A 195,551-nucleotide genomic window follows, 5' to 3' on the forward strand; every position below is an offset into this window, starting at 1 on the left:
GGCGGCGGGGGAGAACGCCGTCGCCGGGGTGATCGCGGGGCTGCCCGAAGCCCAGGGAATCCTGTGCGGATCGATCGTGTCGGGTCTGCGGATGCGGCCCGGCAATTGGGCCGGGGCCTACGCGTGCTGGGGAACCGAAAACCGGGAGGCCGCTGTGCGGTTCGTCAAGGGCGGGCCCGCGAGCCCGCGCGGCGCCAACGTGGAAGTCAAGATCGTGGATCCGTCCGCCAACCCGTACCTGGCGACCGCGGCGATCCTCGGCCTGGCGCTGGACGGCATCGAGCGCGAGGCCGAACTGCCGCCGGAGATCAACGTCGACCCGGCCAACCTGTCCGAGTCGGAACGCGCCGAGGCCGGCATCGTGCTGTTGCCCGAAGCCCAGTCGGAAGCCATTGCCGCGCTTGATGGTTCGGCGCTGCTGCGTCGCGTCCTGGGCGATGCCGCGGTCGACATGGTGGTCGCGGTCCGCCGTCTGGAGCATGAGCGCTACGGCGACCTCGATCCGGAGCAGCTGGCGGACAAGTTCCGCATGGCGTGGAGCCTGTGAACTTCCCGGGCCTGGCCGAACACATCGATCGGGTGCCGCTGATCGACCAGCACGTGCACGGGTCCTGGTTGGCGGCGGGGGATAGGGCGCGGTTCGAGAACGCCCTCAATGAGGCCAACACCGAACCGCTCGTCGACTCCGGCTTCGATTCCCAGCTCGGCTTCGCCGTGCGCGCCCATTGCGCGCCCATCCTGGGGTTGCCCAAACACGTTGAACCGCAGCTGTATTGGGAACGTCGGGGCCAGCACACCGAGGCCGAATTGGCGCGCCTGTTCCTACCGGCCGCCAACGTGAGCGACTGGCTGATGGACACCGGGATCGACGGCGTCGCAGGCCTCGACGAGCTTCGCGACTGGTCCGGCAACGGTGCTCACGAGGTCGTCCGGCTCGAGCAGGTGGCCGAGCAGGCCGCGCAGGCGCCGGGCGACTACGCCTCGGCCTTCGAGGAGATCCTGCACCGGCGCGCGGCCACGGCGGTCGGCACCAAGTCGATCCTGGCCTACCGCGGCGGGTTCGACGGGGACCTGAGCGAACCGTCGGCGGCCCAGGTCGCCGAGGCCGCGGGCCGGTGGCGCGACGGCGGCGGCACCCGGCTGACCGATCGGGTGCTGCTGCGGTTCGGGCTGCACCGGGCGCTGCGGCTGGGCAAGCCCCTGCAATTCCACGTCGGGTTCGGCGACCGCGACTGCGACCTGCATGAGGCCAACCCGCTATTGCTGCTCGACTTCCTGCGACAATCCCCACCCACGCCAATCGTGCTGCTGCACTGCTATCCCTACGAGCGCGAGGCCGGCTACCTGGCGCAGGCGTTCAACAACGTCTACGTCGACGGGGGGCTGAGCGTGAATTACCTGGGGGCGCGCGCCCCGTCGTTCATCGCGCGGCTGCTGGAAATGGCGCCCTTCCGCAGGATCCTGTACTCGTCGGACGGGTACGGCCCCGCCGAGTTGCACTTTCTGGGTGCGGCTTTGTGGCGCAAGGGCATTCATCGCGTGTTGAGCGGATTCGTCGCCGACGGAGAGTGGAGCCAGGACGACGCGATCCGGGTGGTCGACCTCGTCGCCCGCGACAACGCCGCCCGCATCTACCGCGTTTGACCCCCGGTATCACCGGGGTACCCCGCCGTAATGGCGACCATGGGGGACGTCCTGGGGTGGGCCCGCAACCAGGTGGTGTCGCGGGTCCCGAAAGCCGACCTGGATCAGCGCGACCCCGACTACATCCGCGACCAGCTTCCGGGAACCTGGCTGCTGGCGTCCCTGTATTTCCGGGCCGATGTGCGCGGGCTGGACCGCATTCCGGCCGACGGGCCGGTGCTGCTGGTCGGCAACCACAGCGGCGGCAACGTGCCCCCGGACACGTTCGTGTTCACGCTCGCGTTCTGTTCCTACTTCGGCGTCGAGCGGCCCTTCTATCAGCTGGCCCACAACCTCGTCGTGTCCGCGCCGCCGCTGGGCTGGCTGCGCAAGTTCGGGACCGTCGCCGCCAACCCCGAAAACGCCCGCCTGGCATTGGAATCCGGGGCGGCGCTGCTGGTCTATCCCGGCGGCGACTACGAGGTCTTCCGCCCGTCTTGGGAACGCCACAAGGTGGACTTCGGCGGCCGCATGGGTTACGTGCGGCTGGCCCGCGAAACGGGTGTGCCGATCGTCCCCGTCGCCAGCGTCGGCGGCCAGGAGAGCGCGCTGTTCCTCAACCGCGGGCAGTGGCTGGCCAAGCTGCTGATGGCGGACAAGTTGCTGCGGCTCAAGAGCATCCCGATATCGCTGGCGCTGCCGTGGGGCCTCAACATCAGCGACCTCGCGGGCCACCTCCCGCTGCCGACGAAGATCGTCATCGAGGTGCAGCACCCCATCGACGTCGACGGCTCGGAATTCGAAGACCAAGCCGTGCACGACAAGGTGATGGCCAGCCTGCAGGGCGGCGTGGACCGCCTGGCCGCCGAGCGTCGATTCCCGGTGATCGGCTGATGCGCGTCGAACGCCGCTGCGTGATCAACGCCGACCGCGACGCGGTCTGGAAGATCGTCAGCGACCCGGACTGCTACCCGTCCTTCATGACCAGCCTCGAGCGGTGGGAGTCGTCCAACGACATCGACCGCGGCCTCGGGGCCCGCTACACCGTGCACTGGAAGATCGGCTCGGTGCCCGTCGGCGGCCTGATCGAGGTGGTCGAATTCGACGACCGCCGCGACCTGGCGTGGGTGGGCATCACCGGGGTCAACCTGCGTGGGCGCATCCGCCTGCGCGACGCCAGCGACGGCAGGACCAAGGTGACGTTCCGGCTGTCGTACCAGGCGCCCGGCGGCTTGATCGGCTACATCGCCGACCGCATCGCGGTGCGACAGGTGGGCCGCAACCTGTCCGAAACCCTCAAGTGCCTCAAGCGCCTGGCCGAGACCTAGGCGTTCTAACGCGAGCAGACGCGGAATCGCCCAATTTTGGGCTTTAGTAGGCGATTTTGCGTCTGCTCGCGCTGGCCACCGGGGCCAGATGCGCCGCCCGCATCCGTTCGTAGTCCGCCCGTGCCAAGCCGCCCTCCGCATCGTCGTCTCGATTCCTATCCTTCCGGGGCGAAGAGCGCCATGCTTACGCCGGGGCCAGTTAGCGAGGAGGTAATACTCGTGAATTTCGGGGAATTGCCGCCGGAGGTCAACTCCGCGCGGATGTATATGGGAGCGGGTTCAGGCCCGTTGATGGTGGCCGCATCGGCATGGGACGGGCTGACGGCGGCGTTGAGTTCGGCGGCAGGCGCGTATCAGGCCACGATTGTGGAGCTCACCGGCGGACCGTGGTTGGGCGCGGCGTCGGTGGCGATGGCTGCGGCGGCCTACCCGTACGTGCAGTGGATGAACACCACCGCCATACAGGCAGAGCTGACCGCCAACCAGGCCAGATCGGCAGCAGCGGCGTACGAGGCAGCGTTCGCCGCCACGGTGCCACCGCCGGTGATCGCGGCCAACCGGGCGTCGCTCTCGGCGTTGGTGGCCACCAACGTCTTCGGCCAGAACACCGCCGCGATCGCCGCCACCGAAGCCCAGTACGCCGAGATGTGGGCCCAGGACGCCGCCGCCATGTACGGCTACGCCGGCGCCTCGGCGGCTGCGACGACCCTGACGCCTTTCAGCACCCCGGCGCAGAACACCAGCCCGGCCGGGGTCGGCGCCCAATCGGTCGGCGCCGCGGTCTCGTCGGCGCGATCGACGGTGTCGCAAACCATGTCCGCGGTGCCCAACGCGCTGGGTAGCCTTGCTGCGGCGTCATCGCCGTTCGATCCGGTGACATGGCTGCTCGACCTCTTGAACAGCCCCCTGGGCACCGCGCTCAACACCTTCAGCGCCGCGGTGAGCATGCCCGTCAACACCATCGGCAATAGCGGCTCGTTCTTGGCCGTCGACGCGATCTACTTTGTGGCCCCGTTGATCTCGGCGGCATTCCCAGGGCTCGCGCCCGTGGCGCCAGTGGCCGGTGCGGTGCCGGCGGGCCTGGCGGCGTCTGATGTCTCGACCCTGGCGGGCTCGGTGGGCGGCGCGGACGTGTCCGCGGGCCTGGGCCGCGCGGCGTCGGTCGGCGAGCTTACCGTGCCGCAGGCCTGGGGCAGCGCGGCGCCCGAAATCCAGCTTGCCGCACGGGGTTTGCCGATGGCAGGCGTGGGCGCGTTGGCGCCGGCGGAGGCGGTCGCCCCGGCCGGCTGGTTCGGCGGCATGCCCCCGATCGGCAGCGTCGTCAACGCACCGCGAACTGGGGAGGCGCCTTCCCGCGCCCGCGGCCGTCACAAAGTGATCCCCGAGATCGCGACGGGCGGGAGCCTGCTGCCGAGCCCATCGGATTCTCCGGCGAAGCCGACGCGGCGAGATTCGGACGGCGAGTTGGGTGAACGCGAACGCGCCGAACTGAACGAGTTGCGCCAGGAGATGGCCGATCTCGCGATGGAACGGGATGCGGTGGCACGCTTGATCAAGGAGGCGATCCGGCCATGAGCCTCTTTGATTTCGGGGCATTGCCGCCGGAGGTCAACTCCGGGCGGATGTATATGGGAGCGGGTTCAGGCCCGTTGGTGGCGGCCGCGGCGGCCTGGGACGGGCTGGCGGCCGAGCTGGGTTCGGCGGTGAGTGGGTATCGGGCGGCGATCCTGCAGCTCACCGGCGGACAGTGGCTGGGCGCGGCTTCGGTGGCGATGGCCGCGGCGGCATTTCCCTATGTGCAGTGGATGAATACCACCGCCATACAGGCCGAGTCCACCGCCAACCAGGCCAGGTCGGCGGCCGCGGCGTACGAGGCAGCGTTCGCCGCCACGGTGCCACCGCCGGTGATCGCGGCCAACCGGGCGTCGCTGATGGCGTTGGTGGCCACCAACATTTTCGGCCAGAACACTCCCGCGATCGCAGCCACCGAAGCCCAGTACGCCGAGATGTGGGCCCAGGACGCCGCCGCCATGTACGGCTACGCCGGCGCCTCGGCGGCTGCGACGACCCTGACGCCGTTCAGCACCCCGGCGCAGAACACCGACCCGGTCGGAATCGCCAGCCAGTCCGCCGCGGTCGGCCAGGCGACCGGCACACCGGCGGCATCGATCCAGTCGACGCTGTCACAGCTACTGGATGCGGTGCCCAACGCGCTGCAAGGGCTCGCCTCGGGCGGGCCGGCGCAGTGGCTGCTGGACCTGCTGAACAGCGCACCGGTCCAGGCCTTCGAAGGCCTGATGTTCGGCACGTCGGGTTATCAAAACCTCTTCAGCACGGGAGCCTTCCTGGCCTCGGGAGTGTCGTTCCTGATCGCGCCCGTCGAAAACCCGTGGATCCAATCGGGATTGGTTCTGTCGGCACCGGTGGTTGCGGTCTCCGATGTTTCCGGGGCCCCCTCAGGCACAGGGTCCACTCTGGTGGGCTCGGTGCGCGGTGTCGACGCATCGGCAGGCCGAGCCGCGTCGATAGGCGGGCTTTCGGTGCCGCAATCCTGGGGCAACGCCGCCCCCCAGATCCGGCTGGCCGCCACCGGATTGCCGATGGCGGATGCCGCCGCGTTGCCTCAGGCCGGGGCGACGGGCTCGCTCGGCGGGATGCCCGCGATCGGTCCGATCGGCAGCATCGTCAACGCGCCTCGGAACGGCGCCGGTGCCCCCGTCGGCCGCGCGCGGGCCCATGCAGACGGGGCCCCGACTGAGCGGTCGCCGGCCCGCTGGCAGGGCTTCGACCTGTTGAACCCGGACACGCAGTCGCTTTTGAGCGAGCGGGAGGAGCTCGTTGCGCTACGGAAGGGGGTCGCCGACCTGGCCAGGGAGCGCGATGTGCTCAAACGTTCTGCAACCCTGTTGATCCAGGAAGCTCTGCAGCGCTAGACGACGGGCGGATCGCCAAATCCGTTGCAGTCGAGGTCATTAGCTCTGTTTCGGTGCGATCATCCGGCGCGCGCAGCCCAAAGTGGACGGTGGCGAACCCGCTGCTCAGTGAGACGTAGCGGGCGTCGACGAAGCCTGATTCCCGCATCGTCTCGGTGAGCCCGTCCCGTGACAGCCAGGTGCGAATCGAATCGGAGGTGTAGTGATGGGCGTCGCGGTGCCAGGCCACGGCCCAGCCCAGCGCCGGCATCAGCACGAAGTAGAGCGCGTCGTGCAGCAGCGTCAGCATCTTCGAGTTCGGCTTGCTGAAATCGAGGACCATCACCCGGCCACCCGGCCGCAGGACGCGCCGGAATTCGCGCAGCGCCCGGCCGCGGTCCGCGACGTTGCGCAGCCCGAAGCTGATTGTGACCACATCGAACGACGCGTCCGGGAACCGCAGGTCCATGGCGTCGCCCTCCTGGAAGTCGACGCCGCCGAGGTGTCGTTCGCGCGCGACCGCAAGCATCGCCGCGCAGGAGTCGACCCCGACGACCTTGCCCTCCGGCCCGACCGCCGCCTCCTCCCGGAAGGCCAGGTCCCCGGTTCCGGTGGCGACGTCGAGCACCCATTCGCCCGGACGCAGGGCGCACAGCTCCATGGCCTGCCGCTTCCACAGGCGATGAAGCCCGAGGGTCCACAGATCGGTCATCACGTTGTAGCGCGAAGCCAGCGCGGAAAACAGCTCCTTGACGTAGCTGCTCTTGGCCTCGTCGGATTCGTTCCACCGCCGGGTGATCATCGGATCTGTGCACCCCTTCCGGTCGAGGTCGGGTTCGCCCTCGCTCGGCGATCGGCGTTGCCGACGCCATGATGCTTGTCTAACATGTGTTGAATAGGCTTGACTACTGGTAGGAGCCAGCCACGATCCGAAGGCATCCGCCATGCTGCACTTACTGCCCAAATTTCACCCGCAATCCGATTCTCCGGCGGCCGACGCCGAGACCCATCACCACCGGCCGGGCGGGACGGTAATCGCGGCGATCGGGCACATTCACATCGGATTACCCGAGCCGCGGACCTACCCGCTGCATGAGTCCCGTTTTTTCGAGGACGAGCTGATGTCCCGCCTGATGGAGCACCTCTGAATCATTCTGCGCGCTAACCGTTTTCGACGGTACCGCGCCCAGTTTTGCGACCCCAGCGAAGGACCCGTCGGACGACGTCCTTACGCAGGGTTGAATCTTTGGTTGAAATGCCGAATGCCGGGGCGCGATGGCGATAAAGTGCCGTCCGCCGGGGGTCTGGTGATATCGAGCAGGAGCACAACGATGTCCTATCTGGTCTCGGGCTTACTCAACGCCGGCAATCTCATATCGGGCTTGTTTGGCCTGAGCAACTTCTTCAAGTAACTCTCGACGACACCGTCGTCAAACCAACGCCGTTGCGTCGAAAACCCAGCTGGTGTCGGCGGTCGCCAAGTTCTCGAAGTGATTGGGCGGCGCGAAGGCCACGAGGCTTCCCTGGGCATCTTCTACCCGCGTCTGTGGCCGCTGGTCGCCGAGGAAACCTGAGCCGCGGGCAGCGGCTCAGGTCTCTCGGCGTCCGCCCGACCCGCGGAGTTCACACGGCGGAAACCCGTGATCGCCGTCTGACTGCGTAGCCTGCCTCCATCCTCGAACACATTGATCCCTTCATCGGCACCGCCGCGACGCAGCTACCGCCGCCGCGGGACCTCGCTGCGACCTGGTGGTGGCCGAAGCCGCAGGTGGGCAACACCCACCCCGGAGCGGTCTCCCCCTTCGGCATGGTGTCTGCCTGCGCGTACTCCGGTGCCTACCCGACCGGTTACGGCCGGTACCCCAAGATCACCGAGGGACTGCCGCCGGAGATCTTCGCGGAGACCCAGGCGTCGGGGTTCACGCACTTCCAGCAGTCCGGCACCGGGGCGATCCGCAAGTACTACAACTACGCCCGCGTGACGCCGATGCTGGACCCGCTGGACAACCTCGGGACGGCGTGGGCGCTCCACGCCGAGACGTCGTCGCCGGGGTACTACGCGGCGACCCTCGACAACGGCATCCGGTGCGAGATCACCGTGGGGGACAAGGTGGCGGTTCACCGCTACGCGTTTCCCGAGCACCGCAACGCCCGCGTCGTGCTCGACCTGTCGTGCGGCGGCCTGGTGATCGAGCACGGTCGGACGGTGCCGCTGCGCGCGCAGGTCGAGAACCTCGGCCGCGGCAAGGCGCAGGGCACCGTGGTCATGGAGGGGGTGCCGCTCTCGGTCGCCGTCGAGGTCGAGGCCCCCGGTTGGCGCCAGATGCTCTGGCACGACAAGCGACTGATCGACGGGGGCACCCGGCTCGACTTCGACTACATCCGCCCGACCACCCTGCGGCCGTTCGGGCTCTTGTTCATGGGGCCGGCCCAGGCGGGGACCGTGATCGAGGTCCGGATCGGGTTCTCCCTGCGCGGCACCGAGCAGGCAACCGACAACCTGCGCACCGAGTGCGATCACGGCAAGTACGCCTTCGACGTCGTCCGCGCCCGGACCCGGAAGAAGTGGAAGGAACACCTCGACCTGATCCAGGTCGAAGGTGGCTCCGAGGCGCGCCGTCAGGTCTTCGGGACCGCGCTCTACCACTCCCTGATCAAGCCCTGTTTCGGTGACGACGAGTCCCCGTTCTGGCCCAACAGCGGGCCGTTCGCGTTCGACGTCTGCACCATGTGGGACATCTACAAGACCCAGATCCCACTGCTCATGGCGATCGTGCCGGAACGGGCCGCGGACCTCCTGGAGTCGTTGATCCGGGTCTGCGAGGAAGAGGGCAACTTCCCGGTCGGCTACCGGATGGCCCGCGGGGCGGACCGGTTCTTCCGGCAGGCGAGCGCGTTGGCCCACACCGCCCTTGCCGACGCGCAGGAACTGAACCTGCGGGAGATCGACTGGAGTTGGGCCCTGGTCCACATGGTCGACGACCTGCGGCGGATGTACGGCGAGGACTTCATCGAGAAGGGCATCGTCCACCCCATCACCCACACCCTCGACCTTGCCTACGCCTACTACTGCACCGCCAAGGTCGCCCGCGCGGTCGGGGACACCCGGCTCGCCGCGGAGTCCGAGGAGCGCAGCGCGGGTTGGGTGAACGCGTTCGACACCTCGAACGGCCTGTTGAAGGACTCGGAGTACTACGAGGGCGGTAAGTGGAACTACTCGTTCCGGTTGATGCACGACATGGCCGGCCGGATCGCTCTCGCCGGCGGGGACGAGGCCTTCGTCGGCATGCTCGACACATTCTTCGGCTACTGCGCCGAACCGGTGACCCAGCCGGGCATCGAACCGAAGCCCGCCGAGATGGAGATCGGCTACGCGCTCAACCGGTTCGAGGGATTGAACAACGAACCGGACATGGAGGCCCCGTGGGCCTACCACTATGCCGGCCGACCCGACCGGACGGCCGAGGTGGTGCACGCGGCGCTGACGTGGCAGTTTGGCACTGGCCCCGGTGGCCTGCCCGGTAACGACGACAGCGGCGGCCTGTCCGCCTGGTACGTGTGGGCGTCGCTGGGGCTCTTCCCGGTGGCCGGCCAAGGTCTCTTCTTGGTGAACACTCCGGCTTTCGAGCGTTCCCGCTTACTGATCCGGGGCAAAGAGTTGACCATCACTACCAGCGGATTCGTCGAGCAGCCGATCGGGTCCGACGGCATCGACTCGACTCCGTCGGTGCAGTACGTGCAAGCCGCAACGTTCAACGGCACACCGCTTCAGGGAACCCACATCTCTGCCGGGGAGTTGCACGCAGCAGGAACGCTGCACATCGAGCTGGGTCCGGAACCCAGTTCGTGGGGCCGGTCGGAGAGACCTCCGTCGGCCCGAGGCCCTGTCCCGACGACCCAGGGTGCACCATGAACCGTCCTCTTCGTCGTCTCGTCATCATCGTCCGAGCCGACCCGGTGATCTGCGGCCACAGCGGCGAGGCCCGTAACCTCGCCGAGGTCGCGCTGAAGCGCGGGTTCGACGACGTTCGACTGTTGACGTGGCCGATTCCCGTATTGGAAGGTGCAGGACTCCCGCTGAAACCCTTGGATCGCCTGCAGGAGTACAGTCCCGGCATCACCGTCGAGCGGCCCGAACCGGTCGGTGACTACCGCGTCCCGGACGGTCGCTACACGGCCGGCCTCACCGGGCGCCTGGTGGAACTGCTCACCGACGGTGTTCCGACGACCTGCCTGTCGATGTACCTGATGCCGCACACCATGGTGGTCGGGGATGCGGTGAACGCCGCCGCCGCAGCAGGTCTCGACACGGATGTCACCACGATCGCGAAGGCGGTCGGGTCGGATGTCACGAATGTGATTCGTAACTGCCTGCTCGACGGGGGGGTCGGTGCCGCGATCGCGTTGATGGCCCGCTACTTCGGCAACGACCGGGTCGTCGCCGTGTCGGAATACACGAAGGACGAGATCGTCGCCGCGGCAACCGAACTCGACGAACGCGCCGGGACCCGGTTCGCGCAGGAATGCCGCGATCGGATCGAGATCAGCTACCCGGCGATCAACACCGGGGCGTTCCTCGACCTCGACGAGGACGCGGTCGAGGCGGCCCTGGCCAGTCGAGGGCTCGAGCGCAACGGCTACGTCCTGTTCCTGTCCCGGGTCGCCCGGGCCAAGGGCGTGGACGACCTGATCCACGCCTACCGCGATTCCGCTGCGGCGGAGAAGGTCAAGCTCGTCGTCGCCGGCACCGGACCGCAACTGCAGGAGTACAAGGACCTGGCGGCGGGGGACGACCGCATCGTCTTCCTGAGTGACGTGGACGACGACGAGAAGCCGCTGCTGATGCGCGGCTGCGCGGCCTACGCCCTGCCGACGCGGCCGGAACCGGAGTTCGTCGAGACCTTCGGGATCGCCCTGACCGAGAAGATGCTCGCGGGCGGTGGCCCCGTCATCACCTGCCTGACCGGTGGGACCGGGGAAGCGGTGGGCGACACCGCGTTCATCGTGCCGCACAGCGACCGGGCGGCGCTCGCGGAAACCATCGACCGGGCGATCTCGTTGCCGGAGTCCGAGCGACACGCGATGGAGATGAGAGCGCGACAGCACGCTCTGACCTTCGATCGGTTCCGGGTCTTCGACGACATGTTCGGGACGAGCGAGTCGCCGGGGTACATCGGGCCGGCCGAGTTGGCGGCCACCGGCACCTGAACGGGCCCCTCCGCCGTCGAGCGGTACCACGGCCGCCCCGGCGTGCCCCAGGATCAGGCGTGGATCGAGTCGTTCTCCGGGCATTCTCGTTCACGAAAGCCACAAATTAGCCTCCGCGTGGCCGCTCGGGGGGCGTGCCGGTCTCGGCACACCAGCGCAGAAACCGGGACACTCCCATCGTGTAGGTGGTGATTGTCGGGTCGGATTTACCGGCGGCGCGCATGGCGCGATTCCACGACGGCACCTCGGCGGCGAGATCTAGCAAAGGGTCTGACACGTCAATGGTGTGACGTATAGCGTTGTGCTAGTCGAACATCACTCGAACATCGCCCTTAAAGCGGGTAGTGTCAGACTAACGCTGTGGCATCAAATACCCAGCTAGTGTCCGCATTCGCAAGATTCTCGAAGTGGTTGGGCGGCGCGAAGGCCACGAGGCTGTTCATGTCCCAATAGTCTTTCCACACGGTGATCTTGCCGTTCTCGACCTTGTGGACCGTTACGAACCTGAGCACGCCCCGCTCGCCCGACGCGAAAGTCCAAGTCTCCGAATGCTCGTAGATGACGTCGGAGCCGTTGGACACCAGCACGCCGTCGTGGTTCTCGTAGGCCGCCAGCGGCTCGAGGCCGATCTTGAGCCGCTTCACGATGTCTTCGGGGCCGCGCGCGGCCAACGCGGGGACAGGCATGTCGACGTACAGGCAGTCGTCGCTCAGGAACGTCTTCACCGCATCCCAGTCCCGTCGCGAGAGCGCCTGCCACATGCCGACGACGACATCCTCGACCGCGACTTCAGAAACCTCTGTCATAGCGGCAAATAAACCGGGTTACCCCACACGTGTCAACCATCGCCTCTTCGGCGCATACTCACCGGCATGAGCACGCGCGCCAAGGTGTTGATCGTGATCGCACTGGTCGGACTGCTGGCGGGGGCGGGCGGGTCGCTGGCACGCGGGTTCTGGGGGACCAGCCAGGATTGCCACGACTGGGTGAACACCCACGGCTACCAACTGGTGCGCGACGACTGGTGGGCCAAGACCCACGGCTGCGTCGCCAGGACACCCGCCGGCGCGGAGGTCTATCACGACGAGGAATTCCGCAATAAGGCGATCGGATGGGCTTGGCAATTCGGGATTTTCACGGCCGGCACGTTGCCGGCGGTGATCATCGTCGCGTCGGGTGCGCTCCGCCGGCGAAGCGGATCGTCGGGCCAGGATCCTTAGACACAAACCAACCGCGCATAAATCTCGTTGCCGGCCGCGACTTTGCCGCATACTTGGCGTCGTGACATCGCAGCGCGATACCTCCGAGGAGATCGGGGCCAATCCGGTCGACGGCCTGCTGACCCGGCGCGACGCCATCCGACGGCTGGCGATTGTCGCCGTGACGGCGGCCCCCACCACGCTCATCGCGGCCTGTTCCGGTAACCGAAGCTGGCCCGGCCGCCGTCGTCGGCGCCGCCGCTAATCCGATGGTGGCGACCCGCGGCGCCCGGCTACGCCGCGCTTGCGATCGCCACTAATCCGATGGTGGCGACCCGCGGCGCCCGGCTACGCCGCGCTTGCGATCGCCACTAGGCCTTAACCGGGGCCATCGACCGCGCCGGCCCCAGCACCACCGGGAGCGTCGACCAACCGCGCAGCACCCGCGTGTCCCGCCGGCTCCCGGTGCCCGCCGCCCGCACCTGCGGGAAACGGTCGAAGAACGTCCGCAGCCCGACTTCCCCCTCGGCGCGCGCGAGGGCGGCCCCCAGGCAGAAGTGGCGCCCCCCGGAGAACGCGAGATGCCTTCCCGCGTTTGGCCTTTCGATGTCGAAGCGGTCGGGGTCTCCGAACACCGACGGATCCCGGTTGGCGGCGGCCAGATATATCACCACCAAGTCGTCCCGCTTGATCCGCATGCCGGCGACCTCGACGTCCCGCACCGCCACCCGCGCGGTGAGCTGGACCGGGGAGTCGAGCCGCAGGATCTCCTCGACCGCGTTGGGCCACAATTCGGGGCGGCGACGCAACGTCTCCAGATGCTCGGGGGTGTCCAGCAACATCCGGATCCCGTTGCCCAGCAGGTTCACCGTGGTCTCGAAGCCCGCGGCCAACACCAGGCCTGCGATCGCCTGTAGTTCGTCCGGGTCGAGATGTGTTTCGGCGGAACCACTTTCAGCGGTTTGGATCAGCTGGCTCATCAGGTTGTCGCTCGGGGAGCGGCGCAATTCGCTCAGGTGATCGGAGAGCCAAACGTTGAATCCGACGATCCCTTGCTGCACCGTGCGGTATTGCCGCCACGGCAGTCCGATGTCCAGGCTCGGCGCGCCGAGCTCCCCGAACTCCAGGACGCGAGGCCGATCCCGCTCGGGAACTCCCAAGATGTCGCTGATGATCGCGACCGGAAGCTGCGAGCAGTAGCTCCCGACGATATCCACCACGCCGGGCTGCCCGGTCAGCCGATCCAACAGATCGGTCGCGGTGTGCTGGACGCCGTCGCGCAGGGCGGCCACCGCCCTGGGCGTGAACACCGCCGACACCGTCTTGCGGTAGCGGGTGTGGTCCGGCGGCTCGACGGCCAGCAGCGACGGCGCGCGCAGCGGATGCAGGAGATCGTCGTTGGTGCGGCGCTCCAGCCACCGCAGCGGGGCCGGCAGGTTCGAGCCCATGTTCACCACACGGAAGTCGTCGGACCGCAGCAGCTCGTGGGCCAGGGCATGGTCGGTGGTCAGGTAGTTGACGCGGCCCTTCACCAGCGGGCCCTGGGCGCGCAGTTGCTCGTAGAACGGAACCGGATCGTTGGCCACCGTCGGGTCGGCGATCAACCTGGCCTGCAGGTCGCCCCGCCGCATGCCGATCGCGGCGACGCCGCGAATGAACCCGTGCATCACGAGCCAGTGCAATCTCTCCTTCACGGGGCCTCCATCAGCTCGGGTGGTCTGGGACCCAGCGTAGGCGGAATTCGCCTGAGCGCTCAGCAGTCGGCGGTGATCTTGAAGTCGGTGGTCACCGTCTTGTTGGGATTGCTGCTACTGATGCCGTAGGCGCTGCCGGTAATGGTGTAGGAGTTGTTGGTCAGGTCGACACGCGCGTCTCCGACTCCGCCCTGCCAGAAGCTGCCGGTGAACCCGGCGAAGTTGCGGATCTTCACCCACTGCGGGATGGCCCGGTAGCCGCTGAGCATCACCACCGCCTCGACGTGCGCATCGTGATCGCCGATGTCGAGGGTCCGGTACGACTGGTTCTGGCTGCACGCGGCGGGACGTGCCGTCTGGGTGGCGCCGCCGATGGTCACCCGGGCGGCTTTCCGGGGCACCGTCTGCGCGTGCCCGCACCCCACGACGCCGGCCCCGGCGATCAAGACGAAAACGGCTGCGATCCAACGGTTTCGCACCAGGCCCCCTCCCTTATTGCTGCTTCGGCATCAGCGCGGGCAGGGCCTTGACGATGCGGCCCCGCACCAACTCCGGGCTCAGACCCTTGAGCAGGTCGATCACGCGAATGCTCTTGGGCACGTACCAGTGCAGCCGCTTCGGGTTGTGGTAGGCCTGCCAGGCGGCCTCGGCGACGCTACTCGCCGGCATCAGCCGCATCATGCCCTTCTTCGGCGCGCTCGCGCGGAGCTCCTCGCCGGACATCGCCGGCCTGCCGTCGTCCGAGTGATTGGTCGTCGTGGTGAGGATGGCGGTGTCGATCAGGCCCGGCAACACGTCCGCGACGCGCACTCCGTGGCGTTGCCATTCCACGCTCAGCGCCTCGGTCAACCCCTTGACCGCGTGCTTGGTCGACGAGTACACCGCGATGCGCGGCATCCCGTAGGTGCCCGCCGAGGACGACGTCGAGAACATCAGGCTGCCGGGGGTCTTCTTCAGGTAGGGCAGTGCGACGTAGGCGCCGGTCAGCACCGCCTTGTAGTTCACCTCCACGACGCGCATCGCGGCCTCGTACGGCACGTCCTCGAACCAGCCCGATTCGCCGATGCCGGCGTTGTTCCACATCATGTCCAGCCCGCCGTCGGCGTTGCCGGCGCAGAAGTCCGCCAGCGCGCCCTCCAACGCGGCCTTGTCGGTCACGTCGACCGCGCGGGTCCACAGCCGGTCGTCACCCAGCTCTGCGCGCAGCGTGGTCAGCCCGTCGTCGTTGCGGTCGACCGCGCCGACGCGCCAACCGTTGGCGTGGAACAGCTTGGCTCCCTCGCGGCCCATGCCACTGCCCGCACCGGTGATGAAGACCGATTTCACGTCGCGTCAGCCCGCCTCGACCACGTCTTTGATCCGGTTGAGGGTCTTGGTCATGTCGCGAACGTTGCGTCGCCTGCGCAGGAATCCGCCCAACAACCAATAGACGCCAAGCCACGGCGCGGGATTGAGCCGAAACGACTCGGTCACGTCGGTGCCGCCGTCGCTGGGCGCCAACCGGTAGTGCCAGTTATTCACCGCCCGGTCGCCGAGCATCACCGCGAACCCGAATTCGCGGCCGGGCTCGCACGCGGTTACCTTGCACGTCGTCCAGTACACGGGTCCCATCTCGTTTCGCCGAACGTGGCCGCGAAACTTGGCGCCGAGCGCGGGGCCGGTCGCGTCGCCCAGCCACTCCGCCTCGAACACTTCCGGGGAGAACCGCCCCGTGTTGCGAACGTCCGCAATGAGATCCCAGATCTTGTCCGCGGGCGCCGCCATGTGAACCGTCGCCGAACCTTCCATGGGCTGATCCAAACACAGCTTCGCCCCGGCTCATAGGGCGCGATATTTGTCAGTGCGGGATGGCGGCCTGGATAAGCCCGTTGATGATCTGTTTGATGCCCTGGGCGGGGTGCGTGTACACCGCGATCGGGAGGCCGGACGCCGAGCCACACTTCGGCCACGGGTCGAGTCCGTCCTGCGCGAAAACCCGGTTGGCGACGGCGATCTGCTCTTCCCTGGACGCGGCCGCCGGATTGCCGACGCCACCGTAGGAGGCCCAGGTGCCCGGCTTGAATTGCAGCCCACCGTATTCGCCGTTTCCGGTGTTGGCGTGCCAGTTGCCGCCGGACTCGCATTGCGCGACCGCGTCCCAGTTAGGGGCGCCGGGAGCGGCGCCTGCGACGCCGGAGGAACTCAGCGATGCTGCAACGAACCCACCGATGATGGCGGACGTGACGAGAGGCTTGCAGAGTTTTCTCATGCCAGACATTTCGACGGGCGTGTCCGAAGCGTTACCGATTCGAAAAGGTCGCGAGATAAGCCGCCTAGCAGGGAAATTGGGCCGCTGACCAGCGAAATCGGAGCTTTAGAGAATGGTGAGAAATGGCTAAATTAGCCCTGGCAATACGACTGGGTCGCACGCGAAAGGGCTTGTTGGTAAAGGCCGTCGAGTTGGCGGGCGCGTACGACGTCGCTCCGGGCGGCGTCCAGGTCCGCGGCGCAGCCCGCCGAGTGCAGCAGGTCCCAGCCGGCCACGATTTGGGTCAGCATCGTGTGGTTGAGGCCGTCGATCGTCGACCGCGACTGCGACAGATCCGGCGCCACCGTCGGCGCGGCCGCCGGGTTCAGCTTCCAGTCGGCGAACCGGCTGTATTCGATCGCCTCGGTGGCGCTTATCTGATCGCCGAAGACGCGGGTGACGTAGTCCGGGTCGATCCGCGCGGCGCTCGCCTCGGCGCCCAGTTTGGCGAGCTCCTGTTGGACCCGGCCCGGGTCCTCGATGGCACCGCGCGTATTCCATTTGAAGGCGGCCACCGGCTCGGCGACCTGCAGCCGCTGCGCGGCCGCGTCGACCAACCCGAGTAGCTGACTGTCGGCGTCACCCCGCGCGTCCGGCGCCGCGAGCAACAGGACGGCCACCACCCCGGCCAACGCCATGCGCCCCACCCGGCGGTGGAACCGACCGCAAGTGCCCGTCATGACCATGATTCTCGCCCGACTCCGCCTTTCCGCCGAGTTAGCCTGACACTGATGTCTCAGGTGTCCCGCGGAGATTGGTTGCGCTCGACGCAGGTTCGCGCGCTGATCGCCGCCGCGCTTACGGCCTCGCTGGTCTTGGGCGGAACCATCCTGTTGGTGGACAGGCTGCACACGACGCCCTCCGACGTCCTCGACCATCCCGCCAACCCGGTCGGCGACGACCAGTCCGAGGCCCAGGCCGTCGAGTCGGCCAGGCAGATCGTCACCCTGACCGGACTGCGGACGGCGTCGGCTGGCTACACCCTGATGTCGTGCAAGAACCGTGAGGACCCGCCGTACCAGGGCGCGATCTACCTGACCTTCGCGCTGCCGGCCGATGCGCGGCCGGAGGCCTACTTCCCGACGCTCGCGGCGACGCTCGCCGGCCACGGCTGGACCGAGGGCCTGCCCCCCAACGATCACCTGTTCGCCAGGTCCCTCACCAAGGACGCCGTCACGGCGATCGTGTACCGCGAGACCGACGCCCCGAACGTGGGCGTCCTGCGCGTCTACGGCCAGTGCCGGAACATGAACAACCACCGCACCGACGCGACGGCGTGGACCGACGTCACCGACCGGGTGAAGGCCTCCTAACGCGCTACTGCGCCTGACCTCGTCGTCAAGCGCAGTAGCGGAACCTCCGGCAGGTCAGGTGTTATCCACCGCCGCCGGGGGTAGCGCCCAGGCTGCTCTGCAGGTCGCCCTTCATCGCGTTGAGCTGCGCTCCCCAGTACTCCCAGCTGTGGGTTCCGTAGGCGGGGAAGTTGAACACGGCGTTGTGGCCGCCCGCGGCGTTGTAGGCGTCCTGGAACTTCTTGTTGACGCCGATCATGAAGTTGCTCTCGAGGAACGTCGCCGGCAAGTTGGCCCCGCCCAGCTCGTTCGGGGTCCCGTTGCCGCAGTACACCCAGAGCCGGGTGTTGTGTTCGACGAGCAGGTTGACGTTGACCAGCGGGTCGTTACGTTGCCACGCGGGGTCGTTGTCCGGCCCCCACATGTCTTCCTTCTTGTAGCCGCCGGCATCGCCCATCGCCAGGCCGATCCAGCCCTGCCCGGTGGACGGGCTGAGGTAGCCCGACAGCGAGCCGGCGTAGACGAACTGGCCCGGGTGGTAATTCGCCAGGTTCATCGCCGACGCACCCGCCATCGAGATGCCGATCGCGGCACTGCCGTTCGCCTTGACGCTGCGCTGCGACGACAGGTAGCCGGGCAGCTCGCTGGTCAGGAACGTCTCCCACTTGTAGGTCGAGCAGCCGGCCTTCCCACACGCCGGGCGGTACCAGTCGGTGTAGAAGCTGGACTGCCCACCGACCGGCATGACGACCGACAGGCCCGACTTGTAGTACCACTCGAACGCGGGCGTGTTGATGTCCCAACCGTTGTAGTCGTCCTGGGCACGCAGGCCGTCGAGCAGGTATACCGCGGGGGAGCCGTCGCCGCCGCTTTGGAACTGCACCTTGATGCTGCGTCCCATCGACGCGGACGGAACTTGCAGGTACTCGACGGGCAGACCCGGGCGCGAGAACGCCCCCGCGGTCGGCGAGCCCCCCGCAAGACCGATCAGGCCCGGCATGGTGACAGCAGCCGCCGCACCGACCAAAAGCCGGCGCCCCCAGGCCCGGATCTTCTCGCTCACGTCTGTCATACCTGCCCCTTGTCCGTCCGTGTGATCGCGGTCTCAGCAGGAATTTACCGGTTCATTGATCGAAATGTCGATCGGGACGCGTTGGTGTCTCAGTTTCGTATCGGTTTCGGTCGGAATTTCGCATTGTGGATAAGCCGACGGCGGTGGTGCGAGTGCCGGCGCGACGGGTCCCCGGGTTAACCACCTTTGCGCCGGAAAGACCGAGGCAGCAGCGGTATCGAGCGCCGTGGGCCCGGGGGAGCCGGCGGCATCCGACTTACGGAAAGGCCACTTCCGATCGAAATTGGCGGGGCCGATTTCCGCCGTGCGGCGCGCGACGTACTCCGGTGCCGCCGGGAGTGTCGGAGTTGGTCGCCCACGCGTTCGATTGGCGCCGGCGGCGCGGCAATTTTTCGCGGCCGTAAAAGGTGGGCCCATTGAAATCGCGGAGCGCGTCACCAGCCGTTTTACGTCGGCTGCCGGGCCGCGATTCCCGGGCTTACGGCGTTCGCCTGCGACGATGGCGGAGATTTGGAACCGGGGGAGCCGAACTCGCGCGGACCGCGTAGGCTCTCACGGAGCAAGCCGATGGAGACCACACATCCCGGTCCGTTCCGGCCCTCATAGAACCGCCGCGCCAGCCTTTTTGGTGCGTGAGTGCGGCCTGAGGGCGTAGGCGGTCCGGGACCGATTGAGGTGCAGACTTGGACACGGTACTGGGGCTATCGCTGACGCCGACCACGGTCGGGTGGGTCCTGGCTGAAGGGCACGGCGCAGACGGCACGATCCTGGACCACCGCCAGCTGAGCCTGAGCGCCGGCCGCGGCACGCGCACCCTGAACACCGCGGAGCAAGTGGCGGACGAGGTATTGCGGGTGGATGCGCTTGCGTCCGCCGGCGAGCGCCGGGTGCGGGTCATCGGACTGACTTGGAACGACGATTCGGCCGCGCAGGCGGCGCTGCTGGTGGAGGCCTTGACCGATGCCGGCTTCGACAACGTGGTACCCGTTCGGTTGCTGGAGGCGGTCGAGACCCTGGCACTCGCGATCGCACCGGTCATCGGATACGAGCAGACCGCCGTGTGCATCCTCGACCACGAGTGGGCCACGGTCGTCATGGTCGACACCCGCGAAGGCCAGGCCCAAACAGCCGTCAAGCACGTGCGCGGTGGCTTCGACGGGCTGACGTCCTGGCTGAGCGGGATGTTCGAACGACCCACGGGCTGGCGGCCCGGCGGGGTGGTTGTCGTCGGCGCGGGCAACGACGTCGACGGATTCTCGTGGCAGCTCGAAAAGACCTTGCCCGTACCGGTTTTCGCGCAGACGATGGCTCAGGTGACGATCGCGCGCGGGGCGGCGCTGGCCGCGGCGCGAAGCACCGAATTCACCGACGATCAACTCGTGTCGCACATCGGTGAGCCCGCCGTAGCGCCCGAGGCGCGCCCCCGCAAGCTGTCCTACGCCGGTGCCATGACCGCGTTGGCCGCGGGAGCGATCACCTTCGTTTCGTCGCTTTCGCTCGCCCTGGGCATTCAACTGGCCCCGGCCAGCGAGTCCGCTCCGGGCAAACGGGTCGTGCACGCGCCTCCGCCCCAGATCGCCGAGGCCGTCGCGCCCGCTCCCGCCCCGCCGCCGGAAGCGGTGCCGCCCGCCCCGCAGTCGAAGGCGCCCGCGGGCGAACCGGCCCCCGAGCCGGGGTCCGGAGGGGAGCAGCAAGCCGCCGCCGGCGAGCAGCAGCCGGCCTCGAACGACCGTCAGCCGTACTTGACCCGGGTGCTCGAGCACATCCCCGGGGACACGGGTGAACCCGCGCCGCCCCACGCGCCGACGCCCTAGCTCAACCGTTCTTGGCGTAAGCCGCGCTGAACGACACCGTCACCTCGTCGTCGACCCGCAGCGAGCCTATCAGCAGTGAGTACGGCTTGACGCCGTAATCGGTTTGGCGGACCCGCGATTCGGCGGTCATTCGCCACTGGTCACCGAGATCCTCTGTGCGCAAATCGATTACGTGCTTTCGGGACTGCCCGTTGATGTGCAGCTTGCCGGCCAGGCGGTAGCCGTCGCGGCTCTTCTCGATCGTGTCCGCCATGAACCGGATCTCGGGATAGCGGTTGGCGCCCAACGACTTCAGCGCGTTCGATTTCACCAGGGCCTTTTCCGGCCCGGACAACGCCTTGACACCGCCCTCGCCGCGCAGCACCTCGAACGACTCGACGTCGACGGTCAGTTCCGCGGTGACCGGCTCGGCGGCGGCCCAGGCCACCGTGGCCTCCCAGCGCGTCATCGCGATGGTGAGCCGATGGCCCATCCGCGCCGCCCGGCCCGCGACGCCGGTGCGGATCAGCAACTCGCCGTCGGAGGCGGTCAGGGTCCACAGGTCGGTCACAGCGCGACCGTCGTCACATCGTCAAAACGGTGCGGTAGTGCGCTCGCCCCTGTTCCAACGCCGCAAAGCCCTCGGCCGCCTGCGCCAGCGGCAGCTCCTCGATCCACGCCCGCACACCGGACAGGACCGCGAAATGCATGGTGTCCTCGACGTCTTTGGCCGTGCCGGAGGGATGGCCGACGATGCTGACACCCGGCGTGATGAGCTGGATCGGACTGATCGGCAACGGTTCGGGTGTCACGCCGATGGTGACGAGCTCGCCTTGCGGCGATATCCCGCCGACGGTCGCGGCCATCGCGGGCGAGTTGCCCGCAGTCGCGAGCACGACCGCCGCGCCGCCCAGGGCCTTCAGCGCTTCGGCCGGGTCGGCGGCGGTGGAGTCAATGTAGTGGTGGGCGCCCAACTTCCGGGCGTCCTCCTCCTTGCCGGCGCCCCGGTTGATCGCGATGGTCTCGAAGCCCATCGCCCGCGCGAACTGCACCCCGAGGTGGCCGAGCCCGCCGACGCCGAGGACGGCGACCCGGTCGCCCGGCACCGCCTTCGTATGCCGCAGGGCGTTGTAGGTGGTGACGCCGGCGCAGCCCATCGGCGCGGCCTCGGCGTCGGACAGCCCCGCCGGTATCCGGGCGAGCGCGCTGGCCGGGACGGTCACCGACTCCGCGTACCCACCCGGGTATTGATAACTGGGCACCTTCCCGTTTTCGCAATGAATGAAGTGCCCTCTTCGGCATTGATCGCAGTGGTAGCAGCACCCGCCGAACCAGCCGACCGCGACGCGATCGCCGACCGCGAAACCCTCGACGCCGGCACCGAGTTCGGCGATCGTGCCGGCGATTTCGTGCCCTGGGGTCAGCGGCCACGTCATCCCGGGGAAGCCACCCGCGACAAAGTGCGCGTCCGTGCCGCAGATCCCACAGGCGGTGACCGTCAGCCGCGCCTCGTCGCGGCCTGGTGGCCTGGTTTCGACATCGACCAGTTCCAACGGTGCCCCGGCCGACGCTACGTGAACAGCTCGATGGGTAGCCATGCGCTTGAGGTTAGTGCGCGGCAGGCGATTTCGCTCCGTCGGAGTGGTAGTCGACCTGCCAGTGCTTGATGCCGTTGAGCCAGCCGGAGCGCAGCCGTTCGGGCTTGCCGATCGATTCCAGGTTCGGGATGCCGTCGGCGATCGCGTTGAACATCAAATCGATCGTCATGCGCGCCAGGTTGGCCCCGATGCAGTAGTGCGCGCCGGTGCCACCGAATCCCACGTGCGGGTTGGGGTCGCGCAGGATGTTGAAGGTGAACGGGTCGTCGAACACCTCCTCGTCGAAATTGGCCGAGCGGTAGACCATTACCACCCGCTGGCCCTTCTTGATCTGGACGCCGGACAGCTCGTAGTCCTCGAGCGCGGTGCGCTGAAACGACGTGACCGGGGTGGCCCACCGCACGATCTCGTCGGCCGCGGTGCCGGGGCGTTCCTTTTTGAACAGCTCCCACTGGTCGGGGAAATCGGTGAACGCCATCATGCCCTGGGTGATGGAGTTGCGGGTGGTCTCGTTGCCGGCCACCGCCAGCAGGATCACGAAGAAGCCGAACTCGTCGTCGGAGAGCTTGTGGCCGTCGATGTCGGCCTGCACCAGCTTGGTGACGAGGTCGTCGCCCGGGTTCTTCGTCCGGTCGGCGGCCATCTGCATGCCGTACGTGATGAGTTCTACGGACGCGGTGATGGCGTCGTTGTTGGCGAACTCGGGGTCCTGGTCGCCCACCATCTCGTTGGACCAGTGGAAGAGCTTCTTGCGCTCGTCCTGGGGGACGCCCATCAATCCCGCGATGGCCTGCAACGGCAGCTCGCACGAGACCTGCTCGACGAAGTCGCCGCGACCCTCGGCGGCGGCTTCCTCGACGATGTGCCGCGCGCGCTCGGCCAGGTCGCCGCGCAGCCGCTCGATCGCCCGGGGCGTGAACGCCCGCGAGATGATCTTGCGCAGCCGGGTGTGCTGCGGCGCGTCCATGTTGAGCAGCACGAACTTGCCGCGTTCGACCTGCTCGCCGACGGTGCCGTCCTTGTACCGCGGCAGGGCCGTCTTCTGCAGGCTGGAGAAGACGTCGCTGCGCAACGAAACCTCTTTGACGTCCTTGTGCTTGGACACCACCCAGAAGCCGCCGTCGTCGAACCCGCCCGCCCCGATCGGCTGCTCGTTCCACCAAATCGGCGCGGTCCGGCGCAACTCGGCCAGCTCCTCCACCGGGAGCCGCTCGGCATGGATATCCGGGTCGGTGAAATCGAACCCGGGCGGCAGATTCGGCTCCGTGGTCGTCTTCGATGCTGACAAGGTGCGCTCCTTCATACGAAGTCGTCTAGTCGTCTTCTTTGTGCCAAATAAACCACTGCTACACCACCGTTGGGAAGGATTGCGGCAAGATCGCCGGGCCGAATTGCAACGTGTTCACCGCCGATGAGTTTCGCGGGCGCCGCCGGTCTGTATGGGCATGCACATAGTTCTGAGCGACTTCATGAGTCTGGACGGCGTCGTCCAAGCCCCGGGCGGCCAGGGCGAGGACAGCGACGGGGGATTCGCGCACGGCGGTTGGTCGATGCGGTACTTCGAACCCGAGACCATGGGGCCGGCCGTCTCCGAGCTACTGGCCGAGACCGACGCGCTGTTGTTCGGCCGTCGCACCTGGCAGTCGATGGCGGCAGCCTGGCCGGGTCGCGCCGGCGACGAGTTCGCGGACCGGATGAACGAGATCCCCAAGTACGTAGCGTCCCGGACGCTCGGCCAGGACGATCTCGACTGGCCCGGCTCGACCCTGCTGCCCGCGGACGACGCGATCGGCGCGATACGCGAGCTGCGCGGGCGAGACGGTCGGGCGCTCCAGGTGATGGGCAGCGCGTCGCTGTCCGCGCAGCTGATCGAGCACGACCTGGTCGACGAATACCGGCTGATGCTCGAGCCGATCCTGCTCGGCGGCGGCAAGCGGGTGTTCCCCGACGACGGGCGGGCCCGCGCACTGGAGCTGGTGTCCGCGACGCCGACGGGCACCGGGGTACTGATCTGCACCTACCGGCGCCGCTGACGGTCCCATATGCTCTGATGCAGGTCACAGGCGACAGGCGGGGTGGAACATGATTCGCGAACTGCTCAGCGCCGCTTCCATAGCGGGCATCACGATCGGCGTGGCGCCGTGCGCGGCCGCCGATCCGCATTACGACGGCGACGTGCCGGGGATGAACTACCAGGCGTCGCTGGGCGCGCCGTGCGACAACTACGAGAGCTTCATCTTCGGGCGGGGCCCCAGCGGTCAGGCGGAGGCGTGCCACTTCCCGCCGCCGAACCAGTTCCCCGCCGCCACCACCGGATACTGGGTCATCTCCTATCCGCTGTACGGCGTGCAGCAGGCCGGCGCGAAGTGCCCGGGCCCGCAGGCGGCGGCACAGTCCGATCGGGGTCTGCCCATGCTTTGCCTGGGAGACAAAGGCTGGCAAGAGGGATGGTTCACCGGTGCGGGGTTCTTCCCCCCGTCGGGATGAACGGCTGACGCGATGAGCCGGGCCCAGCTCCCCGAAGCGCCGGTGCCGCGCTGGCTGCGGTTCGTCCTCGCGTCCGATCGCGCGGGCTCGGCCTGGTACGTCGGGGCCGGCTTCTTCTTCGCGCCGGTGCTGGCCGTGCTGTCGCCGTGGCCGGCGGTCACCGCCGCGCTGTGGGGGATCATCGCGGTCACCGGACTATGGCTGGGCCTCCTCGGCATCGCGATGGCCGTCGGGCTGGCCCGGATATTGCGGTCCGGTGCCGAGATCCCGGAGGATTACTGGCGCACCCTGGTGAACTACTAGAGCAATACCAAAGGTCCTGCGACAAAAGGAGATTCCGATGGGCTTCAATCCGAAAGACGCGGTCGACGCGGCCCGCGACATCGCCACCAACGCCGTCGAGAAGGCGTCGGACATCGTCGAACACGCCAGTGACATCATTCGGGGCGACATCGCGGGCGGCGCCAGCGGCATCGTGCAGAACTCGATCGATATCGGCACCTACGCGGTGGACCGGACGAAGGAGGTCTTCACCGGTCCCGGTAGCGACGAAATCGACGAAGTCGACGACGAGTAGTCGTCAGACGGTGGCGGCCTCGTTCAGCTCGTCGAGCCTGTTGGTCGCTTCCAGGTACTCCTGCACCCACCGCTCGATGACGGTCGCCGTCTTCTCCACCTTGGTGAACTGACCGACCACCTGGCCGACCGGGTTGAATGCCACGTCGACGGACTCGTTGGGGTACCTGTTCGTGGCGCGCACCGCCATGCCGGAAACCATGTACTGCAACGGCATTCCGAGCGGCTTGGGGTTGTCGGGCTGCTCCCACGCCTCGGTCCAGTCGTTGCGCAGCATCCGGGCCGGCTTGCCCGTGAACGAACGGCTGCGGACGGTGTCGCGGCTGCCCGCCTTGACGTACGCCTGCTGCTGCACCGGCGTGTTCGAGGACTCCTCGACCATCAGCCACTGCGAGCCGGTCCAGGCCCCTTGGGCGCCCAGCGCCAGGGCGGCCGCGATCTGCTGGCCGCTCCCGATGCCTCCGGCCGCCAGCACCGGCACGGGCGCGACCTCCTTAACGACCTGCGGCCACAACACGATTGAGCCCACCTCGCCGCAGTGCCCGCCGGCCTCGCCGCCCTGGGCGATGATGATGTCGACGCCAGCGTCGGCGTGCTTGCGCGCCTGCGACGGCGAGCCGCACAGCGCGGCCACCTTGAGCCCGGCCTCGTGAATGTGCTTGATCATGTCGGCCGGCGGGGTGCCCAGCGCGTTGGCGATCATCTTCACCTTGGGGTGCTTCAACGCCACCTCGACCTGCGGGGTGGCCGTCGCCTCCGTCCAACCCAGCAGCTGCAAGCTGTCCCCGTCGCTGTCTTCCACCGGCACGCCGTGGTCCGCGAGGATCTTCTTGCCGAAGTCGAGGTGCTCCTGCGGCACCATCTTGCGCAGCGTTTCGGCCAGCTCCTCGGCCGACAGGTGCGAGTCCATGCCCTCGTATTTGTTCGGGATCACGATGTCGACGCCGTAGGGGTGGTCGCCGATGTTCTCGTCGATCCAGTTGAGCTCGATCTCCAGCTGCTCGGGCGTGAAGCCGACGGCGCCCAGCACGCCGAAACCACCGGCCTTGCTGACAGCCACCACGACATCGCGGCAGTGGGTAAAGGCGAAGATCGGAAACTCGATGCCGAGTTCGTCGCAGATCGCGGTGTGCATGCCTACTCCTGGAAGCTTGACCTGTTGTGAAGATATGCGAAAAGAACTGAAACGTGTTCTAGTTTAGTACGGACCCCGCTGACGTGGCCAGCCGCCCCCGGCCAGCGCGTAGCCACTACGACGTATCGCGGATGTGTCGCGGCGCGTCAGGTGGTCCACAGGACCACGAACGCCAGCATACTGCCGAAGCTGACGAGGTGGTCGCGGCAGATCGCCCGCGCCAGCCGCGTCTGTTCGGCCGGCCCGTCCGCCCGGCGCCCGAGCCGAACCGCCGCGGGCACGGTGCGCGTCAGCGCAAGCGCAATCGGGACACCCGCGAGTGCCGCCGATATCGCCAGCAGCCACCCGGGGTCGTGGCCTTTAGCGGCCTGAATCCCCAACGCGGCCAACAAGATCAGCATGACCAGGGCGATGAGCCGGCTCATCGGCCGCGATGTTGTCGTCGCCCGGTGGTAGTAATTCGCGATCGAAGCGAGCACGGGCTCGGCCAATTCCTCACCCGCGCTTCGGTTTTGGAGAACCTGGACGTCGAAAATCAGGTCCATCCACAAGACGGCGAGCAGAAAGCCGCTGCATGCAGTGAGTAACGGGGCCACGACGCTCGTTACCTCCAGTTCGCCTGGGCGCCGCAAATGCGGGGTTGATTAATTGTTGTCCGCTTAGCTGCGGCTGGGAACCAGCTTTGAATTGTTGTAAACGTGTCGAATTAACGGCCGGAAATGCCTACCATTCGCCCGGGGCCGAGTGATGCGGAGGTTGTCGGATGTCGTTTGTGGTTGCAGTTCCGGATGCGGTTGCGACGGCGGCAGAGAATGTGGCGACTATCGGCTCAACACTGAACGCGGCCAGTTCGGCCGCGGCGGCCAACACCACCGGCGTACTCGCCGCCGCAAGCGACGAGGTGTCGACGGCGATCGCCTCCTTGTTCTCCAGTCACGCCGCCCAATACCAGTACGCCAGCGCTCAGGCCGCGGCCTTTCACGCCCAATTCGTCCAGCTTCTGCAGGGCACCGGCGGCGCCTACGCGGCGACCGAGGCGGCCAGCGCGAACCCGCTGCAGACCATCGCGCAAGACGTGCTGGGGGTCATCAACACCCCGACCGAGCTGCTGCTGGGGCGTCCGCTGATCGGCCCCGGCACCGATGGCGCAGCCGGCACCGGGGCGCCGGGCGGCCCGGGCGGGCTTTTGTTTGGTCGCGGCGGCAACGGCGGCTCGGGTGGCGCCGGTCTGGCCGGCGGCGCCGGCGGGCCCGCGGGCCTCATCGGCGCCGGCGGGACCGGCGGGATAGGCGGTCCCGGCATGGCGGGCGGCGCCGGCGGGACCGGCGGGTGGCTGTGGGGCAACGGCGGCGCCGGCGGGACGGGTGGGGGCGCCCTCCTCGCCGCCCTTCCGGGCGGTGTCGGCGGCGCCGGCGGCAACGCGTTCCTGATCGGGTCCGGCGGCGCCGGCGGGACTGGCGGCGCCGGCGCGCCCATCGCCGGCAGCAACGCCGGTGCCGGCGGCACCGGCGGCAACTCCGGTTTCCTCTCGGGCATCGGCGGGGCCGGCGGGGCTGGCGGCAACGCCACCGCTGGCCCGGGTACCGGGGGCGCCGGCGGCGCCGGCGGCAATGGGACCGGCCTCTTTACCGGCTTCGGCGGGGCCGGCGGCGCCGGCGGCGACGGCTTGGTCGGCGGGGCCGGTGGGGCCGGCGGCCAGGGCTTCGCTCGGATCCCGTTCGGGATCGACTTGAGCCAAGGTGGGAACGGGGGCGCCGGCGGCGCCGGTGTTGCAGGCGGCGCCGGCGGCGCGGGCGGCAACAGCGGTTCGTCCGGCTTCTTCGGGATCGACCTGACCCAGGCCGGCGCGGGCGGCGCGGGCGGGGCCGCCACGACCGGACTCGCCGGGGCCGGGGGTGCCGGCGGCGCCGCCGCTGCCCCGGACTTCATTGGGTGGGGCGCGTCCATCGGCGGCAACGGCGGCGTGGGCGGGGCGGCCAGCGGCAACGGCACCGGCGGCCTCGGCGGCGCCGGCGGTACGGCAGCCACGGTGGCCGGGATCGCCGGCGGCGGCGCGGGCGGGGCCGGCGGCGCCTCGACGCTCGGCAACGGCGGCACCGGCGGGGCCGGTGGCCTGGCGGCCGCGCTGGGCGGCGCCATCGGCGGCGCCGGCGGTCACGGCGGCGCCGCTCCGTCTGGCAACGGCTTCAACAACGGCGGCGACGGCGGCGCGGGCCTTGGGTTCTTCAGCGCCGGCGGCGTCGGCGGCGATGCCGGCACCGGCAGCGGCGGTGCCAACGGCGGCAACGGCGGCAACGCCGGGTTGGTGAGCGGCGGCTCCTTCACCCCGTCGATATTCGGTATCGGCGGCAACGGCGGCAACGGCCACCTCCCCGGGCACGGCGGCACCGGCGGCCTCGGCGGCCTGTTTGGAGCGCCTGGCAAGAACGGAACTCCCTAGCGGCTGAAACCACTTCCGTCACTTTGGTTTCAGGGGTTTCATCTCGGCGATTCTGTCGGTGGGCTGCCGTAGTCTTTCGAACATGAGTTCGAGTACGCGCGAGGAGATCGTCACGGCCTTCGATGCGTTCAACGGGGACCTGAAGCGGCTCTGCGATCTGTCGTTTGACGTGTTGACCACCCCGGAGCGACTGGCGGCGCTGGAGCAGTTGGAAGGCGCGGCCCGCCGGCTGCGGGCCCCGCAGCACGCGTTGATCAATCAAGTCGGCGCGCAGGCCAGCGCTGAAGAGCTGGGCGGCACGCTGCGCTGCGCGCTGGCCGACCGGTTGCGGATCACCAAGGCCGACGCCGCCCGGCGCATCGACGAAGCCGAGGACTTAGGTGAGCGTCGCGCGCTCACCGGCGAGTCGCTGCCGCCACACCTGGCCGCAACCGCGAGCGCCCAACGCGAAGGGCTGATCGGCGAGACGCACGTGCGGGTGATCCGCAGCTTCTTCGCCCACCTGCCCGCCGAAGTGGACCTGTCCACCCGTGAGGCCGCCGAAGCCGACCTGGCCGACAAAGCCAGCCACTATCGCCCCGACGAGCTCGCCAAATACGCCCAGCGGATCATGGACTGGCTCAACCCCGACGGCCAATTCAGCGACCAACAAAGAGCGCGCAGGCGCGGAATCACCATCGGCGCACAAGAATTCGACGGCATGTCGAAAATCAGTGGCACGGTGACCCCGGAGTTGCGCGCGGCCATCGAGGCGATGTTGGCCAAGCTGGCCGCCCCCGGCGCATGCAACCCCGAAGATGAGATGCCCTTCGTCGACGCGGCGCCCGACGACGCTGCGGTGCGCCGCGACAGCCGATCCCAAGCCCAACGCAATCACGACGGACTGCTCGCCGGGCTGCGCGCAATGTTCGCCTCGGGTGAGCTCGGCAGCCACAACGGATTACCGGTGTCGATCATCGTGACCACCACGCTCAAGGAGCTGGAGGCCGCCGCCGGCAAGGCCCTGACCGCCGGCGGCACCCTGGTGCCGATGTCGGATGTGATCCGCTGGGCCGGCCACGCGCACCACTACTTGGCGATCTTCGACCGCGGTAAAGCGTTGGCGCTGCATCACACGAAGCGGCTGGCGTCACGCGCACAACGAATCGTGCTCTACGCGAAGGACCGCGGGTGCACCAAACCGGGCTGCGACGCCCCCGCCTATCACAGCCAGGTCCACCACGTCCGCAGCTGGGCGGCGACGCGCCGCACCGACATCGACGACCTCACGCTGGCCTGCGGACCCGACAACCGGCTCGCCGAACAAGGCTGGACCACCCGCACCAACGCCCGCGGCGAGACCGAATGGCTGCCGCCGCCTCATTTGGACCGCGGCCAACCCCGCACCAACAGCTTTCATCACCCCGAACGATTCCTCCGCGACACCGACGACGACCCGTAGCGGCTCTTGATCGTCTCCGGCGTCGCGGGGTAGCGTGGTGCTGCCAATTACGAAACCATGCGTAGCGTAATTCGCCGGAGTCCCGCCTACCGGAAGGATCGGCTTGATGCGCAGCCGCTATGCCGGCCATCCGTTCACCACCCCGACGGCCGAAATCGCTGCCGCGCTCGAGGATGTCAGCATCCCGACCCTGCTGCTGTCGCTCGTCCACATCACCGGCGACCCGCGGTTCATCCGGGACTTCAAGCCCATGGGGATCTTCCTCAACGAGGTCCAGGGGTTCATGTCGGAGGAGGACAAGGCCCGGGCCCGCGCGGCGGCGCTGCCGGTGATCACCGACTACCGGGACCGCGGTTGCCCCGAGCCCGAGCCGCTGAGCCCCGAACTCATCCGCGAAATGATGGACTGGGCCGCCTGCGAACACGTGACCGACGATTACCTGCCGCTGATCCTCGAGGAGATGGACCTCGAGGGCGTAGACCCCCGTCGCCCGGCCGCGCTGCCGGCCGACGCCGCCGCCGAGCTACCGGTCCTGGTGGTCGGGTGCGGCGAATCGGGCATTCTGGCCGGAATCCGCCTCAAGCAAGCCAACATCCCGTTCACCATCGTCGAAAAGAACGCCGGGCCCGGCGGAACGTGGTGGGAGAACAGTTATCCCGGCGCCCGCGTCGATGTCGCGAACCATTTCTATTGCTACAGCTTCGAACCCAACAACAAATGGACTCACTTCTTCGCCGAGCAGCACGAGTTGCAGGACTATTTCACCGAGGTGATGAACAAGCACGACCTCGCCGAGCACATCCGATGGAACACCGAGGTGCTCGCAGCCGAGTGGAACGACGGCGACGGCGCCTGGAGCGTCTCGGTTCGCGGCGCCGACGGCGCGACGACCACGCTCACCGCGCGGGCGGTCATCACCGCGGTCGGGCAGCTGAACCGGCCGAATATCCCCGAATTCGAGGGGGCCGACAGCTTCGAGGGACCGTCGTTTCACTCCGCCGCCTGGGACCACTCGGTCGACCTGACGGGCAAGCGCGTCGCGCTGATCGGCGCCGGCGCCAGCGGATTTCAGATCGCCCCCGCGATCGCCGACCAAGTCGAGCGGCTGACGGTGTTCCAGCGGACCGCCCAATGGATGTTCCCGAACGCCATGTACCACGACGAGGTCGGCGACGGCGTCCGCTGGGCGATGCGCCACCTGCCGTTCTACGGGCGGTGGTATCGGTTCCTCGTGCTGTGGCCCGGCGCCGACAAGGGCCTCGACGCGGCGGAGGGCGACCCGAACTACGCCGATCAGGACTACGCCGTCAGCGACATCAATGCCGCCGCGCGAATGATGTTCTCGCAGTGGATCACCAGCCAGGTCGGCGAGGGCCCGGACTCCCAAGAGCTGTTGGACAAGGTGCTGCCCGACTACCCCGCCACGGGCAAGCGAACCCTGCAGGACAACGGCAGCTGGCTGCGGACACTGCAACGGGACAACGTCGAGTTGGTCCGCACCCCGATCCAGAAGATCGCCCCGCATGGCGTGATCACCGAGGACGGCGTGACCCATGACGCGGACGTCATCGTCTACGCCACCGGGTTCCGGCACACCGACGTGCTGTGGCCGCTGAAAGTTCGGGGCCGCAACGGGATTGACCTGCACGACATGTGGGGGAGTCGTCCGTACGCTCACCTGGGCATCACGGTGCCCGGATTTCCGAACTTCTTCATTGTCTACGGACCCGGAACCCACCTCGCCCACGGCGGCAGCCTCATCTTCCAATCCGAACTGCAGATGCGCTACGTCGACCAGTGCCTGCGGCGCCTGGCGGAGCAGAAGCTGCATTCGATCGAGCCGAAGGCCGAGGCCGCCACCGCGTGGCACGAACGAACACAAACGCAGATCAAGAAGATGGTCTGGTCGCACCCGGCCGTCAAGCATTCCTACTTCAAGAACGCCGACGGCGAGATCCACACCGTCAGCCCGTGGCGCCTCAACGAATACTGGGCCGCGGTGCGCGAGCCCGACTGGTCGCAATTTCTTGTGCGAGAACGAAAGTGAGCACACCAGCATGCGCACGGTAGTCGTCGACGGACCCCGCAACATCCGAGTCGAGACCCGCCCGGATCCCGCTCTGCCCGGCCCGGACGGAGCAATCGTCGAAGTCACCGCCGCCGGCATCTGCGGATCCGATCTGCACTTCTACGAGGCCGACTTCCCGATGCCCGATCCGATCGCGCTGGGCCACGAAGCCGTCGGCACCGTCGTAGAAGTCGGGCCCGAGGTGCGCACGGTCAAGGCCGGCGACCGGGTCATGGTGTCTTCGGTGACCGGCTGCGGCCACTGCCCGGGGTGTGCCACCCGCGATCCGGTCCTGTGCTACTCCGGGTTCCAGATCTTCGGCGGGGGTCTGCTCGGCGGAGCGCAGGCCGACCTGCTCGCCGTGCCCGCCGCCGATTTCCAGCTGTTGAAGACCCCCGAGGGGATCAGCACCGAACAGGCGCTGCTGTTGACCGACAACCTGGCCACTGGCTGGGCCGCCGCCCAGCGCGCCGATATTCCGCTGGGCGGCACCGTGGCCGTGATCGGCCTGGGCGCGGTCGGGTTGTGTTCGCTGCGCAGCGCGCTTTTCCAAGGCGCCGCAACGGTTTTCGCCGTCGATCAGGTCGATGGCCGGCTGGACCGCGCCGCCCGGTGGGGAGCAACGCCGATCAAGGCGCCGGCGGTCGAGGCCATCCTCGCGGCGACGGGGGGCCGCGGCGCCGACGCGGTGATCGACGCCGTCGCCACCGACGCGTCCCTGACCGACGCCCTCAACGCGGTACGGGCGGGGGGCACGGTCTCGGTGGTGGGTGTGCACGACATGAATCCGTTTCCGCTCAACGCTTTGGGCTGCCTGATCCGCAGCATCACGCTGCGGATGACCACGGCCCCGGTCCAGCGGACCTGGCCGGAGTTGATCCCGCTGCTGCGGTCCGGCCGGCTCGACGTCGACGGAATCTTCACCACCACACTGCCGCTGGACGAGGCGGCCAAAGGCTACGCGACCGCCGAGGCGCGGTCCGGCGACGACGTGAAGGTCCTGCTGACGCCTTAACCCGAGCGCGTCGCCGTGATGTATTGCGAGTGCATGAAAGCGTCGATCTTGACGTCGACCTCACGCGGGGTCATCCCATAGCCGGCCTGCAGGTCCAGCGTGTTGCGGACCGGTTCGACCGCCCAGCCGTGCGCGGCGAGCCATTCCGCCGGGTCGGACCGGGGTTCGTAGGTGAGGGCGGAGAAGTCGACGTCGCCGGACATGTTGACCCCGGGATGGTCGGCTTCCAGGGCGGCGAGCTGCCGGCGGTCCAACCGCGATCCCAGCGCGCCGATGGCGATTTGGCTGCCGGTCGCGCTGAGCCCGCCGATGCGGGTGAAGAGCGCGTTCTGGGCCTCGTCGGTCAGATAGGGCAGCACCCCCTCCACCGACCAGGCGCTGGGCGTCTCCGCGTCGAAGCCGGCCGCCTCCAACGTGCGCGACCACTCCGTGCGCAGGTCGGCCCCCACCTCGACGCGGCGGGCCTTCGGCGTCGCGCCCTGCTCGGCCAGGACGCGGGCCTTGAATTCCAGGACCTTCGGCAGGTCGACCTCGAAAACCGTGGTGCCGGACGGCCATTCGAGGCGATAGGCCCGCGAGTCCAACCCGGCGGCGACGATCACCGCTTGCCGGATCCCCGCACCTCCGGCCGAGGCGAAGAAGTCGTCGAAAAACCGGGTTTGCACGCCGTACAGGCGCGGAAAGGCCATCTCGTCGTCGGAGGTTCCGGGATTGGCGAGCACACCGGCCAGGTACGGATCCTGCGAGGCCGCGATGAACGCCTTCGCGTATTCATCCCGGACCAGCGGTTGCGGGCTCACCGCGTGCAGCGCCCGCCATCCCGCGACCAGCAGCGCCGTGTAGCCCACGCCGCTGACGATGTCCCACTGGTCGTCGTCGGAACGAAGCGATCCGAATTCCGGTGTGGTGCTCATGAAAAACCAACGTACCCGTCACAGCTCCAGCAACACCGTGACCGGGCCGTCGTTCACCAATTCGACGTGCATGTGCGCGCCGAACACACCGGTCTGCACCTCGGCGCCCAGCGCTGTCAACGCGTCCGCGAACACCGTCACCAGCGGTTCGGCGACCTCGGCGGGGGCGGCCGCGTTCCATGACGGACGGCGCCCCTTGGCGGTGTCGGCGTACAGGGTGAACTGGCTGACCACCAAGATGGGCGCGTTGACGTCGGACGCGGACCGTTCGCCGGCGAGAATGCGCAGATTCCAGAGCTTTTCGGCCAGCCGGCGCGCCTTGTCGGGATCGTCGCTGTGGGTGACACCGACGAACGCCAACAGGCCCTGGCCGTCCGGCCGGATCGCTCCCACCTCCCGGCCGTCGACCGACACCGACGCCGACGAGACCCGTTGCACCAGAACCCGCATGGCCCTCGATGCTGCCAGGTTCGCCGCGAGAAGGTTGGGTAGGCTCGTCACGTGTCCGTGCTCGTCGCATTTTCGGTCACCCCGCTGGGCGTCGGCGAGGGCGTCGGCGAGATGGTCGCCGACGCGGTTCGGGTAGTGCGCGAGTCCGGCCTGCCCAACAAGACCGACGCCATGTTCACCGTGATCGAGGGCGACAGCTGGGAGCAGGTGATGGGCGTCGTCCAGCGCGCCGTCGAGGCGGTGGCCGCCCGCGCGCCCCGGGTCAGCACGGTGATCAAGGTGGACTGGCGAGCGGGGGCCCACGACGCGATGACGCAGAAGGTCGCCACCGTCGAGCGTTATCTGGCCGGCGGTTAGCCGCGCACCGCGTCCCGGAACGCCCGCTCGGCCGCGTCGCCGTGGACCGCGAACACCACCCTTTCCAGCGAGCTCGCCCGGTGCTGCCGGACGACGCCGACCATCAGCCGAGCCGCGTCGTCGAGCGGAAAGCCGCCCACGCCGGTGCCGAATGCCACCAGCGCGAGCGAGCGGCAGCCGAGTTCGTCGGCCTTGCGCAACGCGGAAGCCGTTGCGCGCGTGATGCTCTCGGCGCAAGTCGGGCCGCCCAGCTCCATCGTCGCCGCGTGGATCACGTAGCGCGCCGGCATGTCGCCGGCGGTGGTTTCGACCGCGTCCCCGAGCCCGATCGGGGCTTTCTCGGTGGACTCGCGTTGCACCTCGGGCCCGCCGGCGCGGGCGATTGCCGCGGCGACACCGCCACCGTGCCGCAGCTGGGTGTTGGCCGCGTTGGTGATCGCGTCGACGTCGAGCCTGGTCACGTCCGCCTGCAAAACCTCGAGCTCGATCATCGGCTCATTGTCGCGCAACGCGTGGCGAAATAGGCTGGTCTGGCTTTCCAGGGAGGCAGGTGAAGCCGTGACTAGCGAGACACCCGCGAACGGCGGACGAGGCGGCGACGCCGGACGAGGCGGCGACGGCGGACGAGGCGGCGACGGCGGACGGGGCGGCGCAGGCGGACGAGGCGGCGACGGCGGACGAGGCGGCGATGGCGGCGCAGGCGGCGCAGGCGGGGCGCCCGGAGCCGGTGGCCAACCCGGCCAACCCGGCCAACCCGGACAGCCCGGTCAGCCCGGTCAGCCCGGCGCCCCGACGGCTAAGGCCTGACGCTCGCCCTCTCGCGGACCAGCGCGTAGAGCCGCCACAAGTCCGGCACGCCCTTGAGCTCGTACTCACCGCGCGGCGCGAACTCGCGCCCGGAGCCCGCCACGATGTCGCGCAAGGTCGAGGACACCAGCACCTCGCTCGGCCCGGCCAGCGCCGAAACGCGCGCACCGATGTGCACCGACAGCCCGGCGACGTCGTTGCCGCGAACCTCGATCTCGCCCGCGTGAATGCCGACCCGCACCTCGACGCCGAGCACACGCACCGCCTCGACGACGGCGTCGGCGAACGAAATTGCGGCGCTGGGACTCACAAACGTCGCGAGGAATCCGTCACCCGCCCGGTTCCTTTCGGTCCCGCCGAATCGCCTGATCTCCCGGCGGACGACGTTGTCGTGCCGGTCGAGCAGATCTCGCCATCGTTGGTCGCCGAGTTCGGCGGCGCGCTGAGTACCGCCGACGATGTCGGTGAACACGATCGTGGTGAGCACGCGCTCGCTGTCGGAGCCCCCGCGAACGCCGGTGATGAACTCCTCGATTTCCCCGAGCATCGGCCCGGCGTCGCCGACCCAGTACAGCGAATCCTCGCCCGGCAGTTCGACATAGCGTGCGCCGGCGATGTGCTGCGCCAGGTAACGACCATTGTCCACCAGGATGAATTGGACGTTATCTCGATGCAGGATAAGGGTTTTCACGCCGATGCGCGGGAGCGTGTCGCGTACGTCGCTCTCGGTCACGACCTTGCTCACGGCACGCGCCATGCTCGGCGACGCCGCGCGGTTGCCGGCGATGTCCCACCACGCCCGAAACGCGTCGTCGCGGGCGACGCTGGGCGCGATGATTCCCAGCACGTCGAACCCCTGTTCAACCGCGTCGGGCTCGATCGCGACGGACGTGAACGGGTCGGTGGCGCTGGGCCGGGCGCCGACGGGGTAGTCGGGCGCCCACAACACCCGCGCGGTGCCGTTGACGATCACCAGGCTGCGCACCCGTTCGGCGTAGTCGGCGGCGAGCACCAGCCCGCTCATCGCGTTGTAGCTTGTCGCCAGGACGGCCGCCTGCTCGCAGCCGACCGCATCCATCACGGCGATCGCGTCCTCGGCCCAGAACTTCGGCCCGATCATCTCCAGCGACGGCACCCGCGACGACAGGCCCATTCCGCGAAAATCGAAGCGGATCACGCGGCTGAACGACGCTAGGCGCCGGTAGAAGCGGTGCAGGGAGGGCTCGGCGTCGATCGAGTCGATCGGTATCGACGGTCCCGCCAGCAAGACCAGGTCGACCGGGCCCTCGCCGAAGACCTGGTAGGCGATGTCGATATCACCGCATTTGGCGTAGCGAATCCGCGGCGCAGACGTCCCGGCCACCGCCTCAGGCTAGTGCAGGCAACCGACACAAGGCACGCCAGTAGGCTCATGCCGGTGAGCGCACGCGCAGGCATCGTCGTCACCGGAACCGAAGTCCTCACCGGGCGCGTCCAAGACGCGAACGGCCCCTGGATCGCCGATCGCCTCCTCGAGCTGGGCGTCGAGCTGGCGCACATCACCATCTGCGGTGACCGCCCGGCCGACATCGAGGCGCAGCTGCGTTTCATGGCCGAGCAGGGCGTCGACCTGATCGTCACCAGCGGTGGGCTCGGCCCGACGGCCGACGACATGACCGTCGAGGTGGTGTCGCGCTTCTGCGGCCGCGAGCTGGTCCTCGACGAGAAAACCGAGCACAAGATCGCCGAGATCCTCAAGAAACTGATGAGCCGCAATCCCGCGTTCCAATCCGCTCTGGACCCCGGCACTTTCGAGTCGATCAGGGCCGCCAACCGCAAACAGGCGATGATCCCCGACGGCGCGCATGTCCTTGACCCCGTGGGCACGGCCCCGGGCGTGGTGGTGCCCGGCAAGCCCACGGTCGTCGTGCTTCCGGGGCCGCCGCGCGAGCTTCAACCCATGTGGCACACGGCAATTGAGACGCCCGCCGCGCAGGAGGCGATCGCCGGACGAACGACCTACCGGCAGGACACGATCCGCATGTTCGGGCTGCCCGAGTCGGGGCTGGCCGAAACGCTGCGGGACGCCGAGAAATCCGTTCCCGGTTTCGAGCGCCTGGAGATCACCACCTGCCTGCGCCGCGGGGAGATCGAAATGGTCACGCGCTACGAACCGGACGCCGCGGACGCCTACGCGCGCCTGACCGAGGTGCTGCGCGAGCGCCACGGAAAGCAGATCTACTCCGAAGACGGCTCGAAGGTGGACGACCTGGTGGCCCGGTTGCTGCAAGGCCGCTGGATAGCGACGGCGGAATCCTGCACCGCGGGCCTGCTGGCGGCGCGACTGACCGATCGGGCCGGGTCCTCGGACTACGTGGCCGGTGGCGTCGTGTCCTATTCCAACGAGGCGAAGGCCCAACTACTGGGCGTCGACCCGGCTCTCATCGAACAACACGGCGCGGTGTCCGAACCGGTGGCCGAGGCGATGGCGGCGGGCGCGCTGAAACGCTTCGGCGCGGACACCGCCGTCGCGATCACCGGGATCGCCGGCCCGGGCGGAGGCACCCCGGAAAAGCCCGTCGGCACAGTATGTTTCAGCGTCATGCTAGGCGACGGCCGTACCGATACCCGGACGCTGCGGCTGCCCGGGAACCGCTCCGACGTCCGCGAGCGGTCGACGACGGTCGCGATGCACCTGCTGCTGCGCATGCTCGGCGCCGCCGAATAGCCTCACGTCATTTCGGTTGGCAGGAAAGCGCTTTCGGAGGTGCCGAAGCGAATCCCCGTGGCATCCTTGCCGATCAGTGTGAGGAACGCCACGGCGATCAGTACCGGCACGATCGTCGCCGCCAAAGCGAAGGGGTAGCCGTGTGACTCGGCCAGGCGTTCCTGGATGGGCAGGTTGAACGCGGCCAACAGGTTGCCGAGCTGGTAGGTCACGCCGGGGTAGAGGCCGCGGATGGCGTCCGGGGACATCTCGGTGAGATGGGCGGGGATGACGCCCCACGCGCCCTGCACGCAGAGCTGCATCAGAAACGAGCCGAGGCACAGCATCGCCGCGCTGTGCGAGTAGGCGAACAGCGGCACGATCGGCAGGCCCAACAACGCGCAGAAGATGATCGTGTAGCGGCGGCCGAACCGCTGCGACATCGTCCCGAAGAACAGGCCGCCGATGATGGCGCCGACGTTGTAGACGATCACGATCAACTTGACGGTCGCGCTGGGCAGCCCGGCGCCGTGATTGCCCGTTGCCCCCAAGAACGTCGGGTAGACGTCCTGGGTGCCGTGACTCATCCAGTTGAACGCGGTCATCAGCAGCACCAGGTAGAAGAATCGCCGGATGATCGCCCCGTCGCGCAGCACGTCGCGGATCCTGGTGCTGGTGAGCCGCATCCGGTCCTGCGCGGCCTCCCACACCTCGGACTCCTCCACCCGGTAGCGGATGATGAGGCTGATCAGTGCCGGGATGATGCTCAGGGCGAACAGCCACCGCCACGACAACCCCAGCCAGTTCATCACCACCAGCGACGCGACGCTCGCCAGCAGATAACCGAACGCGTAACCCTCCTGCAGCAGCCCCGAAAAGAATCCGCGCCGCTCCACCGGAACCTTCTCCATGGCCAGCGCGGCCCCCAACCCCCACTCACCGCCCATGCCGATGCCGTACAGCAGCCGCAGCACCACCAGAACGGTGAAATTGGGCGCGAACGCGCACAGGAACCCGACCACCGAGTAGAACATCACGTCGACCATCAGGGGCAGCCGCCGACCGACGCGGTCCGCCCACAGCCCGAACAGCAGCGCGCCGACGGGGCGCATGATCAGGGTCGCCGTCGTGACGAACGCGACCTCCGCCTTGCTGATATGGAAGGTCTTGGCGATGTCGGCGTAGACGAGCACGACGATGAAGTAGTCGAAGGCGTCCATCGTCCAGCCCAGCAACGCTGCGACGAACGAGTTCCGCTGATCGGCGGTCAACCTCTGTCGAGGACTCTGTCGAGGGCTTCGTGTGGTCACTTCAGCATCGTGCAGTACCGGGCGGCGATGCGCGAGAGTAAGTTCCGGATACATGCGAATCATCGACGCCGACGGACACGTCGCCGAGAACCCCTCGCTGGCAATCGAAGCGATCAAGCGCTGGCCCGACCACGTCAGGCCCAGCACCGACGGGCGGCTGCGGTTGGTGTTCGAGGGCCGCAACTATCCGGAGGACGAGGGGCCCGGCGCCGGTTGCCCGCCCGAGCACGGGATCAGCAAGGCGCCCGACATCAATTGCCGCTCACCCGAGGGCGTGCTGGGCGACGCCGACCGCGATCACATCGACACGATGGTGCTGTATCCGAGCATGGGGCTGTGCGCCCCCAGTCTCGAGGACCCGGAATTCGCCGCGGGATTCTCGCGGCTCTATAACCAGTGGATCGCGGATTACTGCGCCTCCTCGGGGGGCCGGCTGCGCGGCGTGGGGGTCACCCCGATCGAACACGGCCGGGCGGCCATCGACGTGATGACCGAGGCCAAGGAGCTGGGGCTGGTGGCGACGCTGATCCCGCCGGCGCTCAAGACCCGCAACCTCGACCATCCCGACCTCGATCCGTTCTACGCCGCCGCCGTCGAGCTTCAGATGCCGCTGGGCGTGCACGGCGCACCCGGCATTCATCTGCCGAAGATCGGCGTGGACCGCTTCACCAATTACATTCAGGTGCACTGCATCAGCTTTCCGTTCGACCAGATGACGGCGATGACCGCGATGGTCTCCGGCGGCGTCTTCGAGCGGCACCCGCAGTTGCGGGTCGCGTTCCTCGAGGCGGGCGCGGGGTGGGTCCCGTTCTTCATCGATCGGCTGCACGAGCATTACGAGAAGCGGGGCGACTGGGTCGAGCGCGGCTGGCGCCGCGATCCGCACGAGTACCTGGCCGCGGGCAACATCTTCGTGACGTGCGAGCCGGAGGAACCGATCCTGCCCGGCGTGATCGACGTGCTCGGCGCCGACTTCATCATGTTCGCCAGCGATTACCCGCACTGGGACGGCGAATGGCCGGAAAGCACCAAGCACCTGCGAACCCGCGCCGACATCAGCGAGGAGGCGCGCGAGAAGATCGGCGGGCTGAACGCGCAGCGTTTCTACAACCTCAACTGAACCGCACCCGAGCGAGTGGGAGGATTTCCCGCATGGGCCCATTTCTGCTTCGCGCCACATTGAGCGGACTCGCAATGTGGATCGTCACGCTTTTCGTGCACGGCATGAGGTTCGTCGGCGGCAGCACCACGTTGCAGACGATCGGCATCATCTTCGTCGTCGCCGTGATCTTCGGTCTGGTCAACGCGTTCATCAAGCCCGTCGTTCAGATCCTGTCGATCCCGCTGTACATCGTGACCCTCGGCCTCTTCCATATCGTCATCAACGCGTCGATGTTGTGGATCACCTCGTGGATCACGGTGCACACCACCCACTGGGGACTGGAGATCGATCACTTCTGGTGGACGGCGATCTGGGCCGCGATCATGCTGTCAATCGTGAGCTGGGTGCTGTCGCTGGTCATCCGGGACGTCACGCGCGCCTGAGGCGCCCAAACCTTCACCGCGCCCGCCAGCGCGGCGGTCGTTTCTCGGCGAACGCGCGCGGCCCCTCCTTGGCGTCCTCGGTCTCGAAAACTCGGTCGCTGTGCCGGGTTTCGTTGTCGTAGGCAGCCTTGAGGTCGAGCGCCAAACCTTCGACGACCGACTGCTTCGTCGCGAAGACCGCCAGGGGGGCGTTGGCAGCGATGCGGTCGGCGAACTCGTAGGCGGTGTCCATCAGCCGATCCGCCGGGACCACGCGGTTGACGAGTCCCATGGCAAGGGCCCGGTCGGCGTCCACCATGTCGGCCGTCAGCAGCAGCTCCATCGCCAACGGGTAGGGCATCTGACGCGGCAGCCGCACGGTGGTCCCACCGCCCGCGAAGAGGCCGCGCTTGGGCTCCATCACCGCGAAGCGCGCCTCGGGGACGGCGACCCGGATGTCGGTGGACGTCAGCATCTCGAAGCCGCCCGCGACGCACGTCCCGTTCACCGCGGCGACGATCGGCTTGTACACCGGAAACCGGTGCAGCACCGCGTGGATGGCGTCGTCCTTGTTCCACCCCGCGGGTCTGGGCAGGTCGCCGGTGAGTTCGGGGATGAACTTCTTGAGGTCGGCGCCCGTGCAGAAGTCCCGCCCGACGCCGGTGATCACCGCGACCCAGGCCCGTTCGTCGTCGCGGAACGCCGCCCAGGTGTGAGCCAAGTCGCGAAAGTGGGCCATGTCCAACGAGTTTCGCGTCTCGGGCCGGTTGATCGTGATGGTGGCGACGTGATCGTCCAGCCGGTAGTCGATGCTCACCGCGCGGCTCCCTCGACCAGACCCACCACGTCGCGCGCGCACCCCCACGACAGGGTCACGCCGTTGCCGCCGTGGCCGTAGTTGTGCACACACAGTGCTTGTCGGGGAGCCCGCCCGAGGGGCTCGGCTTCCACGCGCACCGACGGCCGGTCGGGACGGAGCGCGGTGATCGTCTCGAGCACCTCGGCCTCGCCGAGTCGCGGCTCGATCCGGCGGCACCGTTGCAGGATGCGGTCGCTCACCGCGGGATCCGGGGTGGTGTCCCAGCGGTCGGGGATGCTGATGCCGCCGCACACCACGCGCTGGGGGTGCGGGAAGAAACAGGTCCATTCCGGACCCTCATCCAGCTCGATAAAAAGTTGCCGCAGACCGGGATTGGCCAGGACGACGTGCTGGCCGAACCGCGGCCGCACGGTGTCGTCGCCCGTCAGAGCTCCTGCGCCGAGCCCGGCACAGTTGACGACGATCGGTGCGGCGTCGGCGACCTCGGCCAACGACGCGACCGGGCGCGCCTCGATTTCGCTGCCGGCCGCGGCCAGGCGCCGGGTCAGGTAGTCCAGGTAGTGCGGCATGTCGATCATCGGCATGGTGGCGCGGAAGCCGGCGCCGAAGCCCGCCGGGACGTCGCCCGAGTCGGCCGGCCGCAGGTCGGGGATGAGCTCGGCCGCCGGCGAGGCCGCCTGCGCTTCGACGAATCCCCCGACCGCCAGCGCCGGCGCCATGCGAACGCCGGTGCCGGGGTCGTCGGCCAGCTTGGTGAACACTTCCAGGGAGTGCTCGCTCCAACGGAGTGTCGCCGCGGCGCGTTCGGCGGGCCGCGGGGGAGCCCATACCGCGCCCGCCACCGCCGAGGTCGTCTGTTGCGGCATCTCGGCCGCCCACACCCGCACCGGCCAGCCCGCCTCGGCCAGCAACACGGCGGACGTCAGACCGCTGACGCCGGCGCCGACGACGATGATCTGCTGGGCGTCACCCGCGTCACTTGCCAATGGCAGCAAGCTCCCGTCAGGAATGGGGGGGTTGCTGGCCGTTCTGGCCGCCGAGCAGCCCGTTGAGAATGCCCAGAGTGCCTTGCACACCCGCGGGCGGCGCACTGGGCGGCACGGCGGCGTCGGGGGTCAGCTGCCAGGGCTGGCAGCCCGTTGTCTTGAAGGACTTGTCGGTCGGATCGATCTGCACGACCTGCGGCTTCTTGCTCATCGCGTTGTCGATGAGGTTGCCGTCGGGGTTGCCCGACCGCTTCCAGTAACAGGTGCCGTCGCCGACGGGACCCGCCGAGCTGTAGATGCCCGGCGCTATGTCGGTTCCGACCGCATACGTGCCGTCGTGGTCGATCGCCGTCTTGGGTGCCGACGCTGGTGACGCGCCCGGCGAAGGTGACGGTCCGGGTGAGGCGGCGGGCGAGGGCGGCGGCGTCGGCTCCGGATCGGCGCCGGCGACTCCGGCGGACATGGCCCAGCACGCAAGGAGCAGCCCGGCACATTGCCCCGCCACGGATGCCTTCACCTTGGACCCCATGAACCAGCAGCTTACCGGCGCGGGCAAGTCATTTCACATCGATGTCGACCGAGCACGGAGCGGAAGGGTCCACGCGTGAACTGCTGCTGGCCACGCTGGCATCAGCGATGTCGTAGCGAGCCCACCCCGCGTTGGCTCCCTGCCCGCCAGTTCCAATTCCGGTCGCCTTCAGCACGGTGATCGGTGTGAGCGGACCGGGGGCAACCCACCCCGCAGGCACCCCGGGTGACGCCGTCACCCGATAGTCGTTGTCGTGGGGCAGCGGGCCGTCATCGCTTTGGCACGCCATTTGATCCGAGGTGTGGGTGGGGGGGTGGGGGGCGTCGTCGGCTCGCGACCTGTCCGATGCCCAACAGTCCGGGCAGAAGCCCCAATAGATGATCTCGGCGCCGTCGAGGTGGAAGCCGTTGGGGTCCGGAACGGATAAGCAGGGCGCCGCACCGGTCGCGCAGTCAACGTCTTCAATCGCCCCACAGGTCCGGCAGACCGTGTGATGGTGGTTGTCGCCCACCCGGGTTTCGTAGCGGGCGACCGAGCCCGGGGGCTGAACCCGTCGCAACAGACCCACGTCGGTCAGCGCGTGCAGGATGTCGTACACGGCCTGCCGCGACACATCGGGCAGGCAGGCGCGCACCGCCCCGATAATGGATTCCGTGTCGGCGTGCGGATTCAATTCCACCGAATGGAGCACCGCGATCCGCGGGCGGGTCACCCGCAGATCGGCCGAACGAAGCCGTTCCGCATAGCGCGCGACCGACGGCACCTCAACCATTCGAAGATCTTTTCTGGAGTTGATCAAGGTCTTGACCCCTTCCGTCGGGCCGGGAAACCCGCGATGTCCGCCGCCCGATGAGAACGGAACTTTCACGGCGGAGCCCACGCTAGGGCGCGTTTTCGCGAAATAGTCGGTTTTCGCACAAATCGCGTCAGCTTTTTGAACCGCGGCTCGCGGCCGCAACCAAACATTCGGTCCGAAGGCCTAAAAGGCTTCCAGTCGAACGAGATTCGATTGCTATATGGACGTACGGTTTGCTAATCGCCGGGTTCGTGTGGCCACTGTGACCAGTCCGCGGGCGGCAACTTACGTCAGCCGGCGCACCTTGCCCGCGTAGCCCAACGCGTGCTCGTACACCTCGAGGTTGTCGCGAGAAATTCTCGCGTGCACGGGACGCTCCAGGAAGAAGCGCAGCACCGGGTTGTAGGCGTGGTACGTCTCGTGGAAGGTCAGCACGGTGGTGCCGTCGGGCTGCTCCTCGAGTTCGTGATAGCCCTCCGCGCGGGACCACAGTGGCGCGCCGACCGCCACATAGCGCGACAACTTATTGACCTCGGCCTCGGTCACGCTCTCCCAGGACCGCCCCTTGCCGCCGGACAGCAGGTACTTGGGAACCGGGAAGATGCAGGTGCGCACCAAGCCCTCGCCCGCCTCGTTGCCTTCGTTGAGGATTTCCATGCTGCCGGTCGGCCACGTGAGCACCCGCGGCCGTGGCGCGTCCGGCGGCACCGGCGGGTGCAGCACCCGCCACACCTTCCTCGGCGGCGCGTCGACATGGAACCGCACGGTGTAGGACTGCATCAGCTCTCTCCAACCAGGCTATCCCCAGGAATCCCAAAAAGTGATCGTCTCCGCTGCCGGCCGCATGGCCGGCCGGAAGTCGGTGCCGATGGTGTAGGCGACCGGGAACAGCGCGGCCTGGGTGGCCGTCGGCGGAATGCCGAGCAACTCGGCCACCTCCTTTTCCCTGGCCAGGTGCATCGTCGTCCACACCGATCCCAGCCCACGCGACCGCAGCGCCAGCAGGAAGCTCCAGCCGGCCGGAATGATCGACGCCCAGGCCGACGCCGCGGTCAGCAGGTTCGAGTTGTCGATCCGGTTGTCCAGACAGGGGATGACGTGCACGGGCACCCGGGCCAGCGTGTCGGTCAGGGCCAGCGCGCCGGCGTACACGCGCTGGGTCTGCGGATCGGACGCCTCCTTGGCCGCATACGCGAGGTACTCGGCGCCGATACTGCGGTAAATGTCGCCGATCGCGGCGCGCTTGTCGGCATCGGTGATCACCAGCCATCGCCAGTCCTGCGCGTTGCTCGCGGTCGGCGCCTGCATCGCGAGCCGGATGCACTCGAGGATCACATCACGACCGACCGGCCGGCTCAGGTCAAGGCGTCTGCGCACCGCCCGGGTGGTGGTCAGCAATTCGTCGACCGAGGCGAGGTCCATCAGGCGAGGTCCATCAGAGGTCGATCGCGCACGACTGGTCGACGCCCAGGACGGTCAGCGAACGCCCCAGGCCCAGGAACACCGCGACGCACAACGTGAGATCGAGGATCTCCTCGTCGGAGAACGACTCCCGCAGCCGATCGAAGAACGCGTCGCCCATCGACGCGTGGTCGGTGGCGAAGCGGTCCGCGTACTCGATGGCCAGGCGCTGGCGCGGGGTGTAGCCGGGGTAGCTGGCGTACGCGGCGACGTTGTCGTACAACTCGGGGGCGACCCCGGCGTCCAGGACCGACTGGGCGCGGAAGTCCGAGCAGGCGACGCAGTCGTTGATCTGAGCGATTCGCATTCGGGCCAGCTCGCGCTCCTCGGGAGGCAGGATGCTCTGCTGGTATGCGCCCCGAATCATCCGCTCGACCATGGAGCCGAGCGGCGGCCGCAGCGACCAGATCATGGCGGCTTCGCCACCGGGGCCATCCGGGACATTGACTCGGGCCATACGTGAACTCCTGCCCGGGGAAGATCGTTACCTAGTGGAGCAAACCAGATTCTCAACTCGGCTGTCTAGGTCGGCGCACGCATGCAATTGTGCGTATGTATACCCGGCGCGGACCCGAAAATTTGGTTGGCTACGGTCCGTTGGTTGAGGGCGCTCATCGGGCGGGCGTCCCGAATGTGGAGGTCTGTGCGTGCTGTTCATGCACGAGGTGCACAAGGTGCGGGGCCGCAGCGAGGACGACTTCGAGGCAGCGTTTCGACAGGGCTGGATGCCCATACTCGCCGCCGGGAGCGACGCGCGGTTGCTGTGGTACGCGAACCAGGCCCATGGCAGTGGACCGGCTTACACGGTGGTCACCGTGACCGCTGTCCGCGACGGCGCGGCCTGGGAGCGCCTGACCACGCGGGTCCAGAAGGGCGATCTGCAGGATTGGATGCGCCACCTCGACGAGCTCCGCCACGAGGTCGACGCCAAGCTGCTGGTCCCGCTGCCGTGGTCGCCGCTGCAGGAGGTGGCCCTCGACGAGGTGCCGGTCGACGGGCGCGAGCACGAGATGAGCCTCTACATGGAAGACACCATGTGGCCCTATGAGGACAAGTTCGAGGAGTACATCGTCAGATGCGGTGAGGTCTACGCGAAGAGCCTCGGCGAGCCGTCGTCCATGCTGACGATGCACGCCGCCTTTCAGCCCGCGCTCGGCAGCCATGTGCGCCGTGAGGTGATCCTCATGCAACGGATCAGCCGGCCGGAGGCGTTGCTCGATCTGCTCCGCACCCACATTCCCGCCGAGTACCGCGCCCCCGGGACGTGGATGTACGACGCCCTGGACCTGCGCGACCAGTGGACCAGCCGGCTGCTGCGCACCTCGACGTGGTCGCCGCTGTATTAGGACCGCGGATGAACACCGGGACGATCCACGAGGCCGCCGCGACCGGCGATCCCACCCGTGCCGCCCTGATCATCGACGGGCGCATCATCAGCTACGCCGAACTGGCGGCGACGGTGCGACGGTGCGCCGCGGCCCTGGCCGCCCGGGGCGTGGTGGCCGGGCAGCGGGTCGCGGTCGTCGACAACGGCAGCCTGCTGTCGATCGCGGCCGTGCTCGGGGCGGCGCGCCTCGGCGCCGCCGCCGCGCTGATGAATCCCGCGTTGACTCCGCCGGAGCTACAGGGACTCCTGACCAACGCCGGATGTGCGGACGTGGCGGTCGCGGGGGAGCAGTACGTCGGGCGGGTGCGCGACGCGGGTGCGCCGACGGTCCTGACGGTCGCCGACCTCACGGACGACGGGCCCGAGCCCCCGCCGACCGCCGGCGACGGGGAAGCCCTTGTCCTGTTCACCAGCGGCACGACCGGACTGCCCAAGGCCGTCGGCATCTCCGCCCGGCAGCTCACCGCCCGGATCACCGGGATGGCCGCGCCGTTCCGGGCGGACGCCGCACCCGCGGTGGGGATGATGTGTGTCCCGTTCTTTCACGTCGGCGGCTCGCTCGGCACGCTCGGCAGTTTGTACTCGGGAAACACCTCGGTGGTGCAGCCGCGCTTCGATGCCGGCGAGTGGCTGCGGCTGGTGGCGGAGCACCGGGTGACCGCCACCTTCATGGTGCCGACCATGCTGCAGCGCATCCTCGATCACCCCGACTTCGCGACCAGCGACCTGACGTCCCTGGTCGCCATCGCGTACGGCGCCGCCGCCGCGCCAATTGCCTTGGTGCGCAGGGCAATGGCCGCGCTTCCTCATGTCGCGTTCGCCAACGTGTTCGGCCAGACCGAGACGCTCGGGGCGTACACGACGCTGCTGCCGCAGGATCACCGCGATCCGGCCCGGGCCGGTTCGGTCGGGCGGCCGCTGCCCGGGGTGGACGTGCGGGTGGTGGACCCCGCCAGCGGTGAGGACGTCGCGCCCGGAACCGTCGGCGAGCTGTGGGTCAACACCACCCAGAACGTCGCTGGGGGCTGGTTGCGCACCGGTGATCTCGCCCGCCGGGATCCCGACGGCTACATCTTCCCGTGCGGCCGGCTGAGTGACACGATCAACCGCGGGGGAGAAAAATTCGGACCGGTCGAAGTCGAGGAGGCGTTGCGTTCGCATCCGGCGGTGAGCGACGTCGCGGTCGCCGGCGTGGCCGACGACGAGCTCGGCCAGCGGGTCGGGGCCGCCATAGTGGCCCGCGCCCCAGTGACACTCGAGCAGTTGCGATCGCACTGCCGCGAGCTGATCGCGTACTTCAAGCTGCCCGAGCGCCTGGCGGTCGTCGATCAGATCCCGTACAACGCGACCGGCAAGGTCAGCCGCGCCCAGATCGCCGCGCTCATCGCGGATAGCGCCTGAAGTCAGGGAGTGCCAGTGCTGTTTCTTCACGAGACCCACAAGGTGGTGGGCGCGCGGGAGGAGGAATTCGAGGCCGCCTACCGCGAAGGCTGGATGCCCACCCTGGCCAACGATGACAACGCGCGACTGCTCTGGTACACCAACCACGCCCACGGTTCCGGGGTGTCCTACAACGTCGTCACCATCACCGCGATCAGCGACGGCGCGGCGTGGGAAAGCCTGGTTCACCGCGCCCAGACCGGCGACCTTCGCCCATGGATGCGCGAGCTGGACAACCTGCGCCACGACGTGATCGGCAAGCTGCTGCTGCCCGTCTACTGGTCACCGCTGCAGACGGTCGACCTGGCGAGCGTGCCCATCAGCGGCGAGACCCACCCGCCGACCATGTTCATGGAGGACACCGGCTGGCCCCACGCGCCTCTGGACGACTACATCCGGTCCTGGGACGAGATCTATTACCGGCCGCTGTCCAAGGCGCCGGCCGGTATGCGCATCCTCGACATCCAGGCGTGCTTCCAGGTGGCCCATGGAAGCTACCGGCGGCGAGAAGCCATGCTGTGGCAGAAGATCGACGACGCCAACAACTACGCGGCCCTGGTTCACCTGCTGACCAAGGAGGTCCCGGCCGAGCACCGGAGGCCGGGCAGCTACATGGTGGAGGCCCTGCAGTTCCGCGACCAGTGGGAGAGCCGCCTGTTGCGCACGTCGGACTGGTCACCCCTGTACTGAGCCCGGCGACTGCGCCCGGTTCAGGATCCTGGCGGCCTCACCGACCATGCCGGCGACGACGTCGGCGGCGGGCTGGACTTGTCGAACGCGCCCGATCGCCTCGCCGATGATTATGGCGGCCGTGTCGAAATCCTCTTCCGCCGTTGCCGTTTCGAACGCTTGCACCGCCTCGGCGACCGAACCTGACAATTGGTCCTCGTTGCCATGCCAGGTGTCCAGGAAGGAGTTGCCCAGCGCCCGCACGGTGTATTCGGCGGGCCAATCAAGCTGCCGCACAACGTCATAGACCCGGGTGCGCACGGTTTCGTCCCCGTTTGCGCCGACGGCGCGCTGCTGGGCCCGCGGCGATACCAGCGCCTCCGGGGTCGCCCAGAACCTGGTGCCCACCAACGCGCCGTCGGCGCCGAGCGCCAGCGCCGCGGCCAGCCCCCGGCCGTCGGCGACACCGCCCGCGGCCACCACGAGCGTTCCGGGCGAGCGCTCGGCCACCAGGTCGACGACGTCGGGCACCAGCGTGAAGGTGGAGCGGACGGTCATTCCGTGCCCGCCCGCCTCGCCGCCCTGGGCCACGACGATCTCGGCGCCGGCGTCGATCGCCCGGCGCGCGTGGTCGAGGTTCTGCACCTGGGCGGTGAGCGGGACTCCGGCCGCGTGGATGCGGTCGGCGTAAGGCCCTAATTCACCGAACGACAACATGATCGTGGCCGGTTGCCGCGCCAGGACCTCGGTGAGCAGCTCGGGGGCGCGGGCCAGGCTCCACGTGATGAATCCGGTTCCGACCCGCGCCCCGCCGGCCTGGTCGAGTTCGCGCCGCAGCCACGCCGCGTCGCCGTAGCCGCCGCCGATGAGGCCCAGGCCGCCGGCCGAGGTCACCGCGGCCGCGAGCCGCCCGCCCGCGACTCCAGCCATCGGTGCGAGCAGGATCGGGTGTCGGATCCCGAAGTATTCGGTCAGGCGGGTGCCGAGGCTCATTGCAGTTCTCCGGTGAGGAACTGGGCCCGGCCATGTCCGAAAGACCAGTCCTCGTCGCCGTTTTCGGTGATCGAAACGATCAGGTCGGCCGGATCGATCCCGCACCGCTCGGACAGCGCGGTCGCCAGCAGTTCATAGAACTTCTCCTTCATCGCCCGCGTGCGCCGCCGGCTCACTACGTGCACGATCACCTGACGGTCCGAACGGGTGATGCCCAGGCCGGTGTCCCACGCGACGATCTCGTGGGCGGGGTGGGTGCGCACCACCTGGTAGCGGTCGCGCGGCGGCACCCCGAACGCGTCGACCACGGCCTCGTGGACGGCGTCCAGCAGCGCCCGAACCTCCGACGGCGTGCGGCCCTCGATGAGGTCGATGTACAGCAACGGCATTTTGTCTCCTCGCGTCTGTGGCCTGCCTACGACGCTAGGTCCACCGACCTGCGCTGTGAAATGCCTGCTGTAATCGATCTATGCTTGGCAGACATGGGCGGTCTGGATAGCGGCCGGGTAGAGCTGCGCCACCTGAAGGTCTTCGAGGCGGTGGCGCGACTGAGGTCATTCACGCAGGCCGCCGCGGAGCTCAGCATCACCCAACCGGCCCTGAGCCGCACCATTCAACAGCTTGAAGACGCGCTGGGCGTGACGCTGCTGGACCGCAGTTCGCGGCACGTCGAGACGACGCCGGCCGGCCGGACGCTCCTCGACCACGTCGAACGGGTCCTCGCCGAGCTGGAACGCGGCCTCGCCGCCGTCCGCCGCCAGGCCAGCATCCGCCTCGGGTTCAGCTGGTTGCTGCCCGACCCGTGGGCGCAGGACACCGTCGCCCGCTTCGAACACGCCACCGGGACGACGGTCAGGCTGATCCGCACCGACGACGCGCTGAACGCGGTGCAGCAGGGGAAGGTCGACCTCGCCGTCGTGCGCGGGCAGGTGACCGCGACGGCCGTGCGGGTCGTGCACCTGTTCAACGAATCCCGGGTGGCGGTGTGTGCTGCGCACTCGGCGCTGGCGGGGCGATCGGAGCTGGATTGGGCCGAGGTCCCGCGCTGGCCGTTGGTCGTCAACACGGCCAGCGGCACCACCGGCCCGTGGTCATGGCCCGCGGGCGCCGGACCGGAAACGATCGTGGAGACAGCGAATTTCGACGAATGGATCGAGTCCGTCGCCGCCGACCGCGGCATCGGCGTGATCCCCGACGTCGCCGTGAGGCGCAACATCCACCCCGGGGTGCGGTTCATTCCGCTGCACGGAGCGCCGCAGAGCCCCGTCGCGCTGGTGTTTCTGCCGCGCGGCCGCAACGCCGTGCTGCGCCGCTTCGTCGAGGCGGCCGTCGAGAGCGCACAAGGATTATGAGGGGCCTTCTTCGCGAAACTTAAACGGGCGCGGCGTATCTCGGCGTGTCGTCGCCGCCATTGCAGTGTCGCGACACCACCACGTGACAATCACCGCCGCAGGCTGACCGATTCCAGGAACGGCTCGGCGACGGCCAGAAAGCCGGCGGGATCCGACGAGAACACCACGTGACCGGTGTCGAGGATCTCCAGCCGGGAACCGGCGATGGCGTCGTGCGTCGCGCGGCCGGCCCGCAGCGGTATGGCGATGTCCTTCTTGCCCCACACGATCAGGGTGGGCACGGACAGCTCGCCGGCGCGGTCGCGTAGGTCGTGCTCGGGCGTGGCAAAGCTTCGCCACAGCGCCGATCCGGTGCGGACGCCCTCGGGTGTTTTCGCTACCGCGGTCGCACGCTCGACGATCCGCCGGTCGTTGTCGGTCTTGGGCTTCATGTAGCCGCGGACGAAGAGGGGAGCGGCCCGTCGAAATATCCTCGGCGTGCCGAGCATTCGGCAAAAGCCCCGGACCGCTGGGGTCAACGGCACGAACCCGCCCGTGTTGACGAGCACCAGACCCGCGACGCAGCCGGGACGGGTGATCGCCAGCCGCGCGGCGGCAAACCCGCCGACCGAATTGCCGATCACCACCGCCCCGGACAGGTCCAGGGCGTCGACGACGTCCTCGAGCACGTCGGCGAACAGCGGCGCGCCGGCCTCCATGGGGGAGGCGACCGGATCGGATTCGCCGTGCCCGGGCCAGTCCACCGCGATGGTGCGGTAGTTCCGGGCGAGCGCGTCAACGATCGGGTCGAAGTCGTGTCGGTCATGCAGCGAGGCATGCAGCAACAAAAGCGTTGGGCCACTGCCGGATTCGTGATAGGCGACGCGTCCCGCCCGGGTTTGGATGGTCGGCATGTGAGTTCCTCTCTTATATGTTGACCGACTGGTCGGTCATCGCGTACGCTACAACGATAGGAACGCCTTGACAAGGAGGGAATCCAGATGGACCAAGCCCCGCCGCCCGAAGCACCGTTCGCGGAGAAGATGGCCTATTACCGAACGCAGCACACCTCGAAGGGGGTACGGGCGGTGCACCGCGTCGGCATCCCGATCATCGCGGCCGGACTGCCGCTGTTGTTCGCCAGGCCGAAGGTCGGTGCCACGATGTTCGTCGGCGGCTGGGCCATGAACATCCTCGGTCACCGGGTATTCGAGAACAACCGTCCGTCGACCCACAAAGGGTGGATCACCTACCAGCTCACCGGGGTAATCGACGTGTGCGAACAGTACGGCGACATGCTCGCCCAGCGAAGCCAACGCAAGGCCGGATTGGCGTGAGGCCCCCCGAGCCCGGACGCAATGCGCTGCTGGACGCGGGGCAGCGGCTGCTGGGATCGGCCGACCTGGCGCGGATCTCGGTCAACGCGATCGTCGCCGAGGCCGGCATGGCCAAAGGCAGCTTCTATCAGCATTGGCCCAGCCGCTCGGAATACGTGCGGGCACTGCATGCCCGGTTCCATGACGACCTGCAGGACTCGATCGCCGCCGCCGGCGGCGACCTGGCGCCCGGCCGCGAGCGGCTGGAGGCGGGGATGAACGCCTACCTCGACGGCTGCCTGGCCGAGCCGGCCACGAAGGCCCTGCTCGTCCAATCGCGCACCGAGGCCGGGCTGAGCGATTTGGTCGCCGCGCGCAACGAAAGCGCGGCCGCGCAGATCGTGCCCGATCTCGTCGCGCTGGGATGGGCGGCCCCGGAACCGGTCGCGGCGCTGCTCGTCGCGGCGGTCGCGGAGATCGCCCTGATCGAGCTCGACGCCGGCAAGCGCGACAAGCAGCTGCGCCGGGGTCTGCTTCGGCTCGCCACCCGGACACCCGCGGATTAGGAGGGTTTGCAGGCGGGTTCCAGGGGCAGCACCGGGCCGCCGGACTGCAGGGACACCAGGTACAGGTAGGTCGCGAGCGAATGTTCGCATGACACCGAGTATTTGACCAGCACCTTCGGCGGAAGCGGCAGCAGCCGAACCGGGTTGAACCAGTACGGGTTCAGCACGTGTTCGTAGTCGACGGGGGGAGGCAACGCGGTGACGATGTCGAGGCGGTTCGCGATGCGGGACGAGTCCTTCACCACCTGGTCGAAGGTGGCCGCGAACAGCGAATCCCCGGTTCGCGGGCTGCCGTACGTGTAGACGGCCGGCGTGGTGAACGCCGTGTTCGCCGCCACGTCGAGGGCCAGCAGCGTCGCCAGGGCCCCGCCCAGGCTGTGGCCACAGATCGTCAGTGCGCCAACGGCTTTCGGGAACGTAAGCTTTGCGAGCGCGTCGACCACCTTCGGCGAGCCCGGCGTGGCTCCTGTCCGCAGGGTCCCGTACATGTCGGTGAAGCCGTCCTCGGTGTTGCCGGCGCCGACCAGGAACGGGCATGGCACCAGGCCGAACTCGGCGTCGTGAATCCATTCCAGCCACCCCTCGGTGCCGCGGATCGCGATCGCCACGTCGCCGGTCTTGTTCTCCTGGCAGATCAGCCCGATGGAGACCTCGTCGTCGACCCGGGCCGGGTTCATGTCGGTCGCCAGGTCGTTGGCATAGATCGTCGTGACGATTGTGTAGTCGACGCCGCCGGCGCTCAGCGCCTGACCTGCCCGGTTCGTCAAATCGCCGGGCGGCGTCGCATACGTGGCGTTGACGAGCTGGCCGAATTGTATTGCCCGCGTTGCATCTAACGTCGGTTGTGCCGGCACGGCGCCCCCGCTCGGATCATCAGCCCTCGAAGGTTCCGGTGAACTGCGCCTGTCCGTGCCCGGTGGTGGCCTGCGTGATCGCCTGTGCCGCCTGCACACCGGCCAGCCCCGGGGGGAGCTGGTAGTTGGCGGGCAGCTGGTAGAGGGTGAACCGGTAGTGGTGCACCCCGGTGCCCGCGGGCGGGCAGGGGCCGCTGTAGCCGGCCTGACCCGCCGAGTTCGGCAGGCTGCTGCCGCCGGCGGGGGTCTGGCCGTCGCTGGTGCTTCCGGGGCCGGGTGGGATGCCGACGACAATCCAGTGGACGTAGAGCCCGCGCGGCGCGTCCGGGTCGTCGACGACGAGCGCGCCGCCCAACGGCGCCGACCACGTCAAGGGCGGCGCGACGTTGGCTCCCTTGCAGGTGTACTGCGCGGGGATCGGCGCACCGTCGGCGAACGCGGGACTGCTGAGCGTGACCGGCCCGGTGCCGGGCGCTTGGGCGACGGTCCGGGCCAGGGTCGTCACCTTCGGTGTCTCCGGGCCCGTCGTGCGGCTGCCACCCTGGCCGCCGCAGCCGGCCAGCGCGACAAGGAGCGCCAGCCCGGCGGCGGCCGGCGCGGTGCGGTGAAGAGATTCCATACCGGACAGTGTCGCTCGCCGACGGTTGGTCGGGAAGGACCCGTTTCGGAACCTACTTGCCGCCCTTGACTTCGAGCACGCGCTTGCGCAGGCCGTCGGTCGCGGTTTCCATCAGGCCCTTGGCGCCCCTTTTGACCAGGAAGCCGGGGACCGGGGCGGACAGGTCCACGGTGAGATCGAAACGCACCCGGGTGGAATCGCCGTCGGGCGTCAGGGTGTAGCGCCCCTCCTGCGCGCGCTGCTGCTTGGAGCTCTCCAGCGTCCAGCCCACGCCGTTGTCGTGAACCGAATAGTCGAGCACCTGCTCGTCGGCGACGCCCACGATCTTCACCGTCTGCCGCGATTTGCTCGGATGGCCGTCCGCGTCGCGTTCCAGGATTTCGACCTTCTTGTGAAACGAGGACCACTCGGTCAGGGACTCGAGGTCGAACAGCACGTCCATGATCTCGTCGGGCGTCGCGTCGATGACGACTTCGCGGGAATCGGTGATAGCCATGACGGATTAGATAGCCATTGTCGCGGCGCTAAAACTCACGGCACCAGGACGACCTTGCCGATGTTCTCCCGGGCCGCCAGGATCCGGTGCGCTTCCGGCGCCTCGGCGAACGGGACCGCCGCATGCACGATGGGCGCGATCGTGCCGTCCCCGAGCGCCTCCGCCAGGGGTGTGATCCATGGCTCGAGCGTGCCGCGGTCGTCCCACAGCCGCAGCATGTTGATTCCGATCACGGCCTTCGACTCCGAGAGCTGGTCGAGCAGGTTGAAACCGCGCAGCATCGCCAAGGCGTGCGGCGCGGCCGCGCGCAGCGAGCGCTTCTCACCGTGTTGCATGTTCGAAATGCCATAGCCCACAAGCCTTCCTCCCGGCCGGAGCAGGGCGTAGGACCGCCGCAGCGACGTGCCGCCCAGCGCGTCGAGCACCAGGTCGTACGGTCCCAGGCCCTTCCACCAGCCGTCGCGGCGGTAGTCGATGCACCGGTCGACGCCCAGCTCGGTCAGCTTCGCGTGCTTTGCGGGCGAGGCGGTGCCGTGCACCTCGGCCCCGGCGGCCTTCGCGAATTGGACGGCGGCGATGCCCACCCCGCCGGCCGCGGCGTGCACCAGCACCCGCTCGCCGGCGCGCAGCGACCCGTAACCGTGCAGCGCCGCCCAGGCGGTCGCGTAGTTCACCGGGACCGCGGCGCCCTGCTCGAAGCTCATCGCGTCGGGAAGCGCGACGGAATCGTTCGCCGCCACGTTGACCACCTCGGAGTAGCCGCCGAATCGCGTGCCCGCCAACACGCGTTCGCCGACGCGGCCGGGGTCGACACCGTCGCCGACGGCCACGACCGTCCCGGCGACCTCGTAGCCGACCACCGCCGGGAGCTTCGGCGCATCGGGATACAGGCCCACGCGGGCCAGGTGGTCGGCGAAGTTGACGCCGGCCGCCCGCACCGCGACCCGCAGCTGTCCGGGGCCCGGTGGCGGCGGATCCGGCCGGTCTTGGACTCGCAGCACCGACGGGTCGCCGTGCTTGGTGATGACGACTGCGCGCATCGTGTGATGGTCGCACACGCCGCGGGCTTCGCCGGGGCGGGAAGGACGCGATCGGAGGCCCTGCCGCCGCGAGGCGAACCGGGCTACCGTCCTTTTGTGCAATTGGCCTGGGAACGACTGACCGACACGGTACATCGCTGCCGGCTGGCGTTCTGCGACGTCACGGTCGGGCTGGTGCAGGGCGCCGGCGGAGCGCTGATCATCGACACCGGAAGCACCCTCGCCGAAGCGGCCGCTATCGACGCCGATGCGCGACGGCTCACCGGGCGCCACGTGACTCACGTTGTGCTGACGCACAAGCACTTCGACCACGTCTTGGGTTGCTCGGCGTTCGGCGGCGCCGAAATCCATTGCGCGCCCGAAGTAGTCGAATACCTCACGTCGGGCACCGGCCACCTTCGCGAACACGCGCTGAGCTACGGGGCGAACGCCGCCGAGGTTGATCGCGCGATCTCGGCGCTGCGGCCGCCCCGGTGCGGTCTATACGAAACCGCGATCGACCTCGGCGACCGCACCGTGACGGTGACTCACCCGGGGCGCGGTCACACGGCCGCGGACCTGGTCGTGGCGGTGCCCGCCCGCGACGGCGGCCCCGTCGTGGTCTTCACCGGTGATCTCGTCGAGGAGTCCGCCGACCCGTACATCGACGCCGATTCCGATCTGGCGGCCTGGCCGGCAACCCTTGATCGGGTGCTCGAGATCGGTGGTCCCCAGGCCGTCTACGTCCCGGGCCACGGGAAGACCGTCGACGCGGAATTCGTCCGCCGGCAGCGGGATTGGCTGAAGAAACGCGCGCGCCTGGCGCCCGGCTAGGCGCGCGCGGTGGTGCAGGCCGCGATGAGGGCGTCCGGGTCGGTCACGCTGACCCACAAGGATCGCAACGTCACCGACCTGATCCAGACTTTCGCCTGCACCGGGGGCTCGATCGTCAACGCCACCAGCCCCTTGCCCGACCCGTTGACCAACCAGCGACCCGCGGAGTAGTGCACGCCCCAGGCGAAGACGCGCTCGTCGGCCGCTTCGGCCTTGGTGATGGAGGCCAAGGGGATGTCGGCCTCGAAAGCCCAGCCCATCTTGACGTGTAGCACGTCCCCGTCCAACCGAATCTCGCTGTGGCTGGGGCCCAGTCCGACCGGAATCGCCAACGGAAGATACCAACGCTCAAAGCGCAAGCTCATCTGCACGATACGGAGACTACCGATCGCCGACCCGCTTTGCTGGACATTGCGCGGGGGGCGGCGCGGGGGCGCCGGCGGCGAAAGCGGCGCGGCCGGTGCGCCCGGTCCCGGTCGGCCGGAGTACGGCCCGGCAACAGTTCCGGCTCGGGACCATTGCCCCCTGATTGAATCGCCGTGTCCGGGGATAAACTCACGGTCATCCGATTCGCGCTGAAGAGGAGCGTCATCCCATGGCCATCATCGAAACGGACACCGACGTCCGCACGCCGTTCGAGCAGGACGTCGAGGCTACGCAGCGATACTTCGAGGGTTCGCGCTTTGCCAGGATCACCCGCCTGTACACGGCCCGCCAAGTCGCCGAGCAGCGCGGCACGATTCCGACCGACTACACCGTGGCGCGGGAAGCGGCGGCGGCGTTTTACGACCGGCTGCGCGAACTGTTCGCGGCGAAGAAGAGCATCACCACGTTCGGCCCGTACTCGCCGGGTCAGGCGGTCAGCATGAAGCGGATGGGGATCGAGGGCATCTACCTCGGCGGCTGGGCGACCTCGGCCAAGGGCTCCACCACCGAAGACCCCGGACCCGACCTCGCCAGCTACCCGCTGAGCCAGGTGCCCGAAGACGCCGCGGTCCTGGTGCGCGCGCTTCTCACCGCGGACCGCAATCAGCAGTACCAGCTGCAACAGATGAGCGAGCGGCAGCGCGCCACGGCCAGACAGTATGACTACCGGCCGTTCATCATTGCCGACGCCGACACCGGCCACGGCGGTGATCCGCACGTGCGCAACCTGATCCGCCGGTTCGTCGAGGTCGGCGTGCCGGGTTACCACATCGAGGACCAGCGTCCGGGCACCAAGAAGTGCGGTCATCAGGGCGGCAAGGTGTTGGTGCCGTCCGACGAACAGATCAAGCGCCTCAACGCCGCCCGCTTCCAGCTCGACGTCATGCGGGTGCCCGGCATCATCGTGGCGCGCACCGACGCCGAGGCGGCCAACCTCATCGACAGCAACTCCGACGAGCGCGACCAGGCGTTCCTACTCGGAGCCACCAACCTGGGCATTCCCTCCTACAAGGCCTGTTTCCTGGCGCTGATGCGCCGCTTCTACGAGCTGGGCGTCAAGGAGCTGAACGGTCACCTCTTGTACGCCCTCGCCGACAGCGAGTACGGCATCGCCAACGCGTGGCTGGAGCGGCAAGGGATCCTCGGCGTGGTCTCCGACGCCGTCAACGCCTGGCGGGAGAACGGGAAGGACTCGATCGACGACCTCTTCGATCAGGTCGAGTCGCGGTTCATCGCCGCCTGGGAGGACGACGCCGGGCTGATGACCTACAGCGACGCCGTTGCCGAAGTACTAGCCTTCGGCGAACGCGAAGACGAGCCGGCGACCATGACCCCCGACCAGTGGCGGGCGTTCGCCGCGCGGACATCCCACTACGCCGCCCGGGAGAAGGCGAGGGAGTTGGGCGCCGCGCCCGACTGGAGCCCAGAGCTTGCGAGGACTCCCGAGGGCTATTACCAGGTCCGGGGCGGCATTCCGTACGCGATCGCCAAGTCGCTCGCGGCCGCGCCGTTCGCCGACATCCTCTGGATGGAGACGAAGACCGCGGATCTGGCCGACGCCCGGGAGTTCGCCGAGGCGATCCACGCCGAGTTCCCGGACCAGATGCTGGCCTACAACCTCTCGCCATCGTTCAACTGGGACACCACCGGGATGACCGATGAGGAGATGAAGCAGTTTCCCGTCGAGCTCGGCAAGATGGGCTTCGTCTTCAACTTCATCACCTACGGCGGCCACCAGATCGACGGCGTCGCCGCCGAGGAGTTCGCCACCGCGCTGCGGCAGGACGGCATGCTGGCGCTGGCGCGCCTGCAGCGCAAGATGCGCCTGGTCGAGTCTCCTTACCGGACACCGCAGACCCTGGTGGGTGGCCCGCGCAGCGACGCGGCGCTGGCCGCCTCCTCGGGCCGCACCGCGACCACCAAGGCAATGGGGAAGGGCTCGACCCAGCATCAGCACCTGGTGCAGACCGAGGTGCCGAAGAAGCTGCTCGAGGAGTGGCTCACGTTGTGGAGCGACCACTACCAGCTGGGCGAGAGGCTCCGCGTGCAGTTGCGGCCGCGTCGCGCCGGCTCGGACGTGCTGGAACTCGGCATCTACGGCAACGGGGACGAGCAGTTGGCCAACGTCGTCGTCGACCCCATCAAGGATCGCCACGGCCGCAGCATCCTTCAGGTCCGCGACCAGAACACGTTCGCCGAGAAGCTGCGCCAGAAGCGGCTGATGACCCTGATCCACCTCTGGCTGGTACACCGCTTCAAGGCCGACGCGGTCATCTACGTCACCCCGACCGAGGACAACCTCTATCAGACCTCGAAGATGAAGTCCCACGGCATCTTCAGCGAGGTTTATCAGGAGGTCGGCGAGATCATCGTCGCCGAGGTGAACCGCCCACGCATTGCCGAGCTGCTGGCTCCCGACCGCGTGGCGCTGCGGAAGCTGATCACCAAGGAAGACTAGGGCGACTCGCGACCGGTGCCGTCGGGCATTTGCTGACGGCACCGTGGCGTCGCTGCGTGCACCGCGTGCCGGGGCCCCGCCCGCCGCGCCTTGGCGCACGCTCCTTCGATCCGCACCACGACTCGCTCGCGTGACGGGCCCGGCCCGCCTTCGTACGTGTCAACAATAATTACTTGCAGCAATAGTTGCACATGCGTATGATTAGCTGTATCCGAGCATCAACACGAGAGAGGACGGACCGATGAAGGCACCGGTCAAAAAGGCAATCGCGTTGTTCGGCGGCACCGCCGTCCTCGCTGCGACGATTGGATTGGGCGGCGTCGGCGTTAGCCCGGTGAGCAGCGCGTCGACGGCGACCACGCACCCGTCGTCCAGTGCAACGGTGGCACATCCCGACGCAACCGCACCCGCGCCCGGCGCCGGCGTGCACGCCGCCACCCTCGCCGCCTGCGTGTCCGGCCTCGACTGCTAAGCGGGCCAGTTTTCCCCACGTCCAGCACACCGACCCGTTTGCGACACCGAATGCCGGGGTACGGAGAGGTGGACCGCATCAGACGAGAGTGGGGATGGGCGATGAGATCCGGAGCTAGGAATGCCGTCGCGCTGTTCGGCGGCACGGCAATGCTCGTGTTGGCCGTCGGATGTGGCGGCGGCAGCAAGGGGCCGAGCAGCAGCACCACGACGCCATCGACCACCACCACTCCGTCGTCCAGCCTGGCGCCCGCGCCGTCCACGGCGCCGGGCGGACCGACCGGCGGCGGCGGTCCCGGCGGCGGGGGCGGCGGTGTCCCCGGCGGCCCGACCGGTGGCGGCGGCCCGGGCGGCGGCGGTGGCAGCATTCCCGGCGGCCCGACGGGCGGAGGCGGTCCCGGCGGCGGTAGCGGCAGCATCCCTGGCGTCGGTGGCGGCGGCGGTGGACCGGGCGGCGGCGGCGGTTGCGTCGGCAACGTCTGCGGCGGCTACTAACACGCCGGTTACGGCGAAGACTTTGCTCCCAAGCCGGTGGGGCCATGTGAATCTGGCCCCGCCGGCTGAGCAATTTCCGGGGTCCGCCCTTTTGACCTAACCGGTGGCGGCTTGGGTTATGGTTCGGTCAACTCGACCGCAAGGGGACGCCAATGGCCAAGCTCAGGTTCGGATATTTCATCGCCCCGTTCCACCGGGCCGGCACTAACCCGACGCTGGCCCTGCAGCGCGATCTCGAGTTCGTCGAGCACCTCGACGCGGTCGGCTTCGACGAGGCCTGGATCGGCGAGCACCACTCGGCGGGCAGCGAGATCATCAGCTCCCCGGAAGTCTTCATCGCCGCGGCCGCCGAACGCGCCAAGCGGATTCGCTTTGGCACCGGGGTCATTTCACTCGCGTACCACAACCCGCTCTGGGTAGCCGACCGGCTGATGTTGCTGGATCACCTCACGCACGGGCGCGTGATCGGCGGGATGGGACCCGGCTCACTACCGACGGATTCCGCGATGATCGGGCTGAATCCCACCGACACGCGCGAGCTGCTGGAGACCAACCTCGACATCGTCGTCCGGTTGCTGGCGGGGGAGACGGTGAGCGCGAAAACCGCCACGCACCAGCTCTATGACGCCAAGTTGCAGCTCGCCCCCTACTCGGACGGCGGGATCCCGCTGGCGGTCGCCGCGGTCGCCTCGCCGACCGGGGCGCGGCTGGCCGGCAAGCACGGCATCGGGCTGCTGTCCATCGGGGCGACGCTGATCGTCGAGGGCTTCGACGCGCTGTCCTACCACTGGGGAATCGTGGAGGAGCGGGCCGCGGCCTTCGGCACGCAGGTCGACCGCAAGGACTGGAGCCTGGTCGGGCCGATGCACATCGCCGAGACGGACGAGCAGGCCCGCGCCGACGTGAAATTCGGCATCGAATCGTGGTTCAACTACTTCCAGAAGGTTGCGGCCTTCCCCCAGATGACCATGCCGGGGGAGCAGCTCGACGAGATGATCGACATCATCAACGAGAGCGGGGCCGGCGTGATCGGCACGCCCGAGCGCGCGCGGGCCCAGGTGCAGCGGCTCTGGGACCAATCCGGTGGATTCGGCTGCTTCCTGCAGATGGGCCACGAGTGGGCCAACCCCGCCGCCACCAAGCGGTCCGCCGAGCTGTTCGCCGCCGAGGTGATTCCGCACTTCCAGGGTCAGGCGCAGCCGACGCTGGACGCCGCCGCGCGCGCCGGGCAGGTGCGCGAGGGCTTCGCGCAATCTCAGCTGCAGGCCGTCGAGCACATGGCCAAGAAATATGAGGACGAACTGAAAAGCAAGTAACCGGGAACGGCAAAGGATTAGGACGCTTGAGAAAGGGCCCGATCTTGAGGGCCAGCGTTGACGTGGACTGTGAGGCGAACTCGGTTGGGGTGACTTCTCCGTGGGCGGAGTGGGGTCTGTTGGCGTGATAGTCGCGGCGACATTCTTCGATGATCACGCGGGCTTCCAGGGATTCCTCCGCTTCCAGCTTTTGGTGGCGCGGTCGTACTCTAGAACTCCCAAAACGAGCACGGCTGCCGCTAGGACGCCGCCGCCCTCAATAAGACTCACGAGAAACCACCAGCCTATCGAGTTTGGGGTATAGGCGGTGTCGCCATAGACATGAACGTCCAGTGCTGTTTCGGCCTCGATATAGCTGGGCATTGGTGGCTCTATCGGGCCAATCTGCGACTGGCCGCCGACGTTCCACGTGCCCGTGCACTCGTACCCGCCATTCCCAGGGGAAACCGCAACAACGCGACTTACAACAACGCCACTTGCGCCACCATGACTTGCACCAGCGCCGTGGCATCCAACGACTTTCGCCGTCGTCGGTAAGCCCGCGAGATACCCGAAGGCATCGCATGCGCCCTGGCCGAGGAGCCACAGCCCGAAGCCCCCCAGGACGATTGCCCCCAACCATCTCCCCATTCCGATAGAACGGCGACCACGATCAGGTTCGTTGACGGCCATCACCGGGAGCTTATTCTCAAAGCGGGTTTTAGGCGCCTCCACTTCCTGGGGGCAGGGGCAGCCGACGCCGGACGCCACCGCGCGCGAGCCGGGCAGGTGCGCGACGGCTTCGAGCAGTCTCAACTGCAGGCCGTCGAGCGCATGACCAAGAAGTATGAAAGCGAGAAGCGGCCCTAAGGGTTTTCCGTGGTAACCGGGTTGGGGGTGGCCGGGTTCGTTACCCCGGGAAGCTGCCCCGGCCAGGGCGGCAGCGCGGTGTTCGGTTCAGACGTCGGCGCGACTTCTACCGGAACGCATTTTTTCGGGTGGAGCGCGTTTTTCCATGCGCCGGGCGGGTTCGGCGCGGCCGACAGCGAGCCGTCCGGGCAACGGAACGAGCACGAACCTTCCAGCGCCCCCAGCGGGGTGATGACCGAGGCGTTGAACATGAAGATGTTGATGCCGCCGACACCCTGCACGGCACCGCCGCCGTACTCGCAGTGCCAACGACTGCCGTTCTCCTCCACCGGGAAGTCACACCAGTAGTGATAGGCCCCCATCTCCATGCCCGATCCCCCCACGCCGGGGTAGTCGCACAATCCGGGGCCGGGCACGTTTCCACCGATGTCCGCCTGCGCCGTGGGAATGCTCAGGCCTAGCCAAGCGGTGGCCGCTATGCCCAAAACAACGAATTTCTTCATTCGTCCACCTCTTCACAGCGACCGAAGCGCACCGCAGCATCGTGGGCATAGTATTTGGCCTCCCGCGTCTCGTTTAAACCTTCAATTGTCGAAATGGATTTCATATGCGGGCGCCAGCGCGTTCTCAGCCTGCGGCTAGCAACGGGGCAGATAAATGACGGATGACAAGCACGGCCACCGATCGGCGAACGCGAACGGTGCGGCTGGTTTTGGCCGGGGCTGCGACCCTGACGATGATCGCATTGTTCGACGCCGCACGCCCCGACACGCACCCGGCGCCAGCATCCGTGCGCCTGACGGACGTGGCCCTGTCGGCCCCCGCGAGCGGCCCCTTCGGGGGCTTCGCCGCCGACGGCGACGACGACTGGGCTCAGCAGCAGGCCCAGCTGCAGGAACAGCTTGCGCAGCAGCAGATGCAACAGTCCATGCAGCAGGCCGAGCAACAAAACGAGGCGGCCCAGCAGCAGTTCCTACAGGACATGCAGCAGGCGCAGCTCACCGAGCAGCAGGCCAACAACCCCTAAGCGCATCGAAAGCCCGTGCGCGCCAAGGTAATCGCTACCCTCCGCCGTGCGATTCGCGCTCGGCCGCCTGCACCAGCCGGCCCGCGAAGAACCGGACCGCGCCGCCCATGGCCGCCCGCATCATCGGACCCGTCCCGGGAACTCCCTCGACGAACTCGCCGGTCCAGCGAATGTCGGTGCCGCCCGCAGGATTCGGGGTGAAGATGACCTCACCGGAGTAATCCTTGGCGGGGCTCGGCGGGCCGACCAGCTTGTAGGCGTGTCGGCGATCCTGCTCGTAGGCGACGGTTTCCTCCTGCACGAGCAAGGGCCACATGCCCACCTTGCGGATGGATCCGACGCCGCCCGGCGCGGGATCCCCCTCCCGCGCCCAACTCGACTGAAGGACGATCGGCTTGGCCCACTTTGACCAGTTGGCACCGTCGGCGACCAGCCGGAACAACGTCGCCGCGGGCGCGCTGCTGGTGCGGTTGATTTCGAACGAGAACCTACGACCCGACATCCCGACTCCCTGGTGAAGATCGCTGAGTGACCCGGATGGCACTGCCGCGTACCCTACCTCTACCGCCTCAAAGCGCCGTTTCTCTGCGGGGCTTCGCGCCGAGCGCAATCATTCACCGTATGGCTCGGCGGTGCGCGTTTCTCGCGGTGTTGCTGCTGGTCGGTGCGTGCGCCGGGGCCCGGGGGCCCGCGCCCACCACCACGTCGACGCCCGATCACGGCGACGCGGCTGCCCGCAGCCAGAGCGTGCTGGACGACGCGATCGAGGCCCGCGCGCCGGGGTGCTCGGCCGCGGTCGGCGTCAAGGGCAAGGTGGTGTGGACGGGCGTTCGCGGCGTCGCCGACATGTCGAACGGCGCGGCCATCACGGCGCACACGGTGTTCGACATCGCCTCGGTTTCCAAGCAGTTCACCGCGACCGGGCTCCTCTTGCTCGTCGCCGCGGGCAAACCGGCCCTCGGCGACCCCGTGTCCCGCTACATCCCCGAGCTACCGACGTGGTCCACCACCGTCACCGTCGGGCAACTGATGCACCAGACGAGCGGAATCCCCGAGTACGTCGGGCTGCTCGAGGCGCAGGGTTACCAGCTCGGCGACCGCACCACCGAGGACGAGGCCATGCGGGCGCTGGTCGGCATGCCGAAGCTGGAATTTCAGCCGGGATCCCAATTCGAGTACTCCAACTCGAACTACCTGCTGCTCGGCGAGATCGTCCGCCGGGTCGCGCGGGAACCGCTGCCGCAGTTCCTCGCCGAACAGATCTTCAGTCCGCTCGGCCTGGCCATGGTCCTAGACCCCACCGGTCCGATACCCGAGAAGGCCGTCCCGTACGAGAAGAGCGGCAACGGGTACCGGGAGACCGACCCGCGTTGGGAGCAGGTCGGTGACGGCGGAATTCAAACCACGCCAAGCCAATTGGTCGGGTGGGCCGACAACTACCGCACCGGCCGGGTGGGCGGTCCCGGACTTCTGGACGCGCAGCTCGCCGGCGCGGTGCCGACCGAACCGGGCGGCGCCGACCGGTACGGGGCCGGGATCTATTTGATGGGCAACGGCACGCTCGATCATGACGGCGCGTGGGCCGGGTTCGTGACGGCATTCCGCGTGAGCAAGGACCGGAACACGTCCCTGGCCATCAGCTGCAACACCGACAAGCAGGACCCCGAGACCCTGGCCGACTCGCTGGCCAAACTGTGGATGTAGCCGACGGTCAGCTCTTTTCGGCGAGACCGGTGACCGTGCGGCCGTCCTCGAGTTCGATCGCGGTCAACACCGCGGGTGCGGGAAGGTCGGCCACCAGGCGCCCGAGCCCGGCCTCGGACACCCGGAACACCTCGGCGCGCGCCGGCGCACCCCGTCCGGGCTTGGGGGTGGCGTGGCCGACGTGGCGGGCGCCGACCAGTTCGAGTCGCCGGCGCAGCGGCTCCAAACCGAATAGTGCTACCTCGCAACCTCTTTCGATCAGGAGCGGGGGCGGCGCTCCGCCGAAGCGGGCGGCGATGTCGACGGCGATTTGGTCATGGAACGCGGGCACGACGATCGTCACGCCGAACGGACCGCCCGTGGCCGTCGGCACGCCGGGAACCGACACCGCGGCCATGTCGAGCAGATTGCAGAAGTTGGTGTAGGTGCCCATGCGCCGGTTGATCGAGAACGGTTCGGCGGCAACGTCGGCCAGCGCGGGGTGTTCGGTGGTGGTCGGCAGCAGCAGCGCATCGAATCCGGCGAGCAGCTCCGCCGCGGCCACCCGTGCGCGGGCCAGCGCGTCGAGGTCCGCGGCGAATGCGGGGCCGGTGATCGCGCGGCCCGCGGTGATGATCGCCGCGACGTGGGGGTCCGCGCCCGCGGGCGCGGTGTCGAGGAATTCGCCGACCGCGGCGTATCGCTCGGCGACGAACGCGCCGTCATACAGCAGCAGGGCCGCTTCCAGCAGGATCGAGATGTCGACCGGCTCGATGCCCAATCCGGCCTCGGTGGCGCGAACCACGCTGCGCTCGAACGCGTCTCGGTAGGCATCGCTGAGCGCGGTGAGGTTCGCGGCTGCGGGGACCGCCACGCGAGGTGCGTCGGGCCCGGCCAGGCGAACGTCGGGCGGCCAGGCGCGGCTGCGGGGATCGCGGCGGTCGGGCCCGGCCATCACCGCGGCCGCGGCGGTCGCCACGTCGAGGTCCGCCGCGAGCACCGAGACCGCATCGAAGCTCGAGCACGCCGGGACGACGCCGTGGGTGGGGACGATGCCGAGCGTGGGTTTGATGCCGACGATCCCGTTGAGCGCGGCCGGGACCCGCACGGAGCCCGCGGTGTCGGTGCCGATGCCGACGTCGGCGATGCCCAACGCGACCGCCACGGCGGAACCCGAACTGGAGCCGCCGGCGACCAGGTGGGGGTGGCGCGAATTGCGCACGGCGCCATAGGGACTCCTGGTGCCGACCAGGCCGGTGCCGAATTGGTCGAGGTTCGTCTTGCCCAGCACCACGGCCCCGGCGCCGCGGAGCCGCTCCACGGCGGCCGCGGTGGCCGCGGGCAGGTAGGCGAATTCGGGGCACGCGGCCGTGGTCCGCAGGCCCGCCACGTCGATGTTGTCCTTGACGGCGACCACCAGTCCCGCCAGGGGCGGGCTCTCGCCCGCGGCGAGCCGTTGCTCGACCGCGCGGGCGTCGGCGAGGACGTCGTCCTGTGCGCGCAGCGTGATCCAGATTTCGGGGCGGTCGGCTTCGGCGATGCGCCGGTACGCGGCACGCACGCGCGCCGTGGGGGATCCGGCGGGCGCGTCAGATGACATACGGCGCGATGAGGACCATGGCGCTGGCGACCGCGAAGCCGATCAGGAAGGCGATCACCGTAAAGCCCATCACCTGACGGACATTCAGCTTGGCGATGGCGAGCACCGGCAGCAGCCAGAACGGCTGGATCATGTTCGCGACGCCCTCGCCGACCGCGACCGACATCGAGGTCAGCCCGAGGTAGGCCGGCGAATGCTGACCGATGGCCAACGCCGAGTCAACGGCGATCGGTCCCTGCACCGCCCAGTGCCCGCCGCCGGAAGGCACGAACAACGAGATGATGACCGACCCCACGAATGTCAGGAACGGCAGGGTGTACTGATCGGCGCCGCGCACCAGCGCCTCGGCCAGCACCGTCTGCAGCGCTTTGCCCGATCCGGTGGGCAGATAGCCCAACAGCCCGACGATCCCGCCATAGAGCGGATACTGCAGCAGCAGCGGGCCGGACACCTTCGCCGCGCCGGAAAACGCGCGGATGAAGCGAATCGGCGTTCGGTGCAGCAGGGCGCTGGTGATGGTGAACAGCATGATCATCGACGAGATGTTCAGCGCGAAGCCGCTCAGCACGAAGTACGCGACGCCCGCCACGAAGACGATGACGTTGAGAATCCACAGGTTTTCCAACCACTCGGCGAACGTCCGCTTGCCGCTGGGCGCGGGCGGCTCCGGCTCCTCGTCGAAGACCGCCGGATCGGGCGCGAGACCGTGCCTGGGCTCCATGCGCCAGATCGCGATTGCGAGCAGGCCGACCACCGCGATCACGGCGATCCAGTTGTAGGGCTGGAAAACCGTCTGCGTCAACGGCACGGTCATGCCGGTGATTTTGTGGATCACATTGATCGGGCTCGTCGTGTCGGTGTTGGCGAGCGCGATCGACGACGACAGCCCCTGCGTCCAGACGATGTAGCCCATGAACCCGGTCGCGATCAGGTAGCCGAAATGCGCGCCCCGCAGGCGCTTTGCCACCTGGCGCGCCACCAGAGCGCCCGCCACCAGGCCGAGTCCCCAATTGAGCAGCGAGAACACGGTGCTGACCGCGAAGCACAACAGGGCCCCCTGGACCTGGTTGTTCGGCCTGCTCGCGAGACGGACGATGGCTCGCTTGAGGGCGGGCGCCTCGGCCAGCGTGTACCCCGTCACCAGGACGAGCACCATCTGGAACGCGAAGGTGAAGATGTTCTGCGGTCCCCACACCCCGCCGTACCACGCCTTGAGAATGCCGGAGGCCGTCGCTCCCCGGACGAGGACCGCGACGAGCGCGACGACGATGAGCGTGAGGATGACCGCGAACAGATAGGGGTCGGGCATCAGGCGTTCGACGTAGCGGACGCACAGTTCGGTCAGGCCCCGAACCAAGCCGCGTCGTTGCGCCGATCGCCGCTGTGTTGTTGTCATCTGAATCCTCTATCTCCCCGTTTCCGAAACCCCGCCCAAGGCAACCCCAATTTTGTTGCCGCGGGGTGAATTAATCGAACCCCGTCGGCGATGACAACCCCGGTTGCCAGAAGTCGCCGCCCGCCGGGTGCCCGGCGCGAAAACTGGAGTCCGACATTGCGATGAGTTTCGGCGATGGAACCTGTCTATATCTGTAGTTCGATCGGACTCGATCGGTTCACCATCGACGCCCCCGCGCCCCGTGCGGGGGCTTTTCACTTGAGAGGGGCTCGTCATGGGTTTGACAGTGGACACGACAGTGGACACGACCGAAGACACCGTCGCACACAAATCGGTCTTGGTCACGGGCGCCAACCGCGGCATCGGCCGGGCCCTGGTGGAGGAGGCCCTGAGCCGGGGCGCCACGCGGGTGTACGCGGGCACGCGAGACGGTTCCTCCTTTCCCGACGAGCGGGTGGTCCCGGTCGCCCTCGACGTGACCTCCGCGGAACAGATCCGCGCGGCCGCCGCGACGGTGGAATCGCTCGACGTGCTGATCAACAACGCCGGCATCGCGCTCTACGACGACCTGACCGATCCCGCGATTCTCGAACGGCACCTCGCCGTGAACCTGTTCGGCACCCACGCGGTGACCCGGGCGTTCCTGCCGGCGCTGATTCGTTCCGGGGGAGCGGTGATCAACAACCTGTCGGTCAACGCGCTGGCGCCACTGCCGATCATTCCGGCCTACTCGGTGTCCAAAGCGGCCGCGTTCAACCTCACCCAGTCGCTGCGGGCCGTCCTGGCTCCGCAGGGTGTGCGGGTTTTCGCGGTCTTCACCGGCCCGGTGGACACCGACATGAGTCGCGAACTCGACATACCGAAGGCCAGCACGCGCTCGGTCGCGGCGGCCGTCTTCGACGCGCTGCACCGCGGCGAACTGGACGTCTTCCCCGATCCGATCTCGCAATCCCTCGCCCAGGGCTGGGACAGCACCCCGGCCAAGGAGCTGGAACGCCAGTACGCCCAGCTGCTTGCCACGGCAACCCCCGCATAACACCATCACCAGGAGGACAAGATGAACAACCTATCCGGCCAGACCGCACTCATCGTGGGCGCAAGCCGGGGCCTGGGCCGCGGCATCGCGACGGCCACGGCCGAAGCCGGCGCCTCGGTCGTTGCCGTGTCCCGCACCGCAACGACGTATCCCAGCCCGGGCGGCGCCGGCAGCATCGAAGCGATCGTCGCCGATGCCACCGACCCGTCGGCGCCGGGCACCCTGCTGGATCGATACGACCCACACATTTTGGTGCTGGTGGCCGGGGCGAGCCCGTTACCCCGCCCGCTTCAGCACCACACCTGGGAGACGTTCTCGGCCAACTGGAACACCGACGTGCGCATCGCGTTTCATTGGCTGCGCGAGGCCCTGCTCAGGCCGCTGCGCCCCGGCGGCCGGGTGGTGGTTTTCAGCAGCGGCGCGGCCCTGGCCGGATCACCGCTCAGCGGCGGGTACGCCGGCGCCAAAGCGACGCAACGCTTTATCACCGGATACGCCCAGGACGAGGCGAACCGCGCCGATCTGGGCATCACCTTCACCGCGCTGATGCCCCGCATCACCCCGCTGACCGAACTCGGCCGCCCCGCCGTCCGGGCGTACGCGGCCCGCGAGGGCCAAACCGAGGAGGAATACGTCAAGCAGCTCGGCGAACCGCTCAGCCCGGAGGTGGCCGGCGCGGCCGTCGTGGAGCTGGTGCAGTCCGACACCGACGCCGTCGCCGCGGGCTACCTCCTGACCGGCGCGGGCCTGCAGAAGATCGCCTGAAAACCGTTAAACGACAACCGAAAGGCCGGACATGAAGATGCAGACACCGCCGATCGTATCGGCGCAGGACTGGGAGGCCGCGCGCCAGCGGCTGCTCGTCAAAGAGAAAGAGGTGATCCGGGCGCGCGACGCGCTGGCCGCCCAGCGCCGGCGGATGCCCTGGCTTGAGGTGGACAAGCCCTACCGGTTCGACGGCCCCGACGGCCGGGTCAGCCTGCTGGACCTGTTCGCCGGCCGGCGGCAGCTGGTCGTCTACCGCGCGTTCCTGGAGCCGGGGGTGGACGGCTGGCCCGAGCACGCCTGCCGCGGCTGCTCGATGATCGCCGATCACATCGGCAACCTGGCGCATCTCAACGCCCGCAGCACCACCCTCGTGTTCGCTTCCCGCGCCGGCCAGCCCGACATCGAGCGGGTGAAGGACCGGATGGGGTGGCGGATGCCGTGGTACACGCTCACCGACGACTTCGACCGCGACTTCGGCGTCGACGAGTGGCACGGCACCAACGCGTTCATCCGCGACGGCGAGCGGGTGTTCCGCACGTATTTCATCAACAACCGCGGCGACGAGGCGCTTGGTACCACGTGGAGCTACCTGGACATGACCGCCCTTGGGCGCCAAGAGGATTGGGAGGACTCCCCGGAAGGCTACCCGCAGGGCCCCGCGTACGCGTGGTGGAACTGGCACGACGCGTACGGCGACCAGCCGGCGCAATGGTGGGAAGACCCCGAGCCGGGCGAGCACGATCCCAGCGATCCCCGGCCGTCGCGCCGGGAGTCGTGAAAGGCCTTCAGCCATGCCGGACGCCAGCGTCGACGATTTCGCGCAAGTCGCCGAGCAGTATCGGCCCGAGTTGCGGGCGTACTGCTATCGCATGATCGGATCCGTCGACGAGTGCGAGGATCTGGTGCAGGACACCTACCTTCGCGCGTGGCAGGCCTACGAGAGGTTCGAGGGCCGCTCGTCGGTGCGGTTGTGGCTCTACAAGATTGCGACGAACACCTACCTGAACGCGTTGCAGACGCGCCAGCGGCGTCCGCTGCCGTCGGGGCTCGGCGGCCCGGCCGACAGCGCGACGGCCGCGCTGGCCCCGGCGAAATCCGACATCCCCTGGTTGCAGCCCGCGCCCGACAGCCTGCTGTACGGCGCCACCGACGATCCCGCCGCGGTCGTGTCGTTGCGGAGCAGCGTCCGGTTGGCGTTCGTCGCCGCGCTCCAGCATCTGTCGTCGTTGCAGCGCGCGGTTCTGGTGTTGCGCGACGTATTGGGTTGGCAGGCCAGCGAAGTCGCCGAGATCTTGGAGACGTCCACGGCGGCGGTCAACAGTGCCTTGCAGCGCGCCCGCGCGCGCCTGGCCGAGGCCGGCCCGACGCTGGACGAGCTCGGCGAACCCGCCGAACCCGAGCTGCGCGGCGTGCTCGACCGCTACATGGCCGCCTTCGAGCACGCCGACGTCGACGGGCTCGCGGAACTGCTTCGCGCCGACGTCGAGCTCGAAATGCCGCCCATTCCAACGTGGTTCACCGGGCGGGACGTGGTGTGCGACTTCCTGGCCCGGGTGGTGCTGCACACGCCGGATCAGTGGCGGCTGACCTACACCCGCGCCAACGGCGCCCCGGCGTTCGCCATGTACCGGCGCGGGCCGGACGGCTCTTTCCAGGCTCACGGCCTGGACGTGCTGTCGTTGGTCGACGGTCACATCTCCCGCATCGTTGCCTTCAACGACGCAACGCTGGTCGCCAAGTTCGGGCTGCCCGAGACGCTCGCGGGGTGAGGGCCCGGACCGTGTCCGACTCCGATGAACTGCCCGTCCTGGCCGAGGCGACCCGATATCTGTTCGGCAACCTCCTCTTGGTTCGCGGGGCAGGCCTGTCGTCGCCGACGCCCTGCGCGGACTGGGACCTGCGCCGCCTGCTTTGGCACGTGCGCACCTCGCTGGCGGACCTCGCCGACGTGCTGGCGGCGCGCGACCCCGACCGGGGGTCCGAGCGGGCGCCGGCCGACGCGGACGCCTCCGATCCCGTCGCCGCGCTGCGGGCCGGCATCGTCGACCTTCTGCTCGCGTCGACCACGACACCGGCCGCCGGCCGGCGGTGCGAGATCCGCGGCCGCGCGGTTCCCGCCAAAGTCGTTGTCTACGTGGGGGCGATCGAGATGGTGCTGCACGCCTGGGATATCGCCCAGGCGTGCCGAGTCGATCGGCCCATCCCCCCGGAAGTCGCCTCGGCGCTGCTGTGGGTTTCGCCACCCCTCGCCGAGGCGGGGCTGGCCGGGCACGTGTTCGCCCCGCCACTGGCGTCGCCCCCGAACGCCACCCCAAGTGACCAGCTACTCGCCCTGTTCGGCCGCCGAGCCGGCCGCGGTTAGGCGGGGACGGGGTTCGCCCTGCCGCCGCGCGGCGCCCCACCCGTGGCCGACCGACCCCCTGGAGCCGCCCGGCCGGGCCCCTACACTGCGCTTATGGATTGCGGTCCCCGCCACGACGCCGCGGCTCCAGAAGGCCTGCTCCTGATCGAGGACTGCCTGGACGCCGACGGCGGCGTCGCGTTGCCGCCGGGCACCACCCTGATATCTCTCATCAATCGCAACATCGCCAATGTCGGTGATGCCGTGGCATATCGCTACCTGGACTACGCCCGCTCCGAGGGCCAGACCTTCGAAGTGACCTGGACTCAGCTGGGGGTCCGGTTGCGGGCCATCGCCGCGCGGGTGCAGCGATTCGCCGCCGAGGGCGATCGGGTGGCGATCCTGGCGCCGCAGGGCATCGACTACGTCGCCGGCTTCTACGCCGCGATCAAAGCCGGCGCCATCGCGGTGCCGCTGTTCGCACCCGAGCTGCCCGGTCACGCCGAACGGCTGCAGACCGCGCTTCGCGACTCCCAACCCACCGCGGTCCTCACGACGGCGGCGGCGAAAGAGGCGGTCGAGAAGTTCCTGGAAAGTTTGCCGGACCTGCGCACGCCGCAACTCGTCGTCATCGACGAGGTCCCCGACTCGGCCGGGGAGCTGTTCGTCCCCGTCGAGCTGGACATCGACGGCGTGTCGCACCTGCAGTACACCTCGGGTTCGACGCGGCCACCGGTCGGCGTGGAGATCACCCACCGCGCGGTCGGCACCAACCTCGTGCAGATGATCCTCTCGATCGACCTGCTGGACCGAAACACCCACGGCGTGAGCTGGTTACCGCTCTACCACGACATGGGTCTGTCGATGATCGGCTTTCCCGCGGTGTACGGCGGGCACTCGACCCTGATGGCGCCCACCGCATTCGTCCGCAGGCCGCTGCGCTGGATCCACGCCCTGTCGGCGGGGTCGAAGCAGGGCCGGGTGGTGACCGCCGCGCCGAACTTCGCCTACGAGTGGACCGCGCAGCGTGGCCTGCCCGCGCCCGGCGACGACGTCGACCTGCGCAACGTGGTGATGATCATCGGCTCCGAACCGGTCAGCATCGACGCGATCCGCACGTTCAACAAGGCCTTCGCCCCGTACGGCTTGCCGCGCACGGCATTCAAGCCCTCCTACGGCATCGCGGAGGCGACGCTGCTGATCGCCACCATCGACGCCGCCGCCGAGGCATCCGTCGCCTATCTCGACCGCGAACAATTGAGCGCCGGTCACGCGGTGCGCGTCGCCGCGGACGCCCCGAACGCGGTGGCGCAGGTGTCCTGCGGCCGGGTCGCCCGCAGCCTGTGGGCGGTCATCGTCGACCCCGACAGCGGATCCGAGCTGCCCGACGGTGAGGTCGGCGAGGTTTGGCTGCAGGGCGACAACGTCGGTCGCGGCTACTGGGGGCTGCCCGAGGAAACCCAGCTGGCCTTCGGCGCCAAGCTGCAGTCGCGGCTGGCCGAGGGCAGCCACGCGGAGGGGTCGTCGGCCGGGCGGACCTGGTTGCGGACGGGGGATCTGGCTGTCTACCTCGGCGGCGAGGTCTACGTGACCGGCCGCATCGCGGACCTGATCACCATCGCGGGGCGCAACCACTATCCGCAAGACATCGAGGCCACCGCCGCGGAAGCCGCGCCGATGGTGCGCCGCGGGTACGTCGCCGCGTTCGCCGTCCCGGCGGACGGCGATGAACGCCTCGTCGTGATCGCCGAACGCGCCGCCGGCACCAGTCGCGACGATCCGCAGCCGGCCATCAAGGCGATTGGGGACGCGGTGTCGCGGCGGCACGGGGTGGCGGTCTCCGACGTGCGTTTCCTGCCGGCCGGCGCCATCCCGCGCACCACCAGCGGAAAACTGGCCCGGCGGGCCTGCCGCGCCGAATATCTCGGCGGCACAATGGGCGTGCGTTAGCGAGCGAGTCACCCATAAGGACCCGATTCAGGAGGCACGATGGTCGATCTGCCGCGCGGGGATCAACGGTTCGACGGGGTGATCAACCCGTCGGCGGCCGATTCCACCCGGGTCACACCATCGATCGCCTACCCTCCCGCCGGCGCCCCCAACGTCGTCGTGGTCCTCCTCGACGACGTCGGCTTCGGCGCGGCATCAACGTTCGGTGGGCCGGTCCCAACCCCCGCATTGGACGGTGTTTCCCGAGCCGGGTTGCGCTACAACCAGTTTCACACGACCGCGTTGTGCTCGCCTACGCGCGCCGCGCTCCTGACCGGACGCAACCACCACAGTGCGCACATGGGCACCATCTGCGAGATCGCCTACGGTTTCCCCGGTTACGACAGCGTGATACCGCAGAGCACGGCCACCGTCGCACAGATCCTGCGCATGAACGGCTACAGCACCGCGCTGTTCGGGAAGGCGCACCTCACCCCGACGTGGGAGATCGGGCCCGCGGGTCCATTCGACCGGTGGCCCACCGGACTTGGATTCGAACGCTTCTACGGTTTCCTGGGCGGCGACACCTCCCAGTACGAGCCGGCGCTCTACGACCAGACCACGCCCGTGGAGCCCTACGTCGGGCGCGACGATTACCACCTCACCGAGGATCTCGCCGACAAGGCGATCGACTGGATCCGGCTGCAGAAGACGTCCGCGCCCGACAAACCGTTCTTCGTTTACCTCGCGCCCGGCGCGACACACAGCCCCCACCAGGTGTGGCCGGAGTGGTCGGACCGGTTCGCCGGGCAATTCGACGACGGCTGGGATGCGCTGCGGGAACGGATATATGCCCGCCAGGTCGAAATGGGCATCATTCCCCCGGACGCCCGGCTGACCCCGCGACCCGAGCAGATACCGGCGTGGGCCGACTACGAGGACCGCTACAAACCCGTTGCTCGGCGTCTGATGGAGGTGTACGCCGGATTCCTGGCCCATACGGACGCCCAGATCGGCCGGGTGATCGACGCGATTGCCGAGCTCGGGCAATGGGATGACACGTTGTTCATCTACGTGTGCGGTGACAACGGCGCGTCGGCGGAGGGAACGATACACGGCGCCTGGAGCTCGCCCGCGTTTCAGAACGGGCTGCCCGAGGACCCCGAATGGCTCCTGGAACACCTGGCCGATTTCGGCACGGTCCGATGCGAAAACCACTACAACGTCGGCTGGGCGTGGGCGCTCGACGCACCGTTTCAGTGGATGAAGCAGGTCGCGTCGCACTTCGGCGGGACGCGCAACGGGCTCGCCGTTTCGTGGCCGCGCGGGATCGGCGCGGCGGGGGAGCAGCGCAGCCAGTTCCACCATGTCATCGACATCGCTCCGACGATCCTTGACGCCGCCGGGATCGAGGCGCCCCGACGCGTCAACGGCGTCGACCAGAAACCAATCGAGGGCGTCAGCATGCGCTACACATTCGACGATGCCGTCGCGGCCGGTCGTCGAACTACCCAATACTTCGAGATCTTCGGGAATCGCGCTGTCTACCACGAGGGTTGGATCGCGTCGTGCTTTCATGGGCGGTTGCCGTGGATGCGTACCCAGCGCAGTTCGCCGTTCGGCGACACCGAGCGCTGGGAGCTGTATCACCTCGCCGACGATTTCAGTCAGGGCGTCGACCTCGCCTCGCGATACCCGGAGAAGCTGGCCGAGATGAAGGCCGTATTCGACGCCGAAGCCCGCAAATACGACGTCTACCCGCTCAGCGACGCGACCCTGGCCCGCGCGCTGCCGGCCAACCGGCCCAGCCTGCTGGGCGATCGCACCTCGGTCACCTACTTTCCCGGCCACGTGCGCATCCCCGAACCGACGACCCTGGGCTACACGAGCACGTCGTTTGAGCTTCGGGCGGCGGTGCGGATACCGGCGGGCGGTGCTCAGGGGGTGGTGATCTGCATAGGCGGGGCGATGGCCGGATGGACGCTGTACCTGCAGGACGGCATTCCACGCTTCGCCTATAACTATCTCGGTCATGAGCTGACGACGATTGCGGCGCCCGAGCCTTCACCCGAAGGCCTTGTGGTCCTTGGTGTTTCGTTCGATTACGACGGCGGCGGACTCGGCAAGGGTGCGTCGGTATCGCTGCTTGTCGACGACACCACGGTCGCGCGTGGCCGCCTCGAGCGGACGGTTCCCTTCCGGTTCTCGATGAGCGGGGAAACCCTGGACGTGGGCGTCGACACCGGTTCACCGGTGGCGCCGTACGGCCACAATTTCCGGTTCACGGGCCGCATCGACCGGATCGACGTCACCGTCCACCCGCAACCCGCCGATCTCGCCGCGGCGATCGCGGAGGCCGAGATGCGCGCGGCGCTGGGCGCGCAATAGCGAATCGGCACGACGGGCTTGCTAACCTCCTGCGGTGCTCGCGGTGTGGAGCGGTCTTATCCCACTGATTCTCGGTAGCGCGCTCGAACCGATCGAAATCGGGATCACGATCGTGCTGCTGAGCACCCCCTCCCGCCTGCGGGCGGCCGGCGCGTGGATCGCGGGCCATGCGGGCACGCGCCTGCTGCAGGGCCTCATTTTCGGGACGATTCTGCACTGGGGAACCCGGAGCGCTGAGCCGGATCATCCGCACCACTGGATCGTGTCGACCATCCTGCTGGTGGTGGCCGCGCTATTTCTGGTCACCGCGGCGCGTGAGCTGTTCAGCGGCGACGATCCCAATGCGCCTCCGCCGAAATGGATGACCATGGTGACGTCGGCGACGCCCCTCAAAGCCTTCTTCATCGGCGCGGGCGTCATGGCCGTCTCGGTGAAGGCGTGGGTCTTCACGCTGGCCGCGATCGGCGTGATCGGTAGCGCCGGGTTGGGGCGGGCCACCAACGTGGCCATTTATGTCGCATTTGTCGCGCTTGCCGCGAGCGGAAATTTGCTCACCGTCGCCGTGGCCGCGTTCCTGCCGCAACGGTCGCGGTCGCTGCTGGACCGAATCCTGCGCTGGCTGCAGGACAACGACCGGGTCCTCATGATCGTTGTGGGGCTGGTTTTCGGGACCTGGTTCGGGATCAAAGCCCTGCGCGGCTTCGGGATTCTCTAAACGGGCCCCGCGCGGCCGTCGAAGCGATGGCATCCTGGCGGGGTGGGCTTGCTGATCCGGTTGGCGGAGCTACTGATCGTGATCCTGCCGCTGACGGGCATGGTCATCGCGGCGGTCAGGGCATTCGGCGCCAACAGGCGCCGCACCGAACGGCGCCACGAACTCGATCGACCGGCCGAAGCCGCCAGCCAGCCGACCGAGCGCGGCGTCAATAACCAAGCGGCGCAATGGCGTTCGCTGCGACGAGTCATCGAGGAGCACGGCCGCACCGACGCCCGATGGCTCGAGTACGAACTCGACGTCGCCAAACTTCTCGACTTCCCGCTGATGACCGACATGCGGGACCCGCTCACGGTCGGCTTCCACAAAGCCAAGCTGCGGGCCGACTTCCTACGCCCCGTGAAAGCCGAAGACCTGCTCGACGACCGGGAAGCTGCGGGGCTGTATCAAAGCGCGGTCGAGGACTACGTGACCGCGTTCAACGTCGCCGAGGCCGAGGCGATGCGCAAGCGCCGCGGCGACTTCTCCCGGGAAGCCCAGCAGCGGATCGCGCGCGCCCAGAGCCTGTTGCGGGTGGCGTCCGATCAGGCCGCCGCGCCCCAGGAACGCCAGCAGGCCTTCGACCTGGCCCGCAAAGAGCTCGACGGCCTCCTCGTGTTGCCGTCGACGACCCAGGCCAGCATCGAGCGCGGCATCTCCGGTCAGTTGGAGGGATGACTTTCTGCTCTTATCGATGCGCGCGGCCGGGGCGATCATGACTGCATGATCGATCACGAGTTGGACAGCGAGCACAACATCCTGCTGGTGCACCCGGAGTCCGCGCTCGACAAGGACGACTTCGTCGAGCTCGCCCAGGCCGTCGACCCCCAGATCGAGGCCAACGGCGAACTTTCCGGCCTGATCATCAGCGCGCCGTCGTTCCCGGGCTGGAACAGTTTCGGGGCGATGGTCACCCACTTCCGCTTCGTGCGGGATCACCAAAAGCACATCAAAAAGGTCGCGGTCGTCACCGACTCGCACGTCGCGGATGTCGCCGAGCACCTCGGCTCACACTTCGTCTCGGCCGAGATCCGGCATTTCCCGGCCGGGCAGGTCGAGCAGGCGCGGCAATGGATTATCGGCGGCCCGTAGGGGCGAACCCATGCAACGATGTGCGAATGGCCGCCATACCCGACCTGCCGGACGCGCAATCTGGTCTCGTCGGGTACCCGGTCACCCCGCCCCCGCTGCCCGGTCCCGTCACGTTCGAGCAGCGCTGGGACGACCTGACCTTCGTCCATTGGCCGGTGCGCCCCGAGAGCGTCCAACGCTTCTACCCGCCGGGCACCCGGCCAGACGTGTTCGCCGACGGGATGACCTACGTGGGGCTGATCCCGTTCATGTTGACCAGCACCAGGGTCGGCACCTCGATCCCGCTGCCGTATTTCGGTGGCTTCGCCGAAACCAACGTCCGGCTGTATTCGATCGACGACGCCGGCCGGCACGGCGTTTTGTTCCGTTCGCTGGAGACGTCGCGCCTGGCCGTCGTGCCGGTGATCCGGACGGCGCTCGGCGTGCCCTACGTCTGGTCGCGGATGCGGGTGACGCGGCGTGGCGAGCAGGTCACCTACGACAGCGTGCGCCGCTTGCCGCGCCGCGGCCTGCGCAGCCGGCTGACGGTCGCCGTCGGGGAGGCGGTCGAGCCGACGCCGCTGGAGGTGTGGCTCACGGCCCGTTGGGGCGCGCACACCCGCAAGGCCGGCCGGACGTGGTGGGTGCCGAACGAGCATGAGCCGTGGCCGTTTCGCCGCGCGGAGATCCTCGAGCTCGGCGACGACCTGCTCGGTGCGAGCGGGGTGCGCCCCGCCGGTGAGCGCCTGCGGCCGCTGTTTTCGCCCGGTGTGCGAACGCGGTTCGGTCGCCCGTTCGTGGTCGGCTGAGCCCGCGTCAGGGGCAGCAGTAGCCGCCGTCGATCACGAGGTCCGAACCGGTCATGTAGCTGGACGCCTCGCTGGCCAGGTACAGGTATAGGCCGGCGAGTTCTTCGGGCCGGCCCAGGCGGCCCATCGGTATTTTCGGTTCCCACTGCGCATGCAGCTCGGCGAAGGGCTGGACGAGCTCGGTGAGGATGTATCCCGGACTGACGGCGTTGACCCGGATGTTGTGCGGCGCGAACTCGACGGCCATGGCCTTGGTCAGGTGAATGACCGCCGCCTTGGAGGCGCAGTAGTGGCCCACCTGCTGCGGGATGTTGATGATGTGGCCCGACATCGACGCGGTGGTGATGATGGACCCGCCCCGCCCTTGGCGCACCATCGCCCGGGCCGCCGCCTGCGCGGTGAGGAAGACGCCGGTCACATTGGTGTCCTGGATGCGCTGAAACTCTTCCAGCGGCATCTCCAGCATCGGGGTGAGCGTGATGATCCCGGCGTTGCAGACCGCGATGTCGATGCCGCCCAACTCCGCGGTCACCCGGTCGACCATGGCGTCCACCTGGTCGGGCCGGGTCACATCGCAACTGACGGCCAAGGCCCGCCCGCCCGCGGCGGTGAGCTCTTCGGCGACTTCCGCCAAGGCGTCGGAATGCCTTGCCGCGATGGCCACTTCTGCGCCGGCTTGGACGTAGGCCAGCGCCACCTCCCTGCCGATGCCGCTCGACGCGCCGGTCACCAGGGCCCTCTTGCCGTGCAAATCAAACTGGTCCAGCACACTCATCGCATAATCCCCATTCGCCAACCGTCGCCTTCAACAAAAACACGTTCTAGTGTGTGCGGCATGGGCAAATTCAGCAGGGATGAAATCGAGCGAGCCGTCGACCATTACACGAAAGTCGCCGAGGGTTGCAGCGCCTCGGGCGACTGGCGGCCTTTCGCCGATCTCTTCACCGAGGACGTCGTCTACACCGAACATCACTACGGCGTCTTTCACGGCCGCGAGGCCGTGCGCGACTGGATCGTCGCGGTGATGGCCCCGTTCCCGCACATGCGTTTCCCCAGCGACTGGATCGCCTACGACGACGACAACGACGCCGTCGTCATCATGATCAAGAACCTGCTCGACCACCCGACCGACCCGAACGGCGAGCCGTTCTGGTTCCCCAACTGGACTCGGCTCGTCTACGCCGGCGACGGCCTGTTCTCCAGCGAGGAGGACATCTACAACCCGGACCGGGACGCGCCCGGGGTGGTGGGGGCGTGGCTGCAGGCGGGCGGTCAGCTCGCGACTACCGACATCCTGCAGCCCAACGCCTGACTAGGCCGACCGCCAACCGCCGAGTGTGCGAACTGCGACGCTTCAACGGCGTGTCGCGGCGTGAATTGCACGCTCGGCGTTGGAACGCCGCCGCGACCGCACCGCGGCCAGCGCCTGCTCCCACGCCAGCATCGTGGTGGCCTTGAGGTTGGCCGGCTTGGCGCTGTCCTTCGAAAGCAGCGCGGTGGCGGCGGCTTTCGTGGTCGCCGACGCCTTGGACATGTGACCCGAATCGAACGGGGGTTGCGGGTCGTATTCGATCGCGAGCTGGATCGCCTTCGCGCGGCCCTCGCCGCCGATCTGGCCGGCCAGCCAGAACGCCAGGTCAAGGCCGGCGGACACGCCCGCGCTGGTGACGATGTCGCCCTCGTGCACCACCCGCTCGTCGGTGACCGGGATGGCGCCGAATCCCTTCAGCAGCGGAATGGCAAGCCAGTGCGACGTCGCGCGCCGACCCTGGAGCAGGCCGGCGGCCGCGAGGATCACCGAGCCCGAACACACCGACGTCGTCCAGCTCGCGGTCCGATGCGCGCGGCGCAGCCACTCGAGCAGCGCCTCGTCGCGCGCGTGCACCGGGGTCGACGGGCCGCCCGGCACCAGAATGATGTCGGGGGAGGGCGTTTCGGCCAGCGAGTGGGTGGCGCCGATGACCAGCGCACCGGAGTCGGCGGTGATCGGTCCGGAGTCGTGCCACACGAATCGCACCTCGGCGTCGGGCAGGTTGCGCAGCACCTCGTACGGGCCGATCATGTCCAGCGCGGTGAAGCCGGGATAGGCCACGAATGCGATCTGGGTCTGGGACATCGGGTTTGTTCCTCTCTTTGCTAGGCGAAAGCCTTGCGGTACTGGTCCGGCGAGATGCCGACGCGCCGAATGAAGTTGCGGCGCATGGTTTCCGCGGTGCCGAAGCCGCATCGGCCGGCGATGGCGACGACGGTGTCGTCGGTCTCCTCCAACTGGCGGCGCGCGGCCTCGGTCCGAACGCGCTCGACGTACTGGCCCGGCGCCTCGCCGACCTCGTCGGTGAACACCCGGGTGAAGTGGCGCGGGCTCATCGCCGCACGGCGGGCCAGCTCGCCGATGCTGTGCTGGCCGCCCGGTTCGGCCTCGATGGCCTCCTGCACCTGGCGGACCGAGGTGCGCTTGGCGCGCGGCATCCAAACCGGGGCCGCGAATTGCGTCTGCCCACCGGGGCGGCGCAAGTACAGGACGAGCCAGCGGGCGACCGTCTGGGCGACCTCGGTGCCGTGGTCATCCTCGACCAGCGAGAGCGCGAGGTCGATGCCGGCGGTGACGCCCGCGGCCGTCCACACCGTGTCCGAGCTGCGGACGAAGATCGGGTCGGGATCGACGTCGACGGCGGGGAACTCGCGGGCCAGCCGCCCGGCGAACGCCCAGTGCGTGGTCGCCCGCCGGCCGTCCAGCAGTCCCGCCTCGGCGGCCAGGAACGCGCCGGTGCAGACGGTGACCACGCGGCGGGCGTTGCCGGTGACCCGCTTGATCCATCCCACCAGCTCGGAATCGGATCGCGCCGCTTCGACCCCGCCGCCGCCCGGCAGCACCACGGTGTCGATCGGTTCGCTCGGGTCGGGCAGCCGCGTGGTGAGGAAGGCCAGGCCGGTGGCGGTGGTGACGGGCTGGCCGTCCACCGACGCCATGTCCACGTCGTACCCGCCGGCGGTCAGCGCCGACGCGCCTGTGAAGACGTCGTGGGGTCCCACGACGTCGAGCGCCTGAACGCCCGGAAAGCCGACGATCACCACCCTGCGAGCCATGGATTCAGTCTCGGCCAGACCGAGCCATGGCGTCTACGCCAGGTATCCCACGAATTAGGACATGCCGACCTGACCCGAGGCGGCCGCACCGGCCTTGGCAGACTGTGCCCATGGCACAGATAACCTTGCGTGGAAACCCCATCAACACCGTGGGCGAGCTCCCGGCCGTCGGATCTTCGGCCCCGGCCTTCAACCTGACCGGCACGGACTTGGGCGCGATCAGCAATGACCAGTACAGCGGTAAGCCCGTGGTGCTGAACATCTTTCCGTCCATCGACACCCCGGTGTGCGCGACCAGCGTGAGGACCTTCAACGAGCGCGCCGCCGCGACCGGCGCGTCGGTGCTGTGCGTGTCCAACGACCTGCCGTTCGCGCAGGCGCGATTCTGCGGCGCGGAGGGCATCGAGAACGTCAAGACGGGCTCGGCGTTCCGGGACAACTTCGGCAAGGACTACGGCGTCAGCATCGTGGACGGCCCCATGGCCGGGCTGCTCGCGCGCGCGGTGGTCGTGATCGGCGCCGACGGCAACGTCGCGTACACCGAGCTGGTGCCGGAGATCGCGCAGGAGCCCGACTACGACGCGGCGCTGGCCGCGGTCGGCTGACTTTCTAGAGTCCCAGCAATCGCACCGACTCCGTCCGCATGTCCACCTTGCGGACCTTTCCGGTGGCCGTCATCGGGAATTCGTCAACGATGTGGACATAGCGCGGGATCTTGTGGTGCGCGAGCTTTCCGGCGCTGAACGCCCGCACCGCGCGCGCGTCCAGCGGCGGACGGTCCGGCCGCATCTTGATCCACGCGCAAAGCTCCTCGCCGAACGTGGCGTCGGGAACGCCGATCACCTGCACGTCGTCGACGTCGGGGCGGGTGTGCAGGAAGTCCTCGATTTCCCGGGGGTACAGGTTCTCCCCGCCGCGGATGACCATGTCCTTGATGCGCCCGACGATCACGCAGTACCCGTCGTCCTGCATCACCGCGAGATCGCCGGTGTGCATCCAGCCGTCGTCGTCGATGACCTCGCGCGTCCTCTCGTCGTCGCCCCAATAACCCAGCATCACCGAATAGCCGCGGGTGCACAGCTCGCCCGGCCGGCCGCGGCGCACGAGTCTGCCGGTGTCGGGGTCGGCGATCTTCACCTCGACGTGCGGGTGCGCGCGGCCGATCGTGGTGGTTCGCCGCCGCAGGTCGTCGTCGATCAGCGTCTGGCAGGACACCGGCGAGGTCTCGGTCATGCCGTAGGCGATCGACACCTCGGCCATGTTCAGCTCGTCGACGCAACGTTTCATGACCTCGGCCGGGCAGGAAGCACCCGCCATGATCCCGGTCCGTAGCGACGACACGTCGCGCCGAGCGATGTCGGGGTCCCCGAGGATCGCGATGAACATCGTCGGCACGCCGTAGAGCGCGGTGCAGCGCTCCGTCTCGATCGCCGCCAGCGTCGCGGTGGGGTCGAATCCGGGGGCGGGTATCACCATCGTCGCGCCGTGGGACGTACAGCCCAGGTTGCCCATCACCATGCCAAAGCAGTGGTAGAACGGCACCGGGATGCACAAACGGTCCCCGGGCCCGAGCCCGATGAGCTCGGTGGTGAAAAAGCCGTTGTTGAGGATGTTGCGGTGCGAGAGCGTCGCGGCCTTGGGCGAACCCGTTGTGCCCGAGGTGTACTGGATGTTGATCGGGTCCACCGGACTCAGCGCGCCCATCCGGCGACGCAATCCGTCACCCGTCACCTGATCGGCGCGCTCCCGCAATCGCTCCCAGTCGCCCGTGCCCAGAAACACGGCGTCGACCAATTCGGGTACCTCGCAACGGACCTCGTCGACCATGTGGCGATAGTCCGAGCTCCTGAAGGTAGTCGCGGACACCAACATCCGGGCACCCGAATCGCGCAGCACATGCGACAACTCGCGGGTTCGATACGCGGGATTGACCGTGACCAGGATCGCGCCGACCTTGGCGGTGGCGTACTGCAGGATCGTCCACTCCGGGCAATTGGGGGACCAGATACCGACCCTGTCCCCGCGCCGGATGCCGGATGCCATCAATGCCCGCGCCAGACAATCGATCTCGTCGTTGAGTTCGGCATAGGTCCAGCGCCGCCCGCCGATCACGTCGACCAGCGCGTCGAGATCGGGGTACGTCAGCGCGGTGCGCTCGAAGTTGGCCCCGACCGTCTCGTCAAGCAGGGGAGTGTCGACGGGCCCCGCGTCGTAGGAGTTCACGGCGCGTATTCGCGGCGCAGATCGGTCTTGAGCACCTTGCCACTGCCGTTGCGCGGCAACGCATCCACGACGACGACGCGGCGGGGTCGCTTGTACGGGGCGAGACGCCCCCGGCAGTGGGTCTCGATCTCGTCGTCGGTCGGCGGATCGGCGGGATCGCGCGGCACGATCACCGCCATCGGCGTCTCGCCCCATTGTGGATCGGGGACACCGATGACCGACACCTCGGCGACCTTGGCGTGCGCGGCCACGACGTTTTCCACCTCGGCGCTGTAGATGTTCTCGCCGCCCGAAATGATCATGTCTTTCTTGCGGTCCACGACATAGACGTAGCCGTCGGCGTCCCGCCGGACCAGGTCGCCAGAATGAAACCAGCCGCCGCGGAACGCCTCCGCGGTCTCGGCGGGCCTGTTCCAGTACTCCTTCATCACCAGCGGTCCGAGATAGACGATCTCGCCGATTTCGCCCGGCGGGACGTCATTCATCTCGTCGTCGACGATGCGCACTTCGACGTTGAGCATCGGGGTGCCCACGGATCCGATCTTGCGAAGGGCGTCCTCGCCGCGCAGCAGGCAGGTGATGGGGCTGCACTCGGTCTGCCCGAAAGCCGCGACGACCTCGGCGCCCGGGAATACGTCGAACATTTTGCGCAGCAACGTGGTTGACGCGGGCGCCGCGCCCCACCAAACCCGTCGCAGGCGGCTGAGGTCCAACGAGCCGAGGCCCGGCCATGCGCAGACCAGCTGCCACTGCGCCGGCGTCATCCAGCAGGACGTGACGCCCTCGTCGACGACCGCTCGCATGGCGGCCTCCGGGTCGAAGCCGCCCGACGGCGGGACAACGACCGTGCCGCCGGTCAAAAACGTGGGGAACATCCCCGACACGCCGGCGACGTGGAACAGCGGCGCGTGCGCCAGCCAGCAGTTGTCGTCCCCGCGCAGCCCGAGCGTGGCGATCACGCTGACGGCGTGCACGAACAGGTTGCGGTGGGTGATGACCGCGCCCTTCGGAAAGCCAGTGGTGCCCGAGGTGTACATGATGAAGGCGGGCGCCTCGTCCCCGATCGCGACTCCGGCGGTGGGGTCGGTGGGACCGCCCGCCGCGGCGATTTCGTCCTCGAGATCCCCTCCGATCGTGAGGACGGCGCGGACCGATGGTGCGTTGGTGCGGGCCCGCGCGACGGCCGGTGCGCACGCCGGGTCGACGACCACCGCGACCGAACCGCTGTCGGCGAGTACGTAGGCGATCTCGTCCGCGGCGAGCCGGAAGTTGACGGGAACCGCGATCGCACCCAGACGCAGTGCGGCAAACCAGGCTTCGATCAGCTCGAGGCGATTCAGGCCGACCACGGCGACCCGATCGCCGTGCCGAACGCCCTTCGCCGACAGCACGTTTGCCAGGCGGTCGACCCGCTCGTCGAGTTCGGCGAAGGTGCATCGCCGGCGCGGGTCGACGAACGCGAGCCTGCCGGGCCGCACGCGCGCGTGCCGGGCCAAGACGTCGCTCAGGGTGATGCCGCCGCCGAACACGGGACCCATAGCGGTTCCTATAGGCCCGCGCGGTCGGCGAGCAGCGCCCGGTGCCGCGCGCTGCTGCCGAAGAGCGCTTCGGTGGTCTTGGCGCGGCGGTAGTACAGGTGCAGATCGTGCTCCCAGGTAAAGGCGATGCCGCCGTGGATCTGGATGGCGGTGCCGGCGCAGAGCACGTAGGTGTCCGCGGCCTGCGCCTTGACCAGCGGAGCCGCGACGTGCAGCTCGTCACCGTCCGTGGCGGTCATCGCGGCGAACATCGTTGCCGCGCGAGTCGCATCGATTTCGATCAGCATGTCGGCGCAGGCGTGTTTGATCGCCTGGAATGATCCGATCGTGCGGTCGAATTGCTTTCGGCTGCAGGCATATTCGACCGAGAGCTCGAGACAGGCCTCGGCACCACCGAGCATCTCGGCGGCCAGCAGCATCCGTGCCACGTCCAGGACCCGTTGGACGTCGTCGGGGGATCCCGCCACCAGGGCTTCCGCCGGGGACTGCGCCAGCCGCAGCCTGGCGACGGGACGGGTGATGTCGAACGAGGGCAGCGGCAAAACCGTGACCCCGGGGGAGTCGGCGGTCACCACGTGCAGTACGACGGCACCGTCGGCGACCGCCGGAACCACGAACACGCTGGCCGCCTGCCCGTGCAGCACCGGGGCGCACTCCCCGCTGAGCACCGTACGACCGTCGAGTCGATGGGCCCGTACCGTCGCCTCCGCCGGCTCGAGGATGTTGTGGCCACCGGCCGCGAGCGTCCCGATCTTTTCGCCGGTGAGCAGACCGCTGAGCAGGCTCTTACGCTGCTGCTCGTCGCCCAACGTCAGGATCGCGTCGATCGCAAACGTCGTGGCCGCGAAGGGCACGGGCGCGAGGGTCCTACCGAGCTCGCCGAACGCGATCGCGGTTTCGACCAGGGTGGCGCCGAGCCCGCCGTACTCCGGGGGCGTGTGCAGCGCGGGCAGCTCCATCTCGCCGCACAGCCGTCGCCAGAGCCTTCCGTCGTGACCGTCAGCGGCGGCCACGTCACGCAGCTGCGGCGCCGCATCGCGAAGCAATCCGCGCAGCGATGCCCGGAAGTCGTCCTGTTCGGTGCTGTAACGGAAATCCACGTCAGCGCACCGCCTCCCGGCGCGGTTCCCTGGGCAGCCCGAGGAGCCGCTCGCCGATCACGTTGCGCTGGATTTGCGAACTGCCGGCGTAGATGGTCGCGGCGCGGGCGTAGAGCAGCTCGTCCATCCAGCAGGAGGGCGAGTTGGGCGTGCCCGCTTCCGGCACCAGGCGCGCGCCGCCGTTTCCGGGACCCTCGGGACCGACCGCGTCCAGCCCTAGGATTTCGGCGGCAAGGTCGGTATAGCGCCGGAAGTACTCGCTCCAGATGACTTTGGTGATCGCCGCCTCGGCACCGGGCAGCCGCCCGTTCAGCGACAGCGTCAAGCCGCGGTAGCCGCGGTACCGCATGATCTGTATCCGGGAAAAGCACCACGCCAACCCATCTCGGATGAGCGGATCGGAGTCCAGTCCGCGTTCGCGGGCGAGTTCACACAGCCGCTGCAGGTCGCGACCGAATTCGATGGCCGCGGTGGTGATTTGGGAGCCGCGTTCGAACCCCAGCGCCGTCATCGCGGCCGCCCATCCGTTTCCGGCCCCGCCCACGACGTTGTCGGATGCGCACCGGGCGTCGGTGAAGAAGACCTCGCTGAACGAGGAGTGTCGGGCCGCGTTGACAATCGGGCGCACCTCGACGCCGGGTTGTTCGATCGGCACCAGCAACAAGGACAGGCCCTGGTGCCTGGGCGCATCGGGATTCGTGCGCGCCAACACGAAGATCCAGTTGGCGGTGTGACCGGCCGACGTCCAGATCTTCTGCCCGTTGATCACCCACTCTTGAGCACCAGGGCCGTCGAGCGCGGCCGTGGTTCGCACCGAGGCCAGATCCGAGCCGGCCTCGGGCTCGGAGAAGCCCTGGCACCAACGATCCTCACCGGTGAGGATGCGTGGCAAGAAATGTTGCTTTTGCGCCTCCGACCCGAGCGCGATCAGCGTATTGCCGAGCAAATCGATTCCCAGGAGGTCGTTTTCGGCCCGCTCGGGAGCGCCGGCCCGGGCGAACTCCTCCGCGAGCACCACCTGTTCGAGGGGGGACAGACCGCCTCCACCGTATTCTTTGGGCCAGGACACGGCGACCAGGCCGCAGGAGGCCAGCGCCTCGCGCCACCGCAACCCGAATGCGTGCCGCTCCTCCGGCGGCAATGCTCCGACCCCCGACCAGCCGGCCGGCAGGTGTTGCACGAGGAAGGCGCGGATCCGGGCGCGGAACGCTTCCGCTTCGAGCGGGTAGGTGATATCCACTGCGGGGCGCCCAGATTTACGGGAGGTGCTTGGTAGCGGGCAGGATCGCCGGCGCGGCGCGCCAGTCGTCGAGCCCGTATTCGACCGTCCCATAGGACAGTTTCCCGCCGGTGACCTCACCCCAGTGGGCGTGATTGAGCTGGTGGATCTTGAAGCAGCCGTCGAGCGCCGTGGTGAAACCCATGGCGTCGACGGTTTGGTTGACCGATTCCTTGATGAGCAACGCGGCCATAGTCGGAACCTTGGCGATCCGGCGGGCGAATTCGATTGTGCTGGTGCCGAGTTGATCGGCTGCGAATACCTTGCTCACCATCCCCAACGCGTGCGCTTCGTCCGCGCCGATGCAGTCGCCGGTGAGCAGAAGCTCCTTCGCTTTGCGCGGCCCGAACTCCCACGGATGCCCGAAGTACTCGACCCCGCACATGCCGAGCCGGGTGCCCACGACGTCGGCGAAGATGGTGTCCTCGCTCGCGACGATCAGGTCGCAGCACCATGCCAGCATCAAGCCCGCCGACAGGACGGTGCCGTGCACCTGGGCGATGGTGATCTTGCGCAGATTCCGCCACCTCTTCGTATTTTCGAAGTAGTAATGCCACTCCTGGCGATTGCGCGATTCGACGCCGCCGTAGCTTCCCCCGTTGCACTGGTACGTGGGGTGCTGATCCGGTCCCGGCGAGCGCTCACGGACGTCGTCCGCGGACCCCAGGTCGTGCCCAGCGGAGAAGGCTGGTCCCGCCGCCCGCAGGATGACGACCCGGACCGCGTCGTCGGCTTCGGCAAGTTCGAAGGCGGCACCCAGCTCCACCAGCATTCCGCGTGTCTGCGCATTGCGTTGTTTCGGGCGATTCAGGGTGATTGCCGCGATCCGGCCGTCATCGATCGTCTCGTACTCGATGAAGTCGAAATGCCGCGCGGAACTCTCCCGGCCATCGACCGGATGGAGTCCGGTGACGTTCATGGCGCCTCCTTTTACTGCTCACCGCGCGCTTGAGCGGGTGACCTGTGCGAGGTTACGCGGCGCGACGCCCGGATGTCCATAGCCAATACGCGCTACCGAGAAAGTGATCGCGACAAAGTACCAAGCAAAATGGCTCTTGTGCGCAGCGAAGTATCTTGCTAGTACTGTGGTATACCTACTTAAGGCAGGCCCGCAGCCAATGCGAAGACCGGAAGGGTTGACCATGGAGATCGGAATATTCCTGATGCCGGCCCATCCACCGGAGCGCACGCTCTACGACGCCACGCAATGGGACCTCGACATCATCGAGCTGGCCGACCAACTCGGCTACGTCGAAGCCTGGGTCGGCGAGCACTTCACCGTGCCGTGGGAGCCGATCTGCGCGCCCGACCTGCTGCTGGCGCAGGCGCTGCTGCGCACGAAGTCCATCAAGCTCGCGCCCGGGGCGCATCTGCTGCCGTATCACCATCCGGTCGAATTGGCGCATCGCGTGGCTTACTTCGATCACCTCGCGCAGGGCCGATTCATGCTGGGCGTCGGCGCCAGCGGGATCCCGGGCGACTGGGCCCTGTACGACGTGGATGGGAAGAACGGCGAGCACCGCGAGATGACCCGCGAGGCGCTCGAGATCATGTTGCGCATCTGGACCGAGGACGAGCCCTGGGAACATCGCGGAAAGTACTGGAACGCCAACGGAATCGCGCCGATGTTCGAGGGCCTGATGAAGCGCCACATCAAGCCGTTTCAGAAGCCGCATCCGCCGATCGGGGTAACCGGGTTCAGCGCGGGCTCCGAAACCCTCAAGCTCGCGGGTGAGCGGGGTTACCTGCCGATGAGTCTCGACCTCAACACCGAATACGTTGCGACCCACTGGGATGCGGTGCTCGAGGGCGCCGAGCGCAGCGGTCGGACCCCGGATCGCCGCGATTGGCGTTTGGTCCGTGAGGTTTTCGTCGCCGAGACCGACGAGCAGGCGTTCCGTTACGCCGTCGACGGCACGATGGGACGCGCCATGCGCGAATACGTGCTGCCGACGTTCCGCATGTTCGGCATGACCAAGTTCTACAAGCACAACCCGTCGGTGCCCGACGACGACGTGACGCCGGAGTACCTCGCCGAAAACACCTTCGTGGTCGGCTCGGTGGAGACGGTGGTCGACAAGCTCGAGGCCACCTACGACCAGGTGGGCGGATTCGGCCATCTGCTGGTGCTGGGATTCGACTACATCGACAACCCGGGGCCCTGGAAGGAGTCGCTGCGCCTGCTGGCCGAGGAAGTCATGCCCAGACTCAACGCACGCATCGCCAAGAAGCCCGTCACAGCGGTCGTCTGACGATGGCGGATTGTCAGGTCACCATCGACTATTCGGACGGAACGCGAAAGGCGATGCCGGTCCGGCCGGACCAGACGGTCCTGGATGCCGCCGAAGAACACGGTGTGGCCATCGTCAGCGAATGCCAAAGCGGAATCTGCGGCACGTGCGTCGCCACCTGCACCGCCGGCGACTACGAGATGGGACGCACCGAGGGCCTGTCCGACGTGGAGCGCGAGGCGCGCAAGATCCTCACCTGCCAGACGTTCCCCACTTCGGATTGCCGCATCGAACTGCAGTATCCGGCCGACGACAACGCGGCGCTGCTCGTCACTTGTGACGGCGTGGTGACCGGCGTCGAGCTGGTCTCGCCGAGCACCGCCGTGCTGCGAGTGGATGTCGCTACGCACTTCTCGCCGACGGCCGCGCCGTTGACGTACAAGGCCGGGCAGTTCGCCCAGTTGCAGGTTCCGGGCACCACCACCTGGCGCAACTACTCCTACGCGCATCCCGCCGACGGCGGCGGCGAATTGGAGTTCATCATCCGGCTGCTGCCCGACGGGATGATGTCGAATTACCTGCGCGACCGCGCGAAGCCGGGCGACCATATCGCGCTGCGGTGCGGCAAGGGCAGCTTCTACCTGCGCCCGGTGGTCAGGCCGGTGATCCTGGTGGCCGGCGGCACGGGCCTGTCCGCCATCCTCGCGATGGCCCAGAGCCTGGCCGCCGACACCGCTCAGCCCGTCCGCCTGCTCTACGGCGTCACCTCCACCGAGGACCTGTGCAAGCTCGATGAACTCCAGGAGCTCGGGCGCCGTGTCGCCGGCCTCGAGGTGGAGATCGTCGTCGCGCGCCCGGACGCCGGATGGGACGGTCGGACGGGCCTGGTCACCGACCTGCTGGCCGGGGCGATGCCGGCCGGCGGTGACGCCGACGTGTATCTGTGCGGTCCGGCGCCGATGGTCGAGGCCGCCCGAACCTGGCTGGACGCCAACGGGTTTCATCGTGTCGGGTTGTACTACGAGAAGTTCGTCCCGAGCGGGGCGGCGCGGCGGCGCAATCCGGTTCTGCTCGACACCGCGGCCCTCGACATCGCCGAGGTGCGCGGCCGCGGTCGCGGTACGGCGGTGGTGATCGGCGGGAGCATCGCGGGCATCGCCGCGGCCAAGGTGCTCACCGAGACCTTCGATCGGGTCATCGTTCTCGAAAAGGACGACCCGCATCGCCGGCGCGAAGGCAGGCCGGGTGCGGCGCAGGGCTGGCATCTGCACCATCTGCTGACCGCCGGGCAGATCGAGCTGGAGCGTTTCTTTCCCGGCATCGTCGACGACATGGTGCACGAGGGCGCGTTCAAGGTCGACATGGCGGCCCAATACCGAATCCGGGTGGGCGGAAGCTGGAAGAAGCCCGGCACCAGCGACATCGAGATCGTCTGTGCCGGTAGACCGCTGCTGGAGTGGTGCGTACGGCGGCGCCTCGACGACGAGCCACGGGTTGACTTCCGCTACGAGGCGGAGGTCGTCGACCTGGTCTTCGATCGCGCGAACAACGCCATCGTCGGGGTCGCCGTCAGCAAGGGCGCGGCGGGGGACGACGACCTGGAAGTGGTGCCGGCCGAGTTCGTCATCGACGCATCGGGCAAGAACACCCGGATACCAGAGATCTTGGACCGCATCGGGATCGGGGCTCCCGAGGTCGAGCAGGACATCATCAACTGCTTCTACTCGACGATGCAGCACCGGGTTCCGCCCGACCGGCAGTGGCGGGACAAGGTCATGGTGATCTGCTATGCGTACCGTCCATTCGAGGACACGTACGCGGCGCAGTACTACACGGACAGCTCACGCACCATCCTGTCCACATCGCTGGTGGCGTACAACTGCTACTCGCCGCCCCGCACCGCGCGGGAGTTCCGCGAATTCGCCGACCTGATGCCGTCACCGGTCATCGGGGAGAATATCGACGGGCTGGAGCCGGCCTCGCCGATCTACAACTTCCGCTATCCGAACATGCTCCGCCTGCACTACGAGAAGAAGCGCAACCTGCCGCGGGCGTTGCTGGCGGTGGGCGATTCCTACACCAGCGCCGACCCGGTATCCGGTCTGGGTATGAGCCTGGCGCTCAAGGAAGTTCGCGAGATGCAGGTGTTATTGGCAAAGTACGGGCCGGGCCACCCCGAGCTGCCGCGCCGCTACTACCGAGTGATCGCCAAGATGGCAAACACGGCCTGGTTCGTGATCCGGGAACAGAATCTGCGATTCGACTGGATGAAGGATGTGGACAAGAAGCGGCCGTTCTATTTCCGGGCGCTTACCTGGTATATGGACCGGCTGGTCGAGCTGGTCCACGACGACCTGGACGCCTATCGCGAGTTCCTCGCCGTCGTCCACCTCGTCAAGCCGCCGTCGGCGCTCATGAAGCCCGGGATCGCGGGCCGGGTGATCGGCAAGTGGGCGCGCACCAGATTGTCGGGGCAGAAGACGCTCATCGCCCGCAACTACGAAAATCACACGGTGCCGGTCGCCGATCCCGCGGAACGGCTGATGGCCGTTGCCGGTTCGGCGCCGAGCCAAACACTCTAGGCCTCGACCAGAAAGGCGAAGACGATGTCGCAGGTCCACCGATTCTTGGATTGTCGGGGCACTCGCATTCATGCCGTCGAAGACGGCCCCGAAAGCCCGGGAGGCCCGCTGGTCGTGCTGCTGCACGGGTTCCCGGAGTCCTGGTATTCCTGGCGCCATCAGATTCCCGCGTTGGCGGCCGCGGGCTACCGGGTGGTGGCGATCGACCAGCGCGGCTACGGCCGCTCGTCGAAGTACCGGGTCCAATCGGCCTACCGCATCAAGGAATTGGTCGGCGACGTCCTCGGCGTTGTCGATGCTTACGGTGCCGACAGGGCGATCGTGGTGGGTCACGACTGGGGCGCGCCGGTCGCGTGGACCTTCGCCTGGTTGCACCCGGACAGGTGCGCCGGTGTGGTCGGCATCAGCGTTCCGTTCGCCGGTCGCGGCGTGATCGGCCTGCCGGGCAGCCCCTTCGGCGAGCATCGCCCGAACGACTATCACCTCGAGCTCGCCGGCGAGGGCCGGGTTTGGTACCAGGACTACTTCTCGGCGCAGGACGGCATCATCGCCGAGATCGAGGAAGACGTGCGGGGGTGGCTGCTCGGCCTGACCTATACGGTCTCCGGCGAGGGAATGATCGCGGCCACCAAGGCCGCGGTCGACGCGGGCGTCGATCTGGAATCCATGGACCCGATCGACGTGATCCGCGCCGGCCCGCTCTGCATGGCCGAAGGCGCGAGGCTCAAGGACGCCTTCGTCTATCCGGAGACGATGCCGGCGTGGTTGTCCGACACCGACCTCGATTTCTACGCAGGCGAATTCGAGCGTTCCGGCTTCGCGGGTCCGTTGAGCTTCTATCACAACATCGACAACGACTGGCACGACCTGGCCGACCAGGAAGGCAAGCCGCTCACGCCACCGGCGATGTTCATCGGCGGGCAATACGACGTCGGGACCACGTGGGGCGCCGAGGCCATCGAGCGCGCCCCCGCGGTCATGCCGAACTACCGTGGTACTCACATGGTTGCCGACGTGGGGCACTGGATCCAACAGGAAGCGCCGGAGGAGACCAACCGGCTGCTGCTGGACTTCCTCGGCGGGCTGGGTCGGTGAGCGCGCGCCGATGAAGACCACCGACGTGCGGGTGCTGCGCGTGATCACCGCGACGGCGGCGGGTAGACCCGTTGTCGTCACCGGTGATTCGGACGGTGACGGCTATCTGGTCTTCGCCGCCGACGCCGCGACCTCGGCGCTGACGGCTTTCATGGTTCGCCATACCTCCGGATACGTGCGAGTCGCCCTGCCGGGGGACGAGTGCGACCGGCTGAACCTCCCACCGATGTGCCACCGCGACAACGCGCTTCGCGTGTCGGTCGACGTCCGCGGGACCGGGACGGGGATCTCGGCAAGTGACCGCGCCCGCACCATCGCGGCGCTGGGATCCGCGAAAGCCGAGGCGTCGGACTTCCTCCGTCCGGGACATGTGGTTCCGCTGCGGGCCGCAGCGGACGGAGTGCTCGGCCGGCGCGGGGCCGCCGAAGCCGCGGTCGACCTCGCCGCCCTCGCGGGACGTCGCCGCGCCGCCGCGCTGTGCGAGATCGTCTCGCGGCGCAACCCGACGCTGATGGCCCGCGGCGCCGAGCTGACCGAATTCGCGGTCGAGCACGGGCTGGCTGTCGTGTCGATCGGTGAGCTCGTGGCATATCGGCGCCGTACCGAGCCCCAGGTGGTCCGGCTGACGGAGACGGTGCTGCCGACGTGGGTGGGCGACTCGCGCGTCATCGGCTTCCGCGACACGCACGATGGTGGCGAGCATCTGGCGGTCATCGTCGGCTCGGCCGGCACCGGAGTGCCGGTGCCGCTTCACATTCACGTCGAGTGCCTCACCGGCGACGTGTTCGGTTCGAAGGCGTGCCGGTGCGGAGGGGAACTCAACAGCGCGCTGACCACGATGTCGTCTCGAGGCAGCGGTCTGGTTCTCTATCTGCGTCCTTCGGGACAACCACGGGCCTGCAGCCTCTTTGCCGGACACTTTGCCGGCCACCACGCCGCCGCCGACCCGATGGCGGAGACGGTGGCGTGGATTCTGCGCGACCTTGGGGTGTATGCGCTCAAACTTTCCGACGACGTTCCCGGATTGGGGCTTGTCCTTTTCGGTGCCATTCGCGAGCGCGGCATAGGCGCTGAATCGTTGGCGGCGGCGGGTTGAACCACCCAGACCTGGCCGGTAAGGCCGCGATCGTCACCGGGGCCGGCGCCGGGATCGGCCTGGCGGTCGCACAGCGGCTCGCCGTCGAGGGATGCCGCGTGCTGTGCGCGGACATCGACGGCGCCGCGGCCGGTGCGGCGGCACGCAAAATCGGTTGCGGCGCAATCGGTCACCGGGTCGACGTCAGCGACGAGCAACAGGTGATCGGCATGGTCGACGCCTGCGTCACGTCATTCGGAGGCGTGGACAAGCTCGTCGCCAACGCCGGCGTGGTTCACATGGCTTCGCTGATCGACACGGCCGTCGCGGACTTCGATCGTGTCATCGCGGTCAACCTCCGCGGCGCATGGCTGTGCACCAAGCATGCGGCGCCACGGATGATCGAGCGGGGCGGGGGAGCGATCGTCAACATGTCCTCGCTTGCCGGTCATGTCGGCGTGGGCGGCACGGGGGCGTATGGCATGTCCAAGGCCGGAGTCAGCCACCTCAGCCGCATCACCGCCGCGGAGCTGCGCGCGTCCAACATCCGCGCCAACGCGTTGTTGCCCGCATTCGTCGACACCCCAATGCAGCAGACCGCGATGACGATGTTCGACGAGGCCCTCGGACAAGGCGGCGCGGGTGCGATGATCGCCCGCCTGCAGGGCCGCATGGCCACACCGGCGGAGATGGCCGGCATCGTCGCCTTCCTGTTGTCCGACGACGCGTCGATGATCACCGGAACCACCCAGATCGCCGACGGGGGAACCATCGCCGCGCTGTGGTGAGCGGGCGCGGTGGTTCGTCGTAGGTTGGTGATCGTGATTGGTTGGAAAGAATTCACCGAAGCCGCCCCGCGAACCGCGGCCATCTTCGCGCGCCGCCACGCTGATGCGGGCAACCTGTGCATGCTCGGCACCCTGCGCTCGGACGGATTCCCGCGGTTAAGCCCCGTCGAGCCGAGGTTCTTCGAAGATCAGCTGTGGATTTCCGGCATGCCGGGTACCACGAAGTTCAGGGACCTCGCGCGCGATCCGCGCTTCTGTCTACACACCGCGACCGTCGACACCGAGGTCAAGGACGGCGACGCGAAGTTATGGGGCGTCGTCGACGACGTCCGAGACAAGGCCCTGCATCAACGTTTCGCCGAGGATCTGTTCCGCCAAACCGGCTTGGATATCAGGGGTGAAGACTTCGACCACTGCTATCGCGCCGATTTGATTGGCGGTTCTGCGGTGCAGGTCGCTGATGGGCACCTGGATATCACAATCTGGAAGCTCGGCGAGTCGGAGCGCGTCGTGCGGAAGCACTAGCTCGCAGCCATCGGGACACCGGATCTCTGTAATCCCTTGTGTCACTGCGGTTTCAGTGGCCACAAACCAGGGTTTCTTGTCGGTGGGTGTTCCTACGATTCGGGGTATGGGTTCGGGCAGTCGTGAGGAGATCGTCGAGGGGTTCGACGATCTCAAGGGGGTCCTGAAGCGGCTGCGGGATGTGTCCTTTGACGTGTTGACCACCCCGGAACGACTGCGGGCCCTCGCATGCCTGGAATCCGCGGCGCGCGGGCTGCGCGCCCCGCAGCACACGTTGATCAATCAGGTCGGCGCCCAAGCCAGTGCAGAAGAACTGGGCGGCACGCTGCGTGGTGCGTTGGCCGACCGGCTGCGCATCACCAAAGCCGAGGCCGCCCGGCGCATCGAAGACGCCGGGGACCTCGGGCAGCGCCAGGCGCTGACCGGTGAGTCATTGCCACCGCTTATGCCCGCGACCGCGGCCGCCCAACGTGACGGGTTGATCGGCGACGGGCACGTGCGGGTGATCCGCAGCTTTTTCGCCCACCTGCCCGCTGAGGTGGACCTACCCACCCGCGAGGCCGCCGAGGCCGACCTGGCCGGCAAGGCCCGCCACTACCGCCCCGACGAGCTCGCCAAATACGCCCAGCGGATCATGGACTGGCTGCACCCCGACGGGGAATTCAGCGACCAAGAGCGGGCCCGCAAGCGCGGGATCGTCCTAGGTAACCAGGAATTCGACGGCATGTCACGCATCAGCGGGCTGGTCACTCCCGAGCTGCGGGCCGCGATCGAGGCCATGTTGGCCAAGCTGGCCGCTCCAGGGGCGTGCAATCCCGAAGATGAGATCCCGGTCGTCGATGAGACACCCGACGAGCAGGCGGTGCGCCGCGACACCCGCACCAGCGCCCAACGCAACCACGACGCGTTCCTGGCCGCACTGCGCGCCCTGTTCGCCTCGGGAAAGCTGGGCAACCACAACGGGTTACCGGTGTCGATCGTGGTCACCACCACCCTGCCGGAGCTGGAGGCGGCCACCGGCAAAGCCCTGACCGCCGGCGGCACCCTGGTGCCCATGTCCGATGTGATCCGCTGGGCCGGCCACGCCCACCATTACTTAGCGATTTTCGATAAGGCCAAGCCGCTGGCGCTGTATCACACCAAACGCCTGGCCTCACCGGCCAGCGGATCATGCTCTACGCCCGCGATCGCGGCTGCACCAAACCCGGCTGCGACGCCCCGGCGTATCACAGCCAGGTCCACCACGTCACCGGCTGGAACACCACCCGCCGCACCGACATCGACGACCTCACCCTGGCCTGCGGGCCCGACAACCGCCTCGCCGAACACGGCTGGACCACCCGCACCAACGCCCGAGGCGAAACCGAATGGATCCCGCCCCCACACCTGGACCGCGGACAACCCCGCACCAACAACTTCCACCACCCCGAACGATTCCTCCGCGACACCGACGACGACAAACCCGTTTGACGTCAAGACTGCGGCGCGCGGCTGGTCAGGATTGACAGCGCGATGGCGGTGACCTCGTCGGCCACCCCGGTGTATCGCGTCAGATGCCAAGTGCGCGCGACATCTTCGATGAAACTGATCGCCGCCGCGACCAGCAGTCGGCCCTCGGCGGCGGTGGTCGCGGGCACCAACTTGGTGATCTGCTCGATCCACACCGCCTCGCGGTCGGACTGATTTCTCAGATACCCGTCGCGCACCTCGCCAGAGGCGTGGGAGAGCTCGGTAACGGAAACGGCGACGAGGTCCGGAGCGTCCAGGCTGATCCTGACGTGGCCCTGGACTAGACCGTGAAGGCGTTGTGCGGCCTCGGTATTCGCGCGCACCGCACGGATGCACTCGAGGCTCCACCACTCATCAATGCGCCGGACCAGGGCATCGAGAATCGCTTGCTTGGAGGAGAACGACCGATACAGGCCGGGACCCGCGATTCCGGCCCCCTTTCCGATCTCACTGGTGCTGACGGCCGGATAACCCCTCGCCCGGAACAGCCGCGCACCCGTGGCCAACAGGGTTTCGTAGCGGGAGAACAGCACATCTTCCTCGCGGCCGGCGGCGGATGGGAGGGGCGTCAGCTCGCAGACTGGAGGCGTCCTCGCCGCCGCGATGCAGGCCTGGAAGAGGCGCTCGTTGAGTTCGTCGGCCGGCAGCGTCAGGTTGTGCCTGCCCAAGCTGGTCAGCGTGCTGGACACCGCCCACGCGCGCAGCTCCGAGTGCTCCGGGCTGAGGCCGGGCACCTCCAGCAGGACGTTCTCGCGCATCCCGGCGACGATGGCGTTGATCCGGCGCCGGACCTCGACGCGGTCGTCGTCGTTGAGGTAACGGGCCTCGCGCTGCCACAACACCGTTAGGGACCGGGATGCCACGGCCGCCGCGATCAGATCGGGCAGATCGGCGCTCAGCGGTCGCGGCGCGGGTTCCGCCTCGCCATCGGTAAGACGACGCGCGCTCTGGTACTGGTCCTGGCCGGTTCGGATCGCTTCGGCCAGCAGTGCCTGCTTGTTGTCGTAGTGGCGATACAACGCGCGAGCCGTGACCCCCGCCGCCTCGGCGATGTCCTCCAGCTTGACCGAGTGGAAACCGCGGTCGATGAACAGGCGGACGGCCTGTTCCAGAATCTGCTGCTTGCGGTCTTTCGGCCGGCGTCGGACGGGTCGGGCGGGGGACTGCATGGTGTCCATTGACTCGACCCCCTATAGCTTCATCCCGCTCTGGCCCTCGAAGTCCGCAAGGTCAAAGTAGTCGCTGAAGCGCGTGATCTTGCCATTCTTCACCTCGAACACGCCGGTCACCGGCAGCACGACCTTTCGGCCGTCGTTCATGGTGAAGTAGTCGATGCGCTCCACGAGCACGCGGCCGGGCTCGGCGGCCAGCATGACGATGTCGAGCTTGGCATCGGAGAACGCGTCCAAAAACGCCTGGAATGTCGCGCGGATGCCGGCAATGCCCACGATCGGCTCGACCGGCACGTTGTGATAGACGGCGTCGTCGGCGAAGCCGCCGCAGATCTTTTCCAGGCTGCGCGCGGGCCACGATCCCAGAAAGTCGCGGACGAGCTTCTCGCTGGCTTCCTTGGTGTCAGTCATCCGCATAGCTCCTCATCAGCTGGAGGGCGCGGGCACCCTTCCGGTGTTCCACACGATACTAACAAGATACATCATCACACATAAGTGGCTATTTGCTTCGACATTTACGAAATATTCGTCCGCGCCAGTGCGTATTGACTATGGACATGATGGCCTCGTGCCGCGTACCCTCGCTGATGTCACTCGTCCATTTCGACCTGTCCGGGGGGCCGGCGTGAGCAACTCCAGGTGGTGCGCAGCGCGATGGTGATGGTGGTCGGTCAGGCGGCGAAGCCGGTCCGCGCGATGGGCGACTTCTTTGCGATGACGCTGGACACATTCGCGTCGATGTTCCGGCCGCCTTTCGCCTGGCGCGAGTACCTGCTGCAGTGCTGGTTCGTCGCGCGGGTGTCGACGCTGCCGGGGGTGTTGATGACCATCCCGTGGGCGGTGATTTCCGGATTCCTCTTCAATGTCCTGCTGACCGACATCGGCGCCGCCGATTTCTCCGGCACCGGCTGCGCGATCTTCACCGTCGACCAGAGCGCCCCGATCGTCACCGTCTTGGTGGTTGCGGGCGCGGGTTCCACCGCAATGTGCGCGGACCTGGGCGCCCGAACCATCCGCGAGGAGCTCGACGCGCTGCGGGTCATGGGCATCAATCCGATTCAAGCGCTGGCGGTTCCCCGGGTGCTGGCGGCCACGACGATCTCGCTCGCACTGAGTTCGGTGGTGACCGCGACGGGCCTTATCGGCGCTTTCTTTTGCTCCGTATTCCTGATGCACGTCTCGGCGGGCGCGTGGGTGACGGGCCTGACCACGCTGACCCACACGATCGACGTCATCATCTCGATGATCAAGGCGACGCTGTTCGGCATGATGGCGGGACTGATCGCCTGCTACAAGGGGATATCGGTGGGCGGTGGCCCCGCCGGTGTCGGCAGGGCGGTCAACGAAACCGTGGTCTTTGCCTTCATCGTCTTGTTCGTCATCAACATCATCGTCACCGCCGTCGGCATGCCGTTCATGGTGTCGTGAGGTGAACCGATGACGGTCAGCCTCCCGAGCGGCCCCACCCGAATCCACCGCCTGGCGAACGGCGTTGTGGGCGAATGGAACCGAATCGGGTCACAGGTGCGGTTCTACGCCAGTACCGTGGCGGGGATTCCCGACGCCATGATGCATTACCGCGGCGAACTGCTGCGGGTGATCGCCCAAATGGGTTTGGGGGTAGGGACTCTCGCTGTGATCGGCGGGACGGTCGTGATCGTCGGGTTCTTGGCGATGACCACCGGCGCCATCGTGGCGGTGCAGGGCTACAACCAGTTCGCCTCCGTCGGTGTCGAAGCCCTGACCGGCTTCGCGTCCGCTTTCTTCAACACCCGCGAAATTCAGCCGGGAACCGTGATGGTCGCGCTGGCGGCCACCGTCGGCGCCGGCGCCACGGCGCAACTGGGCGCGATGCGGATCAACGAGGAAATCGACGCCCTCGAGGTGATCGGCATCCGCAGCATCAGCTATCTGGCGAGCACCCGGGTGCTGGCGGGCGTGGTCGTGGCCGTCCCGCTGTTCTGCGTCGGGCTGATGACGGCTTATCTGGCCGCTCGCATCGGCACCACGGCCGTCTACGGGCAAGGGTCGGGTGTGTACGACCACTACTTCAACACGTTCCTCCGACCGACCGACGTGCTGTGGTCGTCGTTTGAAGTCGTCATCGTCGCCCTGATGATCATGCTGGTCTGTACGTACTACGGGTACAACGCGCGGGGCGGGCCGGCCGGGGTGGGCGAGGCCGTCGGCCGCGCCGTGCGCGCCTCGATGGTCGTCGCGTCGATCGCGATCGTCGTGATGACGCTGGCGATCTATGGCCAGTCCCCGAACTTTCACCTGGCGAGCTGATGGGCACGAGCCGAGGGCCCGGGAAGCAGCGTCTGCACGACGCGTGGTGGACGCTGGTCCTGGTGGCGGCGATCGGTGTGGTCGTCCTCGTGACGGCGGTGTCGTTCAACGGCGCCCTCCGGTCCTACGTGCCGGTCACGCTGGCCGCCGAACGCTCGGGGCTCGTGATGGACACGGGCGCGAAGGTGATGATGCGCGGGGTGCAGGTCGGCCGGGTCAGCCAGATCGCGGACGACCAGAACGGCACCCGCCTGAAACTGGAGATCGACCCCGACCAGATCCGTTATCTCCCAGCCAATGTCGAGGCGCAGATCAGTGCCACCACCGCGTTCGGCGCGAAGTTCGTCGAGCTGGTGATGCCGCAGGACCCGAGCCGTGGGCGCCTGGCCGCCGGGGCGGTATTGCATTCGAAGAACGTCAGCACCGAGATCAACACGGTCTTCGAAAACGTTGTCGACCTGCTCAACGTGATCGATCCGCTGAAGCTGAACGCGGTGCTGACCGCCGTGGCCGACGCCGTGCGCGGCCAAGGCGAGCGGATAGGCCAGGCCACCACCGACCTCAACCAGGTGCTGGCGGCCCTCAACGCGCGCAGCGATACCATCCGCCAGGACTGGCGATCGGTCAAGAACTTCGCCGACACCTATGGCGCTGCCGCGCAGGACATCCTGACCATCCTCAACGCCGCCAGCACGACCAGCGCGACCGTCGTGAATCACGCCAAGCAACTGGATGCATTGCTGCTCAACGTGATCGGGTTGTCCAACACCGGAACCAACCTGCTCGGCTACAGCCGGGACAACCTCGTCGCCTCCGTGAACACCCTCGAGCCGACGACGGACCTGCTACTCAAATACAACCCGGAGTACACCTGCTTCCTGCAGGGCGCCAAGTGGTATCTCGACAACGGGGGCTACTCGGCGTGGGGCGGCGCCGACGGCCGGACGCTGCAGCTCGATGTGGCGCTGTTGCTGGGCAACGACCCCTACGTGTATCCCGATAACTTGCCGCTTGTCGCGGCCAGGGGCGGTCCCGGCGGGAAGCCGGGGTGTGGCTCGCTGCCGGATGCCGCCAAGAACTTCCCGGTGCGCGAGCTCGTCACCAACACCGGATGGGGAACCGGACTCGACATCAGGCCCAACCCCGGCATCGGGCATCCGTGCTGGGCCGACTTCCTCCCGGTGACGCGCGCCGTGCCCAAGCCGCCCTCGATCCGCCAGTGCATTCCCGGGCCGGCGATCGGCCCGAACCCCGGGGGTCCGCCCTACGGCGCGGCGCTGTACGGGCCGGGCGGTGTGCCGCTGTGGCCAGGGGTACCGCCGGCCCCGGCGCCGGAAACCGCTGCGCCTCAACCGGGTCCGCCGCCGGGAGAACGGCCATGACGGAGAGCCTGAAGGGCGTCGTGGTGCGCCTGGGCTTCTTCCTGGCGGTGTGCCTGCTCACCGCGTCCTTGCTGGTAGCCGTGTTCGGGGAGGCGCGGTTCTCCGACGGCAAGACGTACTACGCCGAGTTCACCAACGTGTCCAACCTGAGGGAGGGCAAGCTGGTCCGCATCGCCGGCGTCGAAGTCGGCAAGGTGGAAAAGATCTCCATCAACCCCGACGCGACGGTGCGCGTTGCGTTCACCGCCGACAATTCCGTCACCCTCACCCAGGGGACCCAGGCGGTGATCCGCTACGACAACCTGTTCGGCGACCGCTACCTCGCGCTGGAGGAAGGGGCCGGCGGGCTGGCCGCCCTCAGCCCCGGCCAAACGATTCCCCTGGCCCGGACCAAGCCGGCGCTGGATCTGGATGCCCTGATCGGTGGATTCAAGCCACTGTTTCGCGCGCTGAACCCCGAACAGGTCAACGCGCTCAGCGAGCAGTTGCTGCAGGCGTTTCAGGGGCAGGGCGCGACCATCGGGTCATTCCTGGAGCAGGCGGCGGCCGTCACCAACACCCTGGCGGACCGAGACCAACTCATCGGGCAGGTCGTCACCAACCTCAACGTGGTGCTGGGTTCGCTTGGGGGTCAAAGCGATCGGTTGGACAAGGCGGTGACGTCGCTGTCGGAGTTGGTGCACGGGCTCGCGGAGCGCAAGACCGACATCTCCAACGCGGTGGCCTATACCAACGCCGCCGCCGGCTCGGTCGCCGACCTACTGTCGCAGGCGCGGGCGCCGTTTTCGAAGGCCGTTCACGAGGCCGACCGCGTCGCGGACATCGCGCTCGCCGACCACGAATACCTCGACAACCTGCTCAACACCCTGCCGGACAAATATCAGGCGCTGGTCCGCCAGGGCATGTACGGCGACTTCTTCGCCTTCTATCTCTGCGACATCGTGCTGAAGGTCAACGGCAAGGGCGGCCAGCCCGTCTACATAAAGGTCGCCGGGCAGGCCACCGGGCGGTGCGCGCCCAAATGAAATCATTCGCTGAACGCAACCCGATGATCATCGGCACGGTCGGCATTGTGGCGGTGACCGGCATGGTGGTGGGCGGGCTGGAATACCGGAAGCTGCCCTTTTTCGATCAGGGCAACAGCGTCTCCGCCTATTTCGCCGACGCCGGCGGCCTGCGGGCCGACAACACCGTCGAGGTCTCGGGTTACCCGGTGGGCAAAGTGTCCAGCATCGAACTCGACGGACCCGGGGTGCTGGTGAAGTTCAAGGTGGACAACGACGTTCGGCTCGGCGACCGCACCGAGGTGGCGATCAAGACCAAGGGGCTGCTGGGCAGCAAGTTCCTTGACGTCATGCCCCGGGGCGAGGGCCGGTTGCACGGTCCCATTCCGATCGAGCGGACGATGTCGCCCTATCAGCTGCCCGACGCGCTCGGCGACCTGGCCGGCACGATCAGCGGATTGAACACCGACCGGCTGTCCTCCTCGCTGGACACGCTGGCGCGAACCTTTGCCGATACTCCGGCCGATTTCCGGAACGCGATGAAGGGCGTGGCCCGGCTCGCGCAATCCCTCGATGACCGTGACACACAACTGCGCAGCCTGCTCGACAACGCGGCGAAAGCGACTGGGGTGCTGGCCAAGCGCACCGATCAGATCGTGAACCTGGTCCGCGACACCAATGCGCTGTTGGCGCAGCTGCGAACCCAGAGCGCCGCACTCGATCAGATCTGGTCGAACATCTCGGCGGCGTCGCGACAACTGCAGGGCTTCATCGCCGAGAACCGACAGCAGCTGCGCCCGGCGCTCGACAAGCTCAACGGGGTGCTGGCCATCGTCGAAAACCGCAAAGAGCGTGTGCAGCAGGCGATTCCGCTGATCAACAGCTACGTCATGTCGCTGGGCGAGTCGCTGTCCTCCGGCCCCTTCTTCAAGGCGTACGTGGTGAACCTGCTGCCGGGCCAGTTCGTCCAGCCCTTCATCGGTGCGGCGTTCTCCGACCTGGGGCTCGATCCCGCCACATTGCTCCCGTCGCAGCTGACCGACCCGCAGACGGGTCAGCCCGGCACCCCGCCGCTGCCGATGCCGTACCCGCGGACGGGCCAGAGCGGCCCACCGCGGACGACCTTGCCCGACGCGATCACCGGAAACCCCGGTGATCGTCCGTGCGGGTTCCCCGGCGTGCCGTTACCCGGCCCCGGTTGCTACCCCTACCGGGAGCCGCCGCCGGCCCAGCCGCCCGGAGGTCCCCCGCCCGGGCCGCCCGCGCAGCCACCGGGAGATCACTCGTGACCGCGAGACTTCGACGCGCCCGCTCGGTGTTGGCGACCGCGCTCGCCCTGGTGCTCGTCGCGGGCGTGATCGCCGAAATCCTAGCGATGCGAACCACCGGAGAGACCGCCCGAATGATCGTGGTCGCCTACTTCGACAACAGCAACGGCGTCTTCGCCGGCGACGACGTGCGCATCCGGGGAGTGCCGGTGGGCAAGGTCGTCAAAATCGAACCGCAACCGCTGCGCTCGAAGATTTCGTTCTCGATCGACCGCAAGTACAAGGTGCCCGCCGACGCAAAGGCCGCGATACTCTCGCCACAACTGGTGACGGGCCGGGCCATCCAGCTCACGCCGCCCTATGCCGGGGGTCCGGCCATGGCCGACGGCGCGGTCATTCCGCAGGACCGCACCGCGGTGCCGGTCGAGTGGGACGACTTGCGGGCGCAACTCCAGCGGCTGACCGATCTGTTGAAACCCACTCAGCCGGGCGGCGTCAGCACGCTGGGCGCGCTCATCAACACCGCCGCCGACAACCTGCGCGGGCAGGGCGCCACCATCCGCGACACCGTCATCAAGCTGTCGCAGGCGGTGTCCGCGCTCGGCGACCACAGCCAGGACATCTTCTCCACGTTGAAGAACCTGTCGACATTGGTGACGGCGCTGCACGACAGCGCGGATCTGCTCGAGCAGTTGAATCGCAACCTGGCCGCGGTGTCGTCGGTGCTGGCCGACGACCCCAGCAAGGTCGCCCAGGCGGCCGAGGACCTCAACGCGGTCGTGGCCGACGTGCAGGGCTTCGCCGCGGAGAACCGCGAGGCGGTCGGCACGGCGACGGACAAGCTCACGTCCATCAGCAAGGTGCTCGTCGCGAGCCTCGACGACATCAAGCAGACCCTGCACATCAGCCCCACGGTGTTGCAGAACTTCAGCAACATTTTCGAACCGGCCAACGGTGCGCTGACCGGGGCCCTGGCGGGCACCAACATGGCCAACCCGATCGCCTTCCTGTGCGGGGCGATCCAGGCCGCCTCGCGGTTGGGCGGCGAGCAGGCGGCGAAACTCTGCGCGCAGTACATGGCGCCGATCGTGAAGAACCGTCAGTACAACTTCCCCCCGATAGGGGAGAACCTGTTCGTCGGGGCACAGGCCAGGCCCAACGAGGTCACCTACAGCGAGGACTGGATGCGGCCCGACTTTGTTCCGCCGCCCGACGGGCCACCCCCGCCGCCCCCTTCGGCGGTCAGCGCCGACCCCGCGGCCGGCCTGCGCGGCCTCATGATGCCGGGAGGTGGCTGATGGTGGGCGGCCGCCGGCGCCGAAGGGCGGCGAGCCTGGCGATGATCGTGGTCGTCGCGGCCCTGTCCGGCTGCGGCTGGCACGGGCTGAATTCGCTGCCGCTGCCCGGCACGCAGGGCAACGGGCCGGGGTCCTATGTGATCCTGGCGCAGATGCCGGATGTCAACAACATTCAGCAGAATTCGCGGGTGCGCGTCGCCGACGTGACGGTCGGCCATGTCACGAAAATCGAGCGCCAGGGCTGGCACGCGTTGGTGAGCATGCGCCTCGACGGCAACGTCGACTTGCCCGCCAACGCGACGGCCAAGATCGGCACGACCAGCTTGCTGGGCTCTTACCACATCGAGCTTGGCATGCCGAAAGGCGAAGTGCCGCAAGGCAAGCTGCGCGACGGATCGGTCATCCCGCTGTCGCACGGGGGCGCCTACCCGAGCACCGAGCAGACGTTGGCGGCGCTGTCGCTGGTTCTCAACGGCGGCGGGCTGGGTCAGGTACAGGACATCACCGAAGCGTTGAGCACCGCGTTTCGGGGCCGCGAGCAAGACCTGCGCGGCCTGATCGGGCAGCTGGACAAATTCACCGCATTCCTCAACGACCAGTCCGGCGACATCATCGCGGCGACCGAGAGCCTCAACGGGCTGGTCGGTAGGTTCGCCGCCCAGCAACCGGTCCTGGATCGGGCGCTGGCGACCATCCCCGACGCGCTCGCGGTGCTCAACGACGAGCGAGGCAATCTCGTCGAGGCGGCCGATCAGCTGAGTAAGTTCAGCGCCCTGACCGTCGACTCGGTCGACAAGACAAAAACGAACCTGGTCAAGGAATTACAACAGGTCGGACCCGTCCTGGAGTCGCTGGCCAACGCCGGTCCCAGCCTCACGCGGTCGCTCAGCCTGCTGGCCACCTTCCCCTTCCCGAACGAGACATTCGAGAATTTTCAGCGCGGCGACTACGCCAACCTGACAGCGATCGTCGACCTCACGCTCAGCCGAATAGACCAGGGGCTGTTCACCGGCACTCGGTGGGAGTGCCATCTGACCCAGCTCGAGTTGCAGTGGGGCCGAACCATCGGCCAGTACCCCAGCCCGTGCACCGCGGGCTACCGGGGTACCCCGGGCAACCCGCTGGTCGTCCCCTATCGGCAGGACCAGGGGCCCTAGATGCATCTGCAACGACGATTCGTCATTCAGCTGGCTGTCTTCACCGTAATCGCGGTGGGGGTGCTGGCGATTACGTTCCTGCACTTCGTGAAACTGCCGGCCATGCTGTTCGGCGTTGGCCGCTACACCGTGCGGATGGAGCTGCCGCAAGCCGCCGGACTGTATGACACCGGCAACGTCACCTACCGCGGCTTCGAGGTGGGCCGGGTGGAATCGGTGCGCCTGACCGACGCCGGCGTCGAAGCGACGCTGTCCCTGAAATCGGGCATCGACATCCCGTCGGACCTGAAAGCCGAGGTGCACAGCCACACGGCGATCGGCGAAACGTACGTCGAGTTGTTGCCCCGCAACGGCACATCGCGTCCGCTGCGGGACGGCGACGTCATTCCGCTCGCCGATACCTCGGTGCCCCCCGACATCAACGCCCTGCTCGGTGCCGCGAACACCGCGCTGGGGGCGATCCCGCGCGACAACCTGCGCACCGTGATCGACGAGTCTTACACCGCGGTGGGCGGGCTCGGGCCGGAACTCTCCCGGCTCATCACGGGTTCGTCCAACCTCGCGATCGACGCGCGCAAGAACCTCGACCCGCTGGTCGCGCTGATCGACCAGGCGCAGCCGGTGCTCGATTCGCAGACTCACACATCGGACGCGATCGCGGGGTGGGCGGCCCACTTGGCCACAGTCACAACGGAATTGCAGACGCACGACGCGGCCGTCGGCGGCGTCATCGACCGGGGCGGTCCGGCTTTGGGGGAGGCGCGTCAACTGATCGAGCGCGTGCAACCCACGTTGCCGATCCTGCTGGCGAACCTGGTCAGCGTCGGTCAGGTCGCGCTGACCTACCAGAACGACATCGAACAACTGCTGGTGGTGTTCCCGATGGCCGTCGCCGCCGACCAGGCCGGCATCGTCGCCAACCTGAACACCAAGCAGGCATACCGCGGCCAGTACCTGAGCTTCAACCTCAACCTCAACCTGCCGCCGCCGTGCACCACGGGATTCCTGCCGGCCCAGCAGCAGCGCATCCCCACGTTCGAGGACTACCCGGGCCGCCCGGCGGGCGACCTGTATTGCCGGGTGCCACAGGACTCGTGGCTCAACGTGCGCGGCGCCCGCAACACCCCCTGTGAAACCGTGCCCGGCAAGCGGGCACCCACCGTGAAGATGTGCGAGAGCAACGAACAGTACGTTCCGCTCAACGACGGCAACAACTGGAAAGGCGACCCCAACGGGACCCTCTCCGGTCAGGACATCCCGCAGCTGCCGCCCGCCTCGCCGCCACCCATCGCGGCCGCCCAGTACGACCCGGCGACCGGAACCTATACCGGACCCGACGGTCATCAGTACACCCGATCCGATCTGGCGCAAAACGCACCGAAAGACAAGACGTGGCAAGCGATGTTGCTGCCGCCGGGCAGCGGACAGTAACCGCGAACCACACGATCGCGATGGAATGGAGGACGGTATGCCGACAGCCGCGGGTTGCGAAGTGGCGGAGGCCGCGCCGCCGAGCGGGCTTGAACCCCGGCCCGCACAACGGCGTGCGGCGACATTCGGCCTGGCGGTCGTGGTCGCACTGGCCGCGATGGTGGGATGGTTCGGCGTTCGCGTCCACCATTCACAGCAGGTACAGGCTCAGCGGAGTCAATTTCTCCAGGTGGCCAGACAGGGCGCACTCAACCTGACGACGATCGATTGGCAGCGCGCCGACGCCGACGTTCACCGCATCCTGGACGGGGCGACCGGTGACTTCTACAACGACTTCGCCAAGCGCGCACAGCCTTTCATCGAAGTGCTCAAGCAAGCGAAAGCGACCACGGTGGGCACGATCACCGACGCGGCCCTGGAGTCGCACGCGAAGGATACGGCCCAGGCGCTGGTGGCGGTGTCCGTTCGGACGTCGACCGCGGGCGAACCGGACCAGGCCCCGCGCGCGTGGCGAATGCGAATCTCCGTACAAAGGGCCGGGGATCAAGTCAAAGTCTCCAACGTGGGGTTCGTGTCGTGAGCGCGATCACGGCGCCGCGCCGGATCCGGTGGTCGCGCGCGGTGGCGGCCGGGCTGCTGCCCGGGCTGGCACTGCTACTGGCCTGCGCGGCGGGCTATTTGAAATGGCAGGACGGCTCGGTCGGCGACTCCGGCACCGCCGGCACAGAATCGGTGCGAGCCGCCACCGATGGCACCGTCGCGCTGCTGTCCTACCGGCCTGACACCGTGCAGAAGGACCTCGAGGCCGCGCGTGCCAGGCTGACGGGATCGTTCCTGGACGCCTACACGAAACTCACCCACGACGTGGTCATCCCGGGTGCCAAGCAGAAGCAGATCTCCGCCGTGGCCACCGTGCCGGCCGCCGCCTCGAAGTCGGCGACCTCCAGCCACGCCGTCGTGCTGCTTTTCGTAAACCAGACGATCATCGTCGGCCAGGACGCACCGACCAGCACCGCATCCAGCCTTCGGGTGACTCTCGACAAGATCGACGGGCGTTGGCTGATCTCGCAATTCGACCCGGTCTAGACAGGGAGAGACGACATGCCGCATCGACTGCAAACCGTGTCCGCGCTGGCCGCGGTGGCCGCTGGAGCAGTGCTGCCCGCGCCCCCCGCGCACGCCGACAACAAGCGGCTCAACGACGGCGTCGTCGCCAACGTGTACACCGTTCAACATCAGGCGGGCTGCACGAACGACGTGAAGATCAACCCGCAACTGCAACTGGCCGCCCAGTGGCACGCTCTCGACGTGCTGAACAACCGCAACCTGGACGGCGACGTCGGTTCCGATGGGTCCATGCCGCAGGATCGCGCGAACGCCGCGGGCTTCCACGGCAAGGTCGCCGAAACCGTGGCCATCAACCCGGCCATCGCGATCAGCGGCATCGAGCTGATCAACCAGTGGTACGACAACTCCGCCGATTTCGCGATCATGTCCAATTGCGCCAACACCCAGATCGGGGTGTGGTCGGAAAACAGCCGGGATCGCACCGTCGTGGTGGCCGCCTACGGGCAGCCCGACCAACCGAACCCGGCACCGAAGGCGCAAGCGGGACCTCCACCGGTGGTGGCAATGCAGCAGAACATTCCCATCGACCCCAGTCCCGACTACGACGCCAGCGACGAGATCGAATACGGCATCAACTGGCTCCCATGGGTTTTGCGCGGCGTCTACCCACCGCCCGCGATGCCGCCGCAGTAGGCGGCTGCCGGCCATGAAGGGTCACGCCTGGCCCGCCGCCTTGATCGTCGTCGCCGCCGTCGGCGGCATCACACTGGCGCGGGCGCCGTGGGCGCATGCCGCACCGGCGCCCGAGGTGGAGTATCTGTACGACGTGACGGTGCGGCGCCACTACACCTTTCCGAACAACGACGCGCTCGGCTACGGCCAAGGGATCTGCGCCAAGGTCACCGCGGGCGGCAGCTACGCGCAAGTGATGGGGGACGTCAAGAGCGCCGTGACGCCCAACGACGAGAACGCGGCCAACTACCTGATCTCGTACGCGGTTAATCTGCTGTGCCCCGCGCAGATCTGGCAACTGCGGAACTCGGCCGCGCATTACCAGCCCCCGGCGGGGTAACGACCGCGGACCGTGTCTGCAACGCGCGTGTTAGCCTGACGATCCCATCACGATCGTCAACCGTTGAAACGGCGGGTGAGCAATGACGAAACTTGTCGCGCGGGCGGCGGCGGGAATGTTCGCAACGGCGGTCCTGCTGACCGCGTGTCACGCGAAGTCGACGGTCAAGCCCGACGGCGCGGCGCAGTCCGTCGTCGACGTCGTGTCCAGCCAGACGGGCTTTCACCCGACCGACGTGCACTGTCCGTCGGGCGTGGAGGCCAAGGCCGGCCAGGAGTTCGACTGTCACTTCACCGGCCCGGAGGGCAAGCCGTACACCGCGCACATGCGCATCACCAAGGTCGACGGCGAGCGGGTCGAGTTCGACGTCAGAAGCCGTCCGTCGTAGCCGGTCCCAGTCGATCGGCGGTGGCGGCCAACGCCCGGCGGCACCCGGCCCACATCTGCTTGATAATGTCGGCGGCCGGCGCGATGTCGTCGATCCGGCCGGCCACCTGACCGGTGTTGGCGACGCTGGCGTCCATGTCGCCGTCGAAGTAGAGCCGCTGCACGCGTTGCAGCGCCGCGCCGCCCTCCCCGAAAGACGTTGAGGAATCGATCTTTTCGGCGGCCGGGGTGCGGATAACCCGCATCATCCGTTTGCCGTCGAGGGGCAGCAGCACGGTCGCGGTGTCGTCGGCGCCCACGACCGCCCGCTTGAGGTTGGCGTGCACCGGCGACTCCGCCGAGGCCATCAGCCGCGTGCCCATCTGCACGCCGTCGGCGCCGAGAACCATTGCGGCGGCCATGGATCGTGCGTCGCAGATCCCGCCCGCGGCCACGATGGGCACGTCGACGTGGGCCGCGACCAAGGGCAGCAGCACCATGGTCGAGGCGCCGAATCGATTCTTGAACCCGCCTCCTTCGACGCCCTCGACCACCAGCCCGTCCACGCCGGCATCGACGGCCTTCCTGGCGGCGGCCAGCGTGCCCACCACGTGGAAGACGGTGATGCCCGCGTCGTGGAGGCGATCGGTGAACAGCGCCGGGTCGCCCGCCGAGGTCGTGACGAAGCGGATGTCGTTGGCGACCAGGAGATCCACGACGGCCGGATCGCGGTTGAACAGCAGCGCGATGTTGGCGCCCACCGCCCGGTCGGTGAGCCCGCGCACGCGTTGGATGTCGGCCCGGCCTTGGTCGGAGGTGGTCTCGATGATGCCCAGCGCGCCGGCGTTGGATACCGCCGCGGCCAGCTGGGCGCCGGCGATGTAGGTCATCGGCGCCTGGATGATCGGGACGTCGATCCCCGCGAGTTCGCAGACGCGGTTCATCAGCCGCGCGGGTCGATCAGGTCACGGAAGCCCGCCGCCGGGTAGACCGAGGCGCCCAGGGCCGCGATGCGCAGGGTCAGCCCCTTGTCGGAGGTCACCACCCGAATTTCCTGTGGCCTGGCGTCGGCCTGCACCAGGCGGACGATCTGATCGTCGGCCGAGTTCGCCGCCGCCTTCGGGGCATGGGCGACCTCGATCACCGTTGAAGTGATGGCGGTTGCCGGTGGTCGCTCGAACACCACGGTCACGTCCTCTCCTTGGACCGATGCCCATCGGTCGAGCCGTTCCACCAGCGCGGCCATCGCCGCGCCGCGGTCCTTCCACCAACCGTCGGGGCGACTCCCGATCACGTTCATGCCGTCGACGATCCACCGCACAGACACACCGTAGGGCACCGCGTTGAGTGTGAGTCCACACCGACGCGAGAACCGTCAGCACCGACTAATTCCTGACTGCCCGCCCGGAAAGGCACAGCAATGGTATTAACTACGGTCACTGATATCAGTTTTCTGCCGACCGATGATGGGAAACGACAATGACGTCGATAGCCGACACGGACGATCGGGTGGCCTCGCTGGCCCGTGGCATGCGCGACCTCGTGCGGGCCGAAGCCGCCGAGTCCGAGCGGGCGCGCACGCTCACCCCGGCGATCGTCGACGAGATGTGGGCCAGCGGGCTGATGTCCTCGTTCAACCCCGTCGAGGCCGGCGGCGTCGAACCCTCGTTCGCCGCGATGATCGAAACCTGGATCGAAATGGGTTGGCAGGACGGGTCGTTCGGGTGGATCGGCATCGCCAACCTGCCCTCGTCGTTCGCCGCCGCGGCGTACCTGCCCGCCGAGGGTTTCGCCGAGGTGTTCACGGCCCACGACAACCGCGTCACCCTGGGCGGCCAGTTCTTTCCCAACGGGCAGGGGACCGTGGTCGACGGCGGCTACACCGTGAGCGGGTCGTGGAACTTCGGCTCGGGCATCGGCCACTCGCAATACGTCGCCGCCGGGTTTTTTCCGATGGACAACGGCGAGATGCGTTGGATCAGCGAGGGCTTCCCGGAGATGCGCGTCGCCGTCATCCCACGCGACCAGATCAGCTTCAACGACGGCTGGTTCGTGCAGGGGCTCAAGGGAACTGGCTCCTATGACTACAGCGCCGAGAACGTGTTCGTGCCCGACAGCCGCACCTTCGAGCTGTTCGTCCGCCAGCCGTACCGGGGCACGTCGCCGGCCACCCGGATGGGGCTGATGCCCGTGACGGCCGCCGGTCACGCCTCGTGGGCGCTGGGGGTCTCCAAGAGCATGCTCGACGACGTCCAGGAGCTGGCCGCCACGAAGTTCCGGATGAGCGACATGGCGGCGCTGGCCAGCCGCCCGACGTTCCAGAAGGGGCTGGCGCACCACCGGGCCGCCTGGCGCGCCGCCCGCCTGCTGGTGCTCGACGCGTTCACCACCGCCGAGACCGCCGTCGCCGCGGGCGACGAGCTGACGCCGGCGCTGCGGGCCGACATGCGGGTGGCCGCCGTCTACGCGACCGACACGGCCCGGGCCTGCGCCGAGTGGGCGCACCTGGTGGCGGGCACCAGCTCGATCCGCGAGGGCAGTCGCCTGGAGCGCGCCTTCCGCGACATCTACACCGGCACCCAGCACGCCTTCATCAGCGAGAAGGTGGCCATCGATGTGGCGCAGATCTGGCTGGGCATCATCGAAGATCAGCCGGGGCTGTAGCCCCCGCCCTGACCCCTTAACGGCCCGCGCGCCTTGCTGAGCACAATGCGCAAAAGCACGTAATCGTCGCTTATTTCGACTATCGCCCACAACAGCGACAGGGCCTCTGCCGCGCCGTAAGTTCGGTTTCAGCAAACAACCGAATACGCCGCACAAATGCCTCGTCGAAACCCAATTCGCACTAGCGCGAAGGGAATTCGTCGGAAATCCGCGGCATAAAAAGGGGACGGGAAAATGGTCACACTCGGCAGCATCAATGGATGGCAGCCCGGCGACGGCTCGGTTATCACGTGGACGGCTTCGGCCGCGGCGCGGGCGGCGGCCCGGGATGCGCGGCGCAGCGATCTGGCACCGACCTACCAGCGCGGCCGCCATCTTCGTGCGGCCTACGAGGCAAAAGCGAAGGGCGTTCGGCTGCCCCGGTTGATGGTGGTGGCCTGGGACATGCCGGGCGTCTGCGACATCCGGGCGATGACCGAAACGATCAATGCGCACGTCCGCCGCCACGACGCCTACCACGACTGGTTCGAATTTCGCGACGGCGTCCCGGTCCGCCGGATGATCGACGACCCCGCCGTCATCGACCTGGTGCCGACCGACTTCGGGCGGATGGGCACCGAGCAAATACGGGCGCACGCGCTGACGACCACGCCGGAAACGCTTGAGTGGGACTGCTTCACGTTCGGCGTCATCCAGCACGCCGACTACTTCACGTTCTACGCCAGCATCGACCACCTGCACATCGACGGCATGTCCGCCGGCCTGATCTTCTTCGACATCAACCTGATGTACGAGCAGCTGTCCCAAGGCGACGAGGCCGCGGAGGCCCCCGTCCTCCCGGGCATCGCGAGCTACCGCAGCTACGCCGCGCGGCAGCGCGAGCAGGTGGCGAGCCTGACCGCCTCCTCCCCGGGGATCCGGGGCTGGATCGAGTTCGCGCAAGACACCCGTGGCGACTGGCCGAGCTTCCCGCTTCCGGTCGGCGACACCGAGGCCGGCAACAAGGGTGTCTTCCTGACGGTCGACCTGCTGGACGCCACCGCAACCGAGTCCTTCGAATTCGCCTGCGACGCCGCCGGCGCCCGGTTCAGCGGGGGAGTGCTGGCGTGCGCGGCCCTGGCCGAGCACGAGTTCACCGGCACCGAGACCTACCACGGTTTCACGGCGTACGACACGCGGACGCCGGGAGTCGACTCGATGACCGTGGGTTGGTTCGCCAACCTGGTTCCGGTCACCGTGCCGATCGGCGCCACCACGTTCGCCGAGGCGGCGCGGGCGGCCCAGAAGTCATACGACGGCGCCAAGCACCTCGCGGGGGTGCCGGTGGAACGAGCGCTCGAGCTGGCGACCCCGCTGGGGATCGCGCCGCCCACCGCGCGGGCAATGATGGTGTCCTTCATGGACTTTCGCAAGATCCCCGCCGCCACCCTGTTCGAGCAGACCAACTTCGGAACCTACGCCGACAGCCTGTCGCACGGCGGAATCAACCTGTGGATCAACCGGCAGACCGACAAGACCACCGCGACGATTTCCTTCCCGGACAACGCGACGGCCCGCAAGTCGGTGCATCGCTACCTCGCGGCGCTGACCCAGGCGTTCGCGTACGCCGTCAACACCACCTCGGATTGGGTGGATGCCGTTGCGGAGCACGCGAATTCGAATCACGGCATCCCGGTCATCAGCCTCTGAACACAGAAAGGACCAACCGAAATGAGCAATGTACTCGATCTGTTCGACCAAACCGTCTTCCGATTCGAGGAGGCGACCAACGTCACCAGCGTGGGGCAGTGCGTCTGGGTGTACAACCGCGCCGTCGACATCGACGGCCTGCGCCGGTTCCACCGCCACCTCCAGCGGGGGCGGCTGTCGCGCCGCATCGAACGCTCGGCCCTGCCGTTCGGCCGTCACCGCTGGGTGTCGCCCAGCGACGAGTCCGAGCTCGAGATCGTCGCGACGCCGCGGCCGCGCGAGGAATTCGACTCCTGGCTGCGCGAGCAGGCCGCCACGCCGCTGGACGCCCAGCGCGGTCCCGGCTGGCGTCTCGCGGTGCTCCCGTTCACCGACGGCGGCGCCGGCGTCAGCCTGGTCGCCCTGCACAGCCTGGCCGACGGCATGGCGGGCTGCCTGGCGGTGGTGGAAGCGGCCTGCGGTTACGACAGCGCCATCGACTGGCCCGCCGCGGGGTCGCGCCGGTGGTGGCGGGCCCTGCGCGAGGACGCCCGCCAAGCCGCCCGCGACGTCCCGAGCGTCGGGCGTGCGATGGTCGCGGCGGCCGCCGCGGCGCGACTCGCGCGGCGTAACCGCTCGGGCGCCGCACCCGCCGGCCCGCCGCCCGTGACCGTGGCCGTGGACGGCCCCATCACCATCCCGACGGCGACGATCTTCATCGACGCCGACGAATGGGACGCCCGCGCGGACGCCCTCGGCGGGACCAGCAACGCGCTGCTCGCGGGCGTCGCCGCCCGCCTCGCCGAGCGGGTGGGACGGATCGGCGCGGACGGTTCGGTCACCCTGTCGATCCCCGTCAGCGAGCGCACCGCGGACGACACCCGCGCCAACGCCGTCGCCAACGTCGACGTCACGGTCGACCCGGGGCCCGCCGCGACCGACCTGCGCGAGATCCGCGCGGCCATCAAGAGCGCGCTCATCCAGCGTCAGGAGGTGCCCGACGAGCGCGAGGCGCTGCTGCCGCTGGTTCCGCTGCTGCCCAAGCGGATCGCCAGGCGATGCGTCGGGGTCGCCACCGGCACCGCGACCGGCGTCGTCTCGTCCAACATCGGCGCCGCCCCGGCGGCGGTGAACCGGCTGGACGGCACCGACGCCGACTTCGTCTGGGTGACGTCCCTTTACCCGGGCATGACCAAGGCGACGCTGCATCGCATCGGCGGGGTGCTGGCCTTGCTGTCGGCGCGGGTGAATGGACAGGTGTTCATCTCGGTGCAGGCGTATCAGCCCGGCCGCAACAACTCGACGGCGATTCTGCGCCAAGCCATTTCGAGCGTCTTGGACGAATTCTCGCTCAACCTCATCGATGACCGGTCGCGCCCCTTTGCGGCCCAGGCGATCTGACCGACACGGAGTGAAGACAATGAACAACACACTCGACCTGTTCGACCAGACCTTCTCCAGCCTGGACCGGGCGACCGGCGTCCTCGGCCAGCTGCAGTGCGTCTGGGTGTACGACCGGGAGATCGACGTCGACGGCCTGCGGCGATTTCACCGAAACCTGTTGCGGGGCCGGCTGTCGCGGCGCATCGAACGATCGGCCCTGCCGTTCGGCCGCGACCGCTGGGTGTCGACCAGCGGCCGCTCCCGGCTGGAGATCGTCGCCACGCCGAGGCCGCGCGCCGAGTTCGACGCCTGGCTGCGCGAGCAGGCGGCGACCCCGCTGGACGCCGAGCGCGGACCCGAATGGCACCTCGCGATGCTGCCGTTCAGCGACGGCGGCGCGGGCGTCAGCCTGGTGATCCCGCACGCCCTCACCGACGGCATCGGGCTGTGCGACGCGCTGGCGGACGCGGCTTGCGGCCGACCCGATCGCATCGGCTGGCCCGCCGCGGCGTCGCGCGGGCGGTGGCAGGCGCTGCGCGAGGACGCCCGCCAAACCGCGCGGGACATCCCGGGCATCGCCCGGGCCCTGGCCGGCGTGGCGCGACAGGCGCGGGCCGGCGCCGCGCAGGCCGGGCAGCCGCGGGTGCTCCCCGCCGCCCCGGACCGACCCGTCACGCTCCCAACGGAAACCGTCTTTGTCGACGCCGCCGAGTGGGACGCCCGCGCGGCAGCGCTCGGCGGGACCAGCAACACCCTGCTCGCGGGGCTGGCCGCCGGGCTGGCCCGGCGCGCGGGACGCGTCACCGACGACGGCCGGGTCGCCCTGTCGATCCCTGTCAACGAGCGCACCGCGGGCGACACCCGCGCCAACGCCGTCGCCAACGCCGACGTCGCCGTCGACCCCGCGCCCGTGGCGACCGACCTGCGTGAGATCCGGGCCGCGACCAAGCGCGCGCTGACGCGGCTTCGGGACACGCCCGACCAGCGGCGCGAACTGCTGCCCCTGGTTCCCCTGATGCCGCGGCGGCTGATCCGGCGCATCGTCGGCGTGGCGGCCGGGAGCCCCACCGCCGTCGTCGCCTCCAACATCGGCGAACTCAACCCGGCCGTCTGCCGACCGGACGGCACGGACGCCGACCACTTCGCGATCAAGGCGCCCCATCCCGACGCGACCACGGCCGTCATGGACCGGTTCGGCGGAATGCTGTCCCTGGCGTCCGGACGGGCGAACGGGCAGGTCTTCGTCTCGGTCGTCGCGTATCAACCGGGCCGCCCCACCTCCAATGACGCTTTGCGCCGGGACCTTTCGGACGCGCTGAGCGACTTCTCGCTCGATGCCACGATCGGCTTTGCGTGCCCCGCGACGGCGAGCACAACGCGCAAAACCGTGGAATCGCGGGTAATTCCGAGTATCGCCGACAAGCGAGACGCGGCCGCCTTGGCGCCATAAATTCGGTTTAACCAGGCGAAAGTCATTCGCGGCCAGACTATGAGGGGTTTTCACCATGACCAACGAGTCCGCTACCTCCAAGGCAGGCGCCGGCGCGTTTTGGGCGCTGGGCCGCGTCGCCGTGCGCGCGCCCTGGCTCGTGATCGCCGCCTGGGCCGCGGTGGTGGCCGTGCTGGCCGTGGCCTTCCCCCCGCTGACGAAGGTGGTCGAAGGCCAGACGGTGCAACCGCTGCCGCCCAAGGCGATGGCCGCGGCCGAGCAGATGGCCAAGGACTTCGGGGAATCCGCCCAGAACGTCCTGATCGTCGTGCTGACCGACAATCGGGGCCTACAGCCGGCCGACGAGGACGCCTACCAACGGCTGGCCGCCACGTTGCGCGCCGACACCCGCGATGTGACCGGCGTGCAGGACGTGATGACCACGCCCGCGCTGCGCCCGCTGATGGTCAGCGCGGACAACAAGGCGTTCTATCTCGCGGCGATGCTTCGCGCGCCCGCCGGGTCTCCCGAGTCTTCGCAGGCGTACCAACGGATCACGGGCACCGTCAAGCACTCCACCGCGGGCACCTCGCTGACGGCGAACGTGACCGGCCAGGCCGCCATGGTCGGCGACATGTCGCTGATCACCGCCCGCGACTTGCACGTCACCGAGATCGTCACCGCGTTGTTCGTGCTGATCATCCTGCTGGTGATCTATCGGCGGCCGGCGACCGTCCTGCTGCCGTTGATCACCATCGGGGTCTCGGTGGCGTCGGCCCAGGGCGTGGTGTCCGCGCTGGCGCAGGTCGGGCTCGGCATCTCCGCTCTGACGATCGGGTTGATGACGGCCATGATCTTCGGTGCCGGCACCGACTACGCCGTCTTCCTGATCAGCCGCTACCACGAGTACATCCGGTCCGGCGCCGCCTCCGACCTGGCGGTGCGAAAGGCGCTGAGTTCCATCGGGGAGGTGATCGCCGGATCCGCGGCCACCGTGGCCGTCACCTTCCTCGGCATGGTCTTCACCCGTCTGCCCGCGTTCACGAGTATCGGCCCGGCGCTTGCCATTTCGATCGCGATCGCGTTTCTCGCCGCCGTGACGCTGTTACCCGCCATCCTGGTGCTGGCCGGCCGGCGCGGCTGGGTGGCGCCGCGGCCGCCGCTGACCGGCCGCCTATGGCAGCGTTCCGCGGTCCACCTGGTTCGCCGCCCCAAAACGCATCTGGTGGTGAGCCTTTCGGTGTTGGTCGCACTGGCCGGCTGCGCGGCCTTCCTTCGCCCCACCTTCAACGACCGCCTGCAGTTGCCGCAGTCGGCGCCGAGCAACGTCGGCTTCACCGCGATGGAGAACCACTTTGCAACCAGCGCCCTGCTGCCGCAATACATCTACATCCGCTCGCCGCGTGACCTGCGGACGTCGCGCTCCCTCGCCGACCTGGACCAGATGGCGCAGCGCGTGTCCCAGTTGCCCGACATCGCCGCGGTGCGCGGCATCACGCGGCCCGACGGCCAGCCGCTCGATCAGGCCAAGCTCAGCTCCCAGGCCGGGGCGGTGGGTTCCAAGCTCGAAGACGCCTCGACGCAGATCAGCGACCGGAGCGGCGACCTCGACGCGCTGACCCGCGGCGCCGACCAGCTTGCGGCAAGCCTGGCTCAGGTTCGCGACCAAATCCGCGGCGCCAGCGGGCCCATGACCCAGCTCAGCGCGACCCTGAACCAGGCCCAGCAGCAGCTCGGCGCGGCGGCCAACCTCATGGACAACGTGCGCGGGCTCGCGAACGGCTCCGCGTCTACGCTCGCCAACGCCGTCGCCGCAACGGGTTTCGCCGCACCACCCGCGACCCAGGGCGTGCAGGCGGCCGTGCAGGGCATGACCGCGTTGTTGGCGACGGCATCCAACAGCCTGCGGGCCGCTGGCGGCAACACCGCCGGCATGTCGCAGAAGATCGCCGGCCTGCAGGCGGTCGCCGACCAGCTGGCCGACGGCAGCCGGCAGCTGGCCGACGGCGTGCGGACACTTGTCGACCAGACCAAGCGGATGGGCAGCGGGATGAACCAGGCGGCCGACCTGCTGCTGTCGATGAAGCGCGACGCGACGCAGCAGTCCATGGCGGGCATGTACATCCCGCCCCAGGTGCTCACCTCGAACGACTTCAAGAACGCCGCCAAGCTGTTCATCTCGCCCGACGGGCATTCGGCGCGCTACCTCGTCGAAACGAAATTCGACCCGTTCAGCACCGCCGCGATGGATCAGGTCGCGTCGATCCTCGACACGGCGCGCGGCGCGCAGCCCAACACCTCGTTGGCCCACGCGTCGATATCGATGGTCGGGACGACCGCGATGTACAGCGCGATCCGGGGCTACTACGACCACGACGTTCGCCTGATCGTGATCATGACGCTGCTCATCGTCCTCGTCATCCTCATCCTGCTGCTGCGCGCGATCGTGGCGCCGCTGTATCTCATTGCCTCCGTGGTGATCTCGTTCCTGTCGGCGGTGGGGGTCGGGGTGATCTTCTTCCAGTTCGTGCTGCATCAGCCGATCTATTGGAACGTGCAGGCGACCGCGTTCATCGTGCTCGTCGCCGTCGGGGCGGACTACAACCTGCTGCTGATCACGCGCATCCGCGAGGAGTCGCGCACGGGCGTGCGCTCCGGCATCATCCGCGCGGTCCGCTCGACGGGTGGCGTCATCACCTCGGCCGGCATCATCTTCGCGGCGTCGATGTCGGGCCTGCTGTTCGGGAGCCTCTCGACCATGGTGCAGACCGGATTCATCATCGGCATGGGCATTTTGATCGACACATTCGTGGTCCGCACCGTCACGGTGCCGGCCCTGGCGGCGATGGTCGGAAAGGCGAACTGGTGGCCCGCCAAGAACCGCCGCGAGCAGACGCAGACTCGCATGAATTCGGCCACGACAGCGCGAGTTTGCGTCTGCTCGGCCCGGGATTAGCGGCGAATAGGCCGCTTGTCCTTTGCCGCGAACTCCTGCTCGGGCCGTCCCGTCGTGCCGTAGCGCAACCCGACGGAGACGTCGCCGGTGGTGGCCAGGCCAGCCAGATACCGTTGGGCGGTCGCCCGCGATATGCCGATCGCGGCGGACACCTCGGCGGCCGACATGGGTTTCTCGGAGGCCAGCAGGGCTTGTAGCACAAGCTGTTTGGTGGAGGACGCCGCGATGGTGGGCGGTGCCGCGGGAGCGATCCGCGGGCGCAGCGCATCCAGAGCCGCGTCCACGTCGCTGGAGCTCAGGTTGGGGCTCGCCAGAATCTTGCGGTAGCGCGCGTAGCCGGCCAGCCGCGCGGCCAGCTCGGTCGTCGCGAAAGGCTTGACGAGGTAGCTCAGCGCGCCCGCCGACATGGCCGCGCGGATGGTGGCCGCCTCCGTCGCGGCCGTCAACACCATGCTGTCCCCGGGCAATTCGCGGACGAAGTCGATTCCGGAACCGTCGGGCAGGTACACGTCGACCAGCGCGAGGTCGACGGCGGGGGCGCCCCGCGCGGCCTCGAGCGTGTTCACGGTGGCGGCCACCGTGAACCCGGGCAGCGTGTTGACGACCTCGGCGTGCAGATTGGCAACGCGGAAATCGTCGTCGACCACGAGCACCGTCAGGTCTGCTTCGCCCATTGCGCCTCCTCAACCATCACGCCCGGGAGCCGGGCGATGAATTCCGCGCCGCGCAGCGCCAGCTCCGGGTTGCCGGGGCTGGCCAGCCACAGGTCACCACCGAGGGCGCGGCTGATCTGGCGCGACAATGCCAGCCCGATGCCGCGCCCGCCCGGTATGCCGGAGTCCGGCTTGGTCGACGTGCCCTCGGTGAAAAGGTGCTCGACGAACTCGGGCGCGACGCCGTCGCCGCTGTCGGCGACCGTGATGTGCAGCGTCGTACCCTCTTGCAGCAGTTCGACTTCCACCTGCTTGGTGGTGTTGTCGCTCGTACGGGCCGCGTCGATGGCGTTGTCGAGCAGGTTGCCGACGACGGTGGTGACGTCGACCGGCAGCACGAGCCGACCGGACACCCAGGTGTTTTCACCGATCGTCAGCGTCACGCCGGCTTCGCGGGCGGCGGCGCCCTTCGCCGCCAGGAACGCCTGCAGGTAGGCGTCGCGGATGGCGTCGATGCCGGGCAGCGCGGAGCCCAGCGGGCCCGACCCGAGGAGCTCTTCGAGGTATTGCAGGCCCTCCTCGACGTGGCCGCCGTGCAACAGGCCGGTCAGCAGGTGCAGGCGGTTGGCGAACTCGTGGCGCTGCGCGCGCAGCACCGTGCTCATCACCTGCACCGCATCGAGCTGGCGGGTCAGCGACTCGACGTCGGTTCGGTCCCGCACCACCAAAACGGTTCCCAGCGGGCGTCCTTCGCGCGACACCGGCCGCGCCGAGACCACGACGATGCGCTCGCCGACCGTCGCCAACGTGGGGGTCGCATCGGAGGCGTTGAACACGTCGAGCACCCGCGGGGTCAACCCGATCTGGTCGACGGGCCGGCCCGTTTCGTTGCCGATCTCGAGTAGCCGGCACGCCTCGTCGTTGACGAAGGTCGTCTTGCCGGCCGTGTCGGTCGCGAGCACGCCCTCGCCGATGCCCTGCAACACCGCCGCCTGACTGCGCACCAGCTCGGTGATCTCGGCCGGGCGCAAACCCAGTGTCAGCCCTCGCCACCGGCGGGCCAGCAGCACAGAGCCGGCGACCGAGATCAGCAGGAGGGCACCAGCCATCGCGCCCAGCACGACCAGGTTCTTCGAGAACTGCTCGTCGAACGCCTTGGTGGACAGGCCCACGATGACCACCCCCAGCACGCGATCGGAACCCGGCTCGAACACCGGGACTTTCGCCACGATCGCGCGCCCGAGAACCGTGTCGTCATGCGAGGTCATCTCGTGTCCGGCCAGCGACGGGGCGATGTCGGCCTGGACGGGAAGGCCCAACCTGTCGCGTTGGGGATCCGCGACCCTGATGCCGCGCGCGTTGGCGATGACGACGAACGCCACATGGGTGCGTTGTTGCACCCGGGTCGCAACGCCCTGGATCGGACCCGTGGCAAGCTCGCCGACAGTTTCCGGGCTTGGGGTCAGTGGCCCGTCGTCGTACCGAGCGATGTTGGTGACCACCGTGGGGGATGAGGCCACCACGCGGGCGATATCCGTGGCGTGGACGTGGTATTGGCTATCGAGGCGCGCGCGGTTGAAAACGGCGAACAACACGAAGGCGATGATCAGCGTCAGCGTCACGACGACGAGCTGCAGCACCAACACCTGCGTGGCGAGTCGCAAGTCGATGCGACCCCGGGCGGCCATGGAAGGGACCCTACCGCGCAGGTGAGCACAATGCGCGAAAGTCAGTGATCATGTCGAGCGGGTACCCCGTGGGGTAGCGGCGCGGGGCCCTTTCTACTATCAGCGCATGCGCGGATCCAAGATCCTGATCACCGGCCCGACCGGTCAACTGGCCACCCCCATCGCCCTGGCGCTGGCGCCCGACAACGAGGTGTGGGGCGTCGCCCGGTTCACCAGTCCCGCGGCGCGCGAAGGCCTGGAGAAGGCCGGTGTCCGGTGCGAGACGGTCGACCTGGCGGCCGGGGACTTCACCGGTCTCCCAGACGATTTCGACTACGTCCTCAACCTGGCGGTGGCCAAGAGCGGGGACTGGGACACCGACCTCGGCGCCAACGCGGAGTCGGTCAGCCTGCTGATGGCCCACTGCCGCGGCGCGAAGGCCTTCCTGCACTGCTCCTCGGCCGCCGTGTACGACCCGCCCGGCGACGAGCCGCGCACCGAGCGAGCCGCCCTGGGCGACAACCACAAGTTCCTGTTCCCCACGTACTCGATCTCCAAGGTCGCGGGGGAAGTGGTCGCCCGGTCGATGGCGCGAATCCTCGACGTGCCCACCGTCATCGCCCGCCTCAACGTCCCGTATGGGAACAACGGCGGGTGGCCGTTCTACCACATGGAGATGATGCTGGCCGGCATCCCGATCCCGGTGCCGCCCGGCGGGCCGGCCCAATACAACCCGATCCACGAGGACGACATCATCGCGACGCTGCCGAAGCTGCTCGACGCGGCGTCGGTGCCGGCGACCACGGTCAACTGGTGCGGCGACCAAACCGTCAGCCTCCAGGAGTGGTGTGGCTACCTCGGCTCGCTGGTGGGCAAGGAGCCCGTCTTCACCGAGGACGCGCACGCGCTGCGCGGCAATCCCACCGACCTGACCCGCATGCACGAGCTCATCGGCGGCACGACGGTCGACTGGCAGGACGGGATGCGCCGCCTGGCCGCGAAGTTCCACCCCGAGCTGGTCAGCGCTTAGAGCCGAATCACAGGTGGGCCAAGAGCCGATCGGCGAAGGCCCCGGGATGCTCGCGGTGCATGAAATGCCCGCCGGGGACCTCCTCGACGACGTACTCGTTCTCGAACATGCGCGCGGCGCCCCGGTAGTCGGACGGCTCGGCGATCGGGTCATCGAGCCCCGCGAAGACAACCGTCGGCACCGTGATCTTCTCCTTCAGAGACGCGCTGGGGATGGGGGAGAGCTTGCGGTAGTAGCCGAACGCCGCGTTCAGGCTCGCGGGGTTCGCGAAGCTGGCGCGGACGGCGTCGAACTCGCCCGGATCCGGGTTCCAGGTCGGCGACCAGCGCCGGCAAATGGCCGGCAGCGCGGCAAAGTCGTTGCGCGCGAACCGTTTCGGCGCGCCCGGCAGCTTGTACGCCGCGAAGTGGCGGACGCCCCACAGCTTCTTCAGCGTCGGCTTGAGCGCAGCCGGATGCGGAATGCCAACGACGAACAGCTTTTTGACGCGATCCGGCCCGAGCGCGGCCGCGCCGTAGGCCGCCGAGGCTCCCCAGTCGTGCCCGATGACGATGGCCTCGCGGGCGCCGAGCGCCTCGATCAGCGCGAGCGGATCGCGCGCCAGCGTCTCTTGATCGGGGTCCCGGTCGGGGATCGCGCTGGGGTGGTATCCGCGCATGTACGGACTGACCGCGCGATAGCCCTGCGCGGCCAGCCGCGGGCGCAGATCGTCCCACGTATGCGGGGTGTCCGGGAACCCATGCAGCAGAAGGACGAGCGGCCCGGAGCCGTCCTCCAGATAGGCGAATCTCAGGCCGTTGGCTTCGACGAAGTGGATCTCATCGCCCATGGATCGGACACTACGCGCCTGCCCGGGCCGGCCGAGCATGCAAATCACGACGCGACACGCCGAGAATGCGTCGCAAAATGCACTTTCGGCGGTTAGGGGCCGGCGGCCTCGACGCGCGTGACGAGGCGGGACGCCGCCTCGACGGCGGCGGCGCGGCGGCCGGCGATCACCGCCGGGTCAGTGGTGGCCGCCGCGGGATCGGGCCAGTGCGCCCACGCCAGCGCGATCGCGAAGAGAAGAACCAGCAGCTGCTGCGGATCCCACGCCGGGTCGACGTGGCCGTCGGCCTGCGCCTGCACCAGGGCGGCGATGGCCCGCTCGGGCGGGTGCTCCTCGTCGAATTCCGGAATGTCCAGCGGGAAGCCTTCCAGCCGGGCCCAGGTGATCATCCGATCGTGCTCGGGGCGGTTCTGCGTCAGGTCGAAGATGCCGCCGACGAACTCGGGCACCGCGTCGGGGCGCAGCTCCACCGCGCGGAAGAATTCGGCGCCGTCGGCGGCGACCACGTCGCGAAACAGGGTCTCCTTGTCGCCGAAATGCGCGTACAGCCGCTCCTTGCTCGCGCTCGCGGCGCGCGCGATGCGGTCGATGCGCGCCCCGGCCAGGCCGTACTGAGCGAACTCCGCGCGGGCGGCGGCCAGGATCTCGCCGCGAAGCTCTGTCTTCGATCTCACAGGAATATCATAAGCAGACGAACTGGTTCGTTTGTTATGGTGGTTTCGACAACGCACGGCGACACGAGAAGGAGAGGCCGCGATGGCTGCGACCCACACCCTGGACCAGGCGATTGCGACGATGCCGCGGGGTGGCCGCGGCGCGTCATGGCTGGATCGTCGATTCGAGACCGACGCGCTGGAATACCTGGACCGCGACGACGTGGCCGACGAGGTCAAGCAGAAGGTCATCGGCATGCTCGACCGGATGGGCACGCTGACCAATCAGCACGAGAACTACGCGCGGGCGGCGCTCGGCGTCGTCGCCGACATCCCCAACCCGCGCATCCTCGAACTCGGCGCGGGCCACGGAAAGCTCTCGGCGCAGATCCTCGAACTCCATCCGACCGCGACCGTCACCGTCAGCGACCTCGATCCGACCTCGGTCGCCAACATCGCCGCCGGGGAACTGGGCCGGCACCCGCGGGCGCGCACCCAGGTGGTTGACGCGACGGCGATCGACGCGGCCGACGGCAGCTACGACCTGGTCGTGTTCGCGCTGGCGTTTCACCACCTCCCGCCGGCGGTCGCGGCCCGCGCCGTCGCCGAGGCCACCCGCGTGGCCAAGCGATTCCTCGTCATCGACCTCAAACGGCGAAACCCGTTGGCCATGATGCTGTTTCCGGCGCTGACGCTGCCGCTCCTCCTGGTACCGCGGCTACAACCGTGGCTGCACGACGGGTTCATCAGCGCACTGCGTTCCTACAGCCCGTCGGCGATGGAGGCGCTGGGCCGCGCCGCCGACCCGCGGATGAACGTCGAGATGCTGCCCAGCCCAACGCGGTTCGGCCCGCCGACGCTCACCGTCGTGTTCTCCCGGCCCGGAGCGGACGACCGTGGCTGACGACACGGACCTGGTCGCGATCGTCGAGCCAAGCGCGCGGGTGCAGACTTTGCGTCGGGCCCTCGACGGGCTGAGCGACCGGCTGCGCCCCGTGGTCGATCTTTCCCGCCCATACGTCGACGGCGTCGAACACCTGCCCGCGGACGGGCGATTCCTGTTGGTGGGCAACCACACTCAGTTCGGTTCGGAGATCTTCATGATCTCCGATACCGTGCGGCGCACGATCGGGACCCGCGTGCGACCACTGGCCGAACGGGCTTTCGGGCGCATGCGTGGGCTGCGCGGCGACCTGATCGCGGCGTACGGCGCCGTGGTCGGCGCACCGGAGACCGCGCGCGAACTCATGCGCAACGACGAGACCATCCTGGTGTTCCCGGGCGGCGGCCGCGAGATCGCCAAGTTCAGGGGCGAGGAGTACCGGCTGCGCTGGCAGGGACGCGCGGGGTTCGCGCGGCTGTCGGTGGAGAACGGCTACCCGATCGTGCCGGCCGGCCTCGTCGGCGGCGACGACGTCTATCGCAGCCTGACCACCCGCGACAGCGCCTACGGGAGGCTCAGTGCGGCGTTGGCCCGCAGGCTCAATGGGCGCCCGGACATGGCGATGCCGTTGCTGCGCGGCATCGGGCCCACGCTGATTCCCCGGCCGCAGCGCATGTATCTCCGGTTCGGTTCGCCGATCGACACGAGCAGGCCGCTGGGAGTAGGCGAGCAGGAGTGGGTCGAGATCGTCAAAGGCCAAACGCAACGGGCGCTGGAAATCATCCTGGGTGACCTGCTGCGGCTGCGCGACGGCGATCCGTACCGCGGCCTCAACCCGCTGGCGCGGCACCGGGCGACGACGCCGTAGGCGCCTCGCCGATCGTGGCAGTATCGGCTGGGTGACCGGTAGCTCCGATGGGCAGCGGCTGCGCGACCTCACGCTGCTGCGTCGCGTCCGCGACCGCATCGACCGGGACTACGCGCAGCCGCTGGACGTCGAGGCGCTCGCCCGCGCGGTGCACATGTCCGCCGGGCACCTGAGCCGCGAATTCCGGCGCGCCTACGGCGAATCGCCGTACTCGTATCTGATGACGCGGCGCATCGAGCGCGCGATGGCGCTGCTGCGTCGCGGCGACATGAGCGTCACCGAGGTCTGCTTCGCGGTCGGCTGCTCATCCCTTGGCACCTTCAGCACCCGGTTCACCGAGCTGGTCGGCATGCCGCCCAGCGTGTTTCGGCGCCAGGCGGCCGACGCGACGGCGGGGATACCACCGTGCGTCGCAAAGCAAGTCACCAGACCGATCAGGAATCGAGAAGCGTCCGCCGCCGGGCCGCACCTAGCCTGACGACATGGACATCACGATTCATTCGAGCATCCTTCCGCACGACGACCCGGAAGCCTCCCTGGCCTTCTACCGCGACGCCCTGGGCTTCGAGGTTCGCCTCGACGTCGGGAAGGGCAAGATGCGCTGGATCACGGTCGGGCCGCCGAGCCAGCCCGACACGTCCGTCGTGCTGAGCCCGCCGGCCGCCAATCCGGGCGTCACCGACGACGAGCGACGCACCATCGCCGAGATGATGGCCAAGGGGACCTACGCCATGCTCATGCTGGCCACCAAGGACCTCGACGGCGCGTTCGAGCGGCTGCAGGCCGCCGACGCCGAAATCGTCCAGGAGCCAACCGAGCAGCCGTACGGGCTGCGCGACTGCGCGGTCCGCGACCCCGCGGGCAACCTGATCCGCATCCAGCAGGTGCGCTGAGCGCCGACAACGGGAAAAGTCCCGAACCTCAAGCGGGTTCGGGACTTTTCGACCGCAGCGTGCGCGAGTCAAGACTCCCTGAAGTAGCGGGTCAGGAACCCGAAGGCGACGACCCCCGCGATGACGCCGATCACGCCCCAGAGCAGCACCTGAGGAATCATCGCCCCGGTGACCCAATTGAACGTCATCGCGAGGTAGAGGCCCCAGAACACGCGGTACAGGCACCAGAGGGCAACCAACGCGTTGCCGATCCCGATGTACAGGCTGCGCTGACGGTCGACGCGGTTGATCTGCTGTTCGAGGGCGGCGGGAACAAGCTTCATTTCTGACTTCCTTTCATGTGGCGCCGCCGGGTTGGCGTCGTCGTTGTGACAAGTACAAAGGCGGGGATTCGCTACCGATCCCAACAACGGCGGACGTCAGCCGACGGGTTTGTTCATCTCGGCCTGGAACCGCCGATCCGTCTCGGCGCGGCCCGGCCGGCGCCGCACGATCAGCCAGCCGGCGGCGAGCACCAGCAACCAGAGCGGAAACCACGCCAGGGCGATCGCGGTCTCACGTTCGGTGCACAGCGTCCAGATCACGAACGCGAAAAAGCCCAGGATGGCCCAGCACATCGCCACGCCGGCGGGCATCCGGTAGGCCGAATCGGCATGCCGCTGCGGGTGGCGGCGCCGGTAGACGAGGTAGCTGAAGACGATCACCGCCCACACGACCATGAACAGCAGCGAGGCGACGGTGGTCACCAACGTGAACGCGCCCATAACCGAACCGCCGACGTAGAGCAGCGGGATGGAGGTCAGCAGCAGCGCCGCGGTGAGAAAGAGCGCGACCGAGGGCACGCCGCCGCGGTTGAGCCGGCGGAAGGGCGACGGGGCGCTTCCGTTGTCGGCCAGGCCGAACAGCATGCGGCCGGTGGAGAAGACCCCGGAGTTGGCCGAGGAGGCGGCCGCCGTAGTGACCACGAAGTTGACGATCGACGCCGCGGCGCCGAGTCCGGCCAACGCGAACATCGTCACGAACGGGGACTGGCCGCCGGCGAAGTGTCGCCACGGGACGACGGTGAGGATCGCCAGCAGCGCACCGATGTAGAAGATCGCCACCCGGATGGGGACCGCGTTGATCGCGCGGGGGAGGGTGCGGCGCGGGTCCGCCGTTTCGGCCGCCGCGGCGCCGACGAGTTCGACCCCCACGAACGCGAAGAACGCGATCTGGAACCCGCCGACCACGCCCATGAATCCCGTCGGGAAGAACCCGCCGTCGTTCCACAGGTTCTCGACCGTCGCCCGATTGCCTTGCGGCGAAACGAAATCCGTCGCCACGAGCACGACACCAACGACGATGAGGCATGCGATTGCCGCGACCTTGATCAGGGCGAACCAGAACTCCATCTCCCCGAAATTGCGGACGCTGGACAGGTTGAACACGAGGATCACGCAGCCGGTCACCAGCGGCGGCAGCCACAGGGGCACGTCGGGCCACCAGAATTTCGAGTAGCCGGCGATCGCGACGATCTCGGCGATGCCCGTGACGATCCAGGCGAACCAGTACGACCAGCCGACGAAAAAGCCCGCCGCGGGGCCCAACAGGTCGGTGGCGAAGTCGACGAACGACTTGTAGTTCAGGTTCGACAACAGCAGTTCGCCCATCGCGCGCAGCACGAAGAACACGAAAAAGCCGATGATCGCGTACACCAGCAGTACGGCCGGGCCGGCGAGCGAGATCGTCTTTCCGCTCCCCATGAAGAGCCCGGTGCCGATGGCGCCGCCGATCGCGATCAGCTGGATGTGACGGTTGGCCAGACCCCGGCGCAGTTGCGGGGCGGCGGATGTCATGGCGAAGACATTAGAGGCGAGGGCGGCGGCCCGCGACAGTTGTGATTTGTCGAGGCTTAGGCCAAAAAGGCGCCCGAGGAGGTGATCACGTCACCCGTCGCGACATCGTTCTTGTCCAGCGTCCTGAAGAGCAGTCCGACGTTGTCACCGACCGTCGCGGTGTCGGTTTTCTTGCGCATGGCCTCGATGGCGTCCACCCGGACGGCCGGCCCGTCGTTGATCTGCACCTGGTCGCCGACGCGCAGCTCCCCATACTCCACGCGGCCGGTGGCCACCGCCCCGCGCCCGCGGATCACGAACACGTCCTGAACCGTCATGCGAAACATGTTGCTAATTGGACAGTTTCACGACGAGTTTCCCGACGTTCTTGCCGTCGAAGAGCATGTTGATCGCCGTCGGCAGCTGCTCGAAGCCCTCGACCACCGTCTCGAGCGGGGTGAGCTTGCCCGCGCCGATCAACTCGGCGATCTCAGTGGCTGCCTCCGGCGCGCGCCCCAGGTGATCGAGGACGATGAAGCCCTGCAGCGTCACACGCTGGATGAGCAGGTTGCCGAACGCGCGCGGTCCCGGCGGCGGATCTTGCGCGTTGTAGCCGGAGATCATGCCGCACAGCGCGACGCGGGCACCGATGTTCAGGCGTGCGAAGACCCCGTCCATGATGTCGCCGCCGACGTTTTCGAAGTCGACGTCGATGCCGTTGGGGGTCGCCGCGGCGAGTTGGGCGGCCCAGTCGTCGGCGCGGTAGTCGACCGCCGCGTCGAAGCCGAGCTGGTCGGTGAGCAGGGCACACTTCTCGGGTCCGCCCGCGATGCCCACGACCCGCGCCCCCTCGACCTTGGCGAGCTGCCCGGCGATCGACCCGACCGCGCCCGCCGCGGCCGAGACCACCACCGTCTCGCCTGGCTTTGGCTTGCCGATGTCGCGGATGCCGACCCACGCGGTCAGCCCGGTCGTGCCGAGCGCACCGAGGTAGGCGCTCGGCGAAATGCCCTCGGCGAGCTCGACCGGCATCACGAGCGCCGAATCCGTGAGGACCGCATACTCCTGCCAGCCGAGGAGCCCCTGCACCTTCTGCCCGACCGCGAAGCGCAGACTCTTCGACGCGATGACCTCGCCCAGGCCGCCCGCGCGCATCACCTCGCCGATGCCGACCGGCGGCAGGTAGGTCGGGGTGTCGTTGATCCACATGCGGTTTGTGGGGTCGAGCGATATCCAGTCGACGCGCACCAGCGCCTCGCCGTCGGCGAGCTCCGGCACGGCCTCCTCGCTCAGCTCGAAGGTGTCGGGGCCGATACGGCCGGTGGGGCGTTCGCGGAGCAGAAAACGGCGGTTTCGATCGGGCATAAGCGCACCGTACTGGACCGGCGCCGCGACAACTACGCTCCAACAAAGGGGGCCCGCCCGGACGGAGGTTTTTGCGCGGTGAAAACGGTGTCGCGAATTGCCCTGATTCCCATCGCCATGTTGCTGGCGGGTTTGTCGCCGTCCGTGACCGCCAACGCCGATCCGCCGCCCACGCAGCAGATCACCGTCATGGCCATCGGCCCCAGCGGCGAACCGATCAACGGCTATACGGAGACGCCTGCGGAGGGCAACGTCGTCACCGTCGAGTGCTCGGAACCCTCACGGTCGGCCGTGGCCGACAACGTCTACTCTTGCTCGCCCAGCGCGGCCGGCGCCGGCACCTGCTGGCCGTCGACCCCCGGGTCGCTGTTGTGCGTGGACAACCCGTGGGACAGGCGCCTGCATCGGGTGAGATACGCGGGTTCGCTGCCGCCGGTACAGCCGACCGCGACCCCGGAGCCGTTCGCGCTGACGCTCGGCGACGGCACCCATTGCGTGCTTCGCAACGGGGGCGCTTGGGGCGTGCGCGCCGACGGCTACGAGGGCGCCTACAGCTGCAGCGGCACCACTGCGCATCTCGCGGTGCTATGGCTTCCCAGCCCGGGCGGAAGCCCGATCGACCGCTCGTCGGCGGCGTGGACGGTCAAGGTCGGTCAGCTCGGCACACCCGACGCCGCCCTTCCGCCGCCCCAGACCCGCACGGTGACCGAGGCCTGGTTTGCGGGAGGCAGGGCCGGTCAGTAGCACGGCGGCGCGGTTGCTGTCCGTCCAGATCCCGGCGCTCTACCCTTCAACGAGGGGGTGCTGGACGGAAGGTTGTGCGCGGTGAACATGGTGACGCGAGGTGCCCTGATCGCAGTCCTGACGGCGGCGGGCCTGTCGCTGCCCGTGCCGGCGGCTGCCGCCCCGGCGCCCACCCAACAGATCACCGTCGTGGCCGTCGGGCCCGGCGGACAGCCGATCAACGGCTACCGGGAGGCGCCCGGGGAGAGCAACGTCTTCACCGTCACCGACTGCACGACGCCGTCGCCGTCGGCGGTGGCCGCCGACGTCTACTACTGTTCGCCGACCGCGGCCGGTGCCGGCACCTGCTGGCCCTCGACACCCGGAACGATGCTGTGCGTTGACGATCCGTGGGACAAGCGCCTGCATCGAGTGAGCTATGACGGACCGCTCCCGCCCGTGCAGCCCAACGCCACCCCGGACCCGCTCGCGCTGACCCTCGACGACGGCACGCGCTGCCTGCTCCGCAACGGCGGCGCCTGGGGTGGCCGCGCCGACGGGTACGTCGGCGTCTATGGCTGTGGCATCGGCGGCGCCGACAATTCAGCGGTGTTGTGGCAGCCCAGCCAGGGCGCCGGGGCGTGCATCGACCGCTCCTCGGCGGTGTGGAAGGTCAAGGTCGGTGAAGTCGGAGAACCGGACAGTGTCTTTCCGCCGCCGCAGACCCACGCGGTCAGTGCCGTCTGGCTGGCCGGAGGCAAGGCCGGTCAGTAGCGCGGCGAGGCGGCTGCTATAACGCACGTATGTCAGGCCCCACGCACTCGATCACGCACGTCTCGGACACCGCCCGCTGGACGGCGCTGCATCGCGCGACCGAATCCGCCCGTCCCGACGCGCTTTTCAGCGACCCGCTCGCGGCGCGCCTCGCCGGCGAACACGGCCGCGCGATCGTCGCCAACGTCCCGCGGTCGAGCCGCAGCGGGTGGTGGCTCGTTGCGCGCACCAAGATCATCGACGACGCCATCGCCGAAGCGATCGCCGCCGGCTGCGATCGGGTGCTGAACCTGGCCGCCGGCCTGGACACCCGGCCATATCGGCTGGAGCTCCCGCCGGAGTTCACGTGGGTGGAGGCGGACCTGCCGAAGTTGCTCGGGGAAAAGACGCAGCTGCTCGCCGACCAGACGCCGCGCTGCCGGTTGACCCGGGTCGCCGTCGACCTGGCCGACCCGCAGACCCGCGACGCCTTCCTCGACGACGCCCTCGACGGCGCGACCAAGGCGCTGGTGCTGACCGAAGGCCTGCTGATGTATCTCGCCGACAGCGATGTCGACGCGCTTTCGGCGGCGATCAAGCGTCCCGAGGTGTCCTGGTGGATGCTCGACTTCGCCTTTCCGGGCCTGCGGAACATGATGAACAGAAAGATGGCCGGGATGCTGGAAAACGCGCCGTTCAAGTTCGCCCCCGAGAATGGGTTGGCCTACTTCGAAGACCTCGGCTGGCGCACCGTCGAAGCGGAATCAAACCTCGAGGCCGCCCACCGGTTTCATCGCTTGCCGCTGTTCATGCGTCCGGCCACGTGGCTCCGCCCGACGGATCCGCGTCATCCGGGCCGCAGGCCCTGGGGAGCAGTCGCCCTGCTCACCCACTGAGCTACCAGACGCGGATCCAGTCGACGAGCATGTCGGCCGGATAGCTTCCGGGCCCGGGATCGCCGCCGCCCGAACCGGCGACGGCCAGGTTGAACACCGGGTACACGACGTAGCCGGGGTTGTTGAACGGCCAATCCGGAAGCGAGCTGGCGGGCACATCGAAGTAGGGCTGGGCCCCGTCGGAGTAGTCCCTCCAGAAGCGGATGCCGTTCGCGTCCCACTGAGTGCGCCAGGTGTGCCAGGCGCTGTCCATCGCGATGTTGTGGGTCTTCCATTCACCGCCGTTCGCCTTGGCGTGCACGGTGGTGGCCGAGGGCCAGTTGCCGTTGCCGTACCACTCCATGACGTCGATCTCGCCCTGGTCGTCGTTGCCCAGCCAGTAGGCGGGCCAGGCGCCGGCGGTAAGGCAATTGAGCTTGATCCGGGCCTCCCACGTGTGTCCAACGCCGCCGCGCCACAGGCTTTGGACCTTGCCGCTGAAGTACGTGGGACCGTCCTTGGCGGCGCGCAGGACGAGGTTGGAGTTGCCGTCGACGAACACGTTCTTGCGGTCGTCGCGGTACTGCCCGATGTGCTCGGGCAACTCCCAATACGTCGGGTCCTTGATCGTCTCGCGGGCTTTCGCGATCGCCCACTTCGACGGGTCGGGGGCCGAACCGGCCGGACCGTCGAATTCGTCCTGGAAGATGTAGTTCGCGGCTTGGCCGCTGGGTGCGTCTGGTCGGCTCGGAAAGGCGCAGGCCTGGGGGAGCGGCAGCGCGGCTGCCAGCACGCCGATCCCGGCCGTCAGCATCATCCGGCGACGGTCCATCTCTGGCATAAGCAAGGCACGATAGCAGCCGGTCCCGCCCTAGGTCGAAACGGGAATTTCTGTCGGTGGCCGTCGCTACCGTGTGGATCGCCGCTGGCCGCAAAACGGACGACGGCCGGGCAGTGGATGTGGAGGACGCCGAAATTCATGGCCAATTCTCATCTTGGGGCGTGGTTTGGTCACAGGATCGGCAGGGCATCCTGAATTACGAACCGATAAACACTGTTCGTGCTTTTGCGGATTGCACGGGAGGAGTTGGAATCGTGGCGGACGCAGCCGGAGCGACGGTCATTTTCCTTCAGTCCCATCCCGCATGGGCCGCGGCTCGGCGGCGGGACCGGGAGCGCCGCGACGCGATGCGCCGCCATCCTTCTTTTGTCGCGCGTCGGCGCGCCGCCGCAGCGGGTGGCCAGGTCACCCGCGACTTCAAGGTGTACTCGAGCACCGACACCCCGGCCTGAAACTCGGCGCCGTTAAAACCGCGAAATGCGCGGCAATTGCGCTTTCGCGGGTTCGGCCATTATCCGAATTCCGTTGTAATGCAATCAATTAGCACCGGGTGCGCGACGGCCCGCCTCGCGGCATAATTCTTCGCGTGGCAGAGACACGCAGGACGAAAGCACTCGCGAACCCCGCCCAGCCGCATGGCGCACTTCTGCACGAGTTGGAGCGCTACATTGAGGCCCACAATCCAGGCGTGACTGACGTCAACGTCGTGAGCGCGACGGACACGGGCCAGGCGGACAAGGGCCACAGGCCGGTACGCCACTGGTATCACGTCACGTACGAAGCCTGAAATCGCGAGGTCAGAGCCTGCCCGCGACGAAATCGGCGGCCTGATTCGGCATGCCCGCGTCGATGTACGCGCTGGCGAGGTGCTGCGGCCAGTTCTCTTTCCAGGTGTTCGGGTCGGCCGGGTTGCAGATGGGGTCGGCGCCGTGGCACAACTCGATGGTTCGGTCGTTGTAGATCGGATTGAAGTTCGTGATCGGACCCACCCACTGGCTCCCGTTGCCGAACAGCGCGACGGCGGCGATGTGCTGGTCGATGCCCGACGGCAGGGGGCTGTCGAAACCGAACGCGGAGATGGGCGCCGCGAGCACCACATCGGTGACGGCCGCGCCGAGCGAGTAGCCGCCCAGCACCAGCCGGGTGTTGGGGCAGTTGTTGACCATGTCCTGGATGTGATGGCTCATGTCGTTGGCGCCGATGTCGATCTGCGTGTCGGCGGGGTAGTTGACGGCGTAGACGCCGATGTTCTTGGACACCTTGGATCGCAGCGCGCTGATGAACGCGCTGCCGAGCGCGCCGGTGCCGGGCGACTCGTAGCGGCCGCGAGCGAAGACGACCTGCACCGCGGGACAGCTCGCGGCGGCGGCCTCGGGCGTCGCGGACGGCACCACCGCGGCCGCAAAAGTCAGCGCGGCCGCGCCGACGGCCGCGGCCATCCCGATATCAAGCAACTTGCGGAAAGGCAAAGCACGCACAGCACGATCGTAGAGCGACCGCGCCGCCTGGGCACCGTGAATGGCGGTCGGATAGGTTCGCCTCATGAGCCACGCCGAAGCCAGTCCCGCCGAGCGCCTGTTTGCGCTGGCCGAGCAGGTACAGGGCTTCATGCCGCCCGACGAGGGCCGCGCGCTCTACGACGCCGCGGTTCGGTACCTCGACGGCGGCGTCGGCGTCGAGGTCGGCACCTACTGCGGCAAGTCCACCCTGCTGCTCGGCGCGGCGGCGCAACAGACCGGCAGCGTGCTCTACACCGTCGACCATCACCACGGCTCCGAGGAGCACCAAGCCGGCTGGGAGTACCACGACGCGTCGTTGGTCGACGACGTGACCGGGCTGTTCGACACGCTGCCGACGTTCCGTCACACGCTGGACGCCGCCGGGCTCGACGACCACGTCGTCGCCGTCGTGGGGAAGTCGCCGGTCGTGGCCCGGGGGTGGCGCACCCCGCTGCGATTGTTGTTCATCGACGGCGGCCACTCCGAGAAGGCCGCGAACGAGGACTTCGACGGCTGGGCGAAGTGGGTGGACGTCGGCGGGGCGCTGCTCATCCACGACGTGTTCCCCGACCCGCGCGACGGCGGCCGCCCGCCGTATCACATCTATTGCCGAGCCATGGATTCCGGTCAGTTCCGGGAGGTTTCGGCCACCGGGTCGCTGCGGGTGCTCGAACGCACCGGCGGACGGCCGGGTGACGCCTCGGGCGGGGTCAGGTAACCACGCACTCGCAGTCGAAGTCGGTCTGCAGCCCCATGGGCAGCCCGTCGCCGCGGAAGATCCCGGCGCCCGCGGTGGTGTCCGACAGCGCGTCGGCCGCCAGGATCATGGCCGCGCCGGTCCAGGTGGTGCGCTCCTCGGGCCACCGCTTCCCGTCGGCGAAAACCAGGCCCGTCCAATAGGAACCGTCCTCTTCGCGCAGGTGCTGCATCGCGGCGAACTGCCGGTGCGCGTCGGAGCGGTGGCCGATGGCGTCCAGGGCCATCACCAGTTCGCAGGTTTCGGCGCCGGTCACCCAGGGCCGATCCCCGACGCAGCGGATGCCCAAACCGTCGACCACAAAGTCGTCCCAGCGCTGCCTGATTCGCGCGGCGGCGGCCGGCCCCCGCAGGGCGCCACCCAGAATCGGGTAGTACCAGTCCATCGAGTAGCGGTCCTTTTCGGTGAACGCCTCCGGATGCACCGCGATCGCGTGGCCCAGGCGGCCCAGCGCGAGCTCCCATTCCGGCTGCGGGTCCCCGACCAGAACGGCCAGCGCCAGCCCGCAGCGGATGCTGTGGAACACGCTGGCGCACCCGGTCAGCAGCGCTTCCGGGAGCGGTCCGGCTTCGCTTCGGGCCCAGGCGATCTCGCCGTAGCCGAACTGCAGATCGATGACGAAGTCGATCGCCTTGTGGACCACCGGCCACATTTCGGCGGCGAACGACCGGTCGCCGGTGATCAGCACGTGATGCCAGACGCCCGTCGCGATGTATGCGCAGAAGTTGCTGTCGCTGTTGGCGTCTTCGACGACCCCCGCGCGGGTTTGGATGGGCCAGGAGCCGTCGGGCCGCTGCGTGCGACGGCTCCATTCGAACGCCGCCCGCGCCGGCTCCAGCAGCCCGGCCACGGTGAGCGCCATCGCGCACTCCACGTGGTCCCACGGGTCGGTGTGGCCACCCGCGAACCAGGGGATGGCACCCGACGGTTCCTGGTCGGCGGCTATCGACCGCGCGGTCTGCCGGCACTGCTCCGGGGTGAGGACACCCGGAATCGCCGGGGCGCTAGCTCGACGCAACTGAATATCCCGGGGCTGCTTCGCTTTCCGCGGCCGGCCGCGCGTTGTAGTACTTGGCGAAATACAGGACCACGCTCTTGCCGACGAGCGGGTTGAGCAGCGACTCGGCCAGCTGCGTCACCTTGGGCCGCTGCATCAGGTCCCACACCAGGAGCTTGTGGTAGGCGGCCACGGCCGGGTGTTCGGAATTCGACACGCCCACCGCGCATTTCAGCCACCAGAACGGCGAGTGCAAAGCGTGCGCATGATGGGCGTGGATCAATTCCATTCCGCCGCCGGAGATTTTGCCGCGCAACTCGCTTGCCCGGTAGATGCGGACATGGCCGCCCTCGTTGGCGTGGTATTCGTCGGAGAGCAGCCAGCAGACCAGCTCCGGAAGCCAGCGCGGGACGCTGACCGCCAGCGTCCCACCGACTTTGAGGACCCTGACCAGCTCGGCGATGGCGGTGTCGTCCTGGGGGACGTGTTCGAGGATTTCCGAGGCGATGACGCAGTCGAATGTCTCGTCGGCGTACGGCAGGCTCAGCGCATCGCCGTGCACGACCTTCGCCGACGCCGCCTCGGGCGCCTCGCCGGTCTCGGCCATCGCCTGCAGGATGGCCTCCACGGAACGCAGTTCGTCGGCGTCGCGGTCGAACGCGACGACGTCGGCGCCGCGCCGATACGCCTCGAAGGCGTGCCGGCCCGCCCCGCATCCCACGTCGATCACCTTGGTGGACGGCCCGATACCGAGCCGGTCGAAATCTATCGTCAGCATCGCGCGATCGCCCGCTCGTAGACCTGCACGGTTTGAGCGGCCACGGCCTCCCAACTGAAAACGTTGATCGCGCGGTCCCGGCCGGCCTTGCCCATGGTGCGGCGCTTCTCCGGCGAGTCGAGCAGCTCGCCGAGCGCGCCGGTCAGGGCGTCGACGTCGGCCGGCGGCACCAGCTCGGCGCAGGCGCCGTCGGTCCCCAGGACCTCGGGCAGCGCGCCCACCCGGCTGGCCACGATCGGTGTTCCGCTCGCCATCGCTTCCACGGCCGGCAGCGAAAACCCTTCGTAGAGAGAGGGAATGCAGGCGACCTCGGCCGACGCGAACAGGGCGGCGAGCGCCTCGTCGGAAAGTCCGCTGGTGATGTGGACGATGTCCGAGATCCCCAGCTCCGCAATGAGTTTGTGGGTGGGGCCGTTGGGTTCCACCTTGGCGACCAGCCGCAACTCGACGTCGCGGCGTGTGCGCAGCCGGGCGACCGCGTGCAGCAGCGTGCGCACACCCTTCAGCGGGGTGTCGGCGCTGGCGATCGCGATGATGCGGCCGGATTGCCGGGGGGCCGATGCCGGCCGGAACAGCTCGGTGTTCACCCCCAACGGCACGACGTGCAGTTGCTCGGGGGAGACGCCGAAGTCGGCGACGATGTCGGCGGCCGACGACGACGAGACCGTCAGCAGGTCGGGGATCCGGCGGGCCACCTGCTCCTGCATTTTGGAGAACCCGTACCAGCGGTGCACCAGCGGTTTGCGCCACCAGCGCGCGGCGGCGACGTCGAGCACGCGGTCGCGGGTGATGGGGTGGTGCACGGTCGCGACGACGGGCAACCCCGCGCCGGCGATCGCCAGCAGGCCGGTGCCCAGGCTCTGGTTGTCGTGCACGAGGTCGAAATCGTTCGCGCGCTCGGCCAGCAGCCGGGCCACGCGCATGGTGAACGTCCGCGGTTCGGGGAAGCCCGCCGTCCACACGGTCAGCAGCTCCAGCAGGTCGATCGAGTCGCGGATCTCGCTGGGGCGGGGCACCCGGAACGGGTCGGGCTCCCGATAGAGGTCCAGGCTGGGCACCTTGGTCAGGCGCACCCGCGGATCGAGCAGCTCGGGATAGGGCTGGCCGGAGAACACCTCGACGTCGTGGCCGAGCTCGACCAGGCCGCGGCTGAGATGGCGCACGTAGACGCCCTGTCCGCCGCAATGGTCCTTACTGCGATAGGACAGCAGGGCAATTCGCATACTCAACTCTTATCCGCCGGAGAAAAATAGCGGGCGGTCGGCCCCCAATCCATCGCGATCAACGGGCTCCCGAGCTCCGTGACAGCAAACTGGACATGTGTCCAGACTATAGTTCGCCGACCTAATTGATGCAATCGCGGGCGACCTTCGGCCCGACGGAGTAACTCACCGGCCTATCTCACCGCGAGTGTCCCGCATCGGCTCGTCATCAATCCGCCATGGCCCCGTAGGCATCAGCTCGTCCCGCCCGATCGCCGGATGCGACTTTGTTACCATCGCGCCGTGCGATCGGTCTCACGACGCGAGGTCTTCAAGTACGCGTTCGCGCCGGCCCTGCTGGGCCTGGCCGCGCCGCTCGCGCAGCAGCGGGCGTCGGCGGCCAACGTGCAACTGATCGATTTCGCCGAGAAGAGGATCGCGCCCGACGAGATCAAGGCGGCGGGCTACGCCGGGGTGGTGAACTACGTGTCCGCGTCGCGGCCGGGCGCGAACTTCGAGGCCAAGCCGATCACCCGCGAGTACGCGGACGCCCTGCGCACCGCGGGCCTGCAGATCGTCAGCAACTTCCAGTACGGCAAACCCGGCTGGCCCGACCCATCGGATTACACCCGTGGGTACGACGGCGGGGTGGCCGACGCGCACACCGCCCTGCAACTGCACAACGCGGCGGGGGGAACGGCCTCGGCCCCGATCTTCTTCAGCGTCGACGACAACATCGACGAGAGCACCTGGAACGGCCCTGCGGTGCAATGGTTTCGGGGCCTCAACTCGGTATTGGGCGTGGGCCGCACCGGCATCTACGGGCACGCCCGGGCGTGCGGCTGGGCGATCCGCGACGGCGTCATCGGGAACTCGACCACCCCGGGCCACCGGTGGGCGTGGCAGACGAGGTCGTGGTCCAACGGGGAGCGCGAGCCGGCGGCGGTGCTTTATCAGACCGTGGTGAACAGCCCGTCGAACCCGAGTCCGCTGCTGGGCGGGATCAACGTGGACATCGACGACGTCCTCGCCGCCGACTACGGCCAATGGGATTTGTCGCGCTGATCCTGCTCTACATCCCCAGGTGTACCGGACGATCACCGTTCCGCTGGGGCGCGCTCGACGGGGTCGTCGACGCGATGAAGTCCTCCAGGATGTCCGCCACGGCCGACGGAGCTTCCACATGAGGGAAGTGTCCGATGCCCTCGAGCACCTCGAGGCGACTGCCCTCCAGCGCATCATGGGCGGCGTAGGCGTGGGCAACGGGAATGATCCGGTCCTGGTCGCCCCAAATCAGCACGACGGGCATCCCGGCCGCGACGTGGATCTTGTTCAAAGCGCTGACCGCCTGACCGCGGTAGTCCACCACTGAGCGCAACGTCCGCAAAAAGGCTTGGCGGGTCCGCGCATCGGACAGTGAGCAGTAGGCGTGCCACATCTCACCCGCTCGCGGCGCCTGAATCCCGGCCGAGGTCAGCCACGAACCCAGCTTGTTCCCGATGTTCAGCACCGGTTGCGGCGCGACGACGGGCAACACGAACTCCGCGCCCGGCGCGGACAGGATCCGTAGCAGTGGGCTCAGGTCGGGGCCGAGGCCACCGCTGCCGATGAGGGCCAACCGCTCGCAATGGTCCCGGTGCTGGTGGGCGAACTGCATCGCGATACCGCCGCCGAGGGACTGCCCAATCACCGTTGCCCGGTCCACCCCGAGTTCGTCGAGCAGGTCGCGCAGAAAGACGGCGAAGGCTCCCAGCGAGTAATCGCCACGCGGTTTCGCGGACATGCCGTGGCCGAGCAGGTCCGGCGCGATGACGCGGTATTTCTTCGACAGCTGCGGAATGATCGCGTGCCACGTCGCGGAGCTGCCGGCCATCCCGTGTATCAGCAGCAGGGCAGGCCCGTCGCCGGCATCCCGGTAGGCGATCCGGTCCCCGTGAAGTTCCAGATATTGCAAATCGCTCATGTCAACCGTTTACCCAGCTTTGGTAGTCGGACGCATCGGCCACTTAGCCACGATACGCAACTTACGCCTTCGTAGGTTACCCGTGGGTAATAGTGTGGCTGGCCTCACTGCGCGCACGAAATACCCGACGCCCCGCGAGTCGGTAGCTCGCGGGGCGCCGGGTGTTATCGGATTCCGGGCGTTATTTGAGGTCGAACCGGTCGGCGTTCATGACCTTCACCCAGGCCGCGACGAAGTCCTCGACGAACTTCCCCTGGTAGTCGTCCTGGGCGTAGACCTCCGACAGCCCACGCAGCACCGAGTTCGACCCGAACACCAGGTCGTTGGCGGTGGCCGTCCACTTCTTTTGTCCCGACTTGCGGTCGACGACCTCGTAGACGTTCTCCGCCGAGTCGGACGCCTTCCACGCGTTGTCCATGTCGAGCAGGTTGACGAAGAAGTCGTTGGTCAGCGTGCCGGGCCGGTCGGTGAACACGCCGTGCTTGCTGCCGCCGTGGTTCGCGCCGAGGGCACGCAGCCCGCCGACGAGCACCGTCATCTCGGGCCCGGTCACACCCAGCAGGTAGGCCCGCTCCACCAGCAGCTGCTCCAGTGGCGCCTTCTCGCCGGCGCGGATGTAGTTGCGGAACCCGTCGGCCCGCGGTTCGAGCACCGCGAACGACTCCACGTCGGTGCTCTCCTGCGAGGCGTCGGTGCGACCGGGCGCGAAGTGCACCGTGATCTCGTAGCCGGCGTCCTTCGCCGCCTTCTCCACCGCCGCCGAGCCGGCCAGCACGATCAGGTCCGCCAACGAGATCTTCTTGCCGCCGGACGCCGACGCGTTGAAGTCCTGCTGGATCTTCTCCAGCACGGGCAGCACCTTGTCCAGCTCGGAGGGCTCGTTGACCTCCCAGTTGCGCTGCGGCTCCAGGCGCAGCCGCGCCCCGTTGGCGCCGCCGCGCTTGTCGGTGTTGCGGTAGCTCGACGCCGCCGACCACGCCGTCTTGACCAGTTGCGGCACCGACAGGCCGGAGTCGAGCACCTTGCCCTTCAGCGCGGCGACGTCCTTGTCGTCGACCAGCTCGTGGTCGACGGCGGGAACCGGGTCCTGCCAGAGCTGCGGCTCGGCGACCCACGGCCCGAGGTAGCGGCTGATCGGGCCCATGTCGCGATGCAGCAGCTTGTACCAGGCCTTGGCGAACGCCTCGGTCAGCTCCTCGGGATGATCCAGCCAGCGACGGGTGATGTCGCGGTAGATCGGGGACTCCCGCATCGAGATGTCGGTCACCAGCATCGTCGGGGCGCGGCCCGGCCCGCCGAACGGGTCGGGGATGGTGCCCGCACCGGCGCCGTCCTTGGCGACGAACTGCCAGGCGTCGCCGGGGCTCTTGGTCAGCTCCCACTCGTAGCCGTACAGGGTCTCCAGGAAGGTGTTGTCCCACTTGGTCGGGGTGGGCGTCCAGACGACCTCCAGGCCGCTGGTGATGGCGTCCTTGCCCACGCCGCTGCCGTACGAGCTCTTCCAGCCCAGCCCTTGCTGCTCGATCGGGGCGGCCTCCGGCTCGGGACCCACCAGATCGCCGCCACCGGCGCCGTGGGTCTTGCCGAAGCTGTGCCCACCCACGATGAGCGCGGCGGTCTCCTCGTCGTTCATCGCCATCCGGCCGAACGTCTCGCGGATGTCGATCGCCGCGGCGATCGGGTCCGGCTTGCCCTCGGGCCCTTCGGGATTCACGTAGATCAGACCCATGGTGGTGGCGCCGTACGGCTGGGCGAGATCCCGCTCACCGGAGTAGCGCTTGTTGGTGCCCAGCCATTCATCCTCCTCGCCCCAGAGGATCTCTTCGGGCTCCCACACGTCCTCGCGGCCGAAGGCGAAGCCGAAGGTCTTGAAGCCCATCGACTCCAGGGCGCAGTTGCCGGCGAAGATGATCAGGTCCGCCCAGGAGATCTTGTTGCCGTACTTCTTCTTGACCGGCCACAGCAGCCGCCGGGCCTTGTCCAGGCTGACGTTGTCCGGCCAGCTGTTGAGCGGGGCGAAGCGCTGCATGCCCTGCCCGCCGCCGCCGCGGCCGTCGAAGATGCGGTAGGTGCCGGCGGCGTGCCAGCTCATCCGGATGAACAGGCCGCCGTAGTGGCCGTAGTCGGCGGGCCACCAGTCCTGCGAGGTGGTCATCACCGAGATGACGTCCGCCTTGAGCGCGTCGACGTCGAGCTTGGCGAATTCCGCGGCGTAGTCGAAGTCGTCGCCCAACGGGTTGGATTGGGGGTTGTGCGGGTGCAGCGTCGACACGTCGATCTGGTCGGGCCACCAGTCCCGGTTCGTCAGCGGTCCGTGCGACTTGGGCTCGGGCGCCGGGATTGCCGGGTTTTCACTCTCAGACACAACATTCCTTTCGGTGTTAGGTGAATCGGGCTGTGATCACGGGAGTGATCAGGACTCTGCCGTCGAGCAGTCGGGGCACATGCCCCAGTAGATGACTTCGGCCTCGTCGAGGACGAAGCCATCCAGAACGTTGTTGTCGTCCAACGGGGTCAGGCACGGTGCCTCGCCCACCGCGCAGTCGACGTCGGTGATGACCCCGCAGGCGCGGCACACGACGTGGTGGTGGTTGTCGCCGACGCGGGATTCGTAGCGGGCGACCAGACCCAACGGCTGGATCCGGCGCACCAGGCCCGCGGCGGTCAGCGCGCTGAGCACGTCGTACACGGCCTGGCGCGAAACCTCGGGCAACTCCCCGCGCACCGCGTTGAAGATCGTGTCGGTGTCGGCGTGGGGGTTGGCGTGCACGGCCTCGAGGACGGCGACCCGGGGGCGGGTCACCCGCAGGTCGGCCATGCGCAGCCGCTCCGCGGAACTCGCCGATGAGGACATGTGGTCCATATCACTCCCTTATTTGGAATCAGTCAAGACTTTCCTGGGGGAGAGCTCGGGAATATCTGGTGAACCGGGCCCCTTCAATGGGGGCGGCGGACCCCGAATGCCGTTGCGGCAGTGGGTCTTACGGGGCCTTCAAGGCGCTGCCGCCGCGCCACTGGTCCCAGCTCAGCGTCCAGTCACCGTTCTGGGCCAGCGTCAACGGCGGTCCGCCGCTGTTGCGGACCTCGACGACGTCTCCGGGCACGGAGAAGTCGTAGAACCACTTCGCGTTGTCGGCGTTGAGGTTGAGGCACCCGTGCGAGGTGTCGCGGTGGCCCTGGGCCCACACCGTCGCGTCCAGCTCGTGCAGGTAGATGCCGTCGGTGCTGATCTTGGTCGCGTAGTTGATGGTCTCGCGATAGCCGAGGCGCGAGTTCTTGGGCAGTCCGAACGTCGAGGAATCCATCACGACGGGGTTGCCCTTGTCGATGACGGTGTAGACGCCCGGTGGGGTCCACAGCGAGATGCTGCGGCTGCCGACGTCCTCGGTGCCCCCCATGCCCATGCTGGTCGGCATCGTGCGGACCAGCCTGCCGCCGTCGAAGACGCTTACCTGATGGGTGGCGTCGTCGGCGATGGAGATGTGCGCGTCGCCGATCCGGAACGACACCCGCGTGTCGTCCTGGCCGAATAGCCCGTCGCCCAAGGCGATTCCATAGATCTTCGCCTCGGCGGTGACCGTCGTGCCCGGGGCGTAGTAATGCTCGGGCCGCCAGTGGGCGTTTTGGCTGTCGACCCAGTACCACGAACCCTGCACCGGGGGATCGGTGGTCACGTTCAGCTGTCGCTCGGCGGCGGCGCGGTCGGCGATCTGCTCGTCGAAGTGGGCGACGACCACCATTCCGACGCCGTAGGTGCCGCCGTCGTGCAACGCGGCCTCCGAGGTGGTGGTGAACGAAACCTTGGTCTGGTTGGACGGCTTTAGCGTCGAGAACGACGAAACCTGCGTGTTGTCAACGCCGTTCGAGCCCCGGCTGGTGACCGTCAGCGTGTAGGTGCGCCCGTAGCCCAGCGGTACGGTGGGCTTCCAGACCGTGTTGTCCGGGGTCGTCACGCCGTCGATCACCTTGCCGCTCTCGTTGACCATGCGCACGCCCACCAGCGTCCCGCCGTTGGCCTTGACCAGCACGGGCGCGACAGGGTCGACGTCGTGTGCGCCCGAGGTGGGGATGATGTTGATCCGTGCCGGCTCAGGCGGTTTCGACGCGGCGCCGTGCTTCGCGCAGCCGGCGACAAGCGCGATGACAAGCAACACGGCCGGAAGGAAGAGGCGCAGCCATCGATTTGCCGAGCGGAGCGCGATCATGTGCATCAAATAGCCCAGGGCGTTCTCCCTGAAACGTCGGGGGATCATGGGGTCATGGCCGACGAACTCGACACTCTCTATTGGGTGGAGCCGGAGGCTTTCACCGCGCAACGCACCAAGCTGGCCGCCGAGGCGAAGAAGCGCGGCGACGAGGCGGCCGCCAAACGGATCTCCGCGGCGCGCAAGCCCACGACGGCGGCCTGGATCGTGAACCGGGTCGCGCTCGGGCAGAGGGACACGAAGAAACGCCTGGCCGACCTCGGTGACCGCCTGCGCGCGGCGCATTCCGAGATGGACGGCGAACGCATCCGGGCGTTGTCCGCCGAACAACACAAGCTGATCGAGGCGCTCGCCCGCGCCGCGTTCGACGCGGCCGACGTCGCGCGGCCGTCGGCGTCGGTGCGCGAGGACGTGACCGGCACCCTGCAAGCCGCGATCGCCGACCCCGAGGTCACCGAACGGCTCGGCCGATTGGCCAAGCCCGAGCGATGGTCGGGCTTCGGCGGATTCGGCGACGCGGCGCCGGCGCGGCCCGCGAAGCCGACGGCGGCGGAGCGGCGCCTCGAAAAGTTGAAGGCAGCCGTCACCGACGCCGAGCGGGCCCAGGCCGCCGCCGACGACGCCCTGGCCCGGCGGCAAGCCGAACGCGACGAGGCGCGAGAGGCCCTGCGCAAGGCCGAGCGCGAATGCAACAGGGCCGAGGCCGCCTACGACAAGGCGAAGCGGGCCAGCCGCGCGGCCGCCGAATCGGTCAAAGACGCGAAAGCGCAGCTCAACAGGGCGTGACAGCGATCCCGTTGGCGGCGAGCAGTTTCCGTCGCCGCTGCGCGGGTATCAGCCCAGCCGTGACTTCTTTATGGCTGACCGACCGGGCCGAACCGCCTTGGACCGCAAGCCGGCTTGATGACGGCCCAAGTTCCGCCGACGTCATCGTCGTCGGCGCCGGGATCACCGGACTGATGACCGCCGTTCTGCTGGCCCGCGCCGGCAAGGACGTGTTGGTGGTCGAGGCCCGCACCGTCGGTTCCTGCGCGACGGGAAACACGACCGCGAAGATCAGTCTGCTGCAGGGCAGCCAGCTGTCGAAGCTGCTGCCCAGGCACGGCCTGGACGTTGGCCGCGCCTACGTGTGCGGCAACCGCGAGGGCCAGGAGTGGGTGCTGGCGCACTGCGAGGCGAACGGCGTCGCCGTGCAGCGCGAGGACGCCTACACCTACGCCCAGTCCGCGAGGGGCGTGCCGTCCGCGCGCGCCGAATTGGCGGCCTGCCAGGCGGTGGGCCTGGGCGCGGTGTGGGACGACGACGCGGGCGTGCCGTTTCCGTACCACGGCGGCGTGCGACTGCCCGACCAGGCCCAGTTCGACCCCATGCCGTTCCTCGACTCGCTGGCCATCGAGTTGCTCGGCCGCGGGGGGCGACTGGTCGAGCACACCCGGGTCCGGCGCGTGTCCTGGCGCGGCAAGGGGGTGCGCGTGCACGTCGACGACGCCGCGGGACGAGACCTCGAGCTGCAGGCCGGACAGCTGGTGCTCGCCACCGGAATTCCGATCCTGGACCGCGGCGGGTATTTCGCGCGGGTGAAGCCGAGCCGGTCCTACTGCCTGGCGTTCAAGGTCCCCGGCAACATCACCCGGCCGATGATGATCTCCACCGATTCGCCGACGCGTTCGGTGCGCTACGCCCCCGTCGCGGACGGGGAGCGGCTCATCGTGGGCGGGGCCGGCCACACGGTGGGCCGCAAGAAGAGCCCGTCGAAATCCTTGGCCGAACTGTCGTCGTGGGCGCAAAAGCACTACCCCGGGTCCGTGCAGACCCACTTCTGGTCGGCGCAGGACTACACGCCCATCGACTACCTGCCGTATGTGGGCCCCATCCTGCCGAACACCGAAACCATCTTCGTCGCAACGGGATTCAACAAGTGGGGCATGACCAACGGCGCCGCGGCGGCGTTGGCCCTGTCCAGCCGCATCCTGGGCGGGCGGATGGACTGGTCCCGCGCGTTCGCCAGCTGGAGTCCGCACGAGCTGTCGGGTCTGCTGACGGCCCTGCAGGCCAACCTCGAGGTGGGCTTCGACCTGGCGAAGGGCTGGATCACCCCGGCGATCCGCACCGGCCGCCGCAGCCCGGTCAACGGCGAGGGCGGCGTGGTGAGCGGCCCGCCGTGGCACCTGGAGGCCCGCTGCCGCGTCGACGGAACCGAGCACCGCGTGTCGCCGGTGTGCCCGCACCTGGGTGGAATCGTCAACTGGAACGACGCCGACGAGGCGTGGGAATGCCCGCTGCACGGGTCGCGATTCGCCCCCGACGGCACCCTGCTGGAAGGCCCGGCCACCCGGGACCTGACGGCCTAGCGCCCGACCTCAGGCAGTCTTCCGGTAGACGAGCCAGCGCAACTCGATCGGGGACTCTTCGCGCGGGACGTCGAACACGTCCAGGCCGCTGGCCCAGCTCTCGAACCAGCCCGTCGGGGGCCAGGCTCCCTCGGGCAGGTGCGCCTTCTCGTAGTCGTAGGCCGAATCGTCGCCGATCAACTCGAACGGCAGCCCCGCCGCGGCGTTCGTCAGCTCGTCGCGGGTGAAGATCATGGTGTTGCACTGCTGCCCGAGCTCGAGAGCGGCGTGGTCGGGGGTATAGCCGGGCTTCGGCAGGAACGCGTTGAACACCAGGAGTCCGCCGGGCGCCACCACATCGGCCGCGAGTTCGAACACGCCGCGCAACTCGTGGGGGGTCCGGAAGTCGGGCACCACCTCGGAGAGCACCATCAGCTGGTACTCGTCGTGCACGCCCTCCATCGCGGTGAAGACATCGCTCTGCATGACGCGCACGCCGAGCGACTCGCCCTCCACCTCCGCGCGCATGAGCTCGGCGAACTTCGGCGCCATCTCGACCGCGTCCACCGGATGGCCGCGCCGGGCCAGGGCGATGGCATTGCGCCCCGTTCCGGCGCCGACGTCCAGCACCCGGCAGCTCGCCGGGTCAGCCGCCTCGCAGGCCAGCGCCAGCACGCGCGCGTCGGGCTCGTGGCCGAACAGCGGCGGCTGCCGGGTGGCGACCCAGTTGTCGTAGTCGGCCTCGACCGTGCGCCACTCAGCCTTGACGCGGTAGTTCAGGCCCGTCCCGAAGGGCACCTGAAACGAGATGACGATCTCCGAACGCTGGGACGCCTTGAAGGCCTTCGCCAGCTCGGCCTCCAGCACCTGGTTGAGCTGACGAGCTTGTTCGGGCGTGTACGGCACACCCAGGGTCGCGCACAGATTCGCGCAGAGCTGCGAGTACTCGTCGATCATGCCGGGCACGGCCGGCACCGAAATCTGGCCCTCGGCCATCGATCGGCGATACAGCCGGCTGACCATGGCTTCGCGCAGCCTCGGCGTGTCGAACGGTTTGGGCTGCGGCGCGTCCACGAGACTCTTCTACACGACCCGATCCGGGGTCGCACAGGGCCCGCCGTCCTACACCACCCGTTAACACTGCCGTTTGGCGGGGTAATAGCCACGTTCATGTGCTGGACATGTACTACTGAGGGAAGTCCGCGCCGCAACTAGTCGGGAAGCCGTCAGTGCCCTGGCGGCGCTTGACTCGATCGGAGGGAACGACATGGACTTCGCAGCGCTGCCGCCCGAGATCAATTCCATGCGGATGTACACCGGCCCCGGCTCGGGCCCGTTGCTGGCCGCCGCAACCGCCTGGGACGGGCTGGCCGCCGCCCTGCACGCGGCGGCAAGTTCCTACCAATCGGAGGTCGCGGCGCTGACCGCCGGCCCCTGGCTGGGGCCGACCTCGGGGTTGATGGCCGCCGCCGCCGCGCCCTACCTCGCGTGGACGAGAACCTCCGCCACGCAGGCCGAGCAGACCGCCAACCAGGCCAAAGCCGCGGCCGGCGCCTACGAGACGGCCTTTGCCGAGACGATTCCGCCGCCGGTGGTCGCGGCGAACCGCAGCCTGCTGATGGCGCTGGTGGCGACGAACATCTTCGGCCAGAACACGCCCGCCATCGCGACGACCGAGGCGCAGTACGCCGAGATGTGGGCCCAGGACGCCGCCGCAATGTACGGCTATGCGGCCGCGTCGGCGCTGGCGACGGCGCTGACGCCGTTCTCGCCGCCGCCGCGAAACACCAGTGCAGCCGGGCCGGCCGCGCAGGCGGCGGCGGTGGCGCAAGCCACCGGCACCTCCGCGGGAAACGCGCAGGGCGCCGTGTCCAGCGCGCAGGCGATCGCCGGGGTGCCCGCCGCGCTGACCAGCCTGGCCGCGACCCCCGCCCAGTTCGGGCCGCTCGACCTGCTGGCGGTGCTGGCCAACCTGAGCGGGGTTTTCATCGACCCCGAATTGAGCGCGGCGAGCCTCGGTGTCGACACCGGAGTGGCGCTACCGGCTCTGCCGTTCGACGTTGCCGGCGCGTTGACCGGTTTCCACACCGACAACATCGTCAGCGGTTGGGCGGGGATCGAGGCGTGGCCGGGGACGGCGCCGGTGCCGCCCACGCCGTTTCCGGTGATCACCAACCTGGCCGGCGGGTCGGCGGCCACGGCCGGCCTCGCCGAGGCGAAAACCATTGGGGCGCTGTCGGTTCCGCCGGCCTGGGCGGCCGAGACAACGATGATACGGCCGCTGGCGGTCGCGTTGCCGGCCACCAGCCTGGGCGCCGCCGCCGAGGCCTCCACCGGCAGCATGGGCAGCCTGTTCAGCCAGATGGCCCTGGCGGGCATGGCCGGGCGCGCCATGGCCGGCACCGGCGGCGGGGGCGGCGGGCCGGCCCGCCGGGAGCGAATCGGGGCGCCGACGACCACCGACAAGAAGGCGCCCCCGGAAGCCCCGACCGGCGGACCGATCACGAGCGTGGCCGCCGAGCTCCGGGAACTGGCGTCGCTGCGTGACTCGGGAATCCTGACCGACGAGGAATTCATGGAGCAGAAAAAGAAACTCCTCGCTCAGATCCCCTAGCAAATTGTCGATCAGGGCAACAGTTGCCATTTGAAGGCTGCTGAAGCTATGCACCGGTTGGTTACGCGGCGTATTCGCCGGCGTTGCATTCCTGCCAACTCGCGATGCGCTTGTTGCCGATTCCCGGCGCGCCGGCGATCGGGACGCGGCCTGGGCTCGATCGCCGTCACCTCGTAATTGGCTGCTCTCAAGTTTCGAAATCTTTAGTGATCGATTAGCGTGAACAGCCATATACTGACGACACCTTGGACGCCGACAAGAAAAGGGGAACGAAATGTTCGCACCTCGATGGCTGGCCAAACTGACTATCCCGGTGATGGTCGGCGCCGCCCTGACAGCAAGCACCGCGATTGCATCGGCCGACTCCACGGACGACGCATACCTCGCAAAACTGAAAACGCTCGGATTCAGCTGGCCCTCGTCGGCCGACTCCGACATGATCGCGATGGGACACGCGGTCTGCGCCGACCGGATGGCCGGCAAGACGCCCGATGCGATCGCCACCGACCTGCACTCCAGCATGAGCGCGAAGGGCTTCTCGTTCGCCGACATGACCGGCTGGGTCAGCGCGGCGGAATCCACCTACTGCCCGGGCTAGCCGCCGCCGCGCAGCCCACTACTGTCTTCCCTGACGGTGAATGACGTGTCTCATGCGGGGGATGGGCAGTGGAGGATCTCGCTGCGGTGCACATGCGCGTTGAGGGTTTGCGCCGCTACCCGGTGAAGTCGATGCTCGGCGAAGCGGTGGACTCCCTGTTCGTCGACGAAGGCGGCGCCGAGGACGATCGGCGGCTGGCGCTCATCGATGCCGATACCGGCCATGTGGCCAGCGCCAAGCAGGCGCGGCTCTGGCGTGGGTTGCTGAAATGCACCGCGCACGCCGACACCGGCCGGGTCAGCATCCGGCTGCCCGACGGGACCGACGTCGCGGCCGACGACCCCACAGTCGACGACGTGCTGTCGCTGCTGTTGGGCCGGACCGTGCGACTGGTCAGGCAGCGGCCGCAGGGCGCGACGCTGGAACGCCCGGATCCCGAGCAGCTGCTCGAGCTCGGGTTGGACGCCGAGGTCGGCGGCCGCATCCTCGAGATCGCCCAGGCGACCCCGGGCGACTCGTTCACCGACGAGGCCCCGCTGCACGCGATCACCACGGCCACCCTCGAGCACATCGGCGTGGAGGCGCTGCGCTACCGGCCGAACCTGGTGATCGCGACCCCGCCGGGCTACCCCCCGTATACCGAAAATGACTGGGCGGGAAGGGAAATCGTGGTGGGCGAGGCGCGGCTGCGCGCCCTGACGGCCACCTCGCGGTGCGTGGTGCCGACGCTAGAGCACGGTCCGTTGCCGCGTGCCCCGCACGCGCTTCGCACTCCCGCCGCCGAGAACCGTTGGGACACGGGCGGTCACGGGCCGCAGCCGTGCGCGGGGGCGTACCTGGAGGTGGTGGGGCAGGGCGTCATCCGGGTCGGCGACGGCGTCACCATCGGTCCGTAGTCAGCCCGTCAGCCCAAGTATCTTCATGACGAGCAGCACCGCCACCGCGGCGAACGCCACGACGAAGACGCAGACGCCGAGGATCGTGATGGCGGACGCGGGGGTCGATCGCCCGCGATTGGGTGGTTGGGCCTCGGCCACACCGGAGGTCTGCGGCGCGGCCGGCGGGGTGGCGCCCGGCGTGACGCCTCCGCCCGGCTCGAGGTCGGGGGTTTCTGCGGGGTCGGGATCGGGGGGTTGCGCGGTCATAACTGTTGTTGCGATACCCGCCCGCGCGGCGGCCAAACGCGCGAATCAGGCTGAACGCCACTTGATGCCGCACCCGATCGACGGGCGCTGATCGGCGTCAACCGGCCGGCCGGCGAGCACCGCGTCGACCGCGGCGCGGACGTCGGCGGCCGTCACCGGCTTGTCGTTTCCCGGCCGGGAGTCGTCGAGCTGTCCGCGGTAGACCAGCCGGCGCTCGCCGTCGAAGACGAACGTGTCGGGCGTGCAGGCCGCGGAGAAGGCGCGCGCGACGTCCTGGCTCTCGTCGTAGAGGTAGGGGAACGTCCAGCCGTGGGCGCGGGCCTCGGCGGCCATCTGCTCGGGGTCGTCCTGCGGGTAGGTGACGACGTCGTTGCTCGAGATGCCGACCATCGCGACGCCCTGGTCCGCGAGGTCGCGGCCCAGCGCGGCGAGCCCGGCGGCGACGTGCTTGACGTACGGGCAGTGGTTGCAGATGAAGGTGACGACGAGCGCGGGCCCGGTGAGGTCGTCGAGGCTGACCGTGTTGCCGGTGGCCGGGTCGGGCAGCGAGAACGGCGGCGCGGGGGTGCCGAGGGCGAGCATGGTGGACTCGATGGCCATGCCAGCCAGATTAACCCGGCGTCACAGTTTGGAACCCAGCCCGGCGATCAAATTGATGGTGACCGCAAGGACAACGGCGCCAAGCAGATACGACAGCAGCGCCTGGCGCAACACCGTCGCCCGGATGGAGGTCAGCCCGATCTCGGTGTCGGACACCTGATAGGTCATGCCGACGGTGAAGGCGACATACGCGAAGTCGCTGAACCGCGGCGGCTCCGGGTCGTGGAAGTTGATCCCGCCCGGTTTGTCGGAGTAGTAGAGCCGGGCGTAGTGCACGGTGAACAACGTGTGCACCGCGAACCAGGAGGCCGTGACGGTCAGGATTCCCAGCAGGGCGGCGACGACCGCCGCGGCGCCGGAGCGCGACCCCGCGGCGACCACATAGGCCACCCCGACCAGGCTCGCGAGGCTCGCCGACACGACGACGGTGTCGGCGATCCAGCGGGTCGGGTCCTCGCGGGTCACGTATTCGCGGGTTTGGTCGGCGTCCATCCCGCCCAGCAGGAGCCACGTCCACACCACGTACACGCCTGCGGTGACGACCCAGCCAACAAGGGCGAATCGCCAGCCGATGGTGTTGCCCACCGACAATGCGACGGCGGTGCCGATCACCACGGCGATCAGGATCCGAACCGCGACGAGGGATCTCACGGCCTAGCCTCCAGGCGACGGATGCGGGCGGCTAGCCGTTCTGTGCCCGCGCGGGCGCCTGACCGATCCTGCCGGCCGCGAACGTCGCGGCCTGGTTGACCAGCCCGGCGTCGATGTACGACATGTGCGACAAGATGTTGCCGCCCGGGGAGCAGATCGGGTCGTCCGGGGCACACAGGCTGATGGTCCGGCCGACCAGCACCGGGCTGATCGTCGGAAGCGGCTGACCGCCCCACAACATGCTGGAGAACCCACTGGTGGGCTCGCCGAACAGGGCGACGGCGGCGACGTGATCGGCCACCGGGCCCGGCAAGGTCTGGCTGGCGAGGTCAATCACGGTCGAGCCCTGGGAGTACCCGCCGAGCACCATCTTCGTGTTGGGGCAGCTGGCGGCGACGTCTTGGATATGCGCGCTGGCGTCATTGGAGCCGGCCGTCGCGCTGTTGTGGTAGTCGTCGTTCGCCGGGTAATTGACGGCGTAGACGCTGACCGACCGCCCCCCGAGCTGTGACGTGAGCGAGTCGACGAACGCCTGCCCCATGTTGCCGAGGCCGGGCTCCTGGTGGGTGCCGCGGGCGAAGACCACCGCGACGTCGGTGCAGGGATCGGCGGACGCGGCCGGAATGACGACGGGCGCGCTGAGCGCGGCCCACGCCGTCACGGCCGAAACTCCAACGATGCGGGCAAGCCTGCGTGAATTCATTTCCAAATGCTGACACACCGCCGCCGGTGGCGGCGCATGCGGTGCCTCAAAGCCCGTCGCCGCGCGCGATCCGATCGGCGCGCCAGCAGCGCGACTGCATCGGGACGTCGACCGCGTCGGCGCCGGGGAACCGCGCCTGTAGGGCCGCCCGCGCCGCGGCCAGCCGCCGGGCGCGTTCGTCGGGGGACGCGACGATGACCCGGCTGTAGGTGCCCAGCATCGCGACGGCGTCGTCGACCGTCATGGTTCGGGTGAACCGGAACGTCTCGCGGGCGAAGTTGCGGAACATCGCCGGCAACGGGAGGACGACGTCCAGGCGCCGGCGCGCGCGGTCGGCCTTCTCGGCCTCGGAGGTCTCGTCGCCGGGCAGCCGGTCCAGGTCCCGCACCCAGCCGACCTCGCGGTCCCGGCTCGTCCAGATCAGGCCGAGTCGGCCGCCGTCGCGCAGCACCCGCGCGATCTCCGGCACGGCGCGCTCGTGGTCCATCCAGTGCCACGCCGACGAGACGAACACCGCGTCCGCGGAGGCGTCGGGAAGCGGTATCGCCTCGCCGCGGCCCTCGACGACGCGCACGCCGGGGGATCGGGCCGCCAAGACCTCGCGCATGCGCGCGTCGGGTTCGACGGCGATGATTTGCGTCACTCTGCCCACCAGCGCGCGGGTGAACAGTCCGGTGCCCGCGCCGACGTCGACGGCCACCGCGCAACCGGGTGGGACCAGCCAGTTCACCGCCTGCTGCGGGGGTTGCGGCCGCAGCCCGTCGTAGTTTTCGGCGATCGATCCGAAGGACATCGCGCGTTGCTGACGGTCGCTCACAGCGCCACGGTAGTCGCGGTTCGTACCGACGACCGTTGGCGCGGGAAACGTTTGGTTAATCCCGAGAATTTTGGGCCGCCTTTCCCTAGAGTCTTGGCGTATCGGCTGGTGGCGTGAGGTGCCCGTCCCCGGTGGAAACGTGGTCGCGGGGCAGAGCGGAAGGACACCCGGGGGATGAGTTTTCTGACGTCACCGCCAGAGATCATTTCGTCTCTACTCCATACGGGCGCCGGCCCGGGGCCGATGCTGGCCGCGTCCGCGGCGTGGGACGGGCTTGCGGCCGAACTGGGTACCGCGGCGCAGTCGTTCTCGTCGATCACCTCCGGGCTGGCCGCCGACGCCTGGCAGGGGCCCGCCTCGGCGGCCATGCTGTCGACGGCGGCGCAGTACTCGGCGTCGCTGAGTGCGGCAGCGGCGCAGGCGCAGACGGCCGCGTTGCAAGCCCAGGTGGTGGCCGGTGAATTCGAATCCGCCCTGGCCGCCACCGTGCATCCCCTGGTGGTCGATGCGAACCGGAACCAGCTCGTGCAGCTGGTGTTCTCGAACCTGTTCGGGCAGAACGCGCCCGCGATCGCCGCCACCGAAGCCTCGTACGAGGAAATGTGGGCCCAGGACGTGTCCGCGATGGTCGGCTACCACGGCGGGGTTTCGGCCGCCGCGGCCCAGCTCTCGACCTGGGCGTCCGCGGTGCAGGCGCTGCCGGCGCAGGCGTCCGCTGCGATTGCCAACCCGGCGGCCGCCGCCCCGGCGGCCATCGGTTCGCTGACCTCCGCGGCCAGCAACCCACTCGGGAACCCTGTTCAGGCGTTGGAAACCTACGCCGCCGACATCATCAATTTCCCCACCGACATCCTGTTCGGGCGCCAGCTGATTCCCACGGGGCCGCAATCGCTCGGCACCAGCGCGACGGTAAGCGGCGGCACAGCGACCGCCCCGCTGTCGGTCTTCGCCGGGACCGAGCCGTTGGTGAACGCCTCCGTCGGCACCGGATCGGCCGTGCCGTTGCTGGTCGACACCGGCTCTGAGGGCCTCGTCATCCCGTTCACCAAGGTCGGCGGGCTGTTGGGCGTGCTCCAGCTCGGCATCCCCATCGGGGGCGGCATCGGGGGTTACAGCGGCGGGCTGGATTACCTCTACCTGACCTACAACGCGCCGGTGAATTTCGGCGGCGGGCTGACGACCGCGTCGACCCCCGTCAATGTCGAGTTCCTGGCGTTCCCGGTGTCCATCCAGTCCGCGATGACCAACGGGCTGACGTTCCAGTCCTTCTTCGCGTCCGACGGTGCCTCCGGCGTCCTGGGTGTCGGGCCCAACGCGGGCGGCCCGGGTCCCAGCATTCCGCTGCACGCGCTGCCGGCGCCCTACAACCAGGGTCTGCTGATCAATCAAACCGCCGCCAATCCTTATCTGCAGTTCGGTGACCACTCAACGATTGCAAATCCGGTGTTGGCGAATCTTCCCCAGATGCCGATCACAGGCTTGGACGTGACCGTCACTCACGGCGCCACTACAACTTCGTTTTCAAATGTCCAATCGATTGTTGACTCCGGCGGGGTGGAGGGAACCCTTCCGACCAGCCTTGGCGCGTCACCCGGGGACACGATTAAGGTCTTCGACGCCGGCGGTACGCACCTGCTGTACCAGTACATCTATAACGGGAACTATTCCCCGACGCCGATCTCGAGCGGGTTGATGAACACCGGAAACCTGATTTTCCAGGACCACCCGATCTACATCGACTACACCACGGGCGGCGCCACCGTTTACCAGTGATCTGAGATCCACCGCTTAGCGATCACTCCTACGTCTACACGGCACGTATTTCCCGACGCCCTCGCCGTACGTCATGAACACCGGGGCGCTGCCCTTCCTCGAACACCCGGTGTACATCTCGTATAGCCCCGGCGGCGTCGGGACGACGATCTTCTATCGGTGAGTCGCGCCCCCTCGACGGCCGAGGTTCACGTCGCTTGAATGCCGGGTATGCACCCGGCCATGGGGTGGGTGGCGTCGCACGCGGTGGCGATCGCGTCGGCGTTGCTCGCGGCATTTTGGGCCGCGGTGGGGATCGTCGTTCGGCAACGAGTCGCCCAAGGCGTTCCCGACGACAAGGCCATGTCGCCGACCATGGCCACCACCCTGGTCCGCGAACCGTTGTGGTGGGCGGGCACGCTGGCCGCGGTCGCCGGCTACGTCTTTCAGGCCCTGGCACTGGCCAACGGATCCCTGCTCCTGGTGCAGCCGCTGCTGGTGTCGTCGCTGCTGTTCGCGCTGCCGATGAGCGCCAGGCTGTGCCACCAGCGGATCAGCTGGGCCGACTGGGGCTGGGCGACGCTGCTGACCGCCGCCCTGGCCGTGTTCGTGCTCGTCGGCCAGCCCCGCGAGGGCCACAACCGGGCGCCGCTGCCGGGGTGGACGCTCGCGCTGCTGATGACCGTGCCGCTGGTGATCGTGTGCATCGTCGCGGCCCGCGGCACCGCCGGTCGTCCCCGCGCCATGCTGCTGGCGGTCCCGGTGGCCGTCCTGCTGGGCATAATCGCGGTCCTGACCAAGATCTGCACGCATCGCTTCGCCGTGGGCGGCTGGCACGGGCTGCTGACCGTGCCCGCCCCCTACGTGCTGGTCGCGCTGGCCGCGTCGCTCACCGTGGTACAGCAGGCGGCGTTTCACGCCGGCGCGCTGCAGGCGTCGGTGCCGATCATGTTGGTGGGTGAACCGGTCGTCGCGGTCGTGCTCGGCGTCGTCGTGCTCGGGGAGCACCTGGCGGTGCGGGGTTCGGCGGCGCTGGTCCTCACCGTCGCGGTCGCGGCGATGGCGGCCGCCGCGATCGCGCTGGGCCGCGACGAGGGCTCGGGGGCCAGCTCACAAAACCGGCGGGCAACGTCGGAGCCGACCCCGATGACGGCCGCCGGCGTGACGAATCAGGGATAGCGCATAGCGCGCGCCGCGGGTATCGCTACCGTTGACCTACCCGAGTCGGAACGGACGGGAGGGACGCTGTGAGCGCTAAACCGCGCGCCACGCTGCTTGTCCTCGGCGCGATCGTGGTCGCCCTGGCCGGCGCGCCGGCTCCACCGGCATCCGCGTCGATCATGACGCGGCCCGACGCGCCCAGCATCCCCGCCGGCGCGCAGCCCCAGCTGGCGTCGGACCCCGCGCAGGTGGCCGACGACCTCGTCGCCGACGAGCACGCCCTGCGAGACGCGTCGACGGGGGAGGCGGCGCTGGTGGCGGCGGCGCATCGCCAGCAGGCGGCCTACCGCGCCATCGGGCGCCACCCCGAATGGGACGCGACCATACGACCACGGATCCCGGCGCCGCTGCTCGACGTGTACGACCGCAACGTCGACGCCCGCCGGCAGCTCACCGCGATGACGGCCGTCCGGGACACGCTGCCCGCGTGGAGCATCGAGCCGCCGGCTCCGGCCGACGAGCTGCTGGGCTACTACCACCAGGCGGAGTCGGAATCGGGCGTCGGCTGGAACTACCTGGCCGCGATCAACCTCGTCGAAACCCGCCTCGGCAGCATCCATGGCGTGAGCACCGCGGGCGCGCAGGGGCCGATGCAGTTCCTGCCCGGGACGTTTGCCACCTACGGGCAGGGCGGCGACGTCAACTCGCCCCACGACAGCATCATGGCGGCGGGCCGCTACCTGGCCGCCAACGGCTTTGCCAACGACCGGGATCACGCCATCTACCGGTACAACCACGCGAACGAATACGTGCGGGCGGTCGATCAGTACGCGGCGCTCATCGGGTCCGATCCCGCCGCGTTCACGGGCTACTACCGCTGGGACGTCTACTGCAACACCACGGCGGGCGACGTGTTGCTGCCGATCGGCTACGCCGCGTCGTCGCCGATCCCGGCCACGGACTACGTGGCGAGCCACCCGCAATGATAGGGATCCCGGCCCGGGTTTCGTAGCCGAAAACTTGTCGTACCCGGCTGCGAGGATGAGGTTATGTCTTCAACCGCATCTGTTGGCGCTTGGGTGGTGAATACTCCGACGCGTCTTGACGTGCTGTTTGAGGAGTTGGCGGAGTTGTGCGGTCAACGCAATGCGATTGACGGGCGCATTGTTGAGATCGTCGCCGAGATCGATCGCGACGGATTGTGGGGTAATACCGGGGCGCGGTCGATTCCGGCGTTGGTGGCCTGGAAGACCGGCTGTTCGCCGGCCAACGCGCACACGATCGCGACGGTGGCGGGCCGGATGCAGGAGTTTCCGCGGTGCACCCGGGCCTTGCGCCAGGGGCGGTTGTCGCTGGATCAGGTCGGGGTGATCGCCGCCCGCGCGGGTGAGGGTTCGGATGAGCATTACGCGCAGTTGGCCGCGGTGGCCACGGTCACTCAGCTGCGCACCGCGATCAAGCTCGAACCGCGCCCACAGCCCGATCCTCGCCCCGAGGCGGGGCGCTCGATCACCAAGACTTCAAGCGAGGAGGGCAGCTGTTGGCGGATCAACCTGCCCGGCGACGAGGCGGCGACGTTCGATGCGGCGTTGGCGTCGCATCGCGAGGCGCTGATTGCCCAGTGGAAGCGCGACCGCGGCGACGGCAAGGCCCCATCGGATGCGGCGCCGCCGTTGCCCGACACTGTTGATGCGTTTATGCGGCTGGTGGAGGCTGGCTGGGACGCCGAGGCCACCCGCCGCCCACATGGGCAGCACACCACGGTGGTGGTGCACCTCGATGTCGAGCGGCGCGCCGCCGCGCTGCATCTGGGTCCGCTGCTGTCCGATGCCGAGCGCCAGTACCTGACCTGTGATGCCACCTGTGAGGTGTGGTTCGAACGCGACGGCGTGCCCATCGGCGCCGGGCGCACCACGCGCACGGTCAATCGGAGGCTGCGCCGCGCGCTCGAGCGCCGCCATCCCACCTGCGCGGTGCCCGGCTGCGGTGCCACCCGCGGGTTGCACGCCCACCACCTGCGGCACTGGGAAGACGGCGGGCCGACCGAGTTGGCGAACCTGGTGCTGTTATGCCCGTATCACCACCGGGCACACCACCGCGGGCTGATCACCATCACCGGACCCGCCACCGACCTAAGCGTCACCGACGACACCGGCCGACCACTGAGCGCGGGATCACTCGCGCGCCCACCGAACCGTCCACCGCCCGCCGTGCCACCCTGCCGCGGACCCCTCGGCGAACGCGCCGACTGGTGGTGGTACGACCCCTTCGAGCCGCAGCCACCGCCGACAAACAACTAGGCCGGTTCCGTATCTGAGCTGAAATAGATTGGGGCATAGAGAATTCCACATGCCCCGGCGGGATACCAAGTCGGGTTTAGAGCGCGTGGCGCAGATCGGGATCCCGGCGCTGCGGAGACCTGTTCTGCTTGGCGGCGTACAGGCTCGCGTCGGCGACCGCCCACAGCACGGCGACGTTGGCGCTCGCCCCGCCGGCCGATGCGGTGCCGACGCTCGTGCCCGGGGTCTGTAGCCGCACCGAGGCGACGAACCGCTCGGCCGCGCTCGGAACCGGACCCGCGCGCTCGGCGATGCACACGGCGAACTCGTCGCCGCCGAGCCGGGCCACAACGGCGTTGGCGGGGGCGACTTTTCGCCAGGCGATCGCGCGGCTGATCAGGTGGTGATCGCCGGCGACGTGCCCGTCGGTGTCGTTGATGCGTTTGAAGTTGTCGATGTCCAGCGCGACCACGGTGATGACGGTGGACGTCGAACGCGATCGCGCCAGCAGGTCGGCGGTCGCGATTTCCCAGCCGGCGCGATTGAGTAGACCCGTGAGGGGATCCGTGCACGCCGCCGCGACCAGTGTTCGCGTCACCAACCCGAACGACTCGGCGGCCCCCACGATCGCGATCACGAAGATGAGGTAGTCGAGGTAGAACTTGGCCGTGTGCGAGAACGCGAGGCCGGCAACGCACGCCAGGGCGAGCACGCCGACCAGGACCATGCCGCGGCGCGGAGAGTAGAACGCGCGCAGGTACATCGCCAGGAACATCGGCGCGATCAGGCAGGCGAATTCGGCGGTGATCGCGATGTGGAAAGCCATCACGATCGGCGTGGCCGCGATGGCCGCGGCCGTCGCCGGCCCGGTTTTGTCGGGCTGGACCGCCAGCCAGGCCAGCGCCGCGATACCGAAGACGATCGCCACGATGCCCCCGACCGGATTGCCCCGCGGGCGGTCGGGGTGAAGCAAAATCACAGTCGTGAACACCACGCCATAGGCGTAGAGGAAGGTCGTGGTGCCCAAGTAGATCCGCAGCAGCCGGACCTGGTGTTTACCGTAAAATCCGCTTCCGGAGTCGGCGCGCAGCCGCAGCTTGTATCGGCGGGTGTGGCCGACGGGGCCTGCAAGGCGTAGACCCATCCCGTCACTCTCTGGTCAGATGCGCTGGCGCGGACGCGCGGCCAATTATTTCATCGCCATTTCGGAGCGCGCACCCGCCATTTGTTTGAACGGTAGTTCAGACCTCAGCAGACCGTTGACGTTTATCGGAAAACCCACATCGGATGCAAAAAGAAGGGGCGGCTTTTAATCCGTCCCACTTCAACATATTACGCACCCGGGGGCTTGCGGCAAGACCGGGGTCATGCCGCAAAATCGCTGGTCGACGGCGAAACGGACTGATGTTGGGGGTGGCGAGATGCATGCCGTGGTGATAGCCGGGGGAGGCCCGACCGGGCTGATGCTGGCGGGCGAGCTGGCGTTGGCGGGCGTCGACGTGGCCATTGTGGAGCGGCGCGCCGGCCGGGAGCTGATCGGGGCGCGGGCGGGCGGATTGCATTCGCGCACGATCGAGGTCCTCGATCAGCGCGGGATCGCCGACCGTTTCCTTGCCGAAGGCCAGGTGGCTCAGGTCGCCGGGTTCGCACAGATTCGGTTGGACATCAGCGACTTTCCCACCCGGCACCCGTACGGGCTCGCGCAGTGGCAGGTCCACATCGAGCGCATCCTGGCCGGCTGGGTCGACGAGCTGAAGGTGCCGATCTATCGCGGGCGTGAGGTGACGGGCGTCGCGCAAGACGACACCGGCGTCGACGTCGCGCTGTCCGACGGCCAGTTCCTGCGCGCGGAATACGTCGTCGGCTGCGATGGGGGACGCAGCTCGGTGCGCAAATCGGCCGGCATCGACTTCCCGGGTTGGGACCCGACGATGAGCTACCTCCTCGCCGAGGTCGACATCGACTTCGAAGGCAGGGAGGCGCCGCCATGGGGTATCCGCCACGACGCCCTCGGTGTCCATTCGCTCAGCATGATGGAGGACGGGGGCCCGATGCGCGTGATGGTGACCGAGCGGCAGGTCACGCCCGGCGGAGAACCCACCCTGCGCGACCTGAGCGAGGCGCTCATCGCGGTCTACGGGACGGACTACGGGATCCACAGTCCTGCATGGATTTCCAGGTTCACCGATGCCGCGCGGCAGGCGGCGACCTATCGCGACGGACGGGTCCTGCTGGCCGGCGACGCGGCGCACGTGCACCACCCGATCGGCGGGCAGGGCCTCAACACCGGTGTGCAGGACGCGGTGAACCTGGGCTGGAAGCTGGCGCAGGTGGCCAAGGGAACGGCCCCGGACAGCCTGCTGGACACCTACCACGCCGAACGCCACCCGGTCGGCGCGCGCGTGCTGCGCAACGCCATGGCCCAAATGGCGCTGCTTCGCCCCGACGACCGCGCAAAGGCCTTGCGGGAGGTCACTTCCGATCTCCTCGGCATGGGCGAGCCCCGGCGGCGATTCGCCGCGATGATGTCGGGTCTCGACATCCACTACGACCTCGGCGAGGGGCACCCGCTGCTCGGGCGTCGGATGCCCGATCTCGACCTGGTCACGGCCGACGGCGCGGTGCGGGTATTCGCCCTGCTGCACGACGCGCGGCCCGTGCTGCTCAACCTCGGCGAGCCCGGCGCCTTGGACGTATCCCCCTGGGCGGATCGGGTCACGTTGGTCGACGCGAAATACGTTGGTGCATGGGAACTTCCGGATCTCGGCACCGTCGCCGCTGTCGACGCGGTGCTGATTCGGCCCGACGGACACGTCGCGTGGGTGGGGGAGCGACCCCTCGCGGACGCCCTGACGGCCTGGGTCGGGCCGCCCGGGACGGCCTAGGGCGTCAGTCCGGCGGCTCGTCCTTCGGGCCGTCGCCGGCAGCGTCACGTTCGCGGTCGCTGGGCTTGCCGGGGACGCCTTCGGCCTCCCGCTCGTTGGCAACCTTCTCGTCGAGCTCGTCGACGATGTTCTCCAGCTCCTCGGCGTGGCTCAGCTGGTCTCGGTCGGGTCCGGTCATATCGCTTTCCATACCCCGCCGGGCGATCGGTAACCGCGCAGATCGACCCAACATGGGGCTGCAATGACGGCGCGGCGATGGAAGGATCGCAAGAGTGGCCGACAAGAAACCGCAAACGATCTCTTACCCGGCGCCGGAGAAACGGCCGCGCCGCCACGACACGGAACGCCTCGATCCCCACGTCATCGTCCTGTTCGGCGCGACCGGGGATCTCGCCAAGCGCAAGCTGATCCCGGGCCTGGCCTACTTGGACCAGTCCGAGCTTGCCCCCGACATCCAGATCGTCGCGACGTCGCTGGAAGACCTCAGCGACGACGAGTTCCGCGAGCTCGCCAAGAACGCGATCGACTCGTTCGGCACGCACAAGCTCAACTCCGAACAGTGGGACAACTTCGCGAAGATCATCCGCTACGTCCCGCAGAGCGCCGGGCCGCAAGCCCTCGCCGAAGCGGTCGCCGAGGCCGAGAACAGCTTGGGGCCGAACGTGCGCCGACTGCATTACCTGTCGGTCCCCCCGAAGGCGGCGCGCAGTGTCATCACGATGCTGAGTGACGCCAAGCTCGTCGAGCGCTCCCGGGTGGTCATGGAGAAGCCGTTCGGAACCGACCTGGCCAGCGCGGTCGCGCTGAACGACTTCGTGCACGAAACGTTCGAGGAAGCACAGATTTTCCGCATCGACCACTTCCTGGGCAAAGAGGCCGCCCAGAACATCCTGGCGTTCCGCTTCGCCAACGGCCTCTTCGAGCCGATCTGGAACCGCAACTTCATCGACCACATCCAGATCGACATACCCGAGGCGCTGGGGCTGGACCAGCGGGCCAACTTCTACGAGGACACCGGCGCCTACAAGGACATGGTGGTGACCCACCTGTTCCAGGTCATGGCGTTCGTGGTGATGGAGCCGCCGACGGCGCTCGAGCCGTTCGCCATCAGCGAGGAAAAGAACAAGGTGTTCCGGTCGATGCTGCCGATCAAGCCGTCCAACGTGGTGCGCGGCCAGTACAGCGGGTATCACGACGAGGACGGGGTGGCCAAGGATTCCGACACCGAAACCTTCATCGCCCTCAAGGTCGGCATCGACAACTGGCGCTGGGCCGGCGTGCCGATCTACCTGCGCACCGGCAAGAAGATGGCCGAGGGCATCCGCATCATCTCGATCGCGTTCAAAGAGGCTCCGCGAACGATGTTCCCGCCCGGATCGGGGGTGGGGACCCAGGGTCCCGACCACCTCACGTTCGACCTCGCCGACAACTCGAAGGTCTCCCTGTCCTTCTACGGCAAGCGGCCCGGCCCCGGGATGAAGCTGGACAAGCTGTCGATGCAGTTTTCCTCGCAGGAGATCGACACCGTCGTCGACGTGCTGGAGGCCTACGAACGGCTGATCCTCGACGCGATGCGCGGCGATCACACGCTGTTCAACACCGCCGAGGGCATCGAATCGCTGTGGGAGCGTTCGGAGGAACTGCTCACCGACCCGCCGCCGGCCAAGCTGTACCAACCGGGCACCTGGGGCCCCAACGCCATTCACCAGTTGATCGCCCCGAACGCCTGGCGGTTGCCCTTCGAGCGGGAGTGGCGCGAATCCAAGGGCTAACTGAGCCAGGCGTGCAACTTCGCGTAGATGTCGGCGTGGTTGAGCAGATCGAAGTGGTGCAGGCCGGTGAACGTCAGCCCGTGGTCCGGGTCGAACGGAATCTGCCGGGACTTGCCCGCGCCGGACGCGCTGTGCGGGCGCACCAGGCGGTCGCCGAGCACCGCGCCTAACGCGCCCGGGCCCGCGCTGGTCGCCACGAAGTGGTAGGTGGTGTGGGGGAGGAAGGGCACTTCGTTGCACCGGTCGCGCAGGAACTCGTCGGGGTCGCACTCGCTCCAGTCCTCGTCGAGCAGCGCGCCGTAGCGCAGGTCCTTCGTTCCCGAGCTGCGGGCGTTGAGAAACGAAGACAGGGCCCGGGTTTCGGGCAGCCGGGCCAGCGCCCAGGACGCGGCGTTGACGCCCTTCTCCAGGTCGGCGCCCAGGTGCGGGGAGCCGAGGCAGACGACGTGACCGACGGCGTCGGGCCAGCCGTGCTCGTGCCGGGTTCCGTAATGGCAGGCGCTGCGGATCACCAGGCCGCCCATCGAATGACCGACCAGCGCGATCTCCTCGACCGGGACCGGCCACAGCTCCCGCAGCCGATCCAGCTGGGAAGCGAGCGACTTTCCGTTGTCGGAGATGTGCAGGCCGGTGTTGTAGCGCAGATAGACGGGGGTGAAGCCCAGGTCGTCGCGCAGCCGCGCGCCGTAGGACTTCACCTCCTCGCCCTCGCGCGGGCGGCGCCACCACGACATCTCGGTCATGCACCAGCCGTGGACGAACACCGCGATCCGGCCGGTCGCCCGGGGGAACGCCGCGGCGAGGTCGGGGCCGTTCATCGCGACCGGCTTGCCGCGGTGGCGCACCTGCATGGTCAGGGCGAAGCCGTTTCCACGGTCGGTCAGCTCGTCGCCGTAGATGCCGTTGAGCGCGGCGATGACGCCGGCGACCCTGGGGTTGGACTCGACCGTTTCGTCCTCGTCGCTGCCGCTCGTCTCGGCGGCCAGCTCACCGGCGCCGCGCAAGGCGGCCCGAAGCGCGCGGTCGACGGCGTGATACGTAGCCGCGGCGGCCGTGTTGTGGACGACCTCCACGGGTTTCGACACCGGCCCGACGGCGCCGAAGACGCGCCGAGCGATGCCGCTGTGCGTGTCGCGCACGAGCGTGGTGAGCACGCGAGTGCCCTCACCCGCCAGGTCCGCGAGTGACCGGATTTCGTGACGCTGCATGAGCTGCTCCTCCCTTTTCCCACCCCGGGGATTTCCCACTGTGGGCGAGGCTTATCCCAAAGGCCCTACTGTCGTGTCATGCCACCGACGCTGCGCCCGCGCAGATCCGCCCTCTACCTGCCCGGCAACAACGCCAGAGCCCTGGAGAAGGGGAAGACGCTGCCGGCCGACGTCCTCATTTTTGACCTCGAGGACGCCGTGGGCCCCGATGCCAAGGCCGACTCGCGGGCGCGGGTGTGCGACGCCGTCTCGTCCAGGACCTACGGACCCCGCGAGATCGTGGCGCGCATCAACGGCTTGGGCACCGACTGGCACGACGACGATTTGGCGGCCGTGGCAGGTTCGCCCGCCGACGGCGTGCTGGTGCCGAAGGTCGAGACCGGCGAAGAGGTCCGGGCGCTGACCGCGGCGCTCGACGAGCTTGGCGCGCTCGACTCGTTGCGGCTGTGGGTGATGATCGAAACGCCGCGCGCCATCCTGCGGGCGGAGGAGATCGCCTCGGCCAGCGACCGCTTGGCGGCGTTGGTAGTGGGCACCAACGACCTGGTGAACGATCTGCACGGATTGCACCTGCCCGGTCGGGCGCCGGTGTTGACCGCCTTGTCGCTGGCCGTGCTGGGGGCGCGGGCCGCCGGAAAGGTCGTGCTGGACGGCGTCTTCAACGACATCACCGACGAGGCCGGCTTCCGCGCCGAGGCCCGGCAAGGCCGGGAGATGGGTTTCGACGGCAAGACCCTCATTCATCCCTCCCAGATCGGACCGGCGAACGACGTGTTCGGCCCGTCAGACAGCGAGCTGACCGATGCCCGCAAGATCGTCTCGGCCTATGAACAGGCCCAGGCAGCGGGGAACAGCGTCATAACGGTCGACGGCAGGATGATCGAGAGCCTGCACGTGCGCGACGCCCAGCGGATCCTCGCCCTCGGCGAGCTGATCGCGAAAATGGAATCGGCATAACCCGATCCAGCTTTTAAACGCGCGTCGAACTGGAATTGCCGGTAGGGTGCCTGCAGCAAATGGATTGTCGGGCAAAGGAGAGTCTGGTGCGGGTAAACCCAACTGCACTCGCAGGAATGGTCGCCGTCGCGGTCATCACGGCGGGCTGCTCGAACGGCAATTCTTCGTCGGCTTCGACGTCGAGTGAGACGTCGACGGCGGCCCCGTCGCAACCGACGACGCCCGCCACCTCCTCGGCGCCGGCCGCGCCGCTCGACCAATCGACCTGCCTGGACATCTCGTTTGCCAAGGACAATTTGATGGTTGCGGCGAAACCGGAAAGCGCGCGCAAAGCCGCCGACACGCTCGAGAAGTACAGCCCGCCGGATCCGGTGAAGACGGCGATCGAGCACTTCGTCACCACCGTCGGCGCGCAACCAAACGACCCCGACCTGAACTCCAACAGGGACCTGATCACCGGTTGGATCAAGCAGATCTGCCCGAATGTGAATCCGTAGCGGCTAGGCGATGCCGTTTCGCTGGATCCACTGGGTGAGCGCGTCCTCGAGCGCGGCCGAGACACGGACGCCCGCACCCTCCGCGGCCTGCTCGAACCGCTCGACCAACTCCGTCGGGACCAAAGCGTCCACCCTGCGATGCGTGGGCTTCGGCTTCGGCGTCTGCTCGGGGGCGGCGACGGGCGCGTGTCGCGCCACGGTCGCGTCCATGGTTTCGCGTAGTGCCGGAATCTCGTCGAGCAAGCGGGCCAGGTCGTCGCGCTCGATGCGCAGTACCTCGGACGGCCCGGTCGTCGTGACCGTCGCGGAGCGCAGTTTCCCACGGCGAAGCGCAGATTCGCCGATCACTTCGCCCGGCCCTACCAGGGCAACGCGGTCCTGGCCGACGTAGACGCCGGCCTCGCCGGTGAGCAGGATGTAACAGGCGTCCGAGGGGGTCTGCTCATGAATGAGCGGCAGAGGTGCGGACGTGGAGGTGTGATGTGCCGCCGAGACAATGCGCTGCAAATCATTATCCGAGAGCTTGTCGAATGTGGCGAATTCGCGTAGCCGGCGGATGTCTTTTTCCTCGTGTCCCTGCGCGTCCTCTTTCATGGCGGGCTCCTCACATGTATGTGACCCGGACATCGAGGAGCCTAACTCGATTTTGCAGCAACGACGGAAATAAATTTTCCCCTGTCGCGCCAGCCCGGCCGCCGTCACGGCCGCACCCTCCGTCCCCGCGAACCGGTAGGTTGAAGCCGGATTCCGAACGAACCGGGAAGGAGAGACCGTGCGCCAAACCGCGGCCATGGCGGAGGCCGACCGCGCGTGGATGATCGACACGCTGCTCGCACTGCTGCAGACCCCGAGTCCGGCGGGGCGCACGGACGCCGTGATGCAGCTGATCGGCGACATCTTCGACGACTTCGGAGTGCCGTTCACCCTGACGCGCCGCGGCGCGCTGACCGCCGAACTGCCGGGGGAGTCCGCGACGATCGACCGGGCGCTGGCTGTTCACGCGGACACCATCGGCTGCATGGTGCGCGACCTCAAGGACAACGGCCGCCTCGAGCTGATTCCGGTCGGCACCTTCTCGGCCCGGTTCGCCACGGGCGCCCGCGTGCGGATTTTCAGCGACGACCCCGACGAGTTCATCACCGGCACGGTCTTGCCGCTCAAGGCAAGTGGGCACAGGTTCGGCGACGAGATCGACACCCAACCCACCGACTGGGAGAGCGTCGAGGTCCGCGTCGACCGCAGGGTGTCCTCGCGGGAGGACCTGGTCAAGCTGGGGGTGAACGTCGGCGACTTCGTCGCGTTGATCGCCAGCCCTGAACTCACCGCCGACGGCTTCATCGTCTCCCGTCACCTCGACGGCAAAGCCGGCGTCGCGATCGCGCTCGCACTGGCCAAACACGTTTCGGAGAACAAGGTGGTGCTGCCGCACCGCACCACGATCATGGTCACCATCACCGAAGAGGTCGGCCACGGGGCCAGCCACGGACTGCCCGCGGACGTCGCGGAGCTGATCTCGGTGGACAACGCGGTGTGCGCGCCCGGGCAGCACTCCATCGAGGACGGCGTCACCATCCCCATGGCCGACATGCACGGCCCGTTCGACTACCACCTGACCCGGAAGCTGTGCCGGCTCGCCGAGGAGCAAGGGATTCCCTTCGTGCGGGACGTGTTTCGCTACTACCGCTCGGACGCAGCCGCGGCGATCGAAGCGGGCGCGGGCACCAGGGCGGCGCTGGTCGGCTTCGGGTTGGACGGCAGTCACGGGTGGGAGCGCACCCACATCGACTCGCTGCAGGCGGCCTACAACCTGCTGCAGTGCTGGTTGCGAACCCCGCTGACCTTCGCCAAGTGGGACGCCAAGCCGTCGGGGCCGCTGCGCGACTTCCCGTCTTCGAAGCAGCCCGCACCGACCGAGCAATGGGTGCCGCTGGCCCGCGGCGAGCACGCCGAGCCCGGAGACGCGTCGCCGGGCTCGCACTGGCCGCCGTCGGAGGGCCCCCAGGCCTGACGCGGCCGTCACTGGCCGCGTCGGGTCTTTACCCAACCGGATCGAGGGATTAGCGTGGTGGGCCTGAAGTTAAATCAACCAGTTTATTTAGGCCGTGAGGTCGTCCCGAGTTAAGGAAACGACATGCCCGAAGCCGCTGCAAAAAACGCGAACGAAAAGCTGGTCCTCGACTTCATCCATGCGGCCTACGGCGAGCGCATGGACGTCGATGCGATGACCGCGTTGATGGCAGAGGACTTTGTCTGGCAGCTCCATGTGCCGCTCTCGCCGGTGGTCGTGGGGCGCGAGGCTGCACGCGCCGAGCTCGAGAAGCACAGCAACCTCTCGACGGGGATGATCGAGGGGAGCGAAATCCGCACCGTCGTATCGAATGCCGACACGGTGGTCGTCGAACGGGTCGACGTGAATGCGATGAACGGGACCGCGGTCACGTTCAACGTCACCGCCCTCTTCGAGGTCCGCGACGGCGCGATCACGCACTGGCGCGAGTACTGGGACACCAGCCACGTCGCTCAGCAACTTGGCATTGACCCGGCCCACATGTTCGACCCGCTCGCCGGCTCCTAGGAAGCGTGTGCGTCCGGGGTGCGCACGTGCTCGGGGCGGAAGCCGCGTCCGACGATGATCGGCGGGATGAACTGGAAGGGACCGCGGCCGATGAAGCTGGGAATCTTGATCGGGGAAAGGTCGCCGGTCAAATTGGGTTCGACGGCTCGGTTCTGGATGAAGACCTGACCGGCCTGGATGATTCGGGTGGGTAGCTCGCGGCGGCGCTGAACCTTGGCGAGATCCGCATCGGCCAACCGGTTTTCGCGAAGTGGGGCGCACAGAATATTCGCCGCGGCGACCGCATCGGCGACGGCGAGGTTGATGCCGACCCCTCCCGCCGGCGACATGGCGTGCGCGGCGTCGCCGATGCACAACAGGCCTGTGCGCCACCATTTCTCGAGCCGGTCCACCCGCACGTCGAGGTGGCTGGTGTCGTCCCAGGAGTGCAGGTCGTTGACGTGTTCGCGCAGCTGCGGTCGCGCGGCGACCAGGCGCTCCTTGAACGCCTCCAGCGAACCGTCGCGCGGGTCGGTGCCTTTCGGCATGAGATGGGCGACCTGCCAGTAGTCGCCCCGGTAGATCATGGCCATCAGCAGGCCCCTACGGGCGACCCCGAAGAGCTCGCGGGGATCGCCGGGACGCCATTTCAGCCGGAACCACAAGACGTCCATCGGCGAGTGCGCGGCAGCGAGGTTCAGGCCGGCCGCCTCCCGCACGGCCGACTTGCGCCCGTCCGCGCCGACCACCAAATCGGCACGCACCTCCAGCTCCGGCGTGCGCGCCCCGGCGACCCGGTCGCCGTCGAAGATGAGGTCGGTGACCTCGGCGTTGCGGATCAAGGTGAATTCCGTGTACGCGCTTGCCTTTTCGGCCAGGAAATCGAGGAAGTCCCACTGCGGCATCAGCGCGATGTACGGCTGGTTGAAACCCAGCCGTTTGAGCGCGCTGAAGTTACCGAAGGTGCGAAGTGTCCCGTCGGCGTCGAAGGCGACGCGCGTGACCTTGGTGTGCGGCAGGCGCAGGAACTCGTCGATTAGTCCCAGCTCGTCCATGATCCGCAGGGTGGTGGGGTGCACGGTGTCGCCGCGGAAGTCGCGCAAGAAATCATTGTGTTTCTCGAGGACGACGACCTGGACGCCGGCACGGGCGAGCAGAAGAGCGTGAACGAGTCCGGCGGGACCGCCGCCGGCTACACAGACCTGGGTTCGCAGAGCGGTCATGCGCTGACCCTACCCGGGGACGCTTGTGGCCTTACCGAAGCTAATGATCAGGTTCGCGGCCCGCCCAGTCCCCACGTTTGGCTTGGCGCTCGAAAATCCTGCCCCTGCCACCAGCCGACGGCGGCGCTGATCCGTTCCGGGGGAGCGTCGGCGTCGGCGCAGGTTTCGGCGACGACTTCGGCCGACGCGGCGGCAAACACGCCGAACGCGTAGTCGTCCGAGGGGACGGCCACTGCCATGAGCAATCGGACCTGTCCGCCGCGGGCCGAAATTGCCGCGGCGCGGTCGTTGAGGCGTTGAGCGGTTTCGCCGATCCAGTGCGCGGGCGCGCGCGGCCCATACCACTCGACAAGAAACGAGTGTGCTCCCGCCTCGATGCTCGCCATCTGGGCCACGCTATAGATGGGGGCGGCGGCTTACATCAGGGATTTACCTACTCATATCCGATTCTGATTTCTCGACTCGGAGGGCGTGGTAGAGCTCCGCGCGGGAGCGAATGCCGAGTTTGCGGTAGATGCGGCTGAGGTTGACCTCCACCGTTTTGGTGCTGATGAACAGTGCGGCGGCGATGTCGCGGTTGATCATGCCGGAGGCGGCCAGCTCGGCGACGCGCTGTTCGGTCGCGGTCAGCCCCTGCTCGCCCCGCCTGCCCGAGGTACCGCGCGCCAGTTCCGCTTCGGCGCGCCCGGCCCATGCCGCGGTGCCGAGGAGCTCAAAAGTCCGCAGGGCCTCGCGCACGGTCGCGGCGCCGGCCTCGCGGCGGCGCTGGCGACGTTGCAACTGACCCAGCAACAACTGGGTGCGGGCGCGCTCGAACGGCATCGCCAGGCGTTGGTGCTCGTCCATCGCCCGCTCGGCGGTTGTCAGCGCGGCCGCAACGTCACCCCGTGCCGCCTGCAACATCGCGCGACAACGCATACCGACGGCCAGCGCCCACGCGCGATCAAGCCGGCGGCCGTTGCGCTCCAGGACGTCAACTAACGACTCCGCCTCATCGAAGCGGTTCAGGGCGATCATCGCCTCGACGGCCTCCGGGACGAACGACGACGAGATGATTTCACTCGCGTCCGGGAACATCCGCACCATCGGCAGCAGTGGCTCGAGAGCGCTGAGCGCCGCTTGATAATCTCCGGCGGAGACCTCGACAAACCCGGCCAGTGTCGAGGGCCACTCGGCCAAACGCGTTGAGCCGCAGCGCTGGCCGGCCGCGATCGCCTCGCCCAGATCACGCCGGGCGTCGTCGAGGCGGCCGGCATAGGCGGCGACCGCGGCCCGAAGGGTCAGCGCAATGAACAGGGGGAAGTCGCCGCCGAGCTGTGCTGCCAATTCCATCGTCGCGTCGGCGGTAGCGGCCGCGCTGTCCAGCCTGCCGAGCCAGATCTCCACAAGAACAAGATGAAATCCGACGAAGGTCAGCTCGCCTTCCTCGCCCAAAACGAAGCACTGCTGACCCAGCTCCACCAACTCCTCGCGCGCCTGCTCGAGTTCACCCGTCCAAGCGCGCAAGAGCGTCCGCTGCGTGCGAGGCCGAAATGGCAACGGAATGCGGAAACTGGGCTCCGCCAGCTCGACTGCGCGACGCAACGCGGACTCGTCAAAGCCCTGACCCGCCATGAAATCCATCACGGCCCGCATTCCGAGGGCGGGGCTCAGCAAAGCCCCGGCGCCCACACGCTCGGCGTCGGCCACGGCCTGCTGAACCCGCGCATAGGCGTGCTCGGCTCGTCCGGCGTTGAGGAGGGCGAACGACAAGCTGATCGAGATGCGCACCCGTAAGTCGGCGTCAGCACCGCTTTCGCGCAGCGCGGCCTCGAGTAGCTCCGCCGCCTCGGGGAAGCTGTCGTCATAGAGGCGCACCAACCCCAGCTGATGCAAAGCCTCGGCACGGGTCGGCCCAGCCGGAAGCGCGGCTACGACTGCGTCGAGGATCTGCCGCGCGCGTCCCGGATCTCCCGCATCGAAATAGTGTGTCGCACAACGAATCTTGCGTCGCGGATCGTCGGCCCCGAGACCTAGGGCAAGTTCGAGCAGTTCGGCGGCGGCGGCCGGTGCCCCTCTGTTGCGCGCGATGTCGGCGGCCAAATCGAGGGCAGCCACCGTCTCCGCCTCTCCAGACGGGTCGGACAGGGCGAGGTGGCGGGCGCGCAACTCGGGCTCGGTGACGAGTTCGGCCAGGCGCCGGTGCATGTCGCGGCGGCGCGCAGGCCGCGCGGCGCTATAGACGCCATGCGCCAGGATCGGGTGAGTGAAGCGAAGCTGGTGTCCCTCGATGACCACCACGGCCTGCACCTCGGCCTCGCCGAGCGAGGCCACCACCTGATCCGGCGTCGAGCCGGTAGCTCGGGCCACCATCGGCACCGTGGGATCGGGCAGACTGGCCATGGCGAGCAGCACGTCCCCGGCGCCGGCCCGGCCAATCCTCGACTCGACCAGGTCGTTGAGGCTGCCCGGCATGCTCAATTCGGACATGCGCCCATCGGAGCCGAGTTCCCGGGCCAGTTCCAACGCGAAAAAGGGATTCCCACCGGCGATCTCGTGGATACGCAGCAACGCAGGACGAGCGACCGAGCGGCCCAGCCGCAGCGACAAGACCTGATGCAGCTCACCAACCGACAAGGGCCGCAGCCGGATTCGACGCACCCCATCCGGGCTGGGCAGCTGCAAACGCGAAGCGGCCTGCTCGGTCCGCGTCGTACACATAAACGCCGCCCCAGCCGGAAGCCGCCGCGCCGCATACGACACCACATTCGCGCTCGAGGTATCCACCCATTGCAGGTCGTCGATCGCAATCACCACCGGACTTTCGGTAGCGAGCCGACCGACCACGGTCACAAACGCCGCCGCGACCGCTCGGGGATCAATGTTGTGAACCTCGACCCGATGGCGCAACAGGGCGCCGTCCAACGCTTGCTGTTGCGGCAGCGGCAAATCCGCCCAAATCGAGTCATCGACATCGCCGAGCAGATCGGCCAACACCGTATAGGCCAACACCGACTCCGCCGCGGCAGGGCGCGAGCTCAACACCCGAAACCCACGCGCGCCGGCACGGCCCACCGCGTCCAACCACAGCGTCGTCTTCCCGATCCCGGGCTCACCCTCGATAACCAACGCGCACGCCTCACGCCCCACGCCATCGAGAAAATCGGCAACGACTCGTTCCTCAGTTCGCCGACCGACGACCTGCTCTGCCATATCGAATCCCCGTGCCAGGGCGCGCCCCACGTCGCGGGCACAACTGTCCCTTGGACAGGCTAAGACAGCGTGCGCCTTTTGGCGCAGCATCGAGATCGCGCTGCGGTGGGCGACGCTGCGGTCAGGACATCGCCGCCGGGGTGGGGGCGCGGTGGTGGCGGGCCTGGTTTCCGCCGCATCGCTTGGCTTCGTACATTGCGGTGTCGGCATCGGCGACCAGTTGGCGCAGTGCCTGTTCCACGTCGTCGCAACCCACGCTGCGCAACGCCAGGGTGGCGGTGCCCACGCTGGCCGTTACCGAAGCGGGGATTTCCGCGACCGCATTGCAGAACTTATGACCCCATCCCTGCGGCCGTTGTGTCGTGACGACGTCCGCGATCAGGAATTCCTCCCCGCCGACGCGCCCGACGACCGCGCTGTCATGGCACACGGCGGTCAGCGCACGGGCCGCCGCGACGAGCGCCTCGTCGCCCGCGGCGTGACCCCTGGTGTCGTTGACCGCTTTGAAGTGGTCGAGGTCGACCATGGCCACGGCCAGGAACATGTGGTCATGACCGGCCAGCATCCGGCCGATGATGGTGCGGTCGCAGGCGCGCCGATTCAGCAGGCCGGTGAGCGGGTCGCGGTCGGCGCGCAGCAGGTCCACGCCCAACGTTCTGATGACGATATGGATAGCGAAGGGGACGACCACGTTGAGTTCGAGCACGAGAAAGTAGCCGGTGAAGGCCAGCGTCGCCTCCCCGGCGGCGACCAGGCGGGCCACCTCGAGAGCACCCGCCGCGCCGGCCAGCAAGAAATTCACGACCATGTACCGGGCGGTATGGAAAAACGCAAGGTACCCGCCCGACACGGCCAGGGCCGAGCACGCCATGAGCGCGACCATCGGTTGGGTTTGCGTCACGCACCCGATCACGATGCTCGCGCTGCCGGTCATCGCGAAAAAGATCGATTGGCGGCGGGTGGGCCAGCGGGTCAGCCACAGCACCGCCATGACCAACCCGATCGATCCGGCCACCACCGAGGCCGCGAGCGAAAGGACCGGGAAAAACGGCGTCGTTCCCCACAGGACGTTTGCCGGCCACAATGCCAGCGAGGCCGAAACGCCCGCCATGATCCGGCGGGTGGGGGTGCTCAGTCCGTGGGCTTGTAGGTAGCCGGTCAGCCAGTCGAAGTGGTCAGGCCGTCGCCACGACGCCGCCAACCAACTCATTGCGTGCCTTCCCGACTGATGTATTCACCGACTCAAACCCCGCTGAAGCGTGGCGTGGATTTGTACCAAAGTAGACCGGATGGCTCGAATTAAGAAGCGAATTCCGACGGCCGGTTATCGGGCAAAACGCGCACCCAAAACACGTGTTCTAGGCGAAAACCGCGGAATTCGATCCCCTCGTCTTTATTTGGTGGCAGCACAGGAAATCAGGTTTGTTCCAGTCGCTTTGGCGTACCCGAGGGCTGCGGTCATTCGTCAGCCCGCGACGGCCCGCTCCAGCGTCGCCAGCGACGCGGCGAGGTAGTCCTCGCCGAAGATGGGCAACTCGCCGACCTGCTCGCGGAATTGTTGCGACGTACCGCTCCAGTCGTAGGTGAGGGTGACGTCGGTGCCGTCGCCGTTCGGCGCGAGGTCGTAGCGCCAGAACCAGCCGCCGGGATTGTGTTTGCCCGCGTCGTCGAGCTGACCCGGCATCCACCCGATCGCGCGGTCCTTATCGAACACGTTCACCAGGTTGTGGACCACGTAGTGACCGCCGGCCTGGGTGAGGAACATGTTCATCGCGAACATCTGGCCTTCGGCGGTGATCGGCCCGGCGTCCACCGCATCGCGGACCCAGTCGGTGGGCTCGGTGGTGCAGTGGCGGGCGGGGTCGGCGAGGACGGCGAAAATCTCCTCGGGCCTCGCGGCGATGGTGCGGGTGGCGACGTAGCGTTCGGCGGTCGTGGTCATGCGTCGTCCTTGCTTCCGTAGGCCCGGGCGATATCGGGGGAGTCGAGCCACCCCGAGTATGTCGGGCGGGACGGCCAGCCCTCAGGCGAATCGAGCCATTCCTCCTGCCGGCCCCACGGCAAGATGTCGATCAGCCCGAACGAGTGGCTGAGCTGCTCGGTGCCCCGCCCGTTCGTGTGCCAGGTGCGGTAGACGGTGTCGCCGTCACGCAGGAACACGTTGACCCCGAAGCCCCCGCCGGGCGGTGCGTCCATGTCGGCGCCGAACGAGCTCTCCGCCGAGGAATACCACTCCATCCGGTTGCCGACCTTGCGCTTGTAGACGAGCGCCTCGTCGATGGGTCCGTTGGTGACGACGACGAAGCGGGCGTCGTAGTTGTCGAGAAACTCCAGCCGGGTGAACTGGGAGGTGAAGCCCGTGCACCCGCCGCACTGCCACTCCGCGCCGTCGGACCACATGTGGTGGTAGACGATGAGCTGCGACCGGCCGCCGAACACATCCACCAGACGGACGGGTCCATCGGCCCCGATCAGGGTGTAGTCGGGCAGTTGGACCATGGGCAGCCGGCGCCGCTGGGCGGCGATCGCATCCAGCTCGCGGGTGGCGGCCTTCTCGCGCTTGCGCAGGTCGTCGAGCGCGGCGCGCCAGGTCTGCTGATCGACGATTCGCGGTAGAGCATCAGGCATCGGGTCCATCCTCTTTCGTTAGCGCTGTCAGGTACTCCGTTCTCTTAGGTATGACTGGTGGCGCGCCCGGAACTCATCGCCGACGCTGGCGAGTTAGTCGCCGCCTGCTAGGCCCGCACCGCAGCGATTGCGGCGATCGCGTCGATCACCACGTCGGGTTGATCGAGGGAGACAAAGGTTTTCGCATTGGGAACCTCGATCAGCTCGGCGTTGCTGAACAACGCCGCGAGGCGCCGGCCCAGGCCCGGGGTAAAGCAGCGGTCCCGTTGGCCCCACACCAGGGTGACGGGCTTGGTGAATCGGGGGAGGCGGGTGGCCACGTCGGTGAGATCGAAGCGGGCCACACTCCGCAGCAACGCCGCGAGGTCGCGGCGGATGCACACGTCCTTCAGCCCGGGTTCCAGCCAGGCGGCGGTGACGTCCGGATCGGGCTTGCTGATGAGCAGGCCGAAGCCGAGCGGCGACTGGCGCAACGCCCGCAGTTTCATCTGTCCGAATAGCGCCTTGATCGAGGCGGGGCCACGAAGCAATCCGAATGCGAGGTCAAACGGGAACGGCGGGCACTTGTCGAAGGCGTCGCAGTTGGTGAGAACCAGACGACCGATTCGGTCCGGATGGGCATCAACGACCAGTTGGCATATTCCGCCTCCGGTATCGCTGCCGACCAGGGTCACGTCGGAAAGGTCGAGGGCGACGAGGGCGTCGTAGACCAGCTCGGCGACGCCGGGCAGCGAGAGCACGGTGGCGTCGTTGACCGGGGTGCGGTGCGAGCCCAGGGGCCACGTTGGCACGATGCAACGGAACCCCCGGCGCGCCAGGCCGTCGGCGACCTCGCGCCAGAGCCGCCCGTCGACGAGGATGCCGTGGACGAACAGGACCGGCGCGTGCGGTGAATCCTGCGGTCCGAATTCCTGGTATTCGATGGTGGCCTGCCGAAGTGCGAGCTGTGGCATGTCGTCGTTCCTCCTTGCGCGTGTTCGTTCCGACCTTTATCTGTCATCGCACTTCACGGCCGCTGCCAGGGCTACGCAATGGACTGCCAAGCACTGCCAATCTCAGGGCCGCAGGTTCAGCAGCCCGGCGCCGGTCGGCAAATCCAGGGGTACCGACACGTGGTCGTGCGCGATGAACCACTGGCCATCGAGCTTGCGGAAGCAAGTCGTCGCTCTGACCCAGAAGCCGGCGGTCGTCGTGCCGCACTTCAGCGTGCCGCTGAGGCGATTCAGGCTGTGCGCAAACGCCACGTCGCCGCCGACGGTGACGGTGAGGTCGCGAATCTCGTAGCCGAGTGGGTGCTCGTATGCCGCGAACACACGCTCCCAGTTTCGCCGTTTCGCTTCCGCCGCCAGGTGTTGCAGGGGCGGTTCCAGGTCGAAGGACACGACGTCCGGCGTGTAAATCGACATCACGGCTTCGAGATCCGCGGCGCGGATCGCGCCGGCCAACTGGTCCGTTCGCCGGCGAATGCCGGCCTCGTCATCCGAGCGTTGAGTAGCAACCGTCACAGGATTCACGCTAGCCGCGCGCGACGGGCCTTGACCTCTGTGCGCGGGCTCGGTTCGATGATGTGTATCGCCGAAAGGGGGAGGGCCCGCAAATGAAGATGTTCGTTCGCGACGCGCTGGTCGTCGTGACGGGGGCGTTGGCGTCGATGGCCGCCGTGACGATCGTGACGCCGGCGGTGAGTTCGGCCCAATGCGCCGACGGCGAGTGGTGGGACGCGAAGGCCAACACGTGTCGGCCAGCCGGGGCGCCGCTACCCCTTGGATGCGACCCCGGACAGTGGTGGGACCCGACGGCCAACGTGTGCAGGCCGCTCGGCGTCGGGCCACAACCCTTGGCGTGCGATCCGGGCCAGTGGTGGGACCCGACGGCCAACGTGTGCAGGCCGCTCGGTGTCGGCCCGCAGCCGCTGGCATGCGACAACGGCTGGTGGTGGGATCCGACGTCCAACGCGTGCCGTCCGCCGCTGGTGCCGCCCGGGTAATCGGCGGCGGCATGGGATCGCCGAAAGTGAAGCAGTGGCGGGATTTTCGCCGTTTTCTCGCCGTAGCTTCACGCTCGGCGCACGGCCGTCGACCTCAGCTACGAGCATGAGCGACTGCGTCGTCGTCAAGGTCAAGCCCGGCAGCCGAAAGGGACCGCTCGTCGAAGTCGGCCCCGATGGCGAGCTGACAATCTACGTCCGGGAGCGGGCGGTGGAGGGCAAGGCCAACGAGGCGGTCGCCCGGTTACTGGCCGAGCACCTTCAATTGCCAAGAAGCCGAGTCGAGTTGGTGTCCGGAACGACGTCACGGATCAAGCGTTTCCGGGTGAGCCGTTGACTGGATGAAACAAAGCGGGCTGGTGCGAATTACCGCACCAGCCCACTGTCAGGTATGTGAGTTCCCTAGACCGCTGTGACTCCTACTGCCTGGGGCCCTTTGGCTCCTTGCCCAACCTCGAACTGAACCCGCTGGTTCTCCTCGAGTGAGCGGTAGCCGCTGCCCTGGATCTCGGAGTAGTGGACGAAGAGATCCTTGTCGCCCTCGTCAGGGGTGATGAAGCCGAAGCCCTTCTCACCGTTGAACCATTTCACAGTTCCCTGTGCCATTTACTTACTTCTCTCATTTCAAATTGGATGTACCAAAAACATCCAAGCGGATAGGGTAGCACGCGCCGACCCCGTTGTTGAAAATCGTTCAGGCGCTGCGAAATCAGCTCGAGGCGCTGAGGATCTTGATCGCGAAGACGAGTGAGTCGCCCGGGCGGATTCCGGCGCTGGGCTGACCGCTCGGGTAGCCATCCGCGGAGGTCATCGCGACCGCAACGGTGGACCCGACTTTCTGTCCGGCAATGGCCTTTTGGAAGCCCGGCACGACGCCGGTCAGGGGGAAGTCGACCGGGGCGCCGCGTTCGTAGCTGCTGTCGAACACCGAGCCGTCACGCCCGTTGACGCCCATGTAGCAGACGGAGACCTTCGCCGTGCCCGGGACCACCGGCCCGTCGCCGGCGTGCAGCGTCTGCACCTGGGTCTGGGTGACGCTGAACGGCGCCGTCACGCTGATCCGCGGAGCGGTCGTATCGGTGGATCCGGTGACCGCGACGCTGCCAGTGGTGCCGGTCAGCGTCCATTCGGGCGTGCCGGCGTTCTGCGGTGCCGCGGTCGGGCACGAGCCGGCCGCGATTGCCGTCCCGGGTGCGGCCAGAGGTAGAACGAGCGCCGCGACGCAAGCCGCAAGCGTGATGGAGGATGACTTCACGGCCGTCACGCTACAGCCACTCATTTTCTGGAGTCGTGTCAGGACGCGGGAGAGGAAACGCACTCGTCGGGTTGAGATTCGCAGAATGGTGTGACGCCGCGGAATCGGTACCGGTGTGCGGCCACCCACCGATAGACCGCCTCCTGCAGTGAACGGATTCCCGGCAGGCGGTAGATGCGCAGCGGCAATTGCGTTCCCAGAGCGGTCGATAGCGCCGCGTTCATCGCCTCCGCCCCGGCGAACACCGCGCCAGATGAATCCAGCCACCAGCTAGTTTCCGGCAAGCGTTCGGTCGCGACGCCCAGCCGCTCGGAGATTCCCGGCTTCTGCATCGGCTCCGTTCGCAGCCGCCCAGACTTGTCGAGCCGGAGGAGGACGTTGCGCGCACGCGTGCACACCCCGCACTTTCCATCGAAAATCAGAACGCCGTCCATACCCTCAATTGTGCCCCGTTCCGCATGGAGCATTAGTAGACGCTAGCGTTTCTTATCTACACATAGCAGGCTCATAGCGATTAGCGAACGTTACCGTCTACAATCTGCAGATCGAAGGCGCCCTGTACACCGCACCATCGCCTTTCGACGACCCAACCGCGCCGATCGACGTTCAGGCCCTGCGCGCGTGGTGGGACCGCCAACGACAGGAGAGACAGGTCGTCGACCGACGGAGGCCGACGCGGGCCGCGTTCACTCGTCAGAGATAGCCGCGGGCTGCGGGACGCCGGCCAGTTCGTCGGCCACGGCATCGAAAGCGTGCAGCGTGTCCAGCATGTGCGGCTCGTGCGAGTGCTGCTGGGTGGATAGCTTTGCGGCGACCACCTCGGCGGCGCGGTTGACGTAGATCATCTGACCGCACATGCCCAGGCACAACGCGACGTTGCTGCCGGGGTAGGGGAGCCACACTTGGTTGCGGTACATCCCGCCGGGCAAATCTGTGTCGTGGTCGGGGCTGGCGGCGAATGCCTGGCGCGAATCGGGCCCGCCGTTGAGGGTGTCGGCGATCCACGCCGCGGGCACCACCTGCTGGCCGGTCAACGAGACACCGTCGCGCAGCAGCAGCGACCCGAACCGGATCATGTCGGTAAGGCAGGCGTTGATGCCGCCGTCGAAGAATCCAGTGCCCGCCGCGTCGACGGCGATGGTGGCGTCGTGTTGGGCGCCGATGCGGCTCCACAACAGTTCGGACATCAGTTCGGGCATTCGCCGGCCGCCGGCGACTTCGCAGATCCAGCCGAGCACGTCGGTTTCGCACGAGCGGTATTCGAAGGGGCCGCCGTGAGCGGACTTCCGTCGCAAGGTCAGCAGGAATTCCTGCAGTGTGGACGGGGCGTCCGGACGACTTCTGGGCGCCCAACCCATCGCCTGGTCGAGCAGGTGTATTTCGGCGGCCGGGTCATCGTAGTTTTCGGAGAAGGCGATACCCGATCGCATGTCCAACAGATGACGCACCGTCGCGCCGGCATATCCGCAATTCGCCAGTGCGGGAACGAAAGTGGTGACCGGCGCGTCAAGGTCGATGGCGCCGGCCTCGTGCAGCGCGCCGACGACGGCCGCCACCAGCGACTTGCTCACCGAGAACAGAAGGTGGCGGGTGTCGGCCCCCATGCCGTCGAGATACTCCTCGGCCACCAGCGACCCGCGCCAGGCGACCGCCCACCCGTCGGTGGCGGTGGCGGCCATCACCGCGCCGACGGTGGTGGCCGCTCCGCTGGTACTGGTCACCGGGATGTCGCGCAGGGGAGCGGGGGCCGACGGCAACTCCACGGCCGGCGCCGTCCCACGCGGGATCAGCGCGGTCGGCACGAAGTCTTCGACGTGCTGGAACGACCAATGCGAATAGGGCGCCGACAGCCAGTTGTCCAGTGAAATACCGGCCGGGGCGCTCACGCCCGTGCGACTAGCCGCGACACGATCGGCGCCGCCGGGGTCAGGGGTGTGGAGACGAATTTCGCCTTCATGCCTTTGACCCAGCGTTGGCAACGGTCGCTCAGCTGATAGTCATCCGTCTGCAGGTGCGAGCGGGTGACGAGCACGCCGAGTTGGGCGCCCTCGGAACGTAAGTCACCGGGAGCCGCGACCCGCATGTAAAAGGCCTCGGACCCGTCGAGCAGTGTGGCCCAGTCGTTGGCGGTCCGCGAAAAGGAGACCCGACCCTCGTCGTCGATGCGCCATACCCCGGTGCGTGGCGTCGCGGTGAAGATCTCGATATCGGGGGAGGTCTCGGTGAGTATCACCTGGCCCCAGACCTCGTCCTCGCCATAGCCGCGCTCCCAGCGCGAGTTGATCTCGTCGATGTCGAGCTCGTAGTCCACGCCCATGTACTCGAGCAGGTGAAAAAGAAACAGCGGCATGTCGGCGTAGGCCTCGGTGGTCAGGTTCGTCATCGGGCTCGCGCCACTGAGGCGCGGGTTCACCTCGCCGAGGTAGAGCTCGTCGGAGTCGAGGTCGTGCAGAAGGTCCACCTCGAAGTAGCCGAGATAACCCTCGCGGCGCATCACGTCGCCCAGCTTTGTCACCATTTCCCGTGCGGCGTGTGTCTGTGCGGGCGGCAGCACCTCGTGCCAGATGTCATTGCCGCACCAGCTGCCCCGGCTCGGCGTCAGCTCGGAATAACCGACGAGGCTGGTCATCGCGGGCCCTACCACGGTGCCGTGGCGGGTCACGGCGCCCTCGAGGCACACCTCCACATTGCGGATCCGCTTCATGACCTTGAGGTCCTGACCGACCAGGTCACCGGCGCTCTTGTCCCAGTCCTGCTGGCCGTGGACGAAGAACGTCCCGCTGCCGGCATTGCCATACGCGATCGAGATGACGAGGTCATCTCCCAGGCCGGCGCCTTCTGCGAGCGCCAGCAATTCGTCGTAGGAGCCGGCCCGACCGATCGTGTTGGGCACGCTCGGCACGCCCGCCCCGTCGGCGAGGCGCGTCATGACGATCTTGGAGCCCAGGCGATTGCGCAACTCGATCGGCGGATGCATGACCTCGAGGCCCGCGGACCGTGCGAGCGCCTGGATTTCCTCGTTCATCATCACGAAGCAGCACTTGCCGCCGGGGCCTTTGCCCGCGATGAATTCGAGCGTCTCGGGATCGGACAGGAGGTGGCTGCACACCTCGTCCATGGAGTCGAAATCACGGCGGTCGCGTCGGCGCGGCACGAAGACGCGCGAGTGCGTGCCCTCGAACGAGTCAAAGTAGGTCAGGTAGAAGAAGTTTCGTATCCAGCGGTCGACGCCCAAGAGGTTGAACGGCGTCGGGGAGATGAAGAACAGTGGCGTCTTGTTGGTGTGAAAGAACGCGCGAATATCCGACAGGCCATGCAACTTGCGGGGCGGCGTCGCGTCGGTTTGCATGTTCACACCACCCGCGCTGACGTCGGCTCAAGGGTCCCGCGCAGCGATAGCCGGTCAGCAGAGGACGCCGCGATCGGCGCGAGGGCAAGGAAAAGACGTACATCCATTGCACAAGTGTGCGCCACGTCCACAGCCGATGTCCCGCCGATCTGCGGGGTGACGGCTAATGGCGGCAAGCCGGTCTCCGATACAGTCCGCCGCTACGGCCGCTCGGAGAGCATAAATCGGTGTCCTTCAGGCGATCGCAGGCCCATCTCACGCAGACCCCACGGCTCGGTCGTCGGCGGCTTCAGGATCTCGGCGCCTTCCGCGACCGCGCGCCTGTAGTACTCATCGAGGCCCACCACGGTCAAATAAGCGACGTAGCTGTGGTCACCGAGATCCGATGCCGGCAGCGCCTCAGGACAGCGGCCAAGCCTGAACGTCACCGACCCGGCCGAGCAAAATGCCCAATTACCGGGGTCAGGCTCCGTCACCGTGCAATCCAATATTCGGGTGAACCACTCCGTCGCACGGTCGAGGTCATGCACAGCGAGGACGGGGTCGGCGCCGAGGAGCGTCATGTGGCCAAGTATGCCGCCATGGCAAGCCAAGATTTCGTGACGGTTTCAGTTGAGCAAAGGTATTGCAGCGCAACCGCGGTGCGACGACCCATATCGCCCGATTGGCCCTAGGTTGGCTGCTATGGCGGGACTGGACAGGGGCGTGAAGCGCTGGCGCGCAGCGCTTCACGTGAGCCTGTTGGCATTGCTGGTTGCCTTCGGACTCGGTGTCGCTCCCGTGGCTCATGCGGCCGCGGCCGCGGCGACGTTGTCGGTGGAACATACGTGGCAGACAGGATTCATCGCCAACTTCACCGTCACGAACGCGAGCCTGGCGCCGCTGAGCGATTGGAAGATTGAATTCGATATGCCGGTGGGGCAGTCCGTCTCGCATGCGTGGAATAGCACCGTTACGCAATCCGGCACCCACTTTGTCGTCACACCCGCGAATTGGAATCGCGTCATTGCACCCGGTGGTTCAGCCACAGGTGGTTTCAGGGGAGTGCTGATCGGTACCTACTCGCCGCCGTCGAATTGCGTGCTCAACGGGCAATATCGTTGCACCTAAAATAGGCGGGGCTTACCGGCAACCTGCCGGATCGGGTCCCACGTTGAATCTCGCCCACGTCCGGTGCGAGGTCGTTATCGTAAACCTCGCAAACTCACACACCGCTGGGATCGGGGTGCATGTGGAGAGCCTGGTTCAGGCGCTGGCCGCGTCGATGGATCCAGTGTCTTTGTTGGGACGCATTGCCGAGCAGGCGTGCGCGTTTATGCACAACGCCGACGGAGCGGCCGTCACCCTGCTGCGCGCCTCCGATAACGCGTACGTGACCGTTTCCGGGTACGGCGTGCTAGCCACTACGCCGGGTTTCGTGGTGCCCAAAAAGAGCAGCATCCAGGGTCTCGCGGCGCGGGAAAAGCACCCGATGCTGATAGACGATGCCCGCGTAGACCGACGACTGCCGGCACGGGTCCGCGCGATGAACAAGCACTGGGGGACTCGGTCGTGGGCCGCGATTCCCCTGATGTACAACGACCACGCCATCGGTTCACTGCTGCTGGCCGCGAGGGCACCCGGTGCGTTCACCGACGCGGACGTCGACGCGATGCTCGCTGTCAGTGAATTCGTTTCGGCCGTGATCGGCGCCCAGTCACAACTGTCGACGCTGCTGACCCACGTGATGAGCGACAGCGAGGAGCGCGGACAACGAGCCCTCACGGCCCGATTCATCGCCTCGGTGATGGTGCCCGAGGCAGTAGAGACCGAGGCGCTGCACGATCGGGTGGACGCAGTGCTGGCGCAGCCGGACGCTCTCAGCGCGGTCTTTCAACCCATCGTCCATCTGGCCAGCGGCAAGACAATTGCCTACGAAGGCTTGATACGCGTCCCCGCATCGCCGGAGCTGACCCCCACGCAGTGGTTCAGCGCTGCCCGGCGGGTTGGCCGCGGCCTCGACTTGGAACATGCCGCACTGTGCACCGTCCTGAGTGGCGCTCGCGGCATCCCTAAGGATTGTCCGGTCGCCGTAAACCTGAGCCCGAGCGCCGCGCTGGAGCCGGCGATTCAAGACGTGCTTACCGCCCAGGACCGGCCGTTGATCGTGGAAATCACTGAGCACGAACCGTTTCCGGATGACCTCGGCGCGGGCCTGAGGCATCTGCGTGATCGCGGAATCCGCGTGGCGGTCGACGATGCCGGCGCCGGATATGCCAGCTTCACCCAGTTGCTGCGGCTGCGTCCGGACGTCATCAAGATCGACGGGGAGTTGATCGCCGGCATCGACGACGATCCCGTCAAACGCGCGTTGGCGACCGCGCTGAACTCGCTGGCCTCCGAGCTGCCCGCGAAATTGGTGGCCGAAGCCGTGGAGACACCCAGCCAGCTCCAGACGCTGATTCGTCTCGGCATCGAATACGGCCAAGGCATTCATCTTGGGGCACCGCAACCAGGCGCTGATACTCCGGAATAACCGGCGGGCATCGCCTGTAATATCGGTCGCTGATCTTCGTGCAGTATTGCGATTGATTAGCGGCAATATTCTCAGGGCGGGCGAGGAGGCGTCTCTAGAGATGGCTTCGCTCGCCGAGTCCAGAAGTTTCGCGGTGTTTCGCGGTCTGGTCGGTGAATGGTGGAACGCGCCGGTCGACTACGCCGCGCAGGTTCAGTACTTCGCCAAGCGGTCGATGGCAGAGGCGATCCGAGTGATGATCGGGGTGGGGAACGGGCTGACCGTCGTGACTGCCCTGGCGATTCTTCTTCCCTGGGCCGGCCCGGATCATCTCGTATCTCGGGTTGTCGTGGCCTCGTTCGCGATCGTGGTGATGTTTTGGGTGATCCGGTGGTGCTTTCGACCATGGCCGTCACTGCCAATGTCACGCGCGTTCGTCATCACCTGCGACATCGGGATCGCCACGCTGGCGTTGTACGAACCAACGTGGCTCGCGGGCCTGTATGGGTTCAATGCGTTTACGCAACTCTCGGTCTATCTGCTGTTCTTCGACGGACCGAGATTCCTTGCGCTGCACACTTTGTGGATCTTCGCGTCGACGGCCGTGTTTGCCGTGCGGGCGGCCGCGGACGCCCACTTTGACGCCGTCGTCTTCGCCGTTAGCATCCTGGTTGCGACGACGCCGGTCCTCGCCGCGCCCGTGGGGATCCAGTTCGGCATCCGGACGCTGCGCAACGACGCCAACGAGTCGGGCACCGATCCGCTGACCGGTCTGCTCAACCGGCGGGGCCTGCACCTTTACTTCGCCGACTTGTTGAGCGATCGTCACCCCTCGGGCGGGCGGCTGGCCGTGATGGTCGCCGACCTCGACCACTTCAAAGAAATCAACGACACCTTCGGCCATCCGATCGGCGATGACGTCTTGATCCGCACCGCTCGGCGTATCGAATCCGCAGTGCGGGGTAGGGCACTAGTGGCCCGCATCGGGGGAGAAGAATTTGTCGTCATCGATGTCACCGAACCCGGCCAGACACAACGAACTGCCGAACGAGTCAGGTGCGCGGTCGCCGAACCGGCCGATCACGCTCCAGTCACCGCCAGCATCGGCGTCACCCATGTCGAGCTCGGCGTCTTCACCGCGCCGGAGGCCGACGCGATGGCCCTCCTCGACGCCAGCATTAGTCGAGCCGACCAAGCGATGCTCGACGCGAAACGCAAGGGCGGCAACATCACGGTCCACACAACGCCCGTCGATCAAGACAATTGACCCGTCGGTAGCGCTGGTCGGCGACTCAGCTCCAGTACGCGGCGGTGGTGGTGTACAAGCGTCCGGTGAGCTCGTCGACGGGTAGGTCGCGCAGTTGCGCGCTGAGGACCTCGACGCTGACCGTACCGTCCCAGCCGCGGTCCAGCAGCGTTGCCGCGAAACGGTTTAACTCGAGAACCCCTTCGCCCGGCAGAGCGCGGCGGTGCAGGCTTTCACGGATCATCCGGTCCCGATGCTCGGGTTCCAGCGCGTCGGTGAACTGCACGTAGGCGATGTCGTCCAGCGGCACCGCCGCCAGGTCCTCCCACGTGTTGGAGCTGAAGCAAAAGTGCCACGAGTCAATCGTCAGCCCGGCCCGCGCCGTCTCGCCTGCCGCCCGCACGTACGCCATGCCGTCGCCGATCGTCGGAATTGCCCCCAGCGGTGTGTATTCCACCGCAATACCCGCGCCGGCATCGTCGAAGAGCCTGGCGCAGCGTCGAATTCGCTCGGCCGGCACCCTGTCGGTGAACACCGTCAGCACCCAGTCCGCGCCAATAGCCTGCGCACGGTCGGCCAACTGCTCGGCACTTGCCATGGTGGCGGATTCGTCGTCGCCGACGATGAAAGCGAGCAATTCATGGCAACGAACTCCGGCTGCGGCATACGCCTCGACGGCGGCCGCGTCGACCCGCTCGGCGTTGATCCCCACTGCGCCGAACCCCACCGCGCTCGCCGCGGACACCAGGTCAGGCGTCGCGATATCCCACTTGCCGTCGGGCGTCAGAGCAAGCTGCACAATCGCAGGACGGTACTCCGAGCCCAAATCCGCCGCCACGCCACACAATGTTCCGGTGGAGGGCGGCATGAATGGCGCGTGCGTGGTCGCCCCCGAGGCGCTCGGCAGCGGAGCCGTGGTTGGTCGCCAGGTAGTCGTCTTCGACTGAGAAGCGGCGTATTTACGGGTAATTCGCCTCGTAGCGCAACAGGACCGTGCCGCCCGGGAAGGTGCGGTTCTCCAACAGTCGCAGCGAGATCCACGACGGGAGCCTCGGCAAGAACGGGGTGCCGCCGCCAACGGCGGTGGGCGCAACCACGATCCGGTATTCGTCCACCAGGCCGGCCTGAACGATCGGCGCGGCCAGCGTCGCGCCCGCCACCTCCAGCCTCCCGTCGGTTTCGGCCTTCAGTTTCGTCACCGCCTCGACCGGATCGCCGCGTTCCAGGCGTGAGTTCCAGCCGACGGATTCCAGGGTGCGCGAGAACACCACCTTGGGCATGTCGCGCCAGATCTGGGCGAAGTCAACGACCAAAGGGGAGGCGTCCGGGGCCTTGTCGGCGGTCGGCCAGTACGCGGACATCAGTTCGTAGATCCGCCGGCCGTAGAACGCCAAGGCGGTCTCCCGCTCGAAGTCGTTCCAGTACTGGTGCAGTTCTTCGCTCGGATCGGTCCAGTCGATGTTGCCCCTGGCGTCGGCGATGTACCCGTCCACCGACACGTTGAAGCCATAGATGAGTTTGCCCATGAACATCAAGACTGCACCGGAGCGCAAAACTCATCTCAGGATGCGATGAACGCCAGCAGATCCGGGTTGAGGACGTCCGCGTGCGTGGTCAGCATGCCGTGCGGGTAGCCGGCGTAGGTCTTCAACGCTCCGTTCGGGAGTAGGTCGACCGCTCGGGGCACCGCGCTGGCGAACGGCACAATCTGATCGTCATCACCGTGCATCACCAGGACGGGCACGGTGATCGCCGTCAGCTCGTCGGAGTAGTCCTCGAGCCAGGACGCGACTGTCTCGTAGTGAGCCTGGGCGCTGCCGGACATGCCCTGTCGCCACCAGTTCGCGATGACCGGCTCGGACGGCTCCGCCCCTGATCGGTTGAATCCGTAGAACGGACCCTCCGGCACCGCGCGAAAGAACTCCGATCGATTTCCCAAGACACCCGCCCGCACCGCGTCGAACCACTCCTGGGGTTGACCGCCCGGATTGTTCTCGGTCTGGAGCATGCTCGGGGTCGGGGAGGACACCAGTATCGCCTTGGCGACCCGCTCCTGGTGGCGTGCCACATAGCAAGCCACCTCGGCGCCGCCGGTCGAGTGCCCGATATGGACGGCCTCGCGCAGGTCGAGCTGGTCGGTCAACGCGGCCAGGTCGGCCACCCAGTGCTCGATGTCATTGCCGGTGCCGACCTGCTCGGAGCGACCATGCCCGCGCCGGTCGTGAGCGATCACCCGATAGCCGTGGTGCAGTAGGAACATCGTCTGCGCGTCCCAGTCGTCGGCCGTCAGCGGCCAGCCGTGACTGAAAACGATCGGCTGGCCCGAGCCCCAGTCCTTGTAGAAGATCTCGACACCATCCGATGTGGTGATGGTAGGCATTGCGATTCCCCCTCGCGGTCGCATGTCGCGGGCGCTCGCCGCGATCGAATGACAGTCAACCGCAAATCGCCGGTTTTTTCCTGCGAGCTCCATAACCAAGTTGACAGATACGCGCCAGTATCAGCGTCAGCACGGAAATGCATTGCTAGGCAACATAATGGGAAATGCGGCGTCCTTTACCGGTAACCACCATATCCATTCCGCCGTATGGCCCCTGCGCGTCTTTTGCCGCTAGGCCGTCTCTCGGTTGAATGTCGGGTTTGGCTCGGTAAGCGATAACGGTCCAGCGGGCAACCTGTTCTGCAAGGATTGAACGTCAACGCCGCGGGTCGGAGGGGATGCGTTGCCGTTTCAGAATCGTCGCTTGCAATTGGGACTATCGGCCGTCGCCGTCGCCGCGGCAGTCTCGAATGCGCTCGCCCCGTGGGGAGTGGCGGTCGCGCAACGCGTGCAGTTCGTCCTCGAAGCAACGCTGTGTATGGGCGCATTACTCGTTGGGCTTGCCGTCGTGGTGCGGGTGACAGGCCCGGCACGGTGGTGGCGAGTAGCCCTTCTGACGGCGATAGCCACGTTTCTGACCGCCGAATCTCTCTCGCAGCTCGGCGGTGCCGCCCACCCCGGTGGGACAGCGCCGGAGCCTGCCGTCGTCGCCTACTTCGTCGCCGGACTCTCGTTCGTCGTCGCGACGCTCCTGCTGGTGCGCGCGGACCATGATCACGACGTCCGCACCCCGGTGCGCAATTGGCCGGGGGTCGTCACGACTGTTCTCGACGGACTAGTCAGCGCATTAGCGTTCTGCCACCTGGTGTACGTCGCCCGCCTGGGCGCCATGGACGGCGCCGCGCTGCCCCGGTCGACCAACACGGCGGTCGTTTGGGGCATCGCCGCCGTGGAGCTCATCACGGTGGTGGGCGCGGTCCTCATTGCGATGTGGTACCCGCCCTACCGGCAGGGCCGGCAGAACTACATGCTCCTTGCGGCCGCGGTGATCAGCCTCGTCTCGTCTGACAGGCTGCTCGCCTACCTGCGGAGCGTCGGTGTGACGACGCTGGATCTGTGGGTCGGCGTCGGATTCATCCTCGCTCCGCTGTTGATCGCATGGAGCCTGCTCGTCCTGCCTCCGCGGCCCCGCCCGCACGACGACGAACAGCCAACCAACTGGGCACGGCTGACCCTGCCCTATGCGGGGTTCATGGGCAGCACGGCCCTACTCACGTTTCAAGTGCTGATTGGACGAGGAATCGACCTGCTCTTCGCCAGCACCTACTTGGCGATGGCGTTGCTTGTCGCGACCCGCTACCTAGTGGCTATGCGCGTGCAGCGCATGCTGACCGCACAGCTTGTCGCCGCCAAGCGCCGGCTTGCCTATCAGGCCCACCACGATGCACTGACCGGCCTGCCCAATCGATTGCTGTTGGCCGAACGGCTGGACGAAGCCATCGGCGGCGGCCCATTCGTCTTGATCTTCGTCGACATCGATGACTTCAAAGAGGTCAATGACCGCTTCGGGCATGCGGCCGGCGACGAGTTGCTGTGCGCGATCAGTGTGCGTCTGCAAGATTGCCTCGGCCAGTCCGACATGCTGGCGCGGATCGGGGGAGACGAGTTCGCCATCCTCACTGCCGGTACTGTCGACGAACCCGAGTTGATTGCCGACCAGCTCCGCGTGGCTCTGCGAAGTCCGTTCTCGGTGCATGGGACATCGGTGCGGGTGCGTGCGAGCATGGGCCTGGTAAGTCCCGGCTACGACGAGCACCCGAAGACTTCGGACGATCTGCTCCGGCAGGCCGACATCTCGATGTACACCGGAAAGCGACTGGGCAAAGACACTGCCGTGGTGTACCGCCCGGCGTTTAGTGGTTCGGAAGACTTTGCGACGGCGCTGCGAAACGCGAATGGCACCTTCCCGCAGGGCTTTCAGCTCAAGTATCAGCCCGTGGTGGCCCTACCGGACGGCACGCCGGTCGCGGTCGAGGCGCTTGCGCGGTGGACGACGCCCAGCGGGGTACAGATTCCTCCCCAGACCTTCGTCTCGCTTGCCGAAGCCAACGGCATGGGGGCACAACTCGATGCCCTGGTGCTCGATCGGGCCTGCGCGCAGATCCAAGGCGCGGGCCTCGATCTGGACCTACATGTCAACATCGGCGCCGCGCGACTCGGCAGCGTTGATTTCGAACGTGCCGTCAGCCGCACGCTCGCACGGCATGGGTTGTCGCCGCATCGTCTCGTCCTCGAGATCACCGAAACGGTCCCGATCGTCGATCTCGCCGAGGGGGCGGCCGCCATCAGACGATTGAACGAACTGGGCGTCGGGGTGGCCTTGGACGATTTCGGCACGGGTTTCAACTCGCTGACCTACCTGCACGAACTACCGGTGCAAATCGTCAAGCTCGACCGTGGCCTGGCGGCGGGTGTGGAGCCGGGACGAAACCTCACGCTGTACCGGTCGGTCATCGGCCTATGCGAAGCGCTGGGTCTCAAGGTGATCGCGGAAGGGATCGAAACCGATGAACAGGCGGAGACCGTCTTCATGGCGGGCTGCGGATTGGCACAGGGTCATTTGTTCGGGGCGGCCTCCGGGCTAACCGACATCATCTCGTCTTCCATGGGGCTGTGAGCGTCGCAGCGGCTCGATCCGGCGGAACTCGCGTGCTTCTTGTCGACAACACTCCGTATTCAATCCGCATGTGCCGCAACCGATCTATGCGTTGACTCGCCGCTTCCACTCATCGGCAAGATCACGACGCGGCCTCCCACCGCTTTCAGCGCCTCCACAACTCTGTGCTGTGACCGTTAAGGATCGTTACCGCAATCGTGATTTGCGCACTCTTATCATTCGATTAACGAGAAGTGTGAAGCTTTCGACCTCAATCACGCCGATCGGCGTCCGCGAGCCTGGGGGGCTGATATGACGATCGCACTCGCCGCGCACGAGCCGGTCGAGAAAGACGCGGCCGACGCGCGCCACGACCTCACGTCGGCGGTCGCAAGACTCAACGCGATGGCGTGGCTAGGGGACACCGTTCCCGCCGAGTTGAAGCCGCGCTGGCGACCCACGGAAGATGAGGTCGTGCGCGTGGCGATCACGGTGATCTTGGTAGCCCTCGTGGCGGTGATGGCCGTCGCCGCGGGCGCGATCTTGACAATGGGCTAGCAGCTACGTCTGCCTGCACCGGGGACAGCCCCCGGCTTCAGGTGGCTCACCACGAGGCAGTCCAGCATCTCCTCGGAGAAGTAC

Annotated in this window: 203 protein-coding genes and 4 pseudogenes (1 of these 207 cut by a window edge); 110 read left to right on the forward strand and 97 right to left on the reverse strand. The window is 68.0% G+C overall.

All coding sequences use genetic code 11. The annotated features are described in order from the left end of the window. The 6 genes from AC5Y7V_RS12975 to AC5Y7V_RS13000 form a co-directional block, all read left to right on the forward strand. Nucleotides 1–547 carry the final stretch of a type I glutamate--ammonia ligase gene (locus tag AC5Y7V_RS12975; RefSeq protein WP_499880437.1) on the forward strand. It extends 806 nt beyond the left edge of the window, so only the last 547 of its 1,353 coding nucleotides appear in the window; the start codon falls outside the window, past its left edge; it ends in the stop codon at nt 545–547. Next, a complete protein-coding gene (locus AC5Y7V_RS12980; protein ID WP_499880438.1) occupies nt 544–1,644 on the forward strand; it encodes an amidohydrolase family protein in 1,101 nt (366 codons plus the stop codon). Before AC5Y7V_RS12975 ends, AC5Y7V_RS12980 begins: the two co-directional genes overlap by 4 nt. 30 nt (nt 1,645–1,674) lie before the next feature. After that, nucleotides 1,675–2,517: a lysophospholipid acyltransferase family protein gene (locus AC5Y7V_RS12985; protein WP_499880439.1), complete on the forward strand. Its 843-nt coding sequence runs from the start codon at nt 1,675–1,677 to the stop codon at nt 2,515–2,517. After that, entirely contained in the window at nt 2,517–2,951 is a 435-nt protein-coding gene (locus AC5Y7V_RS12990; protein WP_499880440.1) for an SRPBCC family protein, read from the forward strand. Before AC5Y7V_RS12985 ends, AC5Y7V_RS12990 begins: the two co-directional genes overlap by 1 nt. 219 nt (nt 2,952–3,170) lie before the next feature. Next, the gene (locus AC5Y7V_RS12995) at nt 3,171–4,526 is read left to right on the forward strand and encodes a PPE family protein (protein ID WP_499880441.1); all 1,356 of its coding nucleotides are present in this window, start codon (nt 3,171–3,173) and stop codon (nt 4,524–4,526) included. Beyond that, on the forward strand, nt 4,523–5,884 hold the full coding sequence (locus AC5Y7V_RS13000) for a PPE family protein, SVP subgroup (protein ID WP_499880442.1): 1,362 nt from the start codon (nt 4,523–4,525) through the stop codon (nt 5,882–5,884). The genes AC5Y7V_RS12995 and AC5Y7V_RS13000 overlap by 4 nt, the downstream gene beginning before the upstream one ends. On the opposite strand, the gene AC5Y7V_RS13005 is transcribed toward AC5Y7V_RS13000, so the two are convergent. Further along, a complete protein-coding gene (locus AC5Y7V_RS13005; protein ID WP_499880443.1) occupies nt 5,838–6,665 on the reverse strand; it encodes a ubiquinone/menaquinone biosynthesis methyltransferase in 828 nt (275 codons plus the stop codon). The genes AC5Y7V_RS13000 and AC5Y7V_RS13005 overlap by 47 nt on opposite strands. A gap of 142 nt (nt 6,666–6,807) precedes the next feature. On the opposite strand from AC5Y7V_RS13005, the gene AC5Y7V_RS13010 reads away from it, so the two are divergent. Beyond that, entirely contained in the window at nt 6,808–7,011 is a 204-nt protein-coding gene (locus AC5Y7V_RS13010) for a hypothetical protein (protein ID WP_499880444.1), read from the forward strand. A gap of 282 nt (nt 7,012–7,293) precedes the next feature. Here the strand turns inward: AC5Y7V_RS13010 and AC5Y7V_RS13015 are convergent. Beyond that, nucleotides 7,294–7,383 (reverse strand): annotated as a pseudogene (locus AC5Y7V_RS13015) (nuclear transport factor 2 family protein); the annotation flags it as partial. A gap of 164 nt (nt 7,384–7,547) precedes the next feature. Between AC5Y7V_RS13015 and AC5Y7V_RS13020 the strand changes: the two are divergent. Together AC5Y7V_RS13020 and AC5Y7V_RS13025 are read left to right on the forward strand one after the other, a co-directional pair. Next, nucleotides 7,548–9,776 (forward strand): glycoside hydrolase domain-containing protein, encoded by a 2,229-nt coding sequence (locus AC5Y7V_RS13020; protein ID WP_499880637.1) that lies wholly within the window; start codon nt 7,548–7,550, stop codon nt 9,774–9,776. Further along, the gene (locus AC5Y7V_RS13025; protein ID WP_499880445.1) at nt 9,773–11,071 is read left to right on the forward strand and encodes a glycosyltransferase; all 1,299 of its coding nucleotides are present in this window, start codon (nt 9,773–9,775) and stop codon (nt 11,069–11,071) included. The genes AC5Y7V_RS13020 and AC5Y7V_RS13025 overlap by 4 nt, the downstream gene beginning before the upstream one ends. Before the next feature lie 347 nt (nt 11,072–11,418). On the opposite strand, the gene AC5Y7V_RS13030 is transcribed toward AC5Y7V_RS13025, so the two are convergent. Then, nucleotides 11,419–11,877, reverse strand: coding sequence for a nuclear transport factor 2 family protein (locus AC5Y7V_RS13030; RefSeq protein ID WP_499880446.1), 459 nt, complete (start codon nt 11,875–11,877; stop codon nt 11,419–11,421). A gap of 66 nt (nt 11,878–11,943) precedes the next feature. On the opposite strand from AC5Y7V_RS13030, the gene AC5Y7V_RS13035 reads away from it, so the two are divergent. Both AC5Y7V_RS13035 and AC5Y7V_RS13040 read left to right on the forward strand, forming a co-directional pair. Beyond that, on the forward strand, nt 11,944–12,291 hold the full coding sequence (locus AC5Y7V_RS13035) for a hypothetical protein (RefSeq protein ID WP_499880447.1): 348 nt from the start codon (nt 11,944–11,946) through the stop codon (nt 12,289–12,291). 61 nt (nt 12,292–12,352) lie between these two features. Beyond that, nucleotides 12,353–12,535, forward strand: a complete 183-nt coding sequence (locus AC5Y7V_RS13040; protein WP_499880448.1) for a hypothetical protein — start codon at nt 12,353–12,355, stop codon at nt 12,533–12,535. A gap of 106 nt (nt 12,536–12,641) precedes the next feature. Here AC5Y7V_RS13040 and AC5Y7V_RS13045 read toward each other — a convergent pair whose 3' ends face one another. From AC5Y7V_RS13045 to AC5Y7V_RS13070, 6 genes are all read right to left on the reverse strand, one after another. Continuing rightward, nucleotides 12,642–13,964: a cytochrome P450 gene (locus tag AC5Y7V_RS13045; RefSeq protein ID WP_499880449.1), complete on the reverse strand. Its 1,323-nt coding sequence runs from the start codon at nt 13,962–13,964 to the stop codon at nt 12,642–12,644. A 59-nt stretch (nt 13,965–14,023) separates the two neighbouring features. Then, nucleotides 14,024–14,443, reverse strand: coding sequence for a lipoprotein LpqH (locus AC5Y7V_RS13050; protein WP_499880450.1), 420 nt, complete (start codon nt 14,441–14,443; stop codon nt 14,024–14,026). Nucleotides 14,444–14,456: 13 nt separating this feature from the next. Next, entirely contained in the window at nt 14,457–15,290 is an 834-nt protein-coding gene (locus AC5Y7V_RS13055; protein ID WP_499880451.1) for an SDR family oxidoreductase, read from the reverse strand. Nucleotides 15,291–15,296: 6 nt separating this feature from the next. Further along, nucleotides 15,297–15,770, reverse strand: coding sequence for an SRPBCC family protein (locus AC5Y7V_RS13060; RefSeq protein WP_499880638.1), 474 nt, complete (start codon nt 15,768–15,770; stop codon nt 15,297–15,299). 31 nt (nt 15,771–15,801) lie between these two features. Further along, the gene (rpfC, locus tag AC5Y7V_RS13065; protein WP_499880452.1) at nt 15,802–16,221 is read right to left on the reverse strand and encodes a resuscitation-promoting factor RpfC; all 420 of its coding nucleotides are present in this window, start codon (nt 16,219–16,221) and stop codon (nt 15,802–15,804) included. A gap of 122 nt (nt 16,222–16,343) precedes the next feature. Then, nucleotides 16,344–16,931, reverse strand: a complete 588-nt coding sequence (locus AC5Y7V_RS13070; RefSeq protein WP_499880453.1) for a chorismate mutase — start codon at nt 16,929–16,931, stop codon at nt 16,344–16,346. A gap of 51 nt (nt 16,932–16,982) precedes the next feature. Here AC5Y7V_RS13070 and AC5Y7V_RS13075 point away from each other — a divergent pair, with 51 nt between their 5' ends. Further along, a complete protein-coding gene (locus AC5Y7V_RS13075) occupies nt 16,983–17,564 on the forward strand; it encodes a lipoprotein LppJ family protein (protein ID WP_499880454.1) in 582 nt (193 codons plus the stop codon). A 61-nt stretch (nt 17,565–17,625) separates the two neighbouring features. On the opposite strand, the gene AC5Y7V_RS13080 is transcribed toward AC5Y7V_RS13075, so the two are convergent. Continuing rightward, nucleotides 17,626–18,615, reverse strand: a complete 990-nt coding sequence (locus AC5Y7V_RS13080) for an esterase family protein (RefSeq protein WP_499880455.1) — start codon at nt 18,613–18,615, stop codon at nt 17,626–17,628. 683 nt (nt 18,616–19,298) lie between these two features. On the opposite strand from AC5Y7V_RS13080, the gene AC5Y7V_RS13085 reads away from it, so the two are divergent. Continuing rightward, on the forward strand, nt 19,299–20,429 hold the full coding sequence (locus AC5Y7V_RS13085) for a DUF7159 family protein (protein ID WP_499880456.1): 1,131 nt from the start codon (nt 19,299–19,301) through the stop codon (nt 20,427–20,429). A 1-nt stretch (nt 20,430) separates the two neighbouring features. Here AC5Y7V_RS13085 and AC5Y7V_RS13090 read toward each other — a convergent pair whose 3' ends face one another. The 3 genes from AC5Y7V_RS13090 to AC5Y7V_RS13100 are packed head-to-tail and all read right to left on the reverse strand — an operon-like array spanning nt 20,431 to nt 23,294. Beyond that, nucleotides 20,431–20,970 carry a YceI family protein gene (locus AC5Y7V_RS13090; RefSeq protein WP_499880639.1) on the reverse strand — a complete coding sequence of 180 codons (540 nt, stop codon included), beginning with the start codon at nt 20,968–20,970 and terminating at the stop codon, nt 20,431–20,433. A gap of 22 nt (nt 20,971–20,992) precedes the next feature. Continuing rightward, the gene (locus tag AC5Y7V_RS13095; protein WP_499880457.1) at nt 20,993–22,006 is read right to left on the reverse strand and encodes an alcohol dehydrogenase catalytic domain-containing protein; all 1,014 of its coding nucleotides are present in this window, start codon (nt 22,004–22,006) and stop codon (nt 20,993–20,995) included. A 10-nt stretch (nt 22,007–22,016) separates the two neighbouring features. Next, nucleotides 22,017–23,294, reverse strand: coding sequence for a cytochrome P450 (locus tag AC5Y7V_RS13100; RefSeq protein ID WP_499880458.1), 1,278 nt, complete (start codon nt 23,292–23,294; stop codon nt 22,017–22,019). Nucleotides 23,295–23,451: 157 nt separating this feature from the next. On the opposite strand from AC5Y7V_RS13100, the gene AC5Y7V_RS13105 reads away from it, so the two are divergent. Genes AC5Y7V_RS13105 through AC5Y7V_RS13120 form a run of 4 tightly spaced genes read left to right on the forward strand, consistent with a single transcriptional unit; the run spans nt 23,452 to nt 25,070 of the window. Further along, complete coding sequence (locus AC5Y7V_RS13105; RefSeq protein ID WP_499880459.1) at nt 23,452–24,039, forward strand: dihydrofolate reductase family protein; 588 nt, start codon at nt 23,452–23,454, stop codon at nt 24,037–24,039. A 49-nt stretch (nt 24,040–24,088) separates the two neighbouring features. After that, the gene (locus AC5Y7V_RS13110; RefSeq protein ID WP_499880460.1) at nt 24,089–24,493 is read left to right on the forward strand and encodes a hypothetical protein; all 405 of its coding nucleotides are present in this window, start codon (nt 24,089–24,091) and stop codon (nt 24,491–24,493) included. 12 nt (nt 24,494–24,505) lie between these two features. Beyond that, entirely contained in the window at nt 24,506–24,796 is a 291-nt protein-coding gene (locus AC5Y7V_RS13115) for a hypothetical protein (protein WP_499880461.1), read from the forward strand. A gap of 37 nt (nt 24,797–24,833) precedes the next feature. Next, nucleotides 24,834–25,070 (forward strand): Rv1893 family protein, encoded by a 237-nt coding sequence (locus AC5Y7V_RS13120; protein ID WP_499880462.1) that lies wholly within the window; start codon nt 24,834–24,836, stop codon nt 25,068–25,070. 3 nt (nt 25,071–25,073) lie between these two features. Here AC5Y7V_RS13120 and AC5Y7V_RS13125 read toward each other — a convergent pair whose 3' ends face one another. Together AC5Y7V_RS13125 and AC5Y7V_RS13130 are read right to left on the reverse strand one after the other, a co-directional pair. Continuing rightward, nucleotides 25,074–26,204, reverse strand: a complete 1,131-nt coding sequence (locus AC5Y7V_RS13125; protein ID WP_499880463.1) for a nitronate monooxygenase — start codon at nt 26,202–26,204, stop codon at nt 25,074–25,076. Nucleotides 26,205–26,350: 146 nt separating this feature from the next. Then, nucleotides 26,351–26,800, reverse strand: coding sequence for a hypothetical protein (locus tag AC5Y7V_RS13130; RefSeq protein ID WP_499880464.1), 450 nt, complete (start codon nt 26,798–26,800; stop codon nt 26,351–26,353). Between the two features lie 167 nt (nt 26,801–26,967). Between AC5Y7V_RS13130 and AC5Y7V_RS13135 the strand changes: the two genes are divergently transcribed. From AC5Y7V_RS13135 to AC5Y7V_RS13150, 4 genes are all read left to right on the forward strand, one after another. Beyond that, nucleotides 26,968–28,644 (forward strand): PE family protein, encoded by a 1,677-nt coding sequence (locus tag AC5Y7V_RS13135; protein WP_499880465.1) that lies wholly within the window; start codon nt 26,968–26,970, stop codon nt 28,642–28,644. A gap of 82 nt (nt 28,645–28,726) precedes the next feature. Beyond that, a complete protein-coding gene (locus tag AC5Y7V_RS13140) occupies nt 28,727–30,085 on the forward strand; it encodes an HNH endonuclease signature motif containing protein (RefSeq protein ID WP_499880466.1) in 1,359 nt (452 codons plus the stop codon). 106 nt (nt 30,086–30,191) lie between these two features. Continuing rightward, complete coding sequence (locus AC5Y7V_RS13145; RefSeq protein WP_499880467.1) at nt 30,192–32,132, forward strand: flavin-containing monooxygenase; 1,941 nt, start codon at nt 30,192–30,194, stop codon at nt 32,130–32,132. A gap of 10 nt (nt 32,133–32,142) precedes the next feature. Beyond that, a complete protein-coding gene (locus AC5Y7V_RS13150; protein WP_499880468.1) occupies nt 32,143–33,168 on the forward strand; it encodes an alcohol dehydrogenase catalytic domain-containing protein in 1,026 nt (341 codons plus the stop codon). Here the strand turns inward: AC5Y7V_RS13150 and AC5Y7V_RS13155 are convergent. Both AC5Y7V_RS13155 and dtd read right to left on the reverse strand, forming a co-directional pair. Continuing rightward, nucleotides 33,165–34,082, reverse strand: a complete 918-nt coding sequence (locus AC5Y7V_RS13155; protein WP_499880469.1) for a class I SAM-dependent methyltransferase — start codon at nt 34,080–34,082, stop codon at nt 33,165–33,167. The two genes, AC5Y7V_RS13150 and AC5Y7V_RS13155, sit on opposite strands and share 4 nt — an antisense overlap. Before the next feature lie 18 nt (nt 34,083–34,100). Then, the gene (gene dtd / locus AC5Y7V_RS13160) at nt 34,101–34,532 is read right to left on the reverse strand and encodes a D-aminoacyl-tRNA deacylase (protein ID WP_499880470.1); all 432 of its coding nucleotides are present in this window, start codon (nt 34,530–34,532) and stop codon (nt 34,101–34,103) included. 51 nt (nt 34,533–34,583) lie between these two features. Here dtd and AC5Y7V_RS13165 point away from each other — a divergent pair, with 51 nt between their 5' ends. After that, complete coding sequence (locus AC5Y7V_RS13165; RefSeq protein WP_499880471.1) at nt 34,584–34,889, forward strand: MTH1187 family thiamine-binding protein; 306 nt, start codon at nt 34,584–34,586, stop codon at nt 34,887–34,889. Here the strand turns inward: AC5Y7V_RS13165 and AC5Y7V_RS13170 are convergent. Together AC5Y7V_RS13170 and lipJ are read right to left on the reverse strand one after the other, a co-directional pair. Then, on the reverse strand, nt 34,886–35,380 hold the full coding sequence (locus tag AC5Y7V_RS13170) for a macro domain-containing protein (protein WP_499880472.1): 495 nt from the start codon (nt 35,378–35,380) through the stop codon (nt 34,886–34,888). The two genes, AC5Y7V_RS13165 and AC5Y7V_RS13170, sit on opposite strands and share 4 nt — an antisense overlap. A 305-nt stretch (nt 35,381–35,685) precedes the next feature. Next, complete coding sequence (gene lipJ / locus AC5Y7V_RS13175; protein WP_499880473.1) at nt 35,686–37,059, reverse strand: bifunctional lipase/adenylate cyclase LipJ; 1,374 nt, start codon at nt 37,057–37,059, stop codon at nt 35,686–35,688. Nucleotides 37,060–37,113: 54 nt separating this feature from the next. Here lipJ and AC5Y7V_RS13180 point away from each other — a divergent pair, with 54 nt between their 5' ends. Next, entirely contained in the window at nt 37,114–38,403 is a 1,290-nt protein-coding gene (locus AC5Y7V_RS13180) for a competence/damage-inducible protein A (RefSeq protein ID WP_499880474.1), read from the forward strand. A gap of 2 nt (nt 38,404–38,405) precedes the next feature. Here AC5Y7V_RS13180 and AC5Y7V_RS13185 read toward each other — a convergent pair whose 3' ends face one another. Beyond that, on the reverse strand, nt 38,406–39,755 hold the full coding sequence (locus AC5Y7V_RS13185) for an MFS transporter (protein WP_499880475.1): 1,350 nt from the start codon (nt 39,753–39,755) through the stop codon (nt 38,406–38,408). Between AC5Y7V_RS13185 and AC5Y7V_RS13190 the strand changes: the two genes are divergently transcribed. Further along, nucleotides 39,745–40,812 carry an amidohydrolase family protein gene (locus AC5Y7V_RS13190; RefSeq protein WP_499880476.1) on the forward strand — a complete coding sequence of 356 codons (1,068 nt, stop codon included), beginning with the start codon at nt 39,745–39,747 and terminating at the stop codon, nt 40,810–40,812. The two genes, AC5Y7V_RS13185 and AC5Y7V_RS13190, sit on opposite strands and share 11 nt — an antisense overlap. A gap of 32 nt (nt 40,813–40,844) precedes the next feature. Further along, complete coding sequence (locus AC5Y7V_RS13195; protein ID WP_499880477.1) at nt 40,845–41,237, forward strand: phage holin family protein; 393 nt, start codon at nt 40,845–40,847, stop codon at nt 41,235–41,237. Between the two features lie 13 nt (nt 41,238–41,250). Here AC5Y7V_RS13195 and AC5Y7V_RS13200 read toward each other — a convergent pair whose 3' ends face one another. The 7 genes and pseudogenes from AC5Y7V_RS13200 to AC5Y7V_RS13230 form a co-directional block, all read right to left on the reverse strand. Continuing rightward, nucleotides 41,251–42,033 (reverse strand): enoyl-CoA hydratase/isomerase family protein, encoded by a 783-nt coding sequence (locus AC5Y7V_RS13200; protein ID WP_499880478.1) that lies wholly within the window; start codon nt 42,031–42,033, stop codon nt 41,251–41,253. Further along, nucleotides 42,030–43,022 carry an FAD-dependent oxidoreductase gene (locus AC5Y7V_RS13205; protein ID WP_499880479.1) on the reverse strand — a complete coding sequence of 331 codons (993 nt, stop codon included), beginning with the start codon at nt 43,020–43,022 and terminating at the stop codon, nt 42,030–42,032. Before AC5Y7V_RS13205 ends, AC5Y7V_RS13200 begins: the two co-directional genes overlap by 4 nt. A 16-nt stretch (nt 43,023–43,038) precedes the next feature. Further along, the gene (locus tag AC5Y7V_RS13210; RefSeq protein ID WP_499880480.1) at nt 43,039–43,551 is read right to left on the reverse strand and encodes an Rv1352/Rv1906c domain-containing protein; all 513 of its coding nucleotides are present in this window, start codon (nt 43,549–43,551) and stop codon (nt 43,039–43,041) included. A gap of 352 nt (nt 43,552–43,903) precedes the next feature. Then, a pseudogene (locus tag AC5Y7V_RS13215) lies at nt 43,904–44,323 on the reverse strand (Fur family transcriptional regulator); the annotation flags it as partial. A 309-nt stretch (nt 44,324–44,632) separates the two neighbouring features. Beyond that, a complete protein-coding gene (locus tag AC5Y7V_RS13220; RefSeq protein WP_499880481.1) occupies nt 44,633–45,127 on the reverse strand; it encodes an SRPBCC family protein in 495 nt (164 codons plus the stop codon). Between the two features lie 18 nt (nt 45,128–45,145). Next, nucleotides 45,146–45,769 (reverse strand): nitroreductase family protein, encoded by a 624-nt coding sequence (locus AC5Y7V_RS13225; protein WP_499880482.1) that lies wholly within the window; start codon nt 45,767–45,769, stop codon nt 45,146–45,148. 13 nt (nt 45,770–45,782) lie between these two features. Then, nucleotides 45,783–46,265 (reverse strand): carboxymuconolactone decarboxylase family protein, encoded by a 483-nt coding sequence (locus AC5Y7V_RS13230; protein ID WP_499880483.1) that lies wholly within the window; start codon nt 46,263–46,265, stop codon nt 45,783–45,785. Nucleotides 46,266–46,464: 199 nt separating this feature from the next. Here AC5Y7V_RS13230 and AC5Y7V_RS13235 point away from each other — a divergent pair, with 199 nt between their 5' ends. From AC5Y7V_RS13235 to AC5Y7V_RS13245, 3 genes are read left to right on the forward strand one after another with little or no spacing between them, the layout of a single operon-like run. Further along, entirely contained in the window at nt 46,465–47,154 is a 690-nt protein-coding gene (locus AC5Y7V_RS13235; RefSeq protein WP_499880640.1) for a hypothetical protein, read from the forward strand. An 8-nt stretch (nt 47,155–47,162) separates the two neighbouring features. After that, complete coding sequence (locus AC5Y7V_RS13240) at nt 47,163–48,596, forward strand: class I adenylate-forming enzyme family protein (RefSeq protein WP_499880484.1); 1,434 nt, start codon at nt 47,163–47,165, stop codon at nt 48,594–48,596. 15 nt (nt 48,597–48,611) lie between these two features. After that, the gene (locus tag AC5Y7V_RS13245) at nt 48,612–49,325 is read left to right on the forward strand and encodes a hypothetical protein (RefSeq protein ID WP_499880485.1); all 714 of its coding nucleotides are present in this window, start codon (nt 48,612–48,614) and stop codon (nt 49,323–49,325) included. Here AC5Y7V_RS13245 and AC5Y7V_RS13250 read toward each other — a convergent pair. Both AC5Y7V_RS13250 and AC5Y7V_RS13255 read right to left on the reverse strand, forming a co-directional pair. Next, entirely contained in the window at nt 49,311–50,297 is a 987-nt protein-coding gene (locus AC5Y7V_RS13250) for an NAD(P)H-dependent flavin oxidoreductase (protein WP_499880486.1), read from the reverse strand. The genes AC5Y7V_RS13245 and AC5Y7V_RS13250 overlap by 15 nt on opposite strands. Continuing rightward, on the reverse strand, nt 50,294–50,686 hold the full coding sequence (locus AC5Y7V_RS13255) for a tautomerase family protein (protein WP_499880487.1): 393 nt from the start codon (nt 50,684–50,686) through the stop codon (nt 50,294–50,296). The genes AC5Y7V_RS13250 and AC5Y7V_RS13255 overlap by 4 nt, the downstream gene beginning before the upstream one ends. 93 nt (nt 50,687–50,779) lie before the next feature. Between AC5Y7V_RS13255 and AC5Y7V_RS13260 the strand changes: the two genes are divergently transcribed. Then, a complete protein-coding gene (locus AC5Y7V_RS13260) occupies nt 50,780–51,649 on the forward strand; it encodes a LysR family transcriptional regulator (RefSeq protein ID WP_499880488.1) in 870 nt (289 codons plus the stop codon). Nucleotides 51,650–51,738: 89 nt separating this feature from the next. On the opposite strand, the gene AC5Y7V_RS13265 is transcribed toward AC5Y7V_RS13260, so the two are convergent. Beyond that, nucleotides 51,739–52,542, reverse strand: a complete 804-nt coding sequence (locus AC5Y7V_RS13265) for an alpha/beta fold hydrolase (RefSeq protein WP_499880489.1) — start codon at nt 52,540–52,542, stop codon at nt 51,739–51,741. A gap of 87 nt (nt 52,543–52,629) precedes the next feature. On the opposite strand from AC5Y7V_RS13265, the gene AC5Y7V_RS13270 reads away from it, so the two are divergent. Together AC5Y7V_RS13270 and AC5Y7V_RS13275 are read left to right on the forward strand one after the other, a co-directional pair. Beyond that, nucleotides 52,630–52,965: a DUF962 domain-containing protein gene (locus AC5Y7V_RS13270; RefSeq protein WP_499880490.1), complete on the forward strand. Its 336-nt coding sequence runs from the start codon at nt 52,630–52,632 to the stop codon at nt 52,963–52,965. Continuing rightward, nucleotides 52,962–53,510, forward strand: a complete 549-nt coding sequence (locus AC5Y7V_RS13275; protein WP_499880491.1) for a TetR/AcrR family transcriptional regulator — start codon at nt 52,962–52,964, stop codon at nt 53,508–53,510. Before AC5Y7V_RS13270 ends, AC5Y7V_RS13275 begins: the two co-directional genes overlap by 4 nt. On the opposite strand, the gene AC5Y7V_RS13280 is transcribed toward AC5Y7V_RS13275, so the two are convergent. Genes AC5Y7V_RS13280 through AC5Y7V_RS13295 form a run of 4 tightly spaced genes read right to left on the reverse strand, consistent with a single transcriptional unit; the run spans nt 53,507 to nt 56,519 of the window. After that, the gene (locus tag AC5Y7V_RS13280) at nt 53,507–54,364 is read right to left on the reverse strand and encodes a lipase family protein (RefSeq protein WP_499880492.1); all 858 of its coding nucleotides are present in this window, start codon (nt 54,362–54,364) and stop codon (nt 53,507–53,509) included. The genes AC5Y7V_RS13275 and AC5Y7V_RS13280 overlap by 4 nt on opposite strands. Before the next feature lie 19 nt (nt 54,365–54,383). Continuing rightward, nucleotides 54,384–54,983, reverse strand: a complete 600-nt coding sequence (locus AC5Y7V_RS13285; RefSeq protein ID WP_499880493.1) for a YbhB/YbcL family Raf kinase inhibitor-like protein — start codon at nt 54,981–54,983, stop codon at nt 54,384–54,386. Nucleotides 54,984–55,035: 52 nt separating this feature from the next. Continuing rightward, entirely contained in the window at nt 55,036–55,479 is a 444-nt protein-coding gene (locus AC5Y7V_RS13290) for an SRPBCC family protein (RefSeq protein WP_499880494.1), read from the reverse strand. A 35-nt stretch (nt 55,480–55,514) separates the two neighbouring features. Next, nucleotides 55,515–56,519: a zinc-binding dehydrogenase gene (locus AC5Y7V_RS13295; RefSeq protein WP_499880495.1), complete on the reverse strand. Its 1,005-nt coding sequence runs from the start codon at nt 56,517–56,519 to the stop codon at nt 55,515–55,517. A gap of 96 nt (nt 56,520–56,615) precedes the next feature. On the opposite strand from AC5Y7V_RS13295, the gene AC5Y7V_RS13300 reads away from it, so the two are divergent. Next, nucleotides 56,616–57,332, forward strand: coding sequence for an MBL fold metallo-hydrolase (locus AC5Y7V_RS13300; protein WP_499880496.1), 717 nt, complete (start codon nt 56,616–56,618; stop codon nt 57,330–57,332). Here AC5Y7V_RS13300 and AC5Y7V_RS13305 read toward each other — a convergent pair. After that, complete coding sequence (locus tag AC5Y7V_RS13305; protein WP_499880497.1) at nt 57,329–57,697, reverse strand: hypothetical protein; 369 nt, start codon at nt 57,695–57,697, stop codon at nt 57,329–57,331. The genes AC5Y7V_RS13300 and AC5Y7V_RS13305 overlap by 4 nt on opposite strands. A 230-nt stretch (nt 57,698–57,927) precedes the next feature. On the opposite strand from AC5Y7V_RS13305, the gene aceA reads away from it, so the two are divergent. The 4 genes from aceA (at nt 57,928) to AC5Y7V_RS13325 (ending at nt 62,498) form a co-directional block, all read left to right on the forward strand. Beyond that, nucleotides 57,928–60,216, forward strand: coding sequence for an isocitrate lyase ICL2 (gene aceA / locus AC5Y7V_RS13310; RefSeq protein ID WP_499880498.1), 2,289 nt, complete (start codon nt 57,928–57,930; stop codon nt 60,214–60,216). A gap of 241 nt (nt 60,217–60,457) precedes the next feature. Continuing rightward, nucleotides 60,458–60,688: a hypothetical protein gene (locus AC5Y7V_RS13315; RefSeq protein ID WP_499880499.1), complete on the forward strand. Its 231-nt coding sequence runs from the start codon at nt 60,458–60,460 to the stop codon at nt 60,686–60,688. Between the two features lie 101 nt (nt 60,689–60,789). After that, nucleotides 60,790–61,182 carry a hypothetical protein gene (locus AC5Y7V_RS13320; protein ID WP_499880500.1) on the forward strand — a complete coding sequence of 131 codons (393 nt, stop codon included), beginning with the start codon at nt 60,790–60,792 and terminating at the stop codon, nt 61,180–61,182. A gap of 152 nt (nt 61,183–61,334) precedes the next feature. Further along, complete coding sequence (locus tag AC5Y7V_RS13325; protein WP_499880501.1) at nt 61,335–62,498, forward strand: LLM class flavin-dependent oxidoreductase; 1,164 nt, start codon at nt 61,335–61,337, stop codon at nt 62,496–62,498. 55 nt (nt 62,499–62,553) lie between these two features. Here AC5Y7V_RS13325 and AC5Y7V_RS13330 read toward each other — a convergent pair. From AC5Y7V_RS13330 to AC5Y7V_RS13340, 3 genes and pseudogenes are all read right to left on the reverse strand, one after another. Next, nucleotides 62,554–62,667 (reverse strand): annotated as a pseudogene (locus AC5Y7V_RS13330) (integrase core domain-containing protein); the annotation flags it as partial. Next, nucleotides 62,652–63,170 (reverse strand): hypothetical protein, encoded by a 519-nt coding sequence (locus tag AC5Y7V_RS13335; protein ID WP_499880502.1) that lies wholly within the window; start codon nt 63,168–63,170, stop codon nt 62,652–62,654. The pseudogene AC5Y7V_RS13330 and the gene AC5Y7V_RS13335, both read right to left, overlap by 16 nt. Nucleotides 63,171–63,343: 173 nt before the next feature. Continuing rightward, on the reverse strand, nt 63,344–63,850 hold the full coding sequence (locus AC5Y7V_RS13340) for a hypothetical protein (RefSeq protein WP_499880503.1): 507 nt from the start codon (nt 63,848–63,850) through the stop codon (nt 63,344–63,346). 161 nt (nt 63,851–64,011) lie between these two features. On the opposite strand from AC5Y7V_RS13340, the gene AC5Y7V_RS13345 reads away from it, so the two are divergent. Beyond that, nucleotides 64,012–64,374, forward strand: a complete 363-nt coding sequence (locus tag AC5Y7V_RS13345; protein ID WP_499880504.1) for a hypothetical protein — start codon at nt 64,012–64,014, stop codon at nt 64,372–64,374. Nucleotides 64,375–64,408: 34 nt separating this feature from the next. Here the strand turns inward: AC5Y7V_RS13345 and AC5Y7V_RS13350 are convergent, their stop codons facing one another. Continuing rightward, complete coding sequence (locus AC5Y7V_RS13350; RefSeq protein WP_499880505.1) at nt 64,409–64,876, reverse strand: SRPBCC family protein; 468 nt, start codon at nt 64,874–64,876, stop codon at nt 64,409–64,411. A 119-nt stretch (nt 64,877–64,995) separates the two neighbouring features. Between AC5Y7V_RS13350 and AC5Y7V_RS13355 the strand changes: the two genes are divergently transcribed. After that, nucleotides 64,996–66,078, forward strand: coding sequence for a serine hydrolase domain-containing protein (locus tag AC5Y7V_RS13355; RefSeq protein WP_499880506.1), 1,083 nt, complete (start codon nt 64,996–64,998; stop codon nt 66,076–66,078). 7 nt (nt 66,079–66,085) lie between these two features. Here the strand turns inward: AC5Y7V_RS13355 and AC5Y7V_RS13360 are convergent, their stop codons facing one another. Beyond that, nucleotides 66,086–67,657, reverse strand: a complete 1,572-nt coding sequence (locus tag AC5Y7V_RS13360) for an allophanate hydrolase (RefSeq protein WP_499880507.1) — start codon at nt 67,655–67,657, stop codon at nt 66,086–66,088. After that, nucleotides 67,647–69,053, reverse strand: coding sequence for a TIGR00366 family protein (locus tag AC5Y7V_RS13365; protein ID WP_499880508.1), 1,407 nt, complete (start codon nt 69,051–69,053; stop codon nt 67,647–67,649). The genes AC5Y7V_RS13360 and AC5Y7V_RS13365 overlap by 11 nt, the downstream gene beginning before the upstream one ends. Nucleotides 69,054–69,327: 274 nt before the next feature. Between AC5Y7V_RS13365 and AC5Y7V_RS13370 the strand changes: the two genes are divergently transcribed. The 11 genes from AC5Y7V_RS13370 to AC5Y7V_RS13420 all read left to right on the forward strand — a co-directional run bounded on the left by AC5Y7V_RS13370 (nt 69,328) and on the right by AC5Y7V_RS13420 (nt 80,149). Next, entirely contained in the window at nt 69,328–70,089 is a 762-nt protein-coding gene (locus tag AC5Y7V_RS13370) for an SDR family NAD(P)-dependent oxidoreductase (RefSeq protein ID WP_499880509.1), read from the forward strand. A 21-nt stretch (nt 70,090–70,110) separates the two neighbouring features. Continuing rightward, a complete protein-coding gene (locus AC5Y7V_RS13375) occupies nt 70,111–70,854 on the forward strand; it encodes an SDR family NAD(P)-dependent oxidoreductase (RefSeq protein ID WP_499880510.1) in 744 nt (247 codons plus the stop codon). 37 nt (nt 70,855–70,891) lie between these two features. Next, complete coding sequence (locus AC5Y7V_RS13380) at nt 70,892–71,635, forward strand: DUF899 domain-containing protein (protein ID WP_499880641.1); 744 nt, start codon at nt 70,892–70,894, stop codon at nt 71,633–71,635. 13 nt (nt 71,636–71,648) lie between these two features. Beyond that, complete coding sequence (locus AC5Y7V_RS13385; RefSeq protein ID WP_499880511.1) at nt 71,649–72,626, forward strand: sigma-70 family RNA polymerase sigma factor; 978 nt, start codon at nt 71,649–71,651, stop codon at nt 72,624–72,626. 11 nt (nt 72,627–72,637) lie between these two features. Then, nucleotides 72,638–73,219 (forward strand): TIGR03086 family metal-binding protein, encoded by a 582-nt coding sequence (locus AC5Y7V_RS13390; protein WP_499880512.1) that lies wholly within the window; start codon nt 72,638–72,640, stop codon nt 73,217–73,219. Between the two features lie 93 nt (nt 73,220–73,312). Beyond that, the gene (locus tag AC5Y7V_RS13395) at nt 73,313–75,148 is read left to right on the forward strand and encodes a fatty acyl-AMP ligase (RefSeq protein WP_499880513.1); all 1,836 of its coding nucleotides are present in this window, start codon (nt 73,313–73,315) and stop codon (nt 75,146–75,148) included. Nucleotides 75,149–75,187: 39 nt separating this feature from the next. Continuing rightward, a complete protein-coding gene (locus tag AC5Y7V_RS13400) occupies nt 75,188–77,515 on the forward strand; it encodes an arylsulfatase (protein ID WP_499880514.1) in 2,328 nt (775 codons plus the stop codon). A gap of 34 nt (nt 77,516–77,549) precedes the next feature. Then, complete coding sequence (locus AC5Y7V_RS13405) at nt 77,550–78,230, forward strand: GAP family protein (RefSeq protein WP_499880515.1); 681 nt, start codon at nt 77,550–77,552, stop codon at nt 78,228–78,230. 42 nt (nt 78,231–78,272) lie between these two features. Beyond that, on the forward strand, nt 78,273–78,947 hold the full coding sequence (locus tag AC5Y7V_RS13410; RefSeq protein ID WP_499880516.1) for a hypothetical protein: 675 nt from the start codon (nt 78,273–78,275) through the stop codon (nt 78,945–78,947). Between the two features lie 45 nt (nt 78,948–78,992). Further along, the gene (locus AC5Y7V_RS13415; protein ID WP_499880517.1) at nt 78,993–79,361 is read left to right on the forward strand and encodes a SpoIIAA family protein; all 369 of its coding nucleotides are present in this window, start codon (nt 78,993–78,995) and stop codon (nt 79,359–79,361) included. 26 nt (nt 79,362–79,387) lie between these two features. After that, nucleotides 79,388–80,149 carry a YqjF family protein gene (locus AC5Y7V_RS13420; protein WP_499880518.1) on the forward strand — a complete coding sequence of 254 codons (762 nt, stop codon included), beginning with the start codon at nt 79,388–79,390 and terminating at the stop codon, nt 80,147–80,149. 7 nt (nt 80,150–80,156) lie between these two features. On the opposite strand, the gene AC5Y7V_RS13425 is transcribed toward AC5Y7V_RS13420, so the two are convergent. Beyond that, a complete protein-coding gene (locus AC5Y7V_RS13425) occupies nt 80,157–80,924 on the reverse strand; it encodes an SDR family oxidoreductase (protein WP_499880519.1) in 768 nt (255 codons plus the stop codon). Nucleotides 80,925–80,984: 60 nt separating this feature from the next. Between AC5Y7V_RS13425 and AC5Y7V_RS13430 the strand changes: the two genes are divergently transcribed. Continuing rightward, nucleotides 80,985–81,461 carry a nuclear transport factor 2 family protein gene (locus tag AC5Y7V_RS13430; RefSeq protein ID WP_499880520.1) on the forward strand — a complete coding sequence of 159 codons (477 nt, stop codon included), beginning with the start codon at nt 80,985–80,987 and terminating at the stop codon, nt 81,459–81,461. Between the two features lie 42 nt (nt 81,462–81,503). On the opposite strand, the gene AC5Y7V_RS13435 is transcribed toward AC5Y7V_RS13430, so the two are convergent. After that, complete coding sequence (locus tag AC5Y7V_RS13435) at nt 81,504–82,376, reverse strand: DJ-1/PfpI family protein (RefSeq protein ID WP_499880521.1); 873 nt, start codon at nt 82,374–82,376, stop codon at nt 81,504–81,506. Next, nucleotides 82,286–83,236: a GlxA family transcriptional regulator gene (locus AC5Y7V_RS13440; protein ID WP_499880522.1), complete on the reverse strand. Its 951-nt coding sequence runs from the start codon at nt 83,234–83,236 to the stop codon at nt 82,286–82,288. Before AC5Y7V_RS13440 ends, AC5Y7V_RS13435 begins: the two co-directional genes overlap by 91 nt. 110 nt (nt 83,237–83,346) lie before the next feature. Between AC5Y7V_RS13440 and tpx the strand changes: the two genes are divergently transcribed. Next, complete coding sequence (tpx, locus tag AC5Y7V_RS13445; RefSeq protein WP_068110580.1) at nt 83,347–83,841, forward strand: thiol peroxidase; 495 nt, start codon at nt 83,347–83,349, stop codon at nt 83,839–83,841. 4 nt (nt 83,842–83,845) lie between these two features. Here the strand turns inward: tpx and AC5Y7V_RS13450 are convergent, their stop codons facing one another. From AC5Y7V_RS13450 to AC5Y7V_RS13470, 5 genes are read right to left on the reverse strand one after another with little or no spacing between them, the layout of a single operon-like run. Beyond that, nucleotides 83,846–85,459 (reverse strand): AMP-binding protein, encoded by a 1,614-nt coding sequence (locus AC5Y7V_RS13450; RefSeq protein WP_499880523.1) that lies wholly within the window; start codon nt 85,457–85,459, stop codon nt 83,846–83,848. After that, nucleotides 85,456–86,997, reverse strand: a complete 1,542-nt coding sequence (locus tag AC5Y7V_RS13455; protein ID WP_499880524.1) for a long-chain-fatty-acid--CoA ligase — start codon at nt 86,995–86,997, stop codon at nt 85,456–85,458. Before AC5Y7V_RS13455 ends, AC5Y7V_RS13450 begins: the two co-directional genes overlap by 4 nt. Before the next feature lie 8 nt (nt 86,998–87,005). Then, complete coding sequence (locus AC5Y7V_RS13460) at nt 87,006–88,097, reverse strand: acyl-CoA dehydrogenase family protein (protein ID WP_499880525.1); 1,092 nt, start codon at nt 88,095–88,097, stop codon at nt 87,006–87,008. 1 nt (nt 88,098) lies between these two features. Beyond that, nucleotides 88,099–89,337, reverse strand: a complete 1,239-nt coding sequence (locus tag AC5Y7V_RS13465) for an acyl-CoA dehydrogenase family protein (RefSeq protein WP_499880526.1) — start codon at nt 89,335–89,337, stop codon at nt 88,099–88,101. Between the two features lie 16 nt (nt 89,338–89,353). Then, nucleotides 89,354–90,295 (reverse strand): enoyl-CoA hydratase, encoded by a 942-nt coding sequence (locus AC5Y7V_RS13470; protein WP_499880527.1) that lies wholly within the window; start codon nt 90,293–90,295, stop codon nt 89,354–89,356. A 223-nt stretch (nt 90,296–90,518) separates the two neighbouring features. Here AC5Y7V_RS13470 and AC5Y7V_RS13475 point away from each other — a divergent pair, with 223 nt between their 5' ends. From AC5Y7V_RS13475 to AC5Y7V_RS13505, 7 genes and pseudogenes are all read left to right on the forward strand, one after another. Next, nucleotides 90,519–91,628 (forward strand): LLM class flavin-dependent oxidoreductase, encoded by a 1,110-nt coding sequence (locus tag AC5Y7V_RS13475; protein WP_499880528.1) that lies wholly within the window; start codon nt 90,519–90,521, stop codon nt 91,626–91,628. A gap of 2 nt (nt 91,629–91,630) precedes the next feature. After that, a complete protein-coding gene (locus AC5Y7V_RS13480) occupies nt 91,631–94,189 on the forward strand; it encodes a 2Fe-2S iron-sulfur cluster-binding protein (protein WP_499880529.1) in 2,559 nt (852 codons plus the stop codon). A 24-nt stretch (nt 94,190–94,213) separates the two neighbouring features. Continuing rightward, nucleotides 94,214–95,284: an alpha/beta fold hydrolase gene (locus AC5Y7V_RS13485; protein WP_499880530.1), complete on the forward strand. Its 1,071-nt coding sequence runs from the start codon at nt 94,214–94,216 to the stop codon at nt 95,282–95,284. A 10-nt stretch (nt 95,285–95,294) separates the two neighbouring features. After that, a complete protein-coding gene (locus tag AC5Y7V_RS13490; RefSeq protein ID WP_499880531.1) occupies nt 95,295–96,380 on the forward strand; it encodes a 3,4-dihydroxy-2-butanone-4-phosphate synthase in 1,086 nt (361 codons plus the stop codon). Further along, on the forward strand, nt 96,377–97,147 hold the full coding sequence (locus AC5Y7V_RS13495) for an SDR family oxidoreductase (protein WP_499880532.1): 771 nt from the start codon (nt 96,377–96,379) through the stop codon (nt 97,145–97,147). The genes AC5Y7V_RS13490 and AC5Y7V_RS13495 overlap by 4 nt, the downstream gene beginning before the upstream one ends. 33 nt (nt 97,148–97,180) lie before the next feature. Next, nucleotides 97,181–97,672: a pyridoxamine 5'-phosphate oxidase family protein gene (locus AC5Y7V_RS13500; RefSeq protein ID WP_499880642.1), complete on the forward strand. Its 492-nt coding sequence runs from the start codon at nt 97,181–97,183 to the stop codon at nt 97,670–97,672. 106 nt (nt 97,673–97,778) lie between these two features. Beyond that, nucleotides 97,779–99,142 (forward strand): annotated as a pseudogene (locus AC5Y7V_RS13505) (HNH endonuclease signature motif containing protein). Between the two features lie 2 nt (nt 99,143–99,144). On the opposite strand, the gene AC5Y7V_RS13510 reads toward AC5Y7V_RS13505, so the two are convergent. Continuing rightward, entirely contained in the window at nt 99,145–100,350 is a 1,206-nt protein-coding gene (locus AC5Y7V_RS13510) for a TetR/AcrR family transcriptional regulator (RefSeq protein ID WP_499880643.1), read from the reverse strand. Nucleotides 100,351–100,371: 21 nt separating this feature from the next. Next, nucleotides 100,372–100,764 carry a nuclear transport factor 2 family protein gene (locus AC5Y7V_RS13515; protein ID WP_499880533.1) on the reverse strand — a complete coding sequence of 131 codons (393 nt, stop codon included), beginning with the start codon at nt 100,762–100,764 and terminating at the stop codon, nt 100,372–100,374. Nucleotides 100,765–101,007: 243 nt separating this feature from the next. On the opposite strand from AC5Y7V_RS13515, the gene AC5Y7V_RS13520 reads away from it, so the two are divergent. From AC5Y7V_RS13520 to AC5Y7V_RS13580, 13 genes are all read left to right on the forward strand, one after another. Further along, nucleotides 101,008–101,781, forward strand: coding sequence for an MlaE family ABC transporter permease (locus AC5Y7V_RS13520; protein ID WP_499880644.1), 774 nt, complete (start codon nt 101,008–101,010; stop codon nt 101,779–101,781). A gap of 9 nt (nt 101,782–101,790) precedes the next feature. Further along, the gene (locus AC5Y7V_RS13525; RefSeq protein ID WP_499880534.1) at nt 101,791–102,642 is read left to right on the forward strand and encodes an ABC transporter permease; all 852 of its coding nucleotides are present in this window, start codon (nt 101,791–101,793) and stop codon (nt 102,640–102,642) included. Beyond that, the gene (locus AC5Y7V_RS13530) at nt 102,642–104,024 is read left to right on the forward strand and encodes an MCE family protein (RefSeq protein WP_499880535.1); all 1,383 of its coding nucleotides are present in this window, start codon (nt 102,642–102,644) and stop codon (nt 104,022–104,024) included. Before AC5Y7V_RS13525 ends, AC5Y7V_RS13530 begins: the two co-directional genes overlap by 1 nt. After that, on the forward strand, nt 104,021–105,049 hold the full coding sequence (locus tag AC5Y7V_RS13535) for a virulence factor Mce family protein (RefSeq protein ID WP_499880536.1): 1,029 nt from the start codon (nt 104,021–104,023) through the stop codon (nt 105,047–105,049). The genes AC5Y7V_RS13530 and AC5Y7V_RS13535 overlap by 4 nt, the downstream gene beginning before the upstream one ends. Further along, nucleotides 105,046–106,317, forward strand: coding sequence for a virulence factor Mce family protein (locus AC5Y7V_RS13540; protein WP_499880537.1), 1,272 nt, complete (start codon nt 105,046–105,048; stop codon nt 106,315–106,317). Before AC5Y7V_RS13535 ends, AC5Y7V_RS13540 begins: the two co-directional genes overlap by 4 nt. Next, entirely contained in the window at nt 106,314–107,594 is a 1,281-nt protein-coding gene (locus AC5Y7V_RS13545) for a virulence factor Mce family protein (RefSeq protein ID WP_499880538.1), read from the forward strand. Before AC5Y7V_RS13540 ends, AC5Y7V_RS13545 begins: the two co-directional genes overlap by 4 nt. A 41-nt stretch (nt 107,595–107,635) precedes the next feature. After that, nucleotides 107,636–108,751 (forward strand): virulence factor Mce family protein, encoded by a 1,116-nt coding sequence (locus tag AC5Y7V_RS13550; protein WP_499880645.1) that lies wholly within the window; start codon nt 107,636–107,638, stop codon nt 108,749–108,751. Beyond that, a complete protein-coding gene (locus tag AC5Y7V_RS13555; protein ID WP_499880539.1) occupies nt 108,752–110,182 on the forward strand; it encodes an MCE family protein in 1,431 nt (476 codons plus the stop codon). A gap of 37 nt (nt 110,183–110,219) precedes the next feature. After that, a complete protein-coding gene (locus tag AC5Y7V_RS13560) occupies nt 110,220–110,762 on the forward strand; it encodes an Rv1363c family protein (protein ID WP_499880646.1) in 543 nt (180 codons plus the stop codon). A 23-nt stretch (nt 110,763–110,785) separates the two neighbouring features. Then, nucleotides 110,786–111,268 (forward strand): Rv1363c family protein, encoded by a 483-nt coding sequence (locus AC5Y7V_RS13565; protein WP_499880647.1) that lies wholly within the window; start codon nt 110,786–110,788, stop codon nt 111,266–111,268. A gap of 15 nt (nt 111,269–111,283) precedes the next feature. Then, nucleotides 111,284–111,943 carry a CAP domain-containing protein gene (locus AC5Y7V_RS13570; RefSeq protein ID WP_499880540.1) on the forward strand — a complete coding sequence of 220 codons (660 nt, stop codon included), beginning with the start codon at nt 111,284–111,286 and terminating at the stop codon, nt 111,941–111,943. 13 nt (nt 111,944–111,956) lie between these two features. After that, a complete protein-coding gene (locus tag AC5Y7V_RS13575; protein ID WP_499880541.1) occupies nt 111,957–112,322 on the forward strand; it encodes a DUF732 domain-containing protein in 366 nt (121 codons plus the stop codon). An 82-nt stretch (nt 112,323–112,404) separates the two neighbouring features. Then, entirely contained in the window at nt 112,405–112,710 is a 306-nt protein-coding gene (locus AC5Y7V_RS13580; RefSeq protein WP_499880542.1) for a DUF4333 domain-containing protein, read from the forward strand. Here AC5Y7V_RS13580 and AC5Y7V_RS13585 read toward each other — a convergent pair. Then, a complete protein-coding gene (locus AC5Y7V_RS13585) occupies nt 112,691–113,632 on the reverse strand; it encodes an NAD(P)H-dependent flavin oxidoreductase (protein ID WP_499880543.1) in 942 nt (313 codons plus the stop codon). The two genes, AC5Y7V_RS13580 and AC5Y7V_RS13585, sit on opposite strands and share 20 nt — an antisense overlap. Further along, complete coding sequence (locus tag AC5Y7V_RS13590; RefSeq protein WP_499880544.1) at nt 113,632–114,009, reverse strand: NYN domain-containing protein; 378 nt, start codon at nt 114,007–114,009, stop codon at nt 113,632–113,634. Before AC5Y7V_RS13590 ends, AC5Y7V_RS13585 begins: the two co-directional genes overlap by 1 nt. 158 nt (nt 114,010–114,167) lie before the next feature. Here AC5Y7V_RS13590 and AC5Y7V_RS13595 point away from each other — a divergent pair, with 158 nt between their 5' ends. The 5 genes from AC5Y7V_RS13595 (at nt 114,168) to AC5Y7V_RS13615 (ending at nt 122,788) form a co-directional block, all read left to right on the forward strand. After that, nucleotides 114,168–115,352 (forward strand): acyl-CoA dehydrogenase family protein, encoded by a 1,185-nt coding sequence (locus AC5Y7V_RS13595; protein WP_499880545.1) that lies wholly within the window; start codon nt 114,168–114,170, stop codon nt 115,350–115,352. Nucleotides 115,353–115,586: 234 nt separating this feature from the next. Then, nucleotides 115,587–117,041, forward strand: a complete 1,455-nt coding sequence (locus AC5Y7V_RS13600; protein ID WP_499880546.1) for a condensation domain-containing protein — start codon at nt 115,587–115,589, stop codon at nt 117,039–117,041. A 21-nt stretch (nt 117,042–117,062) separates the two neighbouring features. Next, the gene (locus AC5Y7V_RS13605; protein ID WP_499880547.1) at nt 117,063–118,421 is read left to right on the forward strand and encodes a hypothetical protein; all 1,359 of its coding nucleotides are present in this window, start codon (nt 117,063–117,065) and stop codon (nt 118,419–118,421) included. 19 nt (nt 118,422–118,440) lie between these two features. After that, nucleotides 118,441–119,853, forward strand: a complete 1,413-nt coding sequence (locus tag AC5Y7V_RS13610; RefSeq protein WP_499880548.1) for a hypothetical protein — start codon at nt 118,441–118,443, stop codon at nt 119,851–119,853. A 55-nt stretch (nt 119,854–119,908) separates the two neighbouring features. After that, the gene (locus AC5Y7V_RS13615; RefSeq protein ID WP_499880549.1) at nt 119,909–122,788 is read left to right on the forward strand and encodes an MMPL/RND family transporter; all 2,880 of its coding nucleotides are present in this window, start codon (nt 119,909–119,911) and stop codon (nt 122,786–122,788) included. Here AC5Y7V_RS13615 and AC5Y7V_RS13620 read toward each other — a convergent pair. Next, nucleotides 122,785–123,462 (reverse strand): response regulator, encoded by a 678-nt coding sequence (locus AC5Y7V_RS13620; protein ID WP_499880550.1) that lies wholly within the window; start codon nt 123,460–123,462, stop codon nt 122,785–122,787. The genes AC5Y7V_RS13615 and AC5Y7V_RS13620 overlap by 4 nt on opposite strands. Continuing rightward, nucleotides 123,444–125,129, reverse strand: a complete 1,686-nt coding sequence (locus AC5Y7V_RS13625; protein ID WP_499880551.1) for a sensor histidine kinase — start codon at nt 125,127–125,129, stop codon at nt 123,444–123,446. Before AC5Y7V_RS13625 ends, AC5Y7V_RS13620 begins: the two co-directional genes overlap by 19 nt. Nucleotides 125,130–125,235: 106 nt before the next feature. On the opposite strand from AC5Y7V_RS13625, the gene AC5Y7V_RS13630 reads away from it, so the two are divergent. Continuing rightward, nucleotides 125,236–126,138 carry an NAD-dependent epimerase/dehydratase family protein gene (locus AC5Y7V_RS13630; RefSeq protein WP_499880552.1) on the forward strand — a complete coding sequence of 301 codons (903 nt, stop codon included), beginning with the start codon at nt 125,236–125,238 and terminating at the stop codon, nt 126,136–126,138. A gap of 7 nt (nt 126,139–126,145) precedes the next feature. On the opposite strand, the gene AC5Y7V_RS13635 is transcribed toward AC5Y7V_RS13630, so the two are convergent. After that, nucleotides 126,146–126,967 (reverse strand): alpha/beta fold hydrolase, encoded by an 822-nt coding sequence (locus tag AC5Y7V_RS13635; RefSeq protein WP_499880553.1) that lies wholly within the window; start codon nt 126,965–126,967, stop codon nt 126,146–126,148. Between the two features lie 92 nt (nt 126,968–127,059). Continuing rightward, nucleotides 127,060–127,641 (reverse strand): TetR/AcrR family transcriptional regulator, encoded by a 582-nt coding sequence (locus AC5Y7V_RS13640; RefSeq protein ID WP_499880554.1) that lies wholly within the window; start codon nt 127,639–127,641, stop codon nt 127,060–127,062. 82 nt (nt 127,642–127,723) lie between these two features. Between AC5Y7V_RS13640 and AC5Y7V_RS13645 the strand changes: the two genes are divergently transcribed. From AC5Y7V_RS13645 to AC5Y7V_RS13660, 4 genes are read left to right on the forward strand one after another with little or no spacing between them, the layout of a single operon-like run. Then, entirely contained in the window at nt 127,724–128,524 is an 801-nt protein-coding gene (locus AC5Y7V_RS13645) for a class I SAM-dependent methyltransferase (RefSeq protein ID WP_499880555.1), read from the forward strand. Continuing rightward, nucleotides 128,517–129,371: a lysophospholipid acyltransferase family protein gene (locus tag AC5Y7V_RS13650; protein ID WP_499880556.1), complete on the forward strand. Its 855-nt coding sequence runs from the start codon at nt 128,517–128,519 to the stop codon at nt 129,369–129,371. Before AC5Y7V_RS13645 ends, AC5Y7V_RS13650 begins: the two co-directional genes overlap by 8 nt. A gap of 31 nt (nt 129,372–129,402) precedes the next feature. Beyond that, nucleotides 129,403–129,849: a helix-turn-helix transcriptional regulator gene (locus AC5Y7V_RS13655; RefSeq protein WP_499880557.1), complete on the forward strand. Its 447-nt coding sequence runs from the start codon at nt 129,403–129,405 to the stop codon at nt 129,847–129,849. A gap of 4 nt (nt 129,850–129,853) precedes the next feature. Further along, on the forward strand, nt 129,854–130,264 hold the full coding sequence (locus AC5Y7V_RS13660; protein ID WP_499880558.1) for a VOC family protein: 411 nt from the start codon (nt 129,854–129,856) through the stop codon (nt 130,262–130,264). 68 nt (nt 130,265–130,332) lie between these two features. Here AC5Y7V_RS13660 and AC5Y7V_RS13665 read toward each other — a convergent pair whose 3' ends face one another. From AC5Y7V_RS13665 to AC5Y7V_RS13680, 4 genes are all read right to left on the reverse strand, one after another. Continuing rightward, entirely contained in the window at nt 130,333–130,587 is a 255-nt protein-coding gene (locus tag AC5Y7V_RS13665; RefSeq protein ID WP_068106171.1) for a hypothetical protein, read from the reverse strand. A 96-nt stretch (nt 130,588–130,683) separates the two neighbouring features. Next, the gene (locus tag AC5Y7V_RS13670) at nt 130,684–132,099 is read right to left on the reverse strand and encodes an amino acid permease (protein ID WP_499880559.1); all 1,416 of its coding nucleotides are present in this window, start codon (nt 132,097–132,099) and stop codon (nt 130,684–130,686) included. Between the two features lie 56 nt (nt 132,100–132,155). Next, the gene (locus AC5Y7V_RS13675; RefSeq protein WP_499880560.1) at nt 132,156–132,425 is read right to left on the reverse strand and encodes an EF-Tu/IF-2/RF-3 family GTPase; all 270 of its coding nucleotides are present in this window, start codon (nt 132,423–132,425) and stop codon (nt 132,156–132,158) included. A gap of 4 nt (nt 132,426–132,429) precedes the next feature. Continuing rightward, a complete protein-coding gene (locus AC5Y7V_RS13680) occupies nt 132,430–133,443 on the reverse strand; it encodes an NADP-dependent oxidoreductase (RefSeq protein WP_499880561.1) in 1,014 nt (337 codons plus the stop codon). Between the two features lie 117 nt (nt 133,444–133,560). Here AC5Y7V_RS13680 and AC5Y7V_RS13685 point away from each other — a divergent pair, with 117 nt between their 5' ends. From AC5Y7V_RS13685 to AC5Y7V_RS13695, 3 genes are all read left to right on the forward strand, one after another. Continuing rightward, nucleotides 133,561–134,187: a hypothetical protein gene (locus AC5Y7V_RS13685; RefSeq protein WP_499880648.1), complete on the forward strand. Its 627-nt coding sequence runs from the start codon at nt 133,561–133,563 to the stop codon at nt 134,185–134,187. 87 nt (nt 134,188–134,274) lie between these two features. Then, complete coding sequence (locus tag AC5Y7V_RS13690; RefSeq protein ID WP_499880649.1) at nt 134,275–134,940, forward strand: hypothetical protein; 666 nt, start codon at nt 134,275–134,277, stop codon at nt 134,938–134,940. 29 nt (nt 134,941–134,969) lie between these two features. Further along, a complete protein-coding gene (locus AC5Y7V_RS13695) occupies nt 134,970–135,815 on the forward strand; it encodes a class I SAM-dependent methyltransferase (RefSeq protein ID WP_499880562.1) in 846 nt (281 codons plus the stop codon). 1 nt (nt 135,816) lies between these two features. Here AC5Y7V_RS13695 and AC5Y7V_RS13700 read toward each other — a convergent pair whose 3' ends face one another. Next, nucleotides 135,817–136,635, reverse strand: coding sequence for a glycoside hydrolase family 16 protein (locus AC5Y7V_RS13700; RefSeq protein WP_499880563.1), 819 nt, complete (start codon nt 136,633–136,635; stop codon nt 135,817–135,819). Nucleotides 136,636–136,889: 254 nt separating this feature from the next. On the opposite strand from AC5Y7V_RS13700, the gene AC5Y7V_RS13705 reads away from it, so the two are divergent. Then, nucleotides 136,890–137,087 (forward strand): hypothetical protein, encoded by a 198-nt coding sequence (locus AC5Y7V_RS13705; RefSeq protein ID WP_499880564.1) that lies wholly within the window; start codon nt 136,890–136,892, stop codon nt 137,085–137,087. A gap of 345 nt (nt 137,088–137,432) precedes the next feature. On the opposite strand, the gene AC5Y7V_RS13710 is transcribed toward AC5Y7V_RS13705, so the two are convergent. Beyond that, nucleotides 137,433–138,074 (reverse strand): cutinase family protein, encoded by a 642-nt coding sequence (locus AC5Y7V_RS13710; protein ID WP_499880650.1) that lies wholly within the window; start codon nt 138,072–138,074, stop codon nt 137,433–137,435. Between the two features lie 103 nt (nt 138,075–138,177). On the opposite strand from AC5Y7V_RS13710, the gene AC5Y7V_RS13715 reads away from it, so the two are divergent. Then, complete coding sequence (locus AC5Y7V_RS13715) at nt 138,178–138,852, forward strand: class I SAM-dependent methyltransferase (protein WP_499880565.1); 675 nt, start codon at nt 138,178–138,180, stop codon at nt 138,850–138,852. Here the strand turns inward: AC5Y7V_RS13715 and mmpH are convergent. From mmpH to manT, 3 genes are read right to left on the reverse strand one after another with little or no spacing between them, the layout of a single operon-like run. Then, nucleotides 138,845–139,909, reverse strand: coding sequence for an MMP endo-(1,4)-3-O-methyl-alpha-D-mannosidase (gene mmpH, locus AC5Y7V_RS13720; protein WP_499880566.1), 1,065 nt, complete (start codon nt 139,907–139,909; stop codon nt 138,845–138,847). The two genes, AC5Y7V_RS13715 and mmpH, sit on opposite strands and share 8 nt — an antisense overlap. Continuing rightward, entirely contained in the window at nt 139,896–140,666 is a 771-nt protein-coding gene (locus tag AC5Y7V_RS13725; protein ID WP_499880567.1) for a class I SAM-dependent methyltransferase, read from the reverse strand. The genes mmpH and AC5Y7V_RS13725 overlap by 14 nt, the downstream gene beginning before the upstream one ends. Continuing rightward, the gene (gene manT, locus AC5Y7V_RS13730) at nt 140,660–141,889 is read right to left on the reverse strand and encodes an MMP alpha-(1->4)-mannosyltransferase (RefSeq protein ID WP_499880568.1); all 1,230 of its coding nucleotides are present in this window, start codon (nt 141,887–141,889) and stop codon (nt 140,660–140,662) included. Before manT ends, AC5Y7V_RS13725 begins: the two co-directional genes overlap by 7 nt. 258 nt (nt 141,890–142,147) lie before the next feature. On the opposite strand from manT, the gene AC5Y7V_RS13735 reads away from it, so the two are divergent. After that, complete coding sequence (locus AC5Y7V_RS13735) at nt 142,148–142,933, forward strand: DUF1906 domain-containing protein (protein ID WP_499880569.1); 786 nt, start codon at nt 142,148–142,150, stop codon at nt 142,931–142,933. A gap of 7 nt (nt 142,934–142,940) precedes the next feature. Here the strand turns inward: AC5Y7V_RS13735 and AC5Y7V_RS13740 are convergent, their stop codons facing one another. From AC5Y7V_RS13740 to AC5Y7V_RS13755, 4 genes are all read right to left on the reverse strand, one after another. Then, nucleotides 142,941–143,831: an alpha/beta fold hydrolase gene (locus AC5Y7V_RS13740; RefSeq protein ID WP_499880570.1), complete on the reverse strand. Its 891-nt coding sequence runs from the start codon at nt 143,829–143,831 to the stop codon at nt 142,941–142,943. A gap of 181 nt (nt 143,832–144,012) precedes the next feature. Next, nucleotides 144,013–146,196: a catalase/peroxidase HPI gene (katG, locus tag AC5Y7V_RS13745; protein WP_499880571.1), complete on the reverse strand. Its 2,184-nt coding sequence runs from the start codon at nt 146,194–146,196 to the stop codon at nt 144,013–144,015. Nucleotides 146,197–146,244: 48 nt separating this feature from the next. Then, complete coding sequence (locus AC5Y7V_RS13750; protein WP_499880651.1) at nt 146,245–146,685, reverse strand: Fur family transcriptional regulator; 441 nt, start codon at nt 146,683–146,685, stop codon at nt 146,245–146,247. Between the two features lie 127 nt (nt 146,686–146,812). Further along, entirely contained in the window at nt 146,813–148,042 is a 1,230-nt protein-coding gene (locus AC5Y7V_RS13755; RefSeq protein ID WP_499880652.1) for a L,D-transpeptidase, read from the reverse strand. 48 nt (nt 148,043–148,090) lie between these two features. Between AC5Y7V_RS13755 and AC5Y7V_RS13760 the strand changes: the two genes are divergently transcribed. Together AC5Y7V_RS13760 and AC5Y7V_RS13765 are read left to right on the forward strand one after the other, a co-directional pair. Then, nucleotides 148,091–148,822, forward strand: a complete 732-nt coding sequence (locus AC5Y7V_RS13760; RefSeq protein ID WP_499880572.1) for a hypothetical protein — start codon at nt 148,091–148,093, stop codon at nt 148,820–148,822. Nucleotides 148,823–148,881: 59 nt separating this feature from the next. Next, nucleotides 148,882–150,387: an FAD-dependent oxidoreductase gene (locus AC5Y7V_RS13765; RefSeq protein ID WP_499880573.1), complete on the forward strand. Its 1,506-nt coding sequence runs from the start codon at nt 148,882–148,884 to the stop codon at nt 150,385–150,387. 9 nt (nt 150,388–150,396) lie between these two features. Here the strand turns inward: AC5Y7V_RS13765 and AC5Y7V_RS13770 are convergent, their stop codons facing one another. After that, nucleotides 150,397–151,389, reverse strand: a complete 993-nt coding sequence (locus tag AC5Y7V_RS13770; RefSeq protein WP_499880653.1) for a class I SAM-dependent methyltransferase — start codon at nt 151,387–151,389, stop codon at nt 150,397–150,399. Nucleotides 151,390–151,633: 244 nt separating this feature from the next. Between AC5Y7V_RS13770 and AC5Y7V_RS13775 the strand changes: the two genes are divergently transcribed. From AC5Y7V_RS13775 to AC5Y7V_RS13785, 3 genes are all read left to right on the forward strand, one after another. Next, a complete protein-coding gene (locus AC5Y7V_RS13775) occupies nt 151,634–152,980 on the forward strand; it encodes a PPE family protein, SVP subgroup (RefSeq protein ID WP_499880574.1) in 1,347 nt (448 codons plus the stop codon). A gap of 274 nt (nt 152,981–153,254) precedes the next feature. Further along, the gene (locus AC5Y7V_RS13780; RefSeq protein WP_499880575.1) at nt 153,255–153,578 is read left to right on the forward strand and encodes a DUF732 domain-containing protein; all 324 of its coding nucleotides are present in this window, start codon (nt 153,255–153,257) and stop codon (nt 153,576–153,578) included. Between the two features lie 92 nt (nt 153,579–153,670). Then, nucleotides 153,671–154,474: an MOSC domain-containing protein gene (locus AC5Y7V_RS13785; protein WP_499880654.1), complete on the forward strand. Its 804-nt coding sequence runs from the start codon at nt 153,671–153,673 to the stop codon at nt 154,472–154,474. Here AC5Y7V_RS13785 and AC5Y7V_RS13790 read toward each other — a convergent pair whose 3' ends face one another. Genes AC5Y7V_RS13790 through AC5Y7V_RS13810 form a run of 5 tightly spaced genes read right to left on the reverse strand, consistent with a single transcriptional unit; the run spans nt 154,475 to nt 157,494 of the window. Continuing rightward, nucleotides 154,475–154,723, reverse strand: a complete 249-nt coding sequence (locus tag AC5Y7V_RS13790) for a DUF6480 family protein (protein ID WP_499880576.1) — start codon at nt 154,721–154,723, stop codon at nt 154,475–154,477. A 45-nt stretch (nt 154,724–154,768) separates the two neighbouring features. After that, nucleotides 154,769–155,323, reverse strand: coding sequence for a thioredoxin family protein (locus AC5Y7V_RS13795; protein ID WP_499880577.1), 555 nt, complete (start codon nt 155,321–155,323; stop codon nt 154,769–154,771). A 21-nt stretch (nt 155,324–155,344) separates the two neighbouring features. Beyond that, nucleotides 155,345–155,974: a DUF1345 domain-containing protein gene (locus tag AC5Y7V_RS13800; RefSeq protein WP_499880578.1), complete on the reverse strand. Its 630-nt coding sequence runs from the start codon at nt 155,972–155,974 to the stop codon at nt 155,345–155,347. 31 nt (nt 155,975–156,005) lie between these two features. Continuing rightward, a complete protein-coding gene (locus AC5Y7V_RS13805; RefSeq protein ID WP_499880579.1) occupies nt 156,006–156,677 on the reverse strand; it encodes a cutinase family protein in 672 nt (223 codons plus the stop codon). A 46-nt stretch (nt 156,678–156,723) separates the two neighbouring features. Continuing rightward, nucleotides 156,724–157,494, reverse strand: a complete 771-nt coding sequence (locus AC5Y7V_RS13810; RefSeq protein WP_499880580.1) for a class I SAM-dependent methyltransferase — start codon at nt 157,492–157,494, stop codon at nt 156,724–156,726. A gap of 174 nt (nt 157,495–157,668) precedes the next feature. Here AC5Y7V_RS13810 and AC5Y7V_RS13815 point away from each other — a divergent pair, with 174 nt between their 5' ends. The 5 genes from AC5Y7V_RS13815 (at nt 157,669) to AC5Y7V_RS13835 (ending at nt 162,707) form a co-directional block, all read left to right on the forward strand. Continuing rightward, nucleotides 157,669–159,267 carry a PecA family PE domain-processing aspartic protease gene (locus tag AC5Y7V_RS13815; RefSeq protein ID WP_499880581.1) on the forward strand — a complete coding sequence of 533 codons (1,599 nt, stop codon included), beginning with the start codon at nt 157,669–157,671 and terminating at the stop codon, nt 159,265–159,267. Between the two features lie 73 nt (nt 159,268–159,340). Continuing rightward, complete coding sequence (locus tag AC5Y7V_RS13820) at nt 159,341–159,430, forward strand: hypothetical protein (protein ID WP_499880582.1); 90 nt, start codon at nt 159,341–159,343, stop codon at nt 159,428–159,430. A 47-nt stretch (nt 159,431–159,477) separates the two neighbouring features. Beyond that, nucleotides 159,478–160,425, forward strand: a complete 948-nt coding sequence (locus AC5Y7V_RS13825; RefSeq protein WP_499880583.1) for a DMT family transporter — start codon at nt 159,478–159,480, stop codon at nt 160,423–160,425. Nucleotides 160,426–160,634: 209 nt separating this feature from the next. Then, nucleotides 160,635–161,393, forward strand: coding sequence for a lytic transglycosylase domain-containing protein (locus tag AC5Y7V_RS13830; protein WP_499880655.1), 759 nt, complete (start codon nt 160,635–160,637; stop codon nt 161,391–161,393). A 63-nt stretch (nt 161,394–161,456) separates the two neighbouring features. Continuing rightward, nucleotides 161,457–162,707 carry an HNH endonuclease signature motif containing protein gene (locus AC5Y7V_RS13835; protein WP_499880584.1) on the forward strand — a complete coding sequence of 417 codons (1,251 nt, stop codon included), beginning with the start codon at nt 161,457–161,459 and terminating at the stop codon, nt 162,705–162,707. Nucleotides 162,708–162,783: 76 nt separating this feature from the next. Here AC5Y7V_RS13835 and AC5Y7V_RS13840 read toward each other — a convergent pair whose 3' ends face one another. Continuing rightward, nucleotides 162,784–163,782 (reverse strand): GGDEF domain-containing protein, encoded by a 999-nt coding sequence (locus AC5Y7V_RS13840; RefSeq protein WP_499880656.1) that lies wholly within the window; start codon nt 163,780–163,782, stop codon nt 162,784–162,786. Between the two features lie 325 nt (nt 163,783–164,107). Between AC5Y7V_RS13840 and AC5Y7V_RS13845 the strand changes: the two genes are divergently transcribed. Beyond that, nucleotides 164,108–165,571, forward strand: a complete 1,464-nt coding sequence (locus AC5Y7V_RS13845) for an FAD-dependent monooxygenase (protein WP_499880585.1) — start codon at nt 164,108–164,110, stop codon at nt 165,569–165,571. 4 nt (nt 165,572–165,575) lie between these two features. Here the strand turns inward: AC5Y7V_RS13845 and AC5Y7V_RS13850 are convergent, their stop codons facing one another. Next, nucleotides 165,576–165,761: a hypothetical protein gene (locus AC5Y7V_RS13850; RefSeq protein ID WP_499880586.1), complete on the reverse strand. Its 186-nt coding sequence runs from the start codon at nt 165,759–165,761 to the stop codon at nt 165,576–165,578. 82 nt (nt 165,762–165,843) lie between these two features. Between AC5Y7V_RS13850 and zwf the strand changes: the two genes are divergently transcribed. Beyond that, a complete protein-coding gene (gene zwf / locus AC5Y7V_RS13855) occupies nt 165,844–167,343 on the forward strand; it encodes a glucose-6-phosphate dehydrogenase (protein WP_499880587.1) in 1,500 nt (499 codons plus the stop codon). Here the strand turns inward: zwf and AC5Y7V_RS13860 are convergent. After that, complete coding sequence (locus AC5Y7V_RS13860) at nt 167,340–168,551, reverse strand: esterase/lipase family protein (protein WP_499880588.1); 1,212 nt, start codon at nt 168,549–168,551, stop codon at nt 167,340–167,342. The genes zwf and AC5Y7V_RS13860 overlap by 4 nt on opposite strands. Before the next feature lie 78 nt (nt 168,552–168,629). Between AC5Y7V_RS13860 and AC5Y7V_RS13865 the strand changes: the two genes are divergently transcribed. Next, entirely contained in the window at nt 168,630–169,508 is an 879-nt protein-coding gene (locus AC5Y7V_RS13865) for an HpcH/HpaI aldolase/citrate lyase family protein (protein ID WP_499880589.1), read from the forward strand. Nucleotides 169,509–169,624: 116 nt separating this feature from the next. Continuing rightward, nucleotides 169,625–170,005 carry a hypothetical protein gene (locus tag AC5Y7V_RS13870; protein ID WP_499880590.1) on the forward strand — a complete coding sequence of 127 codons (381 nt, stop codon included), beginning with the start codon at nt 169,625–169,627 and terminating at the stop codon, nt 170,003–170,005. A 3-nt stretch (nt 170,006–170,008) separates the two neighbouring features. On the opposite strand, the gene AC5Y7V_RS13875 is transcribed toward AC5Y7V_RS13870, so the two are convergent. Continuing rightward, nucleotides 170,009–170,599, reverse strand: coding sequence for a cyclic nucleotide-binding domain-containing protein (locus AC5Y7V_RS13875; protein WP_499880591.1), 591 nt, complete (start codon nt 170,597–170,599; stop codon nt 170,009–170,011). A gap of 178 nt (nt 170,600–170,777) precedes the next feature. Between AC5Y7V_RS13875 and AC5Y7V_RS13880 the strand changes: the two genes are divergently transcribed. Both AC5Y7V_RS13880 and AC5Y7V_RS13885 read left to right on the forward strand, forming a co-directional pair. Next, entirely contained in the window at nt 170,778–172,013 is a 1,236-nt protein-coding gene (locus AC5Y7V_RS13880; protein ID WP_499880592.1) for an osmoprotectant NAGGN system M42 family peptidase, read from the forward strand. 123 nt (nt 172,014–172,136) lie between these two features. After that, nucleotides 172,137–172,580: a nuclear transport factor 2 family protein gene (locus AC5Y7V_RS13885; protein WP_499880593.1), complete on the forward strand. Its 444-nt coding sequence runs from the start codon at nt 172,137–172,139 to the stop codon at nt 172,578–172,580. Here AC5Y7V_RS13885 and AC5Y7V_RS13890 read toward each other — a convergent pair. The 8 genes from AC5Y7V_RS13890 to AC5Y7V_RS13925 form a co-directional block, all read right to left on the reverse strand. Further along, nucleotides 172,577–173,782, reverse strand: a complete 1,206-nt coding sequence (locus tag AC5Y7V_RS13890; RefSeq protein WP_499880594.1) for an FAD-dependent oxidoreductase — start codon at nt 173,780–173,782, stop codon at nt 172,577–172,579. The genes AC5Y7V_RS13885 and AC5Y7V_RS13890 overlap by 4 nt on opposite strands. 47 nt (nt 173,783–173,829) lie before the next feature. Next, complete coding sequence (locus tag AC5Y7V_RS13895) at nt 173,830–174,168, reverse strand: hypothetical protein (protein ID WP_499880595.1); 339 nt, start codon at nt 174,166–174,168, stop codon at nt 173,830–173,832. 43 nt (nt 174,169–174,211) lie between these two features. Beyond that, nucleotides 174,212–176,974, reverse strand: a complete 2,763-nt coding sequence (locus AC5Y7V_RS13900) for a helix-turn-helix transcriptional regulator (RefSeq protein ID WP_499880596.1) — start codon at nt 176,972–176,974, stop codon at nt 174,212–174,214. Nucleotides 176,975–177,095: 121 nt separating this feature from the next. Further along, a complete protein-coding gene (locus tag AC5Y7V_RS13905; protein WP_499880597.1) occupies nt 177,096–178,184 on the reverse strand; it encodes a GGDEF domain-containing protein in 1,089 nt (362 codons plus the stop codon). Between the two features lie 255 nt (nt 178,185–178,439). Next, nucleotides 178,440–178,916, reverse strand: coding sequence for an SRPBCC family protein (locus AC5Y7V_RS13910; RefSeq protein WP_499880598.1), 477 nt, complete (start codon nt 178,914–178,916; stop codon nt 178,440–178,442). Continuing rightward, nucleotides 178,913–179,611, reverse strand: coding sequence for a DUF899 domain-containing protein (locus tag AC5Y7V_RS13915; RefSeq protein ID WP_499880599.1), 699 nt, complete (start codon nt 179,609–179,611; stop codon nt 178,913–178,915). The genes AC5Y7V_RS13910 and AC5Y7V_RS13915 overlap by 4 nt, the downstream gene beginning before the upstream one ends. 98 nt (nt 179,612–179,709) lie before the next feature. Next, nucleotides 179,710–180,555, reverse strand: coding sequence for an alpha/beta fold hydrolase (locus tag AC5Y7V_RS13920; protein ID WP_499880600.1), 846 nt, complete (start codon nt 180,553–180,555; stop codon nt 179,710–179,712). Between the two features lie 102 nt (nt 180,556–180,657). Continuing rightward, nucleotides 180,658–181,107, reverse strand: a complete 450-nt coding sequence (locus AC5Y7V_RS13925; RefSeq protein WP_499880601.1) for a YybH family protein — start codon at nt 181,105–181,107, stop codon at nt 180,658–180,660. Nucleotides 181,108–181,199: 92 nt separating this feature from the next. Between AC5Y7V_RS13925 and AC5Y7V_RS13930 the strand changes: the two genes are divergently transcribed. Next, nucleotides 181,200–181,589, forward strand: a complete 390-nt coding sequence (locus AC5Y7V_RS13930; protein ID WP_499880602.1) for a hypothetical protein — start codon at nt 181,200–181,202, stop codon at nt 181,587–181,589. A 106-nt stretch (nt 181,590–181,695) separates the two neighbouring features. Further along, on the forward strand, nt 181,696–181,926 hold the full coding sequence (locus AC5Y7V_RS13935) for a DUF167 domain-containing protein (RefSeq protein WP_499880603.1): 231 nt from the start codon (nt 181,696–181,698) through the stop codon (nt 181,924–181,926). Between the two features lie 65 nt (nt 181,927–181,991). Here AC5Y7V_RS13935 and AC5Y7V_RS13940 read toward each other — a convergent pair whose 3' ends face one another. From AC5Y7V_RS13940 to AC5Y7V_RS13965, 6 genes are all read right to left on the reverse strand, one after another. Beyond that, nucleotides 181,992–182,195, reverse strand: a complete 204-nt coding sequence (locus AC5Y7V_RS13940; RefSeq protein WP_499880604.1) for a cold-shock protein — start codon at nt 182,193–182,195, stop codon at nt 181,992–181,994. Between the two features lie 103 nt (nt 182,196–182,298). Beyond that, nucleotides 182,299–182,868: an FKBP-type peptidyl-prolyl cis-trans isomerase gene (locus tag AC5Y7V_RS13945; RefSeq protein ID WP_499880605.1), complete on the reverse strand. Its 570-nt coding sequence runs from the start codon at nt 182,866–182,868 to the stop codon at nt 182,299–182,301. Nucleotides 182,869–182,882: 14 nt separating this feature from the next. Further along, entirely contained in the window at nt 182,883–183,278 is a 396-nt protein-coding gene (locus AC5Y7V_RS13950) for a thiol-disulfide oxidoreductase DCC family protein (protein ID WP_499880606.1), read from the reverse strand. Between the two features lie 252 nt (nt 183,279–183,530). Continuing rightward, nucleotides 183,531–184,730 carry a serine hydrolase domain-containing protein gene (locus AC5Y7V_RS13955; RefSeq protein WP_499880607.1) on the reverse strand — a complete coding sequence of 400 codons (1,200 nt, stop codon included), beginning with the start codon at nt 184,728–184,730 and terminating at the stop codon, nt 183,531–183,533. Next, the gene (locus tag AC5Y7V_RS13960; protein ID WP_499880608.1) at nt 184,727–186,193 is read right to left on the reverse strand and encodes a biotin carboxylase; all 1,467 of its coding nucleotides are present in this window, start codon (nt 186,191–186,193) and stop codon (nt 184,727–184,729) included. Before AC5Y7V_RS13960 ends, AC5Y7V_RS13955 begins: the two co-directional genes overlap by 4 nt. 200 nt (nt 186,194–186,393) lie before the next feature. Continuing rightward, nucleotides 186,394–186,756, reverse strand: coding sequence for a VOC family protein (locus tag AC5Y7V_RS13965; RefSeq protein WP_499880609.1), 363 nt, complete (start codon nt 186,754–186,756; stop codon nt 186,394–186,396). Nucleotides 186,757–186,877: 121 nt separating this feature from the next. Here AC5Y7V_RS13965 and AC5Y7V_RS13970 point away from each other — a divergent pair, with 121 nt between their 5' ends. The 3 genes from AC5Y7V_RS13970 to AC5Y7V_RS13980 all read left to right on the forward strand — a co-directional run bounded on the left by AC5Y7V_RS13970 (nt 186,878) and on the right by AC5Y7V_RS13980 (nt 189,954). After that, nucleotides 186,878–187,303: a cellulose-binding domain-containing protein gene (locus AC5Y7V_RS13970; RefSeq protein WP_499880610.1), complete on the forward strand. Its 426-nt coding sequence runs from the start codon at nt 186,878–186,880 to the stop codon at nt 187,301–187,303. Between the two features lie 121 nt (nt 187,304–187,424). Further along, nucleotides 187,425–188,708, forward strand: coding sequence for a sensor domain-containing phosphodiesterase (locus AC5Y7V_RS13975; protein ID WP_499880611.1), 1,284 nt, complete (start codon nt 187,425–187,427; stop codon nt 188,706–188,708). Next, on the forward strand, nt 188,671–189,954 hold the full coding sequence (locus AC5Y7V_RS13980) for a GGDEF domain-containing protein (protein ID WP_499880612.1): 1,284 nt from the start codon (nt 188,671–188,673) through the stop codon (nt 189,952–189,954). Before AC5Y7V_RS13975 ends, AC5Y7V_RS13980 begins: the two co-directional genes overlap by 38 nt. 25 nt (nt 189,955–189,979) lie before the next feature. On the opposite strand, the gene AC5Y7V_RS13985 is transcribed toward AC5Y7V_RS13980, so the two are convergent. The 3 genes from AC5Y7V_RS13985 to AC5Y7V_RS13995 form a co-directional block, all read right to left on the reverse strand. Next, on the reverse strand, nt 189,980–190,771 hold the full coding sequence (locus AC5Y7V_RS13985) for a sugar phosphate isomerase/epimerase family protein (protein WP_499880613.1): 792 nt from the start codon (nt 190,769–190,771) through the stop codon (nt 189,980–189,982). A 121-nt stretch (nt 190,772–190,892) separates the two neighbouring features. Beyond that, nucleotides 190,893–191,459, reverse strand: coding sequence for a dihydrofolate reductase family protein (locus AC5Y7V_RS13990; RefSeq protein ID WP_499880614.1), 567 nt, complete (start codon nt 191,457–191,459; stop codon nt 190,893–190,895). Nucleotides 191,460–191,494: 35 nt separating this feature from the next. Beyond that, on the reverse strand, nt 191,495–192,313 hold the full coding sequence (locus AC5Y7V_RS13995; RefSeq protein WP_499880615.1) for an alpha/beta fold hydrolase: 819 nt from the start codon (nt 192,311–192,313) through the stop codon (nt 191,495–191,497). A gap of 343 nt (nt 192,314–192,656) precedes the next feature. Between AC5Y7V_RS13995 and AC5Y7V_RS14000 the strand changes: the two genes are divergently transcribed. Together AC5Y7V_RS14000 and AC5Y7V_RS14005 are read left to right on the forward strand one after the other, a co-directional pair. After that, entirely contained in the window at nt 192,657–194,930 is a 2,274-nt protein-coding gene (locus AC5Y7V_RS14000) for a putative bifunctional diguanylate cyclase/phosphodiesterase (protein ID WP_499880616.1), read from the forward strand. Between the two features lie 291 nt (nt 194,931–195,221). Continuing rightward, on the forward strand, nt 195,222–195,467 hold the full coding sequence (locus AC5Y7V_RS14005; protein ID WP_499880617.1) for a hypothetical protein: 246 nt from the start codon (nt 195,222–195,224) through the stop codon (nt 195,465–195,467). Nucleotides 195,468–195,551: the final 84 nt, after the last annotated feature.

This window comes from Mycobacterium sp. NGS34, assembly GCF_059812845.1.

Bases quoted from the DNA above. Each gene is read 5' to 3' on its own strand.
- AC5Y7V_RS12985 (WP_499880439.1), top strand. From the start codon at position 1,675: ATGGCGACCATGGGGGACGTCCTGGGGTGGGCCCGCAACCAGGTGGTG.
- AC5Y7V_RS12990 (WP_499880440.1), top strand. From the start codon at position 2,517: ATGCGCGTCGAACGCCGCTGCGTGATCAACGCCGACCGCGACGCGGTC.
- AC5Y7V_RS13000 (WP_499880442.1), top strand. From the start codon at position 4,523: ATGAGCCTCTTTGATTTCGGGGCATTGCCGCCGGAGGTCAACTCCGGG.
- AC5Y7V_RS13005 (WP_499880443.1), bottom strand. From the start codon at position 6,665: ATGATCACCCGGCGGTGGAACGAATCCGACGAGGCCAAGAGCAGCTAC.
- AC5Y7V_RS13010 (WP_499880444.1), top strand. From the start codon at position 6,808: ATGCTGCACTTACTGCCCAAATTTCACCCGCAATCCGATTCTCCGGCG.
- AC5Y7V_RS13025 (WP_499880445.1), top strand. From the start codon at position 9,773: ATGAACCGTCCTCTTCGTCGTCTCGTCATCATCGTCCGAGCCGACCCG.
- AC5Y7V_RS13030 (WP_499880446.1), bottom strand. From the start codon at position 11,877: ATGACAGAGGTTTCTGAAGTCGCGGTCGAGGATGTCGTCGTCGGCATG.
- AC5Y7V_RS13035 (WP_499880447.1), top strand. From the start codon at position 11,944: ATGAGCACGCGCGCCAAGGTGTTGATCGTGATCGCACTGGTCGGACTG.
- rpfC (WP_499880452.1), bottom strand. From the start codon at position 16,221: ATGTCTGGCATGAGAAAACTCTGCAAGCCTCTCGTCACGTCCGCCATC.
- AC5Y7V_RS13070 (WP_499880453.1), bottom strand. From the start codon at position 16,931: ATGACGGGCACTTGCGGTCGGTTCCACCGCCGGGTGGGGCGCATGGCG.
- AC5Y7V_RS13075 (WP_499880454.1), top strand. From the start codon at position 16,983: ATGTCTCAGGTGTCCCGCGGAGATTGGTTGCGCTCGACGCAGGTTCGC.
- AC5Y7V_RS13080 (WP_499880455.1), bottom strand. From the start codon at position 18,615: ATGACAGACGTGAGCGAGAAGATCCGGGCCTGGGGGCGCCGGCTTTTG.
- AC5Y7V_RS13095 (WP_499880457.1), bottom strand. From the start codon at position 22,006: ATGGCTACCCATCGAGCTGTTCACGTAGCGTCGGCCGGGGCACCGTTG.
- AC5Y7V_RS13105 (WP_499880459.1), top strand. From the start codon at position 23,452: ATGCACATAGTTCTGAGCGACTTCATGAGTCTGGACGGCGTCGTCCAA.
- AC5Y7V_RS13110 (WP_499880460.1), top strand. From the start codon at position 24,089: ATGATTCGCGAACTGCTCAGCGCCGCTTCCATAGCGGGCATCACGATC.
- AC5Y7V_RS13115 (WP_499880461.1), top strand. From the start codon at position 24,506: ATGAGCCGGGCCCAGCTCCCCGAAGCGCCGGTGCCGCGCTGGCTGCGG.
- AC5Y7V_RS13120 (WP_499880462.1), top strand. From the start codon at position 24,834: ATGGGCTTCAATCCGAAAGACGCGGTCGACGCGGCCCGCGACATCGCC.
- AC5Y7V_RS13125 (WP_499880463.1), bottom strand. From the start codon at position 26,204: ATGCACACCGCGATCTGCGACGAACTCGGCATCGAGTTTCCGATCTTC.
- AC5Y7V_RS13135 (WP_499880465.1), top strand. From the start codon at position 26,968: ATGTCGTTTGTGGTTGCAGTTCCGGATGCGGTTGCGACGGCGGCAGAG.
- AC5Y7V_RS13140 (WP_499880466.1), top strand. From the start codon at position 28,727: ATGAGTTCGAGTACGCGCGAGGAGATCGTCACGGCCTTCGATGCGTTC.
- AC5Y7V_RS13145 (WP_499880467.1), top strand. From the start codon at position 30,192: ATGCGCAGCCGCTATGCCGGCCATCCGTTCACCACCCCGACGGCCGAA.
- AC5Y7V_RS13150 (WP_499880468.1), top strand. From the start codon at position 32,143: ATGCGCACGGTAGTCGTCGACGGACCCCGCAACATCCGAGTCGAGACC.
- AC5Y7V_RS13155 (WP_499880469.1), bottom strand. From the start codon at position 34,082: ATGAGCACCACACCGGAATTCGGATCGCTTCGTTCCGACGACGACCAG.
- dtd (WP_499880470.1), bottom strand. From the start codon at position 34,532: ATGCGGGTTCTGGTGCAACGGGTCTCGTCGGCGTCGGTGTCGGTCGAC.
- AC5Y7V_RS13170 (WP_499880472.1), bottom strand. From the start codon at position 35,380: ATGATCGAGCTCGAGGTTTTGCAGGCGGACGTGACCAGGCTCGACGTC.
- AC5Y7V_RS13190 (WP_499880476.1), top strand. From the start codon at position 39,745: ATGCGAATCATCGACGCCGACGGACACGTCGCCGAGAACCCCTCGCTG.
- AC5Y7V_RS13185 (WP_499880475.1), bottom strand. From the start codon at position 39,755: ATGATTCGCATGTATCCGGAACTTACTCTCGCGCATCGCCGCCCGGTA.
- AC5Y7V_RS13195 (WP_499880477.1), top strand. From the start codon at position 40,845: ATGGGCCCATTTCTGCTTCGCGCCACATTGAGCGGACTCGCAATGTGG.
- AC5Y7V_RS13210 (WP_499880480.1), bottom strand. From the start codon at position 43,551: ATGGGGTCCAAGGTGAAGGCATCCGTGGCGGGGCAATGTGCCGGGCTG.
- AC5Y7V_RS13220 (WP_499880481.1), bottom strand. From the start codon at position 45,127: ATGCAGTCCTACACCGTGCGGTTCCATGTCGACGCGCCGCCGAGGAAG.
- AC5Y7V_RS13225 (WP_499880482.1), bottom strand. From the start codon at position 45,769: ATGGACCTCGCCTCGGTCGACGAATTGCTGACCACCACCCGGGCGGTG.
- AC5Y7V_RS13230 (WP_499880483.1), bottom strand. From the start codon at position 46,265: ATGGCCCGAGTCAATGTCCCGGATGGCCCCGGTGGCGAAGCCGCCATG.
- AC5Y7V_RS13235 (WP_499880640.1), top strand. From the start codon at position 46,465: ATGCACGAGGTGCACAAGGTGCGGGGCCGCAGCGAGGACGACTTCGAG.
- AC5Y7V_RS13240 (WP_499880484.1), top strand. From the start codon at position 47,163: ATGAACACCGGGACGATCCACGAGGCCGCCGCGACCGGCGATCCCACC.
- AC5Y7V_RS13250 (WP_499880486.1), bottom strand. From the start codon at position 50,297: ATGAGCCTCGGCACCCGCCTGACCGAATACTTCGGGATCCGACACCCG.
- AC5Y7V_RS13255 (WP_499880487.1), bottom strand. From the start codon at position 50,686: ATGCCGTTGCTGTACATCGACCTCATCGAGGGCCGCACGCCGTCGGAG.
- AC5Y7V_RS13260 (WP_499880488.1), top strand. From the start codon at position 50,780: ATGGGCGGTCTGGATAGCGGCCGGGTAGAGCTGCGCCACCTGAAGGTC.
- AC5Y7V_RS13265 (WP_499880489.1), bottom strand. From the start codon at position 52,542: ATGCCGACCATCCAAACCCGGGCGGGACGCGTCGCCTATCACGAATCC.
- AC5Y7V_RS13270 (WP_499880490.1), top strand. From the start codon at position 52,630: ATGGACCAAGCCCCGCCGCCCGAAGCACCGTTCGCGGAGAAGATGGCC.
- AC5Y7V_RS13285 (WP_499880493.1), bottom strand. From the start codon at position 54,983: ATGGAATCTCTTCACCGCACCGCGCCGGCCGCCGCCGGGCTGGCGCTC.
- AC5Y7V_RS13290 (WP_499880494.1), bottom strand. From the start codon at position 55,479: ATGGCTATCACCGATTCCCGCGAAGTCGTCATCGACGCGACGCCCGAC.
- AC5Y7V_RS13295 (WP_499880495.1), bottom strand. From the start codon at position 56,519: ATGCGCGCAGTCGTCATCACCAAGCACGGCGACCCGTCGGTGCTGCGA.
- AC5Y7V_RS13305 (WP_499880497.1), bottom strand. From the start codon at position 57,697: ATGAGCTTGCGCTTTGAGCGTTGGTATCTTCCGTTGGCGATTCCGGTC.
- aceA (WP_499880498.1), top strand. From the start codon at position 57,928: ATGGCCATCATCGAAACGGACACCGACGTCCGCACGCCGTTCGAGCAG.
- AC5Y7V_RS13315 (WP_499880499.1), top strand. From the start codon at position 60,458: ATGAAGGCACCGGTCAAAAAGGCAATCGCGTTGTTCGGCGGCACCGCC.
- AC5Y7V_RS13320 (WP_499880500.1), top strand. From the start codon at position 60,790: ATGAGATCCGGAGCTAGGAATGCCGTCGCGCTGTTCGGCGGCACGGCA.
- AC5Y7V_RS13325 (WP_499880501.1), top strand. From the start codon at position 61,335: ATGGCCAAGCTCAGGTTCGGATATTTCATCGCCCCGTTCCACCGGGCC.
- AC5Y7V_RS13335 (WP_499880502.1), bottom strand. From the start codon at position 63,170: ATGGCCGTCAACGAACCTGATCGTGGTCGCCGTTCTATCGGAATGGGG.
- AC5Y7V_RS13340 (WP_499880503.1), bottom strand. From the start codon at position 63,850: ATGAAGAAATTCGTTGTTTTGGGCATAGCGGCCACCGCTTGGCTAGGC.
- AC5Y7V_RS13345 (WP_499880504.1), top strand. From the start codon at position 64,012: ATGACAAGCACGGCCACCGATCGGCGAACGCGAACGGTGCGGCTGGTT.
- AC5Y7V_RS13350 (WP_499880505.1), bottom strand. From the start codon at position 64,876: ATGTCGGGTCGTAGGTTCTCGTTCGAAATCAACCGCACCAGCAGCGCG.
- AC5Y7V_RS13355 (WP_499880506.1), top strand. From the start codon at position 64,996: ATGGCTCGGCGGTGCGCGTTTCTCGCGGTGTTGCTGCTGGTCGGTGCG.
- AC5Y7V_RS13360 (WP_499880507.1), bottom strand. From the start codon at position 67,657: ATGTCATCTGACGCGCCCGCCGGATCCCCCACGGCGCGCGTGCGTGCC.
- AC5Y7V_RS13365 (WP_499880508.1), bottom strand. From the start codon at position 69,053: ATGACAACAACACAGCGGCGATCGGCGCAACGACGCGGCTTGGTTCGG.
- AC5Y7V_RS13370 (WP_499880509.1), top strand. From the start codon at position 69,328: ATGGGTTTGACAGTGGACACGACAGTGGACACGACCGAAGACACCGTC.
- AC5Y7V_RS13375 (WP_499880510.1), top strand. From the start codon at position 70,111: ATGAACAACCTATCCGGCCAGACCGCACTCATCGTGGGCGCAAGCCGG.
- AC5Y7V_RS13380 (WP_499880641.1), top strand. From the start codon at position 70,892: ATGCAGACACCGCCGATCGTATCGGCGCAGGACTGGGAGGCCGCGCGC.
- AC5Y7V_RS13385 (WP_499880511.1), top strand. From the start codon at position 71,649: ATGCCGGACGCCAGCGTCGACGATTTCGCGCAAGTCGCCGAGCAGTAT.
- AC5Y7V_RS13395 (WP_499880513.1), top strand. From the start codon at position 73,313: ATGGATTGCGGTCCCCGCCACGACGCCGCGGCTCCAGAAGGCCTGCTC.
- AC5Y7V_RS13400 (WP_499880514.1), top strand. From the start codon at position 75,188: ATGGTCGATCTGCCGCGCGGGGATCAACGGTTCGACGGGGTGATCAAC.
- AC5Y7V_RS13415 (WP_499880517.1), top strand. From the start codon at position 78,993: ATGATCGATCACGAGTTGGACAGCGAGCACAACATCCTGCTGGTGCAC.
- AC5Y7V_RS13420 (WP_499880518.1), top strand. From the start codon at position 79,388: ATGGCCGCCATACCCGACCTGCCGGACGCGCAATCTGGTCTCGTCGGG.
- AC5Y7V_RS13425 (WP_499880519.1), bottom strand. From the start codon at position 80,924: ATGAGTGTGCTGGACCAGTTTGATTTGCACGGCAAGAGGGCCCTGGTG.
- AC5Y7V_RS13430 (WP_499880520.1), top strand. From the start codon at position 80,985: ATGGGCAAATTCAGCAGGGATGAAATCGAGCGAGCCGTCGACCATTAC.
- AC5Y7V_RS13435 (WP_499880521.1), bottom strand. From the start codon at position 82,376: ATGCGGCTTCGGCACCGCGGAAACCATGCGCCGCAACTTCATTCGGCG.
- AC5Y7V_RS13440 (WP_499880522.1), bottom strand. From the start codon at position 83,236: ATGGCTCGCAGGGTGGTGATCGTCGGCTTTCCGGGCGTTCAGGCGCTC.
- tpx (WP_068110580.1), top strand. From the start codon at position 83,347: ATGGCACAGATAACCTTGCGTGGAAACCCCATCAACACCGTGGGCGAG.
- AC5Y7V_RS13455 (WP_499880524.1), bottom strand. From the start codon at position 86,997: ATGGGTCCCGTGTTCGGCGGCGGCATCACCCTGAGCGACGTCTTGGCC.
- AC5Y7V_RS13470 (WP_499880527.1), bottom strand. From the start codon at position 90,295: ATGAACGTCACCGGACTCCATCCGGTCGATGGCCGGGAGAGTTCCGCG.
- AC5Y7V_RS13475 (WP_499880528.1), top strand. From the start codon at position 90,519: ATGGAGATCGGAATATTCCTGATGCCGGCCCATCCACCGGAGCGCACG.
- AC5Y7V_RS13480 (WP_499880529.1), top strand. From the start codon at position 91,631: ATGGCGGATTGTCAGGTCACCATCGACTATTCGGACGGAACGCGAAAG.
- AC5Y7V_RS13485 (WP_499880530.1), top strand. From the start codon at position 94,214: ATGTCGCAGGTCCACCGATTCTTGGATTGTCGGGGCACTCGCATTCAT.
- AC5Y7V_RS13490 (WP_499880531.1), top strand. From the start codon at position 95,295: ATGAAGACCACCGACGTGCGGGTGCTGCGCGTGATCACCGCGACGGCG.
- AC5Y7V_RS13510 (WP_499880643.1), bottom strand. From the start codon at position 100,350: ATGCAGTCCCCCGCCCGACCCGTCCGACGCCGGCCGAAAGACCGCAAG.
- AC5Y7V_RS13515 (WP_499880533.1), bottom strand. From the start codon at position 100,764: ATGACTGACACCAAGGAAGCCAGCGAGAAGCTCGTCCGCGACTTTCTG.
- AC5Y7V_RS13520 (WP_499880644.1), top strand. From the start codon at position 101,008: ATGGTGATGGTGGTCGGTCAGGCGGCGAAGCCGGTCCGCGCGATGGGC.
- AC5Y7V_RS13525 (WP_499880534.1), top strand. From the start codon at position 101,791: ATGACGGTCAGCCTCCCGAGCGGCCCCACCCGAATCCACCGCCTGGCG.
- AC5Y7V_RS13530 (WP_499880535.1), top strand. From the start codon at position 102,642: ATGGGCACGAGCCGAGGGCCCGGGAAGCAGCGTCTGCACGACGCGTGG.
- AC5Y7V_RS13535 (WP_499880536.1), top strand. From the start codon at position 104,021: ATGACGGAGAGCCTGAAGGGCGTCGTGGTGCGCCTGGGCTTCTTCCTG.
- AC5Y7V_RS13540 (WP_499880537.1), top strand. From the start codon at position 105,046: ATGAAATCATTCGCTGAACGCAACCCGATGATCATCGGCACGGTCGGC.
- AC5Y7V_RS13550 (WP_499880645.1), top strand. From the start codon at position 107,636: ATGATCGTGGTCGTCGCGGCCCTGTCCGGCTGCGGCTGGCACGGGCTG.
- AC5Y7V_RS13555 (WP_499880539.1), top strand. From the start codon at position 108,752: ATGCATCTGCAACGACGATTCGTCATTCAGCTGGCTGTCTTCACCGTA.
- AC5Y7V_RS13560 (WP_499880646.1), top strand. From the start codon at position 110,220: ATGCCGACAGCCGCGGGTTGCGAAGTGGCGGAGGCCGCGCCGCCGAGC.
- AC5Y7V_RS13570 (WP_499880540.1), top strand. From the start codon at position 111,284: ATGCCGCATCGACTGCAAACCGTGTCCGCGCTGGCCGCGGTGGCCGCT.
- AC5Y7V_RS13575 (WP_499880541.1), top strand. From the start codon at position 111,957: ATGAAGGGTCACGCCTGGCCCGCCGCCTTGATCGTCGTCGCCGCCGTC.
- AC5Y7V_RS13580 (WP_499880542.1), top strand. From the start codon at position 112,405: ATGACGAAACTTGTCGCGCGGGCGGCGGCGGGAATGTTCGCAACGGCG.
- AC5Y7V_RS13585 (WP_499880543.1), bottom strand. From the start codon at position 113,632: ATGAACCGCGTCTGCGAACTCGCGGGGATCGACGTCCCGATCATCCAG.
- AC5Y7V_RS13595 (WP_499880545.1), top strand. From the start codon at position 114,168: ATGACGTCGATAGCCGACACGGACGATCGGGTGGCCTCGCTGGCCCGT.
- AC5Y7V_RS13600 (WP_499880546.1), top strand. From the start codon at position 115,587: ATGGTCACACTCGGCAGCATCAATGGATGGCAGCCCGGCGACGGCTCG.
- AC5Y7V_RS13605 (WP_499880547.1), top strand. From the start codon at position 117,063: ATGAGCAATGTACTCGATCTGTTCGACCAAACCGTCTTCCGATTCGAG.
- AC5Y7V_RS13610 (WP_499880548.1), top strand. From the start codon at position 118,441: ATGAACAACACACTCGACCTGTTCGACCAGACCTTCTCCAGCCTGGAC.
- AC5Y7V_RS13615 (WP_499880549.1), top strand. From the start codon at position 119,909: ATGACCAACGAGTCCGCTACCTCCAAGGCAGGCGCCGGCGCGTTTTGG.
- AC5Y7V_RS13620 (WP_499880550.1), bottom strand. From the start codon at position 123,462: ATGGGCGAAGCAGACCTGACGGTGCTCGTGGTCGACGACGATTTCCGC.
- AC5Y7V_RS13625 (WP_499880551.1), bottom strand. From the start codon at position 125,129: ATGGCCGCCCGGGGTCGCATCGACTTGCGACTCGCCACGCAGGTGTTG.
- AC5Y7V_RS13630 (WP_499880552.1), top strand. From the start codon at position 125,236: ATGCGCGGATCCAAGATCCTGATCACCGGCCCGACCGGTCAACTGGCC.
- AC5Y7V_RS13635 (WP_499880553.1), bottom strand. From the start codon at position 126,967: ATGGGCGATGAGATCCACTTCGTCGAAGCCAACGGCCTGAGATTCGCC.
- AC5Y7V_RS13645 (WP_499880555.1), top strand. From the start codon at position 127,724: ATGGCTGCGACCCACACCCTGGACCAGGCGATTGCGACGATGCCGCGG.
- AC5Y7V_RS13660 (WP_499880558.1), top strand. From the start codon at position 129,854: ATGGACATCACGATTCATTCGAGCATCCTTCCGCACGACGACCCGGAA.
- AC5Y7V_RS13665 (WP_068106171.1), bottom strand. From the start codon at position 130,587: ATGAAGCTTGTTCCCGCCGCCCTCGAACAGCAGATCAACCGCGTCGAC.
- AC5Y7V_RS13670 (WP_499880559.1), bottom strand. From the start codon at position 132,099: ATGACATCCGCCGCCCCGCAACTGCGCCGGGGTCTGGCCAACCGTCAC.
- AC5Y7V_RS13675 (WP_499880560.1), bottom strand. From the start codon at position 132,425: ATGTTTCGCATGACGGTTCAGGACGTGTTCGTGATCCGCGGGCGCGGG.
- AC5Y7V_RS13680 (WP_499880561.1), bottom strand. From the start codon at position 133,443: ATGCCCGATCGAAACCGCCGTTTTCTGCTCCGCGAACGCCCCACCGGC.
- AC5Y7V_RS13685 (WP_499880648.1), top strand. From the start codon at position 133,561: ATGTTGCTGGCGGGTTTGTCGCCGTCCGTGACCGCCAACGCCGATCCG.
- AC5Y7V_RS13690 (WP_499880649.1), top strand. From the start codon at position 134,275: ATGGTGACGCGAGGTGCCCTGATCGCAGTCCTGACGGCGGCGGGCCTG.
- AC5Y7V_RS13695 (WP_499880562.1), top strand. From the start codon at position 134,970: ATGTCAGGCCCCACGCACTCGATCACGCACGTCTCGGACACCGCCCGC.
- AC5Y7V_RS13700 (WP_499880563.1), bottom strand. From the start codon at position 136,635: ATGCCAGAGATGGACCGTCGCCGGATGATGCTGACGGCCGGGATCGGC.
- AC5Y7V_RS13710 (WP_499880650.1), bottom strand. From the start codon at position 138,074: ATGGCCGCGGCCGTCGGCGCGGCCGCGCTGACTTTTGCGGCCGCGGTG.
- AC5Y7V_RS13715 (WP_499880565.1), top strand. From the start codon at position 138,178: ATGAGCCACGCCGAAGCCAGTCCCGCCGAGCGCCTGTTTGCGCTGGCC.
- AC5Y7V_RS13725 (WP_499880567.1), bottom strand. From the start codon at position 140,666: ATGCTGACGATAGATTTCGACCGGCTCGGTATCGGGCCGTCCACCAAG.
- manT (WP_499880568.1), bottom strand. From the start codon at position 141,889: ATGCGAATTGCCCTGCTGTCCTATCGCAGTAAGGACCATTGCGGCGGA.
- AC5Y7V_RS13735 (WP_499880569.1), top strand. From the start codon at position 142,148: ATGCGACTTTGTTACCATCGCGCCGTGCGATCGGTCTCACGACGCGAG.
- AC5Y7V_RS13740 (WP_499880570.1), bottom strand. From the start codon at position 143,831: ATGAGCGATTTGCAATATCTGGAACTTCACGGGGACCGGATCGCCTAC.
- AC5Y7V_RS13750 (WP_499880651.1), bottom strand. From the start codon at position 146,685: ATGTCCTCATCGGCGAGTTCCGCGGAGCGGCTGCGCATGGCCGACCTG.
- AC5Y7V_RS13755 (WP_499880652.1), bottom strand. From the start codon at position 148,042: ATGCACATGATCGCGCTCCGCTCGGCAAATCGATGGCTGCGCCTCTTC.
- AC5Y7V_RS13760 (WP_499880572.1), top strand. From the start codon at position 148,091: ATGGCCGACGAACTCGACACTCTCTATTGGGTGGAGCCGGAGGCTTTC.
- AC5Y7V_RS13770 (WP_499880653.1), bottom strand. From the start codon at position 151,389: ATGGTCAGCCGGCTGTATCGCCGATCGATGGCCGAGGGCCAGATTTCG.
- AC5Y7V_RS13775 (WP_499880574.1), top strand. From the start codon at position 151,634: ATGGACTTCGCAGCGCTGCCGCCCGAGATCAATTCCATGCGGATGTAC.
- AC5Y7V_RS13780 (WP_499880575.1), top strand. From the start codon at position 153,255: ATGTTCGCACCTCGATGGCTGGCCAAACTGACTATCCCGGTGATGGTC.
- AC5Y7V_RS13785 (WP_499880654.1), top strand. From the start codon at position 153,671: ATGCGCGTTGAGGGTTTGCGCCGCTACCCGGTGAAGTCGATGCTCGGC.
- AC5Y7V_RS13790 (WP_499880576.1), bottom strand. From the start codon at position 154,723: ATGACCGCGCAACCCCCCGATCCCGACCCCGCAGAAACCCCCGACCTC.
- AC5Y7V_RS13795 (WP_499880577.1), bottom strand. From the start codon at position 155,323: ATGGCCATCGAGTCCACCATGCTCGCCCTCGGCACCCCCGCGCCGCCG.
- AC5Y7V_RS13805 (WP_499880579.1), bottom strand. From the start codon at position 156,677: ATGAATTCACGCAGGCTTGCCCGCATCGTTGGAGTTTCGGCCGTGACG.
- AC5Y7V_RS13815 (WP_499880581.1), top strand. From the start codon at position 157,669: ATGAGTTTTCTGACGTCACCGCCAGAGATCATTTCGTCTCTACTCCAT.
- AC5Y7V_RS13820 (WP_499880582.1), top strand. From the start codon at position 159,341: ATGAACACCGGGGCGCTGCCCTTCCTCGAACACCCGGTGTACATCTCG.
- AC5Y7V_RS13825 (WP_499880583.1), top strand. From the start codon at position 159,478: ATGCACCCGGCCATGGGGTGGGTGGCGTCGCACGCGGTGGCGATCGCG.
- AC5Y7V_RS13835 (WP_499880584.1), top strand. From the start codon at position 161,457: ATGTCTTCAACCGCATCTGTTGGCGCTTGGGTGGTGAATACTCCGACG.
- AC5Y7V_RS13845 (WP_499880585.1), top strand. From the start codon at position 164,108: ATGCATGCCGTGGTGATAGCCGGGGGAGGCCCGACCGGGCTGATGCTG.
- AC5Y7V_RS13850 (WP_499880586.1), bottom strand. From the start codon at position 165,761: ATGGAAAGCGATATGACCGGACCCGACCGAGACCAGCTGAGCCACGCC.
- AC5Y7V_RS13860 (WP_499880588.1), bottom strand. From the start codon at position 168,551: ATGCAGCGTCACGAAATCCGGTCACTCGCGGACCTGGCGGGTGAGGGC.
- AC5Y7V_RS13865 (WP_499880589.1), top strand. From the start codon at position 168,630: ATGCCACCGACGCTGCGCCCGCGCAGATCCGCCCTCTACCTGCCCGGC.
- AC5Y7V_RS13870 (WP_499880590.1), top strand. From the start codon at position 169,625: ATGGTCGCCGTCGCGGTCATCACGGCGGGCTGCTCGAACGGCAATTCT.
- AC5Y7V_RS13875 (WP_499880591.1), bottom strand. From the start codon at position 170,599: ATGAAAGAGGACGCGCAGGGACACGAGGAAAAAGACATCCGCCGGCTA.
- AC5Y7V_RS13885 (WP_499880593.1), top strand. From the start codon at position 172,137: ATGCCCGAAGCCGCTGCAAAAAACGCGAACGAAAAGCTGGTCCTCGAC.
- AC5Y7V_RS13890 (WP_499880594.1), bottom strand. From the start codon at position 173,782: ATGACCGCTCTGCGAACCCAGGTCTGTGTAGCCGGCGGCGGTCCCGCC.
- AC5Y7V_RS13895 (WP_499880595.1), bottom strand. From the start codon at position 174,168: ATGGCGAGCATCGAGGCGGGAGCACACTCGTTTCTTGTCGAGTGGTAT.
- AC5Y7V_RS13900 (WP_499880596.1), bottom strand. From the start codon at position 176,974: ATGGCAGAGCAGGTCGTCGGTCGGCGAACTGAGGAACGAGTCGTTGCC.
- AC5Y7V_RS13905 (WP_499880597.1), bottom strand. From the start codon at position 178,184: ATGAGTTGGTTGGCGGCGTCGTGGCGACGGCCTGACCACTTCGACTGG.
- AC5Y7V_RS13910 (WP_499880598.1), bottom strand. From the start codon at position 178,916: ATGACCACGACCGCCGAACGCTACGTCGCCACCCGCACCATCGCCGCG.
- AC5Y7V_RS13915 (WP_499880599.1), bottom strand. From the start codon at position 179,611: ATGGACCCGATGCCTGATGCTCTACCGCGAATCGTCGATCAGCAGACC.
- AC5Y7V_RS13920 (WP_499880600.1), bottom strand. From the start codon at position 180,555: ATGCCACAGCTCGCACTTCGGCAGGCCACCATCGAATACCAGGAATTC.
- AC5Y7V_RS13930 (WP_499880602.1), top strand. From the start codon at position 181,200: ATGAAGATGTTCGTTCGCGACGCGCTGGTCGTCGTGACGGGGGCGTTG.
- AC5Y7V_RS13935 (WP_499880603.1), top strand. From the start codon at position 181,696: ATGAGCGACTGCGTCGTCGTCAAGGTCAAGCCCGGCAGCCGAAAGGGA.
- AC5Y7V_RS13940 (WP_499880604.1), bottom strand. From the start codon at position 182,195: ATGGCACAGGGAACTGTGAAATGGTTCAACGGTGAGAAGGGCTTCGGC.
- AC5Y7V_RS13945 (WP_499880605.1), bottom strand. From the start codon at position 182,868: ATGAGTGGCTGTAGCGTGACGGCCGTGAAGTCATCCTCCATCACGCTT.
- AC5Y7V_RS13950 (WP_499880606.1), bottom strand. From the start codon at position 183,278: ATGGACGGCGTTCTGATTTTCGATGGAAAGTGCGGGGTGTGCACGCGT.
- AC5Y7V_RS13960 (WP_499880608.1), bottom strand. From the start codon at position 186,193: ATGCAAACCGACGCGACGCCGCCCCGCAAGTTGCATGGCCTGTCGGAT.
- AC5Y7V_RS13965 (WP_499880609.1), bottom strand. From the start codon at position 186,756: ATGACGCTCCTCGGCGCCGACCCCGTCCTCGCTGTGCATGACCTCGAC.
- AC5Y7V_RS13970 (WP_499880610.1), top strand. From the start codon at position 186,878: ATGGCGGGACTGGACAGGGGCGTGAAGCGCTGGCGCGCAGCGCTTCAC.
- AC5Y7V_RS13990 (WP_499880614.1), bottom strand. From the start codon at position 191,459: ATGGGCAAACTCATCTATGGCTTCAACGTGTCGGTGGACGGGTACATC.
- AC5Y7V_RS13995 (WP_499880615.1), bottom strand. From the start codon at position 192,313: ATGCCTACCATCACCACATCGGATGGTGTCGAGATCTTCTACAAGGAC.
- AC5Y7V_RS14005 (WP_499880617.1), top strand. From the start codon at position 195,222: ATGACGATCGCACTCGCCGCGCACGAGCCGGTCGAGAAAGACGCGGCC.